This is a genomic window from Methylocystis echinoides (genome assembly GCF_040687965.1).
Classification (GTDB): Bacteria; Pseudomonadota; Alphaproteobacteria; order Rhizobiales; family Beijerinckiaceae; genus Methylocystis; species Methylocystis echinoides_A.
In genome coordinates this window covers 1-226,379 of the sequence record NZ_CP156085.1, presented here as the reverse complement: position 1 = coordinate 226,379, position 226,379 = coordinate 1, and the positions used below count along the sequence as shown (strand labels likewise).

Genomic DNA, 226,379 nt, shown 5'->3' with positions numbered 1-226,379 from the left:
GGCTCATCCCCGGTCTGGTTGACGCAGCCGGGGAATATCTCGACTGGGATAAAACTCAGCTCGGCGCGGTCCGTATCGTTGATTTCTTGGCGCTGGCCTACGTCATATACTTCTCAGGCGTAACAATGCGGCTACAGGGAACGCGTCTCTATCCTGCGGTGTCACTTCTGGGACGACACGCTCTGCCGGTCTACTGTTTAGGGAGCGTGTTCAGCGCCGTTGGTCAAATCCTGAATGAGACTTGGATGGCTTCGCCGTTCCTTGACGTCCTATTCGTCGCTCTCGGCCTCAAAGGCCTCTATTCGGTCGCGGCCCTGCTGGAAAGGCGCTCGCGCACGCGTTTTGCGATCGCCTGATCATCGCGCTCGGCGCGTCAAAATGCATGGGGACGCCAATGCGTCAGCGACGCAGCCAAATTCCCGGTTCAAAGTTTTCTCGCCACGTAGACAATCACAAAGCCGATGATAGCCATGTAAACTACGAACTTCAGCAGCAACACCGCGAATCCGGCAACGCTGCTTTCGGTTGGCAACCCGAGAGAGTTCGAGTGGGAGGTTGCCCCCATGGAGAGAGAAATTGGCTTCAACGGCGAATTCGCTGTTCGCGGCTCGAGAGAGCATGAGGCCCGGCGGCAAAGGCGGCGGTGATTGGTGAAATGCATCCTGCATGGGTCACGGCCCGTTTGACGCCGACAAGCTGGATTCCATCAAATCTCTACTTCTTATCCCTCACAGGGCGATCTTGATCGTAGTCGTAATGGTTATTATCGATGCTTGGACTATCAGGAGCGCTCAGTCCGTAATGAACTTCCCGTAATGACCTTCGCCTTCTTGCATGTGGCGATAGCAGCAACCCGGAAGGTACCAAGGCCGCCCGGCTCGGGTGCGAAACCGGACAGCCTTCTGACTTCTCAACAGCTTCCGCCGCCGGGCACCCACCAAGCATAGGACCCGGAGAAGTGTGGGAAGGGTATCTGGGCGTTCCGGTCAGTCAAACAAGTGGTCATGTCGATCATCTTTTGGCTTGGCCTGGGGAACCGCGCGATCAGACTTCGAGTTGTCTCATTGGCCGCAAAGGACGCTCGACAACCACACGTTGGCACTCGACCCAAATGCGGCTAGGAGGTTTGGCAGGTGAAGCTCGGCGACATCAGAAGTTGAGAGGGTCGGAGAAGCGTGAGGGCTCGGGTGCTACCACGTCGGGGCTGCGACTGCTCTCACGATTCCGCATCTGACAAAAAGATCGCGAGCCGAACCGGTATCAAGAAAGAAGCGCGTGAAGTGCCGACGCTAGCGATCGCCGCGATGCGCTTGCCAGGTTTCATGTCGGTATATGTCTGCGCCCGGAATGCCGCTGAGCGAGCGGGGCGCGTTGTGGAACACGCCGACGCCGGGATACCCGGCTCCCCGAGGAGAATGCTAATGGCGCTTAGGAGGCAGATCCATGAAGAGCTAAAAGCGTTTCTGGCCGAAGCCGACTTCGCCAGGACGGGCGCGCTCATCACAGATCTTGATGGAACCGCGGTGCATGAATTCGAAGGGCGTGTCGTCATCCCTGATACAGTCGCTCGCGGCTTGAAGCGCCTCAACGATCTCGGCCGGCCGATTGTGCTGAATACGTTACGGTTTCCGCTGAATGTTATCCGCACCTTCGGGCGGGAGTGGTATGCAATCACAAACGCGCCGCTCCCCATCGTGTCGCTCAACGGCAGTGTCGCCGGTTATCTCAACAAGAATGCGGTTGATGAAATCGTTTTTGAGGAACTCGAAGCGTTTCCGCTCGAACAGCATGAAATCGATGAGCTGCTTATAGGGGTGCGCGGATTACTCGAAAATGGCGTCAACGAACTGCTCGTCTTCTACTATGCGCGGGACTGGAGAGTCGGGGAAACGATCTGGACGCCCGTCAAGGAGAAAGTCCCGCATCTACGAGCGAAATACGCGAGCGCATCGTCGATCGAATGTGCGCCGTTTGAGGATCTTCGGGCTGCTCTACTGGCGCGCGACCTCTGCATGATCTTTCTGTTGGTGGAAGCTTCTCAGGATCGTTTGATGGCCTATCAGCATGCCAAGCGATCGAATTTTGTGACGCGTCGGGGCGTCGATAAATTGTACGGCGTGCGCGCCGTCGCAAAGCGGCTCGGGGTCGACCTGCAAGCCTCAGTAGGCTGCGGCGATACGGCCATGGATTCATTCCTCTCTGGCGTCGGCCTCGCCGTTCATGTCGGTTCAACGGATCTCGAATATAAGGGATTGCTGCGAACCGTGCAGATTGCAGGTTCGCACGAACTCGGCGAGCTGCTGTTCCGCCTTGCCGGACTGGAGAGCGAGGCCCCCCAATGAGCGCGGCGCAAGAGTCGGCAATCACTTCGAGGAAGGCGCGATCCTATGCGATTAAAGTCATCGAGCATCACTTTGGATCGAAGCCGAAGCGCGTAGTGGCGCGCGCCGGCGGCCTCAGCAATTTCGTGTTCGAAGTCCATCATGAGCTGGGCGATTTCATCGTCCGGATGAACGCCGATCTGGGAAAGCTGAAGGATTTTCTCAAAGAGCAATGGGCCGTCACCAAGGCTAGCGAAGCCGGCGTGCCCACGGCGAAGATCCTTGAGGTCGGCACCGACATTATCGGAATACCCTATATGATTCTCCCTAAGGTCGCGGGACTTGAAGCGACTCATCATCCTGAACGCTTGAGGATCCTGCGCGAAATGGGCCGTCTGACGGCTCTCATTCACTCTGTCAAGACGTCGAGCTTTGGCCATACGTTCGACTGGTCGGGCAATCAACTCTCGCGCAACGAGAACTGGAGGGAATATCTCAACACAGAATTGAAGGCCGATGCGCGGGTCCAGCTGCTCGATCAGCTGAAGATGCTCACGGGGGATCAACTTAAACGCCTGCGTTCGGTCGTTCGTCAAATGGAGCGCTGGGATCCAACACCCGTCCTCAACCATGGTGATATGCGGTTGAAGAATGTGATTGCCGACTCGTCCGGGGCAATCACGGCGGTGATTGACTGGGAATGCTGCGCCTCAAATGTGGCACCCTATTGGGATCTTTCTTTAGCGCTTCATGATCTTTCGGTCGACGCCAAGCAAGAGTTTCTCTTGGGCTATGGCCTGATGGAGAATCAGGTTCGCGAAATGGCGCCGATCATCAAAGCGATCAATATCATAAATTACGTGCCTTATGTGGAGCGGGCCGCCTCAGACGAGGATTTCGCGCGGCTCGAACATTATCGCACGCGCTTGTCTGGTGCGCTTGATCTGTATTCGCTTTAGTCGACCCGAGAAGCAGCGAGTATGGGGTCGCTTGTGATTCCTCTCGACTGGTGATTCAGTCCGGGACTCGGGACGAATAGTCCGGAGCTTTTTCAAGATGACGCTGGATCCGTCATCGTTATTTTGCAGCGTTATCGAGTGCTTGTCTCTGATGGGCCGTGCGGACGCACCTCGCCGTAGAACAAGGTTGGGGAGCGCCCACAAGACCACTTGCAGGGAGGTACTATCTCGGCTCCATCCATGTTGTCGGGAGCCATCTTGGGTGGGTCTGTTTAACTCTCGGTGCAAGGGGCGGAAATTGCGCGCTCTCTTGAGGTGCGGCACGTTGCGGGATGGAAAAGGCAGCGCACGGGCGCCCCCGCTAATTTGACGATCCTGGCGGTCGAGCGGGATGAGACGAGTTCAGTAGTTTCGTTGAGAGGCGGGTTACGCAATATGCACTCATTTTCAGGTTCGATCGCGTTCTCGGCATAGCTCATACCGACGAACACTTCGCGATCTTCCAGCGCAAGACACGCCTGTAGAACTTCAGGCTCAGATAACGCGCTGGCGTTGCCGAATGTCCCGGTTCAGCACCCCTGAGACAATTTTGGATCGAGGAAGGGAGGGTTTCTGGCTCATCGTAGCGCTTAAGGAGCGAAGATGAGACAGAAGAAAACCGTGCCCGGCAAGCCGCCGGCGGAAGACATGATCCGGGATATTCGCCGCGACACGCGTCGGCACTCGAACATATTTGCGGCGCGCATATCACCCTCAGACGCTGGGAAAGATTGAGCGCTGGCATCAGACGCTGAAAAACAGAGTCTTGCTGAACAACTATTATCTACCTCTTGAACTGGAGGCCGAGATCACCGCCTTCTCGGAGAGCTACAATTACTGTCGTCTGCATGAGAGCCTGAACAACCTCACGCCGGCAGCCGTCTACTTTGGACGAGGTCAGCAGATCTTGGAGGAAAGGGAACGGATCAAAAAACTCACTATCCACAATCGTCGCTTGCAGCATCAGCTGAAAGCCGCATAATGCAACCTGCAACCGAGTGAGCCAGAGCCTCCGCCCGAAAAAGCCAAAAGTGTCTCAACCATCTGACGACGGACAACCTGGGCCGAGGCTTCGACAAAGGAGCGGTATCGCCGTTCGCTGCGGGCTAGCCCCATTTCGGTGCGCTTGCGCGCGGTGATGTCCTGCACCTCGATGATGGTGCCAACTGGTCTGTCACTTTCCAGAATAGGGCTGGCGGTGTAGTCGACGGGGTAAAGGTGCCCGTCCTTGTGAACGAAGACCTCCTCGCCCTGCATCTGGGCCCGTTCGGGGAAGGCACGGTCGATGGCGCACTCCTCCAGCGGGAAATGCGAGCCGTCCGGCCGCGTATGATGAATCACGTCATGTAGCGGGCGGCCTCCCACCTCGGCCAGCGTGAACCCGGTCAGGTTCTCGGCCGCCGGATTCATGAAAACGCATTGCTGCCGCTCATCCATGATGAACAACGCGCCCGCAGGGACCGAAGGTCGGCTTCGCAGTCAACAGAGGTCCGCGATGCTGGTGGTTCATAGGGCATAGCACGAGTTAGCCTAACGGAAAGGGACAGCTTTGCAACTCTGTTCAGCGCCGCCATGCTTATCTCTCACGCTGGCAACCTCTTCGCCGTCCACCGGTAGCAATGGACGTGCGGAAGCCCCTACCGCACGGCCGAGTTGCGTCTGGACGGCTTCGAGCAGGTTCTGCAGGATATGAAAGCGATCGGCGATTTCCTGCGCCTGCGGCGCGCCTTCAGAAAGCAGCTCGATCACAACTCCCCTAGTCGCGCCGCTGATGAGGCCAACCGCCGCCGCGCTTTTGAATGGATAGCCCGCCACGAACGCCAAGCCCATGGAGAGCGGCAGTGCGACGAGCACAACGGCGAAGGACGCGAAGACGTGCTCCTTGACTGAGACAAGACGCGTTTTGATCGCGCTGGAGACAAGCATGAACGGCTTTCTCTCGAGAGATCGAGTCGCACTTCCCGACCTAGTTCGAGACCTGGCTGTCACTTCTCGCCTCACGCTGCTCGGTCGGAAGAGAACGAGAAATCTGGTCGGGCTTCGGGCAATTGTCAGCTTGAGGGCCCCGGCATTTTCATCCGCCTGCCGACGCTTGCCGCGGCGTTCGAGCAATTGCCTCAGCGCGCCCGCGCTCACCTCCAGGTGCACGATCTGAGCCACATCGACCAACGCCTGCCTGGATCTCCTTGCCAACTGGAAAAAGATCTCAGGGCGGACGGCGGCGAGTTGCTGTTGGATTGCGACGCGCTTCATGGTCTCTTCCGCAAGCGGAACAAACGCAACGGCGCCAAATGGGGAGAAGCATAGAGATAACAGGAGTAATGAAGAAACACCAATAGTGGGGTTAGGACTACGGCCGGCGGAATAAGAGCGTCCATCCCGCGCGGGCGTCAAGGACGATGCGTGCGCGGGATGCTTCCAGGGGAGAAGGCGGCATGAGCACGTTATATATATATATATATGTATATATAGCACGAAGCCCTTCTTCGCTTCGGCGGGTTTGACAACACAAAGTTCGGCGCCCTGCGCCTTGGCCGCTTCGGCTGCGTTCTCGCCAGTGTAGCCCTGATCGATATAAATGAGCTCTACGCTCTCACCCGTCGCCTCCTGCACAGCGGCGGCGAGCTTGCCGACCTCCGCGCGGTCATCGACATTCGCTGGCGTGACATGCAGCGCTAGCAAGTGGCCCAATGTGTCGACCGCCAAGTGTAGCTTGGAGCCGCGTTTGCGCTTGGCGCCGTCATAGCCCGCCCGCGGGCCGCTTTCCGGGGTGGAGCGCAAGGTGCGGCTGTCGATAATCGCTGCCGTCGGCTCTGCGGCGCGCCCGGAGGCAACGCGCAACAAGCCGCGCAGATCCTGCGCAAGCGCCTCGAACACGCCCGCCGCCAACCAGCGCTGCGATTGTTGATACACGGCGGACCAGGGCGGCAGATCGTTGGGCATGGCGCGCCATGCGATGCCGTAGCGCAGAACATAGCGCAGGCCGTTGAACAGCTCGCGGAGAGAATGTTGACGCTGTGGGGCGCCTTCGTCCATCAGCGTGAGATACGGCGCAACCAGCGACCACTCTTCGTCGGTGACATCAGATGGATAAGGTTTGCGAATCGGAGCCATCCGATTCTACTAAGCCAATCAGGCACTAAAGTACATAACACCCTCTAGCCTGACCCCCTGTATTGCCAGGATGGCGCGGTGCAGGATCAGGGATTTGCGGCTCAGAATGAAGCAGCTATTCTTCGATCCGCGCTTCGGCTCGCCGAGGATCTAGCTGGATCTGTTCCGCGGCGTCTTGGATTAGGAAGCTCAAGACTCCTTAGTTGAGATATATGCCATGTGGCTATTCCTGTCCGCGTCGAGCGGGACGAACTTACAAAATCGGCGGCCGGCCTCCGAAAAGCTTACGTTACTTCCCGTGAATGCACCCTGCAGCCTAGTACTCTCATGCCCCGGGCGTCACCTCTTTTTTGGTCAGTCGTGATCTCGACGATTGGCAAAATCCAGCACACCATCGCCAGGATCGCCAGCCACAGCAGACAGCTTTGGCGGCCCCGACGGCCAGCCCCTGTCGGCTTAGGATTGGCTAGCTGGCACACATAGGCGGTTAGCCCCCAGATAGCGGGGGCTCCCCGACCTTTGCGGCAGCTCCGATCAGCGACCGGTCACGCCGCCGCCGATCGCCGCTTCGGTGAGCGACCGGCTTGCGGGGGCTTCCCGGTCGCTCCGTCATCGGCGATTTCGGCTTTCTGCACCTCGGCTTCTAATGATCCTGCTGGAGATTCGGAGCACGAGTGAACGGCCTTGCAAAGGGCAAGGACTCAGGGACGACGAAAAGGTTCAAATGCCCGGTTGAACTGATTTTCAAACACGGGGAGCCGTCGGAAAGAATGGCGAGCGACCACCGGCTGATCTACTTCCAGAGGCAGCGTCACCCGACCGTTCTTGTCAAGCCCGAGCAGAAGACGGGTAAAACAGGTCTCGCAGACGGGCGAAAGGACTATCGACCCGTAGGCGAGCATGACTCGTCGTGATCGGCCCATGAGATGCGATCCGGTGTGTGATCCGCTTGCGTGCAAGGGGTCGTCCGAGCGTCACGGCTGGAGGATGGAATGCCGGTCCACGATATTGACGTCGCCATCATTGGTGCCGGCACCGCGGGCCTCTCCGCGCGGTCCGAAGTAGCGAAGCGGACCGACAATTATCGCGTGTTCGACCCGGGGCCTCTGGGAACGACATGCGCGCGCGTCGGCTGTATGCCGTCCAAAGCGTTCGTCCAGTCCGCATATGATTTTCACCGCCGATTCCATTTCGATCAGCTCGGAATCATTGGCGCCGGAGGCCTTTCGGCGCGGGGCGGCGCGATCCTTGCGGAAGCGCGTCTTCTGCGCGACAGATTTGTCGCGGGCGTGTTGAAAGACATGGAGCCGTGGCGAAAGACGCATCTCGTTCCCCATGCGCCACGATTCACGCCCGAAGGGACCTTGAGCGCAGGGCAACGGGAATTTAGGGCCGGCGCGACGATCATCGCCACGGGAACCCGCCCGCTGGTTCCCTCGGACTGGCGCGCCGCATGCGGCGACAGGATCCTCACGACGGACGATTTTTTCGAACTCGAAGATCTGCCCCGCCGCATCGCCATTGTCGGGCTCGGGCCGATTGGGCTGGAGCTTGGCCAGGCGCTTGGCCGACTCGGCGTCGAGGTGACCGGATTCGATCTCTCGCGAAACCTTGGCGGCGTGTCCGATCCCGCGCTCCTGGACCGGGTCATCGAGGCGATGCGCTCTGAATTCCGCATCGTCTTCAGCGCCGCCAAGCCGGTACGTGGCCCGGGCGGCGTGTCGATGAAATGGGAAGGGGGCGAGACGATGGTCGATTACGTGCTCGTCGCCATAGGACGGCAACCGAATCTCGGCGATCTCGGCCTGGAGCAAATCGGCTTGGAGCTTTGCAAGAATGGCCGACCCGAACTCGATGAGACGCGGCTGAAAGTTCCTGGACACGAAATCTATCTGGCTGGCGACGTGACCGGCCTGCGTCCCCTGCTTCACGAAGCCGCCGACGAAGGGCGAATCGCAGGCTACAACGCGGTTCGCGGCGAAGACGCGCAGTTCCGGCGGCGGACGCAAATGCGCATCACTTTCACCGATCCGCAAATCGCGGAGATCGGCGAAAGCTGGCGCGATCTCGCAAGTCGCGAGGCGGAAATCGCAGTCGGGGCGGCGTCGTTCCAGGCCCAGGGGCGAGCCTTGCTGGCCCGTACCGCCGCGGGCGCTATTCGCGTTTACGCAGAAAAGTCCACGGCGAAGTTGCTGGGCGTCGCAATGTTCGCGCCTGCAGCCGAGCATATGGCGCATCTTTTCGCCTATGCGCTGGAACAGCGCGCCACGCTCCCGGAATTGCTCAGAACGCCTTTTTATCATCCGACCTATGAAGAAGCCCTCCGCACGGCGCTGCGCGGGGCCCTCGCCGAAAGCGTGGTCAAGGCGCAGCCGCTGGAGGAGATCCGCTGTGAAGACGCGCCGGTGGAGGCGGGGCTGGCCTGCGACTGACCGCCGTGGCTGGCGTGAGCGCTGAGGCGCGCGGACCGCGCGCCCCGTCCCTGAGATTACAGTGAAGTTGCCGCCCAGCCGGCCGTGAGGCAGTCAGTCGATATCTCTGATGTTATGCACATTCATGATAATTTTGCGATGCGTTTGAGCATAGGCCAGTGCGACGACGTCTCAGGCTGACGCTTCGAGTGCCAGAGACCGGAAGGCGCTCTATTTAAGTTAGCGCAAAGAGGCAATAGGACGGTGAGTTATGTTTCCCATTCCCAGAAGCGTATTTCTCACCCGCGGCGTCGAGCGACAAGCGCGCGTCATTCGGCAGGCTGATTTCCATCACACCGCGCCGCAGGCTCTTGCGCGCCCCCCCCCCCCCGCGCTGGCGTCGCGGCCATCTTCGCGACCGGTAACTACGACGGCGCCAGAGCCGGGCCGACCAGAGTTTGCTTCAACTCCAGACCTCAACAGGAACGAAGGTCTGTGCGGCCGCGGTCTCCTTCGCCGGCGCGCGTGGACGATCCAGCCAGTTTCCGCGCGAACGCCGTAGCCATTTGAAAATCAGATTGGCGTTTTTCCGTGCCGCCGCGCAACCGTCCGCCACGGACGCGCCAGGCGCCAACGCCTCCGCGACAATCCCCTGCCGTTCTTCAAGGCTCCACGTGCGCCGCTTGACGCCATCCTTCGCCGCCGACAGTTGGTGTCCACCTGTTCGATGGTGGACACCTAACCCACTCCAAATGAGTCCTGGTAGGCGGTCGTCCGATCACGCTTACGTTCGAGCCGTCGTTTCCCATTCCAAAGATTATTGCGTCTTGGCGCCCCCCGCCGGGCCAACGAGACGCATTGCCCCCGGACCGCGGCACGGATCGGTCTCTAATTACCGGATGTGCAGCATGGCCATGCTGACGTCGTCGCGAACTGGGGCGCCGCCGCAGAAGAGGCGCACCTCAGCCAGCAGCCTTTCGAGCAAGGCTTGCGGCTGAAGCGCGCGATAGGTGAAGAACAGAGTGCAAACACGATCAACACCGAAGAACTCTCCCTGCTCGTTCTCGGCTTCAGTTATGCCGTCCGTGTAAAGCAAGAGCCTATCTCCGATCGCCAGCTCCAAGTTCCTCTCTTCGAAGGAGACAACCCGCCGCACGCCAAGCACCAAGCCTTCTGCGTCAAGAGCAATGCACGCCGGATCCTCCGCCCGTAGCAACAACGCGTTGTTATGGCCCGCGTTGGCATATTCCAACGTGCGTGTATCTGGGTGGTATTTTACATAGAACATTGTGAGGAACAGCTCGGCCCTTGTCAGATCGTCGTACAAGAGCTCGTTCATACGGCTCAAGACCTGTGCAGGGCCCACTGACGCACCGTCGGCCTTTTGCGCCTCCGCGCGGAGGGCGCCGCGCATTCCCGCCATGATTAGCGCTGCGCCGACGCTATGGCCGGACACATCGGCAATCACGATATCAGCGGCGCCGGAGTTACGGAAAAAATCGAAATAATCGCCGCCGACGTCATTTGCTGGGACACATAATCCAGCACACTCGACGCTTGGCAGGATTAATGGCGCCTCCGGCAAGAGCGACAGTTGCAGACGTCGGGCGATCGCCAGTTCATTCCGCCTTTCTTCGGCCCGCCGCCTCTCTGTCACATCCGTCTGAATGCCAATATAGTGGGTTACTCTCTGCGCGTTGTCGCGGACGGGCGAGAGGAGCAATTCATTCCAGAACGGGACGCCGCCTTTGCGGTAATTCTTCAATATGATCTCGCAGCTACTCCCCGATGCGATTGCCTGGCGGATTTGTTCCACTGCCACTGGATTTGTGTCCGGTCCTTGCAGCAACCGCATATTGTGATGCAGCAATTCCTCGCGTGTATAGCCTGTGATGCGACTCAATGCCGGGTTGACATAGATAGCTGGGTTATCTTGGGCTCGAGCGTCGGTGATTACAACTCCGACATTTGTGGCTTCGATGGCGCGCTCGCGCACGCGTAAGGCGTTCTCGAAGTCTTTCCGAGCGGCAATGTCCACAATGGCGGCCAGCACCTTAACGCCTTCGTCAGTCTCTATTGGATTAAGACCGATCTCCACCGGAAATTCGGCGCCGTTCTTCCTAAGCGCGAAGAGATCGCGACCAGCGCCCATCGCCCGTGACTGGGGGTTGGCAAAGAACGCGGACCGGAGTCCGGGATGCTGCGCGCGAAAGCGCTCCGGCATAAGCATTTCCACCGCTTGCCCTACGAGATCGTCGCGCGAATAGCCGAAGAGCTGCTCCGCCAAGAGGTTCGCCATCTCGATGCGGCCGTCGCGGCCGACCATCAACATCGCGTTCGGCGCGGACTCCACTGCTTGACGGAAGCGTTTCTCGCTTCGCCGGAGCCCATCTTCCTTTTGCTTGCGCTCTGTAATGTCGACGATCGAAGCGAGCACTCTGATGCCGTCCTCCGTCTCAATGGGATTGAGTCCAATCTCCACCGGGAATTCGGCCCCGTCCCTCCTAAGCGCGTAGAGATCGCGCCCAGCGCCCATCGCCCGCGACTGCGGATCGGCAAAGAACCCAGCCCGGAGGCCGGGATGCTGCGCGCGAAGACGCTCGGGGACCAGCATCTCCACCTTCTTCCCCACAAGCTCGTCACGCGCATAACCAAAAAGCGTCTCCGCCAAGAGGTTCGCCATCTCGATGCGGCCGTCGGGGCCGACTATCAGCATCGCGCTTGGCGCAGATTCCACTGCGCGGCGGAAGCGTATTTCGCTGCGCCGGAGCTCATCTTCCCTTCGCTTGCGCTCCGTGATGTCGACGATTGACGCGAGCACCCAAACGCCTTCCTCCGTCTCAATTGGGTTGAGGCCAATTTCCACCGGAAACTCAGCGCCATCCTTTTTGAGTGCGTAGAGATCCATCCCGACGCCCATGGGCCGAGGGGTCGCATTAGCGAAGAATGACATTCGATGCTCTCGATGACGCCCGCGGAATCGCGCGGGAATGAGCATCTCGATCGGCCTCCCCATCAGTTCGTCGCGCGAATAGCCAAAGACGCATTCGGCCTGAAGATTCGCCATAGCGATCTGACCAGCTCGGTTAACCATCACCATTGCATTCGGCGCGGATTCCACGGCGCGCTGGAAGCGCTCATAACCCCGCCGGAGTTCTTTTTCCCTGTTCCTTTCGTCTGTTAGATCCCGCATCGATGCGATGAAACCGGTGAGGTCGCCTGACTGATCGCGCATCGCCATGATGACGATCTGCGCCCAAAAGCGCGCTCGATTCTTGCGGATGCGCCAGTCATGATCCTCAAACCGATCCTGAGTAGCGGCTGCGAGAAGCTCCCGCTCGGCTTTTCCCTTTCGGGCGTCTTCTTCCGGGTAGAGGAGCGAGAAATGTCGGCCCAATATTTCTCTTTTCTTATAACCCGTGACCCGCTCGCCTCCTTCGTTCCACGTGGATACGTTCCCGTTTGCATCGAGCATAAAAATGGCGCGGTCCAAGATCGCGTCCACCATCAGGCGGTAGATGTCGTCATCTTTCCGCACCTCAACCATGGTGATTACTCCAAGATTAGAAGCTCGCTTAGGCCGCGCCGGCGATTAGAACCGCTCGCTCCGCCGTCAGCTAACCTCACGAGAGGCTAACGGCTCCTGCGCGATCGCTGAGCGGCCTTGCTACTCCGAGCCAAGGCTCAAGGCTTCCCCCGCTCATCCAAAAGCTAAGCCGCGAATGGTCGCTACCTAGGTTGGAAGAGAAAAAAGGAAAGCTGTCTCAGTCTGCATTTCTCTAACGCTCGAACCGGCTCTCCTTGCTGTTGACGGCGGTCCGCTACCTCCTTTCCTCCCAACGGAAAGTGCTGAATTCCGTTGAGATTAGGTTGCGCTCCGCCCGATAAGGACACCGGAACCGCGCCAGCTTTGATTTCAAGCGAGAAATCCCCTTGCTTCAACCCGCTTTTGTCTCATCGGCGCTGACGCCGGAACAAGGGCGTGCGCCAGGCGGTAGCGACCTCGATCAGGGACGGCCGGCCGGCCTTGAGAGCGTACGCAAAGGCGGCGGCGAAGGCGTCGTCGGTCTCGACCCGCACCGCCTCAAGCCCGTAGCCCGCGGCGATAGCGACGAAGTCGATGCCCGGCACATCGAGGCCGGGTACGTGCTCCGCCTCCAGTACGCCAGCGAACCACCGCAGGGCGCCGTAGACGCTGTTGCGCATGATAACGAACACCACCGGCACGTCGTATTGCGCCGCCGTCCACAAGCCGGTGACGCTGTAATTGGCCGAGCCGTCGCCGACGACCGCGGTCACCTACCGGTCCGGTTCGGCAAGCTGGACGCCCACGGCGGCCGGCACGGCGAAGCCGTGTCCTCGCGCCGCCCCGAAATAGTAGCTCCCCGGCCTCTCCCAGCGCATTCGCTCCCACATTGCCTCGATGGTGGAGGTGAATTCATTGACATAGATGGCGTCGCGGGGGGCGAGCTCGTCCATGACGTCGAGAACGCGCTCGGCGGTGAGAGGGGCGGCGCCCGGCGCGGCGCGCGCGAGCGCCTCCCGCGGCTGCGGCGTCGCCCGCGCCGCCTCGCCCACCGCGTCAGCAAGCGCCGCGAGGATGAGACCCGTGTCGCCGACGCCGCATCGCCCATCGGCGCGCGCGCGGCCTCGTCGGGATCGCAGGTTATCTGGATCAGTTCGGCCCCGGGCGGCGCCGGGTTCGTATTGGTGATAGCGGAATACAGGCGAGCCCGTGACCAACATGAGAAGGCCTGCCGTGACAATCGTCCGTCGTTTATCATCGCTGGCCGAAGCTCTGTGAGGAGCTGTTTTTCGGGCGGCCGTCTTTCTCGGTGTCAATCGACTGGAATTTCCGACGAAGGCGCCCGTCTGTAACGGGATAATGGCGCCCGGGGATTCCGGGATAATGGCGCCCCTAAAGGAATGATCCCGCCCGGGCGCCGCGTTCGTTGACCTACGAGTTTGTCTCACCTGTTCTGGTTTTGGGCCAAGCCGATTTTGGCCTATTTGCCGGGCGCGCGGCGCAAGCTTTCGCCGGTGAGCTCGATGCGATTGGCATTGTGAACGAGGCGGTCCAGGACGGCGTCGGCGTAAGTTGGGTCTCCAATGACGTCGTGCCAGGCTATCACGGGAAGTTGAGAGGTGACGATCGTCGATCGGCGCCCATAGCACGCTTCGAGGATTTCCAGGAGATCCGAAGGTCGGCTTCGCAGTCAACAGAGGTCTGCGATGCTGGTGGTTCATAGGGCATAGCACGAGTTAGCCTAACGGAAAGGGACAGCTTTGCAACTCCCAAAGGTCGTGAGAGTTCGTCGAAAACCGGCATGAGGCGGGGCATCCAGTCGGCGCAATATTCGAGCCTGGTCGACGCATCTCCCAAAGCTGCGGCGCCGAGCCGCCGAAGAACTCAACCGTTGGTCCGCAGCCAAACGCCCCGAGCCATCGCTCGCCAGGCGCGATCACGCATTGCCCCTTCCATCCCACCGATTAACCCTGGAGGAAGCGACTGCACCGGCTCGCAGTTGAAGATCCAACTGGCCATTAGCGCAAGCGCGCCCTCGCGATCACAAATGCGACGCCAGTAACGGACCGTGCGCGAGGTCATCCCTGCGCTCGCAGATCAGGCAGAGGCGATTGTCAGGGCGATTCTACAGCGGAAAACCGCAACTGGGCGTGGAACTGATCGGTGAGACAAGAGACTGCCCCGGCGTCCGAAGAAGCTGGGTGGTGAGCTGGACGCCAGTAGGGAATGGCAATGGAGAAAATATATCGATCAACGTCGTCGCGGAGCATGTCACCGAGGCGTGCGCCGCAGAGACGGCCAGAACACGACTGCTGCAACTCGTCGAGCGCAGTGAAGACTTTTTTGCTCTCGCGGATGGGCTTGGACAGCTTTTCTATATGAACGTCGGAGGTCGGTGCATGATTGGTCTGGACGAGACGGCGGATATCACTCGAGTAAACTTGAATGTGAATCGGCGTCAACGTGTGACCCTTCTGGAGAACGCAAATTCGGCTGTCAATAGCGGAGACAGAATGTGCAAGATAGCAACGTAAAAGTGTACCGGTCTGGTTTCGAGAAAAGGGCCATGCGGCCCTTGTAGTTTAGTTGTCGCGCGCGTTGAGGCGCGCGGAGCGTAGCGCAGCGCGGCCCAATGCGCGCGAGGGGTTTCAGTTCTCCTGTTGGCGCCTCCCTTTTCCATTGGGCCCGCGTTGACGAGATCGCGGTTTCGCCGTTGCACTTTCTTTGCGGTCGCGAGTCGATAGCTCTCGCCGTTCATTTCCAGAATGTGGACGTGATGCGTGAGCCGGTCGAGCAGCGCGCCGGTGAGACGTTCGGACCCAAACACCGCCGTCCATTCGTCGAAGGGCAGATTGCTGGTCACCAGCGTCGCGCCGCCTTTGTATGCAACGCTATCTCGGAACGCAGTGTGCGATTGTTGCGACGACGGCTCAGGTCGCGTTAGGACCGGGTGGAGAGGCGCTTGCGGGCTCTAGAGGCTCAGGCTGTCGCGCAGACGGCTCGGGGCCCAGAGGCCAGGGGAGGCATTGAATATGCTTGGCGACGCGAAGGTCATCGAATACTTAGATCGGGGCTTGCGCGCAGAGTTGACAGCTATCAACCAGTACTGGCTGCATTATCGGATCTTCGAAAATCAGGGTTTCCTCGAGCTCGCTAAGAAATGGCGCGAGGAGTCGATGGAAGAAATGCGTCACGCGGACCATCTCGTAAAGCGCATCTTGTTTTTAGAAGGGTTCCCAAATTTACAGGTGCTCGATCCGCTGCGTATCGGCCAGACGGTCGAAGAGATCATCGCCGCTGATCTCGCAGCCGAGACAGACGCCTGCAATATGTATATCGAAGCCGCGGTTTATTGCGATTCCGTCAACGACCGTGTCTCGATGGAGCTTTTTGAAGGCATCATAAAGAGCGAGGAAGGACACATCGACTTCCTTGAGACCCAGCAAGAGCTGATCAAGCAACTAGGCGTGCAGCTCTACAGCCAGAAACACGTGGGCGGGCTCTCTTGACTTTAGGCAAACTCTGCTCGTGTTCACCGGTCCGAGAAGCAATGGGAAGGTTGCACATACTTGGCGACACGCGGATTGCGCGCAGGACTGACGCCGATTAATCAATAATGGCGGCTTTTCTATTTCAAAAGCAAGTATGCATCGAGTGAGCTGGGAAGTGGCGCGAGGGAGCGGCCGACGAGATGCGTCATGCGCTCCAAGGGCTCGATCCGCTGCGCATCGGCCAGGACGTAGAAAAGATCGACGCGACTTATCTCGCCGCCGAGGGATGCCCAAATTGGTAGGCACGTGGACCCAATGAGGACATCGCGCGGCCCTCGAACCGCATGGCAGAAAGCCTGTCGTTGTGCTTCTGATCGTCAGGTAGAATCGCTACACGGTGTCTTGAACCCTACGCGCCGCCTAGCTCTGACAAAAAGACGTTCCGCGGCGTGAATTCGAGATTCGCCTCGGGACGCGGCTATCCTGAGGTCACTTAGTCTCAGTTTCCTCCTGGCGTAATACGGAGACGATACCGTTCTCCCTCGTGGATGATGATCGCCTCTATGCCTTCCCCAATGAGTTCGTGCGCAAAATACTCCTTCGGGAAATCCTCCGGCGAAAGTGGCGGTGGTGGCAGGGGCTGTTCGTCGAAGTCCGTCGACATCTGACACTCGTCGCTTCAGCTTATAAAAAGTAATGCGTCAACCAGATACTTGCGTAACACTCAAGCTTTAAGCTTCCCCGTCTGCCTGCATTGGAGGGGGCAACGGAGGCTGCACCAGGCGCGTCTGGTCTCGCTCATCGCGCGGCGAAAAGGGCTCGGAGCAGCACTGCGATTGTGGTCCCGGTGCGCAGAACGGCCGAGGCGACCGGCACGAGATTTCCGGAGGCCGCTCCAGCAAGAATCGCGCTATTGACGCCCACCGCGACATTAAAAATTGGAGCGGATGAGGCGCATTGTGTTTTGCGAGAGGAAGAGACCCTGCGCTAAACCGTCGAGTCTGTCATCCAACAGGACGATATCGGCGGTCGCGCGCGCGATGTCGGCTGCGCGCGGCATGGAGACGCCGACATCCGCCTCCATTAGCGCGGGCCCGTCGTTGACGCCATCGCCCACATAGGCGACGCGCGCCCCCTGCTGCTTCAAAGCGGCTATGATACGCGCTTTGTCCTCCGGCTGTTGCTCATAATACACTTGGTCCGGCCCGAGGGTCTTTCCAAAAGCCGTCGCCGCCGCCCGATGGTCGCCCGTGATCATGACCAGTCGCTTGACGCCGAGGGCGCGAAGGCGGGCAAGAGTTGCCGCGCACTCCGAGCGCAACCGGTCGCGCAGAGCGACGACAGCGAAGGGGCTGTCATCTGCCGCAACATACAGCAGCGATTTTACCTCGGCCTGAAACCTGTACACCGTCTCGCGCGCGGCGGCGAAAGAAATATGCTCGTCGTCTTCGAGATAATGACGGCTGCCGAACCGAATGCGGCGCCCTTCCACGGTTGCCTGCACGCCATGGCCGACGATGAAACTCACCTCTTCGTGCGGACTGTGGGCGAGGCGCTTCTGCTCAGCGAGACGCACGACCGCGCGCGCGATAGGATGGCTTGTGTGCTCGCCGAGCGACGCGATCATGGCCGCCGCGCGCCCTTCATCGATCTCCGGCGTGAGCGGACAAATGTCGGTGACCTGCCGAAGCCAGCGTGATGCTGACGCGCCGGTCCGCGAGGGCGCTTGACGTCGTTTGAATGTCGGCTGGGCGATCGAGCGCCTCCTTGATGTAGCGGGTGATGCGGCTGGTGGTGGCTTCGCCCACCCGCTCAGCGCGGATCACGAGCCGTCCCGCGGTGACGACGCCGCCGGCGAGCGCTTGGTCTCCAACAGCGCGCGGCATCGGAAGGCTTTCACCCGTGACGGTTGATTGGTCGACATAAGCGTCGCCCGCCAGCACGCGCCCATCGACCGGGATCGTCTCTCCGGTGCCGACGACCACGGGCTCCCCGCCTTTGAGCTTGGAGAACGGAACGCGCCTCAATGCGGCGCCGGCGTTCTCGACCCATACGTCCCCGGGGGGGGGGGGGGCTGGAGCAGCAGCGAGCGCAGCAGTAATGCGACGGAGGTTTAGGCGGTTGCGCCGCTACGGCTAGGGCAGGCACCATCTGCAACGCTAACCAAACAGGCTAAGCTCAATTTTCTTATCAGTATGCTGCTGCGATCAAGCTATTCGGCTACGACGCCGACGAAATCCTCGGACAGAACGTCAAGATGCTGATGCCGGAGCCCTATCGCAGCAGCCACGATGACTATTTGAGGCGCTACCTGGAGACCGGCAAAGCCAAAATAATCGATATCGGCCGGGAGGTCGTCGGCCAACGCAAAGACGGCTCGACCTTCCCGATGAATCTTGGCATCAGCGAGGTACAGATCGAGAACAGTCGGATCTTCATTGGCGTGGTGCGCGATATCACTGAGAGGAAGCGGGCGGATCGGCGGGCCCGGCTCCTTCTCGCAGAGGTCAATCATCGCGCCAAGAACTTGCTTGTTGTCGTGCAGGCGGTCGCACGTCAAACAGCCAACAAATCAGAGCCTTCGCCTGTTCGCCAAAGCGTTCGGCGAACGCATAGCGGATTAGCGGCCAGCCACGATCTTCTGGTCCGGTCAGAGTGCGAAGGCGTCGATATTGGCGAGCTGGGGTGCTCGCAACTCGCTCATTTCGAAGGCCTCATCGGCAATCGTGTCCACCTCAATGGACCAAAATTCCAAATCTCGCCTGCCGCTGCCCAAGCGATCGGTATGGCGCTGCACGAGTTGGCGACGAATGCCGTTAATTACGGCGCGCTGCCAAATGCCAAGGGTATGATCGACATCGACTGGGTTATCGATGACGACGAGGGGCAGAGAATTTCGAATGAGCTGGTTGGAAGAAGGCGGGCCTGCGGTGACGCCCCTAGAGCACCGTGGGTTTGGTCGGACAGTCGTCATCAATATGATCAAGCATACGCTTAGCGCTCAAGTCTCGCTCTTATTCCCGAGCACTGGCCTGATTCGGGGTATCCAGGCGCCTATCGAGCGCGTTGGCGCACGACTTCTACATTCGGAACCGGCTTCTCGAGTTCGCGGAGAACATGAATGCGGGTCCTAATCGTCGAAGACGAATTCATCATCGCCATGGACACCGAGGCCGTGCTTGAGGACGCCGGATTCGAGGTTGGCGGCGTTGCAGCGACGTTGGAGGAGGCGCAGCAACTTATTGACAAGAACTGTTGCGACGCCGCGATTCTCGACGCCAACCTCAACGGAGTCAGCGCCGAGCCCGTCGCATCGCGGCTGCGGCAACACGGCGTTCCCTTTGTCGTGATGTCTGGCTACACCGCCGACCACATGGCGGGGGCACTCGCGCAAGCCCCTTTTCTGCCTAAGCCAGCCGATCCGAATTCTTTGGTCTCTATTGTGCGTGGGCTTCATAAATGATCCCACCATCGGCAGACGGCAGCCCTCGCTGCGGACCCGCAAGTGCAACAAGATTTTTGGGTTTTGTAGACACCAACGAGCGCTGACTATATCTCGGACGCCAGAGTGCGGCGAAATCAGGCGGTCCGGCGTGACATTCTCAGACACTGACGGTACGGCGCTCATGCGCATCGCTTTCGAGGCGGCGCCGAACGGCGCGGTGATTGTCGATGGCGATGGCGTCATCCTGCAAGTCAATGCGCAGCTCGAGCGCGATTTCGGCTACGATCGCGCCGAGCTTGTCGGACGTCCAATCGAACTTTTGCTGCCAGAACGCTACCGTGCCGGACACGCCAGTTTGCGCGCTCGCTTCATGACCGAAAGCGAGGCACGGCTGATGGGACGCGGCCGCAATCTGACCGCGAGACGCAAGGATGGCTCGGAATTCCCAATCGAGATTGGCTTGAAGCCTGCTACAGCCAAGCAGAGGCCGGTCATCGTCGCCTCCGTCACCGATATCACCCAGCGTCTTGAGGCCGAAGAACAGCTGCGGTTCTACGCGCGCGAGCTTGAAGCGAAAAACAAGGACCTTTCCCGCAGCAACCAGGAACTCGACGACTTTGCCTATATCGCCTCGCACGACCTCAAGGAGCCGCTGCGCGGCATCCACAATTACGCGAGCTTCCTGATTGAGGATTATTCTGAGATCCTCGGGCAGGATGGCCGCGCCAAGCTCGAGGCCGTGGGGCGCCTGGCTCAGCGACTTGAGCAACTCATCGACACGCTGATGCTCTATTCTCGGCTCGGACGCGTCGACCTCGCCGTTAAAGAGACCAATCTGGACGTGGTCGTGCGGGACGTGCTCGAGTCCCTGGCATTCTCCTTAAAGGAGAAAAATGTCGAGATCCGACTGCCTTCGCCCTTGCCCAAGCTAAGCTGTGATGGCGCGCGCGTCGCCGAGGTTTTTCGGAACCTCATAGCAATGCGGCGAAATATAACGACAAGCAGCAAAAATGGATCGAAATCGGCTTTCAGCGCCCGCTGGAGGGCACTGTTCGATTTTACGTGCGCGACAACGGCATCGGCATTCGCGAAAAGCACCTCGACTCTGTATTTCGCATCTTTAAGCGGTTGCACGCGCGCGACCAATATGGCGGCGGCGCCGGAGCGGGACTGACGATTGTTAAGAAAATCGTCGAGCGCCACGGCGGCGCAATCTGGGTCGAGTCCACTTACGGCGAAGGCAGCACTTTCTTCTTCACGCTCCAGCCGGAGGGTTGAATTATGGATCAAGGCGCGCCCGTTATCCTGCTCGTAGAAGACAGCCCCGAAGACACCGAGGCGGTATTTCGAGCGTTCAAGAAATCTGGGCTCATCAATCCGCTGCGCCACTGCGCAGATGGCGACGACGCTCTCGACTATCTGCATCGGCGCGGGCCCTATGCCGCGCCGGGGGCCGCGCCGCGGCCGAATGTGATCTTGCTCGATCTTAACATGCCGGGGACGGATGGGCGCGAGGTCCTCGCCGACCTCAAGCAGAGCGAGGAGCTCAAACAAATCCCGGTCGTAGTGCTCACCACGTCTTCGGACGAGCGTGACATTGAGAAATGCTATAAAATGGGGGCGAACAGCTACATCAAGAAGCCGGTGGATCTGGGGAGCTTCATGCAGGCTATCCAGCTGCTAAAGGACTATTGGCTGCAAATCGTGATCTTGCCGAAAGCGGATGATACCGAGTGACACGCGAACCTATCGAATCCTGATCGTCGACGACAGTCCAGAAGACCGCGCCATCTATCGCCGCTTCATTCAGACGGGGGTAGGGAGCAGATACGAGGTCGAGGAGGCTGAGTGCGGCGAGGAGGGATTGCGCCTATGCCGCGCCGTGGCGCCGGACTGCGTGCTGTTGGACTATAACTTGCCGGATCTCGACGGCCTCGAGTTTTTGCAGGCGGTCGGGGGCGACGCTGAGTTTCCGATTGTCTTTCTGACGGGACAGGGCAGCGAGTCCGTCGCCGTCCGGGCCATGAAGGAAGGAGCCTACGACTATCTGATTAAGAACACGGTCACAGTGGAGAGTCTGCGGTACGCGCTGCGCGGCGCGATCGAGGGGTCGCAGCTGCGGCGTGAGATCGAGCGCCAACGGACTGCTCTTGCCGCTCAGGCTGAGGCGTTGCGCGAGGCCGATCGGCGCAAAGACGAGTTTCTGGCCATGCTGGCGCATGAGCTGCGCAATCCCTTGGCGCCGATCCGCAATATGGCTGGCGTGTTGCGTCGCCTTCCCCTCGAGATTTCAACCGTCAAGATAGCCGCCGCCACGATAGAACGGCAAGTTGCGCAAATGACACGAATTGTGGACGATCTTCTAGACGTGTCGCGCATCGCACACGGCCGCTTGGCCATGCGGAAGGAGCCCTGTGACCTCACGGCGCTCGTTCGGAACGCCGTCGAGGACGCGCGCGGACCGATCGAGGAGCGAGGGTTGCGCCTCGCGACGCGGTTGCCAGAAGAGGCGCTGCAGATGCTTGGGGATCGCCATCGGCTTTCGCAGGCGCTGCATAATCTCCTTCACAATGCCAAGAAATTTACGCCTGCCGGCGGCACAGTCACGGTAACGCTCGAGGCGCAGGCGGGATGGGCGAAGCTCGTCGTAGCGGATACGGGCGTCGGCGTCGCGGAGGACCTCTTGCCCCACATTTTTGACGCCTTTCGGCAAGGGCCGCAGACGCTCGAGCGTTCGGGTGGCGGTCTCGGCCTCGGCCTGGCGCTGGTCAGGAGCGTGGCGCTGCTGCATGGCGGTGACGTGAGCGTCGCCACTCTTGAGGGTCAGGGCGCGAGCTTCGAGCTGCGTCTGCCGCTCATTGGCGTCAAGGCCGGGGCGCTGGACGAGACTCCGGCGTTCGAGCCAATACGCTGTCGCATACTGCTCATCGAAGATGATAGTTTGGTGGGTGAGACCACGCGGCTCCTGCTCGAGGTCATGGGGCACGAGGTGCGCCTCTCGACGCGGGGCGACGAGGCGGTGGCGCTGGCGCAGGAGTTTCGGCCTGACTTCGTGCTCTGCGACATCGGCCTGCCAGGCCGCATGGACGGATACGCTGTTGCAACGGCCCTGCGGAAAGACCCTGGGTTCGACGGCGCACAACTTGTGGCGCTTTCAGGCTACGGTCACGCGGAGGCCCTCGAGGAGGCGCGCGCGGCTGGATTCGATCGCCATCTCACCAAGCCCGTCGGCGAGGAAACTCTTGTGCGGCTCTTAGCCGGAGAGAAGTAACGATCTTACAGTTCTTTTCTTGCATACGATCGCCATAGGATGACGCTTGGGGCCAGCGGACGGTGTTTATTTGCAGCCGCGTGGCAAAGATTTAATTCGAGAATGAAACCTCTGGGCGTTCAGAGTGTTATGAGTCTGCACGCCCTTCGGGGCGCTGCGATCGAACGATGGAAAGCTCCGGGGGCTATCTGCAAAGATGGCTTCGTGACCACCAAGTTCGACCTGGCGGCTAGTCTGTGAGCTTCAGACGGCCGCCATAATTTTGCGCGCACGTCTGCCGTAGCCGTGGCCGTTCCCGGAAGCAGGGCGGGCCCCAAACGCGGTCGTTTCGAATGGCCACTCCGTTGGAGCGATCCTGCGGGCCGGCGCCATCGAACAAGAATTCCCCAGTCTGACTAAACTCCGCGCTAGGTGTGATTTCTGATCAGGTTATTCTGCGAGGGCTGAGTTGGCGCTCGTCGGCTGACCGCCGAATGCGGCCGGTGGTCGTTATACCACGAGAGCCATCGAGCGAGATCGGCGGCGCGTGTATCGGATGAGTTGAACGGGATGGCGTAGGCCCATTCGCGCAGCATGGTCTGGATGAAGCGCTCGGCCTTTCCGTTCGTCTTTGGCGTGTAGGGCCGGGTTCGGATGTGCCGTATGCCAAGGATCCGCAAGGCTTTCCGGAATAGTTTCGCGACGTAGCCTGACCCGTTGTCGGTCATGACCCGCTCGACGACCACGCCCCGGGCCTTGAACCAGCGTAATGCACCAACCAGAAAGCCCGTGGTCGACTGTCTCTTCTCATCGGCCAGGACTTCCACGTAAGCGAGCCGGGTTGCGTCATCGATCGCGACGTGCAGGCAGTCGTAGCCCATGTCCCGGCTCTTGCCGCGCCGGTCGCCGGCCCCTGCGAAGCCCCTCGGTGAAGCTGCGACCCGGGCCGGAGGACCAGACGGGCGGTATGCGCGCCGCCCCGTTTGTAGGGACCATAAAGATAGAGCGGCGCGCCGGCCGGCAGAATCGCTCCGGCATATTCGAAAGGGCCGCCCGCCGCCCAGGAAGAAAATGGATCATGTTGATGCAGATGACGGCGTCCGCCCGCTCAACGGGCCGGGGTGCCTGCGCCGCATCGAGCGCGATCAGCGCTCGCACATTGTCCAACCCAGACACCGCGATCCACGCCGCGATGCTCTCGCGGGCCTTCGGGCTCGTGTGGGATGCCGCGGCAGTAAAAAAGTCGCGCGTCACTCATATGCTCACCGAGACTACGCAGATGACCGCTTCCGCTTTTTCCCGGGCCGATCCGCCTGCGCGAGGGCTTGCAGGAAACGCGATCGGGCCGGAGGGGAAAATGGCGGCGGCCCGCCGGTCGTCTGGCCCGTGGAGGGGATATGATCCATGAGCGCGCGCTGCGCGAGGGCGAGGCCGATCGACTCCTCGGTGAAGGCGCGCCCATAGGGCGCAATGGCGTGCGCTCGTAATTTGTCAAGGTTTTAGCGCCGTACAGAAAGACTTGTGGGTATGCCTGTGCGATGGCACACCTTCACGCGCGGTCGCCGAATGTATTGGAATGCAAGCGGCCTTGTGCCTGTGCCCGGAGAGAATGATGCTTACGCTACGGCACTTAGCCCTTGTCCTCGTTTTGACTGCGCATGGGATATCGAGCGCCTCCGCCGCTGAATGCATTCGCGCGGATGCGTCGCTCGCCGGTCACTATTCTATGCGGGGCGTGATGGAAGTCGGTTCGGAACTTCGGCTGCAGGTAAACGGGCAGTTCGAATACATGCTCGCTTATGGTGCACTCGATGAGTACGCGACGGGCTGTTGGTCGCGTGAGGGGCAGACGGTCACGCTCGTTGCATCAAAGTTCGAAATCAACGCGGAGGACCCTTTGAAATTCGAAGGGCTCGACTTGGAGGTCAAGCCGGGCGGCAAGCTAGTGCGACGGTTCAACGGCGGCCATGCCGGCACCTATTCGCGTTAACAGGGGGCCCCGCGCATACGCGGGGCTTCTATGAGTTGCGAGCGAGCCGCATTATGTGCGCTTGAGCGTCGACTCTTCGCACCGGCCGCTCGCCGTCTTCTGCGTTTGTCCCTTGCCGCCTTCCTGGATCACCCATACGTGCGAGCTCGGCGCGCTTTCGCGCATAGGTTACGTCGGCGAAAGCCGCGGCCAGGTTTGCGCTGTTATTATCTTCACGGACCATTCGACGCGCGCTGACCAGCGTGGTCCGACGCCCGATTGAAGGAAAGTCGTGGCTGACCTCAAATCCGACGACTGCCTGAGCTTTCGGAATTACTTCGCCGAGCAGCTTTCGCAGTTCCGGGATGTCCCACTGTCCGTTGCCGAGAGCAAATAGCGACACGCCCACGGTGCTGTCTGGCTCGACATCGAATGCTCGATAGAAAGCTGGATTGGCTCTGATCACACAAAGGTTTTCGTCAAGAAGGAGCACCGGGTCGGCCAAAGTATCGACGATCCCTTGGACCTCGATATGGGCGCTGCCGAGCGCCTGATAAAGACTGAGAAGTTCCGCTGTAGAGGCTCCGCTTCCCGCGCCTGACCCCTTTGGTCAGAGTAGCCACCCGGATAGCCTACGTTTTAAGCGAATTGCCCCGGCCAAATTATTCTCAAATTGGCTGCAGCAAGGCGCGTGAAGAAAATGAGCGTCCAGATAGAGCTGCGAATGTTGAGCTAGGCGTTAGCCACCCCTTCGACATCCGTAACGGACGCAAGGGGCAGTTCAAGCTGATAGACTAGGCCCTTAGGATTGAAACTAACGCTAGCTTTGCCATTGAATTGCTTGGGCCATTCCTCGATGATGAAGCTGCCAAATCCCTTACGCGACGCCGCGGTAACGGGCGGCCCGCCGCTTTCGTGCCACTCGAACACAATCCAATCTTTCTCGTCGCTATGCTCCAACCGCTTGTCTATCGACACTCGCCCCGTCGGCGTGGAGAGTGCGCCGTGTTTTAGGGCATTGCCGATAAGCTCATTGACGACGAATGCAAACGCTTGCGCCGCGCTTGCATTCAGCGGCAGGTCCACGCCTGTGTAGGTTACCTGATCTTTGAAGCCGGCGATTGCGGCCGCCAGCAGTCTGTCCATTGAAATTCGCTTGAATGTCGCTTCGGCGGCGATGGCGTGCACCTTTGCGAGAGACCGCACGCGTTGCGTCAGAATTTCTTCCGCCTCCGACACGGTTCGGCCTTTTGTCAATGTTCGCCGGACGATCGCCAAAATCAGCGCAAAGAAATTCCCGACTCGATGCTCCAGCTCCATCGCCAGGGTCTGTTGTTTTTCTTCGTGCAGTTTTCGTTCAGTAATGTCGGTCACAGTCGCCAGAACGGCTGGCTCTTTACCCCATTCAATGGGATTGAGGCCTATTTCCACCGGAAACTCAGTCCCATCCTTTCGGCGCGCCCGAAGATCTCGCCCAGCCCCCATTGGCCGGGTTTCGGGCGACCGCTGGTAATTTTCCCGCATGTGTCTGTGTGCGGTCGAAGATTTTTGCGGCACCAGCATTTCTACTCCCTGGCCAAGCAACTCTTCGCGCGAATAGCTGAAAAGCTTTTCTGCGCTGGCGTTTACCGCGACGATCTTGCCAGTTCGACCGACAACGACGACCCCATTGGGCGCCGACTCGATAAGGGTGCGTTCCCTTTTGGCTTCGCCTGCCACGCGCTCAATAGCCTCGTTAAGAATCACAATGACGTTGCCTGTCGCCGCTGATACCAGAACAAAAAACAGCAACGATCCCGCTATCCGAGCGTCAGGCACCTCGAAAATCGGAGGGCCGAGGAACAGCAGCCGAGCCAAGGATGCCGCAAGGAAGGTGGCGAACAGGCCCGCGGTGAGTCCGCCGACGGCCGTCGCTACGGCAATGGCTGGGAGAAACGCAATGGTGGAAAAGCCTTCGACCAACCACCCTCGCGCTATCCAGCCCACCGCAGCCGACACCCCGACCGCCGCGGCTGCTATCGCGAACATAGCAGACGTTGTTCGCATGGTTTCGCCTCCTGATCGAGGGGATCGCGCCGCTGGGCGACTCGGCGAGAACGAAGAGATGACGGGTGGCGGATTTGCCGCTACCCCTATAACCGTTTTTGCGCACTTCGCCCGAGCAGCGATCCCTCAGGCCGACCTTCACTCCGCCACGACCTTTGGTTGGTTGTAGCGCGCTCGCGGGGTTAGGGTAGGGAAGCGCTTGGATAAGGCTCCGGCCGCGGTAAAGCAGAAAGCGAGAAAGCGATCAGAGCGACACCCGCGCTTCCTCTCGAGTCAGCTCAAGACAAAGCAAATTGACAATCAGACCGCACACGCCTACTCCGCAGCAAACCTGTCTGAACAGGCTATTCAAGGCTGAATGGCCTCTCTATTTAGCTCCTGGCGCCTTTGATTGGGTTGTCGATTACCTTGCGGAGGGCTTGTGCAAATTGCTGGAGCGTAAAAGGCTTGGTGAGAACGTTTTCGACCTGGATGTTTTGTCCCAGCAGCATGGCCCGGGGAAAGCCCGTCATGTAGAGAACCTTCAGGTCATGCCGCCGGAATACAGCTTCCCGCGTCAACTGCGCTCCGTCCATATCTGACATCACAACATCCGTAACGAGGAGAGAGATCTCAGGATGCGCCTTAAGGACGCCGATCGCGGCTTTACCGCCTCCCGCTTCGTAAACCGTGTAACCTAGTTCACGGGCAGCGAGTGCGGTGAGCTTCAAGGCGGTCGGATCGTCATCCACGACCAAAAGCACCTCGTTAGGTTTCCCTAAGGGCAATTCTGCGCCGCTGGGATGCGAGTTGGCGCCGACGGCGCCCAGGAAGCGGGGGAACAGAATGCTGATGTTGGTTCCAAGGCCCGGCTCAGAGTAAATCTTTATGTGACCGTTTGACTGCTTCACAAAACCATGAACCTGCGACAATCCGAGGCCAGTCCCTTTGCCCATGGGTTTCGTTGTGAAAAATGGATCGAACGCACGGGCCACGACTTCCGGCGTCATCCCCTCGCCAGTATCGGCAACGGAGAGATTAATATACTCACCAGGCTCCACGCCAGGGTTTTGCGCTGAATAGCTCTCATCGATAGTGGCATTCTCGGTGGTGACGATCAACCGTCCCCCATTCGGCATGGCGTGACGCGCGTTCACTGCCAGGTTGAGCAATGCATTCTCAAGCTCATGAGCGTCGATGCATGTCTCCCATAGGCCCTTTGCGAGATGCGTCTCCAGCTCGATTCTGGAGCCGGTGGTCCGCCGCAAGATGTCCGACATGCCGCGGACGAGGTCGTTAACTATTAGAACCTTAGGGTCGAGCGGCTGCTCTCGTGAGAAGGCGAGGAGGCGGCGAACCAGCCGGGCAGCCTTGTCAGCCCCCTCCTCGGCCGCGTCGACAAGCATGTGGAAGTCCCCCTCCACCGACTTAAGCTTCCGTCTCAGAATATTCAGGCTCGAGACAATGACTGCCAACATATTGTTGAAGTCATGAGCTATGCCGCCTGTGAGTTGGCCCATAGCTTCGAGCTTCTGTGCTTGTCGCAGCTGAGCTTCAACTTTCACTCTTTCGCTGGATTGTTTGACGACCTCTTCGTAAGCTCTCTGCAAATTCTCATTGGCGGCCTCAAGCGCGATAAGTTGGCGCTCTGATGTCAACAAGACGAAAAGGCCCGACGCAGCGACCGCAAGGAAAAGAAAACCGAAGACGATTTCGAGCGCCTCTGCCGCGCTCAGATAGGCTTGCTCCCTTTGCTGATAAAGACGATCTTCCTCGCTCCTCATTACATCGAATATGCGCGTGGTTTCGCGCATGATGTCTAGACCGTGTCCGCCTTTTAACGACGCCAGCGCCTCCTCAGGTCGCCCTTCGACGACGCTTTGGATCCGGCTCCTCATCAACTCCAATCTTTCGTGGATGAGGGGAAGCGCGCGCTCTATTGCGGTAAGCTGCTTGGAGTTGTCCGCGACCAGGTCGCGCAGATCATCGATCTCCCGCTCTATCTGAGGCGCCACCGTTTCGTAGGACAACTCTAAGAAGCGTCGATCCTGCGTCGCAATAAAGCCTCGCTCGCCGCTTTCAGCCCGTCGGATCAACGCAGACAGGCTATTGAGGCAGTTTTTCACCGCCATCGTATGCCTGACCCATATTGAAGCGTCGCGTTTGCGGCCCTCTGTGTGCATTGCAGCAGCCACCGCAAATGCGACGATGGCCATGGCGAACAAAACCGAGAGCAACGCTGCGCGCTGTCGATGCGGGAGCTTCACTTTAGTCGCCCAAGAGTTTGGTTTGCTGCCTCATTTAGCCATAAACCTGAGGCGCTGGAGAAGGCGCGCGACAAGCGTCTCCAGTGCAAGCAAGAGACCGCGGCGGCGGTCACCGATCGCGGCATGGTTCCAACGGTGCGATCAGGTTCAGCACGACACGTTTCCCTCAAAGGCGCTCACCCCGCCATGAAAATCAGAGTCTCCCCTCGAACGCGCTTTAGGAGGCGCTTGATCCCCACACCTCCCGGAGCCGGGTGGCCTAACGTGAGCTTAACTATGCGCCCCCGCCACCGAGCGGGACCTGCGGCGGTTGAAGAGGCCGTCTGGAGGAGACAACCCAAAAAGCACTAGATTTTACTCAGGCGTGTCTATTTAAGCTTGGCTGGATAAATGCTATGTTATCTCGCCCTTACAGGGGACTGGAGCTAGTACGCGCGCGTGGAGGGGGACCTGGACGAGCGCCGCCGCCTTGACACCCAGAAGCAAGTTTTTTTGGAAAATGCGCTCCGCGAGAACGACTTGGTTCTCCAGATGGCCCTCGAGTCGGGGGGCATCGGGATCCACGTCTGGGACCCGCAAACAGGCGAACTGGTCTGGGACGATAGGGTCAGAGCGCAGTGGGGTCTGAGACCCGGGGCGCATGTCGATTACGAGACCTTCATGCAAGGCGTGCACCCGATAGACAGGGCCGCTGTTCGGGAGGCGATTGAGCGCGCGCTCAATCCAGAGAGCGGCGGCTATTATCGAGCAGAATACAGGGTTGTAGGGATAGAAGATCGGGTTGAGCGCTGGATCGTTGCGACTGGGCGGGTTCTGTTCTCCAACCAGAACGCTGTGCGTCTGATCGGCACGACGCAGGATGTCACAGAGAAGAGGCGGGCTGAGGAGAAATTGCTCTATAGCGAAGCATTGTTTCGCGCTGTTTTCGAAACGACAAGCGCAGCGTTGGCGCAAATAGATACCCGAACGGGCCGGTTTATCCAGGTTAATCGAAGGTTCGCTTCGTTGCTTGGGCGCCAACCCTCCGACCTTCACAACACACGAGTTCGCGACGTCATTGTGGACGACTGCGACCATGATTGGGATGGTCTGAGGGGACTGGCGGATGGAGCCCGCGGGGTCTTTAAAGCGGACAACGTTTATCTCCGGCAGGACGGTTCAGTCTTTCGAGGCCACGCGGTAGCCAATCGCGTTGACGGCCTCGCGGGAGCTTCTGTCGCTGTTCTCCTCCTCTCTGATCTCAAAGATGGCATTTAGTCCCTCATCGGAAGGGTCCGATGTTGTGAGGAGCCGCTGAAGGATTGCGCCGCGCCTGGCCTCGCACTCGGATATTGGCTTCTCGAGGCGTTACAGTATGTGAGTGCCTGCGACAGAACTCCGCCTCCTACCCATGGAGGAAAACAGCCAGAGGTGACGAAGCCAGGTCAAGGCTTGGCGCGGCACATTGCGATGGCTTCTTGCCAAATCTTGCCATTGTTGTTGACCTGTGTCTGGAAGCAATTAACGGTAGCGTAAGGATCCGTCGTGCATGCACAGAGGTCGTCGAGGTTTTTCTGCTGCCAGTGTTTCGAGGCAGAATCACCGGGCTCATCTAGTCTCCAAAGGATGTTGTCCTGCACGACCTCTTCACAGCTTTTTTTCATTTCCAAGTCGCAAGCCGCCTGTGACGAAGGCGTGCTGGGCGAGGTCTCCAGTGCAAAAATGGGCGACGCAGCGCCTGAAAACGTCAAAGCCAACCCCATCCAAAAAAGGTGTTTTCGCATTGACCTGGCACTGCAAAGTTCCTCCACGACCGATTAGAGTCCGGCCTTTGAGAGGACGGACGAATGAAGCGTGCACGTTTCACTGAAGAGCAGATTATCGGCGTGCTGCGGGAGCATGAGGCAGGCGCGAAGACCGCCGATCTCGCCCGCAAGCACGGCGTTTCCGAAGCGACGCTCTACAACTGGAAAGCCAAATACGGCGGCATGGACGTTTCGGAGGCTAAGCGTCTGAAGGCGCTGGAAGAGGAGAATGTAAAGCTTAAGAAGCTGTTGGCGGAAGCCATGCTCGACGCCTCCGCGCTCCGTGAGCTTCTGTCAAAAAAATGGTAGGGCCCGCCGCCAAGCGCGAGGGAGTCGCGCATCTGCGGGCCGCGATGGGCCTGTCGGAACGGCGGGCCTGTGGCCTTGTCGGCGCGGATCGCACGATGATCCGCTATCGTTCTCGGCGTTCGCCGGACATAGAGCTGCGGGAGCAGATCCGCGATCTCGCCAACGCCCGCAAGCGCTTCGGTTACCGGCGTTTATTCATTTTGCTGCGCCAGGCGGGCGAGCCTTCGGGCGTCAACCGCATCTACCGGCTCTATCGCGAGGAGGGCCTGAGCGTGCGCAAACGACGATCGCGAAAACGCGCCGTCGGGACACGGGGGCCAATTCCAATTGAGGCAAAGGCCAATGCGCGGTGGTCGCTCGACTTCGTTCACGACCAGTTCGCTAGCGGTCGCCGCTTCCGGGTTCTGAACATCGTGGACGACGCGACGCGTGAATGTCTCGCAGCAATCCCCGACACGTCGATTTCGGGCCGTCGCGTCGCGCGGGAGCTTACGGCGCTGATCGGCAGGCGCGGCAAGCCAGGGACGATCGTTTCCGACAATGGCACGGAGTTCACCTCGAACGCGATGCTCTCCTGGTCAGAGGAGCATCGGATCGCTTGGCATTTCATCGCCCCGGGCAAGCCCATGCAGAACGGCTTCTGTGAGAGCTTCAATGGGCGGATGCGCGACGAACTCCTAAACGAGACGCTGTTTCTCGGGCTAGACCACGCCCGAGAGAAGATCGCGGCCTGGGTCGATGACTACAATCACCGGCGACCGCATTCCGCGCTCGCCTACCTAACCCCGGCAGCCTACGCCGCCTCGCTCCCCGCAACATGCAATCGGCTGCGCAACCCCGACCAGCTTCGCCGATCGCATGTTGCTCACATCGCGCCTCACGGCGTAAAACTCCACGGGGCTCCAATCGCCGCTGGATGAAACTTCAGTGGCAGGTCAGCATGTGACTATTCTCGCATAATTGCCAGCCACCCAACCGCTAAGAAATTAGGGCTTCCTCAGTGGAATGCCGGCTATTTGCGGGACGACCACCCGATTAAAGATTGCGTTGACCCGCCAAGCCACACAAGATTCCGCCGACGCTTACCGCGGCCATATCGAGCTAGGATTCAACGCCGCGTGCCTGATGGCCAAAAAGAGAGCCCGGCAGGCGGCCGGGCCAAGGAGAAGAGTTCCCCCGGGAGGGGAGGTGAAGAACCAACCGCCGGGCTAAGAACATTGTTCCTCGTCATGGAAATATAGAGGCCACGTTTTTGGGGTGTCTTTTGCGCGCTTAGCGTTTCTCCCCGCTGCCGTTGCCGTTCCCCTTCGCGATTTCCTCCGGTGGTTGCCAAACCGGGTTGGCGCTCTGGTTCGGGATCAGCGCCTGTGCGGCTTTCCCGGCGATTCGATACGCCGATACGGCCTTGGATGCGATTTCCCATTCTCTATCAGTCCAGTTCAGCGCCTCGCCCGCGTCCGCCGCATTTTCCGTCTTTTTCGCATTGGCAGGGGGCGAGACCGCAGACCGATTGTCAATCATAGCGCCGGGCCGGGAAGGTTCGGTTGGCTGAGCTGACCCATAAGCGTTTGAGGGAATCTGGTTCTGCTGGGCCGGATTTGCCCATGTCTGGTTGGTCGGGTTGGTCCACTTTTCGGTTGGGGCATTGGTGACTTGCGAAAAGGTTTTGGCAGGCCGGTTGAATTCGAAATTGGCTGCGGCGCCGAGTCCGGAGATGGCTAAAGCTAGGGCTGAGACCCCGACGACATGACGGTTCTTTGCGGTAGCTTAACCACGAGCTCCTCCTGTTAGCGCAGGTGGTCGTCTTTGGCTTGTAAGCAAACCGAAGTGGCGCTCTGCACCCATTCGTTCACGCTCCTATCAAGCCGATGATTTGGACCTAGTAGAAACCGCTACGAATTTTCGAGCGTTGCTTCAGTGAGTGATCAGCGCCCGCTGGAATCCCTGAAGGAGTGCTAAGCCGGCCCGCGTAATCGATTCACGACGAGCTCTGGTTGGAGCGGTGGGATTTCGGCTGGTCGGCGCCTAGGCGCGCACGGAGCCGTTAGTGTCGGGCGGATTCGTCAAAACAGCTCCAAGGCAGAACCCCTGCCCGCAGCCGTCCCTGGCGAAAAGAGAGGTCGGGAGTCCCGGGAGTTTACTGATGCGTTAGTTATAAGGGTTTCCCCTAGCTTGGAGCCTATCCTTATCTTCGGCTACGAACATTTAAAACAAGGATCGTCTATGGATCGCCTGGTAGTCTCCGTCGTGAACGGCACGGGAGAGCGGCTCTTTTCGGCAGAATTTCCCTCGTACAAGGCCGCGAAGAGTTTCGTTGAGTGGCGCATAGAGGAGCTACTGGCTTCCGGAGCGAAATACATCGACATGGTCGATAGGCATACGCACGACGAGACCCGTTACTGCGCTGCTGCTATTGCCGATGGCGTTTTTGCTGTCATCGAAACGGGTTGGCGTTTTGCTCTGGTGAAAAGAGCAGCTTAGCCTCGGTCTAAAGCTGATCGAGCTACCGATTGCGTCGCCGGCGATTCTGGCCGGCATGAAGACGGCTGCGGTGATCAATGTCGGCACCGCGACGTTGGGCGCCTTAATTGGCGCGGGTGGCTTTGGCCAGCCCATTTTCACCGGCGTGCGGTTGGATAATTACGGGCTCATCCTTGAGGGGGCAGTGCCGGCGGCCCTGCTCGCTCTAGCTGTGCAGGGGCTGTTTGAACTCGCCGAGCGCCATCTTGTCCCGCGCGGGTTGCGGATAAAGCCAGCCGCGTTAGTCTGATCAATCAGCGATCAAGTTCGGGATACCGTCGGAATATGCCTCTTCTCGAAATCGAGATAGGCGCGGATGCGTGGGCGATGCGCTACCAGCTCACGCAGCGCAACCACCCGGGTAATCGGCGAATACGGCTTCTGTGCTTTTGGGAAACGTATAGAGCAACTGTTAGACAATTTGGAACGACAGATCGGCGTATCTTAGACGATCGCCCACAAGATTGGTCCCTCTTGGCGATTCTGGGGGATGATGCGCTCGAACCTCATAGGCCATGTCGAGCCTCGCAGCATCAGAAAGTTCAACGGGAATTCGCATCGGGTGCGGTTTAACTTGCCGCATCGATGCCGATTAGAGCGCGCGCTCCGCTTATCTGGCAAAAACTTCCGCCGGCCTGTCGTCGGGAAATGGAAAGGTGATCTTCGAGACAGTGAAATACAATTTCATCGCCAAGCCGCGCGGCATTCAGGATCCACTCTTTGCCGTCGATCATTGTCATCTGCGTTTGCGGGGGCGGCGATAGATTTGCTGTTTGGAAACCTGTAGTGAAACGCTCGAATTGAGATTTGGGCTACGGACATCATTGCAATACCCCCGATGGGGTTCACTTTCTTTCTTCCATCTATGCTAGTTTCTCATTCTGACTAGTGGCCCTTGGAAAGCCAGAAGCAAGCGTGTCGCTGGTTGTGGCGCTTACATGGCCATTCACTACCGCGGGCCAAGCTGGGAATCCCGCTTCTTGGGCCTTTTGAACGATTATTGTTTAGAGATTGCGAATGGTACACGGCGATCAACGAGAGCGGCGCCACTGAAGTCGAGCGGGAGGCGATCAACCCCCACGACGGTAGTGTCGCCCGCGCCATGAGCCCCACGTCGCGTCGTCCGAGCCGGAGAGATGCTTGCGGACGACGGTGACCTTCGGAGCGGGGAAAACCTCTTTGATTATTGACCTTGCAATATCTCACGAAGTATCTCCTCGACTGAGCGCGGGGAAATTCCGAGATCTTCAAAGCCGGGCATCTCTAGCGACGACACGTTATCGACCTGCATTAATTCTACTTGATTGCGAGTGAGGGGCGAGCTCGGGAGCATTTCCGCGAACCGAGCCAGCATGCGCCAAGCGGCGAAAGGGATTGGAATTAACACGGGCTTAAGCCTGGCTTCGTGTGCAATAACTTTGAGCAGTTCCTCGTAGGTGTAGATGTGAGGACCGCCAAGCTCGAAGGTGGTCGCATTTAAGGTTGTCCGATCGAATACCGTGGCAATTGCTTCGGCTACATCCTCTACAAAGGCCGGCTGCAGTTTCGTGAGACCGCGCCCGAACATTGGATAGATTGGAAGCCGGCGGAGGAGCTGGAGGATGGAGGTGAGGAAGGAGTCGTCCGGTCCGAACATCACCGCCGGGCGAATGAGAATTGCATCTGCGAACGCGGCCCGAACCGCCAACTCGCCTTCGCCACGTTTACGGATATAAAGCGACGGAGAGCCTGCGTCGGAGCCGATTCCTGAAACGTGGACGAGTCGCTCCACTCTGGCTCGGCTTGCGTGGTCTGCTAATCGTTGAGCCGCCTCCACGTGGACGGAATGAAAGGTCTCACGGCCATGCTCGACATACAGACTGACCGCATTCACGACGCCGTAAGCGCCGGCAACTGCTTTGGCGATTGACCGCTGATCGTGAATGTTCGCCTCGACCGAGCAGAGTTGCGGATCAGCAAAGCCAAACTGCCGATGGCTCCGATCCGAATGCCTCGATGCAATCCGCACAGGAAATCCAGCCTTACGGAGATGCCAAACGACTCGGCGACCGAGAAACCCGGTCCCGCCGAATACGACGATGGAGCGCTCCTCCCTGGTCGCCATGGTTCAGATTCGTCCTGCTTAAGGCGTAGCAGCCCGCATCGTACAACTATGGTGGCCTGCATCGCGCGCCAACTGTGCGCGCGTTGTCGCATCGCCGTCAGCAAGGCTTGTCATCACCGCTCCTCGGATGGCGCCTTGGAAGGTGGTGTCGGCGTCTGCCATACCGGTAGCACGGTAGTCGGAGAGATATCCCGCGCAAAGCTAAAGTGCTCGAACCTCGCGGAAGCGGGGCCGGTATCTCGCAGCGAAACCGAAATCGACAGGAGGGAGACGTTTTTGAAGCGTCCGAGCCCAATATTTGATTCGACGAATAACGTTTAGGCTTGAGCGATGGCTGACATCGAAGAATTCAGCATGGCCGCCCACGCGGCCGAAGAGTGAATTTCTGAGCTAGCGCAACGCCTCTGCTGGCGCAACCGAGAAACTTTTAGAAAGTCTTGTCGCGACGGTGCACGCGCTGTGACAGCCTCCTTGCCACCGGCGTCCTGACCTCTGCCTCGCCGAACATTTTGCGCTCCAGGCCGCACCGGCTCAGAGGCGGATCGCGCATGCGGATTGCGCTTGAAAAGGTCATAAGAAACGTCAACGCCGATTGACAGCATGGCCGCCTTGCGGAAGGCGATCTTCGTCCCGACTTCGGTAGCCGTTCAGGTGACGCCGCGGACTTGGGAATCGCGCTTGGACATTGCAGAACTCGTCTGTCCCGAACTTGGCGGTGAAATTCTGCCGATACGCCACTCGATGTAAGCACTAGCGGTAGCTCTTTCACGGCGCCTGAGGAACAGCGCCGGGCCCAGCGGGGTTAGACCGGGCAAGCGGGGCCGACAAAGAGGAAGCATCTATGAGGAAGACACCGTTCTTGACGGGCGCGGCGCTGCTGGTGCTGTTCGCCGCGCAGCCGATGCTAGCGCAGACATCGACCCAGACGACTCCTGGGACCCAACGCCAGGACATGACCGATCAGGGCGCGCGCAATGTGGACGCGGCGACGAAGGACTTCATTCGCAAGGCCTGGAACATCGACAATTTCGAACTCCGGGCCGGCCAGCACGCGCTGAACAAGACCAACAATCAGGCAATTCGTGATTACGCCACGATGATTGTCGCCGACCACAACAATGCGGAAGCCGAACTGAAACCCATTGTGGACGCCGTGGGCATGACCATGCTCACGGCGCCGGGCTCGCTCGATGAAGAGCATCAGAGCAAGCTCGACAAGCTGGGTGGCCTCAATGGCGCGCAGTTCGACGAACAATTCCGCCAGCAGCAGATCGACGGTCATGAGCGCGCGCTGACGCTTTTCCGGGATTACGCGAAGAACGGCATGAACGCCGAATTGAAAAACTGGGCCCAGCGCTCCGTTTCGATGCTGGAGCGCCATCTGGATCAGGCCAAGGCGCTGCCGCGGGGCACCGAGAAGGGCGCTAGCGCCGATTAGACCGCCTCCGGCTCTTTCCCAATCGTACAAAAATTCCGGGCTCCCCGAAGGGAGCCCGGAATCATTTTTACTTCAGCCGTCGCGGGCGTCTTACCGTCGATGACGTCGTACTTGGGGCCTTGCCGCCCACGGAAGGAGCGGCCTCGTCTTTCGCCTCGCTCCAACGTTCCGCGTTGGTATTTCTGACTGCCTCGAGATCTCGGCTCAACGTTCGAGCAAACTGCTGCGCCCATAACTCGAGGGTCGTCACGATCGAGGCTCCCGACATCCCATGACCTGACCCTCTCAGCGCATCATGTGAGCCAAGGAGGCAGAATTCTCACAGATCGCAATTGTAATGCTTTTCTAATGGGCCGTTTTTCGTCAAGTCCCTCTGATCTCGTCGCCAGGATCATGCTTCTGTCCGTGGTCAGCAAGAGCGCCGCCACAGCGTCAGCCCGAAATAGGCGCCTATCGTGCCGGACTTTGCAAACCGCGACGGATCATCCACCGCCGAGCGATAGGTCAGCGCAACTAGGGCGCCGACGCCTGGTGTGCTCATCAATCTCCGGCAAACCCTGTCGGCGCGCGCGATCTTCAGCATCTCGCGATGGAGCCTGGTGAACTCGTTCCACAACGCCATCCGCGCAGCCAGCATCGCGCCAATGACCGTCTCCAAGATGGCGTGGCCGGCCGTCAGTTCCCGGATGCGTGCCTCAAACCGTCCTCGACTGACTTCGCCGACCTTGAGCCCGTGGCCTCGTAGGATGCCGCGAATGCTGAGTTCGACATCGAGAAGCTTGCCTTGCAAGAGCTTACGTCCAGCGAGAAGGGCGCGGGTATCCTTACAAGGTGCTAATTTTACGTGAACCGGACGGTACCATTCAATTCGCAGAAGCTGAGCGATGCCCCGCGCATCTTCCGGTCGGTCTTCACCGTCATGGCGGAGAGCGCCGCTTTCACGTGTCGCGTTTCCAACAACTCCGAATCGCGTCCGGCTGCCATAAGACCGGCATGCAACCATTGCGATAACGGCCCAGCTCCGAACCCGATGCGGCTGACAGGCAAGCCCAACTCGTCAAAATGCCGAACAAGCGCCTCGGGTTCACTGGCGACCTTGACCTCACGAACGACTTCGTCAGCCGTATCCACCACGCACACGCTGCTCTCTTTCAAAGACACGTCGACTCCGGCAAAATATTCCACGACTGTTTCTCATGGATGCTTGGAGCCTATCGCTCGGACTCCGTTCCAAACACCATCATACTGAGGTACAGCCACCCAATCTGGCTAGCCCGCGAGGCCCGGCCCATTACGGGATCTAAGAGGCGCTCCATATTGGGACGGCTGCTCCGAATAGCCACGTTGCCGAATTTCCGGCGAAGAGTTGTCTAACAACCCTGTATCCGCTCCCCAACGCTTTGTGAGATAGCCCCCGAAAATTGCGAGGCAATGTTGGCGTTGGCGCGCGCTCGGGGGTTCCGGCATATCGTGCGCGTGCACCCACTTCTTGACCGTCCGCCAAGCAATGCCCATCTCCAGGGCGATCCAACCGGAAAAGGCACGAAAAGTGAGGCAAACCCCGTTCAGGCGCGAATCCGGTCCACTATGCTTGCAGTGACAAAAGGCGAAACAGGACTTGAATGAAGCCGAGAAAAGCCGATGAAACTACGACGATCGACCGTCTGATTGGTGCCGTTCTGAAGCCGCATATCAGGGATTCGGCGCATGTCACCATATTGGCGAACCCCTCATCTCCGGTCCCATCTCCATCAGGAGCCTTTGCCTTATTTTACATGATCTTGTGATAAACGCCTCGGATTATGGAGCGCTCTCCACGCTGCCCGGTCGAGATAGTCTGGAAAAAAGTCGAGGATCGATCCCTTCGCCTGACTTGCGGGCGGCCTTGACCGTCTTCCTTGATCGTCAACACGGGGGTTGCGCTGCCTGCCGATGTTCTGGCTCGCGATCCGCTTACAAGCATATTGAAGAAGCCCGAGCTCCCAAGGAAGGTGGTCGAGAGTCTTCCTCGCTGATGGAGGGCCTGTGAGAGTCTATCGGCAAGAAGCCGCGCGCGTCGACCGCTTCCTCGAAGCCCTCACACTGGGGAGTCCGCGCCATCTCGACCCGCTCGAGACCAACGTGAGAAGCCGTTGAGAACGTCGAAGCATGTTCGTCGATGCAAGATTGACCTAATCGGGAAGACGACTGCCAGTTTGCTGCGTATCGTGTCGCGCATCAGGGCTCTGGTCGTCCTTGTCCTCCAGGAGGGCCGCGATCCACTGGACGCTTGGAAAGTGGTTGCAAAGAACGACCGCCGCCGATGTCAGGGGCACCGCGATCAGCGCCCCGGCGACGCCCCATATCCAGCTCCATACCGAGAGCGCCAATATTACGGCCATGGGCGTCAGGGAGAGACTCTTTCCCTGAAGGGTTGGCGCGACGAAATTGCTGATGACGATCTGGACGAGCGAAAATCCCCCAAACACGACCGCTGGCATCGCCCAGCCGCCGAACTGGATCACCGCATAGAGCGTTGGCGGGACGATTCCGACAAAATTTCCCACGATCGGGATGTAATTGAGCAGGAAGTTGAGAAGCGCCCACACGAGAGCAAGATCGAGCCCCAGCACGAGGGACAGGACCAGAGTCGCGGCCCCCGTAATTGCGCTTGTGATCGTTGTGACCCAGAGATACTGGCGAACCTTCACGGCAATCAGTTCAGCGGCGTCGACAAGCTCGCGACTCCGTTTCCCATCGGTCTGCCGATCGATCTTGTGACGAATCCTTCCAACCTCGGGAAGACCGAAGACCACCAATATCCCGATGATGCCGATATAGACGATTATGTTATAGGCGCTCCCAAGCGCCTTTTCCGCCATGCCTATCACACGGCTGAAATTTCCGGCGCTGCCGATCGAGCCGCCCCAGCTTCGGACCCAGTCCGAAAGGCTTTGGTAAAGCTGTTGGAGCTTGTCGGAGTTTTCCGTGAACGCCTGCGCGACTCGAGCCACAGAAAAGGAAATCGCGCCAGCGAAGGCGGCGAGGACGGCGAACAGGACAAGAACCGTTCCGAGGTTGCTGAGCGTTGGTGGGAAGTATCGTTCGAGCCATGGTTTTACCGGCCATACTGCGGCGATCACAACAGCCGCGGCGGCGAGCGGCATTGTGACGGCATAGGTCTGGCGAAGTGCGAAGCCGACGAGCAGGAACGCGATAATCGCCAGCAACCGCGTCTGCGCGGCCTGATGCGAATCAACCATCCTGTCTTCTCCGTCGTCGCCTGCAGCATATGATCACGGCGCCCACTGTCGCGCCTGGGGCCCATTTTCGGAGGGCGGGGCCTTCGCGCGCTTGCGCTGAGACGACATTGGGCTCCCAACGGACGGCGGCCAGCCCTCGCGTTGCAGCTTCCGGTCTCCGTCCGCTTCCTCCGTCTGATCGTGGAAAAGAATCTGGTAAGTTGGAAATGGCATGTCTACGCCAGCAGCGGTCAGCGCCGGCGCAATCGCACGGTAGACCTCGTCCGTGAGCCTGTAGGCGAGAAGCGGCCGCTGCGCCATAGTCGGGGCGATCATGGAAACGAGCCCCGCCGCCGGCAGGAAGATGATGTAGACCTCCGGATGACCGAAAAACCAGAAGAGATGTTGCCACAGCAGCGGATCGCCGCCGCGCGCCGCGGTAAAGAAGGGCCAGCCGAAAGCGCGTTCGATTTCAAGCAGCAGCGTCGCGAGAATGACGGCCGGAAAGACGATCATGCCCGCGAAGACGAGCATGGACCAGGCGAAGATCGGCAATTTACCTACCAAATTTTGTAGACCCGCCCGCGCCCGTCGACTTTCTCCGAGACGATGGTGAGCCCGAGCTTTTTCTTCAGAGCCCCAGCGAAGGCGCCTCGGACTGTGTGCTGCTGCCAGCCGGTCGCCTCGGCGATCTCGGCGATGGTCGCACCAGTCTTGCGCTGGAGTATGGCGATCATGGTCGCCTGTTTCGTGCCTTCGCGCGGCGTCCGTTCCGTGGGGACACGGGGCGCTTTGGGCGTGGCTTTGGGGGACGGCGCGGCGCTCGTAGCTGTCTTCGCCTTCTTCGCGCCCTTGGGCGATCTTCGGCTTCTTCGCCGTCTGGGATTCCAAGCCGATCGCGGCGAGCCCCGCGTCGGTGATCGCCAGCGTGACGCCGTGCCCATTGCCGGTTTCGCGCCAGGCGGTTTCGCTGGCGCAAACCTTGGCGTCGATCTCTTCGAGCGGCCCCCTCTTGATGAGGCTGCCGACGACGATCTTTACGGCGCCGCCCTTGAGGCGCGCGGGCAGCGGCAGTGCGATGCGCTCGGGATGTTCAGCTGCTTTCGAGAGGATGATCAGCTGGGTATTGGAAAGCTGGGTCATTGTGGGCTCCTTCAGCCGGAGATGGCGAGGATCGCCACCTTCTACAGGCTGAAGCCCGCGATCGGAGCGGGCGGGAGCCGGAGTGTTGGAGTGGCGCGTTATTCGGCGAAGCGGGAGGGAGACAACGCAACCCGCGCCGCCAGCGCCTCCACGCTCCACTCTGCGCCGGGATCGGCGTGCACGTGCCGCACCGCCTCTGATATCTTTGGGTCCGCCAGCCCTCGAAACCAGCCGGCGTCTCGCGCGCGCTGGCTTTGCTGAAATGAACGAATCGCCTCGGCGCAGAGCACTTCCAAAAGCCGCTGAGCGGTAAAGCCATTGCGGGAACGCCGCCCGCACTCCGCCGCCAGCATCGCCGCGCGGCGCCGGCGAGCGCCGGGCTTGGCCCCGGCCCCTCCCGCCTGGACTTTGAACGCGGGCGGCAGGGCGCCCAACTGCGGGTTGAGCGGAGGCGCTCGCATGACGAAGGCGCCGCAGATCAGCTCCGTCGCCCCCGGCTCGTCCTTTGGCGTTCCATTTCGGTTGGTGTCGCTTAAGATCGCTTCCAACACGGCCGACGGCGCGGCAATAGTCGATGCGCCGACCCGCCCGGCAGCAGCAAGAGCTCGGGCGTCGCACTTTATTTCTAGAGCCGGCTTGCGCATGCGGTCGTCTACGCCGTCGGAGCGCCGTTTGCCTGAGCTGACGAGCATCCAAACCGCAACTGACGCCGACCTAACGGATGTTGACAAGAATACTTCCCTGCGGCTTATAAATCGGTGAAGGCGATGGAGTTCGCCTTGTAACCGCCCTTGGGGCTGATGACTCCTGCTTGCGCATGCACGCTAGGAGTCCGCTTTGAACAAGCCCCTGTTTCCCCTCCGATTACGCCTGAAATGGCACTGCTCTCGCTCGGATTGGGCGGGAACATGACAGCCGTTGAGGAAGACCGGCTAACCGGTTGGCGGTTTGTCCTTTTCAATGTGGCGATCGCTGGCGGCAACATCATCGCCCTCTCAAATGTCCCCGGCTACACGGTGCTCGCCCCCTACGCGGCCGGCAGCCTCCAGGGCGTCACGCCCAGTTTTGGCACGTGGGCGACGACCGACCACATGATGGGGATCGTGCTCGGCCTGCCCTTCGCCCGCTGGCTGTCGGCACGGTACGGAGACTACCGGGTTTATGTCGCTGCATTTATCGCCTATGCGGTTTTTTCCCTCGCTTGCGCCTGGAGCGAAACCATTTGGTTCTTCGTGCCGGCGCGCTTCCTGTTGGGGCTTGCAGGCGGGGTGCTTCTCCCCATCGGCCAGGGCCTCGTCCTAAATGAACTCCCCGAGAAATTCCGCACCTACGGGGTCGCCTGGTGGGGCGTGCTCAGCATGGCGCCTTTTACCCTTGGCGTCTTCATGGGCGGCTTCTGGGCGGAGTATTTCAACTGGCGGATGCTTTTTTATTCAAATGTGGTCTTTGGCTTGCTCATTGCCGGAGTTATTGGCGCTCTGCTTTATGGCCGCCCTTACAGCCGGCGCATCACGCGTTTCGACACCGTCGGCGTGTTGTTGATCGCCTTCACCCTGGTCGGGATTCAGACAATATTCAATCAGGGCAATGACTTCGACTGGCTCGGGTCAACTTTTCTGACAATCGTCCTGATCGCCGTCGTCATCGCTCTCCCGACATTCATCATCTGGGAGCTGGGTGAGCGGCGCCCGGTTCTGGACATTCGCCTCTTCGCTCATCGCAACTACGCCGTCGCGACTTTTTGCTCCGTCGTCGGCTTCCTCTTCATTCAGGGCATGCTGTCGGTCTTTGTCGGACAGCTTCAGTTACTGCTGGGCTACACCTCGTCAGGCGCAGGTGTTGTCTATCTTACCATGGCCCTGCTCGCTGTGCCTCTCGTCGCGGTCGTGCACCTGCTCGTCCGGCACATTGATTTGCGCCTTTTCGCCAGCCTGAATTTTCTCGGCTTCTCGGTGACCATGACCTGGCTGGGCCTGTTCGATAAGCCCGCGTCGTTCGACCAGATCACTGTGCCGATGACTTTCTTCGGCTTCTTCCTGGCGACGTTTTTCGCGCCTCCCGCCGCCATCGCCGTCCAAGGTCTTGCGGGCTCGCAGCTGATCCGCGCCGCAGAGGAGCTTGCGATGTTGCGCACAGCCGCCGGCGCCTATGGCATCACTCTGCAAGGGGTCATGCAGTTCCGCCGAACGCCCTTCCACCAACTGGACCTCGCCGACCAACTTGGCGGTCGGCGTTTCCCCTCGCTCGACCTTCTCCCGCAGCTTTTGGACAAGCTGCAAGGGCTGGGCATGAGCGAATCCGTCGCGCGGGCGCAGGTTTCTCGCCTCATTCGCCAGCAAGCGCTGCTGATGGGACTCAACGACGCTTTCCTCACAGGGGCGCTCGCCTTCTTTGGCCTTGCGATTTTTGTTTGGTTGGCAAAGCCCAAGAAGCCCGCGCCGAAGCCAAGCTTGAAGCTCCTCCGCGCTGAAGAACTCATGGAAGAGCCCTGATGCTTTGGCTGAATTCAACGGAACTCCACGCGTGATCCGCCGCTTGCAGAGATCCATCCCTGTCGCAGCGGCGGTCGCGTCGTTGGGGGGCTGCATGCCCACAGCGCAGGAGCAACGCGCGGAATTCATGGAGCCGCCGCCAATGAGGCGAACAATCGCGGCTTCCGGTGTGAAGAGCGTCAGCGCGGAAAACGGTTGGCCAAGTCAACAATGGTGGAAATCCTTCCGCTGCGCCGACCTCGACGGCGTCATGGAAAAGGCGCTGCTGGACAATCAGGGCTTGAGGAAGGCCGCCGACACCCTGAAAGACGCCGAGGCGGCCGTCGACATCGCAGGCTCGCGCCTGACGCCCTATGTCGAGGCCGATCTCTCCTACAAACAGTATCGTTACGCCGAGCGCGGCGTCGCCGCCGGGCTCAATCCGCTGCAGGGAGGAAAACATAAATCTGCCGCCTTCCTCAACCCGATTTCCGCCAAATGGGAACTGGACTTTTGGGGCAAGAACCGCGCCTTGCTCGACGCCGCCATCGGCGACGCGCTGGCGCAGGCGGGAGAGCTTGAACAAACTCGCTTACTGCTGACAACGAGCGTCGCGCGCGCCTATCTTCGCGGCTATATTCTGGGCGAACAGCTCAAACTTGCCAAAGAGCTGACCGGCATGCGCCGTGAACTCCGCCAGCTCGCTGAAACGCGCTACCAAACGGGCATCGAAATCCTCGACGTTGTCCAGATTGCCCGGAGCAATGAAGAGTCGGCCGTTCGCCGCGAGGCCTCGCTGACGGCGGCGATCGAGATACAGGAAAACGCGCTGGCGCGCCTCATGGGGGAGGGGCCCGACGTGGCGCGCGGTCTCTTCGTCCGCCGGCAGACCGTCTCGCCCGCACAGCCCGCTCTGCCGAGGGAACTCCCAATCGAATTGCTCGCTCACCGCCCGGACCTTATGGCGGCGCTCCGTCGTGCCGAGGCCTGGGCGGACCGCATTCATGCCGCAAAGGCCTTGTTTCTACCCTCGATTGACCTCTCGGTCTCGGCGGGGCTCGAAGCTTCCGTCACCTCCACCCAATTCGCCAAGCTCGGCGGCTACCTCTTCAACCCCGGCGCCATGGTCTACAGCGTCACGCCGGGGTTGCATCTGCCGATCTTTCAGGGTGGCAAGCTCACCGGCAATCTCGAAACCCAGCGCGCCGATTACGACCAGGCGGTCGATACCTACAATGAGACGCTGCTCACCGCCGCGCAGCAGGTCGCAGATGCGCTCGCCACCCTGAAGAGGGCCAAGGCCGAGTACGAGTCGCAAGGACGCTTCATCAAGGCGCGCCGCGCCGCGGTCCAGCTTGCCCGCATCCGACTCCAGGGCGGCCTGCAGGACCGGCGGGAATTTGTGCAGCTATACGCCGACACGCTTGACGCTGTCTTTATCCAGCGCGGCATGGAAGGCGACCGACTCATCGCGACGGTGGATCTCATGCAGGCTCTCGGTGGCGGCTATGACGCCGGCCCGCAAGCCTATGAGCCGAGGCCGGCGCCAGAGACCGATCCGATCACGCCGGTGGTCGACGTCGTGCAATCGCTGGGAGGAGGCTGACTTGACCGTGGAACAGACGGGTGCCCCGCGCTCCCGCAAAAGCATACGCGCGCGCCGCAATTTCCTGCTCAAGGCTTTGGCGGTTGGCGTGGTCGTTGGCGTGTTGGCGGCCGCCTTCCGCTATCTGACCTATGATCGCGACTGGGTGACGACCGACAATGCGTTTGTGAGCGGCAATATCATTCCGGTGCAGGCCGATGCGACCGGCGTCGTCGCCAAGGTCCTGGCCGAAGAAACGCAGCTCGTGAAGAATGGCGACGTACTGATCCAGCTCGACGAACAACGCGCTCGCGCCGCGCTCGGCCAGGCTGAAGCCGAACTTGCGCGCGCGGTGCGTAACGTTGGAGCGTTGTTCGCTAACCGCCGGCAGATCTGCCAGAAGATAACGGCCCGCGCCGCGGTTCGCGAACGAACGGTCCATGATCTTGCACGCTACAAGCAGGCGGCGACGAGCGGCGCAGCCTCCGGCCAGGTCTTACAGAATACCCAGGATACTCTCGCCGCGCAGGAAGCCGATCTACGCGAAGCTCGCGCAGAATATCAAGCGATGGAGTCGCGGCTCGGCGGCGTGACGCCAACAACACACCCGGATATTGAATTCGCCAAGGCGCGCTTCAACGACGCCTATATCGAGTTCCTGCGCCAGAGCATTCGCGCGCCAGCCACGGGTTATGTCGCCAAGCGGCGCGTGCAGGTCGGACAGCGGGTGCGGCCTGGTGACCAGATCATGAATATTGTGCCCCTCGACCACCTCTGGGTTGAGGCCAATCTCTGGGAAAACCGCATGGAGCGGGTTCGCCCCGGCCAGCCCGCGATCATCAAAGTCGATCTCTATGGATCAAGCGCGACCTTCCACGGAGCCGTCGAAGGTCTCGTGCCAGGCTCTGGCAGCGTCTTCGCCACACTGCCGCCCGATAACGCCACCGGCAATTTCATCCGCATCGTACAGCGCGTGCCGGTGCGTATCGCCATTGACCCGGAGGAACTTAAGAAAACACCGCTACGACCGGGTCTCTCGACGGTTACATCCATTAATGTGAGCGCCGAAGCGAAGCCGATGAACGGATCTGTGGTGAAAACATCGACCGGCGAATATTCGACCACCGTTTTTGACAAGGACCTCGCGGACGCAAAGACTCGCGCCGATGATATCATCAAGAAAAACCTCGTCCGGGCCCCTGGGGACACGGATCAAAGCTGTGCGGCAGGGCGTGAAATGAGCGTTCGTTGAAGGCTGACCGCCATGGCCGCGGCAAACTTTGTGAGAGTTACTGGAAGGGTTCCGAAATGACAGTAGCGACCAGAAATTGGGCAAAAGCGGCGGTGCACTTCCTGCATAACCATTTTCTTGGATCATCGTCTTCTCTAATTCTGCGATGGGGCTCCTCTGCGGGTCGTATCTCGGCAAGAAGATCGTCAATCGTATCGACGCGAAAGCGTTTCGCACTCTCATCGAATTTCTGCTTGTCATTGCCGGGAATGTTGCTCGGCGAATAACTGCGGCGTCGCGAAGGATAACCTAGGGAGGAAGGGATATGGCGGGAATTTGGGGACAAGTCGCATTTGTATTCGCGCTGGCGCTTATCGCCAGCGTGATCGCGCATAGATACCGGCTCTCAACCGCGTTGGTGGAGATCATCGTCGGAATGATCGCCGGCTCATTGCTGGCGACATTCGGCGAATATTCGGTCTTCGGCGTGCAAGAGCCCTGGGTGAAGGCTTTCGCTGGGATCGGGGCGATATTCCTGACGTTCCTCGCCGGGGCGGAACTGGACCCGGATGTCTTCACGATGAAGTGGCGGGAGGCGGCGGCCATCGGTGTCGCGAGCTTTCTGCTGCCCGCGATTGGGTGTTGGGCCGCCGCCCACTATCTCCTTGGTTGGGATAGCTCGGCCGCGCTTCTGGCGGGCATTGCCTTGGCGGCGACTTCCGTCGCCGTCGTTTATACGGTGATGATGGAATATGGCTTCAACCGGGTGGAATTCGGCAAGACAATCCTGGCCGCCTGTTTCATCACCGATCTTGGAACCGTGATAACGCTGGGCCTCGTCTTCGCGCCCTTTACCTGGAAGACCTTGCTCTTCGCGGTTGCCCTTGGCGGCGCCTTTGTCGGTCTGCCAAAGATCACGCCGCGCGCTTACGCGATTTTCGGCGGCAGGCCCTCTGAATTCGAGTCCAAATTCCTGCTGTTCTGTCTCATGGGACTCGGGGCGCTCGCAGTGTGGGCCGGCAGCGAGGCCGTGCTTCCAGCCTATCTGATCGGAATGGCGCTTGCCGGGAGCGTGGGCCGCGATGCGGCTCTGGTCAAGCGCCTCCGTGCGATAACAATCGGATTGCTGACGCCGTTTTATTTCATCCGCGCTGGGTATTTTGTGTCCATCCCGACGGTGCTCCTGGCGCCTTTTGGCGTAGCCGCACTTATTCTCGTCGAGATGGTCACGAAGATCGTGAGCGTCTACCCCGTGGCGAGGGTGTTTAACGCGCCGCACAAGGACGCCATGTACACGACCCTGCTCATGGCGTCGGGGCTCACCTTCGGAACAATATCGGCGCTTTTTGGTCTTTCCAACAAGATCATCGATGACGCGCAATATTCGACCCTGGTCGCCGCGATCATCGGCACGGCGGTGCTTCCAACGCTCATCGCCAATAAGTTCTACCTGCCGCGCCATCTTCTGCCCAAGGACGAAATGACCTTGCACACGCCTGCTCACGAGGCGGAGGTCGAAAAGGCGTTGGAAGATTCCGAAGTGCGGTCCTAATCGAAAAGGAGCCATCCGATGGCAAAAATTGAAGCGGTGCGTGCGCTAGAGATCCTGGACTCACGGGGCAATCCCACGGTGCGGGTCAACGTGACGCTTGACAACGGCGTCGTTGCGACAGCTTCGGTGCCATCGGGCGCCTCGACAGGCGAACACGAAGCGGTTGAACTCCGGGACGGCGAAGCGCGCTATGGCGGCAAAGGGGTGCTGAAAGCGGTTAAAAACGTCAATGAGCAGATCGCGCCTGAGATCAAAGGGCTGGATCCGACACACCAGGCCGAAATCGACTCGCGGATGCTGCAGCTCGACGGGACGCCAAACAAAGCAAAGCTAGGCGCGAATGCGATCCTCGGCGTTTCGATGGCTGTCGCCCGCGCCGCCGCCCAAACGTCGGCCTTGCCGCTATATGCCTACCTCGGCGGGGCCGGCGCCAGACGTCTTCCGGTCCCCATGATGAATATCATCAATGGCGGCAAGCACGCTCAGAACTCGGTGGACTTCCAGGAATTCATGGTCCTGCCGATAGGGGCGCAGAGTTTCTCGGAAGCGCTTCGATTCGGAACCGAGACATTCCACGCGCTTGCGCGGATCCTGAACGCGAAAGGCTATTCGACATCGGTGGGTGATGAAGGCGGGTTCGCGCCAGATCTCGAAAGCAACGAGCAGGCATGCGAGGTGATAGTCGACGCCATTCGCGCCGCCGGCTACGAGCCCGGCAAAGACATCGCGATCGCGCTGGATCCTGCTGCGAGTTCATTTTGGGACGGGAGCGCCTACGACCTGTCGAAATCAGGACAGGGGCGGAAAGACACGGGCGAGATGATCGCGCTCTATGAGAGCTGGATCACTAGCTATCCGATTGTTTCAATCGAAGACGGCCTCGATGAAAATGATTGGGCGGGGTTCGGCCGGCAGACAGCTTCCCAAGGGAACCGGATCCAGATCGTTGGCGACGACATTTTTGTCACCAACCCCGCCTTCATCGCGCGCGGGATAGCGGAACATGCCGCCAATGCGGTGCTGATCAAGTTGAATCAGATCGGCACCGTTACCGAGACCGTTGAAGCCATCGCGCTGTGTCGTGAAGCCGGCTGGGGCTACGTCATTTCTCACCGCTCCGGCGAGACAGAAGACGCCTTTATCGCAGACTTCGCCGTCGCCATGGGGGGCGGACAGATCAAGACGGGATCGGCCTGTCGGAGCGAGCGCATCGCGAAATATAATCGTCTGCTCGAGATCGAGGCTGAACTAGGGGCTTGCTCGACGTTTAAATCGCCATTCGCCTAGGGGTGCCGACTATTAGGGCGGCCGCCACAGGATGTTTTGTGTGCCTGAGGAAGCGCTTCCGGGGGAACGCTCATGCAACCGCCCACATGACGGGTCAGATGTCAAAAACTGACAAGGGGGAGCGCCGCTTCGCCCGCTACAGACCCCAGCGCTTAACGAACCAAACCTTCACCGCCTGCGTTAAAAGCGCATAGACCACTAGCGTGCCAGCAAGGATGGGCCAGTAGAGCGGCGGCAGCGCCGTAAATTTCAACGCTTCCCCAATCGGCGTGTAGGGCAGGGCGGCGCCAATTGCGCTGATGATCAGCGAGGTTGCGATAAGGGCGTTGCTCGCGCGGCTTTCAAGAAAGGGGATCTTTGCGGTGCGAATGATGTGGATGATCAGGGTCTGGGATAGGAGCGATTCGACAAACCAGCCTGTCTGGAACAAGGCGGCGTTGCTCCAGGCGTCGAAGACATAAAGCATGACGAAGAAGGTCGAATAGTCGAAGATCGAGCTGATTGGCCCGATGAAAATCATGAACTTGAAGAGGTTGCCGATTTCCCATCTGCGGGGCGCCGCGACGTATTCCTGGTCCACATTGTCCGTTGGGATCGCAGTTTGAGAGAAATCGTAGAGCAGATTATTGGTCAGGACCTGTATCGGCAACATGGGTAGGAAAGGCACGAGCAGGCTCGCCCCCAGGACGCTGAACATGCTGCCAAAATTCGAGCTGGCGCCCATCTTGATGTATTTGACGATGTTGCCGAAAACCTTGCGTCCCTCGATGACGCCCTGTTGGAGGACGAGCAGGCTTTTTTCCAGCAAGATGATGTCGGCGGATTCTTTCGCGATGTCGACCGCCGTATCGACGGAGATCCCGACATCGGCGGCCTTGAGCGCCAGGCTGTCGTTGATCCCGTCGCCAAGAAAGCCGACGACGTGGCCCTTCCTGTGTAGCGCTCTGACGATGCGCGCCTTTTGATCGGGAGATAGTTTGGCGAAGATGGTCACGCCGTCGAGGAGTTCGGCCAGCTCGTCGTCTGATAGCTTTTCAATTTCTGAGCCGAGCGCGATACGATCCGCTTCCAGCCCGACGTCGCGGCAAATCTTGCGGGTGACCACCTCATTATCGCCCGTGAGGATTTTGATCTGAACCCCTGACGCTTTCAGGGCGGAGAGAGCGGCGCCGGTGCTTTCTTTTGCCGGATCGAGGAACGCGATGAATCCGAGGAGAGTGAGGTCGGTCTCGTCAGGGACAGAGTAATTTTTCGGCGGATACGAAACTTCCTTATATGCGACAGCGACGACGCGTAACCCGTCTTCGTTGAGTTCGCGCGTTAGTTCGAGAATTTCGTTTCGGCGCTTGGGGCCGAATTTAATAGCCTTGCCGTTTTGATCGTAGAAAGCGCAGCAAGAAAGCGTCTCTTCGACGGCGCCCTTACAGACGAGTAAATGCGCGCCTTCGCCCGACGAAAGAAAGCCCCAGACCAGCCTGAAGAACCTGGTGACGCCGTTTCCGTTGCCCTCTCCGGCGCCACGAGACAGCACAACCGATAGGCGCTTCCGGGAGAAGTCGAAGGGGATCTCGTCTACGACCTGATAATCATGCCTCAAATGGACATTTCTGCCCAGCTCTACATGCTCCAAGACCGCAACGTCGAGGAGGCTCTTCAAGCCGGATTGGTAATGGCTGTTGAGGTAGGCGTATTCAAGCACCCTTTCGTCAGTCTTCCCCTCGACGTTCAGATACAGGCTGAGTGAAACACGGTTTTGCGTGAGCGTCCCGGTCTTGTCCGTGCAAAGAACATCCATGGCCCCGAAATTCTGAATGGCGTTGAGACGCTTCACAATGACGCGTTTTTCCGCCATGGCGACGGCGCCCTTAGCCAGATTGACCGTGACGATCATCGGCAAGAGTTCGGGGGTCAGCCCGACCGCGATCGCGAGCGCGAAGAGAAGAGCCTCAGCCCAGTCGCCCTTTGTCAATCCATTGATCAGGAACACAGCTGGCGCCAGCGCCAACATGAAATAAAGCATGAGCCGGATGAAGCGATTGACGCCTCTTTCAAAGCTCGTCAACTGCCGTTTCGAGACGACGCGGCTGGCAAGCTGGCCGAAATAGGTCTTTGCGCCCGTATCCACGACCACGGCCGTGGCGAATCCGCTCACCACGCTGCCGCCCATCAGGCAGATGTTCGGTATGTTCAATAGGTCCCGGTCAGCCGCGGCGTCGACTTGTGCGGACTTTTCGACGGGGATGGCTTCCCCGGTCAATGCGGCCTGATCGACGAAGAGGTCCTTCGCCTCGAGGAGACACAGATCCGCTGGGATGATGTCCCCCGCCGAGAGTCGCACAATGTCGCCGGGGACGAGGTCTTCTAAAGGTATTTCCTGGAAGCCGTTGGGATGGCCGACCTCTTCCTTTTCCGCGCCGCGACGCTTCACGCTCGCCATGGTCTTGACGGCGCGGCGAAGCTTGGCCGCCGCCTCGTTGGAGCGATGCTCCTGGATGAACGCCATCCCAATGGCGAGCGCGACGATGATCGTGATCACAACCGCCGAGTGCAGGTCGCCCAGTAGATATGACGTCGCCGCAAGCGATAAGAGCAGAGCGTTCAAGGGGCTTTTGGCGCGAGACCACAGCTCCTCGAACACACTGGGGATCCCCTCCTGGGCTATGAGGTTCGGCCCCGCCGAGGTCAACCGCGTCTCCGCCTCGGCACGATCCAATCCACTTCGCGCGGTTTGCAGCGACGCGAGGAGGGCGTCATGATCCAGCCGGCTTGCGGCCATGATCTCCTCTGCTTGGAGAGGAGCTTCATTTCGGGAGGCGGACAGGTTCGAAGGCGCCCATTGAAGAAGCCAGAAGGACATGGGGGGAAAGAAGGAGCTCATTCGCATGTGGGTTACTGAGTGGACGCAGTGCCGGTCTCTACGTGGTCGGAGATCGAAGCTTGGCCTGGGTCCGCTCCGAGCATCCATCGGCTAAGAAAGCGTGTTTGCCGACGGATGCCAAGGCCGCGCCCGCCTAACTGATTGAGGAAAACGATGATCAAGAAGATTTGCTGCGCTGCGCTATTAGCCGGCGCTCCGCTGCCGCCGGTCCCGGCACTCGCCTGGGATGGATACCGCTGTTGCGATTGGCGGGGAGGCGTTTGGGGTGGGCGCAGGGCTTGGGATGGCGGCTACGGCTGGCGGGGCAGCGGTTACTACGTGCCGCCTTACGGATGGCCGGGCGGGCACGGCGGCGCCTGCTGGCGCTGGTCGTATGGCCAGTGGGTTTGGTCCTGCTGAGGGAGAAGTCGCCGAGTAGGCAGCGATTCGACGGCGCCATCCGGGCTATTGATGCCGCCAGACCTTCACTGCGGAAACAACCAAGATGGTCGCCAACAACGGCAAGAGCATGGAGCTTGGGACGAAGCCCAACATCTGCCCGCCGATAAAGCTCCCGGCGATGGATCCCGTCGCCATGGCAAGGACGAATCTGCGATTGTTCCTCATAACGGCGAAGCTTCTGTCGCGGCTGTAGCGTGTGAAAGCAACGATCATGGTGGGCAAACTCACGGCAAGCGAGAGACTGCCTGCAAGCTTGATGTCCGCGCCGAAGAGTAAGACCAGCGTCGGAATGAGCAGCTCGCCGCCAGCGACCCCCAGAAGCGACGCGACGACGCCGATCGCAAAGCCGGCGACAACGCCGGTCAGCATCTGCGCAACACCGGTTAACGCGGGAGCCGCATTGGCCGCGTTGTGGCCGAACACCAAAGCAATGGCAATCAAAACGAGCAGGACCGCGATAACGCGATAGAGCTCTTTGTGGCTCAGCCGTGTCGCCCAACCCGCGCCAAGCCATGCGCCGAGGAGGCTGCCAGTAAGCAGGTTGATGATGGCGGGCCAATTTCCCGCAACTTCTCCGAAGGGGACGGAGCTCGATCGAAAAGGCAGCGCGAAGGCGACGACAATGAGGCTCATGGCCTTATTGAGGATGACTGCTTCAAGCCCCGAAAATGCGAATACACTGATGAGCAGCGGCAGTCGAAATTCGGCTCCTCCAAGTCCGATGAGACCGCCGAGCCCGCCAATGAGAGCGCCGCCGCCAAAGGCCATGGCAAGGCTTGTCGCATCTGACATTTTGATTTGGTTGGCGGGGCCGCGCATCGGCGCTCCTGTTGTTATAGCCGTCAGACTATGTCGCTACGAGCAAAGCCGGGGCCAAGCCATGCCAAATGCGGGTTGGGTGTTAGGTAGAGTGGCATGCGTAATCTTAGGAACTTTGTGTCTAACCTTTTGCGCTGGTTGGTGTTTTCTGGTGATGCCGGCGCTTTTGGCGGGTTCGAACAGGCCGGGGCCCCATGCCGTGATGGCGAGCCGTCCGCCGGGGCGGACTATGCGCCAAAGCTCTCTTGTGGCGGCAACCATATCGGGCACGAAGAAAATCCCAAGACGCAGACCAGGCATCAAGCTGGCGTCTGGAATGCCGAGCGCCAGCATGTCCTCCGCCCTGAAGTCGATATTGCCGAGACCCATTGGCGCGCGCTTTCGTTGCGCCCAGCTGGACGAGGCGTCCGGCGAGACTTCGTGCTGCTCGAGGCTGGGCCGCCGCGTCCCGGCCACGGCGTTCGCGGCGGGACGCATATCTATCGCGTCCTCCATTCACCTCGAGCGCTCACACTTTCTTGGCCGTGCGCTTTTCTTGGCCTAGGCCCGACGTTGCCAGCATATTCAGCACGGGACATGGCGGGGCGGGATCGCCGGAACAGCGAGAGATTGTCTCCGCGAGAATTCGCTCCAGTCTGGCGAGGTCTGCGAGTTCCGCCCGCACCTCGTCGAGATGTGTCCGCGCAATGTCTCTCACGTCCGCACAGGAGGCGCGGGACGGCTCGGCGAGCGCCAGCAGGGCGCGGATTTGCTCGATGCTGAAGCCAAGCTCGCGGGCCCGGCGGATGAAGGCGAGCCTGCGAATATGAGCTTGTTCGTAGGCGCGGTATCCGCTCGCCGTTCGGGCGGGCGGCGGCATGAGTTTGATACGCTCGTAATAGCGCACGGTCTCGAGATTGACGCCCGCCGCCGCCGCGAGCTGCCCGATGGTCAAGGATTTCACGGATTGTTCCTCTTGCCCCCGTAGTCGCTACGGGGTGCAGGATACCCCGACGATCAAGCAAGAGCGAGCCATGACCATTAACGACACAGCGCAAGAAACAACGCCAGCCGATTCGGCTCCCGCGAACCTGGCAGCTTCGCAAAAATGGTTCGCCGCCTTGGGCTCGTCGCCGGATTCGCCGCGGTTGTCGCATCTTCGTGCTGCGCCATCCCGCTCGGGCTCGCCGCGCTCGGTGCCAGCGCGGGCGTTCTCGGTGGGCTTGAGACGGTTGCGGAATGGCGAACGCCATTTCTGCTGATCAGCGCCCTGGCGATTGTCGGCGGCTGGGGCGCGTGGGGGCTGAAACGTCCTGTTGCGTGCGCCTCGGGCGAAAGCTGCGCGTCGCCCGAACGATCCCGCTCAACCCTGGCGCTGCTTATCTGTGCTTCGGCCATCGTTCTCGCGGCGGCAAGCTGGGGCTACATCGACCCCGCGTTGCTCAAGCTGATGCGGGGCCGCTGATGCGACTCGTCTCAGTGATCACCTGTCCGTCCTGCGGGCGCCAGTCGGCCGAGACGATGCCGACGGACGCATGCCAGTTCTTCTATGAATGCAAGGGCTGCGGAGCGCTGCTCAAACCAAAGGCTGGGGACTGCTGCGTGTTTTGCTCCTATGGCGACGTTCCGTGTCCGCCGGTTCAGGAAGCTCGCGAGCATCGGCGCCCCGCCGGATGTTGCTCAAGCGCATAGGAGCATGGCTTGCGAGCTCTTGACGCGTCCAACGTTTCCATCATATTTGAAATATGGAAAAGCAAGAAGCCATCGCCGCCCTAGTCGCTCTCGGTCACGAGACCCGCCTCGATATTTTCCGGCTGCTCATGCAGGCGGGGCCGGAGGGGCTTCCTGCGGGACAAATCGGCGAACGGCTTGGCCTGCCGCCCGCGACGCTGTCCTTTCACCTTAGCCAGCTCAAACACGCGGACCTTGTGACCTTCCGGCGCGAAAGCCGGTCGCTGATCTACTCGGCGGTGTATCCGGTTATGGACGCGCTGCTCGCCTACATGACCGAAAACTGCTGCCAAGGCGCAGCCGCCTCTTGTGAGGCCGCCGTTCCTTCAACTTGCCAGCCAAAGGGAAGCCATGAAACGCCTGCACGTGCACGTGTCCGTTGATGACCTTGCGGGTTCCGTCCGCTTTTACAGCGCGCTTTTCGGGGCCGAGCCGACCGTCGCCAAACCCGACTACGCGAAATGGATGCTTGATGACCCGCGCGTGAATTTTGCGATCTCGGCGCGCGGCGGAAAGACCGGCGTCGATCATCTCGGGATTCAGGTCGAGACGCCCGAGGAATTGAAGGAAGTCTATGGCCGCCTGCAACAGGCCGAACGCCCTATGCTGGAAGAAGGCGCGACAACCTGCTGCTACGCCGAGTCCGAGAAAGCGTGGACTTCCGACCCGCAAGGGCTGTTGTGGGAGTCGTTCCTGACGACCGGCGAAAGCACGATTTACGGCGACGATGAAAAGCTGGCGGGATTCCGCACCGGCGGGAAGGGGGCGTCCTCTCCCTGCTGCGGCTCAAAGCTGCGCCAGTCATTGAAGCCGCTTGTTGTTCTGGAACGGGAGCCAACAAATGACCGAACGCGTCTATAACGTCCTCTTCCTCTGCACAGGCAACACCGCTCGCTCGATTTTGGCGGAGGGTATTCTTCGCAAGGATGGGGCAGGGCGCTTCAACGCCTTCTCGGCGGGGAGCCAGCCGAAAGGCGTCATCAATCCCTTCGCCATTAAAACCCTTGCGGAATACGACTATCCGACCGAGGGCTTCCGCTCAAAGAATTGGGAGGAGTTTGCGGCTCCCGGTGCGCCGGTGATGGATTTCGTGTTCACCGTCTGCGACAACGCGGCGGGCGAAGTCTGCCCGATCTGGCCGGGTCAACCGATGACCGCGCATTGGGGCATTGAAGACCCTGCGGCCGTCGAGGGCACGGATATCGAAAAGCAACGCGCTTTCAACCTTGCCTTCCGTTATCTGAAGACGCGCATTTCGCTGCTGCTGGCGACGCCGATCGCCCGCCTTGACAAACTCAAGCTGAAGGCGCGCCTGCGCGAAATCGGCGAGGCGGAAGGCGCGACCCACGGTCACAAAACGGAGGCGTGAGGGTGTCTGTTACCATCTATCACAACCCCGCCTGCGGCACCTCGCGCAACACGTTGGCGATGATCCGCCAAAGCGGCGAAGAGCCGGTCGTCATCGAGTATCTAAAAGACCCGCCGACGCGCGCGCGACTCGTCGAGCTGCTTAAGGCCATGGGCATTTCCGCGCGCGAGCTGCTGCGACAGAAGGGAACGCCTTATGAGGCGCTCGGCCTAGCCGATCCCAAATGGACGGAAGACGAGTTGATCGGCTTCATGCTCGAACACCCGATCCTCATCAATCGGCCTATCGTCGTAACGCCAAATGGCGCGCGGCTGTGCCGCCCTTCCGAGGCCGTGCTCGATATTCTGCCCAACCCCGACATTGGCGACTTCACCAAGGAAGATGGCGAAGTCGTCACCGGCAGGGGCGCTTAACCCACTCCTGAAGGACTCACATGACCACAATTCACGTTTTCGATCCCGCCCTTTGTTGCAGCTCGGGCGTTTGTGGCGTCGATACCGATCAGGCGCTTGTCACCTTCGCGGCGGATGTCGACTGGGCGAAAAAGAACGGCGCGCAAATCGAGCGCTTCAACCTTGCCCAGCAACCCATGGCCTTTGCCGACAATGTCACGGTGAAAGGCTTTCTTGAGCGTTCGGGTCAAGAGGCGCTGCCGCTGATCCTCGTCAATGGCGACATTGCGCTTGCCGGCCGTTATCCGAACCGCGCCGAGCTGGCGCGCTGGGCAGGCGTCAAGGAAGCCGCCGAAGCGCAACAAGGCTCATGCTGCGGCGGCAAGACCTCATGCTGCTGAGGTAACGCCATGAAATTTCTCGAAGGCGCGCCGCGTTTCCTTTTCTTCACGGGCAAAGGTGGCGTCGGCAAAACCTCGATCGCCTGCGCCACGGCGATCCAGCTCGCGGAGGCTGGACGCCGAGTGCTGCTGGTCAGCACCGATCCCGCGTCGAACGTCGGCCAGGTTTTCGGGGTCTCTATCGGGAACAAAATCACCTCGATCAGTGATGTTTCCCGGCTGTTTGCCCTCGAAATCGACCCGGAGGCGGCGGCGCAAGCCTATCGCGACCGTATCGTCGGCCCGGTTCGCGGCCAGCTGCCGGAGGCCGTCGTCAAAGGCATTGAGGAACAGCTTTCGGGAGCCTGTACGACCGAAATCGCCGCCTTCGACGAATTCACCGCGTTGCTGACCGATACTGAAATCACCTCGTCCTACGACCACATTGTTTTCGACACCGCGCCGACCGGCCACACCATTCGCCTTTTGCAGTTGCCCGTCGCCTGGTCGGGATTTCTGGAAGCCGGGAAAGGCGACGCGTCTTGCCTTGGTCCGCTCGCGGGCCTCGAAAAACAACGCACGCAATACAGCGCCGCCGTGCAGGCGCTCGCAGACGGTCAACGCACCCGCCTCGTCCTTGTCGCCCGCGCCCAGAATTCGGCGCTGCGCGAAGCGGCGCGCACCCATGGCGAGCTTGCGGCGATCGGCCTTACCCAGCAATTTCTGATCGTCAACGGGCTGTTGCCCGAGGAGGAAGCGGCGCTCGATCCGCTCGCCAAGGCAATTTACGGACGCGAGCAAGCGGCTTTGGCGGCGATGCCGGACGAGTTGCACGCCTTGCCCCGCGATGATGTGCCGCTCAAACCGTTCAACCTCGTCGGCCTCGATGCACTGCGCCAGCTCCTTGTGGAAACCGCGCCCCAGCCGGACGCGGCGGGAGAGCCGGTCGCGCTCCGCGCCCCCAGCCTCTCCGATCTCGTGGATGACATCGCGGCTGACGGCCATGGGCTGGTCATGCTCATGGGCAAGGGCGGCGTCGGCAAGACAACGCTGGCGGCGGCAGTCGCCGTCGAACTGGCGCGGCGGGGGCTCCCGGTCCACCTCACCACCTCCGACCCTGCCGCGCATCTCACTGAGACGCTGCACGGCTCCATGGCGCATCTGACGGTCAGCCGTATCGATCCGCACGCCGAGACCGAACGCTACCGGCAGGAAGTGCTGCGAACGAAAGGCGCGAAGCTCGATGCCCAAGGGCGCGCTTTGCTCGAAGAGGATTTGCGTTCGCCATGCACCGAGGAAATCGCCGTCTTTCAGGCTTTCTCGCGCATCATCCGCGAGGCGGGCGAGAAATTCGTGGTCATGGACACGGCGCCAACCGGCCATACGCTGCTGCTGTTGGACGCGACGGGCGCCTATCACCGTGAGGTCGCTCGCATGCTCGACGCCAAAGGCGGGCATTACACGACCCCGATGATGCAGCTCCAGGATTCGAAGCGTACCAAGGTCCTTTTCGTCTCCTTGGCCGAAACGACGCCCGTCCTCGAAGCGGCCAATCTGCAAGCCGATTTGCGGCGCGCCGGCATCGAACCATGGGCATGGGTCATCAACAACAGTGTGGCGGCGGCGCGTCCGCGCTCGCCTCTCCTACGCAAGCGCGCGCAAAACGAACTGGTCGAAGTGGAGAAGGTGGCGAGACTCCATGCCCGCCGCTACGCCGCCGTGCCGCTGCTTGAGGAAGAACCCGTTGGCGTCGAACGCCTTCTCAAACTGGCGGCGCCCCTCAGGGAACCGGCCTAAGCTGCTTTAGAGGAGGAGTAACGGCCATGAGTGAAGCCTCAACCCTCCCGCGTCCGCCTCAAACCCGCCAAGCGCCCGCCATGGGCGTGTTCGAGCGTTACCTGACGATTTGGGTCGCGCTCTGCATCGTCGCCGGGGTGTCCTTGGGCAGGCGATGCCTGCGGTCTTCCGCGCCATCGGCGGCGCGACGGTCGCCGAGGTCAATCTGCCGGTCGCCGTGCTTGATCTGGCTGATGATCATCCCGATGCTGCTCAAGATCGACCTCGCCGCTCTCGGGGAGGTCAAGGAGCATTGGCGCGGGATTGCGGTGACGGTCGGCATTAATTGGCTGGTGAAGCCCTTCTCCATGGCGCTGCTCGGCTGGCTGTTCATCTCCCATCTCTTCCGACCCTACCTGCCTGCCGACCAGATCGACAGCTATATCGCCGGGCTGATCCTGCTCGCCGCCGCGCCCTGCACGGCCATGGTCTTCGTCTGGTCGAACCTCGTGGACGGCGAGCCGCATTTCACGCTGTCGCAGGTCGCGCTCAATGACAGCATCATGGTGATCGCCTTCGCGCCGATTGTCGCTTTGCTGCTTGGGCTCTCGTCCATCTCCGTGCCCTGGAGCACGCTCTTGCTGTCGGTCCTCCTCTACATCGTCGTGCCAGTCATCGTCGCGCAACTCTGGCGGCGCGCGGTTCTAGCGCAGGGGAGGCCAGACGCTTTGAAAAGATGCTCGGCAGACTCGGCCCGCTGTCGCTTTCCGCCCTGTTGTTGACGCTCGTCATTCTCTTCGGCCTGCAAGGCGAACAGATCATCGCCCAGCCGCTCATCATCGGCCTGCTGGCGGTGCCGATCCTGATCCAAGTCTATTTCAACGCGGGACTGGCCTATGTGCTCAACCGGGCGCTTGGCGTCGAGTGGTGCGTCGCTGGGCCTTCGGCGTTGATCGGCGCGAGCAACTTCTTCGAGCTGGCCGTCGCGACGGCAATCGCGCTGTTTGGCTTCCAGTCTGGCGCGGCGCTGGCGACGGTCGTCGGCGTACTGGTCGAGGTGCCGGTCATGCTCTCCGTTGTCCATATCGTCCGCCGCTCGCGCGGATGGTATGAACACAAAGCGGTCTAACCCAGCTCAGATGGGGCAATCACATGTCAAAAAATCCGCTTCGCCACCACACGCCTGACGACGATCCCGAAGCGGGCATTCCCGGCACGGGGGAGGATGTCTGCCCCGAATGCCACGGGACCGGCAAACAGGTCGATAAGGAGACGGGCCAACCCACGGAAGAGCCCTGCGAACGCTGCGACGGAACCGGGCGGATCATCGAGGGAATTGGCTAGGCCCCATGGGTGAACTCGAAGAGGCGAAAGCCAAGGCCGCCGCCGCTTACAACGCGGCGGCCGATTATTTCGATCATCCCGTCAGCTCGTTCTGGCATCGCTTTGGGCGGCGAACCGTCGAGCGCCTTGGCCTGCGCGAGGGTGAGACAGTTCTCGATGTTTGCTGCGGGAGCGGCGGATCGGCTTCGCCCGCCGCCGAGGCCGTCGGGGCGAACGGAAAGGTCGTCGCCGTCGATCTGGCCGAACGCCTCGTCCGGCTCGGCGCAGCGAAAGCGCGCGCCAAGGGCCTTGGCAATATTGAATTCAAGACCGGCGATATGCTGGCGCTCGGCTATCCGACGCCAGCTTCAATGTCGTCGTTTGCGTCTTCGGCATTTTCTTCGTCTCCGACATGGTGGCGGCCACCAAGGAGCTGTGGCGCATGGTGCGTCCCGGCGGACGGCTCGCCATCACGACATGGGGGCCGGATCTCTTCGAGCCCGCCAATAGCGCTTTTTGGGAGGCTATTCGCGCGGAACGCCCCGACCTCATGAAGGGCTTCAACCCGTGGGAGCGGATTTCAACGCCTGCGGGGCTACGCGAGATGCTTGGCGGCGCTTATGCTGCATGTCGGAATGCGGCTTGGGAGCTTCGGCGACGACGGGCAACCCCGCGGCGCGCCATTCGGGCAACCCGTCTTCCAGGCGGCGCGCCGCGAAGCCTTTACTGCGGAGTAGAGCGGCTGCCTCGAAGGAAAGTACGCAGAAGCGTCCCCGGCAATAGGCGACGATGTCTTGCGACGGATCGAGTTCTCCGAGCCGCGCTTGCATATCTCTCAATGGGATGTTCACGGCGTTCGGCAGATGGCCGAGCGCGAATTCGTCTTCCGGCCGCACGTCGAGCACCGTGATCGTCCCGGCGCGAATTCCTTCGAGCAAAGCTTCGCGCGGCAGGGGTTCGAGCCCGTCCCGGTCGCTAAAATAGCGGCGCATGATGCGTTCGACTTCCGCGACATTGCGCTCCGCCAAGCGGCCCAGCGCCGCCAAGAGATCAAGCGCGGCTTCATCGGCCAGCCTGTAATAAACGAATTTTCCGTCGCGTCTCGCGCCCACCAAGCCGGCGCGGCGCATGTGCTGGAGGTGCTGCGAGGCGTTGGCGATGGAGAGGCCGGTCTTCTGCGCCAGCCCTTCGACGCTGCGCTCGCCCTGGGCGAGTTGCTCCAGCAGTTCGAGGCGATGAGCATGGCCGAGCGCCTTCGCGACCGCCGCGAACACCGCGAACAGCGCCTGTTTGGGACTTTGGGTTGACATCGGCGGCCTTGTCAATAATTATTCAAGCGAATAATTTAATGTCTTCCAATTCGCTTTGTCAAGACGCTCTTGCGTCAGGCGCTGGGAAAACAAGCAAAATGCGGAGACCTCGATGATCTTGCGCCAGTTCCTGCGTGCGAGCCCGGTTGCGGCTTCTTACCTTTTCGGCTGCGGCGGACGCGCCGCCGGGGCAGTTGTCGATCCCGTCGACGATATCGGCGCTTATCTGCGCATGGCGGAAGAAACCGGCATGCGCATCCGCTATGTGATCGACACGCATCTGCATGCTGATCATGTCTCCGCCGGCCGCGAATTGGCCGAGGCGGCGGGCGCGTCTTACGTGCTGTTCGCCGAAGCGAACGCGGCTTTCCCTTTTCATGGCGTGCGCGACGGTGACGTTTTGGAGCTGGGCAACGTCACGATCCATGTCCTGCACACGCCGGGCCATACGCCTGAGCATATTTCGCTGCCCGTCACCGATCGAACGCGGACCGATGAACCATGGTTCGTCCTAACCGGCCACACGCTCATGGTCGGCGATCTCGGCCGCACCGAACTCGCCGCCAACGCCGAGGACGGCGCGCGCGTGCTGTTCAGGTCAGTGCAGCGGCTCAAGGCGCTCCCGGACTACCTCGAAGCGCTGCCGGGCGCCTACTCCGGCTCGGTCTGCGGGCGTAGCCTGAGCGGCAAGCCAAGCTCGACGATCGGCTTCGAGAAGCGCCACAACAAGGCGTTCCGCATTGAGGACGAGGAAGCCTTTGTCCGCGCGATGGCCGCCGACCTTCCCCCGCCGCCGGCGCAAGCGGCTGAAATCCGCGCGGTCAATTCCGGCTTCAAGGAAGCGGCGGAATGAGCGTGCGCAACACGGGCGCGCCCACTCGCTTGCCCTCCGGCGTCACCCTCGGCCTGCTCGCCAATTGGCGGCAGTTCACGCTGCTTGTTCTGCTCAACGCCTTTGTCGGCGGCATGGTCGGCATCGAGCGCACGGTCGTGCCGTTGATCGGCTCTGAGGAATTCGGCATCCCTTCGACCACGCTGGTGGTTTCGTTCATCGTTAGCTTCGGCGTGGTCAAAGCCTTCGCCAATCTGGTCTCGGGGCATTTTGCCGATGTTTGGGGCCGCAAACGCGTGCTGGTCCTCGGCTGGCTGGTTGGCCTGCCGGTTCCCTTCATGATCATGTGGGCGCCGAGCTGGGGATGGATCATCGCCGCCAACGCGTTGCTTGGCGTCAATCAGGGCCTCGCCTGGTCGATGACGGTCATCATGAAAGTTGACCTCGTGGGACCGAAGTCGCGTGGCCTGGCGGTCGGCCTTAATGAATTCGCCGGTTATCTGGCGGTCGGCGTCACGGCGTTTCTGACAGGCTATCTGGCGTCTGAATATGGGCTGCGGCCGACGCCCATCTATTTGGGAGTCGGCTACGCCATAGCGGGCACGTTGCTCTCCATTATTCTGGTTCGCGACACGCGCGCCCATGTCCGCGCGGAAATCGGCGACACGCCCCACAAAGCGATCGCCATGAGCTTTTGGGAAGTGTTTGCGCTCACTTCCTTCCGCGACCGCAACCTTTTCGCCGCCTCGCAGGCGGGGCTCGTCAACAACCTCAACGACGGCATGAGTTGGGGCATTTTTCCATTGTTCTTCGCAGCTTTTGGCCTTGGCGTCGAGCGGATCGGCATTCTCAAAGCGGTCTATCCGGCGAGCTGGGGCATTCTGCAAATCGCAACCGGGCCGTTGAGCGATCGATGGGGCCGCAAAGGCCTGATCGTCGCGGGCATGTGGATCCAGGCGGCGGCTCTTTTCCTCGTGGCTGCGACCCGCGAATTCCATTTCTGGCTGATCGCCAGCCTGCTCCTCGGCCTCGGGACCGCCATGGTTTATCCGAGCCTGATCGCCGCCGTCTCGGACGCGTCGCATGCAAGCTGGCGGGCGCGTTCGCTCAGCGTCTATCGCTTTTGGCGCGATCTCGGCTACGCGATCGGCGCGCTCTCGGCGGGCATTATCGCCGATCTGTTCGGCATGGCGTGGGCAATCGGCGCGGTCGCGACGCTCACATTTGTCTCGGGCGTGATTGTCGCTGTGCTGATGCGCGACTCTCAACCGACCGTGATGAGACAGACCCATGATCAGCGGCGGTAAGGAGAAAGCCGCGCAGCAAGCGGCGGAGTTGACCGCGTCCTATGCTCGCTGGCGAACGGGCCGTCTCGGCCAAATCACCGACGCGCTCGAGCAGGAACTCCTCGTCGAAATGCTCAGGCCGATCGCCGGCAAGACGTTGCTCCAAGTCGGGTGCGGCGACGGCGCTCTTGCTGTGCACCTCGGCCAACTCGGCGCCGCGGTGACGGCCCTCGATCCGAACCCGACGATGCTCGCCGCCGCGCAACACGGGCGGCGACCGCGAACGTTCCGTTGCAGCTGGTCGAGGGCAAGGTAGAGGCGCTGCCGTTCCCCTATGCGACTTTCGATCGCGTTCTTGCGGTCACGGCCCTCTGTTTCATCGCCGACGCCGAGCGGGCCATTGCCGAAATGGCTCGCGTGCTGAAGCCCGGCGGCCTGTTTACTATGGGAAACTCGGCAACCGCAGCTTATGGGCCGCCTATCGCCGCATGCGTGGGTGGCTTGGCCATCCCGTATGGCTTGCGGCGATTTTTCGCTCAGGCGCCGAGCTTCGCCGGCTCATGGGCGAAGCGGGACTCGATGTGCTCGAGATACGCGGGGCCGTCTATTATCCCCCCATGCGAGGCGGCGGCGCGGCTACTTGCCCCTGTCGATCCATGGCTCGGGCGGTGGACAAAACTCGGCGCGGCCTTCATCGTCTTATCCGCGGCGAAACCACCCCTCCGCCCTCAGCTTGGCGAGGCTTCGGCGAGCTTGCGTCGCGAGACGCCGTCATTGGAACCGCCCCGCCCAAACAGCCTGAATTTCTATGAGCGCTGGATTCTTCCGCCACTGCTCGATTGGACCATGCAGCAGCGCAACTTGAAAAACGCCGACGCAGAGTGGTTGCTCCCGTGCGCGGCCGCGCGCTCGAAATCGGCGTCGGTTCAAGGCTGAATCCGGCCGGCGTGGCCCCGCCAAGAAGGCGGAGCCATCGAATGAGATCACGCCGCCGACGGCCAGACGCGGTGTTGGAAGACCTCGTCCACCGGCGTATGGAAGACATGATTGGTATAATTGCTGATCGTCTTGACGCTGATGGCGAGGATGATTCCGAGGATATTTTTCTCGTTGTATCCCGCAGCGAAGAACGCCCGCGCGTCCGTTTCGTCCGGGCGTCCTCGCTTTTCCAGCATGACCCGCGTGAATTCGGCGAGCGCCTGCAACTTCCCATCGGGAATGGGACGTCCGTCACGAATGGCGTCAGTCACATCGGGCGCAACTTTCGACATCCTGTCCGCGACGAAGCTATGCGCCGCCATGCAATAGTTGCAGCCGTTCCAGTGACTGACTGCGAGGAAGATCACTTCCTGCTCGACGGGCGTAAAGCCGCATTCCTGACGAAACGCCGCGTAGCCTGAGGCGTAGGCTTCATACAGCGCCGGTTCATTGGCCATGGCCCCATACATCTTTGGGACAAAGCCCATCTGCCTTTTCGCCGACTCCAGTAGGCTCCTGGCCTTTCCCGCCGCTGTCTCGATCGTGAGGAAAGGCAAATCCTTAATGGCGTATGCGTTGCTCATTGAAGTTGCTCCTGAATTATCGACTTGCGAGACGACGAAGATCGACCGCTGTCACGGGCCGACCGCCTACGCGCCAAGCTCCGATGCGCTCCTTCATCTGGTCGGGCATCAGATGGCCTCCAACCCCCTTGATGTTCACGAGTGGCATGCTGCTGCTCCTCTGATTTAGCTTCAATGGAGCCATTTCCTCATGTATTTGCGAATCTCACAAGTAGGCACTAATATTAGCTATAGTCACACATTTGATACCATTGGAACGGACATGAGGAAGCAGCGACACGAGGCCTACACATGTTGCCCTCTGGAGGCGGCGCTGGATGTCATGGGCAGCAAATGGAAGGCGACGATCCTGTTTCGCCTCCTTGAGGGCACGAAGCGCTTCAATGAACTTCGCAGGATCATGCCAAATGTTACGCAGAGAATGCTGACCCTTCAGCTGCGCGAACTCGAAGCCGATGGCATGATCCTGCGGAAGGTTTTCGCGGAGGTGCCCCCCAAGGTCGAATACTCCTTGTCGGACCTTGGCAGGACATTGGAGCCATTGCTGCGAGAGCTGTATGATTGGGGCCAGACGCACATACAGCGAAAACAACCGGAAGACGGTGCAGAGCCTGCTTCAAGTCCGCCTGAAGCGAAAGCCCGGCGCGCTAGCCGCTAGGCGACGCCCTTTCTCTTCGCCGAGGATCAGAACGGCATGTCCACTCAAAGAGAGATCGGCGCGAAACAGGCGCGTGAGGAACGCTGGCGGCAATTGATGCGCGCTGCCCAAGACGGCGACAACGCCGCCTATGCGGCGTTGCTCTCCGAGATCCTTCCTGTCCTGCGCCGCTCGGTCGCCTACAAATGGCCGGGCGCTCCGGACGTGGAAGACGTCGTTCAGGAGATTTTGCTGTCGGTCCATACCGTTCGTCACACTTTCGATCCCGCGCGACCCTTCATGCCCTGGCTCATGACGATCGCGACGCGTCGTACGATCGACGCGGCGCGCCGCCGAACAGCCCGATCCGCAAATGAAACGACCGTGGATGTGATGCCCGAAACATTTTCGGGGGAAGCAGCGAAGAATGAACAGGAGATCAGCGATGACCAGGAGGCAATTCGACGAGCGCTCGCGCAGTTGCCGGACGGGCAACGTGAGGCGGTGGAACTGATGAAAGTGCAAGGTCTATCACTCCAGGAGGCGTCCGCCGTGACCGGCAAAAGCGTGGCGTCGCTCAAGGTCAGTGTGCATAGGGCGCTCAAGGCCATGCGTGATGTGTTGAAGAGAGAGAGCTGACGACGATGAAATCGGAAGAACTTGCTCGTCGTCTCGCCGCAAGCGCCAAGCCCGTCCAGCGTCTGCCGCATCCGATATGGCGCGCCATGATGTGGTTCGTTCTTTCTCTGGCCTATGCGGGAGCGCTGGTGCTCGTCATGGGACTGCGCACGGATCTCTCCGCCCGGATCGCCGAGCCGCGATTCGTAATCGAACTGTCCGCCGCCGTCTTGACGTCGATGATGGCTGCGACGGCCGCGTTCTGCTCGACCTGCCCCGGACGGCCGATATGGGAGCGTCTGGCGCCATTCCCATTCTTATTGGTCTGGCTGGCGTCCCTGGGCGAAGGCTGCTGGCGTGATTGGTCGCTGCATGGATTGCAGGGTCTCGCAGTTCAGTCGGAATTCAGCTGCTTCTGGAAGATCGTCGTATCGAGTGCGCCGCCTGCGATCCTGATCCTGCTCATGGTACGCCGAGGCGCGCCGATTGCGCCCTATCTGACGACGGGTCTTGCGACGCTCGCCGCAGCGTCCCTGATCGCAGCGGCGATGCTCCTATTTCATCAGCAGGAGTCGAGCATTATGGTGCTCGTTTGGCAATTCGGTTCTGTTATCGTCATGTCGGGGATCGCGGCGCTGTTCGGCCGGCAGGTTCTCGACTGGCGAACGGTCGATACTCCGTCGCTTGAATAGGAGGCGGTATTCTCCGCATTCAAGCGCGTCGCCAATTACGCTTGGTCGTCCCAAAACAATGCGCGAAAGTCGAACGCGCCACTTATCGCCAGTTTGACGATCTGAAAATAGGGTGAAATATCGAAATCTCTGGGCGTAAACAGCCCATGGTGACGAATGGTAAGTATCTCCTCGATGCAACCAGGGCAATCCGGCGCGTTCACATCCCTCGCATTGACGATCGGCAGAATCGGATAGCGGATCGACTGGAAGGCCTAGGCGATCAAAGTCGAGCAAATGGCGCGGGTCGGATCGCCGCTGCCCAGCGCGATCATGCGACGCCGGAACTGTTGGGGAATGGGCGGATTCGGCTATTGCCCTCGACGAGCAAGACGTCTGCTGGACGCAGGCTCGCCAACAACCGCGCCGGAGGCGTCACCGCTCCCGCGCTGTGAACATGCGCCGGAGCCGCAAGAAAGCGCCCGAGTCTATCCCCCAACCAACCACGAGCCTTGCCCATCACAAGCGCCTCTTTGCTCTACCGCGATACTCCGTCTTCCGATGAAAGCCGGGCTACAAGCCCATCCGCGAACCATTGAGCAAGAAATTGGCCAGCCACTACCGACGTGTTTTCGCTTGGGTCAAAGAACTGCAGGAGCGAACAGATTTCGGCAAACGACTTCCCCGCCGCCGCTTCAATCAGGGCGAGGCGCTCTTCCGGCGCGACCATCCGATACGAAGACTGGCTATCGGCGCTGCGCCAGAAAAGAACGTGATCCTCACCCGCCTCGATCGGCGGCAACTCTTCGCCATCTCGCGCCGCCTCATATCGCGCCGCGGCGCCGGCGGCGAGATCCAGCAGCTCCCAGCTGGGATGGAATGCGAAGGAAACTGTTGGCCAACTAGTGGCGTCCACGCTGGCCAGAGTTTCGAGCGAGAGCCTTGGTCCGTCTGCTGCGTCGAACGCATTGGCGAGCGCGCGTTCGAAGCGGGCGACGTCGATCGCCTGCACGTCGTCTGCCAAACGGGCCCAATCTCTCATGACCTCGGGTAGGCGCGCGCCATACCAACGCGCGTTTGTGACATGCGACGGCGCGGAGACAATATAGGCCTCGACCAGCGCACCGAACATTTGGTCATCGAGGTAATTGCGCAGGACCCGGTAATCGTTGGAGAGAAACTCCGCGAGTCGAAGTCGGTAAGCGTTGTGGTAGACCGCAAAGAGCGTTGAGGCGTCCGTCTTTGTCGAGTCAGCGACGCAATCGGGCGCAGCTGAACCTTCGCTCAGAATTCCGGCTTGAAACCTTTCCTGCAGCTCGGCGAGCGTCATGCGGCCGTCTCCTTTTGAGAATGAACCGCTCCGGCGCAAATCGATCTGGCGTGGTTGAGCTCGGAGACCAGCTCGCCAAAGGGAGGAAAATTTTCGTCGCGCTCGATCATGGTTGAGATTTCGCCGAATCGACAGCAGACACGCTCGTAAAGCCGCCACACTTCCTCGCACACCGGCTGGGCATGCGTGTCGATCTTATGTGTTCCAAAATCGGAATGTCCTGCGAGGTGAAGTTGCACGACGCGGTCCATGGGAATGGCGTCGACAAACTGCTTCGCGTCAAAGCCGTGATTAAACGCGGAGACAAAAATATTGTTCACATCCACAAGGAGCCAGCAGTCGGCGCGATCAGCCATCTCCCGGATGAACGTCCATTCGTCCATTTCCGATTCGCGGAACGTCACATAGGTTGACGCATTCTCGATCGCGATCCTTCGCCCGAGATAGTCCTGTACGCGCCATATTCGTTCGACAACGTGCCTGAGCGCCTCGAATGTGTAGGGGACCGGCAGGAGATCGTGCAGGTTCACGCCATTAATGCCGGTCCAGCATAGGTGATCTGAAATCCAGCCGGGGTCGAACCGATCGGCGAGTTGCTTGACGGATTTGAGATAGTCGAAATCGAGCGGGTCCGTGGATGCGATCGACATCGAGACGCCATGCATCACGATAGGATATTCCGCTCGAACGCGCTCGAGCATTGCAAGCGGACGCCCGCCCGGCACGAGATAATTTTCCGTGATGATCTCCAGCCACTCTACATTGGGCCGGGCTTCGAGAAGATCCGGGTAATAAATAGGCCGTAGACCGAGGCCAAAACCCAGGGACGATGGCTTGCTCATGTCGAATGTCTCAGCTGCGATCCGCAGAAAGCAGATTCGGGCGGACATTATGTCCGCCCAAGAGTTGTGCTCAATCAGCCAACCGTGCCGCCCTGCGCCTCGCAGGCGGCGTTCGACTTCGCAGGGAGCCAGCCCTGGCCCTTGCATGAATTCTGGCCTTTGCATGCGCTGCTTGCGGTCTGGCAGGCGCTTTGTCCCTTGCAGGCGTTGATGCCAACGCAATGCACGGATTTCATGGCCTTTTTGGCGACAGCGGGCGTCGAGGCGGCGCCGCTGAGCGCCAGCGCAATCGCCGCCGCGGCAAGTGTTGAGCCAGTAACGATATTCGCTTTCATTTGAATCTCCTCGTTGATCCGCGCACATAAAGAGGCGGCGCTAGCCTCTTGGAAGGCCAACGGATCGTTCTTCGGCGGATGGTCGAGGAAAGTTACAGATCACACGCATACATATTCTCACCGTGTGTGAGCTCGGAACTGTTGCTTTGACGCGACGCTAAAAATCGGCCGGTTTCTTACGGGGTCAAATCACATTTCTAATGCCCTGAGACGCATGCGATAGTAGTCGAACGCGCGCTTGCCCCTGTAACCTTTTATTCCCGGGGTTCGAAGGATCTCATGCAAACGTTCCGTCGCCAAAAGGAACGTCACTCACCATCAAAGAGGTCAATCATGTTTTACGTCAAAAACGTGCCCGGCTGGGAGCGCGCGCTTCGCATTATCATGGGAGTAGGCCTTCTCGGAGCAGCCTTGCTGCATTTCGGTTCGACGCCGATGGGTTGGCTCGCTGGCGGCGCGGGCGCGATGGCGATGATGAGCGGGCTCATGGGTTTCTGCCCGGCCTGCGCGCTCGTCGGCAGGAGAATCTGACGGCGATATCATTCAAGAGCAAGCAGCGTCGGGACGAAACGCGTAGTAAGCGCTTCGTCCCGGATACGACCGACCCTTGTTTTGGAGAATGCGAATGACAGACCCGAAAAGACAATCGGCGGCTCTGATCGCCGCGGCGTTTGCCGCTGCACTGTCGGCTGTTGAAGACGCCGCTGCGGCCAAGGGCGACCAGGAGAAATGCTTTGGTGTTTCTCTCAAGGGCAAAAATGACTGTGCGGCAGGGCCTGGCACGACCTGCGCAGGATCCGCCACCAAGGACTATCAGGGCGACGCATGGAAATACGTCGCCAAGGGAACCTGCACGTCGATCACGACTCCGAAGGGCAAAGGCAGTCTGGAGCCGATCGCCAGAAAATGATCCCTTGGCGCGACTGCCGCAGACACCAACTGGCCGCGGCAGTCCCGCAATTCTTTGGGGGTGCCAATGTTCCTGGATGATCGCTATACGCAAGATCGTCGGCTGGCGACAACGCTTCCCGCGCGCTCCGGGGTCGGCTTTAAAGGCCAGCATTTTACCGACATCATCCGTTCAAGGCCAGATATCGGCTTGTTCGAAATTCACGCCGAAAACTTCATGGGCGCCGGAGGCCCGCCGCACGCGCAGTTATCGCGCCTTCGCGCGGACTATGCTCTGTCGGTGCATGGCGTCGGCTTATCGATTGGCGGCGCAGAGCCGCTCGATGCCCAACACCTTGAGCGCCTCAAGACGCTTGTCGATCGCTATGAGCCCGACTCCGTCTCCGAGCATCTCGCCTGGTCGGCGCATAGAATGAATTTCCTGAATGATCTGCTGCCGGTTCCCTATGACACAGAGACCTTGAATAGCATCGTGTCGAATATCCAACAGATTCAGGAGAAGTTGAACCGGCGCATACTGCTCGAAAATCCGGCGACCTATCTGGAATTCGAGACCTCGACATTCTCTGAAGTCGAGTTTCTGGATGAGATCGCGCGCCGAACCGGCAGCGGCCTGCTCCTCGACGTCACTAATATCCATGTCAGCGCGGTCAATCACCATTTCTCCGCCGAGGCGTATATCGACGCCTTTCCGGTGACGCTTGTTGAAGAGATTCACCTTGCCGGCTTCTCATGCGACAACGACGAGCTCGATGAAGCCTTGTTGATCGATACACATTCCGGACCAGTTGCGGAGGAAGTCTGGACGCTCTACCAGCGCGCGCTGTCGCGCATCGGGCCGATCGCGACGCTCATCGAATGGGACAATGAGATGCCCTCATGGAATATGCTTCATGCGCAGGCGCGGCGCGCAGAGACTATGCTTGCCGCGTGGCGAAAAATTGAATCGCAGCGTCTGGAAGGAGCGTCTGCTCCATGAATTCCGATGAATATACAGCCTTTACCGACGCCCTGTTCGACCCGGCAGCGTGTCCGCCGAGCGGGTTGAAGGCTTGGCATAAGGGAGCCGTCACAAAACGCTTTTCGGTCTATCGGAACAATGTGATCTTCGGGCTGATCAACGCGCTCGCCGAACGCTTTCCGGTTTGCTTGCGTCTGGTCGGCGCGGATTTCTTCGGGGCGATGGCAAAGTCATTCGTCCGTTCGTCGCCGCCTAAATCGCCGATCCTCGTCGAATATGGCGAGGGCTTTCCGGGATTCATCGCGACTTTCGAGTGGGCCCGTGAACTACGCTATCTCGCGGATGTTGCCCGTCTCGAATGGGCGATCGGCCGCGCCTACCATGCGGCCGATTCGACGCCGCTCGCGCTCGAATCCATTCGGGCAGTTCCTGCGGATGCGCTTGGGGACGCCATTTTCACGCTTCACCCCTCGGTGCAGATTATCTCGTCGCGTTTTCCGATCCTATCGATATGGTCGACAAATACGTTCGATACGGCAGTTCAGGAAGTCAGTCTTGATCGAGGCGAGGACGTCTTGGTTCTGCGCCCGCATCTTGAAGTCGAGGCGCGTCTGCTGCCGCCTGGTGGATTTTCGTTCGTCTCGGCGTTGATCAAGGGCGAGACAGTGTCCGCCGCGAGCTCGGCGGACCTACTCGATTTGCCCGCGTGCCTTCGTCTGCTGTTCTTGGCGGAAGCCATCACAGCGATCAGCGCGTGAAATCGCCCTCGAGTTACTTCCAGTCGCAACAATTTGAAAGGACTGACGACGCTATGAGAACTTTCTACAGACTCGCCGACCTTCTGGACTCAATTCCCTATGCGCTGATCGCGCTGTTCCTCCGTATCGTTGTCGCTCGGCCATTTTTCATCTCGGGACAGACCAAGGTCGAAGGCCCGATAGTCGGTCGCGAAGTCTTTGGCGTCGATCTCAGCATGACTCTGCCGACGTCATTGCGCGACGCCGCGGTTGACCTATTCGCCGACGAATACAAGCTGCCCCTTATCTCCCCGGAGCACGCCGCCTATCTGACGGCGGGACTGGAATTTCTGCTGCCGGTCCTGCTCGTTCTGGGTCTTATGACGCGGCTCTCGGCCCTGGGACTACTCATGATCACCATGGTGATCCAGCTCTTCGTTTACCCCGACGCATGGTGGTCGGCGCATGCCTATTGGGTGGGTTTGCTGCTTGTCCTCATTGCGCGCGGTGCGGGAGGAATTTCGCTGGACAGCCTGGTGGTTTCTCGAGTCTCTTCGAGAATAGGCGTGTTGCCAAACGCAAACCGTCTCCTGGGTTGAGGCCTTGGGTCAATCGAGCAAGGCTCGACAACCGATCGCGGGAACTCTCTCTGTAACGCTGGGATAGGATCAACTATGGCGACCACGCGTTTTCCAAAGCCGTTGGACAAGAGCGAACATCCGTCTCGCCGACTGGTGCTTCTCGGCTTCTTGCAAGGACTGGCTGCTGAGCCAGCGCTCGCGCAACTCGGCGCGCCCCCGATGTTGCAAACGGATAGCTCGCAATTCGTTGAACTGCGACCTGCTATGATGATGCCAGTCGCCACCTTGCAGCGAATCGACGGGAAATTGACGCCCCTGAGCGCATCGCGCGGGAAGGTTCTCCTTCTGTGCTTCTGGGCGACTTGGTGTCCCCCCTGCCGTAGGGAGCTGCCAGCGCTCGAACGAGCGCAGAAGTCGTTCGATTCAACAAAATTCGAGATCGCCGCAGTTTCTGTCGACACCGCCGGCAAGGCGACGATCGAAGGATTCCTCAATCGTCTTGGCGTCAAAAATCTGCAAATATTTCTGGACCCCGCTGGCCGCATCGCGGAACGCGCAAATCGAGAAACTGGCGCGCCACTTCCACTTTATGGTATGCCGATAACCTATGTGATCGACCGAAACGGTATGGTCCGCGGCTATATCACAGGTGAGGTTGATTGGCTGTCGTCCGACGCGACCGCGTTTCTAAATTATTTTATCGACAGCTGACCTTGTCACTTTCGATCGCATATCGGTCGCTCGCAGCGGCGGACGTTTGAGATCATCGTCTGAAGCGCCTTCTTGCCGGGCCAACCAGCAAATCCAAACCCGGCGATGGCGAAAGAGGGCGTCATTGACACGCCCAGGCTGGCTGCAAGTTCGGCTTGGCGCCGCAACACGCCCGCAACGATGGCGCTGTCGGCTGATTCTTCGACTTTCGCTGGATCGAGAGCCATGTCGCGCGCGACCGCGAGCGCGGAAACGCCGTCGCTTTGGCCGCGCTTGGTGAACATTCGCTGATGAAATGCGGCGGCGACCGGGGGACCGTATAGCCGCAGAACCGCCTGCTGGACCTTTGCAGCCTGAACAGAGCCGAGGGAAAGTATGGGACTGTTGACGAGACCGAGCTTCACGTCGGGATTCGCTGCAATTATTTCTTCGATCTCACGAGCCGCCTTTTTGCAGTATGCGCAGTTATAGTCGAAAAATTCATAGATTTCGATCTCGGCCGACCCCGCTCCCTGCCAGATGATGCCCGGTAGCGACGACGGATAAAGGTTCGAAGGTATTGGAAACAGCTCCGGCAGTGTGAAGCCGACGGCCCCTGCGGCGGGGTCGGGGCCGGCGTCAGCGAGCGTCGATGTGACGGCCGATAGGAGCGCGCCGAGCAGTGCAAGCACGCCTCGGCGCGTCGGACGGGCGGCGCCCGACTTTCTGTATTGACCGAGCGTCTCCCTGCGGCAGGTGATTCCAGTTGCGAACAAGATCTAATGTCCTTCCAACGAGGCGCGGGAAATTTTGACTTCGCGCGGCGTCGTTCCCTCTGGCGTGGCCAACGCTTTAGGTTCGCCTGAACTTGTGTCGAGGTTACGTCATGAGGCTCGGTTTTGCTCTGACACGCCCTCGATAGGGGCCAGACTGCCATTCCGGGCGAGCTGCGCCTCGAGTTCGGCAATCCGCGCAGCGAGTGGCGCCGTTAGCGCGCGCACTTCGTCGAGCGTGTAACGTTCTGTGATGTGCTGCGGGCAATTCCAGTCAAAGCCCTCCACCCTGATCAGGAAGCCACGTTCGACGCGGGCGCGGTAATCCGCGATTTCGAGCCGGGACAAGGTCGCTTCGTCGTCGGGGCCGATGATCTTCGCGCGACCAAAGAGCTTGAGCCGGGTCCTGTTCGGATAATCCATGAAGAACAATGACACGCGATCGTCGGTCGTCAGGTTCCCGACGCTGATATATTGGCGGTTCCCGCGGAAATCCGCGAAGCCGATTGTCGCGTTGTCGAGCACGCGCACGAATCCCGTCGGCCCGCCGCGATGCTGGATGTAAGGCCAGCCGGTCTCGCCGACCGTCGCCATGTAGAACGAATTGCGGGCCGCGATGAATTGGGCTTCCGCCGCCCCAAGGCGGTGGTTCCGCGTCTCTGGCGCGCTCTCCATGCGGGCATAGGCGCCGCGGCTGCCCTGTTCCTCTTGCGCCTTCTTTACCGTCGGGGTGAAAGCGATCTCGGCATAGCGATGCGGCATGGCGTCCTCCTGCGGCATGGCGTCCTCCTGCGGGCCGGCGCCCTTAAAGCCCAAGGTCGGTAAGGCCGGGATGATCTGTGGGTCGCGGGCCTTGCGGCCAGTGAAACTTACGCTCGCTTTCGTGGATCGGTTGGTCGTTGATGCTCGCAAAGCGCAGGCGCATCAGTCCGCGCTCGTCGAACTCCCAATTCTCGTTGCCATGGCTGCGGAACCAGTTGCCGTCGTCATTGCGCCACTCGTAAGCGAAGCACACCGCAATACGGTTCTCGGCGAAGGTCCAGAGCTCCTTGATCAGTCGATAGTCGCGTTCACGCGCCCATTTTCGAGTCAGGAATGCGACGATCTCCGCGCGGCCGCGCGGGTACTCCGCGCGATTGCGCCAGCGGCTGTCCTCCGTATAGGCGAGCGATACGCGCTCGGGATCGCGGGTGTTCCAGGCGTCTTCCGCCATCCGAACTTTCTGTATCGCCGTTTCGCGCGTGAAGGGCGGCAGCGGCGGGCGGACGCCGGCAGTCTGGTGCGTATCGGTCATTCAAAGCTCCCCTCAAAATCGGGTGGTCCGGCCCAGGCGTGACCGGCCGGACCCTGGTTAGATCAGGCGGCCCTGTTCAATTCGATCTGCGGGAAATCGATCTCGATCTGGGTCGACTTGCCGAGCAGGTTCGTGAAAATGTTCATCGCGACATGCGTGATGATCTCCACGACCTCGCCATCCGAGTGACCGGCGGCGCGAACCGCATCGAATTCCGCCTTGCTCACCTGTCCCGAATGCTCGACAAGCGCGCGGGCGAAGGCAAGCGCCGCTTCAGCCTTGGCGTCCGACGAACGGCCCACGCGATTGGCCAGCATTTCCTGATTGTCGAGGCCCGCCTTGCGGCCAATGGCTGTGTGCGCCGAGACGCAATACTGGCAGGCGTTCTGTTCGGCGACCGCCAATGCGATGCGCTCGCGGGTCTTCGGATCCAGTAGACCAGCGCCAGCGATGTGGTGGATCCCAAGAAACGCATTCAGCGCCGCCGGGGAATTGGCGAGCACGCGGATGAAGTTGGGGACAACGCCGAGGCTGGCCTGGACGGCGCCCAGCAATGCCTTGGCTTCGCCGGTGGCGGAATTCGGGTCGATGACGGCAATACGAGCCATGAGATTAGTCCTTGTTTTGTTGACGGCGCGACGCGCTCGGCGCCGCTCCTGTGAACAATGGCTCAGTATTCTCCTTGCAAGAATACGCGATAAATGAAATTCATTCTTCCAGCTGGAGGAATAAAATGGACCGTCTTCACGAGCTCGAGGTGTTTGTCGCGGTCGCCGACGCGGGCAGCTTCGCCAAAGCCGGAACACGTCTGCGCTTATCCCCTCCGGCGGTGACCCGGGCGATTTCCGCACTCGAAGAGCGTCTGGGCGGCCGCGTCTTCAATCGCACGACCCGCAGCCTGACCATCGCCGATATCGGCCAGCGCTTCCTCGAAAACGCGCGACGCATCCTGAGCGATCTCGATGCCGCCGAGAAGGAGGCGGTCGGCGAGACGGCAGTTCCGCACGGACATCTCACGCTGACGGCCTCAGTGACTTTTGGTCGGACAGCGCTCATGCCGGTGGTGTGCGCGTTTCTTGACAAGCACCCGCGTGTCACCATCTCCGTGCTCCTGCTTGATCGCATCGCCAATCTCGTGGAAGAGGGGATTGACCTCGCGGTTCGCATCGGTTCTCTGCCGGATTCGAACCTGGTTGGGAAAAAGATCGGGACCGTCCGGCGGATTCTGGTCGCGAGTCCTGACTATTTGCGGCGGCGGGGAACTCCGAAGACGCCAGCCGACCTTCGCCTGCACTCGGTCATCGCTTTCACGGGACTCATGCCGAACCGGGAGTGGCGCTTTCTCGACGGGAAAAAAGGCCACAGCATTTCCTTCGCCCCGCGACTTGAAATCAATGACGCGGCTATGTCGATCGCCGCCGCGGAAATGGGAGAGGGAATCACCATCGCCCTGTCCTACATGGTCGCCGACAAGATTCGCGACGGCCGGCTGGCGCCGGTTCTGGAGGAGTTCACGCCGTCGCCAGCGCCTGTGCATATTGTTTACCCTCAGAGTCGCCTCATCTCCCCCAAGCTGAGAGCATTCGTCGACTTCGCCGCCCCGCGCCTGCGGGCCACGCTCGACAGCCTCACTCTTCCCGGGGCGAATGCCAAAAAGCCGCCAAGCTGATGGGCTGTAGATGTGGGCTTCGATAGGGCATGCGAACAGAGCGTCATAGACCCTGATGAGATCCGGCCCATCGGATCAACAGAGACTTTTCTACTTTCAGCGACCTGGGGGGGGGCGCCGTAGGAATAATGGCCAGCTTGCAGGGAGCCGGAAGTACACCGCTGCTTGCGGTCGGCGTGTGCTTCCTATTCACTGTGTGTCCCATAAAAGGGTTCTTCCTCACTTCGTGTTGCGCCCTTGATCAATTGGGAGCGAGGCCATAGCTTGACCGCGTGGCAAGAAGATCGGATTGGTCCCTGGGGAAGGGCGTACGAATTCTGGACGCAAAACAGATAGATGACCAATGGCTGATTTCGGCGGCGGCCATCGGGTCTGGCGTCTGTCCGGACTGCGGAAAGCGCTCGACGCGCCGATACGGCTGGCATGAGCGCCATCTACAAGATTTGCCGGCGCAAGGCGCCCCTGTCGCTGTGAAGCTTCGCCTCCAGCGCTGGCAGTGTCGAAACGAAGCGTGCGAGCGTAAGACGTTCACCGCGCAACTGCCCGAGGTCGCGGCGCCTCGAGCGCGCCGCACCGAGCGGGCCACCGAAATCATTTATCTTCTTGCCCATGGCGTGGGCGGGCGTCCGGGAGAGCGCCTGATCAAGCGAATTGGCATGCCGACCAGCGACGACACGATCCTGCGCTGTCTGAAACGACGGGTAAAGGCGCGCAGCTCGAAAGAGACGGCGCGCGTCGTGGGCGTCGATGATTGGGCTTGGCGCAAGGGCTCCACTTACGGGACCATCATCGTGGACCTGGAGCGACGGGAGGTGATCGATCTCTTCCCGGAACGCGCGGCAGGCATGACTGCAGACTGGCTCAAGCGGCATCCTGGCGTCGAGATCATCAGCCGTGATCGCTGCGGTTCGTTCGCCCAAGGCGCACACGAGGGCGCGCCGCAGGCACGGCAAATCGCCGACCGTTTTCATATCCTGCAGAACCTGCGCGAGGCCGTTCAGGCGCAACTCGGCCGTGCAGCAGGGTTTTCCGCACGCCCATTGTTGCCGGCGGACGGCGAAGAGGTTGCCAGCGTGAGAGACAAGCACGGCTGCGCTGAGCACCGCCACCTCACCAGAGTAGCGAACGAACGTTCAAGGCAAGCGGTTTTCGATCGGGTTCGCGCGCTACGCAAGGAGGGTAGAAATGTGATCGACATCGCGCGACAGACGGGCTTCGATCGCCGCACCGTCGCCAAATGGATCCGAGCCGAAGCGCTTCCTCAACGGAGCGCTTCGGCCCCGAAGACGACGTCTCCGTGGCATTTCGAGACTTATCTATCGCGCCGCTGGTCAGAAGGTTGCGTGCGCGGTCGACGATTGTTCCAGGAAATTAAAGCGCGCGGTTACACAGGCAGTTTCTCAAATCTTGAACGGCTACTGGCGAAATGGCGCAATCCGAAACGCAAAACCACAAGGACGGCACCGATTGTTCCAAGGCCGCGGCCACTGGATCCGGCGACAGGACGTTCGATCTCGCCGATAGTCGCCGCCGCGCTCTGCATCAAGCCGCGTGGGCTGTTGACCGTCAATCAAGCTGCAAAAGTCGATGCCATGAAGAAGGACTGGCCAGAGTTCGCGGCAATGCGTCGGCTCGCCATGCGATTCAGGGGCCTGCTCAAAAGCAAGAGCGCCAGGAAGCTTGGCGCCTGGCTGAGAGACGCCCAGAAATCGAGCTTGTACGCGATGCAACGTTTCGCTCGTACGGCGCAGAGAGACATCGACGCGGTGAGAAATGCGATCACTGAGCCGTGGAGCAACGGCCAGACGGAAGGACAGATCAATCGCCTGAAGGCACTCAAACGATCGATGTATGGACGAGCGGGGCCAGAGCTCCTCTGGGCCCGCCTGCTTCCTGTGTAGCGGTCACTGCAACAGGAAGTGAGGAAGACCCATTTGAGTTGAGATCATCCCAGTCAATGTCGATCGATCCTTTTAACGCCTCGATCTCGCGCAAGAGCTTTTCTGTAGGGGTCATACCAGTTCCTCGCGCGGAGCTATAACGACACACAGAGCTTCTGAGGAATGATGTAGAGCTTGCCAGCAATCGTGCAAGGGCTTGCTAAGTTCACGGTTCGAGTTCTCGCAGGCTGCGCAACGGCAATTCAGGAGCACGGGAGATTCGCCGCAGCGCGCCTTCTCGCGCATAGCCTCGATGGACAGCCGACGAAAGACGGCAAACCGTGCCGCCACCTGATTTGCCGAGATCGGCGTCGATGAGCTGGACGGCGTTGCAGCCCAGCTGCCGTGCTCGCTCGACCAGAGCGTACTGGCGCCGCTGGCTTTCGAGATTGTTAGCCACTTGGTAGGCGGTCGACTGCCGCACGTAAACGAAGGCGGCGCGGGCGAGGTGGTCGGGCGCGTTTTACTCACCGCCTGCCTCTTGCTTGGTCGTGACCGCTGGATTGGTCCAGCCTCCTGATCAAATATCCATTCAGGAACTTGGTAGGCTGACGCAGACGCTCGAGCGCATCGCCGCCGCTTGGCCTAACAAAGACGTCGACGCACTCATGCCCCGAAATCCCTGACGCCACGGGTTTGACGCTTACAGAAAGACAAAGAAGGAAGCTTATGTCACGGCGCGTTCTACGGCCCGGCGGAGATGGCCGACTGATTTCACCAGCGCTTCACGACCATCTGAGACGAGTGAGTTAATGCTTCATCGGTGTTGGAGCCGTGTCGCACCCCACATAGAATGTGAAGCGGCTGCCGACGAAGTTGACCCCAAGGGAGCTGCCGGGCTCCTGAGATTCTCTGTATCAGCCACCCGCCACGGGGGGAACTTACCTTCGTAATAGACGCAAGAAACGCTGGGTATTGTACGGGGCGATATAAAGCTGGTGACCCATGCGATTGCGCTCGGAGCGAAGCAGGAAAAGCGATAGAAGCGGCTGTGCCTTCCAGCTGTCTAAAAGGCGAGCAGAGGCCTTTGCTAGGGCTCCTATTTTGGCGGTTGTAAAATGGCGCGGTAGCCTCTGGAAGATTTGGTGCATGCAGAGAAATCGGACATAACGTTGGAACGGCAGTCAACAAGGATAAGGCGCATTGCTGGCTCCTTTGACAGGACCCAGGCCCACCCCGGCGCCGCCGCCTAGGAAGACTAATAAGGTCGAAGAATTTCTCAAGGGCGGGCACTTGCAAATGTCTGGCGATGCATTGAGTTTTGGCCTGCTTGGCCCGCCAGAAGCTAAGCGGTAGTGCCGAGTGGCGGCTAAGGGTCGCTCGAGCTATCTAAGAGAAGCAGCGAACAGAGTCTTATGGAGCTTCCCTGCAATCCCTGGGGGCGTCTTGAACATAAATGGCGAGGGAAATGACCTGCGCCCGCTCCATACCCCGGTGTGCGCCATCGGGGCTTCGGCGGGCGGCGTCAACGCGCTACAGGCTTTTTTTGCCACTGTCAGTAACGACCTAGGCTTGGCCTTCGTCGTCGTCGTGCACCTTGCGCCTGACCATCCAAGCGCCTTGAGTGAGATACTGGCGACGCGGACAACCATGCCAGTCCGCCAGGTCGAAGTCTCGGAAAAGCTAAAACCTAACTGTGTCTACGTTGTGGCGCCGGACCGCGAGCTTGTAATTGACGGCGATGACGTAAAAGCGCGCGCCTTTAGCGAGCCGAGAGGTCGCCGTTCCCCGATTGACCTCCTTTTTCGCTCAGTGGCTGCTTGTAGACGCGATGGGGTGGCGCTGGTCTTGAGCGGTTCGGGCTCCGATGGAGCGCTCGGCGTTCGAGCGATGAAGGAGGCCGGCGCCGTGGTCTTCGCTCAGGAGCCGAGCGAAGCCGAATATCCGATGATGCCTGAAAACGCCATAGCGACTGGCGTGGTCGACTTCGTGGCTCCCATCGCCGAACTTACGGTGCGCCTTGCCGAGATGGCACACCGCAAAATGGCTTTTCGCCAAACAAGCAAGGAGGACACTGAGCAGAAAATCCGTCAAATCGTCGCGTTCCTGCGCCGACGCACTGGTCATGATTTTTCTAATTACAAGGCAGCGACCATCACCCGGCGTGTGACCAGGCGCATGCAGCTCACGCGCCAGGCGAATTTAGAGGACTACAACAAATACCTCCAAAGCAATGAGCAAGAGGCTCGTGAGCTTCTCTCGGACCTGCTGATTTCCGTCACAAGTTTTTTTCGGGATCCGGAAGCTTTCTCCGCGTTGGATCAAAAGGTCGTCAAGCCGCTTTTTGACAAGCTCGACGGCGAGACGTCAATTCGTGTTTGGGTCGTCGGATGCGCGACAGGCGAGGAGGCATACAGCATCGGCATCCTCTTGTTGGAGGAGGCAAGCCGGCGAGGCGTGCATCCCAACATTCAGATTTTCGCAAGCGACATCGACGATGGAGCGCTCGCCACAGCGCGAGAAGGTCGTTATCCAAAAGCGATTGAATCCGAGGTGTCTGACGAGCGTCTCCGTCGCTTCTTTGTGCAAGACGAGGCTCATTACCGGCTTCGGCAGGAGCTGCGGGAGCTCGTGTTGTTCGCCTCCCACAGCGCATTGAAGGACCCGCCCTTTATTAAGGTTGATTTCATCTCCTGCCGTAATCTACTCATCTATCTGCAGCGTGAGCTGCAGCAGCAACTCTGTGCGCTTTTTCACTATGCACTGAAACCGAATGGCTTTATTTTTCTAGGCTCGGCTGAGACGATCGATGCGGAGCAGACGAATTTTTCAGTCGTCGATCGAGAGGCTCGAATATATCTCGCTCTTGGCGGGCCCGAGAAGATTGCGCCTATTCTGCCGCAGCTCTCATTCGGTCATCACTTGCCAGAGCGCCGCTCGAAGCCGCAGCCGCAGGCCGAGCTGAAATCACGGGTCAGAAATAGACACGCGGCCGCCCTCGAGAAGGTCTCCCCACCGAGCGTGCTCGTCGATCGTTCCTACCGTATTTTGCATCTGTCTCCGACAGTCGGCCGGTTCTTCCGCCCCTCCGAGGGGCCTTTTAGCCCCGAGCTGGCGGACCAAGTTCGAGCGGAACTCCGCGCCGATTTGAATTTCGCCCTTCAGCGCGCGCTAGAGCATGGCGAAGCGACACTGTCTATTCCTGCCCCTGTCGCCTTCGATGGCGAGTATCGGCTGGTTGCACTACATGTGACGCCCTCGACCGAGGGCGACCTGATCCAGGGTAGTGCGCTGGTTTTCTTCTTGGACCTCGGGTTCGCCCCGATAGGAGGAGAGGATGCAGAGGAAGGATCAGGAAACCGGGATGAAGTCGCGCGCCTGCGTCAGCAGCTAATGGTCGCGCAGGACCAGCTCAACGTTACCCGTAAGGAATATGAACGAGCGGCCGAGGAGTCGCGAGCGGCCAATGAAGAACTGCAGTCTATAAACGAAGAATACCGCTCTACGGCAGAGGAGCTTGAAACCAGCAAGGAAGAACTCCAATCGATGAACGAGGAGCTGCAGACAGTTAATGCCGAGCTCAAGATCAAGTTCGACCTGGTTTCCTCGGCGCATAATGACTTGCAGAATCTCGTCGCCGCGACAGAAATTGGGACGCTGTTCTTGGACGCTGACCTCAGAATCAAATTTTTCACGCCGCGGGCTGTCGAGTATTTCAACATTACCAGCGGTGACATCGGTCGTGTCATTTCTGATTTCACTCATCGCTTGGTTTACAACAATCTCGCACAGGATGTCGCTGGCGTTCTCCAGAACCTGATCCCCATCGACAAAGAAGTAACGACGACGGACGAACGCTGGCTGTCGCTGCAAATTCGGCCATACCGGACTCTTGAAAATAGAATTGACGGCGCCGTTGTCACGCTAAATGACGTCACCACGCTGAAACTCGCCGAACAAGGGCTTGCCGCCGAGTTGCGCGCAATGACGCGCTTGCAGCAACTCAGCACCAAAGCGATGCAAGCCGATCAACTGGAGGCGCCGCTGGGGGCTATTCTCGAGGCCATCGTCGAACTGCTCGGGGCAGACTTCGGCAGCATTCAGCTTTGTGACGAAGCCTGCAAAACGCTTCATATTGTCGCGCACTACGGGCTAGAAAAGCGCTTTCTCGATCACTTCGCAACGGTTGACGCCACCTCTGCCTCGCCCTACGGGCTGGCGCTGGCGAGATCGGGACGAGTTGTGTTCGAGGATGTCGAGAACGAACCGACATTGGCGGCTAACAAGGATGAGACAAGAGCCGCGGGCTATCGAGCGGTCGTCTCGATTCCCTTGTTCGCCAACTCGGGAAAGATAGTCGGGATGTTAGCCGCACATTTCCGAGAACCGCATCAGTTCTCCGACCACGAACTGCGTCTCGTTGACATCTGCGCACGTCAGGCTGCTGATGCGATCAGTGTTTTTTTGCTGCAACAAGCCTTGCGGGAGGCCGACCATCGGAAGGACGAGTTTCTTGCGATGCTTGCACACGAGTTGCGAAACCCACTCACGCCTATCCATAATGCCGTCGCGGTGCTCAAGCAGCCGAACATTTCATCCTCGCAAGCCGAACGCCTGCATGACATGATTGAACGACAGGCGTCGCATCTCACTCGACTCGTTGACGACTTGCTTGACATTGCGCGCATAACGCGCGGCAAGATCGAGCTACGTCGACAATCGGTCGATTTGAACGACGTCATTCGCCAAGCGATTGAAACGGTCCTTCCACTTGTCGAGGCCAAGCAGCAGGAGATTAAGATTTCTCTGCTCGACCAGCCGCTTATCGTTGAAGGCGATTTTGTGCGTCTTGCTCAAGTGTTTTCTAATCTGCTCAACAACGCATCGAAATTCACTCCGGAGCGAGGACGCATCGAAGTCTCCACTACGTGCGATGGCGGTAACGTCAGAGCTACGGTGTGTGACAATGGAACCGGCTTTTCGGCTAATAGTCTTGCGCACGTGTTCGAGCTTTTCAACCAAGGAGATCACCCCTCGGGCCAGGGGCAGACCGGGATAGGCGTCGGACTTGCTCTGGCGCGCGGGATCGTCGAAATGCATGGTGGCACGATCGAGGCGTACAGCGAGGGCGCAGACAAGGGGTGTGAGATGCGGGTTTGCCTGCCCCTTTCAACCTCGTCCTCGCAGGATGAAGCCCCGAGTGCGCAGACTAGATTAGACTCCGGCCTCGCGTCAGGGCGTGTTTTGATTGTGGACGATCAGCAGGATGTGGCGGAGAGTCTTGCGATGCTTGTCCAATCCTTTGGGGTAGATGCACGCACCGCATATGACGCGCCCGCAGCGCTCACGGCCATCTCCGAGTTCAAGCCGGAAAAAATCATCATGGACCTCGGATTGCCAGGAATGGACGGATTCGAACTGGCGCGCGAGGTCAGAAAACTTGTTGACGGCCAGAATCTCGTTCTGATCGCCCTCAGTGGCTGGGGCCAAGAAGAGGTCCGCCAAAGAGCGCTCAAAGCTGGGTTCGATCAGTTTTTCGTTAAGCCTCTGGGCAATGAGGTTCTGAAGAATCTGCTCCAATTGCGCGGCGCTAAGTCGGTGAGCTGAATGACGAGCAGACGCGTAGTCTCGTAACCGGATCGCCGTGTAAGAATATGCTCCATTTCAGGGCGAAGAGCGCTTACCGCGGGACGGAGACGGAACAATCGGCTTCCCAAAAGCTTAAAGCTAGGTCAGCCGTCGACTCCGAGGCTCAAACCTTTCCACTTCCGAAGAAAATCCCGGGCTGCGGATGAGCGTCAGCGTGTGAGGGGTTCCTCTGCCGGCGGGCGGCGCTCTGCTGCCGGCGGTCGAGTTTGCGGCACAATCACGTCTACAGTCACATCGAGGAAAACAACCAATGGCAACGGGTACAGGCACGAACAATACGGATTTTGAACGAGCCCGCCGAGCGGAGAATCCGGTGCACCAAGCGGGCTCTATCGTCGCAGAGCGTGCCGGTGACGCAGCCGAGCAGATTGGCAAGAGTACAAAAGGCGTCCTGGAGACCGCTAACGCGGCTGTGACATCGGCGAAAGAAATTAGCGGGCAGGCAGTCGATCAGGCGACAAACGTAGCCAGCACTATCCGCCAAGCCGCGGAAACGTCTGCGCGGGAGAACCCGTTGATGACAATTCTCATGGCGGCGGGCGCCGGCTTCTTGTTCGGGGCGCTTTGGCGCTCCGGGGCGTCAAAAGACTAAAGCCAGGGCACTGCAAGCGGCAATCCCGTCTGCTTGGAAACAGGAAGACTCAAGCGATGACCAATGTAGTCTTTGCTCCGGTTGACGTTCAAACTCTTGTTCAGCGCCAGTACAATCACGATCTTATCAAGCGACTGCGGGATAGTGTTTGACCGGCGCCGCGCTACGCCTTCGAGGTCTGTTCCTGCCGATCTCTTCAACGAGGTCGGCAGCTCCAAGCACATAGCGGTCATAATGGCTCCCGCGCAAAGCCCGCTATTTGCCGCTCGCCCACGAGGCCGTCAGTTGGACTATCGGCGTAGGTCGGCGTTCAGTCCTTTTGGACGCGGGAGAGACTGACGCGGGAGAACCTAATGACCAAATCTATCTCTGGAAATTCAACCGAGCCGGCCGACTCGGCTCTTGCGGGCGACTCGCGCGGGTTCGCACGGCGCGGGGCGGAAAATGCGGCGAATCGCGTTCAATCCGGTCTCTCCGATAGCGCAGCAGGGGTAGGCTGGAGGCGCTCGACTGTCTTCGGTTCGGCAACGCTCGGCGCTACAGTCGCGATGGCGGTACTCGCGTACTACATTGTCCGCAAAGTTCGCCAACAAGAAAAATCGCTTTCTCCGACTGGCGGCTTGACCGTCGACGATGTGAGAGGGCGCGAAGGTCACCAGATCGAAACCATGATCTCTGCGACCGACCGAAACACTGAATGGGCGTTCTCGATTGCAGCGGAAGCGATGGAATATTGGCGACAATCTTTAGACGATAGCTACGCATTTATAGAGAAGCTGACGCGTGCACAAAGGCTTGACGGCGTTATCGAGGTGCAGTCCGAGTTCGCAGGAAGGGCCTATAGTAATATCCTCATGCGCTCCTTCAGGGTCGTCGACCTCTGCTCGAAAATGACGAGAAGAGTGTTGACCTGTTACTTGAGCGTGAGCGGGCAAAAACCTAAATTGCAAAATGTTCTCGAGGCGAATCCACGGGTCTTTCAGCATAACGAAAAAGACGAACCGGATTCGCGGGACATGGCAAAGTAGCGCGATGCAGGGAATTCTCTTCGCATCCGAGAGCCCTACTGCCAGCTCACGTGGCGAAAGCTCTGGGTGATCCGGAGTAAGTGCAACTCGACAATAGGTGTGAGACCGCGCGTATGCAGATCCTCAAAGGCGGCGTCAGCAACTTCCCAATCATAGCGTATCCGTTTGTGAGGTGTATACAATCGCTTCCGTAGCGCAGCATTTTGTCGCCGAGGTACTGTGCCAAGGCTAAAATCTTCCCCCACCTTAGTAAGACAGGCCAATTCCACCTCGTCAACTCTCCTCCCGCAATGCAAGATCTAGGCTGCTGCTTTCAGTGCCTTTGTGAACACGAAATGCGCTATACCGCCCCACTCGCTCCCGGCGGGGCTTTGCCTACTCTTCTTTAGGCCCTATGCCGTTTCAAATGAAGCGCAAGGACAAGTTGCCTGCCTCGCTAAGATGCTCACGGGTTCCTCATGCTTGGGAAAAGCGAACGGCCCTTGGGGGACGAAGTTATTGACGACAGAATCCGCGCAAGCTTTGTAGAGAAGCTCGATTGACGAGCGGCGAGCCGGGGACGACGTGAAGGCCAAGGAAAGTAGGTTTTGTTTCCCTTGCTGACAGGCTCCGTGAAGCAGCAACAGGGAGGCGTAGGCACAATCTCCTTACCCGTGAACGGCTCTCGCCCATGGCCTCATAGCTGCACTCTAGAAGTCTTTGATTATCCAAGACGCCGCCGAATGAATTCAGCTAGATCCTCCGCGAGGCCAAGCGCAGATCGAAGGGCAGCTTTTTCATTCTGAGCCGCAATTCCTTCATCCTGTACAGCAATTGGAAATTCGATCCTTCCGGCGGGGGCTTGCATGCAAACCATGTAAAGCAATCGTCCATTCGCGTGTTCTTCGACCTTCCTCACCTCGATATCCACCCGAATTGGTCTATAGCGGTTGGGCTCCGCCGTCGCATATTCTGACGATCTGTCAGCAGAAGCAGGAGCGCCACCCTCATTGTCCCACGCTTCTATAGCTTTAGCGTTAGCTTCGGTTACGGGTCTTTTCCTTTGCATCATACGATCAATATGGCGCTGGGCATTTCGTTTTCATCCCTGACGTTTTGGTAGCATTGCGCGTTCACCCGCTAGCCCCACGGCAATGACCCTTTCCCGAAGGTCGCCTGGTTCCCGTTTCATACTGTCTCCGCGCAGCCTTTGCGTCGCGTCCAGGGCGCCAGGGAGAACGCGAGTCCTCTTCGCCATTCTACCGGTCCAAGAGTCAGTCGTGGCCTGAAGTCAGTGATAGCGTTGCCGAATGGGTGCGCTATTCTAAGTTGAAGCTCTGGCAGATCGGCAATGAGACCTCCTATGAGACCTCATGTTTCGACAAGGAGGAGGCGATTGCGCACACCATCCAATTCGCTCGGGCCATGCGGCCGGTCGACGCGTCCATCAAGCTGATTGAGTGGGGCGACCGCGGCCGTGACGGAAAGCTTTGGGCGAGGGACATGGAGAAACAGGCCGGCGAATTCATCGATCTGGTCGCCATTCACATGATGAGTCAGACTCCCAAGCGGCCGGAAACAGCGCTCGAGGGCCTACGCTATCAGCAGGACCCTGCGCGCGCATGGGATGAATTGCTCGAGCTGTCGGATGATGTGGAGCGGCGGGTCGTGGAGATCGAGCAGGCAACGCAGATGCCGATCGCAATCAAGGAGGGGCATCTCAGTCTAGGCGCTCACAATATCAACCCAATTCAGTGGCTTACCGCGGCATACCACGCGCGGTCGCTGAACATTTACCAGCGGCATGGCGCGCGCGTCCGCATCGCCACTGCGGCCGACTTGCAGGGCAGCCGCTGGACAACGACGTCGGTGATGACGCCGACCCCACGCGGCAGGAGCTATCTCATGCCGGCCGGCTCGATCGCGGCGCTCTTCCGCAAGCACAATGGAACGCACGGGGTAGCGGTAAGATCGGCGCCGGCTGGGCTCGACGTCGCCGCGGGCCGAGCGGGCGACACGTTGTACCTGCATGTCGCGAACGTCCTGTATTACCGGGCGGTCGAGGCGAGCTTCCCGGGGACACGGGGCGGCCGCGTGATCGAAATCGCGCCAGAGAACTTGAGGAGCTATGTCAATCAGGACCAGCCGGACGTGTTCCGCCCATGCGAGACCGAGCTCAAGGCGGCGACCTGGCGATTTCCGGCGGGCTCAGTCTCGGCGGTCAAACTAGCGTTGTCGGTTGAACGATAGCGTCTCATCCAACTGGCCACTCCAGACAGTATAGGCGTCGGGCGGAAAATGCGATCGCCATGGCGACGGCCGTGCGGCTTCCTTGACGAATGTCGCGATCGGCCGTCGATTTTAGTGTGGACCGTGAGCTGCGTGCGATAGTCGCCTGCACAACGTCGATCGTCAGGCCGTCGCCACCATGTCGACCGCCCGCGCTTAGCGCAGAGAGGTTCCAAAGACCGCGTGCCTATCTCGCATGAAGAAAATTTCCTTCGCGAGGGCGAGCCAATCAACAAGAGCGACCCATTTGTCACCTTAGCCCATGGCATCAGGAGGTCGCGATGGACCAGCCGCTAGGAATTCTCGGAACACCCGACGTGGGATTTTTTGCTCTTCTTGTCATTGGCGGTTTAGCGGGCTGGGTAGCGGGGATGGTTACGGGGGTGCGTCACTGGCTACCGACGAACGTCCTTGTGGGGGTCGCAGGATCGTGGATCGGATCGCAGCTCGCAGACCTTTTGGGCATAGTGGTGCGGGGGTCGCTTGGGCATTTCATTGCAGCCCTCGTGGGCTCAATTTTGATTATCACTGTGTGGCAGCGATTCAATCCCGAGGGAAGACAAGGGTATTCGGATAGGTATCCCTGATTTGATATAGTGGCGCTACCGGGGACAGATCCCAAGAATCGTGGAATCGTCGGCCAAATTGTCCAGGAACGAGTTCGCTGTCCCTGAAGTTGATGTCCGTGGCCAAGTAAAATCGAGCTTTGCGCAAGGCCGATTGCCCCTGCGTACAGAGGAGGCTCAAATGGGGATTCTGGATTTTCTAACAGGCAGGGGTAAAGCCGCTCCCGCTCCGGCAGGCGCCGTCAAACCCCCGGTTACTGCTGAAGGCCTAAAGAAGGAAATCGCCAAGCTTGGTCTCGACGCTCCAGGATCGATATTAAAGTCGACGGCGACAAGGTAACGCTCGGCGGTAGCGCCTTCACCGCGGCAGATGTGGATAAGATTGCTCTCGCCGTCGCCACCGCCCAGGGGGTGGCTAGGGTCGAGAACAACATTGTCTCTGTAAACCCCAACGCGGAACCCAAATTCTATACCGTGCAACGCGGTGATACGCTCTGGAAGATCGCCGAATTGCATTATGGCCACGGCAAGGGTGCTAGATACGAAGAGATATTCGAGGCGAATAAGTCGCTGCTGAAGGACCCCGATAAAATTTATCCGGGCCAAAAACTCCGCATCCCTGCGCTCTAGGACGTTATATTACTTTTAAACGGCGCGGGTTTAGAAGGGCTTATGGTCGCTTTGCCGCTGTAGCTGACGCTGCCCAATGCCACGCGGCGGCGGCACCCGCTTGAAGGCATTTCAACCGCCTACACTACGAGATCCGCTACCGCATCGAGTGAGACGCTATGCCTAATGATCCAGCGCTCGTTTGCAAATGTAAGCAGTCTCACCGCTAGCTGCGACCGGCGTGTGTCCGATGCACTTGCTCAGATCTCGGGCCCGTCTTTCGGCGAGCCGACCCCAGGAACCAACGGCGGCCATCTCAACAGTCGCCCCTCGAGGTCGATGGCGGAGAGCGGCCCGACGGGCCAAGGGCAAGCGCGACTCGAAGCTTCTGTGAGCGAGGACCTAATACATTTCCTTTCTGGCCGACAACCATTCATACGAGGCGTGGCTTCCTGAACGATCTCCCACTCGCCGTCGTTTGCACAGTTTTCACAGCATTTTTCAAATACCTCTATCACGGGCGTCATAGGCTTCCGGCTAACACAAAGGGCGTCTTACCGGGCCGCTGCTATCGGAGGAAGGGAACTCCAATGCATTTAGCTTTCTTTCCGGGACCGCCGGCATTATCGCAGTTTCTTGGCTCGACCCTATCAGCTTTTCTCTGGAGCTCAAGTTCCTTTGTCCGTTCTCTGCCTCGTCGTGGAATAGATGTCCCAAGCGGCGATGAACATCGCCGCGATCACCGGCCCCATGACAAAGCCGTTGAGACCGAACATCTGAATGCCGCCTAACGTAGAGATCAGCACAACGTAGTTAGGCATCTTGGTGTCTTTTCCCACCAAGATCGGACGCAGAACGTTGTCCGCCAGACCGATCACGAACGCGCCGTAAACAATTAGAGCGATGCCCTGCCAAATTGCGCCCGAAACCAGGAAATAGATCGCAACCGGACCCCATACCAAGGCGGCGCCTATCGCTGGGACTAGAGATAGAATCGCCATCAATGCTGCCCATAACAGTGGGGCGCTGACTCCAAGGATCCAGAAAATGAGGCCGCCTAGCGCACCTTGCAGGACCGCCACGAGCAGATCCCCTTTTACTGTAGCGCGAATGACAACAGCGAATTTGCGGAGGAGTGCGTCCTTCTGCTCAGCGCGGAGCGGGATCGCATCCCTGAGTTCGTAAGCGAGCGCCTCCTCGTCACGTAGCAGGAAGAACAACAGGTAGAGCATTACGCAAAGATTTACGATTAGGCTCACCGCGCCCTGCCCAATTCCCAGCGCCTTTGTCGCGAAAAACTGGCTTCCCTTGATAACTTCCTCGGACAATTTTTCCTGTGCTTCCCCAAGGCTGGTGAGGCCAAAGCGTCGCATGAGATCAGCGGCCCATGTGGGCAAGGCGTCGAAGCCTTGCCGAAAAAGGCGAACGAGGTCTAGATCTCCCGATTGAAGCTGTTCATAGGCGCCGGACGCCTCCTGAGCCATTGCCGCTGCAATCAATGTCAATGGCAGGATAACGACCAATACAATGATCATTACCGTCACGATGGCGGCAAGGTTGCGTCTTGGCTGCATTGAACTCAACAGGCGGCGATACAGGGGCGCGAACACAATTGCCGTCACGGTGCCCCAGAGAACGGCCCCGTAGAAGGGCCAAAGTATCCAAGCGAAGGAGACCGATACTGCCAAGATCAGTGCCAGGAAGGCTGTGTCTTCAATGTCGCGCATTCACATGTTCCAACTGTTTGCCCTTGCCAAGGGTTTGATGATAATCAAGCCGCATGTGGGTGGTCAGCGCCGACACGGGTCCATCTGCAAGTTAGTGAATAGTAGCAGTAGGCGGTAGGGGTTCGGACATTCTAGCGGCTCCACTATTCGCGTAGGCTCGGCAGTGCATTCGACGGCAATGGGCTTTCGAGGCAGGCCTCGCCTTGAGCTAATTTTCTCGGTCGTAGAAGCGCTTGCCAGATTGCGACGTGCGGCATGGACGATGGTCGAGCTAGGCGCTCCTTCGCTGAGCAGTACCTCAACCGAGTCTGGATTACGTCGTCGAGGGCCAAGGTTGGTTCGTCCATGATGATGATGTCGGACGGCCTCATAAGCACCTGCGCGAAGCCGAGCTGCTGCTGCTCGCCGCCGGAGAGCACAACCGACCAGCTCTGCTCCTCGTCCAGCCGTGAAACGAAATGAGCCAGGCCACAAGCGGCGAGGATCCTTTCGATATGCGCGGGTCGGGTGGGTTGGCGTCGTGGGGATATTCGAGCGCTTTGCGTAGCGTGCCCCGCGGAATGTATGGCTGCTGTGGCATATCGGCGATGCGTGCATCCCTTGCCCGGGGAATGCTGCCGCTGCCCCAGGGCGGTCGAACGGAAGCAGCGCGGTGCGCTGTCCAGGTTTTGCCTTGGCCTGTGGGCATGCCCATTCGATTGAGCGACGCGGCGATATGCTCGTCCAACCAGCGACCGGAGCCATATTTCGGATGATCGCCAAAGCCTCCTCTGTCGTCGCGCAACCATGCTCGCCAGCCCGTGATTTACGACCGCGTAGTTTGGAATGCTGACCGCCACGCCAATGAATCGTCAGCACGACCTCGCGCGCGTGGTCGTCGACATCGACGATATGTCGGCGATCAATGTCCGCAGCAGTTGTTTAGGGCGTATCGTTACGTTCGGCGCATGCCATGCTGCCGACAGATTATCCGCCAAGTTCGTAAAGGCGCTCGGGTCGACCTCGAGGGCTGGCTCGGACAGCCGCATCGACCGCGGACCGCCGAAGGTCATGCCCGTGGCAACCCCATCATAAGGTTCTCATCGACTCGACGGCGATCAAGGCGCATCGCTCTGCAAGTGGCGGCAAAGGGGGGAGCGCGCCCAGGCGATCGGCCGATCGAGAGGCGGACGCGCGCTGACAGAAGCCGCCGACCCGTCGCCTTCATGCTGACCGGCGGCCAGGTTGCGGATTGCATGACCGGCGTGGAGCTTCTGGCAAAGATGCCCGCCTGCGATACTCTGCACGGCGACAAGGGCTACGACAGCAACGCCCTTCGCCACCAGATTGAGGCTGGCGGGGCCATGCCGAACATCCCGCCCAACGCCAATCGCAAGTGGAAGAACTGCTTCTCGCCGTTCCTCTATCGCAACCGCAACACCATCGAGTGCATGTTCTGTCGACTGAAGGACTTCAGGCCCGTCGCAACGCGGGATGACCGCAGCGCTGTAAACTTACATAACACCCTCAGATGTCTAACCGTCTTCCGAAGTCGTAGGCGTGACCGGCCCGAACTCAGCGTTGCTGTAAAAATAGGTGAACATCAGCCCGAGCATGGCAAGTGAGGCGAATAGTCCGGAAAAACCTCCGATCCACAGGCCCGACGACTCGCCAATCTCGCGGGTGACGTCGTGGCCGGCCATACCTCCCAGTAAGGATACGAAGAGGGCATTTATATGCACGATGCGGGGAAACTTATCCGCGAGTTCATCGGGAACCGTGCCGCTAGGAAAAAACTTCAGCGCCACGACGCGCGCTTGTCCAATGACGATGACCGACAGCAACCCCGCGACCACACCAATCAAGAGGCCGCTATTGAAAAAGTTACCCAAAACGCTTCCCACAACAGCACCGACGCATAGGCCCAAACCAAGCAAAAGCATGACATAAATCGAGGTGAGACCTCCGCTCCGATCGACGGCCATCCGATTCATTCCCGCGTTTAAGGAGCCTTCCCCCAGGTAGCCCGGACGTAAAATTAGATCAGCCCACGAACGAACTCTGTCAAGGTGGCAAGCAGTCAGGTATTTCCTCAGGGGCCCGGAGTTTGACGCCGTTGCAGCGGTGCTGGCGCAGCAGCGTTAGTTAAAGCTTGGGGCCCCGCGATGACTCCAAAGATGATATTCGGGACAGATGAACTTCCTGCGCCTCTGGGGGAATACGAGCAGTCGGCCCCTGCGATGCGGCTCGACCTCATGCACGGTGTGTTATAGGGGTGGCGCTCGAGCTAATGCTGGCGAGGCTCGGTTTGCGCCTGGGCGGAGCGGGCGCCCCTGTTGAGACACGGTAGCGACGGCGCAGTCAAAGGCGGTTTAACTGTGGACCGACAAAGGCGTAGCTGCGTCCTGTGAGGATCGACCAAGAACACATGCTCAATGCATGTTGCTTAATGCTAACTAAGGGGGGGCGCCTGATGATAAAAGGCGGTAATACGCTTGAGATACAAGCCTCTAGACGCTACCTACGAGGCAGAACAGCTGACTGAGTAAAGGAGAAGAACGCTTTAAAGCCGAACGGGCCGTCGCTGTCTCGACAGCGCTCGCTTGTCTGCGAGACCGGGCCTTTCACTATGCCTGTTGATAGGCGCCAGTCCTGGTCGCTATCAGGTAAAGTCTTTGTCCAACGTCCCCAATTCAAGGTTCGGCCTTGCAGCTACCGCCTCGCCAAAGAAGAACGGCTTTATCGCTGCTCTTCGGCCTCGCCACAGTCGGAATGGCTGTCATGGCCTCGATATACGCAGAGACCCGAAAGCGGGACGCCGCCTCATGGGTGCGCCATACAATCACGGTAGAAAGTAGCCTTCATCAGTTCGCCGCAACGTTGCGAAGGGTTCAAAGCGGCGAGCGTGGCTACCTGCTAACGCAGGAGGAACAGTATCTCGAGCCCTATGAAGCGGTCGCCCCGCAAGTTCAGATACAGATAGACAAGCTGCGCGATCTCTTGGCGGACGCCGAAGCCCAGCAGCAGGCCATGGATCGTTTAGTTCCGCTCGTAAATGAGAGACTTCAGCTCCTTAAATGGCGGACGCAAGCAGTCAGAGAGGGTCGTAGTGCAGAAGCGCTCGCGTCCTTTAAGACCGGGCATGGGAGGGACCTGACGGATCAAGCCTTCAAAATCCTGGATAGCATTTTGCGCGAGGAGGATGCGCTTTATCAGAAAAGACAGCAAGCTTATTACGCCGCTTCAGAGTGGCTGAGCGTAATTTTTGGGTTCCTATTTCTCTCGTTAGCCGCATCTGCTTTATTTATCGTTCTTTCATCAGAGCGCCACCTCTATGAGCTCGAAGCTGCAAACCGGAAATTGCAGGCTGCCAATCAGAAAATACAGATGGCTTACGACGAGGTCATTGAACAGGCCCGGCAGCGAGTGAAAGTTGAATCCCAGTTGCGCCAGTCCCAAAAACTGGAGGCTCTAGGTCAGTTAGCGGGCGGCATTGCCCATGATTTCAATAATCTTCTATCGGTCATCTTGGCAAGTCTCAATATCGTGCGACGCAAGCTGAGGAGTGGAAGTCACGAGATCGACGGACTGATCGACTCGGCGGAGGAAGGAGTGAACAAGGCCGCTCGACTCGTGCGCAGACTACTTGCCTTTTCGCGGGAGCAGCCACTCGATCCCAAAGTCGTGAACCCGAACGAGCTCATCAGAGGAATGTCTGACATCCTGCGGAGAACTCTCGGCTCCGACGTTGAATTGGAGAAGCAGCTGGCGGATGGGCTGTGGGAGACGTGCATTGACTCGCATGAGCTCGAAAACGCCCTACTCAACCTTGTCGTCAACGCGCGCGACGCAATGCCGGGAGGCGGCCGTCTCGTCATCGCCACGGAGAATATTTCCATTGACGAAAATTACGCCGCGCAGAACCCTGGCTTGAAGCCGGGCGAATTTGTAAAGGTGTCGGTCTCAGACACTGGCGAAGGTATGCCGGCTGAGGTTGTGGCGCGGGCATTTGACCCGTTTTTTACCACAAAACCAGTCGGAAAAGGGACAGGTCTGGGGCTTTCCCAGGTCCACGGCTTTGTCAGACAATCCAACGGCGCCGTCAAAGTCTATTCCGAGCTCGGCCATGGAACGAGCGTTGCTATGTTGTTTCCGCGGTTTTTGGGCAGCTTCGCGTCGTCGGTCTCTCGCGAAAACCCCGACCTGCCGTTCGGTCATCCGGAGGAGATTCTGCTTATTGTCGATGACGATCCGACCGCGCGGCGGCTCACAGTAATGGCGGCCAAGGAACTCGGCTACAATGTCTTGGAGGCTGACGGCGGCAAGGCGGCGATTGAGATTTTGAAGGGGCAGCCGGAGATCAAGCTGCTGGTCACGGATGTCGTCATGCCGGAGATGGACGGGGCCCAGCTAACCAGGGAAGCCGTCTTCCGCCGGCACGACCTTCGGGTTTTATACATGACTGGCTTTCCGCGCGCCTTTCTCGTCAGGCACAACATACAGACCGAGAACGTTCTGACTAAACCCTTTACTCTGCGACAATTTGCAGAGGCCGTGCGTGTGGCTTTGGGGCGCCCGCCGATGTCTCCGCCCTGATCGAACGCCCTTTGGATACGAGGCCCTCGGCAGCCCGACTGAACATGAAAAACGCGCCAAGAGTGAGTGCAGGCGACATCTGGGCCTTCGGCGATACGAAGTTGTGTGCTTGTTCTTCCGCAGCACCTGATGACCTTCCCCCCTGAAATGCCCTCGTTCATAACCAGACTCTGTTCCGTGTCTTGTCCTTTTGCGCCCTCGCGGCAAAGGCTTCGGGCGTAAGGCTGTGAGTGCCGGACGTAAACTCCCCAAATGTTTCGATTGAAAATTCCCCAGTTTTCGTGGCGCCCGGCCTTCCAGGGCATGCCCTGGAAGGCCGGGTGGCGCGCCGACTCACCGACGCTGCTCCCGTTGGCGGGAGGGAGGGCGCCGTGATCAAACTCGGGGAAATTGTCATGATCCTGGAATTGCATCGTCAGCGTGTCTCTGTGTCCGCTATCGCGCGCCAGCTCGGAATCGACAGGAAGACGGTCCGCAAGCACATCGCTTCGGGGCTGGCGGCGCCCTGCTACAAGGCCCGGCCGCCGCGCGAACGCGCGATCGCTACCTTCGAACCCTATCTACGGGAGCGCCTCGCCGCCTTTCCGGCGCTGAGCGGCCGCCGGTTGTGGCGAGAGATCAAGGGCCGCGGATATGCCGGCGGCTACACTGCAGTCACCGACTTCCTGCGCGAACTTCGGCCGCCGCGCCCGAAAGGCTTCGAGGTGCGCTTCGAGACGCCGCCCGGCGAACAGGCTCAGGTCGACTTCGCCCGCTTCGATGTCGAGTTCCTCGATGAGCCCGGCGTCAAGCGGATCGTCTGGCTCTTTTCCATGGTCCTGGGCCATTCCCGCTTCATCTGGGCGCGCTTCGTCCTGCACCAGGATATGCAGAGCGTCCTGCGCTGCCACATGGCCGCCTTCGAGGCGCTCGGCGGCGTTCCGGGCGAGATCCTTTACGATCGCATGAAGACCGCCGTCATCGGGGAAGACCCGGACGGCCTCGTCGTCTACAATCGCGCGCTGCTCGATCTGGCGCGCCATTACGGCTTTCAGCCGCGCGCCTGCAAGCCCTACCGCGCCAAGACGAAGGGCAAGGTGGAGCGGCCCTTTCGCTACATCCGGGAAGATTTTTTCCTGGGCGCCGCCTTCCGCAATCTCGACGATCTGAACGCCCAGCTTCGGACCTGGCTGGATACCGTAGCCAATCCGCGGGTCCACGCCACGACCAGGCGCGTCGTCAATGAGGCTTTCGCCGAGGAAAAGGCGTCGCTCCAGCCACTGCCGTCCACGCCCTATCAGGCGGTGCTGCGGTTAGAGCGGCGCGCGTCCCACGAAGGCATGGTGAGCGTGGGTGGCAATCTCTACAGCGTGCCGGACACGACGCGCCGACGCGTCCTCGATGTCCATGTCTTCGCCGACGCCATCCGCATCTTCGAAGATGGCGCATTGATCGCCGCCCATGCGCCGCTCGAGGGACGTGGCGAAAAACCTCTCGATCCGGCTCATCGCAAAATGCCGTCGCTAGCGCCACGCCGCCGACCACCCGACGCATCGCCGCCCCTCGTGCTGCGCGCCGGCGATCATGCCGCAAGGCGCCCGTTAGCCTTTTACGACGCGGTCGGCCGTCGCCTGGCCATGCAGGGAGGCTCGCGATGAGCGCTATGCCCTCCGCCGTCATCGACCGCGTCAAACGGAATCTCGTCGGCCTGAGAATGCCGCGCGCCCTCGAAATCCTCGACGTCACCCTGCGCGGCATCGAGCGAGGCGAGACTACAGCGCTGGACGCGCTCGACATTCTGCTCACCGAGGAGCTTACCCTGCGCGAGAACCGCCGGGTCCGGATGGCGCTTCAGATGGCGCACCTGTCCGCCGTCAAGACGCTCGCCGGCTTCGACTTTGCCTTCCAGCCTTCGCTCGACAAGAGCCGCGTCATGGCGCTGGCTGAATTGCAGTTCATCGACCGCGCCGAAGCTGTCCATCTCATTGGACCGCCCGGCACGGGGAAAACCCATCTCAGCCTGGCGCTCGGGGTCGAAGCGGTCAAAGCCGGTCGCAGCGTCTACTTCGCCTCGCTTGCCGACATCATCGCGACGCTGGCCAGGGCCGAACGCGAAGGGACGCTGCGGGAGAAGATCCGTTACTTCTGCCGCTTCTCGCTGCTGATCGTGGACGAGATCGGCTATCTGCCCGTCACGCCGGGTGGCGGCAATCTCTTCTTCCAGCTCGTCAACGCCCGTTATGAAAAGGGCGCGATGATCCTCACCTCGAACCGCGGCTTTGCCGAATGGGGGGAGATCTTCGGCGATCCCGTCGTCGCCACGGCGCTGCTCGACCGCCTCCTGCACCACGCCGTCGTCTTCCAGATCGAAGGCTCGAGCTATCGCCTGCGCGAGCACGCCGACCTCTTGCCCGAACATGTTCGGACGAAAGCAAGCATCCAACCCGCGCCAATCCCGCCGACCCTGCGTCGTCGTGGGCGCCCGCCCAAAAACGGAGGCGCCGATCAAGACATCGGCTGATCGCCCTGCCCGCCAGACCGGGGAATTTTACTTCGGCGCTTCTGGGGAATTTAAAATCGGCATTTACAGTAAGGCCGCCGAGGCTGGTGTGAGGCGGTTAGCGTTATAGTGGATCCGCCAAGCTTCGATGATCCGTTTGGCGGCCGGCAAGTTCCTGAACATGTGCTCGTTGAGACATTCGTCGCGGAAGCGGCCGTTCAGGCTCTCAACGAAAGCATTCTGGGTTGGCTTGCCCGGCGCAATGTAACGCCATTCGACGGCGTTGTCCTCCTGCCAGCGCAGGATTGCGTGCGAGGTCAGTTCCGTTCCGTTTTCGCTGACAATCATAAGCGTTTTGCCGCGCCCGGTGATCAGCGCGTCCAGCTTTCGCGCAACGCGGCGGCCGCCGATCGACGTGTCGACGACAAGCGCCAGGCACTCCCGGGTGAAATCGTCGACCACGACGAGCACGCGAAAGCGACGGCCGTTGCTGAGCGGGTCCGACACAAAGTCGAGGCTCCATCATTGATTGCTCTGCTGAGGAACCGTCATTGGCGCCCGCGTGCCGATCAACCGCTTGGCGTCGGAAAGGCCGCCATATTTCGAGCGCTAGGCCTAAAACGTCGCGTCGCTGATCCCGTGCTGCGATAAATCTCCGCCACCGCGGTCCCAGCCTGATGCTCCTTCAGAGTCCCGGTGATCTGCTCTTCGGAAAAACGGTCCTTCTTCATCTCTTACTCTTCGCTTTGAATTCCAGTTCAAATCGAGGGCGTTGAGGGGGCAAGGTCACTGACACTCCGCCGGGCCCGTCGGGTTCCCTGAGCCTCACATCTGCGCCGCCGCCGTTCTCCGGGATGAATTCGACGCCACCGTTTCCAGGGCCGAACGGATTGCGCCCAGCGAAGCAGCGTTGCCGGCACATTTGCATGGTTTTAATATTGTGTTGTTCCGCGGATGTCTTGGCGAGATCAACCGAGGACCAGTTTAGGGCCACACGAGCCATCCTTACTTGTGCAGGCTTCACGCTTCGTGTGATGGGCCGCCTCTACAAGTGCAAGGGTCACAACCTGCTTCTTGAGTAACCGCCGCTTCCCGGCCAACTAAAGCATCCAATGCTGGGGAAAACCGCCACCGTCGTATCTTGGCCAGCAACAGAGTTGGCGAGGAGATTTTATCGTGCCAACGAACCGCTCTACAGTGTGTCTACGTGGTTAGGGTGCGCCCAAGAGCGCCGCGCTGGCTCGCTCGCCCTCAGGCACCCGGCTTGGATGATCACATCGGAGGTTTCGTCCTGGGCATCCAAGTCAGAGGCCCCTCGGGTCGGCATACCCCTGCGAGTAATAGGACCGGTCTTGCGCCCCCGATTTCCACCCTCGCCCCTTCTGCGGGGGCGGCGAGCTCCTAATTGAAGTGGCGAGGATCGTTCTGCGCCTCGGCGGAGCGGGCGCTACGCAGAATTTCCAGCTTGCGCGGCGCGTCAAAGAAAGCGCGAACTTCTGGCGGCACTTCCGCGAGTTTTTCGCTGAGCAGCGAAATGGCGAGCGCGACGCTTTCCTCTATGTTCAGCCCGGGCCGGTTAAACCAGTCTGCGTCCAGACAGGCTGAAAGCTGATCGAGTTCGTCCCGCTCAGCGACGCCGTCTTCCAACAGAGTTTTTTCTGATTCTACGCCGAGCGCTCTGGCAAGGGCGTCAAGCGGCGACTCGCCCTTGCGCCAGCCCCCAACGTGGTAGGCCAAAATGGCGTGCTTGGAACTGCGCCATTCTCGGTCGTTGCGACCCCAGTAAGATCTAAACACGGCTCATCCCACACGCCGTCATCACGCGGTTTTGTCGTGGCGTCGACCGCCCGTGTTCAGCCCGTCAGGGCTGGCCCAAGCCCGGCAGCGGGGGCAAGGATTCGATGTGCTGGCCGAGACCCGTGTAGCTTTGATTGCCGACCTGGGTAACGCCGGCGTTGTTCGACTGCGAGCTGCCGGCTTTGCCGATGGAGACCTGCTGCACGCCGACAAAATTGGTCAGGCTGTTCTGCGCGACGTCGAGATCGTTGTGCTGGCCGAACTGCACGCCCGCGACGGCGCTCAGCAGCGGGTTGTTGATGTTGACGCCGATAAAGCTCGGACTGACGCTGATGAAGCTTCCGAGCGCTTGCGCCTGCGCCTGAGCGCCGCTAATGCAGACCAGAACTGGGATAAGCCAATATTTCATTTGTCGGCTCCGATCTTGAGAGGCGCTTGTCAACAAGGGACGCTAAGGCCCCGAGATAAGATCGCGGCCGAGGGTCGGCCGCGATCTCTCTAAACCACCCGGCTTAGAGCAAGGCTCACGGAGCGCCGAAGTTCAGCGGAACCTGAGCCTGGATCACGGTCGCCTTGTTGATGGCCGCGCCACCCTTCGAGGTGTCGCCGATCGACTGCCCGAGCTCCAACTTCTGCGAAACGTCGCCGTTGGCGTTGACCGGAACCTGCGCCTGCAGGACGAACGCCTTGTTGAGAGCGAAGCCGCCCTTGGAGGTGTCGCCGATCGTTTGGTTGAGCTTCAGCGACTGGGCGATATCGAGGCCGCCAGCCAGGGCGTAGGTGGTGGAAAGGGCCAGAGCGGCCGAAACGAGAAGCAGCTTCTTCATATCTATTCTCCGAAAGTGAAGCGTTGATTTGAGCTTCGAAAACTGTCTATCTTCGAGAGCTGCATTTGGAATAGGCGCCAGTTTGGTTATCGACGCTGTCCAAATGGGTGAAAGGCCTGGTAGCTGGGAGTTTGCTAACCTCAACTTTTTTGATTCGCCACGCGAGCTATCGACCGCCAGTCACGTCGGGCGAGATGGCGCGTGACCTGTTGATCGCCTCCGTCGAGCGCTGGTTCGACGAACTGAAGTCCGAAACTGAGCCAAACCGTCGATCGGCAGCACTAGAGCGGATTCGGCTTAAACCGGCTCATCGACATAGGCCTGAAAGCATAGGCCGTTGATCGGGCGGTCGAGAACCATCGGCGCCGTCATGCCGGTCAGGCGTAGACCGGCGACGAAGGTCGTCGTCTTCCAATGACCGTGTGGAACGCCGGCGCGCAGACGCTCTCCTTTGAGACGCGCGCCCGTTTTTGCGCGCCATATTGGTCGTGGTCCAGGTCTCGTCGATGAAGACGAGCTTTTCGGGATCGAGATTAAGCTGACTGTCAAACCAAGCCATCGCGCCGTTCCTTTATGTCCGCCCAGTCCTGCTCGCTCGCATGGGCGGTCTTTTTTTGTAGGTCAGACCGCAGCGGTCGAGAAAACCCCACAACGTCGCTCGGCAGGCCTTTATCCCGCGCTCGGCGAGGAGCCGCTCCAACAGCTCGCTGATGGTCAGGTCCGGCGTCGTCTCGATCAGAGAAAGCAGGAATCGCGGTGCGGGTCGAGCTTGCAGCGCCGCGGTTGTGCTTGTTTGCGCGCCCCGCGCTCGCCGGTCTGACGGGCGCGGCGCACCCAGACAATTGCCGTCGCGTCGCCGACCTCGAAACGCGCCGCAGCCTGACGCGCCGAAAGGCCCTTCAATGCGGCGTCAATCACCCGGTCACGCAAATCCTGGCTGTAGGCCCGAGCCATCTTGCTCCTCCGTCATGCGCATGACGTAAGGAATCAGCCTCTCCCCGATTCGGGAATCCCCTCCTGAATCGGAAAATCATGAACCCGCTCTAAACGCCGTCGACACCGTCAAAAGGGCGTGCGCACCCGGCCGCCCCCTGCTCAGGTTTTCCGAAATGGACTCAGAAGGCTATGTCGCCGATCTGAGGGGAGCGCTTTTAAATTAGGCTATGAGGAGTTCGAGTCGGCTTCTCGCCCGCCGCTTATCATCGAGGAGCGCCAGAAGCACTCAACATGTGGATGTGAAACCGTAGACGCTTTATCCCCTAGTTCATTTCGACCCAGTGTGCAGGAATACCGCGGCCTCTCGCTCGCCCTAGCGGAGTTGGCCGCACCGAAGGGGGTTCTGCGGCGCCTTCGCACAGGTCAGAAAGCCCCAGGGGAAAAAGCGGCGCTAAGCTTTCGCACGGTTCGCTCGCTTTTCTGTCCGACCGCCAGCTGGGGTAGCGGCTGGACCAATCCTCCTGCCAATGCGGCACATTCGTGCGGCGAACGCTGGCATCGACTGGCGCGCGTTTCCCTACTGAGCGAATTAGGGAAGAAAACAGGATCCCGGTTGACAGGCCGCTTCCCTGTTAGACCGTGGAATTGCAATTCCCTTTTGCTGCGACTTCGCCGAGCGGGTCTCTCAGCTGCGATCAAGGCGCTGGATGCTCTGCAGGGACACGCGAATCGGCTCGTGATCTCACCGGCCCTTACCTCGAGCTACGCCACGACTGCCCGATGCCTGCGCAACCACTTAGGCCGACCGCCTGCATGTTTGGGAACATTACGCCTAGGCGACGATTGGTTAGGCAATCTTGATTTGTTGGAGACGGCGCCATAGCGATGCGCGGCGTTTAAGGTTACAACCTTGCCCTAGAGGAAGGCCGCCCCATACTACCACAAAGAGCGTAGGCGCGCATAACCCGTTGGGGTTTCAGCAAAAACAGCTCAGGCCGCACAGGCGGCGCAGAGAGGCAATGTACGCCGAGGACGAGTGGCGGAAGGATCTTACGGACCACCTGGAAAGCAGGGCGGCGGAGTTGCGGGCGAAAAAGCAGCGCGATGGCGGGACACTGAGTGACGAAGATGAGATAAGATTGCAGGTTATCGAAAGGCTACTTGCGCGTTTTTCACAGCAAAACAACGCCCCAACGCCAAGTCGCACTCGACATTGAGGTGGGGGGCGGCGCCGGCCGTCGGGCTGCCCGCTGTGGCCCTAAAGCGGAGTTCAGTCGGTGGCGGGAGGAAGTCGTGCGCGAGCGGCGCAAACTCCGCCGGGCCGCTCTCTTTTCGGAAGGCGGGGAGCAATGGCTCCTCGAGCAGCCCTTGCTGCGGTTCTTTGATGGTCAGGGATGACCCAGCGGCAGAGGCGACAGGGTTTCTATGTGCTGGCGAGGGCCAGTGTAAGTTTGATTTCCTGATTGTCCGACCGTGGCCGTGTTGGAAAGCGAGCTTCCAGGTTTCCCGATCGCAACTTGAACGCCGACGGAGTTAGCGTGGCTATCGTGCTGGGCGTCGAGCTTAGATCCCAGCCGTGGCGCTCAGCAGCGGATTGTTAGTGTTGACGGCAATGAAGCTTGGTTTGACGCTGAGGAAGTTCTGCGCCTGCGCTTCCCGCGGTGACTGTTTCTAGTTGATGCTGGCGTTTAGGATTGCAGGGTTGGAAACGCGGGCTCGCCGACTCGCGGCGGCAACAGACTTATTGCGCGCGATCTCCCCTTGAAGGCCTCTCAGGGTCAACCGTGTGCTTCTCTGGTTCCAAATAACAGGAGCTCGTGAAGCTCCGTAAGGTCAATCGGCTTGACAAAATGGCGATCGAATCCCGCTTCGACCCCTCTCTTGCGATCTTCGCTCCGGCCCCACCCGCTCAGCGCCGCCAGGACCAAGTTCTTCCCATCGGGCAGTCGACGGATGCGACGCGCCGTTTCATAACCATCGATTCCCGGCATGCCGATGTCGATAAGCGCAAGCTCGGGCCAGAATTGGGAAAGCAAATTCAAAGCTTCGGCGCCGCTGGTTGCGGTCTTCACCACGACACCCAAGTCCTTCAAAATCATTGCCAAGGATTCCGCCACGGTCGAATCGTCGTCCACAACCATCACTCTCTTCAAAAGGAATTCTTTCGACTTTAGCGTGTCTAATTGAACCTTACGCCGTAGCAGGGGAGCCATCAAAGGCAGCCGTACGATGAATTCACTTCCCCGCCCCACCCCTTCGCTATGCGCTTCGATATCTCCGCCATGCAACTCGCAGAGGCGTCGGGCCAGGTTGAGACCGAGCCCAATGCCTCCCTGAGAGCGGACCAGGGTGCGATCAACCTGCGTGAAAAGGTCAAAGATGCGGGACAACATGTCCGCGGGGATTCCCGCGCCTGTGTCCTTGATTCGAACAGAACATGCGCTTTGGGTACGCTGCGTCGAAACGACGATATCGCCCCCTAAAGGCGTGTACTTCACGGCGTTGTTTAAGATGTTTGTGAAGATTTGCGTAAGCCGCACCGGGTCTCCGTCGACCATCAGCGGCTCGTCGGGGAGCGCGAGACTGATCTTGTGGCGGAGGGATTCAGCCATCGCGTGGCTCGCATCGACTGATTGCCGAAGAACCTCCGCGAGATCTACCGGCTGCTTCTTGAGTTGGATTTTCCCCGAGGTGATGCGCGAGACCTCCAAGAGGTCATCGACGAGCCGGACGAGGTGGCCGACCTGATTTTCCGCCATGGCCAGAAGCTTAGGCGTCTGCGCTGTATTACTGCCGCTGCCGCCCGCCGATTTCTTGAGCAAGTAGACAGCATTGGCGATGGCGGCGAGCGGGTTGCGCAGTTCATGCGCAAGGGTCGCGAGGAATTCGTCTTTGCGGCGATCAGCGTCGCGCAGCGCGTCCTCGGTCTGCTTGCGGTCGCTGATGTCGCGGGAAACCGACAAGATCCGGACAACGTCCCCGTCGCCCCCGCGCACAGGCGTCATGATGACGTCCCACCATTTCTGCGTTCCCTTGAGGGTCGTGTGCAACTCCTCAAAACGGAGGGAGCGTCCAGCCTTCGCCTGCGCCAGAACGTCGCCGGCTTCATTCGTCGCAAATCGCGGCCAAATGGAGCGCCAATCCTGGCCGTAGAGCGAGGCAGCATCGTCGATCTCTAGGAGCCGGCGGCCCGCCTCGTTGATCATCAGCAGGCGGCCGTCTAGATCAAGCACCTTAATGCAATCAGGACTACAGTCGATGATCGTCCGGTTGAACTCTTCCGTTTCCCTCAGCGCTCGTTCTGCTTGGTTTCGTTGGGTGACGTCAACGAAGGCGGCGACGCCGCCCCTGACGGCGCCGCTTGCGTCAAACAGTGGCGCGGCGTTGCCGATGGCTTCGATGTGACGACCGTCTGGGAGCCGGAAGTCAATATAGGCGTCATGCACGGGCCTCCCGCTCGCCATGGCTTTCTGGATGGGTGATTTCTCAGGTTGGTGTTCCGCTCCGTCTTGCTTGAGTTGTCGCCGGTCAGGCGGTTGTCCAGTCGCAGCAACATTTTCAGAAACGCTTACGGCCGGCGGCGCCTCCAGCGCCCCAGTCAAAATCTGGTTAGCTGCTCGATTGCCGCGGATAACGCCGCTCTCGACTTCCCCCAACCAGATGAACGCTGGCAATGCGTCCAGAAGCGCCTCGCGCTCTTCAGCGCGCCGTCGGAGTTCTTCTTCGCGGCGGCACCGCTCAATAAAGCCTGATGCTTGGAGGACGTAAAGGTCAAGGCATTCCAAATCTATCTGGGTGGGACGGTGGGGCCCTTTAAAATGCGCTGAGATCATCCCGAGCACTTCTGCCGTCCGACCCATGAGCGGCGTCGACAGGACGGCGCGGAACCCCGCCTGTCGCGCAATGGCCCGGTAGGGGGCAAACAGAGGGTCAAGCTCAACGTCCTCAATGACGACACGTTGCCCCAACTTAAGCGCCCGCCCGCAGGCGGAGCCGTCATCAACGCAAACCTCTCTGAAGAAGTCCAGAAAATCTGGGTTAAACCCGCGTTGCGCGGCGATTGTCAGTTTTCCTGTGGCGCAGTCGACGAGCTGCACGTTGCCTAAGCGAGCCCCGAGTAGCTCGATCGTCGCGACGAGCATCTCTTCCAATCCTGCTCGCAGGCTGTTTGTCCGCCAAAGACGCGAACTGGCGTCATTGAGTCGCCTGAGCGCCTCCGACTCTAAGAAGAGGTCAGCTTCGCAGCGCTCGCAGTCTTGGGATTTCTGAATCTCGTCCACGGAATTTGGCCTTCCTCAGGCCGGCGATGGGCCCGAGGGTTATACCATGAAATCCGGTGTGGCTAAAAAATTTGAGCGTCCCCTGCAGGAAGAGCTGGTTCGAGGCCTCTTGAAAAGCCCGCGTCAAGGCAACATTCATCGTGCTAAAAGACGCGTGTCGCTAGGGTTCTTCGAAAAGCAAAATGGAAAGCAGGGACCGCCCTAGTCAGAGGGAAGCATAGGCTGAGGCATTCAGCCGTCGCGCCGCACGACGTCATGGACTACGGCTCCCGCAATCCTTCCCAGGGAGGTTTTACATGCTCTCCGCACTGAGCGAGTGGCTCTTTGGCGACTCTGGCCTAGCGCCACACGGATACTGCCTGCTTTGGGAGCCGGGACTGATCTGGCTCTATGCGGTGTCCGACGCCACCATCGCGATGGCGTATTTTTCCATTCCCCTGGCGCTTGTGATCGTCGGAAGGCGACGCCGCGACCTGGTCTTTCGGCCGATGCTGTGGCTGTTCGCCGCCTTTATCCTGCTCTGCGGCACGACGCATTGGCTCGATCTATTCACGCTGTGGACCCCGCTCTATGGCCTGCAGGGCCTTGTCAAAGCGGCGACTGCTATCGCCTCCATCGCGACGGCGGTCGCGTTATGGTGGGTTTTACCCAGCTTTCTCGCGCTTCCTTCGGCGGAACAATTACGCCGAGCGAATGCAGCGCTGGTCGCGAGCGAGGAGAGGCTCGCGCACGCACAAAAAATGGAAGCGCTCGGTCAATTGACGGGCGGCATAGCCCACGACTTCAATAATGTGCTTCAGGTCATCGTTGGTTCTCTCGACGTCATCCAGCGCCAGATTGCGGCTGGGCGGGTCAGCGCGATAGAGCGCCCCCTGGCGGCGATAAGAAAAGCGTCGAACTCCGCCTCCAGTCTCACCAACCGCATGCTGGCGTTCTCGCGCCGACAAACTTTAATGCCGAAGATCATCGAGCCCGACAAGCTCGTCGCAGGCATGGAGGAGATGTTGCGGCGTGCGCTGGGACCAGAGATCGAGCTACAGCTTCGCTTCGGGCCCTGCCGCTGCTGTGTTTCGTGCGACCCATCCCAACTCGAGAGTTCCTTGTTGAACTTGGCGATCAACGCGCGAGACGCCATGCCGCAGGGGGGCGTGCTGAGGATTACGACGGCTGATCGGACGTTGACGACCGAGCTTTCAGAGCCCGACATGGAGCCTGGGGACTATGTCGAGATCGAGGTGACGGACAGCGGCGTGGGCATCAGCCAATGTGATCAGCCGCGTCTTCGAGCCGTTCTTCACGACGAAGCCGACAGGCCACGGGACGGGTTTGGGCTTGTCGCAGGTTTACGGCTTCGTCAAACAATCAGGTGGGTTTGTGCGAATCGAAAGCGCCCCCCAGAAAGGAACTAGCGTTCATATCTACTTGCCGGGACGCGCCCAGCTTCCCTCCGTGGCCGCCCAACACCCGCCGGCCAGCGACAGGGTTTATTCTCCATGCTCAAAGCAGGGAGGCAAAATCCTGGTTGTCGAGGATCAAGAGGAGGTACGTCGCCAAATCGTCACCACGCTTCAGGGCATTGGCTGCAAGACGGTTGAAGCCGGCGATGGCTCGACTGGACTTAAACTGGTCGAGAGCGGCGAGCCGTTTGACCTCCTCGTCAGCGACATAGGCCTCCCCGGGTTGAATGGTCTGCAACTAGCACACGCCGCGCGCGCCGCGTACCCTGACTTGCCTATCTTGCTTATCACCGGCTACGCCGGCAAGTCCGCGGGAACATTGCAACTGGCGGCAAACATGGAGGTTCTGCGCAAGCCCTTCAGGCTCGACGAATTGGCCGCCAGGGTTCGGTCGTTGTTTGAGCGCGCCGTAGCGCCCGAGGAGGAGTTGTGACGCAGCCGATCCAGAGCCTTGGAGACCTAGCGGATTGCAAGACCGCCAGCCCTCGGCATGCGCGAGCGGCGGGACATCGAGCCGCTCGGTCTCTTGTGAAGGCGGCAAGCTTGGCGCCGGACGGGCAGCCAGTTCCCACCCGTTCGGGGTTGAGCCGTTACAGCGCCACCAGGGAGATCCCTCCTGGGGCGTAGAGATCTTGCGACTTCGCGGCAGCCTATCTAATACGCTCAAGCACACGCTCGGCTATGGGCCGCCAGTGAGGTGGGCGCGCGTCCCGCTTATTTGCGAAGCCGCTCTGGGGGCGGCAATAAGGGCGGTAGCTGACCTCCAACTCGCCAACGACGAGGCGATGTCCCCGAGGACCAATCCAAAATGTTCGCGGCAGGCGAACCACCAACGGCCCGACCCGATGCGGCCCCCATTCCGGCCTATTGGCTTGGTCGAGCGTCGGATCGAGCAGCCAGGCGGTCTCGATCGCAACGACCAGATGGCCCCGCCACATGCCCGGCGCCGTAGCGCGCCGCTCCCAGGGGCCGCGCCCCAAAACGCAACCGGCAAATGCGCTGTCGGTTCGATGCCGGACCGTGGTCTCAACGCGCAGGAGGTAGGAACGCCATCCAAGCTCTTGTAGCTCTGCGTTGAGGGCGTGCGCAATAAGGACGCATGTGGCGCGTTCCTATGTGGCGGCAAAGCTTTCCTCGTTCGCCGCCTCGGTTGCACATCTAAGGAATCTAGGATCGTCCATCGGGTCACCATGCGCATGTGCGCAGCAGGGGCGTTTTGTTGAGCGTCGAGCTCGTCGTTCAAGCGTGCCGTGAACCTTGCTGCACGTCGTTAAAGTCGAGATTTTCACCTGCCCGGCGGAGGAGACACGACTTTCTATTAGTTCCGACAGACGAGAGCAAATCACAGGCGCAACTAACGTGCCCGGCTCGGTGCGCGCCTCTCTGCAGAAGCAGTGCGTTATCATTTCGGCTGTACTATTAACCTGATCGGGACCCTTATGGCGGAGAGGGCGACGCCCAGTTAGCGAGGCGCTCGTACGCCGGATCACATTCAGCGCTGCCTAGAGTAGCGTCCTAATTCGTGACCAATAGCCGACGGTGGCGGCGATGCGGACAGCTGCGGGGTTAACCGCGCTTCGATCATACCGGGTTACGACGCGCCGGAATCCTTCAACGGCAGAACATGCGCTCCGGGTAGCTTTCGGGTTGCGGTCCTGGGTGGGAAGTTTGGCATCGCGGCTGCATTCCTGGACGTGCCGTCGCAGATCGCGCCACTATCCAACCCTTGCGTGAGAACGGCCGCGTCAATACGGCGCCAGGACAAGCGCGGGAGCGTTCTGAAAATGCAGGCGAGCCGTATCCCTCTTACCTCCTGTCAGGAGGGCCCCGAACTCACATGTTTCGACGACGCGCTTCAACGGCACCCACTCTATTCGACGGACGAGCGGGGATGGTTGATCCGCTGCGGCAACCTATCCATCAATCAAAACGCGGCGTTGACTGGCGCTTGCATCGGGTTCCGAAACGACGCGCCAGACCCTGCGTCTCCGGCCTGGTATCCGATAAGCCCGCGCATCAACGCCAAAACGTCAATGCGGTCGCATGACGGGCGCGCCGCTCCAACCTGGACGCTGGAGGGCCCAACGACCCGGATGCTTTGGTGCAAGGGGCGCGCTTGCTTTCGAGCATAGCAAGCGCGCCTTACGTGCCAGAAGATGACCCAGCAAAGGAACCGAATTGCGAGCGCGCGCATTTCAGTTACCAAACAGAAAGCGACTTCTGATCCGCCCGTGCTGGTATGTTATCGCATTGCGAGCCGCCCGATACGACTATAAGCGATCATGATGGAGAGAAGACCGTGAAGGATTTGCTTGTTCATGTGACCATCAGCGCACGCTCCGATCTCGAGAGCGGAACGCGATATGCGCTCGCGCTCGCTGCGTCTCAAGGTGGCCGCGTGACGGCTTTCCTGTCCGAGGTAGAGCCTTGCGCCGCGCCGTTTTCTCCAGGATACAAAATGCAGGGTGGGATCCGGAAGCGTGTTGCAGAGGAGGCACAACGCATTGGATCTCTGGTTCGTGCAACGGGGCTGAGCAAGGCGTCGAATTCTTGTGAGCAATTTGGAAGGGGAGGCCGCGGGCGCCGAACTCGCAAGGCATGCGCGAATCCGGGATCTTGTTGCGGTGAGCGTTTATGGCCCGCTCGAGTATCCGCGTCTGGCTTTGGTGCAGGCAGTTCTTTTCGGCAGCGGACGCCCCTTAATGCTGATTCCATGGCAAGCTGAACCTTCTCGCGCTCAAACAGTGGTGGTCGCCTGGGATGCGACACGGGCAGCGAGCCGTGCTTTGCACGATGCGATCCCGCTGCTGACTACGGCGACCAAGGTCGTCGCCGTCACGGTTCTCGGCGAGAAGGAGCTGAGGCCAGAGGAATCAGGAGAGGCGGTTTGCCGCGCTCTGAATCATCGCGATATTCCCGCGCGTTTCGAAGCCATTCAGGCCGACCCCCAGGACGTCGGAGCAACACTGGTGCGGGCGGCAGCCGCCTCAAAGCCAACACGGTAATTCTTTCTAGCGGGCCCGCCCTAAAGGAGCGCCCCAGCTTTGCAAAAGGCCTTCTGCTGAACGGCTTCAGAGCGCCCGGTTGCTACTACGCTATCGGCGCGCAGTCCCTCAGGCTCAAAACGCAGTTCAGTCTGCCCCCCGACGGCTCTTGCGCTGCTTTCATCATTTTCGTGCCAAACCCCAGACGATCGGGCTGAACCGGGGGCCCTTCTCTTCCTGCCAATCCAGATGAAGGCTTTTGACATTGCCATCGCCTACGGTGCTGCCGCTCAAAAGCACGACCCCGTTCGCCCTGGACAAATCTCCGTATCTAAGCGCGTTCGTCGTCAATGCGTGGAGGATCATGCGAAGCAGGGCGAACGCAGGCGTGGTCGATTTGAATCGAGGGACCAAGACAACACGGAGCTGATGCACGCTGATCGAACGTAGCGCATCGTCGATGATCGTCGCCAGACTGACGCGCTCCTCATTATCGCTCGCCGGGGTGCTCGATAGGGTGATCTTGACCGCCAACGGGACGGACGCTTTCGACGCCGGATCTACTATGTCGTCTATCAGTGACCGGTCTCAACGTCGGGGAGAGCAAGTCTGTGACCGGCTGAGATAGGCTCTGTTGACAAGTTGCAGAAGCCCCAACATCTCTCGTCTTCTGGGCAACGCCACGTCAAAAATCTCAGCATTTGTTAGGTAAAATCGAAGCGTATCGTTCCCCAGCGAGTCGACGCGCGATATATTCTCACGCGCTATTTTTCGACCCCATAGCACCGGGAACCAAAAGCGCGGGAACACCCGACGTGGCAAGGAAATCCCATCGTGGCCTGCTTTGCAACCCCAAGAATTCGGCGGCGAAGGCTTGCAGTCCAAAAAGAGCAATGAGCGCGAGCACGATCGCCGAATCCTGGCCAGGCTCGATCGCCAAACCGAGCAGCGGTGCCGTAGTGAACGCAAACCAAAACAAGGTTCTTTTACGAGAACGAATGATCATCTGCAAGCCCGTGCAATTTCTTGCCGCGTTTCGACGGCTGATAGCATTAATGCAAGAATGGTCAAGGCTTAGAAGGATTTGACAGATTTTGTTTTGACGCGCCTAGAATGCGGAGGGCCAAGTGGGCACAGTCCGCTAACCGGCGAAACAACCTTAAGTAGAAGCCACAACTACTCAACAGGCTGCTTCTCTGGTCGGGTTTGATCAGCGGCAGTCGGTGGAGGGCTAGAGAGTTTTGATGTCGGCCCTGCTGCTCCTCGGCGCTCTCGCATGCTCCGTCTCCGGTCTAGTCCTCGCCATAGCGACCTGGAAGGCCGCGAAAGCTCGCGACTGGGAGGCCGCGAAGATTGGCCTAGCGCTCACCCTCATCTGTCTGATTTTCGCAGGTGGGCTGGGCGTGACGCCAATCATCTTGGCGGCGAGTTCGCGAGCCTTCATTCGGGCGATTCAAGGCCGTCGGAAACGACGGCGGTCATCAACCTCGATAGGGGCTTATCGCCCTCGCAGGCGCAGCCGTGACCCTCACCTTCACCCAGCTCTCCACCGTGGCGCTTGGCTTTGCCGGGGCGCTTCTTAGCCTTTCCCTCGCCCTCTCCACCTACAAGGCCGCGCAAGCTCGCGACTGGGCGGGGTTCGGAATCGCTTTGGCCTTTATCTGTGCTTTCATGTTCGCAGCAGCCAGGCTCATCTCTGCGTTGTTATAAATGACGTTGGTGATTGACCACCTCGACCGCGCCACCGTCGTCCAGGCCCGCGAGTTCGCCAAGCCGAGAGGTTGGCTAATCTGCCGAAAGCCTTTCTCCTGGCGCACCCTAGCTAGGGGCGAACGCATCGACGCGCGGGACGGCGAGCCGGAGCTGCCCCCGTTTTGCTCGCGACCGGTGTTCTTCCGCAGCAGGGATGGCTTTGGCGCTGCGATTTTGGCGCTATATGTCCGTGAGGTCGATCATCTACATTGCCAGCAATTCGCTGCGGCGCATGGTCTGATGATAGAGACGCTCGCTGAATGGTGCGGAGCAATCCTATGGACGCGCGACTGGCAAGCAAGAGAACGCGAGCTCATTGCCGAATACGCGGCTATCCCGGGTGTCTCTGAAGAACAGGCGCGAGCGCGGGCCAGGTGCGCGATGGAATGGGAAGGATGGCGGCCGCCGAAAACGACAGCGCATATTTGGCGCCGCAGTTTGCGGGAGCGGGGCGGGCGGTGATTCCTATACCGCCCCCGCCCCCGATGAAAGCCGAAAAGGAGACGCCGATATGACATTGATGCGTCACCACTGGGCCAAGCCCATGAAAAAGGGGGCGCACCAAGATGCCCCCTTGCCGTTTCCGCCCCCACAAAATGAGAAATTACGGGTCCATGCAGTAGCAAGCGCTGCCGTCAAAGTTGTTGAAGCCTTCGGGGGCCGCGGAAGCCGTGCTGGCGAAGCCGATGCTCAGGGTCAGAGCGATGGCGGCGAAATTGGTGATTAGCTTGGTCATGATTGGCTCCCGTCAGGTCTTGTCTGTGCTCTCGATGGTCTGACGGTAGCTCATGAAAAGGCGGGTGTAGGTGTGTCGGCGCACATGGCCCCAGCCGGTTCACCTTGGTTAGTGGCGTCAGGGCTGCTCGATAGCTTTTTTGCTGCCCTTGCCTCCATGTGAGGAGTGACCGCCTTTTAAGCCTGCTTGCGACGCCAGCGTGTGGTCTCTTGAGAACGACCGCTTTGCAGGATCGACGGATTGCCCGCCCTTCCTCCCGGCCTTGGCCGCCAATCAGCGCGCCCGTAAACGCACGATAACGCGCGACATAAGGCGCAGAGAAATCATTCTCTGCGCCTCCAGCTCCAGTTCCGCGACGGCTGTCTTTGCTCGCGACAAGCCGCTCGCCAAACGCGACCGTCATCGCAAGAGGCTCCTGGGTCATTGCCCGCTTCAATCGGGGCCCCAAAGGTGCAAGGGCGAAGAAAGTCGGAAACATCATCGCTGATCAGCCATCCGAGCCTGTGCCCTCCTTGCTGGCGTTGTCTGATAGCCCGATATTTACGCGCGGACACGAAACAAAGCTGCATTCACGCGGGTTTGTTCTTATCGAGCTATGGGAAGGCTCAGGTAGGGTCCACCCTGCATAGGTTGTGGCTCCCCTCAAATGGTTTAGGCCATGCGTCCATGACTCCCTCGCTGACTTATCTGGGGGCTTCAGGTAAGTTCGCACTTCGAAAATCCGCTTAGACCGACAGCTGGGTTCCGTGGCCGATATCGCAGAAAAAATTCACGCAGCGATCACAAGCTGGGAGTCTTGCACGGGTGGGACGATATCTGAACAAGGCAAGCAGATAATAGTCTCCGCCGTGCGCGCGATTGTCTACGATCCGCATCCGGGATGGCGTCTGCCCTCAGGCATGGAGCCATGGCCGACCATGGAAGAAGCCTTGGCCGAGGTGCAGCGAGACGCCATCAGCAAAATAGGGCCGGCCCTAGATCAGATCGCAGCCAAGTCTCCGGACGGCAAGACCGTCAATACCTTTGAGATGCTCCATTCCTTGCACGAGATATTTCAGGTCTGGTGCCGGTTCCGGAAAGACTGACGCGACGCCGCTATAGCCCGGCGCGGCGGAAATACCCTGCGACCCGCGCGCTTACACGGTCGCCGCTCAGATACAGCCGCAACGCCTCTTCGTCCCCGTCGAGATGCATGGCGAGCGCCACCCTCGACACACGCAAATGCCCTCCTCCGATATGGCGACCTGAAAAAGCTGCGTAGCCATTTGGTTTGAGTTGCTCCGTCCGCCCTCGATTTCGTTAAAACCGGCGGGGGGCATACTCGTCAGTGTTTCGGCGAAGCGCAGAACTACGCTGGAATGACACGTGGGTTCCTAGACCTCCGGTGCCGTAAGCGTCGCATTCTTAGTACTCGTGGACGTTTTCGGTTAGCGTGAGCAGGATGTCGGGGTACCAGACGCAATTGAGCCCCAGCGCCTCGTCAAGGTTAAGGTCACGGTTGCCGATATCGAGTCGAGACGAATGAACCCCGAGCAGTCGCCAGGGCAGCACGTCTTGCGCCGCCGTCTGATCCGATGCCCGCATTGCAACGGGCGCGCCACTCGTGCCTCGATGGGTGCGTGCATCGGTCAAGAAATACCCACGCCCCTCGAAACGCAGTCCGAATGACGAAGCGATCACGCCTTGACGCACGATCGGCAGGTGGTGGAGCGTATCATGGAAACCAAGCGGAAATCCGACGACGAGCAGCGAGGTTCCGACGTCGACATGGTGCAGCGGGTTGAGCAGGTGGTCGGGCGTGAAAGCACGGTACACTAATGACGGGGGCAATGACTGCCGCTCAATCTCAATCACCGCCACGTCTATCGCGCCAGCGGCATCCTTTCCCTGACGCCAAACAGCTCGGCCATCGCGATACAGCAGAATTGAGAACCCGGTCGATTTGACCATATTTTCTTGGTCGACGTGCAGTTCAATCTCGATCCGATCCGGGAAGTGATTGCTTAGTTCGTCGCATAATACGTGCCGGCTTGTTACCAGGAACAAGCGTTGATCACGTTCGAAAAAAAAGCTGGTTGCATTCGTCAGCAATTGCCGTTGTCGGAAAGTGCAGATCCTTACTGCTGTGAGCAGAAGTGAGTCGATTATCATCATGCGCGTTCACTGACCAAAGCGGCATTCCTGACATGTGAAGCGGGCGCGTGCTATAGACCTTCAAGGACGGCTTAGAAAAACTTAATCGTGATCTCCGGCGGAACCAGCTCAGCAGCGGCACGAATCTCTTCGATCGCATCCGACAATCTGTCTGTATCAATATTTATCGCGACACCGCAGCCAGAACAATGCATCCGAGTTTGCATTTTCAGCATCTCAATCGTTTGTTCGAGGCCGTGCCCGCACTTTGGACATTGGAATGCAACAATACCGGTATCTCTATTGCTATTTGCGTGAGCTTCCATGAGATATTCCTCTACGTGGCGTCAATGGTCTGAATTGCGATTTTGGCGGAGCGCTATCGCAGCTTTTCGAATGGGCAGATCCTATCAAGAATTCCGCTCACCCTGTGTAACAGTGTTAACGTGTCAATGTTTTTCCCGTCCGGAGAGTTCTTCTCTATCTCGTCCAGGAGACCTGGAAGCTTGTTGATCGCGTCTAAGCTGAACCTCTCGAAGTCCATCCTCCATGGATATCCAAAAGTCCGTTCCGCTGGGCAGGCGCCAGCCGGGGTGAGGATCATAGCCGATCACGCTCACCGCTGCGATGATAACTTGTTGCGCCTGCTCCGGGATCCTCGCAGTTCTCTGTATTTGCCAGGCCTGCAGTTGATGATTGGATTTGCTCTGCGATGTCAGCCACTACCGCACCGATTTTAGTAGGGAGCCGCCGGTATCGCCGTCGATCTGCTCAACAATGGCCTCGCCACCCTCGTCAAAGACCTCTCCGCCAACGACTATAAGGTAGCTGCTGAATGACCGACACAGACGACGCCATCCGGGTCTTCATCCCGCTGACGTTCAGGCGCCGTAATGGCCGGCCCAAAATCCTGCCGCCCGAGCGCGAGCCGGGCTTTCAGGCCCGGTTACAGGATCCGCATATTCTGCGCGCCCTCGGCCGCGCGTGGGCGTGGCGGCGACTGGAGAATGGCGAGGCAGCGACGATCCAGGACATCGCTCTCGCCGAGAGGGTAACCGATCGGTATGTCAGCCGGATCATGCGGCTGGCGTATCTCTCGCCAGATGTTCTCGAACGCTTGCTGCTTTGGCGTGTCCCGCCGGCCGTCTCGATCAACGACTTGATGAAGGCGAGCTACCTGCCATGGGTGGAGCAGATGGGGCAGGTGTCTGATGACGGAGCGGCGCACGCGAAGCGTCGCGCGGTAGACTATCGCCATGTCCAGTCCAAAGTGCGTTAGTACTCAAAATTCAACGCCGGCTCCCTCCGCTGCGCCTGTCCTAGCTCGCACCCGTCTGCACAAAGGTGTCGATCTTCGTGAACTTGCGTCAGAGCAAAGTCCGCAGCGTCCCTTGTATTTTGCAAATCATCTACCAGGTTGTATAGATCGGGTTCCCGCCGAGTGACTCTTGAAAAGCGGCAAAGCTTGCGCTTAAGCGCGCGACCTTCTTGCAGAACATCGATCACGTGGCGCTGCATCTTGCGAGCGCTGTTCTCACGAGTTCTGTGGAAGGACATACCATGCAAACCTACTCACAAAGTGGTTCGAAGCAGAGGAAAGCTCAGGAGCATTTCGGCTAGATACAGTGACCGCGATTCTTTCGATTTTCACGATTGTGGCTGCCGTGACCGTTGCGATCACTGCCTTTGCTTAATGTCCCCCAACAAGCGGGGCCCGTGAAAACATCGCACTCCGCGACCCACTCAGGAATAAAGCGAATGGCCAAATCGGAACTCGGCGAAAAGCGTCGATGTTTGAATTGTAGCACTCCTTTTTTTGACCTCAATCGCAACCCGATCGTCTGCCCAAAATGCAAAGCGGTCTTTCATGTCGTGGAGATTGTGCGCTCGTCGTCCAAATACGCGCGGCCGCACCCTGCCGAATTCAGTGGCGGTGCCTTGGCGGGCGCATGCCCGGCTGATGCGGTCTTGTTAGACGACGAGAGAGAAGATGGAGAGAGCACCATCCGGCCAACAGAGCAGCATGATGAGACCGACAAATCCGAAGTTCCGGCCTGAGGGCATTGCCGTGCACTTCGGCAAAGGACAAAATGTCACAAGATAGGGAAACCCACCGGATCGAGGCGTTTAGTGATGGAGTATTCGCAATCGCCGTTACACTCCTCGTTCTGGAAATAAAAGTTCCAAGTCGGGACACAGTATTATCGCACGGTATGACGGTCGCGCTCCTTGAGCTCTGGCCTAGTTATCTCGCCTTTTTGATCTCCTTTATCACGATTCTCGTCATTTGGTCTCACCATCACTGGATATTTGCTGCAATCCGACGGGCGGATCTTGTTCTGGTTTATTGGAACGGCTTGCTGCTGCTTTTTGTCACGTTTGTTCCATTCCCTACTGGGTTACTCGCGGAATATCTCTTACATCCGGACGCTAAAGTTGCAGCGAGCTTATACACGGGAACGTTTCTGGCGATTTCGCTTGTATTTCACGGGTTGTGGCTTCACGCGTCAAAGCAGGGAAAGCTGCTGGCGATAGACGCAACCACTTCGGAGCACGAGAACGCAATGCGCATCACCAGCCACTACAGGCTTGGCCCTATCCTCTATTTTGGCGCGTTCGGAACGTCTTTCATCACGGAGATGGGGAGCGTGACGATGTGTCTCTTATTGGCGCTTTTTTTTGCGTTTCGTGGATGGCCGAGCGATGTTGGAACTAACGAGTCGTCGCGCATTGGGACTTGGTGGGCTAAAGGGTAGGGAGACAGGCTTCGGGACACTGTCAAAGACGGGCGACAATGTCCCTCCCTCTTTTTCACCTGAGAAGCCATTCACTCGAGAGGCCAAATGTCTCGGTCGGATGGAATCTCCCGCCCACCGTGACCCTGCCGACGAGCAGCCGCACGATCCGGGCCTGCTCCGCCGGGAACAGCGTATTCCTAGAGGGTGTTATGCACCTTGGAGCATGAATTCTGCGGCGCGTTTGAGCATGAGACATGCGAAGGCGACGACGTGGAGGCCTGCGAGGGTTTGGGCATAGCGCTCGTAATCTTTGACGAGCCGCCTGCATCGTGTCGCCCAGGCGAATGAACGCTCGACCACCCATCGCTTGGGCAGCAACACGAAGCCTTTCTTCGCTTCGGCCAGTTTGACGACGCAAAGTTCGGCGCCCTGCGCCTTTGCCGCCTCGGCAGCGTTCTCGCCGGTGTAGCCCTGATCAACATAAATGAGTTCGACGCTCTCGCTCGTCGCTTCCTGCACGGCGGCGGCGAGCTTGCCGACCTCGGCGCGGTCGTCGACATTTGCCCGCGTGACATGCAGCGCCAGCAAATGGCCCAAAGTGTCAACCGCCATGTGCAGCTTCGAACCCCGCTTTCGCTTGGCGCCGTCGTAGCCCGCCCGCGGGCCGCTCTCCGGGGTCGAGCGCAAGGTCCGGCTGTCGATTATCGCCGCCGTCGGCTCCGTGGCGCGACCGGACGCGACGCGCAAAAGGGCGCGCAGATCCTGTGCCAGCGCCTCGAACACGCCCGCCGCCAGCCAGCGCTGGGATTGCTGATAAACGGCGAACCACGGTGGTAGATCGTTAGGCATGGCGCGCCATGCGATGCCGTAGCGCAGCACATAACGCAGGCCGTTGAACAGCTCGCGCAGCGAATGTTGACGCTGAGGCGCGCCTTCGTCCATGAGCGTCAGATAAGGCGCAACCAGCGACCACTCTTCGTCGCTGACATCAGAAGGATAAGGTTTACGAGTCGGAGACATCCGATTCTACTAAGACAATCAATCACCAAAGTACATAACACCCTCTACGCCGGCGGCCGCCTGGCATTGATCTCGATATTCGAGGATAGGTCTCGGAGGAGTGGCTCGATGATCGTGTCCATGTATGGATGTATATGGACCCCGCCCGATTGCAACGGCTTTGACAGTTCCGACTTTCGGTCACAACTGCTGACGTATATCCGGCTTCATGATGCGGCCGAAAAAGTTCTTGCCGCGAGCCTCGATGGATTTTCGCGCGCTTCCACCTCAATGCCCCCAAGGCATTGGCTCTCGCCATGCCGGTCCACACATCAGGTTCGGGAAGCGACGGAGTGACCGTTTCGCCATCACTGCCAATCGTTGCAATTGCTGGTGGGAATCTCCTTGGTTGTCTGTTTCCCGGATGCTTAGCTGCGGTTAGGCCGAGCTGACGGTTAGACGCTGATCGTAGTTCATGCCGCTGGCGATCAAGCTCCATGCGATCCGAGCGTTCTTGTTGGCGAGCGCGACGGCGACGACATTTGGATGATGGCGTTCGCGCGCTTTGAGCAGCCAAAGGCTTCTCGGATCCTGCTTCCCTCGTATCCGGCCCAAGGCGGCGCGTGCGCCGTGGATAAGCAAGGTGCGAAGATATCGGTCGCCGCGTTTGCTGATGCCGAGCAGCCGCGATCGGCCGCCACTCGATCGTTGTCTCGGGACAAGTCCGATCCATGCCGCGAACTGTCGTCCATTCTTGAAGCATTTTGCATCGCCAGCCGCTGCGACCAGCGCTGTCGCAGTAATAGGTCCAATTCCTTCGACCATGCCGAGGCGCTGACATGCTTCGCTTGTTCGATACAATTCCCGGATTTTGCGATCGTAAATTGCGACCCGCTTATCAAGGTCGATCAATTCCTCCCGCAATTCGCCGATCAACTCCCGAACAATGCTGTTCAGACCGTTGCTTTCCTCGTCGACGATCCGCGGCAAAGCGCGCCGAAGATTGCCGATGGCCTGCGCAATAACGACGCCGTGCTCGCCGAGTAGGCCGCGGATCTGGTTCACAGGTCTAACCCTATTGGCGACTAGACGACTGCGAATCCGATGAATAGCCTGGATCGCCAGCTGTTCGGCGGATTTGACCGGAACGAACCGCATGTTCGGACGGCCGACTGCTTCACAGATCGCCTCGGCGTCATTCCGATCATTCTTGTTGGATTTTACGTATGGCGTGACGAACTGCTGGCTGATCAATCGAACGTCATGCCCAAGCTCGGAGAACGTCTTGGCCCAATAATGCGCGCCGTTCGAGGCTTCCATTCCAACAATGCAGGGCGGAAGATTCGCGAAGAAGGGCGCTGTCAGGATACATCGGCAGTTCAATATGAGACTTTGGGATACGGCGGCGATTTCGAGCCTTTCATATGAGACTTTAGCAGGCTGAGTTTCGATTGAAAGGGTAAGGTAGTGCGTGGTTTTTGTTGGGTGAAACTGGCATCACGCTCGAGAATGCCTTTGTCGATCGACCGGTCGACGAATTCCGCTTTCAGTGCATAAAACGTCTGCGCCAGTCTCGATTGAAATGCCAAGAGTGGCACTTCGGTCTCAGCTAAGTCTTTGGATGTCAATGAGAGGCGAGTCCATATTGAATTGCCGATCGACATCTCCTACGGCTTTCAAGTAATGGTCCGCCGGCTCGCCAGCTACTTTGCGGAGTCCTCTGCGAGCCTGCTCCAACACCAGCTCGCCGTCCCGATAGAAGAAAAAGAGCGTTATGGTGGTTACGGCAAGTTGCACGGCTGTCCGCCCAATCCGTCCGACTATCCCGGCAAGCTCACGCACCCACGGCTCCAACCAATCTTTTAGTTGTTCTTTGCGCAGCTCGGGATCGTTCCATACCTGGGTCACCGCCTCGTCCAGAATTGGACCAAAGACAGGAATGCTCGCGACTGCTTTCGGCAAGACAAGCGGCTGATCGGCGAATTTCGTCGATATGTCGCGGTAAGCTTCCGCAAATTCGCTTTGCAGCCTGATCACGCCCTGGGCGGCGTCAGGATTCCCTTATCGGAATCCCGGGCATCTGCCTGTGGTGCTCAGGATCTTACGGACCACCTGGAAAGCAGGGAGGCGGAGTTGCGGGCGAAAAAGCAGCGCAATGGCGGGACACTGAGTGACGAAGATGAGATAAGATTGATCCTATAGGCCTTTCCTATAGCGATGTCTATCTGGTCGAAGCGAAGAGACCGACTGGGGTCTCAGTTTGGCGGCTGCAGAATGTTCCACTTGTTACTAATCTCAACAACACTGCTGTCTGAAAATGCTGATCGGAGCTACAGTGCGATCGTCACCGATCGCGTCAACGAAATATGGGGAACGGACATGAGGCAAACGGTCACGACCGACGAAGGCAAGGCCTATGTGTTCGCCGCCGTCGAACACGCCAACTCAGAGGTCGTTGGCGTTCGTGCCGCAAAATCAGCCAATCGGTTCGAGGCGCGCTGGAGCCGGTTCGGCAGGGGGTCAAACGCTGCTTCGGCGCGATCGCTCCAGAAATAGCCCGCGGATTGAGACTGCGTCACGATCACGGGTCCAGTCGTAGGAAGATTTTTCAATCCAAGGTCAAATGCCTGGGAATCGAAGCGTCGCCCTCTTTCGTGCGCGAGCCCCGAAGGCAATGGCGTCGCCGAGCGCTTCATCCGCACGCTGAAGGAGAACCCGCACGATTGAGGAACGAAGGGTGGCGCTCGTCGAATTCGCCGAGCATTAACAGAACCTGGCTTCGTACCCCGTCACGGCTACAAAGCGCCCCATCAGGTGAGAGCCGAACAGCTTTCGGTTGCCAAGGCAAACATCGCAGAGCGGCCCTTGGCCGCCTAAATAAGCGCAGTCGGTTGTCTCAAAACCGGGCCGCAGTACAATCGCTGGCAGCGCGATCCCGATCCTGAACTCGAAATCCTAGTCAACTTTTTCCGAAAGCCTATTTATAGCAGGAAAGGAGCCCAGCATTCGGTCGAAGACAGGGAAAGCGCGCCTATGGACGATTGGATTCTCTCTACTGGCGCCGGCAAATGCAGAAGGCGGGGTCGGCGATGAATGATCGGCGCGAACGGGTCGAAAGAGCCATCAAAAGCAAAAAACGTGCTGCCTTCATCGTTAACACGCGGTCAAGTCAAGGCGCTGAATACTACCGCGAGGCCAAGCAAAAGGTGGTCGATAGCGGCTTTGCCTTGGATGCCGCCGATCCGGTCGGAGAAGCGCAGCGGCTCCCCGACCTTGTCCAGCAAGCCATCCGGCGAGGACATAATCTTGTTATTGTCGGCGGCGGAGATGGAACCATTCATTCTGTCGCCCATCTTTTTGCCTACGCCGACGTTGCGCTTGGGATTCTGCCGCTAGGAACGGCGAACAATTATGCACGGCAATTGGGGCTCCCTTTGAATCTAGCCGGCGCCGTCGATGTGCTCGTCTCGGGCAAGGTCTCAGAGGTCGACATGGGCCAGATCAACGGCCATTGTTTCGTAAATGGAGCATCGGTAGGCCTACCGGCAGCGATTGCAAAAGCCACGGCCAGGATTATGAAGTCCTGGTTTGGCAGATTGGCTTATGCAGTTGTCGCAGCTGGGCGATTTATTGGGTACAAGCCCTTCGCCGTCAGAATAAGCACTGCGAATGGAGCCCGCACCTTCGAAGCCCTGGATATCTGGATTGCAAAAGGCGGCTATGAGGGGGGCGTCCTGGTTGCGCCAGAGGCGAAACTGGACAGCGGCGAACTAACCCTCTCCATTCTCGAAGGCAAATCAAAATGGAATTTGCTCAAAGAGTGGGCAAAAACAGCATTGGCGTTTGTATTCCCTCCTTCGGAGCGAGAAGTACTTCACGCCGATAGCTTTGTGATGGACGCCAGTCCAAAACAAGACGTTTCAATTGACGGGGACGTTCTAATACAAACCTCAGGCATCCCCTCATTTTTCAGACGCATGAGAAGGTCTGATTTAAAGAAGGATGTTGATTGATGTATAAGCCGAATTTCTCGACAAGCGGGCGCAAGCGCACCTCCGGCATGTTGGGGATCAGTTCGTAGAGCATGCATCCTTGCCGGTGCACATAGACGACTGCCCCAACTTTGTGCCGGGCCGCAGTTACCTCGGCATCGCGGAGCTTTCGCGCTCGTCCGTCCTTGCCGACCCACTCAGCGGCCGCGCGTGTCTCGATGCCAGCGAAAAAGTCATGAACAAACTCAACGCGCTCGTTGGGACGGTTCATGGCCGCGCCTCATAAATGCAATTCGCTATCCCCACGATATCTTGAGAAAATCAGGCCAATATGAGTCCGCCAAAATGAGGGGATTCGTGAGAATACAAACCCCAATCAACGTGGTTGTGGCCCGGAAAGCCCTGCTTGTGATTATTCCCGCATCAGAAACAGCCCATAAGAGAAATAGGTGAGCGTATAAGCGCCTTTCCGACAACCCATACGGCGGGGCTTGAGCGGCGACGAAGCTGCACGGCATCAGCTCGTGAATGTCACTTGCGCCGTCAGGGGGCGGGAGCTCGCTGGGGAAAGCACGCCATGATCCCCGCGCCACTAAATATTCGCTCGAGATTACGTCACTACACACATACGCCGGCGTGTCACAAAAATGTTGTGCCCGCAATCGTTCGAAAGTTATCTAATCTCTATTAACAACGCTTATGGCTGAAATCCTGCTTCCCTTGCCCGGCTGCTCTTGGCGATCATTCCCGACGAGTGGATCGAAGAGTTCATCGGAAAGCGGCTGGCCTCTTTTGCGGTAGGTATCGCTCTCGTCGGTCCTTCTCCGGTTTGGCGCCGGTTTTACGCGCAGGAGCCGTTAGGCAGGCCTTCTTGGGACGCCGCGGTCAGGGTGGTTGCATTTCCTCATCGTCCTTTATTTCACCGGAGATACATAAGAGTGGAATAAGAAGCATTGAGAAAAACCAGGCAGTCAGAGCGAGAAGAACGCTAGCCATCCACGCCATTTTAAATGCCAGAGTGCTCGTCAAGGGCGATGTCCCGAACGATGTTGGAATAGGGGGAGCGGCGTTGCTCACCTTGAGCTTGTAGGCTCGGGGTGCTGATTCCACAGAAGGAAAGCAACGCCATGAACAAAGCTATCACATCGACGGCGATTCCCGCGAGCGCCTGGAAGGCGCAGGCGCTGGCCAACATGACGGCGAGTTTCGAGAGCTTCTGCCTTGTCTCGGGCATGGAGGCGCTGGCCGAGATGATGGAGAGCGACGCGACGGCGGCCTGCGGCCCTCGGCATGGGCGCGGCAAAGGGCGACGGGCGCATCGCTGGGGCAAGACGAGGGGCCAGATCGGTTTCCATGGCGGCAAGGTGGAGATCGACCGTCCGCGTCTGCGCGGATTTGACGGCAAGGAGTTGGCGCTACCCAGTTGGGAGGCGGCGCAAGCCGAGGATTGGCTTGGCAAATGGGCGATGAACCAGATGCTGATCAATGTCTCGACGCGTAGGTTCAAGGTAAGCGCTGTCTTCAGGCCACGTCTTTGAGCGCAACCGGCTGCGCATATGCCCAGGGGATGAGATCGTCGAGTTTGCTGGCGAGATGGCCATTGACGATCTTCGCGAGGACATCGCTCAGGTAAGCCTGCGGGTCGACGCCATTGAGTTTGCAGGTCTCGATGAGCGAGGCGACGATCGCCCAATTCTCTGCCCCGCCGTCTGAGCCAGCGAAGAGCGCATTCTTGCGATTGAGCGCGATTGGGCGGATCGCGCGCTCGACGATATTGGAGTCGATCTCGATGCGCCCGTCATCGAGGAAGCGCGTCAGACCGTCCCAGCGCGACAGGGCATAGCGGATCGCTTCGGCAAGTTTCGTCTTTTGGCTGATGAGCGCGAGCTTTTCACGCAGCCATGGCTCGAGGACGTCCAGGATGGCGCGGGATTTTTCCTGCCGCGCCGCGCGCCGGTCACCTTGGTTCTGACCCCTGATGTCGCTCTCGATGGCGTAGAGGGCGCCAATGCGCGCCAGCGCCTCGCTGGCGATCGGCGCGGGCCCCGCTGCGGCCAGCTCGTAAAAGCGCCGGCGGACATGCGACCAACAGAAGGCGAGTGACACGCTGTTCTTCTGCGCCAGCGCCCGATAGCCGGCGTAGCCATCAACTTGGACGATGCCCGCGAAGCCGGCGAGATGGGCGAGCGGCTGCTCGGATTTGCGGTTTTGCGCATAGACATAGACGGCGAGTGGCGGATCGGCGCCGCCCCAGGGCCGATCGTCTCTTGCGTAAGCCCAGAGTTGACCGGTCTTGGTGCGCCCCCGTCCGGGGTCGAGCACCGGCGCCCTCGTCTCGTCGGCGAAGATTTTCGTGGAGGACCTGATGTGTTCCAGGAGGCGCTCGTGCAGGGGCCGCAAATGCCAAGCGGCTCGTCCGACCCAGTCGGCGAGCGTCGAACGATCGAGCGCAATCCTCTGCCGGGCGTAGATCTGGGCCTGGCGATAGAGAGGAAGGTGGTCGGCATATTTGGAAACGAGCACATGGGCGACCGTCGCCTCGGTCGGCAGGCCGCCCTCGATCAGCCGCGCCGGAGCAGGCGCCTGCACCACCGCGCCCTCGCAGGCCCGGCAGGCGTATTTGGGTCGGCGCGTCACGAGCACCCGGAACTGCGCCGGAACGACATCGAGCCGCTCGGAAACATCTTCGCCGATCTAGTGCAGCAGGCCCTTGCAGCAGGGGCAGGCCTTGTCCTCGATATCGACGACGCTCTCGACGCGCGGGAGATGTCCGGGCAATGCGCCCCGGTTCGTGCGGCGCTTTCTGGCCGCCTTCTCACGCTCAGGGGCAGAGCTGGCTTCTACTTCCGCGGCCGCGACGGCTTCCGTCTGCTCGACCTCTTCGAGCGCGAGCAGCATCTGGTCTTCGGGGAGCGTCTCGGCGCGACGCCCAAATCGATGGCGCTGCATCTCCTTGATGATTTGAACGAGGCGCTCGTTGCGCGCCCGCTCGGCGAGAAGCATCGCCTTCAGCTCGTTGGGGTCGTCGGGAAGTTTCTCGATCGCCTGCGCCATGTGGGCAGAAGACCATATTTCACGCCGGCTTTCGACGATCTTAGTCGCCCTGATTCACTGTGTCGCGGCTCATCCCGACAATGCCGGCGCCGGCGTCTCTTTCGCGCATTGGACGCGCCGCCAATCGAGCCCCTCGAGCAGCGCCGAAAATTGCGTCGCGGAAAGCCGCATCGTTCCGTCTTCGATCTTCGGCCAGCGAAACTCGCCATCCTCGAGCCGCTTGGCGAAGAGACAGACGCCTGTGCCGTCCCAGTAGACCAACTTGATCCGATCCGCGCGCTTGGCTCGGAAAACGTAGATGGCCCCGTCGAAAGGGTCCGCTCCTATCGTTTCACGCACCAGGGCGGCGAGACCTTCGGCGCCCTTGCGAAAGTCCACGGGCTTCGTCGCCACCATTACACGCACCGCGCCAGTCGGGCCGATCATGGCCGGGACTTCAATGCGTCGATAATGGCCGTAACCATGCCGAGATCGGCGTCGCGCCAGATCCAGACGCTCGCGCCATCGACGTCGAGTTCGATCACATGCGGCCGGGCGGTAATCGCCTTGCTCTCCGCCGGTAGCACCGTATGCCCTCGCGGCTCAACAACTACCGGCGCGAAGGGAACCCCATCGGAAGCCGCTGCCTTTTGGCGTGCTTCGCGCCGCCAGGTGAACAATTGCTGCGGGGTCAATCCCCGACGCCGCGCAATCTGCGAGACAACTACGCCGGGCCGAAACGATTCCTCCGCCGCTTCCGCCTTCTCGTCATCCGACCATCGGCGCCGGCGTTCCCCGCCGCCCATGATGACTTCAATGCGCTGGACAGCCTCGCCCTTAGGGTCAAGCGGATGATCATATGTGGACGGCCCCCTGACAAGCACTCTTTTCGCTTTGAACGATTTGGTCGGCTGCGGTCATATGTCCGGCCTGTTAATGCGGGACTTATCCCCGCTGGCCCTGATGAGGTCCGACAACCAAGATCCCTTTCAAGTCTTCGAGCTTTGTGCTCCTGTCATCCCGCGGGTTGTTCTTGGTTTTCGGTCACGACCGTGTCGCTCATCACGCCTCAGTGCGCTTGCCAAACTCGAGCTTAGCAGAGGTATGCTTTTCTGCTTTGCTCAGCATCTCGTGTAAAGTTCTGTTCGGAAACATTCGCCGGTCTTCATAATTGCCCAAATCGTTCGTGCAAGCTTGTTCGCCAGCGCTACGGTGACAAGTCGCGCAGGTTTCTTCAATCGCAGCGCCACGATCCATTCGGCAAGCCCGCCCTTGTGTTGGCCAGCTCGACGCAACAACGATGTTGCCGACAAAACCAGCAGCTTTCTCATATGGCGGTTGCCTTGTTTGGTTATACCCCCAAGCGTCTGTTTCCCGCCGCTTGAGTTCTGTCGCGGCGTGAGGCCAAGCCAGGCGGCGAAGTCACGTGCCGATTTGAACGCCCCCGGATCGGGCACAGAGGCCGTGATCATTGAAGCAATGAGTTTGCCGATGCCCGGCACGCCGTCGAGCAAGCGACTTGTTTCGCTTTGCGAATGGAGTCCAGCGATTTCCTTATCCAACGCGTTGATTGCCTTTTCGATACCATCAAGCGTCTGCGCCAGAACCTTTACCGTTGCCTTGAGCGCGGCAGGAAGCGACGTGTCTTCAGCCTCGGCGAGCAACTCCTCTACGCGTCCGACGCCTTTGGCGACGACGACGCCGAACTCCGCGAGATGGCCACGAAGGGCGTTGACGCTCATCGTTTGCTGTTTCACCAGTAGCTCCCGGGCCTTGTGCAGCGCCAAAGCAGCCTGCTGCTCGGCGCTCTTGATGGGCACGAAGCGCATATCGGGGCGCGACATCGCCTCGCAGATTGCTTCCGCGTCAACTGCGTCATTCTTGCCCCGCTTGACGTATGGCTTGGTGTACGACGGCGCGATCAACACCACCTTATGGCCCATCGCCGCGAGTTCACGTGCCCAGTAATGCGCTGAGCCGCAGGCCTCCATGCCGATTTGAGACGGATCAGTGTTTGCAAAGAACTCGCGCATTTTTGACCGCGTCAGTTTGCGCTTGACGGCGGGTTCGCCTTCTGCCGATAAGGCGTGCACTTGAAAATAGTTTTTGGCTAGATCGACGCCAATTCTTGCAAATTTTTGCATGGCGGTTTCCCTGGTTACGCCCTGTTCAACGATGCTTCGACAGTTTGATGCCGTTGGAGCGAGGCCGTCCACATCATCAAGTCTGGACACAAGTCTTACCTCCTGCAGGGATAAGACTCGCAGCTGTCGCTCCCGTTTTGAAGGTGAGGTCAGGACATCGCTTACTGTTGAGCGCTGGAAGCCAGCGCTTGAACGTGAAGCGGTCTTTGCCTGAATACGTCCGATTTTCGGTTTCATTTGAGACTCGGATCGTTATCTAGTCTCAAATGAAACCGAAAAAAACGCGCCGGATACCCTTTAGTCTCACTTTGAAACCGAAATCGACATATGCGATCCATTTTTCGTTGACTAAAATTTGTTTCGGGCCTCGCAACGAGTACGAGGATCGTTTAGGAACAGGCCCACCGTCGTTCGGCCGCCGCCATTTGCTTCGCCTTGAAATCATCATTACGCGCTGAGAGCATCCCTCCCCAAATTCATCTAAGGGCAGCCCTGGGAGAGGCCGTAGGGGCGAGCCCGAGCCAGCGGCTGGCTTCAGGCGCAAGCCTCCGCAGCGCTTGTTCCGCGAGCAATACAAAGACAAGCGACAAGCCGAGTGTTGGCAGCAATATTCCGAGGATGACGACAAGGCCGATGACGAAGGATGCAAGCCTCGGCCCGTTTGCAAGCGCAGGAGGAGCGCCGAGCGCCCCCTGTGGCCTGCGTCGCCACCACATCAGCGCCGAAGTTACGACGAGGGTCAGGTAGCCGATCGCCGTCAACAATCCGAGCAATTGATTGACCCAGCCGAACAGTTGCCCTTCATGCGCGGCCACGCCGACGCCAACAATGCGATCGATCAGAGCGCGATCTGAAAATCGCTCCTCTTTTACCTGTTCAAAACTGGTCGGATCGAATTCCAGCGTGGTCCGCAGCGGGCGATTCTGAGAGTCCAGATCGAAGCCACCCATCGGCAGCGAGTAGAGAGCGTTCGTCACATTGTCGACGCCGAGGTCGTGATGCTCTTTCCGAGCGAGTGTGCGTTAGGGGAATTGGCAGAGGCCGCGTTCCACGCCTCGCCCATTGTCGAACGAGGCCGTTCTTCTCCCGATGCGCGCTTCGTCCTGAAACCAGATTTTAATGGGCGTGTGCGGCGGCAAATGAGCCACATGTGCGCTCAGTGTCGCTTCGAAGTCTTTTTTATGGCTTCGACGACCCTCTCGTCTTGCGCCGGATGGCGCGGCCGCGCGCTGATGTCGGAGAAGCCAGTTCTTCAAAAGCGTTCCGACATAGCGCTCGTGAAAGTCGATCTCATTTTGAGTACGATAAGGCCAGGAAAGAACTCCGCCGCGCGCGTAACTGCCTCCCGTCGGAACGGGAAGCGAACGCCATAGTGCTCAGTGGTGCATGCCGCCCATGCTGCCACCCTGGCCCATTCCTCCGTGTCCCATACCGCCCATTCCCATTCCGCCCATTCCCATGCCTCCATGACCCATTCCGCCCTTGCCGCCACGACCCATTTCCCCGCGGCCCTTGCCGCCGTCGCCATCGTGCTGCATGCCGCCCATGCCGCCTCCGCCCATTGACATCCCGACCTTCATAACGCGCGTCAGCGTCTCGTTCGCCGCCTTTTTTTGTTCATCAGTTAGGACGTTGTACAAAGGCTCCAGCGCGGCTTTCTGGGCGCGTACGATTTCAAGGTGGTCCGCCATGTGCGTCTCCATCATCGAGAGCTTGCCAGGAACGCCCTGTTTCGCATCCATCTGATGCTCACCAGCTAAAGTGCATTTCGCTGACGCCTTCTGAGCGACTGCTCGCCAAGCATCGGCGAAGGCGTTCCACTGCGGTGTCTGTTGCTCGGTGATTTTCAGTTCGGTTTTGAGATAAGCGAGCCCCGCGTCGAGATGCTCCGTGAAGCCGCACATCATCTCTTTCATCATTCCGCCGCCGTGGCCCTTGCCGTCCATTCCACCCATTCCATCCCTGCCGCTACCACGGCCCATGCCGTCCATGCCGCCATGACGTATGTCGCCGTGGTCCATGGCGCCTCGACCCGTGTCGCCTTGCTGTGACTGAGCGGGGCCAGGCGGTGGCGCTGCTGTTTGAGCTTGGATGGCGGCGGGCGCACTCGCGATGAACAAGACCGCAGCGGCGCTTCTGATTATTGTCTTGAAGTTTTCACTGTGTTTCATCAAACTATTCCTCTTTCAAGCTTCGTTGCGCTCCGCGCCTTCGCCTGTGCCAGTTTGCTAGCTGAGCTGCGATTTCTTAAATATGTAACCTGCGGCTCAACCACAATGTTTCCGGCAAGGTCTGCGACGATCGACCACGGCTTCCGTAGCCAACGCCCCACGGCCGGGTTTCCCGGCCGGAGGGAATCTGCATCCTTTCGCGGGACTTCTGAGATCTTTGGCGCGGAGCCGCCTGTGGCGATAAGGACCCCTGCGTGCACGAGTCGGCCGTGCTCGCGCGCGGGCGGGCTTTAAGCGCGATGGTTGGCTGAATTGCAGCGTGGGGTCCGTGTCCGGCGTGCCAGCCAACGAACGCCGAGCATGCTGTGTTATATTATAACATTTTGCGCCCGGACGCCTCTTCTTGCGCGGTCAAGCGTGACGAGGTGATGGGCGATCTGCTCGAAGACAATCTCTCGACCGCGTCGCTCGACATGTCGACGCTGAAATGGTCGAACCCGCAGCATGGCGGCGGCTGCGCGGCGGGCCATTTCATCAAGTGGCACACGATCAAGAACCAGGAAGACAGCGTCGCGCAAGACGTGGCGCGCATCCGCTCGCATCCGCTCGTCCCGAAATATATCCCGATCTACGGCTACATCTACGACGTGAAGACCGGCAAGCTCGTGCACGTGCCGAAGGCGACCGAGATCGGCCGCGCGGCGTAAAGAACAAGTAGAGCCGCGAGCCTACCCTCTCTCCGTTTGCGGGGAGAGGGGAAGGTGAGGGGCCGGGGCAAGAGAGGGTCGCTTTACGCCGAAACCGCGCCGCCACGCGCGCGCCAGCCGGCGGTGCCAGCGGCGTAATGGCGCACATCCGTGCGCCGGCCGCCATGGCCTGCTCCAGCGCCTTGGCGGAACGCCCGCCCGCTTGGCAAATGAGGACGCACTGGCCCCGCGGCATTTTCGAAAACCTCGTGCTCGATCGTGGGCGCCCCGTCTTCGTGGAAAATTACAATCATCGCCGGCCGAACTAGAGCCTGAACAACCTCACGGCAGCAGACGTCTATTTTGGACGAGGTAAGCAGATCTTGGAAAAGAGTCGCTCGCAGCACCAACTGAAAGACGCATAATTTAACCGTAGCCAAGCGAGCCAGAGCCTCCACAATGCGCCCCTCCGCGTTCGTGAAGATCAACTACGTTAGACACAATTGAAAGATTTGCTGTCACCTTGCAATATTACTCCGATCCCGCTCGGGAAACGTCTGAAAAGAGCACTTGCCTGCTGCGCCGTCCCACATATTTGCGCCCATAGCCATGCCCGACATGGGGATTTCCGAAAGTCAGAGCCGAGATATCGCTGCCTATCTTTCGACTTAAGAGTAGGTAGCGCGGCCTTGGTGTCGCATCAGCGGAGAATGGCGCTCGGGGTCCAATTAGCGAGTCAAGCAGGCAAGCGCTCGAGGAAAATTCGACTAGCATCCACCAGCAGATCACGTAGCCACTTATGAGCTTGATCCCTTTCGTAGCGGGGATGCCAGAGCATCATGAGTTCATACTGTGGTAGGTCGAGCGGTACAGGAAGAATTTTGAGCGGCGCGAGCTGCACGAATCTTTCTGCCATCCTTTTGGGTAGACAGAGCAACAAGTCCGTCTTCTCGAGCACCCATGGCGCCGCCAGAAAATTCGGCAGGACGAGGGAGGCGTCGCGACGCAGTCCCTGTTTGGCGAGACAATCGTCGACGAGCCCCGTCCCGGCTTCTCGCCATGTTATCAGAATGTGTTTGCATTCCAGAAATCTCGCCAATGTGATCTCGTTCCCCGGAACCGCGGCGTCGCTACGCCGCGTGAGGCAAACGATGCTCTCCGACATCAGCTGCTGCGAACAAAGATGAGCCGTGCTGCCGAACATGGCATTGTAGCCGATGGCGAGGTCGATGCTTTCCTTCTCCATCGCGATATGCGGCGCTCCGGCGATCGGCTGGCGAACATGCAGCTCGATGTCAGGCGCGACGCGCGACATCGTTTCCGCAATCCCCGGCAGCAGGGTGACGGCGACGTAATCGCTCGTCGCGATCACGAAGCGCCGCCGGCTCGTGGCGGGATCGAAGGCCGGCGGCGGCTCGACGATCCTCTCGATCTCGCGCAGCACCGCGGCCGTCGGCTCCAGCAAGGCCAGCGCCCGCGCTGTCGGCTCCATGCCGGCGTGGGATTTCACGAGAATAGGATCGTCGAGCTTGCAGCGCAGCCTGCGCAGGATGTGACTCATCGCCGGCTGGCTGACGCACAGCTTCTCGGCCGCGCGTGACACGCTCCTCTCCTCAACCAGCGCCTTGAGCGCGAGCAGGAGGTTGAGGTCGAAAGACCTGAGATTGGTCAATGGGCGGCCTCTTTGAATAGGCGACCGGCGCGCCGGCGCGCCGTTGCGAACCTCATATTCTCTAGGGCTTTAATTCCTTGAATGCGCCCATGCATTTTTAGAATTTTACCGTGCCGGCGGCAGCCGATAAAGCTGCAGGGCCTCGTTCGCCAGAAAAAGATCGAAGAAGACTCGTTCGGGAGGGCGCGCAGAGGCCTATCTCCACGAGACCGGCGGGCGGCGCAAGCTTCGAAGAAAAGTCGAGGAGGATCGCCATGTCCGTCAATGTGCCGCCAGACCGCCCGCAGATCGACCCGCATCCGCTCAGCCCATATGTCGCATGGGCCGGGAACCGCAACCGCGATCCAATCCTGACCGTATTCAAGGAGATTTTCCCGAAAAGCGGAGTGGTGCTGGAGCTTGCGAGCGGCGCCGGCAACCATGTCAATTATTTCGCTCCGCATTTTCCGAGCCTGTCGTTCCAGCCCTCCGACTATGACGGCGAGGTATTCGAGACGATCAAGAAAAAGCGCGCGGAAGCCGGCAATTCCAACGTGTTTGACCCAATCAAAATCGATTTGACTGCGCCCGGAACCTGGCCCTCGGCGAGCGACCGGCTCTATGACGCGATCTTCGTCGTGAACCTGTTTCAGGTTGCGCCCGTGTCGATTTGCGACGGCATTGCGCAAGTCGCCGACCGCGTGCTGACAAAGGACGGCTTCGTCGCCATTTACGGCCCGTTCAAGGTCGACGGCGATTATACGACCGAGTCAAATGCCGCCTTCGATCAGGAGATTCTGGCGCCCAAGGTCGCAGAATGGGGTCTCAAGGATGTCCGCGACCTCGAACGCGCCGCCAACACCCACAAGATCGCGCTCAAGCGAATAGTGGACATGCCGGCCAATAACTTCATGCTCCTTTTCGGGCGCGCGTGACGCGGCCGAGAGGAGACGAAGCATGGCGCAGGCGAAGACCGACCACGTAGGCGCGGCGATCGTGATCGGCGTCGGCCCCGAAACGGGTCTCGGCGCCGCTCTGGCGCGCCGTTTCGCCCGGGAAGGGCTGCGGGTGACGATCGCGGGCCGGACGCCCGAGCGCTTAGAGCGCGTCGCGGCCGAGATCAGGGCAGCGGGGGGATCGGTCTCGGTTAAAGCCGCCGACGCGACGAGCGCCGAAGACGTCGCGGCGCTCTTCGACGAGGCCGAGCGCGACCGTGCGCTCGAGCTTGTCGCCTACAATGTCGGCGCCAATGTCCCGGCGCCGGCGCTCGAGACCACGCCGGAACTCTTCGAGCGCCTTTGGCGGCAGAACGCCTTCGGGGGCTTCATCGTCGGCGTGGAGGCAGTGCGGCGCCTCGCGGCGCGGGGCGGGGGCACGCTCGTCTTCACGGGGGCGACGGCCTCGCTGCGCGCGCGCCCGCCGTTCCTGGCTTTCGCCGCCGCCAAGGCGGCGCTCCGGGCGACGGCGCAAGGGCTGGCGCGCGAATTTGGTCCCAAAGGCGTCCACGTCGCCCATGTCGTTGTCGACGGCGTGATCGCAGGCGAATATGCGGCGACGAATTTTGCGGAATACGCCCGCTCGAAAGGCGCCGACGGGGTTCTCGCCGTCGATGACGTCGCCGAGGTCTATTGGGCGCTGCATCGCCAGAAGCGCAGCGCCTGGACGCATGAAATAGATCTGAGGCCCTTCAAGGAGCCCTTCTGAATGCGATTCGCGCGGGAGTGCTGAAAAATGACGACGAAATGGCGCCTTGTCGGCGACTATCTCGAAAATTGCAGTTGCGACGTCGTTTGCCCCTGTCTCGTCTCCACCAAGGCGATGATGGCGGAGCCGACGCAGGGCGTTTGCTACAATATCCTCGCTTTTCATATTGACACGGGAAATTATGGCGAGGTCGCGCTCGACGGACTGAACGTCGCGCTGGCGGCTCACGCGCCGGGTCCGATGGCCGAAGGCGACTGGTCTCTCGCCGTCTATATCGACGAGCGCGCGACGCCGGAACAGACGGACGCGCTCTGCGCCATTTTCGGTGGCGCCGAGGGCGGGCCGATGTCGGCCTTCGCGCCGCTCGTCAGCACGCATCTGGGGATGAAGAAGGCGCAAATCCTTTACCGGATCGACGGCAAGTCGCGCTCGGTCGAGATACCGGGCGTTCTCGCGGTCGCGGTCGATCCGCTCGCGAGCATGCATCCGAGCGGGGAAATCTGGGGCATGACCGGACATCCGCTCGCGCCGGAGAAGATCGCCTTCGGTATTGGCCGCGAGGGCAACCGCTTCAACGACCATGGCGTCGACTGGAACAATTCGGGGCGTAACGGTCATTATGCGCCGATCGAGTGGTCGAACTGAAAGGCGGCGCAGGCGGCATGGAGCAGACCCGCACAGACCCGATCGCATTTCAACGGAATGTGATCCTCGCCTTGCTGATCGGCCTGTCGGCGGCGGCCTGGGCGCTGATGATATGGCACGGCGCGGGTCACGACGCGCATATGCGGATGGCTTCGCCAACCATGGGCCTCGGCGCGCCGGCCTTCGTCCTGGCCTGGCTGGCGATGACCGTCGCCATGATGTTTCCCACCGCCGCGCCGATGGCGCTTACCTTCCACAGGCTCCAGGCCGCGCGGCGCAGGCGGGAGCAGGCCTTCGTCTCCACATGGACCTTTCTCGCAGGCTATCTGCTCGTCTGGGTGGCTTCTGGCGCCGTCGCCTATCTCGGCGCGGTCGCCGCAGAGAGCGCGGCGCAGCGTCTCGAACTTTCGGCGCAGGCCACGGCGCGGATCGGCGGCGCCGTTCTCATCGCCGCAGGGCTCTATCAGCTCACGCCGCTCAAGGACCTTTGCCTCACCAAGTGCCGCTCGCCGCTGACTTTCATCATGACCTCCTGGCGGGAAGGAACCTTCGGCGCGCTGCAAATGGGCGCCATCCATGGCGCCTGGTGCGTGGGCTGCTGCTGGTTGCTGTGCGCTGTGATGTTTCCGCTCGGCATGATGAATGTCGCCGCGCTGGCGAGCATAACACTCATCGTTTTCGTCGAGAAAACCCTGCCGTGGGGCGCTTGGATCGCACAGGCCGCCGGCGTCCTCCTCCTTGCCTATGGGTTCCTCGTTATGATGTCGCCGACGACGGTGCAGATCTTCCAAAGCTGAGCACGCCGGTGGAGGGACCGGTCGTCGGATCTGACGCTACTCTGCCGCATTCCGCAAAAATTTTGTCGAGTGATCGATCAATTAATGAAAAAGAAGGTGACCTGATCCTGCATGCGGCCGCTCTTTGTTCCAGTTCACGCCTTTCTAATTTAGCTGCTACAAATAAACGGCTCGGACCTCAGAACACATAAAGAACCGACAATGACAAAATGAGCGCATGACCGCTACTCCGCGCCGAGACATCCGGGGAACGGCTCTTGAGCCCCATTCGCTTTCGTGGCGCCCGCTCTCGCGCATCGTCGGTTTTGCCGAGCTCGACATGCGATCCCCAAGATGGCCAAGAAGAAATTCGCGAGACCGCCCGCGTATTTGATGAGGCGTAACGACGGCCCATCAAAAAGTCCATGACTGATCGGATTGCTGGGTATCGCTCGCCGATCGAGCCTTTGATTTCCTCATCGCTGCGCCATAATGCGCGGCCAGTCCAAAACAGATCAGAAGGATCGCCGCGGCGACGGAAAGCGGTCGCAGGACGACGCCCGCGCAGGCGATCCCCATGGTCGCGACAAGGAACAAGACGGCGGCGGCGAGCAGCAGCGGCCTCGGGCGGCTCCTTTTAGAAAACTCCTGCCGCAGCCAGCCGACCACCACCGCGCCGGCCGACAGGCTCAGAGAGACGCCGGCAAACTCCAGGAGCGACCTCAGGCCGGCGCTCGAAATGATGACGAGGCATATCGCCGTCTGCGCCAGGACGGCCATGCGCGGATGCTCTCCCTGGAGGCGACCGAAAACGGCCGGCAGCGCGCCGTCGCGCGCCATTTGCGCATAGACGCGCGGCCCGCTCAACAGCATGGATGAGGCGGAGGTCAGCAGCGCGAGGGCGATGAGGGAGCTGAGCGCCTGCTCGGCGCGTGGGCCGCCGAAGGCCCGCGCGGCGACCGCTCCGGATTCCGCGACGCCGGAGAGCGCCGAAGGCGGCGCGCTGAAAAGGATCACAGCGCTGACGCCGAGATAGAGCGCCGTGACCAGCAGCGTCCCCGAATAGAGGGCGCGTCGGACGGCGCCGCCGCCGCCCTCCACCTCGCCCGTGACGTAAACGGCCGCATTCCAGCCGGAATAGGCGTAGGTAATCCAGACTAGCGCGCCGCCGAGCGCCAGAATCGAGAAGGGCGCCGCCTCCGAGGGCGCCTCCGGGAAGGACCCGTCGCCGGTATGCACGGCGCCGAAGCCGATGAAAATCAGGATCGCGACGATCTTGATGAGCACCGCGGCGTTCTGGAAACGCACCCCCGCTCGCGGCGCGAAAGCGTGCATGAGCCCAAGGACCAGCGTCAGGGCGGTCGCGATCCAGGGCAGAGCCAGCTCAAGCGAAAATGCCCTGGCTATATAAAGCTGAGCCCCGAGCGCCGCGGCCGCGATCGGAGAGGAAAAGCCGGCGACGAGCGAAATCCAGCCGGCGACCGTTCCAAGAGCGGGATGCAGGGTCTGTCGCAGGAATTCGTATTCGCCGCCCGATCTCGGAAAGCGCATCGCCAGGTCGGCATAGATCGCCACGCCGGCAAGGGCGTAAATTCCCCCAAGTAGCCACGCCAGCAGGACCCGCTCCGGCGACCCCAGGTCCGCGAGCGCGAAGCCCGAGGTCGTGAAGACCCCAGTTCCAATGGTGTTGGCCACGACCAGCGCGACTGCGCCACGATAATCAAGAAGACGTGAACCTGGCGCGCGCGCGTCCGTCATTGCCCGCTCTGTTTGAAGACTGCAAGAACCGGCGCGTCGCGACGGCGGGCAATCCAAATCGTCACGCGCCTCGCCTGGGCTTAGGCGCCGCTTTTCTTGAAGACCGCAAAATACTGCCGCGGCAGGAAGTCCTGCGTCTCGACCAGCGTATATCCTGCCGACTTCAGTTCCTCGGTCGTCGTCTCGATGGAGACGCGATGCTCCTTCGGCGGGCCCTCGGGGCTGTCCATGCGGAAGTCGACGATCACGAGCTTTCCTCCGGGCTTCAGGGACGACTGCAGCATTTTGAAATAATCGACGCGATTTCCGATGTGGTGATAGGTGTCAACGAGCAGGATCACGTCAACCGGCTCGGGCAAATTGGCGGTATCCGGCGCGGCCTGGACCGGCGTGACATTGCTCAGTCCTTCCCTCTTCGCGCGTTCGCCGAGATAACGCACCATATCTTTCTCAACATCCGCCGCAAAGACCTTGCCCTGCGGCGCTCGCTTGGCGATGCGCACCGAGAAATAGCCCGTGCCGGCTCCGATGTCGGCGACCGAAGCGTTCGCCGGAAGCTTCAAAGCGTCGAGAAGCTGATCAGGCTTCTGCCATTCGTCGCGCTCGGGTTTGTCGAATTGCTTGGCCCATTTTTCGGCGTCCTCGAAGCGATGGTGATAGGCGCCGTCGCCGCTCATACCCTTGTGATCGCCCATCTTGTGGCCAGCGCCATGCTCCATCATCTTCGCAGGCGGCGAGTCCGCTGGAACCTGGGCAATGGCCGAAAAACCGCCCAAAAGCAGGGCGGCGGCGACGCCGGCAGTTATGTTCTTCATTCCCTTTGCCTCCTTCATGTGAAAACCCGCGCATCCTAGTAATCGATTGATTTCTCCTCAAATTCAACGGTTGCACCCAATCGGCGGATTCTTGCAGAATACGCACTGCGCGGCCTGTTCACACCCCTTGCGGCAATTAGTCAAGGCGTAGCGTTGAAGCCGAGCGCCATGAAAGGCCGCAGGACGATCCGGCGGCCTTTCCATCCTTAGTTGAAGGTGAGTTGCGCCTGCGTCACGAGGCGGTCGAACCATGCCGTCGGCTCGTAGCAGTAACCGTTCGTCGCGACGGGGGCCTCCCGGCAGAGCGGCGACTGATCGCTCCAGTCGAAGCCCGACGACGCCATACAGGACACGATATATTTGCCGATGACGCCGGATCGGCTGCGCCGCGCGTCGGGATAGGCGCTCTCCCCCTCCAGTTCACAACGTGAGGTTTGCGCCATCTGGCCTTTCAGGAAGGCAGTATTGCTGCTTCCCGTGAAATGCACGCCGATGCCCAGCACGAACATCGATGCGGCGACAGCAAAGACGCTGCCTTGCGCAAGCCACGAGCGGTTGTCCATCAGGACAAGATTGCTGCGCATGAAGCCGACGCCCCCCACAACAACCATGACAAATCCCAGCATGAACAACACGACCATCACCAAAGCGGATAATTCCGGAGTCATTTTCTATCTCCAAGCGGGGGTAAAATCGGCGCTGAGTAAAAACCCGCGCCTTTTCGTCCATCTCCGATCGGGACATCGACCTGAGGTTGGAGAGATCATTTCACCCGCCTGCGCCGAGATATGTGACTTTGTCCTTGGAATGCGCTTTATGGAGATAATTTAATGCAAGCCCGCGTGTGACAAAATCACAAGTCTCGCGAGTCGGCGGCTCCACGTAAAGGAAAGCCTCTCATGGATATCTTCGACGCTATCCACTCCCGTCATTCGACGCGGGAATATCTCGCCGAGGCGCCTTCCGACGCCATCATCGCCAGCCTTCTGGACGCGGCGATACGGGCGCCCTGCGCGGTCAATCGCCAGCCCTGGCGCTTCACCGTCGTGACGAACCGTCCCTGGCTCGACGACGTCTCTGAGCGCGCCAAGGCCTACATGACGCAGACGCGGCCACTCGATCTTCCGCAGACTCTCTACGAAAAGCTCGCGGACCCGCAATTCCACGTCTTCTATCATGCGCCCGTGCTGATCGTGATCTCCGCCGATCAGCAGGGCCCCTGGATCGAAGCCGATTGCGCCTCAGCCGCGCAAAATCTCATGCTCGCCGCCCACGCCAAAGGTCTTGGCTCCTGCTGGATCGGCCTATCCCAACCTTTTCTCGCCACGGCGGAAGGACACGAGGCCTTGCAAATACCCGCAAGCGATCATCCGATCGCCCCCATCGTCGTCGGCGCGCCCCGCAGTGAATCCCCGCCGTCGCCGCGCAAGCCGGTCGCCGTGAACTGGGTGCGATGAAGCACGCGTTGTCCCAAGCATGCGAGCCTCATTTCACATCTTTTTTGCGCTCCGGATCGAGCTCAAGCCACGTGGCGTTGAGGATGGCGAAGGCCGAGGCCCAAAACCAGACGAAATACCACATGCGAGCCCGGCCGTGGCCACAATGCCCGCGACCGCCAAGGCGCTCGCGATGAGAGTGAGCTTTTTTCTTGGCGCGGAGGGAAACAATGACAGCCGCGACCGCGCAACCCGCGAGACCGAGGACGGGAGCGGCTGCGGAGCATGGATGCGATCATCGTTCCGCATCCAGGCGCCCGACGCGACCTCGACCGTCTTCACAGCGGATTCGGCGGCGCTTAGGCCGCAATCTCGCTCGTAAGCTTTTCACAATGGTGATCAAACTAAAAGCCCGAGCGTCAGGGGAACGAAGAGAAAGTGACTACGCGGGCGGCTCATTCCGCAGGGAGCAGCCGAAAATGCGGGGACCGCACGGAGGCGTCTATCAATCCGAGCCATCAGCAGGGCCCCTTTTGTAGAATCTTTTCAACTGCGGCGCGTCGTCGCGCTTAGGGCGCTCTGTCTTGCTCTAAGCATATCCGAGATTCCTCGAAATCCATGCGTCTTTATTCGATGCAACAATCTACAGCTCTTTTGATGAGGTCACCGAGTCTGCCCAGAAAACCGGCTCTCGTCTCGTCATGCTTGTTGAGCGCCTGCTCGTCGATCTTTTTGATCTCGCTCGCATCGATAATCTTCATGTTCACGCCCCAGAACATGCAATACAAGGCATAGGCTTTTTCGAACAGATCCTTTGCCTCATCCTTCCGTCCAAGCGACAGCTGCTTCGTGCCCACCTCCATAAGCCGCATCGACGCCGTCAGAAGGTGCTTGGAAATGCACCATACCTCGCCTTCGTAATCCTTGATGATCTTCTTCAAAAGCTCCTTCCTTATGCCCCTTATTTCATTGAGCATGTCATAATATTTGTCCTTGCCGGTTTTGGCCCCGGTAAAAAAGAAGTGCTCCTCGATGCTTATCAGGTTCATCAAGGCGATCGTCAGATCCTGATCCGAAGACAAATCGAGCTTGTCCTTCTTTTTCATATCATCGACTTTTTGAATCAATTCCTCGAGGGAGAGGATATCCTTGTCCATCTTCGCCTCACTTTGTCGCAAGATAAAAAAGGAAGGTCAGAAGGATCAGAGGAGCGATTGGCATGACGACTTTCTGAAACGGGAAATTGGCGTGTCCGAGATTGCTCTGCTTGATGCGCTCATACCATACAGCTCCCGCGTAAAATGCGCCGCTCCCCAGCACCGTCCCGAGGACAAGCTTGTCGATCCCGAAAAGCGTATTATCCGGGTGACCTGTGACGCCTGCGAGGTGGAGGGGGACGACGGCCAGCAGATAATAAACGAAGATCGTGAAAAGATTTCTTCCCGGAAAGAGGATGTGTCGCTCCTCCATCCAGTTGATCGACCATATGATGAGTGAAACGATCAGGCCACCCAGCCAGAGGCCCGTAATCGTGTCATCGACTCCGAGCCAGCGCGAGAGGCCGACGCCCGTGCTCACGGCGACCGTGCACACGGGGCATACCGCCTGCGCCGCTCCAATCAATGCGAACTGTAGGGCTGTCGCGATCAAAACCAAGAAGTTCATTCGCATCGCCTTCGATTCCGGCACGCTTTGGCGACCCCAGACGCGCCGCGGATCGGATGGATCGACGGACGGAAGTTGGGGACGCTTCGCTCGCCTGGAGGTGCTCCAGAATGCGCGCACGCGGCAAGATAGGTGCTTCAGCCTTGCGCGTAAATAAGGCGGTGCCTCCGCCTTGTCCGCGCGCCTTAAGGTGGCGGCCAAGCCTGCAGGGAGATAGTGCGTGCGGCCTATCGCTGCGGGCGCGACACGCCCTCTACGCTAGAGCCTGTCGCGGCGCATATAATAGCGGAAGCGAGTCCCGTCACGGTCTCCACGAGGGTGCCGGAGTCGCTGATCCGCGGCGCAAGCAAGAACAACAGGGCAAGAAATGACACTCGGCTTTGGCGATCTCAAAGCGGGCGATCGAGCTCGCGTCTCGGGTTTCCGGAAAGGCGGCATCGCCCACCGGCAAAAGTTGCTGTCGCTCGGCCTGACGCCCGGCGCCGAATTTACCGTCGTGCGTTTTGCGCCTCTCGGCGACCCGGTCGAAATCCGCGTGCGGGACACGTTTCTCAGCATGCGCAGGAACGAGGCGTCCGCCTTACTGATCGAAAGGATAAGCGGCGAGGCCGAAACTGGGGACGCTCAAAATCGGGCATTCAAATTCGCGATTATCGGGAATCCCAACACCGGCAAGAGCACCCTGTTCAATACCGTGACGGGCGTTCAGCAGCGTGTCGGAAACTGGCCCGGCGTCACAGTCGAGAAAAAGGTCGGCGTCTTCGACCTCGCGGGGCAAAAGGTCGAGCTTGTCGACTTGCCCGGGATCTACTCACTCGACTCCTACGAGGAGGCGGCCGCCGTCGATGAACGCATTGCGCAAGAGTACATCCTGTCGGGCGAAGCGGATTGCGTCGTCAACATCGTCGACGCCGGTCATCTTGAGCGAAACCTTTATTTGACGACTCAACTGCTGGAAATGCGGGTCCCTTTGGTCGTCGTTCTCAATGTTATGGAAGACGCCGAAGCTCACGCCAGATTTGACCTGGATGAGATTGCGCGCCTGCTCGGTTGTCCCGTCGTGGCGCTCGTGGCCACGAGGAAACGTGACGCAGAGCTATTGAAGGCGGAGTTGCTGAGACTGATCGAGACGCGGCCGGAAGCAAGCTTCACAATTACATATCCTCCTCCAGTCGAAATGGCCATCTCGGAGCTGTCTAAATCGATGAGCGATATTTCGTATGCGCGCCACTTCGATAACCGTTGGCTGGCGATTCGATTGTTGGAAAGCGACGCTTTCGCCGCGCACGCGGCCGACCCTGCAATAAGGGAAGCCGCAGAGGAGCGCGTCCGTCAAATCGCCCTGGAATTGGACGAGCCCGACATCGTTATCGCCAATGCTCGTTACAGCTTCATCCGAACAGTAGCGGCCAAGGCTGCGACCAAGCATGTAAAGGCAGAGGGGCGCTCAACAACTGCGATTGATCGCATCGTCCTGAATCGTGCGCTTGGCGTTCCCATCTTTCTCGCGGTCATGTACTGCCTGTTCTGGTTGACCATACAGTTCAGCCGCGCGTTCAAGCCATTTTTCAATCAGGTTTCGGACACGCTTTTTGTCGAAGGGTTCAGGCATGTCCTGACAATGCTTGACGCTCCCTCCTGGTTCGTCGCGTTTCTCGCTGACGGCCTCGGCAACGGCGTGTTGCAGGTCATAAATTTTATTCCGATCATCGGGTTTCTTTACCTATTTCTGTCGGTCCTCGAGGAATCCGGCTACATGGCGAGAGCCAATTTCGTCATGGACCGACTGATGCAGTCTTTGGGGCTTCCGGGAAATGCATTCGTGCCGATGATGGTCGGATTCGGTTGCAACGTGCCGGCGATCATGGCGACGCGGACCCTGGAGAGGCCACGAGACCGCATTGTGGCTGTGTTGATGAGCCCATTCATGAGCTGCGGCGGGCGGCTCGCGGTCTACACGGTCTTCGCCGCAGCCTTTTTCCCGGAGACGGGGCATTTTGTGATCTTCAGCGTTTACCTGCTTGGGGTCGTCTTCGCGATGATCTCCGCGCTCATCATGAAGAACAGCCTGCTCCCGCAAGAGCGCTCGCTGTTTGCGCTGGAGCTGCCGCCCTACCACCTGCCGAAGCTGCGGAATGTCCTGATTAACGCCTGGATACGTGTCAAAGTTTTCGTGTTCCGGGTCGGCAAGTTCATCATTCCCCTGGTGCTCATCGTCAAGGTGCTGGGCGTTTGGGGGACAGACGGATCTTTCGACAAAAAGCCGATCGATAAGTCTGTGCTTGCGGCGGGCGGGCGGGCGATCACGCCGATTCTGGCGCCGATGGGCGTGGCGCAGGATCAATGGCCGGCTGCAGTCGCGCTATTGACCGGCGTCTTGCACAAGGTCGTCATCGTCAGCACGCTGGAATCGATTTACCTGGAGGCAAAACCGACAGCGCCGGCGCAAGCCTTCGACCCAGTGGAAAGGATCAAGAGGGCGGCTCTGACCATTCCTCAAAACTTGATGGCTCTCGTAGGGCTCGGGCGAGGGGATCAGGCCCATTCGACCGCCGATAAGCTCGTCGGCGCCGCGGAAACGCGTGAGCGCGCGCGCGGACATGCCACTCGCAGCGATCTCGTCCCTGCCCTCGCCGAACATTTCGAAGGGAGGGTTTCAGCGCTCGCCTATCTGATTCTGCTGCTGTGTTATCCATGCATCGCCACCACAGCGGCGACGGCGCGTGAGACCAACCAACGATGGACTGGCTTCATGGTGTTCTGGACGATCAGTCTCGGCTATGGGATGGCGGTGCTGTTTTACCAGATTGGAACATTCGCCGCCCATCCCATCTCATCCGCAGCATGGGTGCTGGGAATCCTGCTGTATTTTTCCCTTCTGGGCGTCACGGCGATGGCTTTCTCTCCGTTCGATTCGAACGCAACGCCATCAGCACCGATCAACCCTGCCGACGGTCGAGAAACGGCGGCGCGCGCCCCAAACCGCAGCCGCGTCGCATTGGCCTTTTCCGCCGCATTGTTAACGGTCGGACTCGGCGCGATCGCGGTTAGCTACGGCCTCAAAGAGCGCGATTCAAAAGAAGTCGCTGAACGGTCGGAGGAGCGACTTCGGCCGGCTCCGGCGCAGGAGGAGCAATCAGCCGAGCCGGCTGCGCCAATATCTCCAAAAATGAAAGCTGAAAGGCCGGGGGATCGGCGTCAACCAGAGATCCCCGCGCCCGGAGTGATTGAGGATAAACCGCCGCAGCACCCGCCATATGGCTCTGACCTCGCCTTTCCGAAGCTCAGCGTTGAAGCCAGATTGATGGAGCTCCTTGGCGAGACGGCCGAGCCATCAAACCGGATTGTCTGGTTTGATCTCGACCGCGTTCAGTTCTCGCCCGGCGACGGCGCGCCAACTTTGCAGTCACGGGAGCAACTGCACAACATCGCAAGAATTCTCGCAGCCTATCCGAAAGCCAGGACGTTGATCGTTGGCTTCCCGGATGACACGCGCGACACGAGGGCGAGCCGGACTCTCGGGAGGATGCGAGCTGAGACAGTCAAGCGTGAGCTTGAAAAGATGGGAATTGCCGCCGCACGCCTCGAGGCGAAAGGCTCCAGCAGGCGCGCTTCGGATGGACGCGCGGGGGGAACACTGGCTAACCCGACGATCTCCCTGGGGATCATTCGTGCGCCGAAGTCTTCAAAATGACTCCGCGGTGAACCGAACAGCCGAGGCCGAAGAAGACGACGAGAGCTGCTCGCCCTCGTTGTCTTGCTTGCAAAAACAAGCGTTCCAATCGCGAGAGCTCTCAGGCGGCTGTATGGGCATGGACATCTCGTCCAGAGTGCCGCTTCAGGATCTCGGTCGCCTTCTTCTCGCGCTCGGCGTCCCAGGTGCGGACCCAAAGCAGCAGGCCGCCATGCTGAAGCTGTTCCTGCAGGTATTTTGCATGGTGCTCGCCAATCAATCTGGCAAGCGCGGCCCCGATCAACCCTCCCGCGCCTCCGGCCAGAGTCGCGCCGGCAATAACCGAAGCCAAGGCGCCGCCCGAAGCAAAGATCGCGCTGATCGCCACCCCCGCGCCGACATAAACCAGCGTTCCGATCACCGCGCCTTCCGCCGCGCCGATCGACTCCAGCGAGACATATTCGGTGCGCGGCACATTGTCGTCGTCTTCGAGCTCCGCGACTTTCTTGTATTTGTGACCCAGTTTCTGGTCGACCGTCTCTTCGCTCGCGAGCAGGCTGATTTCGGCGCGGTCGAATCCCGAAGACATCAATTCGTCGATGGCCTCCTGAAGCGTGTCCGCGTTGGTGAATACTCCTACGACTTCGCGAACCTTGGCTCGTTCTTCGTCAGTGACCATGACGCTCCCCGTTAAATGTCCTTTTTGGTTTCTCAGCCATTCATCGCGTGAGATTAAGCTGGCGGCGCCATGCTTTTCAAGACCGCGCCGAATTGGAGGGACCTGACGCCTTCGATAGAAGGCGTGCGTCAACGACTGAAAAAACAGCCAGTCGGGGCGATTTTCTGAAGGGTTTCAGATGATCTCGCACAGGGTGCGGCGGATGGTCGCTAAAAATGGCGCTTCCGATTTTCCAAGCTGTATTCTTGTCCGTTTCAAGGCCGGCTAACCGCATTCCTTGAGCCTCCTCGCAATGCTTCCTATCTGGAGATTGCCCATCTACCAGGTCTTTCGCAATGCGGCTAAAAAGAGGTCGCCAAATTGGAGTGTCGCCATGCTCGCAGATGAAAAAACCATTCAGGCGTTGTGCGAGGCGCTCGATGAAGAATACCGCTCCCGCGCCGCTTATCGCAGCGTCATCGAGGCGTTCGGTCCGGTCCGTCCCTTCATCAACATCGTCGAAGCGGAAGAGCGCCATGCGGGCGCCCTCGTCAATCTGTTGGAATTTTTCGGCGTGGAGCCGCCCAAGGACAATTGGGCGGGACGCGTTCCGGCGCCGGCCACTCTGCTCGAAGCCTGCCGTGCGGGCGTCAAGGGTGAGATCGAGAACGCCGCCATGTACGACCGATTGCTCGCGCAGATCACTGACCCGCGGGCGCGCGAGGTCATGCGTCGTCTGCAAACTGCGTCACAGGAGCGTCACCTTCCGGCGTTTCAGAGGTGTTTAGAGCGCGAGTCTCGGTCCTGAAGTGACAGTGGAATTGCCCTATGGCGCCGTGCTCGCCTTGTCATCGCTCTCGGTAATGACGACCGTCTTGGGCGTCGCCCTGGCCTCGCTTATTCACGCCAACGACCGGGCAATCGCCATTGGGGTCGGCTTTTCGACCGGCATCATGCTCCTCATCTCTGGCGTGGACTTGATATCGGAAGCTTATCTGAAGCTCGGCAAATCGCAGGTCGCCTGGGCCACGTTGTCCGGGGGCGCGGTCCTTTGGCTCGCCAACTCGATCCTGCGACACATTCACCTCGGACCCGAGCACGGGGAGGCTGACGCTCGTCTTGCAAGCTCCGCGTCCCTGGTGGCGACCGGCCTCATCCTTCACGATGTCGGCGAAGGCTTCGCGATGGCAAACGCCTATATCGCTTCTCCCGGGCTTGGAGTTCTGGTCGCTGTCTCAATCGCCTTGCATAATCTACCCGAGGAGTTCGCGATCGCCCTGCCGGCCATCGCCTTACGAAGCAAACGATTTCTGGTGACCGCCGCGGCGCGACGTGAACCGCTCCACCGGAGACGACTGCGCTTGCAGGTTAAATTGCAAAAAGAGGCCTGTCCGCCTCCCAACTTCAGCGCGCGAGCATCCAGCCCCCCAGGCCTATCAATACAAGGCCGCCAATGGCGCGGCTGATCGCCGCGTAGCGGGTGTCGATGATTTTCTGCACGGCAAAGGCCGCAAAGCCGAAGATGACAAGATCGTCCAGCATGAAAAAGGTCACGTAAAGAGCGATGTACGCATAGTGCAGGCCAGTCGGCAAATCGGTCAGGGAAAGCAGGTGTGTGTAGATTGCCGGCAACGCCGCGGAGCACACGAACTCGATCGCATTGACCGTAAAGGCAAGACCGATGATGAGGAGCAGACTGACGATTCCGACCGGGGCGGCGACCACTTCGCGTTCCCATCGCATGGTTCGCCGCCGTTGCGCGACATCCCCTACCTCACAGGCAACCTCGCCGCGGTTGACGGCGAGGGCGAATAGGTGATCCAGACCGAAGGCGATCGCAAGCAAGGCGATCAGCTGCGTGAGCGGCTTGACGTATCCGATGAAGAGGAAGGTGTTCAGCCACGCAGTCATGAACAGAAAATAGAGTATCCCTGAAGCGAGCACGAATGTGCCGACGAGCCACCAGATCTTACGGCGGTCCTGGATGGCGACGATCAGCGAAATCAGATAAATCAGCACCCACATGGCGCAAGGATTGAAGCCGTCGGCAAGTCCCATCAGCGCTGTGAGCGCAAGCAGCGAATGATGCGTGGGGTCGATTTCGCCGATGAAGGGCAGCGTAATCGGCGCGCTTTCAGCCGCCTGACGCCCGACTGCGGATTTGTCGCTCATCAGCTCTCGCAGTTCGCGCCCCGTGGTCTCCGCCGACTCAAAGCCCATCAGATAGCGGGAACCATAGACGAAGAGCGGCACGCCGATTTTCGTGAGGCTGAAGTGCTTCGCTACCCGACGCAACAGCGCTTCGCTTGTCGGTTTCGAGACGTCGTGCAGGACATAATCGATACGAGGCTGGCTTTTGAGGTATTGAATGGCTTCGTGGCAATGAGGGCAGTCCTGCGAAAAAAACACGTGCAACCGCCCATCCTGCCGCCAATCGAGATCGGAGGCCGGGCGCGGCGCGATCCTTTCGCCAAAATGGAGCCAGGCGAAGATCATGCTCATCGCGATGACAAGCCCAAGGCGAAAACGTGAAGGCGTCAATGTCCTGGTTTCCCTTCCGGCGACTGCGTTGAAATCGATCCTGCGCCAAGGCGCTCGCTTCTGACACACTCGGCAAAGGCGTCAATTGGCGAACGAAATTTTCAACCGAAGCCGGGATCGAGGTCAAGCGCCCGGCGGCCCGCAGGAGCGGCGCGCGCGGCCGCCTTTTCGTCTGCCCGACCTCGTCATCTCGGCCATTACACACATCGTGGCGATCACGGCTCTACAATCATCTTGTCCGCAAGACAGGCGCCTATCTCGGAATCGCCGTCGATGGAGTTCCACACGAATACACCTGTAACGCCCCGCTCAATCAAACCTCTGGCTGGCTCGGTGGGAAAGTGTGTTCCATAAGCGCGCTCACCGTGCTTTTGGTCGTGCGTTGCACATCGACGCCGGCATCCCGAAATACGTAACCGGGTCCCTTGCCATCGAGACTGTCGAGCACGAAGACCCGATCGACCTTTGCCTTTGCGAGCCACTCGGCGGTTTGAATCCCTGCTGCGCGCAAGCGCGACGACGTCGTCGCGATCAAGGCGACCACTCCCATTCGGGGCCAATACAAAGCCTCGCGACCGCTTGAGATAATTCTGATTGATCACTCTCTGGATCTGGTCGTCGTGCAGAGGAAACGCGGGCTCCGCTGAAGCGACCTTGGCTTACGTTGGCTATAGACGTATTCACGCGGATGATCACCGGCTTTCACCTTTCAATGGACCCCCCTTCCCGGCTTTCTGTCAGCCTCTGCCTCTTACACGCGGTCTACGACAAGACGAGCTGGCTGTGAGGTGCCCCCGATAAAATGGTCCATGATTGATGTTAGCTTTCTGGCGGATTTCCCGAAGACGGAAGGGGAGATTGGCCATGAAGAGGAAGCGGTTTTCGGTTGAGCAGATTGTCGCTGGTTCGCCAGACAGGGATTTCCGAGCAGACGTTCTATTGGTGGAAGAAGCAGTATGCCGGACTGGAAGCGACGCAGGTCAGGGAGTTCAAGCAGCTCTCGGAAGAGAATGCGCGGCTGAAGAAGCTGGTGGCAGCTTGGACAAAGCCGTTCTTCAGGATGTCTTGTCAAAAAAACTCCCAGGCCAGCGCTCATGAAACAAGTTGTCGCCTACGTGACCGCGCATTACGGCTACAGCGAGCGACGGGCCTGCGCCTTGACGCGCCAGCACCGCTCAACTCAACGGAAGCCGAGCATTTGAGACCCGCGCCTCGAACTCCGCCAGCGCATGCGGGAGATCGTTCAGACACGTATCCGTTACGGCTATCAACGTGTCCAGATCATGCTGGCGCCGGGAAGGCTGGGTGGTCGGCAAGAACCTGGTCTACCGGCTGTATCGCGAAGAAGGCCTTGTTTTGCGCAGCAAGCGTCCGCGCCGGCGTAAGATGGTCCTTCATCGGGAGGAGCGGTTCAAGCCGAAGCGCCCGAACGAGATCTGGAGCCTGGACTTCATCCATGACCAGCTCAGCAATGCCGACAAGTTCCGCGCGTTGACGATCGTCGACGTCTTCAGCCGCGAGGCGCTGGCGATTGAAGTCGGCCAAATCGAATACAACGAGAGCCGTCCTCGCATGGCTCTTGGAAATATCCCGCCGAGCGAATACGCTTTGCGGGCAGTCGGTTCGGCAACTTAAAGGGCGAAAAACCCGTCGGAGACTAACACTGACCCTGGACCACCATTCCCAAGCGCTTCAGCTGAAAGAACGCGAGATTGAGGCCTCTTGGCCGATCGTCGGCCTTCCCGAAACAATTCACGTCGACAGCGGCTCGGATTTCAGGAGCAATGCATTCATTCACGGCTGCCGCAACGAAGGGATCAACATCATTTGGCCTTCGCCCGGTGAACCACATTATGGGGGCCACATCGAGCGTCTGATCGGTACGATGATGGGTGAGATGCATCTCTTACCCGGCACTTCTTTCGGAAACCCCATTGAGCGCGGCTCCCATGATTCAAAGAAGCATCCTGCGATGTCATTGCGAGAGCTCGAGTGTTATCTGGGCTGGGAAATAGCTGGCGGCTACCACGAACGCATTCACAGCGCCTTGATGCGCTCCCCGGCTGCGATCTGGCGCGACCACGAGGATCGCGTCCAATTTCGTATGCCACACGACCGCATGGCATTCTGGGTTCCCTTTCTGCCCTAAGGGAGCCGAAAGCTCCGGCCCGACGGCGTGTGGCTGCACGGCTTTGCCGTATTGGTCGACCGTTCTCAGTGCCGCTCTCGGTGGACCTAAACGCGACCTTCTGGTTAAATGCGGTCCGCGGGAAATTTCCAGGGTTTTCGTGGAGCGCCCCTCCGGCTGGCAAAGCAAATCATCGACTTGATGCATGGCCTGGGAAGCCGCCCTCGTACGACGCGGATGGCCTCGATCGCTGTTTACGGCGACAGCGGAATGGGGAATTCCATGATCGTCGGCGCTTCAAACCCAACGTCATATCTCTCGCAAACCCAGACCCCGCCAGGAAAGCAAAATAAGTTTCTCGTCGTCGAACTTTCCAGTGGACCGGGCGAACGACGTCTACGCGCAGATCCTTCCCGCGCTCGGCGCGCCTCATAATCCAAGCGACACTTCGTCTCTTGCGAAGAGGATTTAATCAGCCGGCAACTGAACCGCGAGCCGACGCCACTCACCCCCGCGATCATGCGCCTCTTGCTGATCTTGAGCTGGCGCCGCTCAGAAGCACCCGACAATGGCGCCGAGTTTCGCTCGCGCGCTCTTGCGAGCGCTTGTCGTGAATATGGAATCAAACTTCAATTCAGACCGCCAGCGACTCCGCGTTTCGGAGGTCCATTCCGCGCTCCTGCGCCCCCCAGTGGCGATCTGGCGCGATCTTCAGGGTGATGTCGATTCCACCTTCCGCCCGACCGAATGGCTTTCTGGACGAGTTTCTTGCCGGAGGAACGACGGCGCCTCTTGAAGGACGGCACAGGGGAAACGAGAATTGAATGAAGAGACTATTTTTGCTTCTATTGCGCAGCAACGACAATCGAGGATTCCGCCGCGCAGGTGAGCGCAACAGCGCGCCGGAATGTGACGCGCTGATTTGGCGAAACCCGGCTATTCTAACGATCATATGGAATTCTGGGACCAATGATCGAGCCCTCCCATTTGGCGCCAGGCGCGACCGCTTTTATTAGCGCGCCAGATCACGTGGGCATTCGCGCCATCCGAGCAGACCGCTGGGTTGGGTTCGGTCGCGCCCGACGTGTTTTGCATTATCTTGATGCACTGTGTGATCATCCGCTATCAACCCGACCGCCGAGACTGGCAATTTACGGTCATAGCGGGATGGGCAAGGCGAAAAGTTTCGCCGGCATCACCCTCCGATCGTCGACCGGAATACTGGCTGCGAAGCAGTTCCCGTTCTTGTTATCATACTGACCTCGCGCCGACCGAGCGTCGGATATACGGTCAGCTGCTCATGGCTCTTCGCGCCAGCGTCGTTGAGCGCGCCACACTCATGGACCTGGAAATCAGGACCATGCTTCTGCTGAAGAACAGCTATGTTCGTGTCTTGGTCTTTGACGAGGTCCATAACCTGCTCGCGGGCAATCCCAGAGAGCAACGTGTAATCCTGCAGCTATTGCGATATCTTGAAATAATGCTCGTAGCTGAGCGTGACGAGGGTCTTTTCAAAGGGCCTTCGGGTGAAGGTCGGATTAAACCCCGCCGCATGTTGAAAATGTCGCGGTAGCTGTATGACGGCCCGAAGAGGCCATTGATGCAGAAGGCGCTGGGTAGTCACAAGGTAGGCGTTGAGCGCAGACGTTGTGTTAGCAGGTGACTGAGGCTCTCGCCTACAAGAACGAACGCTCTGCGAGAGGAGCGTAACAAGAGCTTGTGGATCAAGCTTTTCTGCCAACCGCGTTGGCGGGCAACGTCGCGCTGACGAAGCAAATCGCCAGCGTCGCCACGAACGGGGCAACGGAAATGACAGCCTCCGGCGCCGCCAACTCAGACACGCGTCGCGGACCCGCGCGGCAGGGACCGCTTAGGATCAATTCGCTTCGAAATGTAGAACCTGGCGGGCAGACGACCAGCGCAGCGGTCGCACGTCTCTCGATCCCAGCGCTATCGCCCCAGCGGGGCCCAGCTACCGCCGGCCGCTGGCCTTGCGCGACGGAGCCTCGAGCGACGCGGGCTCGAAGGGCGGCGAGAAGGGGGACTCCAGCGCCATGACCAGCTTGACGAGATCCGCCTGCCGGGTGGCGCCTGTCTTCTGGAAGATGCTCTTGAGATAGCCTTTGACCGTGCCTTCGCTCAACCCGAGCGCCCGCGCCGTCGCCGGCACCCCGCCGACCTCGGTGATCGACAGCAGGACGGAGGTCTCGCGCGCCGTCAGTCCGTACAATGCGGAGGCGACGCCGGCGTCGGCGTCGACGCCGAGGGAAAGGCTTCGCACGAAGAGGGCGCCGCCGCCTTGCGGAAAAGGCAGCACATGAACGACGCAGCAGCGCTCCTCGCCGCTCTTGAGCATAATGGCCAGACTCTCCGCCCGAGCGTTCGCGCCGGCGCTCAACGCCGCCTGCAGAGCCTCGCGCGCGCGGGGATCGGTCACGGCCAGCGCGCCGTTGGAAACCGACAGCGCCGGATGACGCTCCAGCATGCGCTGCGCGCCCTGATTGAGATAGGAAACGCCCATGTCCCGGTCGAGGAGGATGATGGGCGTCGCAAGGCAATTGAAAAGATCGGTCAGTCGGCGAACGAGATCCGACTCGTCCGGGTTCGGGTGCGCGGCGCGGGCGAGGTACGGCAGGAATTTGGACAAGGTTTCCTTTGTCTGCGCGTCGACCGGTCCGGCTCGAGCGGCGCGCAGCGCGACGAAGATGCAGGCGCCCCTGCGCGATTGATCGATCACCGCTCCGACGATGTCAGCGAGCCCGTAGGGCTCCATCCAGCGCTGAAAGAACGCGCTGTTGCGGAATCGCTCCGGGGAGACGAAGTCGGCCGAAGAGTAAACGCGGCCGACGCCCGTCTTGCACAACACGCGCGCCCGAAGAGGGGCGAGCTTCGGATGATTGCGAAGATACTCGACGAGCCATGCGCCATTCGCGTCGGTGGAATATCTCAACTCGGGGAGAGTCGATGCGCGGCCGTCGAAGATGAGCGCCGCGAACGTCATGTCGAGCCGGCGAGCGATGTCAGCCAGAGCTTCCGGCCACCGACGGGGATCGCGACCGGCGGCGTCAATGGATGCGATAACTGCGTCCTCGTCGCGCCTGCTCTCGATCATCTTCTTGTCGCGTCAAACCGCCGCGCCGCCCCACGCTGTAACGGCGGCGGCTCGCAAGGGGCAGGCGCTAGGCCTACGCCGCCCACGTAGGAAGCTGCAGCTTAGAGAAAGCGTGGCCGGGCTGCAACATAGGTTTGTCGAGGCGATCGCGGCGACCTGTCCGCAGCGCTGGAATATTGTCTTCGTTTCGGCGCGCCCCGCCGATTACGCGAAGGATCTGGCCAAATTCAACCGTTACCGGCTCCCCTGGCCGATCCACCGCGTCGGCGACGCTGCGAAGTCCAGCCCGGCGCAGGCGAAAGCCGCAAGGGCCTTCTATGGGACGACCGCGGACGGCGGCGTCTCGACGCCCTTGCATTATCTCCTGTCGTCCTCGGGCGTGGTGAACGCCATCGTCAACGGCAGACTGAATTTCGACGAGCCCGCTCGGCTCGCCGCCTTCTGCGCGCTCTAAGCCTTCAGGCGGCCCCCTTGGCGATTGCCTTTTTGGCAAGAGCAATCGCGTCGGTTGTCGCGAACTTCGTGATCCCCTCGCCGGCTTCGGCGAAAGCCGCGCCGATCCGGTTGTAGCCGATCGCCGCCGGAATGGCCGCCGCAAGCCCGTAGGCTGTCGCCGCCAGCGCCTCCGCAATGCCCGGCGCGACGACCGTCAGGCCGGTTTCCTGCGTGTGCGCGATGTTCGAGAAGCTGGACATGATTCCCCAGACTGTGCCGAAGAGGCCGACAAAAGGTCCCACGGAAGAGACGATCGCCAGATTCGACAGCCCGCCCCTCGCGGCGGCGAGGAATTCGCGCGCCGCCCGGTTCATTTGCTTGGAAATGCGTTCTCGCTTCTGAACTTCGGTTTCGCCCGGCAAAGAGACGCGCAGGGCGGCTTCGCCTTCGACGGCGATCGGCCATAAGACCCCGATCGGCCCTCCGGCGTCGGCGGACTTCAAAGATCGCGAAAGGCGAACGAGCACGAAGACGCCGTCGATGATCAGAAACCAGGTCCATACCGAGGCCATGACCAGCACGGCCATCACGACCTTGCTCACGGGCCCGGCGTTCAGGAACATGACCGTCGGCGAAAGCGAATTGACGATCAGCGGCGAAAGCGAATGGTCCATCGAAGTCTCTTTCTTCCGAGCGATTACTGGAAGGTGATGTGCTGGCTCGCATAGGCGGAGGCGCAATTGCCCGGGCCGCGAGAGGCCCCGACGATTCGACGCGCGAGCGCCTCGTGGGCCGGGGACGAGGCGGAGACGGAAATGCCCGAGATGCCGCCGCCGGGATTGACGTAGAAGGTCACATAAGCGGTTCCGGGACCCAGGCTCGTCGCGCCCGGCAGATGCCGGCGGATGGAAGTCGCGACCTGTACGAGGCACGCCGCCTGCGTCGCGGCCGAGCCCTGAGCCCGTCCGCCCGGCAATCCGAAGCGGCCGGCGACCCGCGCCGTTCCGGCTCCCTGTCCCGCGCCGCCAGGAACGCCATACCGACGCTTGTCCAGTGACGCCTCCCGCGATTTGGCGTCTGCAGAAGCGGCGCGCGAGGCGCGCTTCTTTTCCGGCGCCTTGGGCTTCTCTTCCTTCCGCGCGGGCGCGTCCGGAGACGGCTCGGCCGCCGCTTCCGGCTGCATGATGGGCGGCGGCGGAAGCGCCGCTTCCGGCTCTTCGACGGCGACGGCGGGCCCGTTTTCCAGCGCGCTGACGTCGAGCGTGTCGCCCTCTGGCGCGGGGTCGCCCGCGTCGAGCGAGTCCCCCTCCGGGATGAGCTCGGCGTCGATCGTCGCGAGATCCGCCACCTGGGGCGCAGGCCAATAAATTCCGGATGCGAAGAACGCGATGTGCACGAAGACGATCGCCCCTGCGAGGACCGGGTGCAGCCATGCAGGTCTCAGCGGCGGCCGTTGCGGAAAGGGGCTTTGCTCCTTTTCCGACCTCACGCTTGTAGCCAAGTCAACCATTCTTGAAGCCTCTGTCCGCGCCGCGCATGTGGCCTTCGCGCGCGCTATGGACCTTCAGCCGCGCGTCATCGCCTGCCCGCTAAGAAAGGGGATTCGATCGCCGCCCGACATACGTCGCTATCGCCAGCACCGCCTTTTCGCCGCTCGTCGCGCTACGATTCGAAAAGGCGCTAGGAAACGAGCGACGGGGGCGCTCTCGCCGCGTTTGCAGGGTTTCTCGGCACGGGCGCGATAAGCGCCGCGACGCCCGTCCATTCGTATGTATCGGGCGCAGCGAGGCGAGGCCCTGCGCAGCCATCGACGCCCTTGAGAACAATCGCGCCGAGCTCTGCGCAATGCGTCACGCAGCAGGCGTTCATGTGATGCTGGGGAAGCGTCGGAGCGGGCGATCCCGATGTCTTGCCATGCAGACAGGAAAGACCCGCCTCTGCGGGCGTCACAGCGGGGAGGGGCGCGAAGGCGGCGAACGTCAGATGAAACACGGCCAACATGGCGATAAGCGCGCCGATGCGCCCCGCTTCACCATTCAGCAATGTTCGAAATCGCGCCACTGCGAGAGGCCCTCCCAACCAGCCGAACGCTAGGTTTGATCTGACAGGGGGTCAAGACCGCGCTCGCGGCCTTTGCGAAGATCGCGTCACAAGGCCGCAGATTCTATCAATAGATCAGCGAGTTCTTGTCGTTTTCCGGGGGGCTTCGTCACGTCCGTGGAGGTGGATTGGCAGCATTCGTGCCCGGAGCAATTCGATGCCCGCGCGGCCGCACATGGCCCCGCTTGAGTGCTTTCACTATACTCTATTGATTGGCTTTCAGCCTGGCCACTGCTCCCTGGTTGGACGAAAGCGGACAGGCTCCAGGGGACGAACCCTGTTGCACGCTCGTGTTGGCCGCAGATTTGCAGAGATTTGGAGCAACGTTCAGACTGGCGGAGCTTTCCGCTGCGGAAACGGTAAACAAAGGACGAAGGATATCACTGATGGAACGTCGCGACTTTATTGCTACGCTTGGCGTGGTTGCCGCCGCCGCTTCTGTGTCTTCGGCGCGCGCCGAGGATAAGAAGCCCCTCGCTCACCATCACCCAGCGAAATACAAGGGCGTCGCCGACGCCGCCGCCAAATGCGTGGCGGAAGGCAACAACTGCTTGCGCCATTGCTTCGGCATGCTGTCCATGGGCGACTCCAGCATGGCCGACTGCACCACCGCGACCTACGACACGATCGCCGCTTGTGCGGCGTTGAATAGCCTCGCTTCCGTGAATTCGAGCTTTACGCCGGCAACGGCCAAGACCGTGGCGGCCATCTGTGAGGCATGTAAAAAGGAATGCGACAAGTTCCCGGACGTCGCCGAGTGCAACGCGATGGGCGCGGCCTGTAAGACCTGCGCTGAGGAATGCCATAAGGCGGCCGCTTAAACTTTCAGCGATTCCACGCTACGAAACGGGGGCCCGGCCGTCGATTGGTCGGGCCCTCTTCTCGAGGTGGCGGGCGGAGCCCCCGACACAGGCTCACAAGCGGTGTTACGATTCCGCTCACGTGACGATGTTGGTCGGAATGCTCTACATGTATTCGTCCGTCGCCGTCGGCTTGGACTGCCTGCCAACTCAGGAGTGGATGATCCTCTACGTGGTGACATCCGCCACGATCATTGCCTAGATGCTGAACCGATTCTTACAGCGGCGTTCGCTCGGCAACCTCTGGCCGCTCGCTTTGGCTCAACAGCTCGCAATGATTTATGTGTGGGCGCCGATGAAGCACTGGATTCTGCAGCTTTCCTACGGTTTTGTCCTTTACTTCATCATGGAGGCGGCTGGCTGGCTGATCAGTTGCTTACGGAAGGCTTGCATCAGCGTCGCTGTTCAGGGGACAGGGGCGCTGGCGGTTGCTCCGATGCCTCAGTCAGTCTTCGGGGACCATCTGACATCATGGCCGGTTTTATGGCCTATATGGTCGCCGGCATGCAGCTGATGATGTCCACGCCCACTCAGCCCCACGTGCCGACCGCGCATCAGCACGCCAACGCAAAATTTCGAATCAGGCGTACCGGACGAGGAGAACCGTGACCTGCGCCCACACTTCGCGCGGGCGCGCCTAAAGCAGCGGCGAAGGCCGAGAGCTACGCGATAAGATCGGGCGAGCGACACGCTTCGCGCAATCGCGGGCCGTCGCTACGGAAATACGCGGCAGTGGCGTAGAATCACAAAAGCCAATCCTGGACTTTCTCCTCGCCGCTTGCGGCTCGGTCAGGTGATCAAATTGTCCCGAGCAATATCTTCGCATTAGCGCCGTTAAGCGAGAAAACCACCGCGCGGGTCTTTTTTATCCGCGCATGGATGGACAAGCTCCAAACCCCGATAGGGAACCCAGAATGAAGAGCGGGCGTTTGGCTCTTTAGCGTCGATTTCAAGGAGAAGAGCTATGCAACGCCGCGCATTTATCGTCGCCATGGGCGGGGTCGCCGCCGCATCCGCTTCTCAGTCATTCGCCCAAGCCGCCGGAGAAGGCGGCGGGATGGAGGATATGCACCCTCCGCTTTACAAGGCCCTGGAAAAAACCAGCATCGATTGCGTGGCGACGGGTAATGATTGTCTCAGGCACTGTTTTGGCATGTTCTCGATGAAGGATACGAGCATGGCCGCCTGCGCCAACGCGACATACCAGCTCGTCGCCGCATGTGGCGCGCTCGCCGCGCTCACCTCTGTGAACTCGCCGCACGCGCATTCGCTTGCAAAGACTGTCGAGAAGGTCTGCGACGACTGTAAAAAAGAGTGCGACAAGTTTCCAAAGGTGGCCGAATGCAAGGCCTGCGGCGACGCCTGCCAAAAATGCGCCGAAGAGTGTCGCAAGGTTTAAGCGGGCGGACGGGAAGTAGGCGGAAGCTCATGAAAACTTATAGGCGTCGGCAAATGACGGCGTCGATCGCTCTGGCCGTCGGCCTCGCGGCGGGGGCGGTCGCGCGGGACAAGGAACGGCCTGTCGGGGAGGCCGAAGGCGTCATCCGAGGCGTCGATGCTCAGGAGCATAAGCTCATGATCACGCATGGGCCAATTTCTGGAGGAATCGACATGCCTGCGATGACAATGGCCTTCCAAGTCGCGCCCAGCGTCGATCTTTCGAGCTTGGAGAAAGGCCAGAGCGTCAAATTCACGGTGACACGGGACGACAAAGGTCGCTACGTGGTCACGGCTATCAGCAGACAGAAATAATGCTGGTCGGGGATTCAGCCGGTCAGTAGCAAGAATTCAGCGTCGGATGTTGGAAGGAATGAAGCAATGATTGAGACGCTGAGAGAACGGAAGATTAAGGGGAACGGCTTCGTAAGCGGAGCAGACTATGATACGGTCCCTGTACCGGCCGTTGAGCGAACGCTGAGGCATTACGATCGCGTACGCGTTTATCACGAAATCGCACCAGATTTCAGGGGGATCGCTTTGAAATGTGGAAGGATTTTTGGGTTGACGCGCCCGTCATGGTCGGGTCGCGGAGAGTGTTGAGCTTCTGTGACGGTGTCGGGAGCCATTTTGGCGTGACAATTTGTGTTTAAGAAAAACAAGTGCTTAGTCATAGCCATCATGGTTGGGAATATCCATTTAATTGGGTCTGCCTCACTTTTCGTGCTCCGGAAACGCCGATAGCGGTATCATACGCGCTCGCAGCAGTTCCGCGCTTGCGCGACCATACATGGCCCGCTTGAGCGTTTTTAAGCGATTGATCTGTCCCTCGGTTTGACCATTGCTCCAAGGCTCCGCCACTGCATTGCGGACCGCGTACATGTCGCCGCGCAACTTACAAGCGAAGCGTTGCATGGCGTAAATTCCCGATCGCTGAACGTCGTGAGGCCATTCGTCGAGTCGCTTTACATCTTTGCTATGAAGGACGCCTCGAAATCGCATCGCGAGCGCGCGCATAGCGACAAAATCTGGTGAGGCGTTCTTCAGAGCTGCGACTTTGACTGCTTGCCGCGTCGTCAGCATCCCGCGCGGCCTTATGCAAAGCGCTGCGCCAACGATCGGCGAAATGGCCCAACCCGTCGCGGGATCGACAGCGCGAAGTGGAGGAGCCGTCGTCGTCACAGGTGAATCTGTCGGCGTGGGAGCGGTGATTGGGGCGAGCGCTGTGCGCTCCGCACCTCGCCATTTTCCTAAAAGGCGCTCCATATTGGAGCGGCTGCCCCGATAGCCACGTTGCCGAATTTCCTCGAAGAGTTGTCTACCACCTCTGCATCCGTTCGCCCAACGGTCCGCGAGATAATCCCGGAAATAGCGGGGAGATGTTGGCGTCGGCGCGCGCTCGCGGCGATCCGGGATTTCGTTCGCGTGCACTTTGTCGGAGCGGCTCAACTGGTGCTCAATCCGCTCTCGCAAATTCTGCAGTAGATGAAACCGATCAGCCACCTGGCGCGCTTGTGGCGCCCCGTGGCGTATTCCCTGCGCATAAAGTCCGCAGCGATCCCGGCTGACGACCTCTATATTTGGATGCCGGCTCAGCCAAGCCGCGGTTTCATCCGCTGAGCGTCCGGGCAGGACGTCGACAACCTCACGTCGTTCTAGATCCACCATCACAGTTCCATAACTCTCTCCTTTCCGCCAGCTCCAATCGTCAATGCCCAACACACGAACGTCGCCGGCGCCGCGGGTCGCGCCTTTCTTCAAGTGCCGGAGGAGGGTGTCGTCGCTTGCTGGCATGCCGAGACGGTTTATCAGCCGCTCGCTCGGCTTACCTCCCGCACCATGCGCAAATAGCTGAAGAAGCCGGCTAACGCGCAATGTCCGACGCGCATGTCGGACGGCGACGCCGGGAAGCTGATCGGAAAATGTCTTTCGCGCGCACGACCCGTTCGAACAACGCCAACGCGTCATCAGGATTCTCAATGCGACGATCGCGCCTTGCGCCGGTAGGTCCTGTAGACAGCGCGAATATCGACTGTGCCGCCGTCGTGATCGCGCATGCCGGACAAGAGCCGATCTCCCGTGCGGTGGCTGAAATCACCCAGCGATCGCCCTCGCGTTCCACGGCCATAATTCTAACGCCTGACCCAAGCGTCCACGTTGATTTTGCTTGCATATGGCTCAATAGCGGCCACAAAGTCACCAACCGGTAAAAAGCACGAAAAGTGAGGCAGACCCCGTATCGTGGCTTTTTTGATTTGGAATCGGAAATTCTCAAGCCAAGATGGCTCCTGACACGGGTATTTTCTGCGCCGAAAATAATAGACGAAGCTGGGATTAATTTTGGTTGCTCATAATAGCGGGAATATCTCGGAGCGTTGCTGGATACAAGTAAGCCTGCTGGGCTTGCGAGAACGCGATCGCGCAAATGCCTGACGCCCATTAAGCCAAAAGGCTGTTTGGATCCGCGCAGGCCAATAGCTGCACATAACATGCCCCTCGGGCATTGGCTCGAATAAACTCATCAGGCGATGAGCTGCTTCAGCGGCTCGGTCAAGGAGGAAGTGTCGCGGCGGTTGCCTGCGGCCCTTGCGCCAAGCTCCTGAAGCACCGCTGGTCGAACCTTGCGCGCCATCCGCAAAGCATTCGTCATTGACTGGAACTCCTATGCTGCTAGCTATCGATTTGAGGAGAATTTAGCTGATGTCGGGAGAGGCGCGAGTTGATGATCTGCGAGCGCATATAACCGAGCTTGAGCTTAAGCTTGCCGACGCGGAGCAACAAGTCCAGGAATACGCAAATCAGTGTGCTGAACAGCAGCACCGGGTTCGCAATGCGTTGCAAGCCCTCTCACTGCTCTTATCGGCTCAGGCTCGAACTGCTCAGCAGCCCGAACTTTGTATGCGCTGCATCACAAGGCTCGCCAGCGTGTGCGAATTGAACGAGGCCCTATGCGGGAATGAAAAGGACATTTCCGTCGCTGAGTTTTTGCCTGTCTTAACCCACTCGATACAGCAGGCCTTCGGAGACAAGGTTAGCTTTGACACACAGGTAGAGAATGATGTTCGTCTCGATCATCGCCGAGCCAGGTGCCTTGGTCTCATTTATTCGGAAGCCGCGATGAACGCCTTGAAGCATGGCTTCCGTGACTTGCCTTCCGGAAGGCTGCGGACAACGTTTCGAAGGCTAAACAATCATTGTGAGATGGTCGTCGATGATAATGGCGTTGGCTTCGACCCGCCTGCGTCTGTGTCCGGGCATGGCCTTGGCTATATGAGTGAACTGGCGAAGCAATTGGGCGGCGAGCTAAAGTTCGAAAGGCTCCAGCTGGGCTCCCGAGTTCGCCTTACTTTCCTAGCCTGACGTATTGGGCCCGGGCGTCCGCGCTGCGAAGGCGCTCATTTCGCGCGAAAATTCCGCGAACTCACGGCGGGCCGTAAATCTCCAAACGGTGCATCTTGCGCGTCGTCATGTCCCGGTTCGCGGGGTTGTCCCATGTCTGGAAGTCGGCAAATCGTTTATGCAGATCGGCCTTAGCGTCTGTAATTTCGAAGCCAGGGAATCCAATTTCCTGCCGACGCCCTGCAAGGAGCAACGCATCATGTCCGAACACAACGCCACTGTGAAATGGGCACGAAACGGCGCCGATTTCAGCTACCAGAAGTAACTGCCCAGGTCCCCTTAGGGTCATAGGCTAGGATTAAGCTGGGTTTTTTCTGGACGCTTCCAGGGTTTCGCGATTCAAGCATGGGATGACTCGCGAATCGCTTGCGGAGCCGACGAAAGAGATGATTGAGCTTGTCGCAGCACAAGCTGTCATTCGGCGTGGGGTCTCGACGCCGATCGGCACGGCAAGTAGCTGAAAGCGCATGTTCCAGAGGGGTCACTCGCTGACGCCGATTCACAGTCGAGACGGCGCGCCAGCACGAGATCGGCGACGACGAAGGCGAAGAATTCGGCGACGTCGGCGCGCGGACAGAGTTTCGCCGCCGCAGCGCTCGCCTGCGCCGCCGCGCTGATCGGATCGGGCGCCGCAGCCGCGACTTCCGCGAGCGCGCCGGCGTCGATCGCCGCCTCGAGGCCGAGAAACTCCGCTGCGCGCAGGAGCCCTGCGTCGCGGCGCGCGGGCTGCGCCGCTGAGAGGCGAAAGGCGCGATGAAGACGGCCGGCGGGACTGGTCTCGCCTTCCGTGGCCAGATGTTCGGCGTCGCGCAGCGCGGCCGCATCCTCGCGCAGCCGGCAAAGCGTCGCGCAGGAATCGGCGGCGCGCAGCGCAAGGCGCTGGCGCAGGCAACCGGCATAGACCGGCTCGCCCCCGTCGGCGCCCCGCAGAATCTGATCAAACAGCGCCAGGCCGGCGCCGGCGGAAAAGGCGGCCGCACCCGGATCGGCGCCCTGGGTGTCAGGAGCCATTTTGGCGTGAGAATTTGATATGAAGAAACTCAATGGCTTAATGGAAAGCCGGTGCTTGAGAATATCCATCTAATTCGACAATTTGGCTTGCCGAAGCCAGCTAATTCGAGATTTTGTTGTTCCAACCTTTTTATAGAACTGGGAACAGCGACGGACGATGCCGGCCAGTTTTTGCGGCTAAAGCGACGTGAGAAGCCATCAAACGTGAGAATATCGTTGCCTGATATTATCACGTTTCATGGCTTTTTCGATTCGAAATCGGATATTCTCAAGCCAAGATGGCTCCCGAGAGCCAGGCCCCGGCACGAAACGCCTCGACCGTGGATGTATCGGCGGGGCGTTTGCTTTTGTCTTCGCGCGACCGGCTTCGTCCATGACCAACCGTAACTGGCGCCGAACCTCATTCCGCCGCCTCGATGGCTCCGTTGAATTCGCGCCCGACGACTGGACCCTGCTCGACGACGACGGCAAGCCGCTCGCGCGCATCTACCGCTACCTTTACGGATCGAATGCCGGGTGCTGGTCGTGGTTTGTCCATATCGCGCCGGACGGAACGCCCTTCAACGGGGGAGCCGGCACGGCGCCCACCGGGAAGCAGGCGCGAGAGGCGTGCGAAGCGCGGGTCCCAGTCGGTATGCGGGAACGCGCTGCGCGCTGCCAGGCGGAGGACTATTAGGATCATGCGCCGGCTTAAATCGGCTCGCGGCTGAGAAGCGGTGTGAAACGCCCGAAGCCAGTTCTATCTACGCTCTAAGTGGAGAACGTGGAAATGTCGAAGGCAGCAATGCGCCATTTGCAGACCCTGACTTCGCGATCTCAAGCCGCTTGCCTATCATAGGCGCACAAATCAAAAGCCCAGACCGCTTCGGCGCGGGCCCTTGATGGCGGTCTCTAATTTTATAGGTCTTTACGCCAGCCGCTCCACGAGCACTGCTTTCGCATTCTGCCGGACCCGGAACTTCATGCCGTGGCGCTGGCCGAACATTTGAGCGGCGCTGCGGATGCGCTCCAGTGGAACATTGTAGTAGCGCCACGCATCGCCCCGATTGAACTCGCCGAAACCATACTTAAGACGCTTATCAGTGGTTTTATAGTCCATCAGTCTATTTGCCTTTCCTGCTTGAGAATGTTGAAGTGAAATACGAACTTCATCTGTTATTAGCAAGCTTGGCTATAACGGGTTAACTTACAAACGCCGCCGCTTGGAACTCGATCGCCGTGCGAGAGGCTCATATTGTAGTCGAGGAAGCCCGGACGCCTGGACGACATATCGAGCGGGCCGGGTTGAACATGAAGAAGGTCGCTGCCATCGTTTTTGGACAAGGCCCGACGAGATCTTGAACCTCAGTTTTCGCGAAGATCTCGGGTTGATATTGGAGACCGCGCCGTCCGACCGTTCGGGAGATTTTCTCTACGAGCTCTTCTTGAAGACGCGCAAGCCAACTCCCATCTCAGATTTGCATCGAGACGAGGGCTAGCGCTCTCACCAACCTGCCGATCCGCGGCAAGGTGGTTCCACGAAAAAGTGGGATGCGGCCGCATGACGGCAACAAAGGCGGATTTCTAGCCCTCCGCGCTGCAATCGGAGGGCATGATGTTTGACCGCTACCCTATCCACGACTTCATTGACGGCCGGCTCCAAGGGCTCGGCTTCCGGCGCGGCGAATTGGCGCGCCGCTGCGGCTACAAGAACATATCAAAAGGGGTAAGAAGGCTCGAGCAGCTCTGCGCGGGAGACATTGCTTCTCTCCCTTCCAGAAACCTTCTAAAGGCTCTTCCTGAAGCATTGGAGGTTGATCAGGACGCCGTTAACAAGGCGGTCAACGCCACGGCCGCGAAGCTTGCGGAAGAGGCGGCTATCCGAGACGCAAAATGGAGGGCTTCTTTCCAGCCGGACGCCTACCTTCAAGGAACAAGCACCCGTCCATCTCAGATTTTCATCTTTGGCATTACAGGCGGAGTTGAGGGATACCTTCGCATACCCCTCGACCTGACCCAGCCAGCCTCCGACTTCGTCAGGCAAGCTCTTGAGGTCGTGAGAAAAACCCCTGTTGTGTCCTTCTTTGGGCCCACAACCGGGTTCGTTATCAATTATACGCCCGACCATGCTGAGAGATACGACGTCGATGGCAATTTCGTAGAGGTGCTCGACGGCTATTATCGCCCGGGCAGCGTCAGATTATTCATTGGCACAAACGAAGTGCCCGAAGGGCTTTTCTCGCGATAAGAGGGGTAAGGTATGATAACGGTTGCAATCGGGGACATTCACGGCATGTATGACATGCTGGAGCAGTTGCTGAGCGAAATCGACGCCTTCACAGCTCGAGCAAACAAGGCCCCTCTGAAGTTCATTTTCCTCGGCGATTATATAGATCGCGGCCCTGACTCCTTGAAAGTGGTCGGCCGTCTTCGAATGATTGAAGGGCCACCGGTTATTTGTCTTCGCGGAAATCATGAGCAAATGATGGTCGAGTGTGAAGAAGAACCGGAACTCTGGCGCGATAACGGGGGTGTTCAAACAAAACGAGCCTATAGGGGGCGAGAAGACCAGTTTGAGGATGACAAAGTTTGGATGTCGCACTTGCCGACGTCCTTCGAGGACGAACGCGGATTTTTGTCCACGCAGGAATCAAACCCGGGCAGCCACTCGCTGAACAAACAGACCATACGAAACTATGGATAAGGGGTGGGTTTCTGCGTTTTACGGGAGCCTTTCCAAAATACGTCGTCCATGGACACACACCTACCTCGCTTGAAGGCGTTTCGCACAAGGGGAGGTTCGGATGGGCTTGCCATCCCGATAGGCCTGCACAATCTTGCGCCGACGACGCTCCACCTCATTCGCGATATCGACTACTCTCGAGGCTCCAGTAACTCTAACGAGGCAGGCGCAGGTTTGATCTGCTCATTCGAATCAATCGGGGCCAGCTCTGGAAGCCCCCAACGGGGCGCCGAGACAATCCGCCGTCTGGGGGAATTGTAGCCACGCTAGACATCGAGGCGGTATCGAAGTCCTAGGAAAGTTGGCTTTTCGTGAGGGGGATGCAGCCTGTGTTCCGAGAGGGGCGGCTCTCAAACCCTGCCACCTGAATAAGGGTTGTGGAGCGATATTCCGTCGGCCTAAACCTCAGCCCCTTGGATCTGTCGGGGGCGCTCAGGCTGACGCTGCGCCACTGCGTTCCGGGTTTGATTTTCGAAAACCCCACGACTGTGCAGCAACAAATCAGGGGCAATGGCGCTAGATGAGCAATTTCCAGTAATCATTTCTTAGTTTACTATCGTATAGTCCCATGCAGGGCGAGCAGGTTGGATTGTGAGGGTTGCGTATGCGATACCTCTTGCTTCTTTCAGCGCTGATAATTTTGGCAGGTTGCGGTTGCAGTTCTGGCCGTGTTCGCCCGGAGGATCTTGCCTACGCTCGCGAGGCTCAATCCCAATCCCTGGTTGCGTATAGGATATGCAGTGAAGCAAATACAGGCGACCTTAGGAAATGCCATGCGCTCGTTAGTCTTCAAGACGCCGATCAAAAAAGGCTAGAGCGGCTAATCGCCGCTCAATAAGATAAAGCCGGAACGGCGATCTGTCGCGTGCATCTCAAGGACGTCGCAGAAGCTCTGCCGCGCGCCTATCTAGCGTGGCCGCTGGAGATCGCAGCGAGTATGAAGGCGGCGTCGGGCAGTTGGGGGCGACAGATCCTGTGGGAGAATCGCACGCGCGGCGGCGACACTGCCGGAGCGGGAACGTGTGGAACACTTGCTCGACGAATGGAAGATGACGCAGGCAGCACGTCGAAGGTCTCATGAACGCCGACGCGACGGGCAGGTTATGAGAATTGACCTGATCACGCGCGACGGCCGCTACGATAAGGCCGCGATCCTCCGTGACGCGCACTACCATCAATACGGGGCCATGCGCCGCCACGGCTGGAGTTGGTCCCGCTGCCTGTCCTTCTCATGGGCGCGGGCGCGAGCAATGCAGGAGCGCGCCCAGCTCGCCGCCTCCGGCGAGGAGGAAGATGCGGCATCTCTGCCCTCGCTCGAGATCATCGCTCCGACATTGACGGTGCCTGTCTCACGATGATTGTCGCGCGGCAGCTGTGGCACCAGCAGCTGTAGCGCCTTCCATGCCGCTTAGCTTTCTAAAGCAATTCTTACCATACCATTCAGAACCGAATTCACCCAGACAGGTGAATTTCTGATTCACTATGTTGTTTAAGCCGCGGTTCAGACGCGATGCTTAACGTCGAGCCTATCAACGAGCCCAAGAGCCGACATAAAGCAAAAAGGATTTGGCGATGACTCCGACAATGACCAGCCCTGCCATCCGCACCGCTGAAATTCTGCCGGCTTACGCCAATACGATCCATCTGGTGGAGCGCCTGCATCGTCGCCTCATGGATCTCGTGACTGACGCGCTTGACCGCGTCAAGATTGTGGATGTCAACGCCGTCCAGGCGATCATGCTCTACAACATTGCCGATCAGGAGCTGACCGTCTCTGAATTACGCGCCCGTGACTATTACACCGGATCAAACAGCTCCTATAACGTCAAGAAGCTGGTCGACGGCGGCTTCCTCCATTACTCCAAGTCCAGAGTCGACCGCCGCACGGTCCGCATCAGCCTTGGCGAACGCGGTAAAGAAATTCACGCTCTGGTCGCCAAGGCCTATGAGAAGCACGCCGCGACCGTTGAAGAGCTAGGCGGCATCCAAGCCGCGGACTTCGACGCGGTGAACCGTTCACTCTCACGGTTGGATCGTTTCTGGTCGCACCAGATTGAATATCGGCTGTGACCGTGCAGGCAACGCTACGGTTACCGATACTCTCCCCGGCTCACAGCCGCCTCCGGCGCCAACGGCACTTCAGGCCCTAACGGCATCCAGCTTGCAAGACAGGTTCTCTTCCTGGGCTGGTCTTTCCGGAAAAAGATACGTCTGCACTGTGTTTAAGCCGCGACTTCAGCAACGCCGCCGTTATCGGCGTTTGCAACAGCATCGGACACAGGCGTCCGATTTGTGTCCTTCAACCCTCAGACTTCGGGACCTCAGAACGCCGCCATGCCGTCGAGGCGGCTCTCACGCTTGACGCAAATGAATGGCACCTCAACAGTGCCGGCCGCCCCTTCGTCGATCTTTCGCGCGATTGCCCCCTCGTCTTCCGCGGCTAAGCAACGTTCGAAAGTCGCCTTTTCGTCTAGCACACGCCGAGGAACATTGCCGGATGTCATAGCGATCGAGTCGTCGTTACCGCCCCCGCCGTTCGAAGAATCAGGCGAACGCCAGCGGGAAGCGCCCAAGCTCTCAAGATGAGGACAGCGTCATTCACAGACAATCGAAAGCCCGCCTCACGGCGGGCTTCAGGAACGCCTTGTAGCGGATATGCGACACGCGCTACGTGCGATCGTTGCCGACCGTAAAGAAGAAATCGCCTTTCACAATTTCGCCGTCGGTGGCGAGCACGCGATACTCGACCAGGTATTTCCCTTGCGAAAGCGTCGGCGTCGGCAATACCATCTCTCGTGAGGCTTCGGGCTGCGTGATCTCGGCGACAACGCTGCCGTCGGCTTTCCTCAGCCTCATGGTGGAAAATAAAGCATCGGCTTTGCCATCGAACACCAGCCTCACTTCACTGACAGCTGAAGCGTGGGATTTCGCCGCGGGAAAAGCCTTTTGCAGGAATTGGTGGTGGGCGGAAGCAGGAAAACTCGCCGCCCAGGCAAGGGCGACTATGGCCGCCACTCGCGCTTTGGGGAACATTGCTCTGTTCATTGTCATCTCCCTCAGCGGATCGACACCTGACAATCTGCCAATGAAACTACCGTGCGAAAAGTTTGTTCACGAACAACGTCTAGACTGTGCCAGCGCGGCTCCCGTCATGCAGCAATAACTATTGCTCTGGCCAAAATGCGCGCGTCCGCGGGATCCTCGACAAGCCCCATTGCAAATCGCCACTCTCTTACCTGCGAACCACCCCGGGTTTGCTGGCGTCGCTTGCGTCATGTGGCCATCGCAGCCTCTTGCAGCCCGCAAGCGATCTTGCAAGCGAAGCATCAGCCCAAAGGACCTCTCGGCTGTTTCGCTGAGGATTTCCGCTACCTTCACGCCTCAGCTCACAAGATCGTCATGGAGCCGTTGCGAAGAGCCGCCGAATTGTGACCTGCAGCAGATCCGTCCATGCCCGCGCCAGGTGAAATGATGTGTGGTCATTCTCCGGCAACCGCCCCGATGGCATTTTACGATCGACACTCTGAGGCGCTGTTGCCAAAGTCGCCGATTCCCGGTTGCCGCGCCGGAATGGCAAAGTCTGTTCGCTTGAGAAACGCATCGGCGGGGCGCCCTTGAAGACAAAGCGGCGGCGAGCCTCATGGTAGGCAGGATCAGGTCCAAAGAAATTCACCCGCATCCGCTGGAGCTCTTCCTCGCGATAAGTGGCCAATGGTTTGTCCAATTCATCTTCGAGCCGTCGATGGAGCTTTTCTACGATGCGCGCGGCGTATTGCGGCCCTTGCGCGAGCTCCATGGCGCGCAACCTCAACTCTCTTTCAAACGTCTCCATGTCTTCGCCAAAGACGTCGTCGAGGAAGCCGATCTTGCGCGCCACCGGCGCGCCGAGGGGCTGACAAGACTGTGTGAGTTCGAGCGCCTTCGCCTGCCCCACGCGCTTTGGAAGCAAATAAGTCCAATATTCGGAACCATAGAGTTCCCCCATGCCACGGTAGTGAGGGTTAAGAACAACGCTGGGTCGCGCAAAAACTTGATCGGCCGCTAGCGCGAGAATCGCCCCGCCCGCGCCGGCGTTGCCGCGCATGCCTGCGATCACGACATGCGACATGGTGTTGATGACTTCATGGACCAGATCGTCCATGGCGTTTATGTTCCGCCACGACTCTTCGGCCGGGTCGTCGCTCGCTTCAATCACGTTTAAATGAATGCCGTTCGACCAGAAATCGCGTCCGCCAAGCAGGACGATGACTCGGGTGGGGCGCGAGCGGGTGTAAAGGAAGGCGTCGCGAAGACGCTGACATTGCTCCGTGCTCATTGCGCCGTTGTAGAAGTCAAAGGAGAGATAGCCGACCTTGTCATCTTCGCGATAGACGATTTCCCGGAAGGTCCGGTGGTCGTCCGGCGCGGCGATGGGCAGCGGCCTCTCGGGCGCGTCGCGAAGCAGGGGCCCCAACACTTGAATTGCAGGCAATTTGACCCCGGCGGCGGCGCAGAACTCTTCCGCGCATCGTTCGCAGCCAACGCCCGTCTGAGCCAGGCGGCAGATTTCCTTATGCGCCTGCTCGCTCCTGACCTTCAGATGGGAAATCCATACAGCGCCATCTCTGGCGCCGATGCAGATCGCCCCGTCGCGTCGCGCGAGGATTCGACCGGGCGAGCCTTTGAGACGATCCTCTTCATGCGCGCCGTAAAGGAAGCACTCTACGCCCAGCAGCTTGCTCAGAACGCCCGGCGCACTGTCGGCCGCGCGCACTTTCCGGATGATTGTCGCCGCCGAGTCCTTGTCCCATTCAATAGCACGGTCCGCCTGTTTCATCGGGGGACGAAGGCGTCCTCGCGCGTAGGACATCGCCTCCGAAAGAGGCTCCGGCCGCCAGGCTCCAGACTGCACTTCGCCCGTCTCGATCCGCGCAATCGCTTCAAGCACCCCGCACAAAGCGGCTTCGGTAACTAGGCCGCGATACAGGCCGCTTTTGCTCGGCGGATCGGAGTCGAGAGCAAATTCCGGGGACGCCCAAATGGGTCCCGCGTCGAAATCCTCGGCGGCCTCGAGAATGGTCACGCCCCATTCCAACTCCTCGTCGATAATGGCCCAATCAAGCGATGACGGGCCCCGATCGCCTTTGACGCCAGGGTGCACGATCAGACAGCGAATGCGAGAATAGACCTCTCGGGGAACAGCGATCTTAAGCATAGGCGCGATAATCAAATGCGGCGCTTCCCGGGCCGCGGCTTCGATCATCTCCTCGCCATTCGCGACAACGCTCACCCGAATTTCATGACCGCGCTCAGTGAGTTCGACAAAGAGCCGCTGGCTGAGGCTATTATGGGCGGAAGTCAAAAAGAGAATGCGCACGGGGTCTCTCCCATGTTGTAGTTGATTCAGGTTGATTGAAAGAAGTCTGCGTCTGACTAGCGCGCTCGGCTGGATCAGGCGTCTAGCGTCGATCGGAAGCGGGCTCGGTAATCGGCCGGGCTGATCTCAAACAGGCGCTGAAACGTGCGTCGCATTCGCTCGGCGTTGCCGAAGCCGCACTCAGTTGCGACTGTCTCGATTGTAGAGCAGCGCTGCTCGAGCTTGTAGCGCGCCGCGTCGGCCCGCGCCCGTTCGGCGAATTCCGCGGGCGTGTGTCCGGTTTCGCTGCGGAAGAGCCGCGAGAAATTGCGCTCGCTCATTGCCATGCGCTTGGCCAAGGCTGGAACACCGAGGTCTGCCTCCGGATGCGCTAACATCCAGGCTTGAAGCTCGCTGAAGTTTGGCCGGATCGGCGATTCTATGATGCTTGAATGGCCTCTGAACTGGGATTGACCGCCAGGGCGCCTTGGAAAGACCAGAAGGTGGCGCGCCACACCGAGCATCGCTTCCGTGCCGAGGTCCTCTTCGACCAGAGCAAGAGCGAGGTCAATTCCGGCAGTAATCCCCCCTGATGTATAGACATTCCCGTCTCGGACGAAAAGGAGACTGGCGTCCACGTCGACCGAGGGATAGGCCTTTGCAAGACGGTCTGCATATATCCAGTGCGTCGTCGCACGCCTGCGATGAAGGAGACCAGCAGCGGCCAGAATGAAGGCGCCAGAACAAATCGAAACAATTCGGCGAGTCTTCGGCGCGATCGACCGAACCCAAGCGACAAGCGAAGCGTCCTGGCTTGCGTCCTCGCAGCCGGTCCCTCCCATTACAATCAAGGTGTCCAGCCCACCAATAATGTCCTCGTAGCTATCGGTGGCGCCGATCTCCAGGCCGGACATCGTCCGCACAGGCCCTGGGGCCTTTGCAACCACCAAAGATTGATAAGTTGGGGCCTTCGCTCTCCCGAGCACGCCCAATATGAGGTCTGCCCAATGAAACGCTTCAAATGGGCCGCTGAGATCAAGGCTCTGGCAGTCCGGGTAGACCAGGAACCCGATCCGACGAAAATGGGCGTCCTCATGGGACAGTGAGAAATCTTTTTCCATGACGCGATCTTCAGGCGCGTCTCATTTCGCAGCAAGGACAAATATCCCACCTTTTCAGCCAAGAGCGCCCCACGCTCCAGCGTCTCCTGCGTAAGGCCGAGATCGGGCTCAAAACGCCCAGCTAAGCTTCAACGGAAGGTGGTGATGAGGACCGGACGATAGAGCCGATGAACGCGTCGAGCCGGCAGGCGTCACCGATGATCCCGGCGAAGGTCTCGCGCGGAATGGGCTTCGCTGAGGCGAGGATCGCACCTCGACGCGCCATCTGCTCCCGCCAGCGCATCCCCTCGGGGAGGTCCGAAAGGTCGCGGTCAATAGCTGATGGGTGGCGGCTCATAAGCCATAAATCCTGAAGGTCTCGCGCCCAGAGAGTTCGCGCGCGGCGTCGGCGAACAGCATGTCGATGACGCGCCGGATCGGCGACGATGGCCTTGGCCTCGGCGGCGCTGGAAAGCGCGCGCGTCGCGGCGTCGAAAGCTGCGAAGAAGCCCGGCCGGCGCGACGTCTGGCATCTCGACGAGGTCGTCGTCTCGATTAACGGCGAGAGGCGCTATCTCTGGCCGTCGACCAGGATAGCTACGTCCTCGACGAAATTGTCCAGGTTCGCCGCAACGCCAAGGCCGCCCAGCGATTGCTAGAGCGCCTCCTTCATAGGCAGGGCTGCCGCCCTCGGCGCATGGTCACTGACAAGCTCGGTTCCTATGCCGTAGCGCAACGGAAGACTCTGCCCAACGTCGAGCATCGATCCCACAAGGGTTTGAACAACCGCGCGGAGAACTCCCATGTCCCGCTACGAAAGCGAGAGCGAGCGATGCAGGGGTTCAGATCGTGGCGCGGGTTGCAGCGTTTTGTCGACGTTTCCTCAGCGCTCCGCAACCTCTTCGTCCCACCCCAACCTTCTCGCCACTCCGCCATCGCCATACATCTGCATCGCCTCAGGGCGTTCGCCGAGTGGAGGTCCGTGACGCTATCCGCCTAAAATCGAGGCCAAGGGGACTTCGCTGCGCTCTGAGAGAGTGAATGTGACATCCCCGAACCCGCCCTTGCAGTAGGGAGTCTGCGGTCAGGGGATGAAGCGAACTTCACGCAGTTTTGATCGTAGACATCAGTGAATTTCGGGCAACTGGAACGGTCTTGGCCCGGTTCGGAGCGGATGCGAGCTTCTTGTGCGTCTCGCAATAATTCATTTCCAATGAACAAGCACACCCGCAAAATCGAAATTTCTTGAAATCATGTGGGTCACCGATTGGCCAGCGGCACATGCCGGCGCGAAGCGCCATGAACATGACAGGACTTGACCCCAGTAGCGGCTTCCAGCTGTTGCTGTGCTCCTGGCGTGTCTGGAACAATTCGCCATCGGGTCGATTGATCGCACTTTTTGTTTTGGTCATTTCGACTCCGAAGCCCTCACTCATGGGTGACTTAAAATTGTAGCTAGGACATCGGTCGCCCGCGCGACGACCTTGAAAAAACACCCGATCGGCCAATCGCTAAATCGAGTGTTCTTTTTTCTCGGATAGCGCCGCGCTAATTCGCGTTGAATCCGTTTTGACTCCCAGCAACCTTCGATTTCGGCGTCGAAGCAGCCACCGAAGGTGAAATGGTCGCTAATGGCGGAGCGGCTGCTGATGGCTGCGCCACCGGCGCAAGATTGACGGGCTTGAAAGCTTCCTTGGCGAGGCTCGCGTATATTTCGCCGATCTTTGTGGCTTGCGCGATGTAATCCTCATAGACGGATTTCACGAAGTCCGACTGGAGCTGCATCGCCTCCTCGATTTTCTTCACGCTGTTCAGCTTTTCGAAGAGCACTCGGCTCTTTTCAAATGACTTTGTCGAAAAGTCGATTATTTCGGCGGTGATGGCGTGTAGCCCTTTGGTCGACGAGGCGGTCACCGCGGCAAATGCCTCGAACGGGGTTGTGCTGAACGCTTTTATCTCCGAGAAGTCTTTTGACATAAGAATTCCTTCTAGGGCTGGGTTGCGCACGCGCCATATTGTTTATGTGCATCGCACAAAAAAGTCAAGGAAATGCATTGCATTGCAGCAAAACGCGTTCAGCTTCTCATCTATTTCCATTCCAGGGACATGATCAGAATACCTTTCGCGTATATTTCCGTCGCAAGTAGGCGAGCGAGCGTTTCCTATCGTCGCTCCGTGCAGGCGTTGGCTGACTGAGTGACTTGTGTCCTCGTCGTGGAGCCGGCTGGGTTTTTGTGAACTCAACCCTTCGGTAGCGGTTCGATGAGCTTTGGTTCGGTCCTGCATCGGCGGGGGCCTAAGGCTTACCATACCAGCCCCGCTACAGACTCGCTATTTATGTCAGCCGCCAAGGTTTACGGAGCCCGAGTAATTGGCTCGTTCTGAGCGGGGGCTACGACGACGAAGCTGAAGGGCTGCAAAGCGGCATATTGGCATGGTTCGTTATCACGCGATAGCTCGTCGGGCTTACGATGCGGGTCTCGCCTTGAGCTGAATCTCGCGGTGATAGAAACGCTTGTCTACATTGCGGCGCGCGGCGTGTATGATGGTCGAGCCCGGCGCCCCTTCGCTGAGCAGTTCCATTAGCCGCGTCTGGCTGAGGTCGTCGAGCGCCGATGCGGGCTCGTCCATGATGATGATGTCTGGCGGCCTCAGCAGCACCCGGGCGAAGCCAAGCTGCTGCTGCTCCCCGCCGGAGAGCACATCGGACCAGCTCTGCTCCTCGTCCAGCCGCGACACGAGATGAGCCAAGCCACAGGCGGAGAGAATCTTTTCGATACGCGCAGGGTCGGGTGGGATGTCGTCGTGGGGATAGTCGAGCGCACCGCGCAGCGTGCCCCGCGGCATGTATGGCTGCTGTGGCATGAAAGCGATGCGTGCATCCCTTGGACGGAGAATGCGGCCGCTGCCCCAAGGCCACAAACCGGCAATCGCGCGGATCAACGTGCTCTTGCCGGCGCCAGAATCTCCCTTGACGAGAACCTTCTCGCCGCGTCCAATCACAGCATCGGTTTCCGCGAGCATCAACCTGCCATCATTCTGAGCGATGGAGAGTCCGCAAAGATGCAACGCGCCATCGTCGCTGAAGGCGAGATCGATCATGTTCTCCTCGGCTCCGATTGCAATCTCGTCGAGGTTTTCGAAGAAGAGGTCAAGGGCGGCGACGCGCCGCGCCGAGGCGAACCAGTCCGCGAGGCGCAGCGAATTATCGGCCAGCCAGTTGAGCGCCGATTGCACCTGTATGAAGGCTGCCGCCGCCTGCATGAGATCGCCGAGCGACATTTCGCCTGCGAGATATTTCGGCGCGCCGAGCATGAGCGGGATGACGGGCGCGAGCACGTTGTTGCCGCTCGACAAGAAGAGCATGCGCGCTTGCCGCCCGATCACCGCTGTCCAGCGTAATGCGACCTGATCAAATCTCGCACAGTGCCGCTCCCGTTCGGCGTCGTCGCCGCCGATGAGCGCGATCGTTTCGGCGTTTTCTCGCGTGTGCGAGAGTTCAAAGCGAAAGTCCGCCTCGGCAGCTGCTTTCGCCTCGACGCACGCAACGAGCGGGCGGCCCAAAAGCAACATGCCGAAAGATGTCGAGGCGGAATAGATCACGACCGCGATCACAAGATAGCCCGGGATCGTCACGTGCCCGAGTGTCAGTGAGCCGCCGATGAACCACAGCACGCTGACGAAGGAGGCCGCCATGAGCGAAGCGTTCGTGACGCCGGTGGCGAAATCGACGAAGAGCTCGATGGAAACGCGTCCATCCTCGGCGATCCGCGCTTCCGGATTATCGACGAGCCGGAGGACGCTGAGTTGATAGAAGCGGCGGCGTTCCATCCAGCGCCGCACGAGCGTCTGCGTCAACCATTCGCGCCAGCGTAACTGGAGGCGCATGCGCGCCTGCAGAAGCGTGACGCTCGCCAACGCAGAGGCGACTGCCAGCGCGAGCATGAGGCTGATGCTGAGCAGGATCTGGCGCTGGTCCTTATTCTGCAGGGCGTCGAAGAAGAACTTGTTCCATCGGTTCACTGCGATGGCGGGGGCGAGATTCAGTAGCAGGCACGCAAAGAGCCCCACCAAGAGCAAGATCGCCTTGCGGCGCGTCGGGCCGGTCCAGAAACCGAAGGAAACCCTTGCAAAGTGGCGCAGGAGCCGCGCGTCGGCGGCGGTTGGAATTAGGGTTTCAGACATGTTCGTTGTTGCCCAGGTCTGAAGCGTCCAAACTATCGTCGCAAGCGGACCAAAAGCTGGGCTGGCGCACTCGGTTCTCCAACTCCTCGCGTCGAGGCGATCTTCCTGCTATGCTTGGCCCAAAGCAGGAGGTCATCGTGGTGAATATATCCCAAGGAGATTTCGATCACGAACGCGAAGTCGCGTATCGTCGAGGATTTGCCAGAGGCATGTCGGAAGCAATTTCCGGCATGGATCATAAGCTTTCCAATGAAGAACGCGAAGTTATGCGCGGATGGTTCAAAAAAGCTTTGACGGCATGGGCTCGATCGTCAACGCCAAGCTGCATGATCCCTCCGCCTGTATTCCCCAGTATGCGCGATAGTGCCTAAACGGCCCAAAGGCGAAAAGCGCTTGCCGACGTGATCGGCAACGCCACTAGAGTGATGTGCATCGCCAATCCGAGGAAGAACCTACCTCCAGAAATGCTTCCATTGGCCTTTGCGTGTCTTCCATGGGCCATCGTCGAGGCCTTTCAAAACCGCGCGCGATTGGTAGTCTTTGTCGGCGACCAGATCGCAGGGGGTCCTGCGGCTACGAACGTCGTTATTTGCGGGCCTTTCGAGCGGCGTAGCGGGCATCCCTGGCCGCCTTGCGTTCGGCCGCAGAAGCAACTTCACGCTGCCTGTTCGGCAGCTCTTGCTTCGCGTTCGACCTGTTCAGCTTTCAGAACCATTTCGCTTATGGCCTGGTCTTCCGCCGAGCGGGCTTCAGCGGCCAGCCGAGCGGCTTCGCGTTCTGCGCTCGCACATCGCGCGCGGCAATGATCGCTTGCCGGGCCGCCAGCCGCTCGGCCGCGCCTTTATTCTCCGACGAGGTGAGAGCGCTGTCCAATTTTTTTCATCTCTTTAGCGCTCACGGTCAGAACGATTTCGTATTTTGACCGCTCCCATGGCTGTTCGAGGCACTTATCCTCATTGGCGTGCAGTGTCGCCCCTGGGCGGCAACGACCCTGCCCAACGCGTGATCTCTTGGGGTCTGCCTAAGTAGCAGCTTAACATCGCCTGGCCTTTGTTGCATTGACTTTGGCCGGCATTCCATACGCCTCTAAGTATGCCGTAGATGCTAATGGCCTTCGATAAGGGTGCATAAATGCCGACGCCTGAACCTTCACCCTTGATGCTCGTAGGAATTGGCGCCTCCGCAGGCGGGCTCGAAGCGCTCAAAACCCTACTGCCAGCCCTGCCGAGCGACAGCGGCCTGGCTTTCGTGATCGTCGTCCATCTCCGCCCCGGCCAACCGAGCGTCATGGCCGAGGTTTTGCAGCCCTTTTGCTCGATGCCGGTCACTCAGGTGACCGAAGATCAGGAGGTCGAGCCGAACCATATTTATGTCATCCCGCCTGGCTGCAATCTGTCGACCATCAACAGCCGCCTTCGCTTGTCGAAAATCGAGGAGGCCCACGAAGGGCGCGCGCCGATCGATCATTTTTTCGAGACGTTGGCTAGCACGCACGGCCACCGCAGCATTGGCGTCGTTCTATCTGGGACGGGCGCGGACGGCAGCTTCGGCCTGAAACGAATCAAGGAGCAGGGCGGGCTTACGATCGCGCAGGACCCGAAGGAGGCCCAGTTCGATTCCATGCCCCACAACGCCATCCTGACCGGTCAGGTCGATTTTGTGCTGCCGATCCGGGATATGCCCTGGCACATGCTGCGCTTCGCGACCACGCAACCCCGCGTCGAGATCGCCGAGCCGCTCGAACAGGCGCCCGCGGCCGACCAGGAGATTTTGCAGAACATCATGTCGCAGGTCCGTTCGCGGACCAATATGGATTTTTCAAAATATAAGCATGCGACGGTGCTGCGCCGGATCCGCCGGCGTATGCAGCTCAACCAGAAGGAATTGCTTGCGGATTATCTTAAATTCCTGCGCGACAATCCCAGCGAGGCGAATGCGCTCGCCGACGAGTTTCTGATCACCGTCACTCAGTTCTTTCGCGACGCGGAGGTCTTCGACCATCTCGAGAAAGAGGTCGTCCCGGAACTGTTCAAGGGCAAGACCACCTCCGACAGCATCCGCGTCTGGTCGGTCGGCTGTGCGACCGGCGAGGAGGCCTATAGCGTCGCCATGCTGTTGCTCGAACAGGCCGGACGCCTGGCCGGAGCGCCACACATCGCGATCTTCGCTAGCGACCTGCATGAACCTTCGCTGCGCCGGGCCCGCGAGGGCCTTTTCCCGGATACGATCGAAGCCAATGTGTCCGCGGAGCGCCTCAGACGATTTTTCGTGAAGGAAGACAATAGTTATCGTCCCCGTCAGGAGCTGCGTGAACTTATTGTGTTCGCCAGCCATAATCTCCTGCGCGACCCGCCTTTCTCCCGGCTCGACCTGGTCATCTGCCGTAATCTACTCATTTACCTGCAGCGCGAGCTGCAAAATGACGTGATCGAGCTTTTTCATTATGCGCTAAGTCCGGGCGGCCTGCTGTTGCTGGGTCCGTCAGAGTCAATTGATCGGGCGGCGCTGTTTCAGGTTGAAAACAAGCAGGTCTGCTTGTATCGCCGGCGCAACGTGCCCGCGCCAGAACCCCGGCTGCCGGTGTTTCCCCAGACATTTCGCCGCGCCGCGCCGTTCGAGGCCGCAGGCCTGCGCGCTCTGCCCACGGGCAGCTACGGGGCCCTCCACCAGAAGATGGTGGAACGCTACGCGCTGCCGAGCCTGCTGGTCGATCAGGATTTCCGGATTGTTCACGCCTCGGAGCACGCCGGACGGTATTTGCAGGTTCCCGGCGGCGAACTCTCGGCCAGCGTCTTTCGTCTGGCGCGCGAATAGCTGCGCATCGAGCTGCGGGCGGCGCTGCATGCGGCGGTCCACCATGGCGAAAGCAGCCGCTCCCCTCCGATCCTCATCGACCTGGATGGGAAGAAAAAGCAGGTCGTTCTGCACGTGCGGCCCTCGACGGATCCCGAGCTAGGCAATCTCCAGCTGGTAATTTTTGATGAATATGAAGCGTCCGAGACGGCGCCATCCCCTCCCGCGGGCCCCGAAGCAGCCGAGGCGCATGCCGAGCTGGAGGCGACCCGGGAGCGGTTGCGCGCGGTCGTCGAGCAATATGAGACCTCACAGGAGGAGTTGCGGGCGGGCAATGAGGAGCTGCAGTCCGTTAATGAGGAGCTGCGGTCGACGCTGGAGGAATTAGAGACCAGCAAGGAAGAACTGCAGTCCATGAATGAGGAGCTACAGGCCGCCAATCAGGAAAACCGGCACAAGGTCGAGGAATTAAGCCAGCTCACCGGCGATCTGCAGAACCTAATGGCTGCGACCGAAATCGCAACGCTTTTCCTCGACCGTGAGCTGCGCATCCTGCGCGTGACCCCACGCACCCGCGAGCTTTTCAATATCCGCGCCAGCGACCGTGGCCGGCCCTTCACGGAATTGCGACATCGCCTCGGCTATGACCAGCTCGAACAGGACGCCCTGCGCGTGCTCGAAAAATTGGCGCCCATCGAACGGGAAATCCAGTGTGAAACCGGCGACTGGTATCTCACGCGCATTAACCCTTACCGCTCGTCTTCCGACCAGATTCAGGGCGTGGTGCTTACCTTCGTCGAGATTACCAGGCTGAAGAACGCCGAACTCGCGGCGCGTGACAGCGAGGAAAAATTCCGCGCGCTCGTCACCGCGTCGGCCCAGATCGTCTGGACGACCGACGCAGAGGGGAATGTCGTTGAGGATTCCCCGAGCTGGCGCGCCTTCACCGGGCAATCATTCAAGCAGTTTCGCCGTTCCGGCGGGGCCGGCGCGGTGCATCCGGACGATCGTGAAGCCGCCATGAAGAAATGGCGCGACAGCCTCGCCTCGAAGACGCCCTTCGAGGCCGAATTTCGCATCCGACATGTAAGCGGGCAGTGGCGTTGGACCCACGCGCGCGCTGTTCCGTTGCGGGATGACGCTGGCAAGCTGCGCGGCTGGGTGGGAATGAACGCCGACGTAACGGAACGAAAGACGACGGAGCTCGCCCAGCGCGAGGCGGAGGCGGCGTTGCGCGAAGCCAGCCGGCGCAAGGACGAGTTTCTGGCCATGCTCGGCCACGAGCTTCGCAATCCGTTGGCACCGTTGCGCAACGCCATGGCGATCTTCGACAAGCGGCTGCCTCCTGATCCCGAGCTGCGGCGGATCCGGGACATCTCCGAACGGCAGGTGCTGCATCTCACGCGGCTCGTTGACGAGCTGCTGGATGTCGCCAGGATCAGCTCGGGGCGTCTGCAACTGAAGACCAAACGGGTTGATCTTCGAGACCTCATCAACGCGGCTGTGACCAACCGAGACTCCGTGATCAAGGGGCGTGGCCACGAACTCACCCTCGCGCTTACCCCCCAGCCAATAGACGTCGAGGGCGATGAGGTCCGCCTTGTGCAGATCGTCTCGAACCTTCTCGATAATGCCGCTAAATACACCCCCGAGCATGGGCGCATTCGCGTCGCCCTCCGTCAAGAGGGCCACCATGCAATCCTCTCGGTCGCCGATAATGGGATCGGCCTCGCGCCAGAGGCGCTGACGAGCGTCTTCGACGTCTTTGCGCGCGTTGAGCCTTCGGGTGAGAATCCCGTCAGCGGCCTGGGGCTGGGTCTGACGCTTGTGCGGCGCCTGGTTGAGCTCCACGGCGGCGCCGTCGAGGCCCATAGTGAAGGGTTAGGAAAAGGCGCTGAATTTGTCGTGAGGCTGCCGCTGGCGACAGCGGACGCGCCCCACGCATCTCTGGCGGCGGCGTTTTCGGAACCTGGCCCGATCCCGCCGCGACGCATCCTTCTGGTCGATGATAATCGTGATGCAATTTACAGTCTGAAGTTGCTGCTGGAAATGGAGGGGCACAGCGTGTTCAAGGCGCTCGACGGACAAAGCGCCCTGGAGACCGCCGCCAGGGAAGCGCCCGAAGTCGTCGTGCTGGACATTGGTCTGCCGGATATGAACGGCTATGAGTTGGCGCGACGATTGCGCGGCCTAGCGGCGACCTCAAAAGCAGTCCTCGTCGCGGCAACCGGATTCGGCCAACAGCAAGACCGCGCCCGTTCCGCCGAGGCGGGCATCGATTATCATCTCGTCAAGCCCCTAGACATGAATTCATTGCGGCGCATTCTCGGGAAAACGCGGCGCCTTACTGAAAGGTGAAGATAAATCGTGAGGAGCCAAAGGCATCGAAATGGATGACTTCCGGCTCCTTCGCCCCGTTGTCCGCTCTTGGCGGATAAATGAGGCCGCGTCAAAAATCCTGAAAACACAAGAGGTCTCAAAGTCGCCCCACAATCGGTCCCCCCGACGCGCCAGCTTTCTTCAAGCTTCGACATCCGTTTCGTCGAGCGCGCTATCTTCCGCCTCCGCGCGCTCCTCTTCTATCGCGACCAGCCCGAGCGCGTCGTCGAGCGCTGCGTCGACATCGTCGTGCCGTTCTCTCGCGCCGGCGTCATCGAGCGCGTTGAGATCGGCGAGATCGTTGAGGCTCCCGAGCGCGAAGACTTCGAGGAAGCGCGCCGTCGTCACCCAGGCGATCGGCGCGCCGGGCTGAGGGGCGCGGGGGCCGGGGGCGATGACGCCGAGGCTCTTGAGGCGCCCGAGAATGTCGCGGCTGATGTCGTGGCCGGCAAGACGCGAGAGTTCGGCGCGGGTGACTGGCTGCTGATAGGCGATGGCTGAGAGCGCCAGCATTTCGAGTCGGGTGAAGGACGGCGGCCCCGCATCCTTTGTGCCGGCGAGCGCGCGTAGGGTCTCGGCGTGGCGGGGGCGCGTGCGAAACTGATATCCCCCCGCGACGAAGGCGATCTCATAGGGGCGCGCTTTGAGCTCGTCGTTGATGTCGGCGATGAGCGCGTCGAGCCGGCAGGCGTCGCCCACAAGTCCGGCGAGCGTGTCTCTCGGAACCGGCTTCGCAGAAGCGAAGATCGCCGCCTCGGCGCGCAGCATCCATTCGCGCCAGCGCATCCCTTCCGGCAGGTCGGCAAGATCGCGGTCGGGAAGGCCGCGATCGAGGCGGGCGGCGCCGGCGCGGCTCATAGACCATAGATCCTGAAGGTGTCACGCCCGGTGAGTTCGCGCACGGCGCCGAGCGCGACGAGGCGGTCGAAGAGACGGCGCGCCGCGCGATCCGACAGGCCGGCGCGGGACGCGGCGGCGGCGGGCGTGACGGCGTCGTCGGCAAGCAGCATGTCGACGACGCGGTGTGCGCCTTTCGCGCGCAACATCGGCGCAGCGGCGCGAAGCTTTTGCGCCCGCCGCGCCAGGTCGACGGCGAGCGCATGGGCCTCGGCGACCGCGAGCCCATAGGCCAGAGCGACGGCCGCGGACCAGTCATCGTCCAAAGGCCGAGGCCGCTTGCCCCCTGCCCCGCGCCTCAGCGACGGATGCAGGAGGGCGAGGGCGAGCAGGGGAACCGGCCGCGCCCAGCCGAGACGGTTCGCTAGGACGAGATCGGCTACGAGGAAGGCAAACAGTTCGGCGTCGGTGGCGGGCGCACAAAGTCTCATCGCCGCGGCGCTGGCCCGTGCCGCCGCAGTGACCGGATCGGGCGCCATGGTCGCCACTTCCGCGAGTGCGCTGGCGTCGATTGCCTCCTTCAGCCCGATAAGCTCAGCGGCGCGCAAGATCGCCGCATCGAGTCGCCCGCCCTGCGGCGCATAAAGGCGGAAGACGCGATGCAGCCGACCGGCCGGGCTCGTTTCACCGCCACCCGGAAGATGCTCGGCGTCGCGAAGCGCGCCCGCATCCTCCCGCAGCCGCGCTAGCGTCGCGCAGGACTCTGCGGCCTTGAGGGCGAGACGCTGGCGCAGGCAGCCGGCGTAGACCGGCTCGCCCCCGTCGGCGCCGCGCAGGATCTGATCGAACAGCGCGAGGCCGGCGCCCGCCGCAAAGATCGCCGCGCCGGGGTTAGGGCTCTGCGGCCGCGCCCAGCGCGGAAGCGGTTGGATTTCAAGCGCCTGTGTCGCCGACACCGCCTCGGCTCGACGCGCGCGCGCCGGCCCCTTTGTGGCGGAAGCGGGCGCGGACGTCGATATCGAATCAACGAAGTTCATGGGACGAATCTTAGCTGATAGCGGCGCTTTGTCAGTTGCTTTCGGCCGAAACCCGCCGGGCTTGTCCTGTAGTTTATATGTCCGATAATGTGCGCTTATCGGACATACTGGGAAACCCCTGCTATGCTGGGCGCAAGGCGCTGATTTGGGCTCCCCAGAGCCCGCCGAGGCGTCGGATTTTTCGAGCCCCGAGCGCGCGGCGGCGTAAGCGAGGATAGAATGGCGGAAGCCGACAAGGGCGAGACCGGCGGCAGGGCGCTCGCCGAGCCCGCCGCCCATCTCGCGGCGCTCTCGGAAAAGGCCCGCGACTACGCCCGCAACGCCCGCTCCGAGAACACGCAGCGGGCTTATGACGCCGACTGGCGGCAGTTCGCCTCCTGGCTGCGCCGGCAGGGCCTCGAGCCCCTGCCCCCGGACCCGCAGACCGTTGGCCTCTATCTCGCGGCTTGCGTCGAGGGCGCAGACTCTGCCGGCGCTCGAACCATCGGCGCCGGAGGCCGGCCGCCGTTATCTGTTTCCTCGCTCGAGCGCCGGCTCTCCGGGATCTGCTGGCGCTATCGCCAGCTCGGCTTCCCGCTCGACACGGGCGATCCCCATATCGCCACGGTGCTTGCCGGCATCCGCCGCGCCCATGGCCGCCCGCCCGCCCAGAAAGCGGCGATCTACGCCGACGAGCTGCTGGCCATGCTCGCCGTCCTCGACAACGACCTGCGCGGCCTGCGCGACAAGGCTATCCTCGCCATCGGCTTCGCCGGCGGGCTGCGCCGCTCCGAAATCGTCGGCCTCGACTGCGGGCCGGATCAGACCGCGGACGGCGCCGGCTGGATCGAGATTGTCGGCGCGCAGGAAAATGGCGGCGGCCTGCTGCTGACCCTCAACGGCAAGACCGGCTGGCGCGAGGTCGAGATCGGCCGCGGCTCCTCCCCCCTCACCTGCCCCGTCGCCATGCTGGAGACCTGGCTCGAACTCGGCAGGATCGCGCGGGGTCCGGTGTTTCGGGCGATCGCTCGCAAGAATGGCGGCGTCTCGGCCGGGCGCCTCTCCGACAAGCATGTCGCCCGCCTCGTCCAGAAGACGGCGCTGGCCGCCGGCCTGCGCGGCGACCTTCCCGAAGGGGAGCGCAAGCGCGCCTTCTCCGGCCACTCTCTCCGCGCCGGTCTCGCTTCCTCGGCGCAAATCGAAGAAGGGCATGTGCAAAGGCACCTCGGCCACGCCGCCCCCGAAATGACCCGCCGCTATCAGCGCAAACGCGACCGCTTCAGGGTCAATCTCACCAAGGCCGCGGGGTTGTGAGCGATTATTTCAGCTCCGCCGCCAGCTCGGGATGACGGTCGAGCAAGGCCATCAGCTGAATTGTCGGGCCGCTCGGCTCGACCAAGCCCCGCTCATATTTGTCGAACGCGTTTTCGCCGACCTTGAACAGAGCCCCCGCCTCGCGCTGCGATAGCTGAAGCTTAGCACGCAGGCGGCGGATCGTTTCTGGCGACGGCACGCCGTCCGCCTTCTCCTTGAGACCGCGTAGCGCCTGGTCGACGATGGCCATGTCCTTGCCGATGTGGACGCCGTCGCCTTCGCCCGCGGGATAATAACCGGGCAGATCGACGACGACGCTCTCGCCCTTATAGGCGACCGTAAACGGACGCACGCCGCGCGCCAGCGTCTCTCCGGTTTCAGGAGAAATCATCGTCGCGGGAAGCGGCTCGTGTTTCGTGGCCATCACTCACTTTTCCTTGAACGAGACGACCGTGAACTCGGTCAGCACATCCGCCGCATCGGCGCGTGATAGACGTCCTGCCACAGCCGATGGTCGGCAAAGGTCGTCATCGACTTGATGAACATTTGCCGGTCGACGCTATGGATCGTCTCGACGATTGCTCCGCGATCGAACCCCAATGCGGAAGCGTCGCGTAGCGCCGACGTCGTGATGGCCAGCCGATCAACCGACCCGATCGCCTGCTTGATGGCATCGAGATCATAGGTTGGCCGCCGCTTTTCAATAAGCTTAGATGCCACCATTAAGGTAGTTCAAGGCCCGGCTTGTGGCCGCAACGCTCCCGTCATCACCCTACCCTCTTCCGCTCGCGCGCCCCTTTTGCGGCCTTGCCGCGCAACAGCGCCATCAATACCGGCCCAAGTGAAAACTCCCCTGCCCGCGCCTTGGCGGTCAGAACGCGCAGATAGCCGCCAGCGGACCTGATCTCCTCGCCCCGCTGAAGGATGGCGGCGATGACAATCGCGGCGTCATGCTCGCCCATTGCGTCCAAGGCCTGCGCCCAGGCGTCGGGCGAGACGCCCAGCGCAGAGCGCACGGTCCCGGCGGCGGAAGCGAGATCGCGCCATGATGAAATGTCGCCACCCTTGGCGTAATCGACGATATCCGGACAAGCTTGCAGCACCATCCCCAGTGGATAGGTTCTGGGGGTTGGCGTGGGACGGACACGGGGCTCGGTTTCCTGTTTCTCGGGTTCCGAAGCCTGTGCCCCATCCGCCTCTGCTTCGTCGCCGATTGGCCCCAACGGTTCGGCCCTGCCTTCTCGAAGGCTAGGTTCAAGATCAGAAATGTTTGTGGTTTGATTCTGTATGTGCCGCTCAGTCTGAGACTCATTGGCGCTCTTATTTTCGCGTTTAACGTGGTTTTCCAACGCACTGTTGATTTCGCCCGCAAACGCAGCGAGTTCACCCGCCAAAGCCTCCAAATCGGTCCGTGTCATCCTGCGCGACTGGCAGCCGGCTAGCGCCAAATAGGCGCTGTGACGCGCCTCCCAGTCCCCGGGCACGCCCTCTTCCATCCCCGTCTCGATCATCTTGGCGATATCGCGCCGCGCCAGGGTGATCCTCTCACGCAACAAGGCCATCGCGCGGTTTTCGGCGCGCACCTCTTCGGCGAGATTTTCGATTTCGGTCGCGCGCGCGATGAGGGGCGTTAGGTCAAAGCCGAAGGCCTCGCCGATTTCCCCTCCCTGCCCTCTTCGCGCGAAGCGTTTGCCGTTTGGTGAGTCTCGGCGGATGATCAGGCCCGCGTCGACCAACATCGCGATATGCCGGCGCAGCGTCGCCGGCGCCATGCCGTGGGCGCGAATCGACAGCTCCTTGTTCGACGGGAAGACAACGATCCCCGGTACCACCTCGCTTTCCGAGCCGTTTGCGCCCTTCTCGGGGAGCGTCAGCGCCGTCTCCTGATGAAAGCTCAGCAACGCGTGCAAAACCGACAAAGCGCGGTCGGTGACGCCAAGCGGAGTTTTCGCCTCCGTCAGAGCCCTAAACAGCCGCCATTTATGGACGATGGTTTCTGACGCGTTAGGGCGCGACGCGAATTCTTTTGTCGCCGCCTGGCTCGCCACCATGGCGAGCGACAGCGATCGCCGCCCAAAGGGCGTCGTTGCTTGTCTTTGCATGACCTTTTGCCTCGCTTAGGCAAAAGAAATCTGCTCGCCGAAACGGCGCCGACTCTTGACAGTGATTCGCGGAAGTGAGAATCTCGGATTGCTTAGATACGAGAAGGGCTTCCGGGACGGTGACGTTTCGGGGGCCTTTTTCTTTTGCGTTTTAATCTCCACGCTCGATAACAGATTTCCCCTGTTTGAACGCTCGATACAAATCGGCCAAGTGTTCAGACAGGTATTCTCCAAACGCTTTTGCGTCAGAACCTCTTGCCTTAAGCGATACGGTGTATCGCTTGCCTTCGGCTAACATTTCAGCAGACAGAGCCCCATCTTCCGAGGCCCAGTTCTGCTTTTGACTCGCACGAGGACGGCCCGCGGACTTCGCACTTTTGAGACAAGTTATGATTGCGTTGAATCGCTCGTCGCTGGAGAGGTCCGATACGCCGCCTTCCTCGATCACCTTCCGCGCAACATCATGGTTACCTGGCTTTTCGAGTAAAAGTTTAAGCTCATACCACCGATCTCGGCCCACGCCTTTTGCCGGCCCGATCGCTCGGAGAATTTCCTCTGGCAAACTCGCCACGGACAGCATCTTGGAAAGTGTCGCCCGGTCAATCGAGAGAGCCGCAAGGATTGTCGAGTTATCTTCGTCGTAGCGAAGCCGGGAAAGCTTTGAAGCAAAGAGCGATTTTTCGATGAAGGAAAGATTGGCTCGGGCCGAGTTTTCTTGGCCCTGAGCAACAACGTGTTCGCGGTCCTTCAGTTCTTTGACGACCGCACGTACTTTCCGACCGAGGAGCTTCGCCACACGGGCGCGTCTGTGGCCGAACACGATCATGTAACGGCCCATCTTGGCGGGATGTGGGCGCACTAAGATTGGAGAGTCCTGTCCTCGATCGCGGATCGCCTCCACTAGTTCGTTGAATTCCTGATCGTCGCCGTCAAGTCTATCTTTTACGAATGAAACCTCGACAAGCTCCGGATCGAGTTCGACGATCGTCTCTCCTTCCATGAGTTTGTCGGCTTTGGCGGCCAGTTCATCAATGGAGCTTAGGATCGAGCGCGACGCGCCTTTCAAGGTGTAATCGAGCGCGGGGGCCTTTTCCTCGGGACTGTCGTGAGCCATGAGGCTGGCGAATGGGTTTTTACGAGCCACCGTTCATCCTCCTCATTGATCTAATTGACTGAAAAGAAGACGTGTTTTTGCAGTTTTTACGGCCGTCAACATCATAGGCGCCCCCATGCTTGATGGATGAGGCCCTGAATCTCGAAGTTAACAGCATCCATGCACTCGATCGCGCGATCATAAGTTTCGCGATTAAAATTTGCCCTCTCGACCTCATACAATGTCTGCTTTGTGAGGCCCGCGTCGGATATCGCAGTTGACTTAAGCATTGGACTTTTCAAAATTTCTTCTGCCAACATGGACTGCATGAACCCAAGCATCTGGGCCTGCGGGATATCTGTGGGCTCGTAGCGCGTGATCAGATACCTAAGCCAATCCATTTGCACATGGGCACCCACGTTCTTAATAGTCTTCGTGATGTTGCCGAGCATGAGCAGGAACTGACTCATCGACATCAGGTCCAGCATTTGCGGATGGACTGTAATCAGTACTGAGGTAGCTGCTGCGAGCGCTGTCAGCGTCAGGTATCCGAGTTGTGGTGGGCAATCTACGATAATGACGTCGTAGAGTTCGTCGACATCGGCGAGCGCTTTACCCAGCCGGGCGAAGAACCTCTTCCCTTCCGCTGAACCTTGCATCGCGAGCGGCGTGGCATATTCATACTCCTGCAGCTCGAGGTTAGCGGGAATGATATCCAGATATGGAAAATTGGTGGCCGCGATGACGTTCCGTATTGGCTTTCTTTCGTCGTCATAACGAATGGCATCGAACAGTGAAGGGTTGCGGTCTATTTCCGGCTGGAAGCCGTGCAAAGCGGAAAGAGACGCTTGCGGATCGAGGTCGATGGCAAGGGTCCGATGCCCGGTCAATGCGAGGTGCTGAGCAAGGTGTGCGGCAGTCGTTGTCTTGCCGGACCCGCCTTTGAAATTCACGATCGCAATAACCTGCAGCTTCTCGCCAGATTTACGGCGCGGGACGTATTTCTTGGCGTCCGATCGGCCATTTTTGTCCAGATATTGCCGTAGCTCGATCATCTGCTCGGCTGAATAGATCCTGCGTCCGCCGGCAGCGATCGTGGGCTCCGGGCCCTTTTTTTCCAGGTGTAGCCGCTTTAGATTATTGGGGCTTACGCCAAGATAATGCGCGACCTCGGCCATCGAAAAATGCCGAAGAGTCTTCTTCGCATTCGGAGGAAACTTTTCCAGGCGAAGTTGATCGAGCTTCCTGGATATTTCCGCGCCCTGAGCGAGTATCTTGTCATCGAATTCGAATGCCGGAAGCAACATCTGCTTTTCGCCCGATTAGAAAATAGCGCCAGAACGAACCTGATCGCAGATTTAGCGCCATTATGTCCGATTCGTTTGTGCTGGCAAGAATTATAGAGTTAACAAGAGATTAACGTGGCCTGACGGGTCCCTCAGCCGGTGCCAAATCGGCAAGAACCCTTAATTCATTGATTCAAATCGTTCTACAGCCGCTTTGACGGCCGTCAACTTTCCATCCGCCACACAGCAGCTCGGCGAGCGGGAGTCTACAATCGATCGGTTTTACCAAGAAAGATGATCGGGGAGATAACGAGCCCAGATTATGTTGTCATCTATTGCAAGGACACGCTTAGCCCGGACTACGTCTATCAGTATCTCCAGAGCGAAGCGGGCAAACACGCTATTAATCAAAAACCAAGGGGTCTGTTCGTTTTCGGCTCTACCATCAGCAGCTGGGAGAAATTGAAATTCCGATCCCTGCTGGTATCTCCGTACAAGAGAGGTTCGCTGATGCGTGCAACCGATTGGAGGCGATGCGAAGACGCGTCAGTCAGGCCAATCTCGCCGTACAGAGCTGCCTCAATGCCGCAATGCGTACCGCTTTCTTGAAGGACTAGGGCTGCAATCACCCGCGCCGCATGGCGTGGCTCAAGGAAAGGAGCGTGTCGGGGATCGATCCCTGCCACGCGACATTCAAGCCCGCTGGATAGCCGTCGCGGACGACTCCCGCTCCAGAATACCCGCGCGATGTATCCGTGTGGTGCGGACCGTCTCAGCGCCGCGATGCTGAACCTCGAAAGTGACGGAGTTGATCTCTTCGGGTTGGCAGCCGAAGCAATCATTGAAGGCCTTGAGGAGTTGGACGTCGCCGATCGCCTGCGCGGACGGATTGGGGTTGTTTCGGGGCGCGGGGATAGTCGCCGGGAACACATAAAGGCACGGCGGCGGCAGGGCGTACGGGCCTATGCTTGTGGCGCGCGCGGGATCGGCCGCGAGTTTGGGGCAGGGGCGCCCGATCGTGCCGCATACCATGTCCCAGATGATCAGCCCGTCGACGCGCTGTTCACGAAAAATGATTTCGGCGCTGAGGCGGGTATGAATGCCCGACCAGGCGTTATGTCGCGGGTCGGCACCTGGGTTGGTGCAGACGCTCCAGATGATGAACTCATGGGCGTGGGGCGGGCGCTCGAAAATGTTGGTGTTGTTTCCGTCGAGGCAGCCCTTTAGCTCGATGACCGCGATTTTTCCGGATGGCAGTCGCACGGAGTAATCGTGGCGGTTAGCGTCGCCGGCCGATTCCCAGTCGGCAATGAAGCCCTGGTCCTGCATGTGGTTGAGCACACGACGCGCGAAATCGCGCTTGTCGCGCATGGTCGCAGAATACTGTCCGCGAATGCGCTCAATGGCGCCACGAAAAAGACCGCTGTTGTAGAACTCTTGCTCGGAAAGCCCATGTTGGCCGAGCTTGTGGGACTCGACCTTCAGCACCTCCGCGAATTCCTCGATTTTTTGGCGCAATGCCTGGTTTTGTTCGCACGGTATGACGGTCATGCCGCAACCTTCGCGGCGGTCGGCCACTGCCTGAGAATAGGTTCGAACAAATGCTCGGCCAAATGCCGGACGACCGGGACAACCACACCGTCGCCGGCGAGATGATAGGCCTCGTTGTAATTGGTCGGAAGCTGGTATTCGTCGGGCAGGCCCATGAGTCGCGCGGTCTCTCGTCCAGAGATGAGGCGTGAACGGACCTTTTGGCCTTGCACGACAAGGATCAGCTGGCGGCTTGAACCGCCGGCCGGGGTACGCAAGCAGCCGGCGACGTCATCAAACCGGACTTCGGCGCGCTGCACTTTGATTCCGTCTGCATCAACGCGCGTGCGCTTGTAGATCGCCCCGACTTGGCACCTTTTCGAGCGCTTGGCGGCATCGACCTTGGCGCGGTTGACCTCGCTCATCATGTCGAGAAGACCCCGGGTCTTGGCCGGCGTATGCCAATCTACGTCGGCCGGGTCGTCCTCGATCAGATCCGCGAAAACCTGGTTGCGCGGATCGGGCTCGGGGAGGGACCACCAAACCCAATTTCGGCGCCCCCGCAGCGGCGTGTTCTCATGGGCGGTAAGCAGCCCACGCGAATGCCAGAGGGGCGAAGGCGCATCCTGGATCAGCGCGCCTGGGATTGCTTCGCCGTCACGCACGCCGATGATGAAAAGCCGCGGCCTGGATTGGGGAACGAAATGAGCCGCGTCGATAACGAGGGCCCCAAAGGTGTAGCCCGCCTGCTCAAAGGTCGAGCAGATGGCCGCAAAATCCTTGCCTTGGTGGGAAGTAAGGGTGCCGCAGACATTTTCGAGCGCGATAATCTTGGGGGCGCGGTTTTCGGAGATGAGCTGCTTCATTAGGTCCCAGAAGGGCCAGAAAGTGCCTGAGCGATCGCCTTTGAGGCCTGCTCCGCCGCCGGCAAGCGAAAGGTCTTGGCAGGGGAACGACGCCCAGGCAAGGTCAACCTGGCCGTCAAGATCTTTGGAGGAAAGCGTCTTGATGTCCGCGGTCCTCAGTTGGCCCTCGCCCCAGTTCGCGCGATAGATGGCACTCTTCTTGTGGTCGAAATCATTGGCGAAGCGGCAGCGCCAATTCTGCACACCCAAGCCGGCGCGCACCATGCCGCCACCAGCGAAGAATTCGAAAAATTCAAACATGGCCGCTCCCGACTGGGGGAGTGGATGCCTGCGTATCCTGCTCGCGCGCGAGCTTTTCGAGGATCGCCTCGGCAATCCAGGTATTGCGCGACACGACGCCCGGGCGCTTGGTCCGGAGCAGATCAATCGCCTCCCATATTTCGGGATAGAGGCGGACGCTCTGACGGGAGCGATCATCTTTCTTTGCAATAGCAGTCATGATTCGAATTAGGCGCCTAAGTGGCGCCAAAATCAAGAACGTTATGTGAACATTGCACAGGGGATTATTCGGTTGGGATTGTGATCTCGACCGGCGGCGCGATCTCCGTCTGAATGGGTGTGTATAGGTCTATGTCGACCTCAGGTGAGGCAAGAGTAACGATAAGCGCGTAACGCGTTTTCTGCTCGCAAACCTCGATATTCCTGCGCTCTTTCCACCAGCCAGACACGGGTTTCACACAAATCATGTCGCGCGCGGCGAGCTTCGCTCCTGATCCACGCCATTCGTCGCAGTGGATCGAACCGGCGGAAACATTCGTCGGCCCGAAAACCCAGCCGCCGTCATCTTGATTGCGAGAATGGCCGAGCGACGCAGGCGCGTCTTCGTCAGCGTTCATCCAGTAACGGAATTGTGCCTCGGTTTCGTTGGCACGTCTGAGGTCGAACCGCAGACCGAAGGACTGGTATTTCTGTGGGTCAATCGCCGCCGCGCGACCCGGGTTTGGCTCAACGAAATATGAAAGTGTGACTCGGAGAACAAATTCCTGCTCCGCATGCTGCTCCAAAATCTCCTTCGGCCAAGGCAGCCGATAGTAGTGGCACTCATTGAAGGCGACATATGAGGTCTTTGCGAAAGGCTGGATCATCTGCTGCGCGACTAAGGCTAGATGATTGCGTGCAGAGGCGGTTGCGCGTGTGTAGGACGGCACGCCGTATCCAAAGCAACGCGCGAGCCGTTGACGCTCGCGTAGACCACTTGCGGCGTTGAACCGTTCCTTCATGCGATCGGTCCATGCGGCGCTGTGGATCACGAGAGCGCGGATCGTTTCTGGCCAATAGTCTGGATGGTCCGCTTGGAGGCGCGCCGCAAGGCGGGCCGCAAGGGCGGTCGCAGCGCTTGTCGCTGCGAAATTGACGATCGGCAGGCGATCAACTTCGCTGCCTGTCGTGACCAACTCGAGCGAGGGGCAGGAGATAAGATTTTGGCCGCTCGGAGAGCGTGCGCGGTTTCCAGCCTCCATGACGATTTCGGGTTTAATCGGCGCTTTGCCCTGCGGCCATGCGAGGGAATTGCGAGAGAACGGGCTAAGGTCGCCCATGTCAGCAGAGGCAAGTAGCCGTCGAGGCCCTCGTCGTCGATCAGCTGTTTCTCGGTGCAGCCCCCGACCGTGAGGGCGTTCCAAGCTTGGGCCGGGTCCTCGATTGGATAGGCCTCCTCCGGTTCCAGCTGGTCAACATTGGTGACGGCAGGAACATTCCCCGCGGAGATGAAGAAGAGGCGCTTGGGGCTCTCGGAATCGTCCCCTTGGAGCCGTGCTGCGCTCGCGCGGTCAATAGTGGCGCTCCAACTGGTGCCACGTTCCCCCGACACGTCTTCATTGGTAATGGCCATGCAAAAAACACGGCTACGCTCTGGATTCTGGATTTCTGCAAGAGCAATAGCATCGGTTGTGATCGTGCTGAGCCGCGCCGGCTTATTCGGCGGAAATCCATCTGCGGGCAAAACTCGGACAGATTCTAAGCGGTGAGTGAGCCGGCGAGTCTCTGTGTCTTGCAGTGCGGCAAGCAAATCGCCGTGCAGGGCCAGACCTGCCATTTCCGTGCCATGGCTATCTCTCTGGTTGTCCGTTGGCACCCAGTCGGTGTCTGCCGAGAGAAGGTCCGTTTCAGAGAGGGCGGGTTCGATCAGAGCATGGGCACGATTGACTCCTGTATCGAGGAGACAAACGCTGGGCGCATCTGCGCCGGGCCAAATGGTCCGGTTTGCTAGGTCTTCGGTCCATGGGTGCTGATTTTCACGTACTTCTTCGATGAAAAAGGTTGGCGTATCAGACCCCCGCCGCAACTCTGTGAGGCCTTTGCAGGCGAACAGGGCGATCTCAATGTCGGCGCGCCGCGCAAAGACCGGAACCACTACAACCTCTGGAAAGAACAAATGGTAGTCGTCTCTGGCGATCTGGCATCCCAACCGACGAAGCGTCTCGATGATCTCGGCTTGCTGTTCACGGATACACCAGACCTCCCACCAGATTTGGGCTTGGGGATCTCCCGGAAGAAATGCCGGCTTGTCTGTCCAAAAGGAGAGAAGCCGCGCTCGGCGTATCCGCTCGATCGGCTCGACATACTTGCCTCGGGGCGGCTTGCCAGCTTCGGTCAGTGGGCCTGACCGATAGTCCTCTAGAATTGTTTCAAGGGCGGGTATGGATTCGTCGGGGACAAAGAGAACAGTCGTCAGAGTGTCTTGATCAGTTTGCTTCGTCGCGCCGGAGTAAATCCCGGCTCTCTTGCGATCCAAAGCCTCCGCATCCGATCCTCGCTGTAATTCGACTTCGTAATAACTGCCGTCACAGCGTTGGAATTGCTCGTCAGGAACGGGGGTTTCCTGAACCTCGCGGAACGCAGCCCGTAATTGTTCAAGAAGGAGAGCGCCATGCTGCTCGCGACTCCGGGGCGCGCTACCGCTTCCTCTATTTCTGGTGTGGGCCGTGTAGCTATGGGTTTTCTTGCGAGATGAAATGTCAAAGTGGGGGAGATTGAATTCTGCCATGCACTTTAGTGGTCTTTCTTACTGCTAAATGTTTGGTGCATCTCGCGACGCTCCAGGAGCCGCTTGGCGAGCTGATCCGACGTCACTGTATCCGACTCGTTGAGAATCGCGGATTTAACTGCGTCCTCGGTGGCGCGGGTTATCTCCGCCTGGCTTAGGCCCTCGGCGGCTTCAAAGAGAGCGGTCCAAGACAATCGCTTCGCCTTAAAGGGACGCATAGCTGCAAGAATAATTTGTCGAACTTGATCCTTGGTGGGCTTTTCAAAAGCGAGAGCGATGTCGAAACGGCGCACGAGCGCGTTATCGAGCAATTCCGGATGGTTAGTCGCACCGATAATGATGCTGTCCGTGGCGTTTTCTTCTTCCATATATTGGAGGAAAGAATTGAGCACACGGCGCATCTCTGCAACGTCGTTATTGGCCGTGCGCCTGCCGCCGACTGCATCAAATTCGTCAAAGAGGTACACGGCGCGGCGCTTGGCGGTTTCGTCGAAGACAAGCCGTAGCTTTGCGGCAGTCTCCCCCATGTACCGCGTTATCAGCGCTTCTAAGCGGATAACGAATAAGGGCAAGGAGAGCTGGCCAGCGAGGGCTTCCGCGGTCATGGTCTTACCAGAGCCGGGTGGCCCCACGAACAGGGCGCGACGATTGGGAGTCTTGCTGTGTTCGCGCAACCAAGCGCGTTTCAGCTGCTCTCGAACGAACTCATTCAACCGCCCGCGAATGGGTTCGGATAGGACAACGTCTTTGAGGGTGTAACGCGGCTTGCGATGCTCTAGCAGCCCTTCCAAATCACCCCGTGGCCTTGCGAACGGAATCGCGACGCTGCTTGCTTTTTTGGCGGTTCGGGCCGCCTCTACTGCTGAGCGAATTTGATCGGCAGTGGACCGATGTCCTTGCCGAGCCTCTGACGCAGCTATTTGCAAAGCAATCGACAAAAAAAGATCGTCGTCGCCCTCTGCGCGGCTCCGCAACATCGCCAATATTTGCTTCGCGTTAGACATTATCCCTTTGTTTCTTGTTTGGCTTTCGTTTCAGGTCGGCCAAGCTACCAAGGGTTTTCATGCGAAAAGTATAACATGCCGGATGAGCGGTTCCATGGATTTTGCATCATAAGGCAGCCCCCAGCTGCACGACGTCTCAAATCACCACGCGCTCAATTTCGTCCAGGCTCATCTCGTCGCGCCGGCGGTCACAGAGCCGCGTCGTGCGCCTCGAGGCGTGATTCGCCATGCTGGCTGCTTTTTCTAGCGTCCCCGGTTCTTCAAATAGGCGGTGATCCCCGTGGCCCCGAGCTATGGCTGCCGATCTTGGTCGCAATGCCTGCCGCCGAGGCGCGGTGGCGGATCATCGCATAGGCGTTCGCCTGGGGCAGCGGACTCAGCGTCAGCTCGTCCGTGCCGCGGCCGATCGTGCGGAACAAAAGCGCCTTTCGGTCGCCTGCTAAGTCGCAGCCGTCGATATAGGCGTGTAGGTAGGCTTCGAGGTTATGGTGGCACGGCATTTCGTGCCGCTTGCCGCCCTTCTCATGCAGCCGCACCCAGAGGCGGCCGTTCTGTACGTAAACATTCTCCACCCTCATGGCGAGCGCCGCACCGACACGGGCGAAGGATAGATCATCAGTCCAATGAGCGCGCGGTCGCGCAAGTCGGCGGGCGTGGTCACGTCAATGCTGTCGAGCAAGGCGCGCGCCTCCTGTGGGTCGAGCACCGGGGTCTTGCCGACTTTGATAACGTGCTTGGGGCCCCGGACGCTGGTGGCCGGATTGGTCGGGACAATCTGGCCGGTCACCAGCCAGTCGAACAGCTTACGGATGGCGGCGAGGCGCTGCTTGGCGGTCGGCGCGCTGTGGCTGCGCGTTAGCGCCTCGACATAAGCGCCGACGTGAAGCGGCTCGATGTCGATGAGCAAAGCGAGTCCATGCTGCTCGCATTAGGCGAGGAATTCTTCAATCGCGCGGCCATAGGCGCGGCACGTGTGCGGGTTGCGGGCGTTGTTGGAAGAACTCCCAAAAGCGCGTTCGGGCGCGTTCGCCGGCGGACGAGCGCGGGAAGCTCGGAACAAGGTGATTCATGCCTTCGATTTCTTCTCCAGTGCCTTTTCAAGCTTCGAAAGGTCGGCCTCCAGCTTCTCGATGAGAAGCGGCGTCGACGCCGCGACCAGCTCGACCCCCTTGGTCTTCGGTTTCTCGGCAACCGTCTTTAGGAGGTCATGGCCGCGTTGAATGGCCTCCTTGGTTTGATTGATCGCATATCTAATCTCGGCTTCACTCAGCTTGCCATAAGCCATGGGTGTTTCCTCGAATGTAGGATAAAGGACATTATCATATATAGGAGCTGGGGTCCTTCAGGATGGTCGGTGTCGCGCAACGCAGTGCAAGGGACTCCTCGTCGCCCGTCTCCGATCTCGGCATGCCGCTATTGGATTTGCAATGGCGACCCGCCTTTTCTTCCAGACATCCATCTGGCTCCCCGAATATGCGGCCTACGCACGTTTCCGTCTTCGGCGTGGGCGAAGGCGCTGGATTCGCGCTGATTGCCGGGGGCCGGCAGCGGATTGGAGCCCGCCCATATCTGCTCGAAGCGAGCCTCGAAGGCGTTGGCCACGGATGGCTCGCGCACGACAAGGATGTCATTGTCCTGCTGTTTGAGGCCTGACGCCGACAGGTTGGCAGACCCCGAGCGCAGGATCCGGCCGTCGATCGCATAGGATTCAGATGCATGTAGGGGCCTGGCGCCTTCATGCGGATGCTTCTCGCGATTTCGCGGAGTTGGTCGAAGGCGTGTTGCTGGCTCCGATCGAGGACGATACGAACGGCGACGCCACGCCTGTGGGCGTCGATTAGAGCGTCGATGACCGGCCAGTCGGTTAGCGAATAAGCGGCCATGTCGATCTTTGTATGCGCCGAGCGCAGCAAGGCGACATCCACATGCTCGAGGTTCTCAGCAGGCGCGTAGTGGATTTCGACCTCCCCAGCGCTGGCCGGGGGCGCGAACACGGGAAGGGGGCCGAGCGCCGCAAACGCCAGAACCACGCCACCGCCAATTCGTTTCCAAGCCAGCAATCCCAATTCCGGCCTTCTCCACACAGCCCTTCTCGTATAAGAACGAATACAGAACAACAGAGGCCCTGTCTATGTCCCGAAAACCCAACCGCCGGTCGGATCGCTTCGTGGATCGCGAACGCCTCCTAGCGGCGATCGGCGCTTGCCGGGAGAAAATCACCCGCGAACAAGCGCGGATGGAGGTTTGCGGGCCCCTATATCATTCTTCATCGACCGTCGTCGCGGCGATTGATGGCCTCGCGCTGATGCTCACCGGAAGGCGGGACTACTTCCATCTGACGGGCCATGGGTTGCATGCGGAAGTGCGGAATAGCGGCACAGGGAGAGACGCGATGCTCGCAGCGGGTAATCTTTTCGCAAACTTGCCCGAGCGTCGGACCGAGGAGGAGGTACACCCGGGTTCTGGTACGACCAAGAACAGTTCGAATGGGTGGTCCTGCTGACAGGCTCCGCGGGAGTGGTGTTTGAAGGGGAGGACACGCCCCGCATCCTACGCCCAGGGGACCATGTGGAGATCCCAGTGCGCCGTCGGCATCGAGTCGAATGGACGGATCCAACGGAGCCGACCGTGTGGCTCGCAGTACATTTGGTAGACCCCTCGGCCGAGAGCTCGAGGCTTAAGTGACTCAGTCGCAGTCCGTCAGCTATATCACGCAAGGCCACCGCGGCGACACTTCGTTAAAAGTTCCCTAACGGGTTCAGCGTAACGTTGTCGGCAATTTCGAAATGGAGCGAAACGGGCAACCACATGGGGGAAAATGCCGACCTCGGAAACACAGCCCAAGCAGCCTTGCTCCGCTACCGTGGCGCACTCGCCAGAGTAGAGGCTATAGAGTTTGCGGAGAAGAGAGCGCATCAAGCACTACTTGAGTGGCGCCAACGCGTTGAGGTTTCGATCTCCCAGGACGAGAGCTTAGCAGTCAAAGCAGAGCTCGTCGAAGCCGGAGAGTGCGCCGTATCCCAGCTGCAAGAGATCCGTCTCGCATTGGGCGCCGCGACACTGGAGCTGAAAGCGGCTTTTGCGGCCTTAGCTGCTATCGACGATTAGCTGACTGAGCTGCTGCCGGTTTCGTGGACGCCGAGAAACCGGCAGCAGCTCAGACGGCCATCCAAGGCGGCCAGGTTTTGGGATGATTCGAGAAGAGCTCGTTCGCTCCTTAGGGGATTAGGCCACGCTTGATGGCGAGAGCTACTGTATGCGTGACGTTCTCCGCCCCGAGCTTTGCCCGCGCGTTGTCGATATGAAAAGCAACGGTTCTGGGTTTGATGTTCATGATGCACGCGGTCTTCTCGATCGTTCGCCCTCGTGAAAGCCAGCTAAGGCACTGCGCTTCGCGTTGGCTGAGCGGAGACTCCACATCATCGGCGAGAGGTGATCGCAAGGCGGCTTCGACATGGGCATGGAAATACGTGGCCATCAGCCGCAAAAGCACCTTCGCCTCCTCAGAGCCTTCACATGCGTCGCGGCGGCATTTGTCAGAGGCGAAGGTAAAGACGGCAAATCGGTCGAAACCCGCGGGCAGAGGGATCGAGACGCCCTTTTCGATCCCGAACGCCGCCGCTTCAACATAGAACTTTTGCTGGACTTTGTTCGCTCCCCTTGTCGCCTGTTCGCCGCTCCAGCGAAAAACTTCTCGATCACGCCTTGCGCGACGGATGACAGGGTCGATTTGATCATATCGGTTCTTGCGGTAGTGCTCCGTCCACTCCTTTGGATAAGTCGAAATCAAGCGATGATCGTCGCCCGTGAAGGCAAGATATGCGAACCATCGGAACCCCAGCTCTTGCGCGGCGCGTTCGGCCACCGCACGGAAGGCTGACGCATCTGATGCCGTGCGCACGCCGTCGACAAAATCCTGATACGCAATTTCCAACTGCCGCATCTCATCATACCCTTTGCTCGAAATCCCCTACTTTCTCTTTAAAGTCTTTCCTCCTCGAGCATCGCTGATCACTCTGAATAAAAAAAAGGCCTTCACCTACGCTGTGTGCGGCTGCGATGCGGCGATTTTGTGGAGCCGGGCGAAGCCCTGTGAAATTTCGCAGGTTCATCGCCGGCGCGGGTTTTGTCTTTTCAAGCCACATTGCTTCGCGATTCGAGACGAGCGCGCGCAACCAACACGCCTCTTTGAACAGAACGGAAGCACAAATGGACCTCTCAGCCTTCATGGCGCTTGTCGAGCGCTGCGCGCCCGGCGTTGACGCACGAGAGCTCATCCCCATCGTGCGAGCCGCCAGCGGCTTTGAGAACCTCGCACTGACAATAGACGGTCGCAAACCGATCAAAATCCTTGCGACATCGAAAGATGAGGCGATCGCGCTCGCGATGCAGGCCAAAGTCGCCCACAAAGACGCCCGGCTGGGAATCGCTGGCCTGACCTTCGACGACCTCGACAAAACGGGGGTCAGCGTTTCTGAAGCTTTCGACGCCTGCCCATCTCTTCGCGTGGCGGCGCGAGTCCACGGCGAACAGGGTAGGGGCGCGGGAAAACTCGGCGTCTCAAACGCAACATTGCCAGCGAAGCGTTCGGCTGACGGGGATATTGATCCTCTCGGCGATCACGCGCTCGACCAGACGCCCAGGACTGTGGAGCAAGAGCCGCCATCCAAGGAGCCTTGGGACGTCTTCGGCAGACCGTCGGCAAGCTCGCTTCTCGTCTATCGACAAACGTTGCGCGCTCGCCGCGACCAAGCTCACCGATTCTCGAATGGAGTTGACGATCAATGATGCGCTCTCTTGCCCGCCGCCTATCATTCCTTTCATCCGCCAGCACCGCCGCCATCCTTGCTCTCAACAAGCCCGCCTTCGCCCAAAGCGCCAATGTCGAACGAATCCTCCAAAACATCGTCGACGCGCTCACCGGCAATGTCGCGAAGCTTCTCGCAACATTGGCTATCATCATCACCGGCATGTCCTGGATGTTCGGATATCTTGATTTGCGGCGCGCCGGCTACGTCATCCTCGGCATTGCTATCCTGTTTGGCGCAGCGGAAATCGTTTCGACGCTGACCGGCAAGTAGCGTCGGATGTTCCTCCACGCATTCCGCCATCACAAGAGGTCCCCTATGACCGACGAACGCCTCCACGAGGACACGCTGTTTCTCGCCTGCACGCGGCCCGCGATGATTCACGGCGTGACCATGGAGGCCATGGGCCTCAATGTCATTTTCTCCTCCATTCTGTTCGTCCTGGCGGGCAGTCTGTTTTACGGCCTTGTCGCCTTGCCCATTCACTTTGCCTGTCAGCTGATCTGCCGGCGAGACGCCAACCAGTTCCGCATCATTTTAGCCTGGCTCGAGACACGTGGCCGCCATCGGAATGCAAGCCTCTGGGGTGGCGCCTCTTGCACACCACTGCGGCTCGTCCGGCGCTTCAACGCAGGGGAGCTCGCCAATGGCTAGCGTCCCCTTGAGGGTCAAGGCGCGAGAGGTGGGACCTGAGGTTCACCTCCCCTATCTGCGTCACGTTTCCCCGCATCTCATCTCGCTGTCGACCCGCGCGCTGATCACGACGATCCGTCTCGCCGGGGCGGCCTTTGAGACGGCCGACGCCGCGGATCTCAACGATCTCCACAACAAGCTCAATCTCACGCTCCGCAACATCGCCGACGAGCGCCTGGCGTTGTGGACGCATCTCATTCGCCGCCCAACAAGCGAGTATCCGATAGCAGCGTTTCGCTCGGAATTCGCCAACGAGCTCGATCGAGCCTATCAGGCGCGGCTCATGTCCAAACAGCTCTACGCCAATGAGCTCTACCTGACCCTCGTTTGGCATCCGGGGCGCGACGCCGCCGAACGCGCATCACAATTTTTCTCCCGCCTTGGCCGCGCGCGGCGCGCCGGCGGAGAAGTCGACGGGCGGGGGCTGAAAAAGCTCGAGGATGTCTCGCGCGACCTGATGGCGGCGCTTGACCGCTACGCTCCTTACCGTCTCAGCCTGATCGAGCGGCAAGGCGTCGCGTTCTCCGAAATTGGCTCCTTCCTGCAAACGCTCGTCGCATGCGAGCGCCTGCCTTTCCCGCTGGTCCAGGGCCCGATCGGTCCGGCGCTTTACGCCAATCGGCTCATCTTTGGTCGCGAGACAATCGAAATCCGCGGGCCAGGCGGTTCGCGCTTTGCCGGAATGCTGGCCTTCAAGGATTATCCGGCGACGACCAGGCCTGGCCTGCTCGACGGCTTGCTCGCTGCTCCATTTGAGTTAGTCCTGTCGCAAAGCTTCGCTTTTCTTGGCAAGAGCGAAGCCAAGACCGTTATGACGCGAAAGCAAAACCAGCTGCTTTCCACCAATGACCCCGCCGCCTCGCAGATCGGCGACCTTGACAGCGCTCTGGACGATCTCGAGTCGAACCGCTTCGTGATGGGCGAGCATCACCTTTCGCTTCTGGTCCTTGCCGACGCGCCGACAGAGCTCCTCGAAAAAGTGAGTCTCGCCCGCCGAATATTGGCCGACGGCGGCGCTGTCGTCGTGCGCGAAGATCTCGGGTTAGAAGCGACCTTTTGGGCGCAGCTACCAGGCCTCTTCAAATACCGGGCGCGCGCCGGCGCCATCACGTCCCGGAATTTCGCGGGGTTGTCACCCTTCCACGCCTATCTATCGGGCAAGGCTGAGGGCAACCATTGGGGGCCAAGCGTCGCCGTGCTGAAGACGGCTTCCGGGTCGCCCTTCCACTTTTCGTTCCATGTCGGCGATCTGGGCAACACCTTCATTTGCGGGCCCTCGGGCTCGGGCAAGACGGCCTTCCTGACTTTTGCGCTCACGCAGGCGGAAAAGCTCAACGCCCAGCTGGTCCTCTTCGACAAGGATCGCGGGGCCGAGCTCTTCATCCGCGCCATCGGCGGCGCTTACCTCACCTTGAAGGGCGGCAGGCCGACCGGCTGCGCGCCGTTGAAGAGCTTTGACCTGACGCCTTCGAATCTTGCCTTCCTTGGCAGCCTCGTCCGAAAGCTCGTGAGCGTCGAAGGCAGGCCGCTGTCAGTCGCAGATGAGCAAAGGATCGACAACGGCCTCCTGGCGCTGCGTGAGATGCCGCGACATGAGCGGTCGTTTTCGGCCCTGCGCGTCTTCCTCGGTCAACGCGATGCGGAAGGGATCGGCGCGCGTCTCGAGCGCTGGTGCAAGGGACAGGCTTTGGGCTGGGCGCTCGACGCCGACGAAGACGCCATCCATGTCGATTCGCACGCCTTCGGCTTCGACATGACGGATGTTCTCGACGACCCTGTCGTGCGAACGCCGCTGATGATGGTCCTGTTTCGGCGCGTCGAAGAGTTAATTGACGGGCGCCGGATCATCATCGCCATTGACGAATTCTGGAAAGCGCTGGGTGACGAAGCCTTTCGCGATCTCGCCAATGACGGTCTCAAAACCATCCGCAAGATGAACGGGGTGATGGTGTTCGGAACGCAGTCGCCTCGAGACGCGTTGACCTCGCCAATCGCCCACACGATTGTCGAGCAATGTCCAACGCAGATTTTCTTTCCGAACGCCCGGGGACAGGCGAGCGACTATGTCGACGGCTTCCATCTCACCAGGAAAGAGTTTCGCCTGATCAGGGAAGAGCTCTCCATCGAGAGCCGGCGTTTCCTCGTCAAGCAGGGCCACGACGCCGTCGTTGCCGAACTCGATCTCGAAGGGATGGACGAAGCTCTCGCAATCCTCTCTGGGCGAACGTCCACCGTCGAGCTCGCTGAACAGGTGCGAGCTGATGTTGGCGACAATCCGGCCGAGTGGCTACCCCTCTTTCATCAACGCCGACGAGGTCTCGCATGAAACCGGTTCGAGTTCTCTCCCTTCTGGGCCTCTCCGCATGGACGTCGGCAGCGCCGGCGCAGGTGGTGTTCGACCCCAGCGTCTTCGCACGCCAGTTCGATCAACTGATCGAGCTGAAGAAGCAGGCCGACACGCTCTCCTCGCAGCTCCGGGTCGCGCAAGATCAGCTCGCGCAAGCCAAGGATCTCTACAACTCCGTCAACAAGCTCACGAACGCCAATGACGTCGCGAGCCTGCTGAACTCTTCACAATTCCGCAAATATCTGCCGGGGGAATTCTCGCAAATCGAGGGCCTCATCAAAGGCTCGGGCTCGGGAAGTTTCGCGTCATCCATGGACGCCTATCTCTCGCAGAACCGCCTCTACCCGGAAAATCCGGGGAATTCCTTCTATGCCTCAGAGCTTGATCGCATTGCCCGCCAGACAGGCGCCAAGCATTCGCTCGGTCAGGCGGTCTACGACACCGCCTCTCGCCGCATTGACCAACTTGAGGAGCTGCGTCGCCAGATCAGCGTCTCCAAGGACGCCAAGGAGGTGCTGGATCTCTCTGCGCGCCTCCAGGCTGAACAGGCTCTCTTGCAAAACGACGTGCTTCGACTGCAGGGCCTCGCGATGATCCAGCGCGCCCAGGCCGACATGGATGTCGAGCGCGAACGCGAGCAACACCGGCGAATTATCAACGAGATGAAGGCCGCCCTCCAATGAAGCAGCTATTCTACGCCTTGCTCGCCGCAAACTGCTTGGCAGGATGCGGCAACGAAGCCAGCTCTCCGAATGCTGCACGGGAGGGCGTCACTGAGTCGCGTGACGTGGCTTGGTTTCTCGAGCACTCCGCAGAACACGATAAAACAAAAGCGCGTTGTAAGGCAGATCCCGGAACGTTGAGAACTTCGCCTGAGTGCATAAACGCGGATCAGGCGCAAAAACAAATTTTCGTCTGGGGGCGTGAAGAGGCCCTGCGCCGCGCACGAGAGGGGCGCTGATCATGGCTATCGCTGTTTTCGACGAGTTTCTCAGGGAATTTGAACAGCCGCTTTCGGATTTCGTCTCAAACTCCGTCCAGAACCTTGCATCTTATGTAGACGCGCTGCTGCGCGTCGCCGTGATTCTCTATGTCGTGATTTATGGGATCGCAGTGATGCGGGGGGCGATCCAGGAACCCATTCTCGACTTCGCCTGGCGCACGATCCGGATCGTGACAGTCATCCTCCTTGCAACCAACGCCGCATCCTACCAACAATACGTAAAGGCACTTTTCTTCGACTCGCTTCCGCGGGAGATCAGCGGCGCCATCGCGGGAAGCGGGCTTGACATGAAGTCCGGTCAGCCATTCGACCAATTACTGATCAAAGGCATCTCAGTCGCACAAAAAATATACGACCAAGCAGGTTTGACCGACGTCGTGCCAGCGCTCGTTGCAGCGATCCTCCTCGTTTTCACAGCCGCAAGCGGCTTCCTGCAATTCGCCATCATGCTCTACGCCAAAGTTGGCCTTGCGCTGGTGCTTGCCCTCGGCCCCCTTTTCATCGCGCTGATGCTGTTTGAGGCGACCCGCACCTTTGGCGAAGCCTGGACGCGTCAGCTCGCCAATTTCGTGATCCTCCATGTGCTCGTCGTCGCGTTAATCGGGCTGATGCTGACGACGGTCGGGCATTTTGTTGATAAATATGGCGCCAACGCCGCGACAGGGGGTCAGCTGATCGTCGGCGCGGTGGCGATCAGCGCAGTGTTAGGCCTTGCCGCCTATATCGCCCTGCAGCTGCCAGAAATCGCCGGCGCGCTCGCAGGCGGGGGCGCATCGCTCGCCGCCCATATGCTCAACCGCTGGATGGCGGCTTACGCCACGACCGCCACCCTTGGAGCGACAATGGGCGCCTATGCCGGCGCGCAGATCGCCGCGGCTCGCACGCTGCGCCGAAGGCGGGCAGGCGGCAGCATCCGTCACGTTCCAGCGGAATAGGGGCTCTGTCGTCTGCAATCAGTCTGGGAGAGAAAATGACAACCCGAATGGCATTTCTGGCGCTCGCAGCTGCGGCGTCGCTTACCGGCTGCGCCAGCCTTACGGCCGCGAGCGCGCCCAGTTGCGACGGTTCGGCGCGCCGACCGCTCAACAGGTCGCTTTGGGCTTGGGAGAATACAAGGCTAATCGCGGTCGGGCCCATAGAGACGCCAGTGTCCATCCCGCCTGCGTCGGTAGGCCGTGAACCGATCATCCGCAAGGGCGACGCAGGGGGCGCTAAGCCAACACGTATGGCGGTTCGGCCCGTCTTCGATATCGCCGCCTCGGCGCGCTCCTGCGTTGGAGCCGACCATGGTTGAGGCCGGGGATCTGAAGACCTATTTCGAGCGGGCGCGGCTGTGGGAGCAGGACCTCTTGCTCGCGGCGCAGCGCTCGCAGCGTATCGCCTGGGGCGTCGCGGCGGCGGCCTCGCTCCTTGCCTTCGCTTCCATCGGCGCGGTCGCTGCGCTGACGCCCCTCAAGACCGTCGAGCCCTTTGTCATTCGCGTCGATAACGCCACCGGCATTGTGGATGTGGTTTCCGCGGTAAAAGACGAACCGCAGACCTATGACGAGGCGATTGCCAGGTATTTCCTGGCGCAATATGTGCGCGTTCGGGAAGGCTACAGTTTTGTCGAGGCGCCCAGCAACTTCCGAACTGTTTCGCTGCTCTCGACGCAGACTGAGCAGGAGCGTTTTGCTCACCTTTATCGGGGCTCCAATCCCGAAAGCCCGCAGGCGGCCTATGGCCGCAGCGGCCTCGCCGAAATCCGCATCAAGGCCATTTCGCTCCTGGGCCCGACGCTCGCCTCCGTCCGCTATTTGCGTGAAGTCCGGCATGGCGACGAAACCAAGCTCTCGCACTGGATCGCCACGGTCACTTTTTCCTTTGAGAAGAAAGCGACGATCTCCTCCTCAGACCGCCTGATCAATCCGCTTGGCTTTCTCGTTTCCGAATACCGTTCCGATCCGGAGACGGCCCCTTGACAAACCGAGCCCTTCTAATGCGCTCCCTCGTGCTCGCCTCCCTGTGGTGCGTCGCGCCCGTGCCGAGCCATGCCTTGCAGCAGCCCGCGGCGGGCGCCCGCGACGCGCGGGTGCGCATGGTCGCCTACGACCCCTACAACGTTGTCAAGATCAACGGCGTCATTCGCGCCTCGACCCAGATCGTCTTTTCCGAGGACGAGGAAATCGCCCATGTCGCCGTCGGCGATTCCGTCTCCTGGGAGGTCGCGCCGGCCGGCAACATCCTGTTTCTGAAGCCGCGGGAAAAGCACCCGCCGACTAATTTGCAGATAGTGACGACTCGACGGGACGGCCGCAAGCGATCCTATCAGTTCGAGCTTACGATCGCGGAAAGCTCGCTCGCCGACAGCTACTTCATGGTCCGCTTCGCTTATCCAGGCGACGAGGCGGAAGCCCGCCGCGACGCCGCCGCCTCCCGACGGGGCGAGATGGAGGCCCGCGCGATTGATGAGAGCTTCGCGCTGCATGACGCCACAGCGCCGCGCAACTGGCGCTATTCCGCCCAAGGGACGACGAGCCTCGAGCCCGACGCCGTCTATGACGACGGCAAGGAGACAACGCTGCGTTTTGAGGGCAATCGCGAGGTTCCTGCCATTTTTCTCGTGGGATCCGATGGAGCCGAGAGCCTCGTTCCCAAAGACGTCCGTGGCGAACTCGTCGTCGTCCACGCGGTCGGCCGGGAATTGCGCCTGCGCCAAGGAGCCGAGGTCCTCTGCATTTTCAACGAAGCATTCGACCCCGTCGGCGCCAATGAAGCGACGCGCACGACCAGTCCGAGCGTCGCGCGGCTGCCGCGTCGAGCGCGGAGGTGACGGCAGTGACACAGCAGGAAAAGGCCGGATGAATCAAGACGCAGATCATTCTCTCGATAAGGAACGCCGCATCACGCCGGTCTCGGCGGAGGGCGATCCGACGGCGTGGCGCAAGGGCGTGGGCGTCATCGGCCTTGTGACCTTGTGCAGCCTTATATTGTGGGCGAGCTGGAAGCGTCCGCCCGCCGAACCCGAAGCCCGCCAAAAGCCGACGATCTCGGTCGCAAACGCCTTCGAGCGTCCGCGCGATCCCCCCGCCGCACGAATTGAGCCGGCGCCGCTTCCCGTGGCGCTCCCTGCCGCTCCCGAGCGAACCAAGGCTGACGAACTCATGGAGAGCGCGCGGCGCGCCCCGGTGCTCGTTTTCAATCGTCCGCAGCAGGCGCGCTCCGGCACGGCTACGGGGCAAGGTCCGGGACTGGATTTCGAGCAAACGGGATCGATTTACCCGAACGCCTCTGCCTCTCCCGAAGCGCAGAACGATCTGGCGAGCAAATTGAAGCCAACGCCGGTCGAAGGCGTGCGCGCGGAGAGGCTCCCCAATCGTCATCTCCTGGTCGCCCAGGGAACTGCCATCCCCTGCGTCCTTGAGACCGCCATGTCCTCTGATGTCGCGGGCTTCGTCTCTTGTGTGGTCGAGCGCGACGTCATGTCCGACTCCGGTCAGGTCGTGCTGATGGAAAAAGGCACGCAGATCGTCGGAGAATATCGCGGCAATATGCGCCGGGGCTCAAGGCGCATGTTTGTCTTGTGGACCCGGGCCAAAACCCCCACCGGGGTGATCGTCGCGATCTCGAGCCCAGCTACGGATGCGCTTGGGCGCGCCGGTTTCGACGGCGAGATCGATAATCATTTTTTCGAGCGCTTCGGCGGCGCGCTGCTGTTATCGATCGTGTCAGACGCCGGCCAAATTGGCGCCGCGCAATTGTCGCAAGCCGACATTCAGGTGAATTCGATCCAGGGCTCTGGGCGCAGCGCCGCGGCGATTGCGACCGAGCAGTCGATCAATATCCCGCCGACGCTCTCCAAGAACCAGGGCGAGCGCGTCTCTGTGTTCGTCGCTCGTGATCTCGATTTTTCCTCCGTCTACCACCTGCGCCTTATCGAGGGTCGCAGCCAACTTCTCGATCGGACGGTTTTGGAAGGCAGGTGGGAACGGCAAAGGGTCACCAAGCCATGAGCGGAGCAGGGGCTGCGCGCTTTAGTGTGCAGCAAGGCCAACCGGAACCGGGCGCGGACTCAGCTGAGCGGCGGGTTCTTCTGCGCTGCCTCGAGCCGATCGCCGAGCTCCTCGCGGCGCCGGAGCTGACGGAAATCGCCATCAACCGCCCGGGCGAAGCTTTTACGGAAAGCCCCAAGGGCTGGACGCGCCATGAACGGTCGGGCCTTGAATTTCCACAGCTGATGAATCTCGCGACCGCCGCCGCGGCCTTCACGCGCCAGGACATCGCCACCGACCAACCGATCGTATCGACTGTGCTTCCCTTCGGCGAACGCTGCCAGATTGTCGCGCCGCCGGCGGTTCCCGCCCGGACGGTCAGCCTGACCATCCGAAAGGTCGCGCCGTTGACGATGACCCTCGACGACTTCGAGCGCCACTCGCTCTTCGCGGATGTCCGCCCTGCCAATGACAGCCTCTCGGCGGACGAAGAGGAGCTCATCCGGCTCAAAGAAGCCGGTCAGTGGCGCGCGTTCCTCGAGCGCGCTGTCGCCAGCCGCCGTAACATCGTCATTTCCGGGGCCACGGGATCAGGAAAGACGACGCTGGCAAAAGGACTGGTCGCGCTGATCCCCGGTCATGAGCGCCTTCTGACCATCGAGGACACAGCGGAACTTTCCGTTTCGCAGCCCAATCATGTGCGCCTGCTCTACGCCAAGGATGGGGGAGGGGTTGCCAAAATTGGCCCGCGTGAGCTACTCGAATCGGCTCTGCGAATGCGCCCGGACCGCATCCTGCTGCAGGAGCTGCGCGACGGCACGGCCTTCTATTATCTGCGCAACGTCAACTCGGGCCATCCAGGCTCGATCACCACCGTCCATGCCGACAGCGCGCGGCTGGCGTTCGAGCAGCTGACCCTTCTCGTGAAGGAGAGCGCCGAAGGCCGCGATCTTGCCCGCGACGACATCAGGAGGCTGCTGCACTTGACGGTCGATGTCGTCGTGCAGATGAGCCGCCGCGACGGCCGTTACCGTATCACGGAAATCTACTACGATCCGGAGGCAAAGCGGCGTAATGGGTTTTGAACCGCGCGCGACTCCTGTTTTCTCTTTGAGAATTTGCGCCTCGCAATCCGTCCGCCTCTGGCCAGGCGCCGGGCTTTATGTCGGGCTCGCGCTGCTTGCGGCGGCGGTCTTCCTCTTTGTCGCGTCGAACGTTTCGCTGCTCGGCCTTCGGGCGCATGATGGCGGACTGCACCTCTTTGAGTTCGTCAGATGGGCTCCAAAATTCGGTGTCGACAAACGCCTCGACCGCTGGCTCACAATTGGCGCCCTGGCAGGCGCCATAGCCGCCTTCGGCCTGCTCGGGACGGTCTTGCGCGCGCGGCCGCGGCCGCTGCACGGGGCCGCGCGTTTCGCGTCGCTGCGCGAGATCGAGGCGGCAGGGCTGCGCGCCAAGCACGGCCTCTTGCTCGGCGAGGCGCATGGCAAGCTCCTGACCTTCGGCGGGACCGAGCATGTGATCGTTTACGCCCCGACGCGATCCGGCAAGGGGGTTGGAGTCGTCATCCCTAATCTCCTCTCCTGGAGCGACAGCGTCGTCGTCCTCGACATCAAGAAGGAGAATTTCCTCAAAACCGCGGGGTTTCGGGCCCAGCATGGGCAGAAGGTCTATCTTTTCGACCCCTTCGACCCGCAGGGCCGCACGGCGCGCTATAATCCGCTCTCGGCGGTTCGCCGTGATCAAGGCGATCTTTATGACGATCTGCAGCGGATCGCCGGCATGTTGTTTCCGCCCGATCTGCGCGGCGATCCGTTCTGGACGGAGGCTGCACGCTCCGCCTTTATCGCCATTGGCGGCTATACTGCCGAAACGCCCCATTTGCCCTTCACCATCGGCGAAATCCTGCGCCAGCTCACGGCGACGAGCGACGTTAAGGCGCATTTCGAGGAGGTGCTGAGCGCGCGCCAGAGCGGGCCGGACGCGCTCTCAGCCTCCTGTGTTGCGGCGCTGAACGATTTTATTTCTGCATCGGAAAATACGCTGCAGTCGGTGCGCAAGACAGTCACCGCGCGGCTCGGGCTCTGGCTCAATCCTCGAATTGACGCCGCGACCTCGGCGAGCGACTTCGATCTCGCAGTGCTGCGATCAGAACCCATCTCCATTTATTTGGCCGTGACGCCCGATAATCTCGACCGCATGGCGCCTCTCCTCAATCTGTTCTTTCAGCAGGTGGTCGACCTCAACGCCCGCGAGCTGCCCGAGCACAATCCCGCCTATTCGCGCCAGCTCCTGCTCCTTCTCGATGAATTCCCCTCTCTCGGCCATGTCGGCGTGCTGGCGAGAAGCGTCGCATTCGTCGCCGGCTATGGGATACGGCTGCTCACCATCTTGCAGAGCCCGTCGCAACTGCGCGCCATCTATGGTCCGGACGAGGCCAAGAACTTTCTGACCAATCACGCTGTCGAAATCGTGTTCACGCCCAAAGAGCACGACGTGGCCGTCGAGCTCTCCGAGCGCCTTGGGACGCAGACCGTCGAGGCCAAGAGCCGCTCGCGGCCTTGGGGCTTCTCCAGCCGCGCGAGCTCCGAGACGATTTCGGATCACCGGCGTCCGTTGCTGTTGCCGCAGGAGCTGAAACTCACGCCCAAAAGCAAATCCTTCGTGCTGGTGGCCGGCGCGCCGCCAATCCTCGCGGATAAGCTCGTCTATTACGAGGACCACCGCTTTTCCGCGCGGCTCGCGCCGCCGCCGGTTATAGAACCGATGCCCGCGCCAAACCAGGCGACGCTCGCCTCACAGGTCCTGCAACTGAGACAGGATGTCGCCGAGCTGCGCGCTCTTGTCATTCGCCGACCTCTGGCCGATTCCGAAATTGACGACCCGGCCTCGATCCCGGCGGACGCGCTCTCGAGTCTCGCCGATATTCCCCTAGATCTTAAAGGCGTCTCGGAGGAAGCGCTCAACGCCTGGGTCGCGGGCTACATCGACGGCGCCGCGCGCTACGATGAGAATACTGAGGCGAGCAATACATCCACAATATCGAGCGTCCCACAGCCGGAGGAAGGCGAGGAGGCCCGCGCCAAGGGCGCGCAGGGGCGCGGCAAGCGCCGCCAGCGGACCCGGGAGTTCAGCCGTGGGTGAGGGTGAACAGGACAAGGGCCGCGTCTTCGAAGCAAGGCGCGTGGGGCGAGCAGGCGAGGAGCGTTTAGAGGACAGCGACGACCGCCGCGCGGGTCCGAAAGACAAGGACGAAAAGAGATCCGACTCTCTGCCCGAGCGGCTGCGTCAGAAATACTACGTCGTAGAGGACGACCGGGCGAATGCGAGGATCTTCGCCGACCCTCACGGCGAATATCTCGTCGCAAAAACCAGTCCGGACCGCCTGATGACGCGTGTTGCGAACCTGGAGGTGGTCCGCGACCTGGTCGCGATCGCCGCCCACCGTGGATGGGAAAAAATCGAGCTTTCTGGCGCGCTGGAATTCCGGCGAGAGGCTTGGCGCGTGGCCTCAATTCGAGGGATTGAGGTTAACGGCTACGAGCCGACAGAGCTTGACCGCGCTGCGCTCGCGAAGCTGAAAGGGCGCCCCGTACGCGACGGCCGGCCTCTCGCCTCTGACCGCGAACGCGGAAGGGCAGGGGAGACGCCCAGACGACCGCCACCAGCCGAGCGGGCTGGGAACAAAGGCGGGAACGATGTTAACGTCCGCTCGCACCTCGCCCTGATCGAGCGCGTGGCCCTCGCCGCCTTCCCGAAAGACCCGGAAGCGCGCAGCCGTATTCTGAACGCCGCAAGGGAGCGCATGGCCAATCATCGGCGCAGCGGCGCGCACTTCGATCGGGCGGAAATCATTGAAAAAAAGGTTGCGCTGGGCCCCGGGCAGCGAAGGTCCGCAGAGAGAACCAAAGCCCCGAACCATGTCGCCGGGCGCCAGAGGATCAGGTAACCGCACCACGCTCTGCTTCATCTCTGCTATTCCGCAGCCTCTACGGCCGTGAGGCGGCAATCCAGGGGAAGCGCCAAGCTCCAGACAGAAACGTGGAAGCAAATCCCGAAATCTGCTAAACACAATCCATGAAATGCGAAGAAGCGATAAGCCGTCTGAAGGCTCATGAAGCCGAATTCAAGCGGCTCGGCGTTGACCACCTGTACCTTTTCGGGTCCACGGCACGGGGGGACGCTGGCGCCGATTCGGACGTCGATCTTTTCTTCGATTACCAGAAGGGTAAGCTCGGCCTTTTCGAGCTGATGGACGTGAAGGAATACGCCGCAAGCATCCTTGGGCGCCAGACGGACATTATGACTCGCGACAGCCTCCATAAGACGTTGCGCCGTTCCATCGAAGACGGCGCCGTGCGCGTGTTTTAGTCGCCTCCAAATGAAAAATATGACGGCGCCTCTCACGGACATTATTGAAGCGATCGAGCGTGTGCGCCTTGTTCTGGCCGAGATGCCTCTTGACGCCTTCGAAGCCGATTGGGAGAAACAGTGGCTGGTCGAACGTGGCGTCGAAATCATTTCCGAAGCCAGCCGGCGCTTAACCGACGAGCTCAAAGCGCGCCATCCCAACATTCCCTGGAAGAAAGTCGCCGGCATCGGCAACGTACTGCGCCACAACTACGAGAGCGTCGCCCCGGCGATCATGTGGAAGCTCGCGCGTGAAGATCTGTTTGACCTCGAACGGGTCTGTCGGGACGAGCTGGCGGCTGCACGGAAGCAGTGCTGAAGAGCAGGTGCAAGGCCACCTTTCGCAAAACCTTATCGTCCCGGCCAGGGGCCATAAACGAAACGCCGAAATCGACAATTATCTGGTCCGCTCCGGCCGTTCTCTCTCTCTTTGTTCGACACCCGGTTGTAGCTGCGCCTTTTCGAGCCCCCTACGCAATTCTTTCAAAAGTCGACCGCGCCTTGTTTCGGGTGCGGGCATGTCCGCGACGAACTGCTCCAATTGAGTCGCCAGCTCATGGTCCGCCCCGCTCAGTGAGCGCTTCAACTCCTCTGCCTGCCGGCGATAACCGTCTCGGATGACTGCCTGTCTTTCGATCCCCTTCACTTCCTGCGGCGTCGCCAATGTCTCAAGCCCACGAGCTTGCCTCACGACCTCTTCGCGGACGAGCCGCTCTATGCGCGGTTGCTCACCGCGCTGCTTGATTGCGCGAATGACGCCGCGTTCCGATTTCCGCACTTTACCCCGCGCGCGTCTCGGCGTCGCTTCGGCGTCTACACCGCGGAGCCGTAATTCGGCAGCAAACTGTTCCCGCCACGTCGCGAGATCGCCTTTGCGCGGATTAAGCCGCTGCCCGTCATAGCCGAGCGACCGCACCGTGAGGTGCACATGCGGATGCGCATCGTCGAGATGCTGCACGAACACGAAATCATGCCTCCCGCCGAAGGTCTCGACCGCAAAGGCGCGGACTGCATCCCTTACCGCCGTGGGCGCCGTTCCGGGAGGCATGGAAAAGACGACGTTATGCGATAGCGGACCATCCCGCCGCCGCCTCCCGTCCAGCGCCGCGTCGTCGGCCCATCGTGACTGGATGTCTCGCAGACCTTGCCGGCCTTCCATGACGGCGCCCGTTTCGGTTTCGGCGCCAAGTTCGCCCTCGCGAGTGATATAGCCGAGATGGGACTTCAAATGGGCGACGGTCTTGGTCCTGCTGGTGATTTTCACCATCACTTCGGGCGCCTTGGCGACAATCCGCTCGAGCCGCGCCCGCATGGCAGGGGTAAGCTTGCCCGGCTCGACTGGATCCGGGATTTCCCACTTTGCCCGCTTGGGTTTCTTGACCGGGGTCCGCCACACGTAGGAGATCGGCGGCAAGTCGAGATCGCGATCTTCCCTGCTCACAACCGACCCTCCCAATAGCTCGCATTGCGCCTCAGAATTTCGCGCACCTCGGCGAGCGCTGCTTGGACGCCATCCGAAGCCGCGCGGACGGCCTCAGCGTCTAGCCTGCCCTGAAGACCGATCAGGCGGTTCAGATTGGAAGCATGGGCGATCTGGTTGATGTTGCCGCCGATGCGATTCAACTCGCGAACAACAGCGCGCAAGGCCTGTGCTTCTTCATGCGTCTGTTGAACCGGGAAACCAAGCCGCGTGCGAACCGCTGACGCGACCCATTGCGTGCGGGTCATTCGGCGCTGTGCGGCGACAGACTCGAGAAGCCGAAGCTCCCCTTCCCTCAGCCTGATCGTGATCTTGCCGGAACTTTGCGAGAGTGGAGCGGGAGGCTTAATCGCCGCATCGCTCCCCACAGCCTGCTCGACCAAGCGTCGCAGTAGGTTGGATTTGCCGCCCTCGCCTGCGGCGAGGGCGGCGAAGCGCTCAGCGACAGCGTCGTCAATATGGAACCCCAAAAAGGCCATGCGGTGGCTCAATCCCCGTTCGAGGCTGACACGGTTAAAAATGGCTGGCGGCAAGCCTATCCTGCACTCAGCCTCAAACACACATTTTGGCTCATCTGCAAAGCAGGGGCCTCGATTCTAGTTGACCAGCCGAGAGGGTACAACTTCCATTTCCCCGCGCCTTTCCCACACCCTCCGGCCTCACTACGGCGCTATTTGGAAGCGCGTTCGGCCTCCGGGCGCTCCGCTTCGCTTCGTCCCTTCGGGATGGAAAAGCCGCTAGCTGCCGTGCATGTGAGGCGTTGCTTCGCGTCGTCTGGGCAAGGCCTCACATTTAGCTCCATCAGTCGCAAGGCCGAGAGAGGCAGGTCTTCAATTCCGCCAGTATCCTGGAAACAGACCAGGCCGTGCGTTCGGCCAGATGGGGATGCGCGATCCAGAATGAGCCATCCGAGACGCTCTCCGTTTCTGATCTGCAGTCGCGGGGATCGTGCATCAGATGCCACTCGCGGAGTTTGGCTTGTTTTACCCGTCGCACTCTCAGAAGCGTTTCGAGTCTTTGGGATGATGTCGCCATTAGGAGAGGGAGCACTCGTTCGTGATTCAGCGTATGTCATAGGCTCTGCAGAGGCGCGATCGACTCCTATGACGGTCTTTGAAGAATGATCGATTTCCGGAGCGCCGCCCGTCAAATCTGAGCAGAAAACCAGCGCCTGCGCACGGGTAAAGGAATCATGCTCAGCGCAAAACGCCTCTACCTCCTGCGGGAACTTCTTCCACGTCTGGTGCAATTGGTAGACAGCGCGGATCGGCGACGTCGCCAGTCGATCTCGGAGGGTTGCTGCCATCTGACTCACGGCCGCATACATGGCGATATAGCTCTTATCCTTGCCGAGGCGTTGCGCGATGTCCTTCTGCTTTTCGCCCGCCTGCACCCGAGACAGAATGAAGGCTGAAATATCAGCCGCAGAGAGGTCGTCTCTCTGAATATTTTCGATCATCTGGTCGTAAGGATCCGCGACCCTGGCGTGGTGGACAAACGCTGGAATTGTCGTGCGTCCGGCGAGCTGCGCCGCCCGAAACCGGCGCGCGCCAAAGATGATCCTGTGCATTCCATTCTCGCCGGCGGGGGTCACGCCAATCGGCTGGAGCACGCCCCGTTCCTGGATGGAGGCGGAAAGCTGAGAAAGCGTCTCAGGGTCGAAAGCGCGGCGTGGCTGATGCGGATCTTCCTCGATCAGTGAGAGAGCGATGTCGAGCGGAGCCCCGTTCGACCCAGGGGCCTCCATGCCCTCCAGTTGGTCAAGCAACTGCGCGACGTCGTCGAGCTTCCCGGCGTAGCTCATGCTGCCTCCATCTTCGCCGCGAGCTTGTCGAATACGAGCCGAAGTTCGCGGCCTGCCTCGCGAGCCGCCGTCTTTGGCAAGCTCCAGACCGGCTTCTTCTCCGCCAAGGCCTCACCAATAGATGAGCGCTGGGGGATCACCCCATCGAACAGATATTTGGTTCCGAATTTCTGCACGAGGCTCTTCAGGTTCTTCCGCTGTCGGGGCGAGGTCGTCTGCAGCCGATTGGGGATCAATCCCAAAAACGTGAGCCCCGGATTATATTTCTGCCGCACGCCAACGATGTGCTTGAGCAGCGTCTCGATGCCGTCGATGGCGTAGTCGTCGAGGTCGATAGGCGCCAGCACGAACTGTCCGACGATTAACGCCGCCAGGTTTCGGACGCCGAACGTCGGCGGCGTGTCGATGATCGCGATGTCGAAGCTCTGCGACGCATCCGCGAGGTTGGCGCGAAACTGTTCAACGAGCTTGCTGTCGACCGAGACAATCCCTCGCAAAGCGGCGCTGCCGCCAAGCACGCGAATGCCTTTCTTGGCGATCGGGGGGATAGCGACGGGATGCGAAAATAGCGCAGCCGCGTCAATATGGCTGGCATGCGCTGCGAGCGTCGTGGTGCCGTTGCTCTGCGGGTCGAGATCGAGAAAGAGCACGCGCTTGCCCCGCTCGGCGAAATACCAGGCGAGGTGCACGGCGATCGTGCTCTTGCCAACGCCGCCCTTCTCGTTGTTGACGACCAGTACCCTCATCTGGTCGTGGCGCCAGGGTTAAATCCATAGGCCGCGAAATCCATCTACTCTCCTTGGCGCGAGCGACTCGAGGCTCGCTAATGCCGGAGGTTTGCCCGTAGGAGGCAGGAGGAGACACTGTGAAATAGCACAGGGTGGTGAGCAGGCGCCTAACGTCGCCATGCTGAGAAACTTTGCCCGGGGCAAACTTTGCCCGCGTCTCTGAGAAGAATTGGATCCCCAAGGGAGCCTGCCCACGTTCAAAAAAGTTTGCCCTGGGCAAACTTCTAGCGATGCGCCGAGTCGAGTTTGTGAGCCTGCCGCAGGCTCAGGCGAAAAAGCCGTTCAGTCGGGAGCGCCTCCGCCCGCTGCTGCGGGCGGAGGCCGAGCGAGGTCACTCGCCACTCGCCTTTCGGCCACGCGACCAGACCAGGCTGTAGCCGTCGCCATCCTCGTCGTCGAAGAGATTGGCGTAGATCGGAGCGGTGAAGCTCGGATCGTCGAGTTTGAGCGAGAGATAGTCGCGGCCCTCAGTCGAGCGCTTCGTCCAGGCGGCGCCGATTTCAGCTCGGCCGACAAACACGCGGTAGCTCGGGGCGTTCTCGTTGGCGCGGTTCGTTTCCGGGATGATGCGGACGCCGCGGGCCTGGACGCTGAGGGTGACGATTTCGCCCTGGAATTCAGCGCCGGACTTTTTGAAAGAGCCGATGTTCGCCATGATAATCTCCTGTTGATCTGCTGCCTCGAGCCCGCGACCATGGCGGCCTCGATGGGGCTTCGCAGACGAAGACGGTTCGCCGACGCACCCGCAGGGCCGCAGCAGCGCGAAGGACGGCGGAGAGGCGACTTTCTTGTCTCGAGAGGAATGACGCTGCAGGCGTCAGGGGAAAAAAGTCGCTTCCCCGCTGTTGCGTCTCAGGCGATCGAGGCGGAGCCGGTCTTCGGCCAGATATAGCCAAGAAAGAGGTCGCTTTGGTCGTGCTGGGCTCGGCAGCGATCACTCAGGAGAGATTGGAGCAGGGTAGGAGGCAAAAGCCGGCAGGAGAGCCCCTCGCATATCCGGTCATTGACGGGCGGCGCGTCGCCCGGAGGCTTCGGAGAGCGGCGCGCGTCCGGCGGCCTGCGTCGATACGCAACGGATGCCGTTCACAAATGGCCTCAGCGTTTTAACGGGCGCTGGGCAGGGCTCGCCTCGCTAGACGTGCGGCTGAGTTTCTTGCGGCGGCGGGAGCCAAGGGCGGCATGCCCGGGTTGCTCAGCTGTCGCCAATTGGCCGTTTGCAGAGCTTCACCCACCAGAGTAGCGCGCCTGATGGAGGCGTGCCACGTTATCCTTTCGACGAAAATCCAAGAAATCTCTTGCAAGCGGCGCCGGCGTCAAAAACATCGCGACGCCAGCTGCAAATGATGTCATCAACATCGAGAAAACTAGGGCGTTCAAAATGGGCTTTCTAAACATCTGCAAGGGATAAGAGGCAGCCGAGGCTTTCGCAATTTCGCATATTGACGCACCGAAAAGTTTGATGCTCGTCAAAATCTCATGCGCTCATGCCTCTTCAGCGACGCATGCAATCAAAATGATGTTGTCATGGAAGAGAGCGGCTCAAGAAATGCAGTCCGCACTCTCGTTGAGGTGAAATAAACCAGCTTTGCAAGGAGTCGATGAGGCCCCCTTGGACAAAGATAAAAATTAGAGCGAGGGCGGCGCTCATGCGCCGCCGTCCTCGAATCTCCAGACCGGGATTCCGAGCTTCCGGGCCTTGTCGGCAAGATTGGCGGAGACGCCCGAGCCGGGAAAGACGATGACGCCCATGGGAAGCGTCTCGAGGATCTGATCGTTGCGCTTGAAAGGCGCGGCCTTGGCGTGGCGGGCCCAGTCCGGCTTGAAGGTGATTTGCGTAACTTTGCGATTATTCGCCCAGCAGGAAGCAATGAGTTCGGCCCCTCTGGGCGAACCGCCGTGCAGCAGCACCATGCCGGGATGTTTGGCGAGCGCCTTGTCGAGGCGATCCCAGATCGCGCGATGGTCGTTGAAGTCGAGTCCGCCGGTGAAGGCGATCCGTGGCCCGGCCGGAAGGAGTGGCTCGGACTCTATCCGGCGCTTGGCGGCAAGAAAGTCCCGGCTGTCGATCATCGCGGCGGTCAAGGATCGGTGGTTGACCTTCGAGCCGGAACGGGGACGCCAGGACGAGCCAGTGTGCGCTTCGAAGGCGTCGGCGGCCTGGTCCCGGAAGAGCTCCAAACTGTCACGGCGTTCGAGGAGCGTTTGCCCTTCGCAGATCAGGCGCTCCAGCTCCACCGAGCGGATTTCCGAGCCGTCCTGTTCCTTTTGGCTGCGCCGCTGCGCCTGCTCATTGTCGTCGAGTTCTCGCTCGACGCGAAGCACCGCCCGGTGGAAGAGGTTGACCGTGGACCAGAGCAACTCCTCGAGATCGGGCTCCAGGCGCGTGTCGGTTAGAGTCGCCAGGAGGGCGTCGAAGATATCGGCGACGGCGCCGGTAATCGCTTGGGGGTCGGGCAGCGGCCGGGGGTCGGGCTCGTCGTGGAACGGCCGATAGCCATAGAGTTGAAGTTCGGCAAGAACGCGCTCAATTGGGGAAGCGGCAGGAATTGTGTCGATGCCTTGGTTGTCATGATTGGTCGTCATTGGCGCTCTCCTTCGTCGGATCGGCCGCGACCCTCGCGGCCTTCGTGGCGACAGAAGGCGGCGGGCGGGACCGGCTGGCACCGGGGCGCGCAGCGACCGGCCGTAGCGTCAGCGAAGGATGGCGAAGCGTCCGGCTATTTTGCTTCGCGATGTAAAGCGCCCTGAGGGCGCGACGGAAAATAGCCGGCCGCAGCCATTGCCGAGCCGGAGCGCCCGACGCAAGGGTCGCCTTCTCAGAAGGCCGGGACTGCGGCTGGCTCCGACAAAAGGAAAGAAGGCGATTGGCGCAATCGCGTGAGGACAGGGGATCGGGCGCTCGTTTCGTCGCAAGGCCAGGTCACCGCGCAGGACTCATGAACCGGTCAATGTCATGAGAAGCGAGCTGGTCTCTGACTGCCGCTTGCAACCTGGCTTTACGATGGCGGCGCAGATCGTCGTTGAAGTCACCCAACGCGGGGGAGAGGACGATGGCCTCAATCCGCTCGGCTCTCGCGCGGTCGATAAGGGTCGATGAAGCCCTTTCGCCGGCGGTGTCATTGTCGCGCAGGACATAGAGGCGGCGCAGTCCTTTCGGGAACAGGATGGCGGCGAGATGCGCGGAAGACAGGGCCGCGATCATCGGCATGCTGGGCAGAAGACATCGAGCCGAGAGCACGGTTTCGATCCCTTCACCCGCCGCCATCACGTCGAGGGGCGCGCCAAAACGGACGCCGTTGCCGAGCAGCTCCCCCATGGCGCGTCGCGGGGAGGGGATCGGCGCCTTGTCGCGCCCCATCCTGTCGAGCCATGTGCGATGCACGCCGGTGATCTTGCCCTTGCGGTCGGTAACCCCCGCGATCATCGCAGGCCAGGTCTCAGGGGCTTCGTTCCCGGACCGATAGTAGCAGCGGGGATAGAAGCGGAGGTTTTCGAGATCCTGCTGCGTTGAAATTCCGCGGTGATCCAGATAGCGCTCCGCCAATGTGCCCGCGATCGGCCGTGACATGCTGAACAGTCGGCGCGCCGAATCCGGGGAGCCTGTCTTCCGCTCATTGCGATAGAATGCTTGCTGGTGCCGGGGTTCGTCGCGCGGCAGGCTGAGGAATCGCCGCGCTTCGTCGAGAATGTCGGAAAAATCATTCAAACGGTCGCTTTCGCGAATGATATCGAGCAGATCGCCAAATTCGCCCGAGGCGGCATCCGTCCAATGCCCGGCGGCGCCCTTGCCACTCTCCGGACCCGTCAGCCGAACGTAAAGGCTCCGGCCTGGCGTATTGCGGGCGTCGCCAACGATCCAGTAACGGCCATGGCGGCGGCCGTTCGACAAATAGTACCGGCAGACCGCCTCGGCGTCCTGCGCAAGGCGTCGGGATAATTCCGACGCAACTGAACTCGACACGGGCGCTTCCTCCATGAAAAAAGGGCCCGCCATCGCTGGCGAACCCCTCGCAATCTGCCTCGTGAAGGTCTACTCGGCGGCGACGCTTTGAGGGCCGTCGACTGGCGCCGGCTCGGTATCCTCATCAGGCGCGCCGATTTCGTCGAAGGCAGGGACGCCTTCCATTGCTGCGATTTCTTCGACCGCCGCGCCTTCTTCCGTCAGGGCGAGAGAGCTCGCTTCCAATGATGCTTGCGAACCGTGGCCTGGGGATCGCAGCGGCTCGGGCAGCCAACCCGCGCCAGTCAAAAGCGCTTCGGCTTCCCGCGCCATGTCGCCCTTCTTGAGCGGTTCGATCCGTCGGGCGACATCGCCGCCTTTTGTTTCCCGAACCGCCTGGACGATCCGCGCCTTGGTGACCCTGCCGAGGAAATTGTCGATCGTCGGCATCCAACCCGTCGCCGCGACGTCGAGGGAGAGCGCCGAGGCGAGGCGGTCGGCATGGGCGATGGCCCGCGGCCGGCGGCTCCAGGGCTCGTGCACGGCGCTTACGGTCAGCGAGACGCAATGCGCGAACAAACGCTGGCGCGTGCCGACGTCGAAGGTCGCCAACACGTCCCACAGGTCCTGCGGCTCCGCCGGCAATTGCTGAGACCAGTCGAGATGGCGGGCGTCGACCTTATCCGCGAGCGGCGTGTCGGAGAGCCCCGGCGCCTGAGCGCCGAAGGAGACGTTCTTGGCTTCGATCTCGAGGCAACTGTCCACGGCATAGCGATAGAAGAGCCGCAGGCACATGGCGTGGAGGGCCGCAAGGAACGCGATCGCCGGCTCATTGCCCACCGCCTCGCGCAGCGCCAGCGTGCGATAGGCGGTCAACTCGGTGAGCAATTTGTCGGGCAGGGGCCTCAACCCCTCATCCTCCTCCTCCGCAACGGCGGCGGACTGCCTGGTCTCGCCGTCGTCGGGTTCGAAAGAGGACGCCGACGACGAACGCGCGGCGTAGGCTTCCCCCGCTTCGTTCACGACCTCGGGCGTCTCCTGCTCTTCGACTGGCGCCTCGTCCTCCGGCCGCACATAGCCGCGCTCGATCCGAAGACGCCCCTCGCCGTCGATGCTGACAAAGACGCCGGCGCGGGCGATCTCCTCCTGGGCATAGAGAACCGGGCGATCCTCGAACGTTTCAAGCGCCGCCTCAATCTCGGCAAGGCGCGCGTCCACTTCCTCGGGGATTTCCTCCCCCTCCGAATAGGTCGTCTCCAGTTGCTCGGCTTCGTGCCGAAGCGCCTCGCGAGCCGCAGCTTCCTCGTCGCCCAAAGGCTGGCGTTCGCCCTGAAGATGGCGAAGCCCATAGGTATGGCCGTAGGGGAAGTCGATCGCAGTCTCGACCCATTTCCAGCCCTCCGCCCGAATGGACTGGGCGTCGCGCGCGAGTTTCTCGGCGACAAGCCGTTCGAGGAGAGGAACATCCCGGAGCCAGCCGCCATCGTCGCTCTGGAAGAGGTCCCGCATGATCGGACCGCCTGCGGCTTTGTAGTCCTCGGTCACATAGAGCGCCCGCTTGTCAGACGCCCGAACAGCCTCCTCGGTGAGCAGCCGGCGGACCTGATAGGCTTCCTTGTTATAGGAGCGCTGGATCGCCTCCCAGACCTGGTTCTGGCGCTCATGGTCGGGGTTCACCGTGAAGGCCATCAGCTGGTCGAGCGTCATGCCGTCCTCGGCATAGACGTCGAGAAGCGCGGGCGACACCGAGGCGAGCCGCAAACGCTGCTTGACGACGCTGACGCTGACGAAGAAGGCGGCGGCGATCTCCTCCTCGCTGCTCCCCTTTTTGCGCAAGGTCAGGAACACTCGGAACTGATCGAGCGGATGCAGTGGCGCCCGCTGGACGTTCTCGGCAAGGCTGTCTTCCTCCGCGATTCCGTCTGTCCGGACAACGCAAGGGATAGGGGCGTTGCGCGCTAGCCGCTTCTGCTTCACCAATAGCTCCAACGCGTGGTAACGGCGCCCGCCCGCGGGGATTTCGAACATGCCGGTCTCTGCGCCCCGATCGTCGAGCACCGGCCGCACGGTGATGCTCTGCAAGAGCGTGCGGCGGGCGATGTCTTCCGCGAGCTCTTCGATCGAGACGCCGGCCTTGATCCGCCGCACATTGGACTGGGAAAGAACCAGTTTGTTGAAAGGAATATCGCGCGAGGCGCTCAATTGGATTTTCTGCACCGACTTGGTCATGGTCTTCAACTCCGCGACGGGCGGCCGAGAACCTCTTTCTCGACCTCCACCCCGTCACAAAGCGCAGCGCCGTCCTCTGACTCTTGAGGACGACGCCGCGGAAACTTAATCGGGTAGGGAGCCGCCGCGACAGCTGCGGGCTGCGCGCAAGCTGCGCAACGATGTAGATGTCAGGAGGCGCGGTCGAAGAGCTTCTTGGCGCGCGCCTCGAAATCAAGCCGCGCATCCTGATGGGCCTTCCCCCGCGCGACAGCCGTGATCCCCTGCACGAAATCGAACACGCTCTCGGGCTTGCGGCCTTCCTCGGCGAGGACTGTCTGGATGATCTTCGCCGTCTCGGCTTTCGAGAACCCACGCTTGCGCAGGAATTCCGTGCGGTCATCATCGTTGCGGGCGACAATCTTCTGCCGCGCCGCCTTGACCCCGTCGACGAAAGGCATCGGCGAGGAATTGGCGAAGCGGGTCAGCGCCGGCGCCGCCTCATGCGCGAACCGCGCGGCGGCGTATTTGGAGTGGCGGATGGTGATCTCCTCGAAATCCTCGACGCCCCAGAGATTGCGGTTCTGACACACGGCGCGCAGATAAAAACTGGCGATCCCGAGCGTCTTCGCGCCCACCTCGGAATTCCAGCAGTAGAAGCCTCGAAAGAAAAGGTCTGGGGAGCCGTCGGGAAGCCGGCCGGCTTCGATCGGATTGAGATCGTCGACGAGAAAGAGAAAGACGTCCCGGTCCGAGGCGTAGAGCGTCGTCGTCTCCTCGGTGACATCGACCTTCGGGTTGTAAATCCCGGTCGACCAATCCAGCACGCCCGGCACCTTCCAGCGCGTGTCGCCCACGCCGTCGCCGGCGATGCGCTGCACCGCGGAGACGAGCTCATGATCATAGATCCGGCCATAGTCGGGGCCGGTCACCGCACGCAATTCGACCCGGCCGTTTTCGACCTCGAGCGTCTTCACCTGCTCTGCGCGATGGGAGGTTAAGCCATATTGCAGATTGATTCCGGCGAGCGGCGCCGGGAGCTGGCGAAGATAAGCCGCCGGAGCGCCGACGAGGCTTGCGAGCTGGCTAAAACTCCAATGAGTCATGGCGACCGGACTGTCGGAACCCGGCACTGCAAGTGAAAGCCTTTCGGCGTCGTCGCGGCTGGCTTCGACCCGGATTGCCGTGCTGTCGACTGTCCTCGTGCGACTGCCGCGGCTTGCATCCACCTTGTAGCCGCCATCACGCGCGCGAGCCGCGTCCAAAATCTCCATCATTGATCGTCTCCGCGACGGACGCCGAGAGGCTCTTCTCTCGGTCCTCAACCCGTCAATGCGCCAAGCGCAGCCCTCTAACTTTTATAGGAACAGTCAAGAACCAACATTTCCAGCATTCTTACACGTAGGCTGCGTCTCGCTCGCTAATGGTACGCGCAGAATCGTCGCCGACAACAAAGCCGGCGTTGCGATATTGCAAATAGACCGGGACTGAACGTCATCATGCAAGGCTGACATCGAGCCAGCTCGACTTTTATCCGGTTCGAGTATCCGGCTTCGACGGACCTCGCGACCATAATCCCGTTTGCTGCGGGTTCGACGTTCGAGCGGACGGGACCCATCTTTGAAAGCGGCGTCTTTCAACCCGTTAGAGGGTCGGTCACACGTCCTCCCGGCATTCCTCCGACGCGTTCGGAGGAAACTTATATCAGGTGACGACGGCACCGGTTGGGAGCAGCCCGGTCGTCGCGTAGCGCCACAGTGAAACCAGCAGTTTGCGAGCGAGCGCGACGATCATGATCCTGCGCACGCGGCCGGATGCCCCATTCGTCCGCTCCCCGAACCACCGCGCGAGTTGGCTCTGAGGCTGCCATTGCAGCCAGCGCCAGGTGAGTTGGATGACGTAAGCTCGGAAGGCGGCGGGGCCGGCTTTGGTGATGCCTTGGTCGCGGTTTATCGTGCCGCTCGCCCACGGCGTCGGCGCGAACCCACTCCACGCGGCAATCTCGCGGCGGTTGGCGAATTTGCGCCAGAAGGCTTCGCGGACGAGCACCGAGGCGTCGTTCGAGCCGACGCCCTTGATACGGGCAAGCGCCGCGATCATTGCGGTATCAGGGTTGTCCTCGTTCCTGGCACCGTCGCAAGCGGAAGCTCGTTTTGGAACCGCGATTGCGTCACGTTCATCATTGACATGATCAAGTTGCTCCATCGCAAGCCGCAGGCGTGCGATCTCACGGCGGACCTCGTCCTTGAGCCGCGGGCCGAGCGGGCGGCCGTCCGGTGACGAGTTCATCAAGGCGCCGGTCGGCACCATCGGCTCGCGCATCGAAACCGACGATCCCCTGCGTCAGCAACAATCCCTTGATGCCGTTTGTGTGCGCCGTGCGCTCCTTGACCAGGCGCTGTCGTTCGCGCATCAAGCGGCGCTCGTCGTCCTGCTCGACACTGGGGATCTGGACCGCGCTCAGCACCTGATCTTCGCCGCGGGTATAGGCCATTAACGCGCGGATCATAGCCTTAGCGTCTATCCGATCGGTCTTTGCACGCTTGGCTCGGCGATTGACCAGCAGGCTAGCAGGGTCGATCACGAGCACGCGGTGTCCCGCTACGGAGAGCCGGCGGTGGAGCCAGAAGCCTTCATAACCAGCCTCGTAACAGCACAGAATCGGCACCTCGGTAATGCCGAGCGTTTTCGCCGCGCGCAGCTTGAGACGATCAATCAGCGCGAACAACGCCGACGTGTCACCCCAGTCCAAGGTGTAGATGCCGACCTTGGTCGATGTCGGAAGATGCGATCCCACCAGCCACTTAGACCGACTCATCTCAATCGCGATGAAAATCGGGTCGCTTTCGATAGACAAAACCTCCGCGGCGACTTCCTTCTGGGCAAGCAT

At 60.1% G+C, this 226,379-nt stretch carries 213 protein-coding genes, 26 pseudogenes and 2 riboswitches (1 of these 241 running past the window's edge); of the genes and pseudogenes, 116 read left to right on the top strand and 123 right to left on the bottom strand.

What is annotated here, in order from left to right:
• From RVU70_RS19770 to RVU70_RS19750, 5 genes and pseudogenes are all read left to right on the top strand, one after another.
• Positions 1-356: the end of an OpgC domain-containing protein gene (locus RVU70_RS19770; RefSeq protein WP_363351547.1), read on the top strand. It extends 730 nt beyond the left edge of the window; only the last 356 of its 1,086 coding nucleotides appear in the window; the start codon falls outside the window, past its left edge; the stop codon is at positions 354-356.
• A 1,065-nt stretch (positions 357-1,421) separates the two neighbouring features.
• Positions 1,422-2,342, top strand: coding sequence for an HAD family phosphatase (locus RVU70_RS19765; RefSeq protein WP_363351545.1), 921 nt, complete (start codon positions 1,422-1,424; stop codon positions 2,340-2,342).
• Positions 2,339-3,280, top strand: coding sequence for an aminoglycoside phosphotransferase family protein (locus tag RVU70_RS19760; protein WP_363351543.1), 942 nt, complete (start codon positions 2,339-2,341; stop codon positions 3,278-3,280). The genes RVU70_RS19765 and RVU70_RS19760 overlap by 4 nt, the downstream gene beginning before the upstream one ends.
• A 433-nt stretch (positions 3,281-3,713) precedes the next feature.
• A complete protein-coding gene (locus RVU70_RS19755) occupies positions 3,714-3,926 on the top strand; it encodes a transposase family protein (RefSeq protein WP_363351921.1) in 213 nt (70 codons plus the stop codon).
• 81 nt (positions 3,927-4,007) lie between these two features.
• A pseudogene (locus RVU70_RS19750) lies at positions 4,008-4,301 on the top strand (integrase core domain-containing protein); the annotation flags it as partial.
• On the opposite strand, the gene RVU70_RS19745 reads toward RVU70_RS19750, so the two are convergent.
• Positions 4,283-4,756, bottom strand: a complete 474-nt coding sequence (locus tag RVU70_RS19745) for a PAS domain S-box protein (protein WP_363351541.1) — start codon at positions 4,754-4,756, stop codon at positions 4,283-4,285. The pseudogene RVU70_RS19750 and the gene RVU70_RS19745 overlap by 19 nt on opposite strands.
• A gap of 954 nt (positions 4,757-5,710) precedes the next feature.
• Positions 5,711-6,433, bottom strand: a pseudogene (locus RVU70_RS19740) (IS5 family transposase); the annotation flags it as partial.
• A gap of 992 nt (positions 6,434-7,425) precedes the next feature.
• Here RVU70_RS19740 and RVU70_RS19735 point away from each other — a divergent pair.
• On the top strand, positions 7,426-8,865 hold the full coding sequence (locus RVU70_RS19735; RefSeq protein WP_363351539.1) for a dihydrolipoyl dehydrogenase: 1,440 nt from the start codon (positions 7,426-7,428) through the stop codon (positions 8,863-8,865).
• A 442-nt stretch (positions 8,866-9,307) separates the two neighbouring features.
• Here RVU70_RS19735 and RVU70_RS19730 read toward each other — a convergent pair whose 3' ends face one another.
• The 7 genes and pseudogenes from RVU70_RS19730 to RVU70_RS19700 all read right to left on the bottom strand — a co-directional run.
• Positions 9,308-9,553, bottom strand: a complete 246-nt coding sequence (locus RVU70_RS19730; RefSeq protein WP_363351919.1) for a transposase — start codon at positions 9,551-9,553, stop codon at positions 9,308-9,310.
• A 183-nt stretch (positions 9,554-9,736) separates the two neighbouring features.
• Positions 9,737-12,391 carry a PAS domain S-box protein gene (locus RVU70_RS19725; protein ID WP_363351537.1) on the bottom strand — a complete coding sequence of 885 codons (2,655 nt, stop codon included), beginning with the start codon at positions 12,389-12,391 and terminating at the stop codon, positions 9,737-9,739.
• 407 nt (positions 12,392-12,798) lie between these two features.
• Entirely contained in the window at positions 12,799-13,143 is a 345-nt protein-coding gene (locus tag RVU70_RS19720) for a thiamine pyrophosphate-dependent enzyme (RefSeq protein WP_363351535.1), read from the bottom strand.
• Positions 13,144-13,590, bottom strand: a complete 447-nt coding sequence (locus tag RVU70_RS19715) for a hypothetical protein (protein ID WP_363351533.1) — start codon at positions 13,588-13,590, stop codon at positions 13,144-13,146.
• A 260-nt stretch (positions 13,591-13,850) separates the two neighbouring features.
• Positions 13,851-14,042 (bottom strand): annotated as a pseudogene (locus RVU70_RS19710) (ATP-binding protein); the annotation flags it as partial.
• 442 nt (positions 14,043-14,484) lie between these two features.
• Complete coding sequence (locus RVU70_RS19705) at positions 14,485-14,832, bottom strand: hypothetical protein (protein WP_363351531.1); 348 nt, start codon at positions 14,830-14,832, stop codon at positions 14,485-14,487.
• Between the two features lie 239 nt (positions 14,833-15,071).
• Positions 15,072-15,263: pseudogene (locus RVU70_RS19700) on the bottom strand (ATP-binding protein); the annotation flags it as partial.
• A gap of 139 nt (positions 15,264-15,402) precedes the next feature.
• Here RVU70_RS19700 and bfr point away from each other — a divergent pair.
• Positions 15,403-15,879, top strand: coding sequence for a bacterioferritin (gene bfr, locus RVU70_RS19695; protein ID WP_363351529.1), 477 nt, complete (start codon positions 15,403-15,405; stop codon positions 15,877-15,879).
• 481 nt (positions 15,880-16,360) lie between these two features.
• On the opposite strand, the gene hemP is transcribed toward bfr, so the two are convergent.
• The 3 genes from hemP to RVU70_RS19680 form a co-directional block, all read right to left on the bottom strand.
• Positions 16,361-16,525 (bottom strand): hemin uptake protein HemP, encoded by a 165-nt coding sequence (hemP, locus tag RVU70_RS19690; protein WP_363351527.1) that lies wholly within the window; start codon positions 16,523-16,525, stop codon positions 16,361-16,363.
• A gap of 267 nt (positions 16,526-16,792) precedes the next feature.
• Positions 16,793-17,488 (bottom strand): HAD-IC family P-type ATPase, encoded by a 696-nt coding sequence (locus RVU70_RS19685; protein WP_363351525.1) that lies wholly within the window; start codon positions 17,486-17,488, stop codon positions 16,793-16,795.
• Positions 17,489-17,504: 16 nt separating this feature from the next.
• On the bottom strand, positions 17,505-17,888 hold the full coding sequence (locus tag RVU70_RS19680; RefSeq protein WP_363351523.1) for a hypothetical protein: 384 nt from the start codon (positions 17,886-17,888) through the stop codon (positions 17,505-17,507).
• A gap of 179 nt (positions 17,889-18,067) precedes the next feature.
• Here RVU70_RS19680 and RVU70_RS19675 point away from each other — a divergent pair, with 179 nt between their 5' ends.
• The 6 genes and pseudogenes from RVU70_RS19675 (at position 18,068) to RVU70_RS19650 (ending at position 22,577) form a co-directional block, all read left to right on the top strand.
• Entirely contained in the window at positions 18,068-18,859 is a 792-nt protein-coding gene (locus tag RVU70_RS19675; protein WP_363351917.1) for a PAS domain S-box protein, read from the top strand.
• Between the two features lie 123 nt (positions 18,860-18,982).
• Complete coding sequence (locus tag RVU70_RS19670; RefSeq protein WP_363351521.1) at positions 18,983-19,324, top strand: response regulator; 342 nt, start codon at positions 18,983-18,985, stop codon at positions 19,322-19,324.
• A 163-nt stretch (positions 19,325-19,487) separates the two neighbouring features.
• Positions 19,488-20,051: pseudogene (locus RVU70_RS21635) on the top strand (PAS domain S-box protein); the annotation flags it as partial.
• Positions 20,052-20,320: 269 nt separating this feature from the next.
• Positions 20,321-20,584 carry an ATP-binding protein gene (locus tag RVU70_RS21630; RefSeq protein ID WP_405044894.1) on the top strand — a complete coding sequence of 88 codons (264 nt, stop codon included), beginning with the start codon at positions 20,321-20,323 and terminating at the stop codon, positions 20,582-20,584.
• Positions 20,585-20,587: 3 nt separating this feature from the next.
• Positions 20,588-21,043 (top strand): response regulator, encoded by a 456-nt coding sequence (locus tag RVU70_RS19655; RefSeq protein ID WP_363351519.1) that lies wholly within the window; start codon positions 20,588-20,590, stop codon positions 21,041-21,043.
• Positions 21,030-22,577, top strand: a complete 1,548-nt coding sequence (locus RVU70_RS19650) for a response regulator (RefSeq protein WP_363351517.1) — start codon at positions 21,030-21,032, stop codon at positions 22,575-22,577. Before RVU70_RS19655 ends, RVU70_RS19650 begins: the two co-directional genes overlap by 14 nt.
• Positions 22,578-22,984: 407 nt before the next feature.
• Here RVU70_RS19650 and RVU70_RS19645 read toward each other — a convergent pair whose 3' ends face one another.
• From RVU70_RS19645 to RVU70_RS19635, 3 genes are all read right to left on the bottom strand, one after another.
• Positions 22,985-23,437, bottom strand: coding sequence for an integrase core domain-containing protein (locus RVU70_RS19645; RefSeq protein ID WP_363351515.1), 453 nt, complete (start codon positions 23,435-23,437; stop codon positions 22,985-22,987).
• Positions 23,403-23,732: a hypothetical protein gene (locus RVU70_RS19640; RefSeq protein ID WP_363351915.1), complete on the bottom strand. Its 330-nt coding sequence runs from the start codon at positions 23,730-23,732 to the stop codon at positions 23,403-23,405. The genes RVU70_RS19645 and RVU70_RS19640 overlap by 35 nt, the downstream gene beginning before the upstream one ends.
• 95 nt (positions 23,733-23,827) lie before the next feature.
• Positions 23,828-24,028, bottom strand: a complete 201-nt coding sequence (locus RVU70_RS19635; protein ID WP_405044893.1) for a DUF188 domain-containing protein — start codon at positions 24,026-24,028, stop codon at positions 23,828-23,830.
• A 137-nt stretch (positions 24,029-24,165) separates the two neighbouring features.
• Between RVU70_RS19635 and RVU70_RS19630 the strand changes: the two genes are divergently transcribed.
• Positions 24,166-24,546, top strand: coding sequence for a hypothetical protein (locus tag RVU70_RS19630; protein ID WP_363351513.1), 381 nt, complete (start codon positions 24,166-24,168; stop codon positions 24,544-24,546).
• Positions 24,547-24,574: 28 nt separating this feature from the next.
• Here the strand turns inward: RVU70_RS19630 and RVU70_RS19625 are convergent, their stop codons facing one another.
• The 3 genes from RVU70_RS19625 to RVU70_RS19615 form a co-directional block, all read right to left on the bottom strand.
• On the bottom strand, positions 24,575-25,042 hold the full coding sequence (locus RVU70_RS19625; protein ID WP_363351913.1) for a PAS domain-containing protein: 468 nt from the start codon (positions 25,040-25,042) through the stop codon (positions 24,575-24,577).
• Between the two features lie 215 nt (positions 25,043-25,257).
• Positions 25,258-26,487: a PAS domain S-box protein gene (locus tag RVU70_RS19620; RefSeq protein ID WP_363351511.1), complete on the bottom strand. Its 1,230-nt coding sequence runs from the start codon at positions 26,485-26,487 to the stop codon at positions 25,258-25,260.
• A 455-nt stretch (positions 26,488-26,942) separates the two neighbouring features.
• Positions 26,943-28,817 (bottom strand): CHASE3 domain-containing protein, encoded by a 1,875-nt coding sequence (locus tag RVU70_RS19615; protein ID WP_363351509.1) that lies wholly within the window; start codon positions 28,815-28,817, stop codon positions 26,943-26,945.
• Positions 28,818-29,255: 438 nt separating this feature from the next.
• Between RVU70_RS19615 and RVU70_RS19610 the strand changes: the two genes are divergently transcribed.
• Positions 29,256-30,074, top strand: coding sequence for a PAS domain S-box protein (locus RVU70_RS19610; RefSeq protein ID WP_363351507.1), 819 nt, complete (start codon positions 29,256-29,258; stop codon positions 30,072-30,074).
• Positions 30,075-30,241: 167 nt separating this feature from the next.
• On the opposite strand, the gene RVU70_RS19605 is transcribed toward RVU70_RS19610, so the two are convergent.
• Entirely contained in the window at positions 30,242-30,466 is a 225-nt protein-coding gene (locus RVU70_RS19605) for a hypothetical protein (protein ID WP_363351505.1), read from the bottom strand.
• A gap of 177 nt (positions 30,467-30,643) precedes the next feature.
• Between RVU70_RS19605 and RVU70_RS19600 the strand changes: the two genes are divergently transcribed.
• A protein-coding gene (locus tag RVU70_RS19600) for an IS3 family transposase (protein ID WP_363346330.1) occupies positions 30,644-31,830 on the top strand; the annotation gives its coding sequence in 2 pieces (ribosomal slippage) (positions 30,644-30,896 and positions 30,896-31,830; 1,188 coding nt in all).
• Between the two features lie 352 nt (positions 31,831-32,182).
• On the opposite strand, the gene RVU70_RS19595 is transcribed toward RVU70_RS19600, so the two are convergent.
• Positions 32,183-32,431 (bottom strand): hypothetical protein, encoded by a 249-nt coding sequence (locus tag RVU70_RS19595; protein WP_363351503.1) that lies wholly within the window; start codon positions 32,429-32,431, stop codon positions 32,183-32,185.
• Between the two features lie 702 nt (positions 32,432-33,133).
• Here RVU70_RS19595 and RVU70_RS19590 point away from each other — a divergent pair.
• Together RVU70_RS19590 and RVU70_RS19585 are read left to right on the top strand one after the other, a co-directional pair.
• On the top strand, positions 33,134-33,391 hold the full coding sequence (locus RVU70_RS19590; RefSeq protein WP_363351501.1) for a hypothetical protein: 258 nt from the start codon (positions 33,134-33,136) through the stop codon (positions 33,389-33,391).
• A 7-nt stretch (positions 33,392-33,398) separates the two neighbouring features.
• Positions 33,399-33,680 (top strand): annotated as a pseudogene (locus tag RVU70_RS19585) (ABC transporter permease subunit); the annotation flags it as partial.
• A gap of 319 nt (positions 33,681-33,999) precedes the next feature.
• On the opposite strand, the gene RVU70_RS19580 reads toward RVU70_RS19585, so the two are convergent.
• A complete protein-coding gene (locus RVU70_RS19580; RefSeq protein WP_363351499.1) occupies positions 34,000-34,164 on the bottom strand; it encodes a hypothetical protein in 165 nt (54 codons plus the stop codon).
• Positions 34,165-34,613: 449 nt separating this feature from the next.
• Positions 34,614-35,534: a complex I NDUFA9 subunit family protein gene (locus RVU70_RS19575; RefSeq protein ID WP_363351497.1), complete on the bottom strand. Its 921-nt coding sequence runs from the start codon at positions 35,532-35,534 to the stop codon at positions 34,614-34,616.
• 859 nt (positions 35,535-36,393) lie between these two features.
• On the opposite strand from RVU70_RS19575, the gene RVU70_RS19570 reads away from it, so the two are divergent.
• Positions 36,394-36,972: a DUF4142 domain-containing protein gene (locus tag RVU70_RS19570; RefSeq protein ID WP_363351495.1), complete on the top strand. Its 579-nt coding sequence runs from the start codon at positions 36,394-36,396 to the stop codon at positions 36,970-36,972.
• Between the two features lie 430 nt (positions 36,973-37,402).
• Here the strand turns inward: RVU70_RS19570 and RVU70_RS19565 are convergent.
• The 5 genes and pseudogenes from RVU70_RS19565 to RVU70_RS19545 all read right to left on the bottom strand — a co-directional run.
• Positions 37,403-38,157, bottom strand: a pseudogene (locus tag RVU70_RS19565) (IS110 family transposase); the annotation flags it as partial.
• Between the two features lie 986 nt (positions 38,158-39,143).
• A complete protein-coding gene (locus tag RVU70_RS19560; protein ID WP_363351493.1) occupies positions 39,144-40,181 on the bottom strand; it encodes an AI-2E family transporter in 1,038 nt (345 codons plus the stop codon).
• A gap of 300 nt (positions 40,182-40,481) precedes the next feature.
• Positions 40,482-40,757 (bottom strand): annotated as a pseudogene (locus tag RVU70_RS19555) (cbb3-type cytochrome c oxidase subunit I); the annotation flags it as partial.
• Positions 40,754-40,930 (bottom strand): DUF3489 domain-containing protein, encoded by a 177-nt coding sequence (locus tag RVU70_RS19550; RefSeq protein WP_363351491.1) that lies wholly within the window; start codon positions 40,928-40,930, stop codon positions 40,754-40,756. The pseudogene RVU70_RS19555 and the gene RVU70_RS19550, both read right to left, overlap by 4 nt.
• A gap of 504 nt (positions 40,931-41,434) precedes the next feature.
• Positions 41,435-41,980 (bottom strand): cupin domain-containing protein, encoded by a 546-nt coding sequence (locus RVU70_RS19545; protein WP_363351489.1) that lies wholly within the window; start codon positions 41,978-41,980, stop codon positions 41,435-41,437.
• A gap of 110 nt (positions 41,981-42,090) precedes the next feature.
• A riboswitch (Fluoride riboswitch) is annotated at positions 42,091-42,153 on the top strand.
• Here RVU70_RS19545 and RVU70_RS19540 point away from each other — a divergent pair.
• The 5 genes from RVU70_RS19540 (at position 42,137) to eno (ending at position 49,462) form a co-directional block, all read left to right on the top strand.
• The gene (locus tag RVU70_RS19540; RefSeq protein WP_363351911.1) at positions 42,137-43,828 is read left to right on the top strand and encodes an MFS transporter; all 1,692 of its coding nucleotides are present in this window, start codon (positions 42,137-42,139) and stop codon (positions 43,826-43,828) included. It overlaps the preceding riboswitch by 17 nt.
• Positions 43,829-43,859: 31 nt before the next feature.
• Positions 43,860-45,413, top strand: coding sequence for an efflux transporter outer membrane subunit (locus RVU70_RS19535; RefSeq protein WP_363351487.1), 1,554 nt, complete (start codon positions 43,860-43,862; stop codon positions 45,411-45,413).
• Between the two features lies 1 nt (position 45,414).
• Positions 45,415-46,644 carry an HlyD family efflux transporter periplasmic adaptor subunit gene (locus RVU70_RS19530; RefSeq protein WP_363351485.1) on the top strand — a complete coding sequence of 410 codons (1,230 nt, stop codon included), beginning with the start codon at positions 45,415-45,417 and terminating at the stop codon, positions 46,642-46,644.
• A 304-nt stretch (positions 46,645-46,948) separates the two neighbouring features.
• On the top strand, positions 46,949-48,175 hold the full coding sequence (locus tag RVU70_RS19525; RefSeq protein ID WP_363351483.1) for a cation:proton antiporter: 1,227 nt from the start codon (positions 46,949-46,951) through the stop codon (positions 48,173-48,175).
• 18 nt (positions 48,176-48,193) lie between these two features.
• Positions 48,194-49,462, top strand: a complete 1,269-nt coding sequence (eno, locus tag RVU70_RS19520; protein WP_363351481.1) for a phosphopyruvate hydratase — start codon at positions 48,194-48,196, stop codon at positions 49,460-49,462.
• Between the two features lie 136 nt (positions 49,463-49,598).
• Here the strand turns inward: eno and RVU70_RS19515 are convergent, their stop codons facing one another.
• The 4 genes from RVU70_RS19515 to RVU70_RS19500 form a co-directional block, all read right to left on the bottom strand.
• Positions 49,599-52,238: an HAD-IC family P-type ATPase gene (locus RVU70_RS19515; RefSeq protein ID WP_363351479.1), complete on the bottom strand. Its 2,640-nt coding sequence runs from the start codon at positions 52,236-52,238 to the stop codon at positions 49,599-49,601.
• A 546-nt stretch (positions 52,239-52,784) separates the two neighbouring features.
• A complete protein-coding gene (locus tag RVU70_RS19510) occupies positions 52,785-53,600 on the bottom strand; it encodes a sulfite exporter TauE/SafE family protein (protein ID WP_363351477.1) in 816 nt (271 codons plus the stop codon).
• A gap of 36 nt (positions 53,601-53,636) precedes the next feature.
• A complete protein-coding gene (locus RVU70_RS19505; RefSeq protein ID WP_363351475.1) occupies positions 53,637-54,095 on the bottom strand; it encodes a hypothetical protein in 459 nt (152 codons plus the stop codon).
• Positions 54,096-54,108: 13 nt separating this feature from the next.
• On the bottom strand, positions 54,109-54,543 hold the full coding sequence (locus RVU70_RS19500) for a helix-turn-helix domain-containing protein (RefSeq protein WP_363351473.1): 435 nt from the start codon (positions 54,541-54,543) through the stop codon (positions 54,109-54,111).
• A 144-nt stretch (positions 54,544-54,687) separates the two neighbouring features.
• Here RVU70_RS19500 and RVU70_RS19495 point away from each other — a divergent pair, with 144 nt between their 5' ends.
• The 11 genes and pseudogenes from RVU70_RS19495 to RVU70_RS19445 form a co-directional block, all read left to right on the top strand.
• Positions 54,688-55,044, top strand: a complete 357-nt coding sequence (locus tag RVU70_RS19495) for a mercuric transporter MerT family protein (RefSeq protein WP_363351471.1) — start codon at positions 54,688-54,690, stop codon at positions 55,042-55,044.
• Positions 55,044-55,271: a GDCCVxC domain-containing (seleno)protein gene (locus tag RVU70_RS19490; protein ID WP_363351469.1), complete on the top strand. Its 228-nt coding sequence runs from the start codon at positions 55,044-55,046 to the stop codon at positions 55,269-55,271. Before RVU70_RS19495 ends, RVU70_RS19490 begins: the two co-directional genes overlap by 1 nt.
• 53 nt (positions 55,272-55,324) lie before the next feature.
• Entirely contained in the window at positions 55,325-55,693 is a 369-nt protein-coding gene (locus RVU70_RS19485) for a metalloregulator ArsR/SmtB family transcription factor (RefSeq protein ID WP_363351467.1), read from the top strand.
• Positions 55,662-56,171 carry an ArsI/CadI family heavy metal resistance metalloenzyme gene (locus RVU70_RS19480; protein WP_363351465.1) on the top strand — a complete coding sequence of 170 codons (510 nt, stop codon included), beginning with the start codon at positions 55,662-55,664 and terminating at the stop codon, positions 56,169-56,171. The genes RVU70_RS19485 and RVU70_RS19480 overlap by 32 nt, the downstream gene beginning before the upstream one ends.
• Positions 56,152-56,679, top strand: coding sequence for an arsenate reductase ArsC (locus RVU70_RS19475; protein WP_363351463.1), 528 nt, complete (start codon positions 56,152-56,154; stop codon positions 56,677-56,679). The genes RVU70_RS19480 and RVU70_RS19475 overlap by 20 nt, the downstream gene beginning before the upstream one ends.
• Positions 56,680-56,681: 2 nt before the next feature.
• Positions 56,682-57,092, top strand: coding sequence for an arsenate reductase (glutaredoxin) (gene arsC, locus RVU70_RS19470; protein WP_363351461.1), 411 nt, complete (start codon positions 56,682-56,684; stop codon positions 57,090-57,092).
• A 20-nt stretch (positions 57,093-57,112) separates the two neighbouring features.
• The gene (gene arsD / locus RVU70_RS19465) at positions 57,113-57,472 is read left to right on the top strand and encodes an arsenite efflux transporter metallochaperone ArsD (RefSeq protein WP_363351459.1); all 360 of its coding nucleotides are present in this window, start codon (positions 57,113-57,115) and stop codon (positions 57,470-57,472) included.
• Positions 57,473-57,481: 9 nt separating this feature from the next.
• Positions 57,482-59,248 carry an arsenical pump-driving ATPase gene (gene arsA, locus RVU70_RS19460; RefSeq protein WP_363351457.1) on the top strand — a complete coding sequence of 589 codons (1,767 nt, stop codon included), beginning with the start codon at positions 57,482-57,484 and terminating at the stop codon, positions 59,246-59,248.
• Positions 59,249-59,328: 80 nt separating this feature from the next.
• A pseudogene (gene arsB / locus RVU70_RS19455) lies at positions 59,329-60,356 on the top strand (ACR3 family arsenite efflux transporter).
• 23 nt (positions 60,357-60,379) lie between these two features.
• On the top strand, positions 60,380-60,571 hold the full coding sequence (locus RVU70_RS19450) for a hypothetical protein (RefSeq protein WP_363351455.1): 192 nt from the start codon (positions 60,380-60,382) through the stop codon (positions 60,569-60,571).
• Positions 60,572-60,576: 5 nt separating this feature from the next.
• Positions 60,577-60,962, top strand: a pseudogene (locus RVU70_RS19445) (class I SAM-dependent methyltransferase); the annotation flags it as partial.
• A 148-nt stretch (positions 60,963-61,110) separates the two neighbouring features.
• On the opposite strand, the gene RVU70_RS19440 reads toward RVU70_RS19445, so the two are convergent.
• Entirely contained in the window at positions 61,111-61,860 is a 750-nt protein-coding gene (locus tag RVU70_RS19440; RefSeq protein WP_363351453.1) for a metalloregulator ArsR/SmtB family transcription factor, read from the bottom strand.
• Between the two features lie 112 nt (positions 61,861-61,972).
• Here RVU70_RS19440 and RVU70_RS19435 point away from each other — a divergent pair, with 112 nt between their 5' ends.
• From RVU70_RS19435 to RVU70_RS19425, 3 genes and pseudogenes are all read left to right on the top strand, one after another.
• The gene (locus RVU70_RS19435) at positions 61,973-62,713 is read left to right on the top strand and encodes an MBL fold metallo-hydrolase (RefSeq protein ID WP_363351451.1); all 741 of its coding nucleotides are present in this window, start codon (positions 61,973-61,975) and stop codon (positions 62,711-62,713) included.
• On the top strand, positions 62,710-63,999 hold the full coding sequence (locus tag RVU70_RS19430; protein WP_363351449.1) for an MFS transporter: 1,290 nt from the start codon (positions 62,710-62,712) through the stop codon (positions 63,997-63,999). The genes RVU70_RS19435 and RVU70_RS19430 overlap by 4 nt, the downstream gene beginning before the upstream one ends.
• 150 nt (positions 64,000-64,149) lie before the next feature.
• Positions 64,150-64,914 (top strand): annotated as a pseudogene (locus RVU70_RS19425) (class I SAM-dependent methyltransferase); the annotation flags it as partial.
• A 47-nt stretch (positions 64,915-64,961) separates the two neighbouring features.
• Here RVU70_RS19425 and RVU70_RS19420 read toward each other — a convergent pair.
• Entirely contained in the window at positions 64,962-65,540 is a 579-nt protein-coding gene (locus RVU70_RS19420) for a carboxymuconolactone decarboxylase family protein (protein ID WP_363351447.1), read from the bottom strand.
• A gap of 262 nt (positions 65,541-65,802) precedes the next feature.
• Here RVU70_RS19420 and RVU70_RS19415 point away from each other — a divergent pair, with 262 nt between their 5' ends.
• The 3 genes from RVU70_RS19415 (at position 65,803) to RVU70_RS19405 (ending at position 67,487) form a co-directional block, all read left to right on the top strand.
• The gene (locus tag RVU70_RS19415) at positions 65,803-66,198 is read left to right on the top strand and encodes a helix-turn-helix domain-containing protein (RefSeq protein ID WP_363351445.1); all 396 of its coding nucleotides are present in this window, start codon (positions 65,803-65,805) and stop codon (positions 66,196-66,198) included.
• 96 nt (positions 66,199-66,294) lie between these two features.
• Positions 66,295-66,816, top strand: coding sequence for a sigma-70 family RNA polymerase sigma factor (locus RVU70_RS19410; protein ID WP_363351443.1), 522 nt, complete (start codon positions 66,295-66,297; stop codon positions 66,814-66,816).
• A 5-nt stretch (positions 66,817-66,821) separates the two neighbouring features.
• Positions 66,822-67,487 carry a DUF1109 domain-containing protein gene (locus RVU70_RS19405; protein WP_363351441.1) on the top strand — a complete coding sequence of 222 codons (666 nt, stop codon included), beginning with the start codon at positions 66,822-66,824 and terminating at the stop codon, positions 67,485-67,487.
• A 35-nt stretch (positions 67,488-67,522) separates the two neighbouring features.
• Here RVU70_RS19405 and RVU70_RS21625 read toward each other — a convergent pair.
• The 5 genes and pseudogenes from RVU70_RS21625 to RVU70_RS19385 all read right to left on the bottom strand — a co-directional run.
• Positions 67,523-67,837 (bottom strand): annotated as a pseudogene (locus RVU70_RS21625) (lipo-like protein); the annotation flags it as partial.
• Positions 67,838-68,004: 167 nt separating this feature from the next.
• Positions 68,005-68,478 (bottom strand): hypothetical protein, encoded by a 474-nt coding sequence (locus RVU70_RS19400; protein ID WP_363351937.1) that lies wholly within the window; start codon positions 68,476-68,478, stop codon positions 68,005-68,007.
• A 45-nt stretch (positions 68,479-68,523) separates the two neighbouring features.
• Positions 68,524-68,796, bottom strand: a pseudogene (locus RVU70_RS19395) (DNA-binding domain-containing protein); the annotation flags it as partial.
• Positions 68,793-69,638, bottom strand: a complete 846-nt coding sequence (locus tag RVU70_RS19390; protein WP_363351439.1) for a DUF692 domain-containing protein — start codon at positions 69,636-69,638, stop codon at positions 68,793-68,795. The gene RVU70_RS19390 and the pseudogene RVU70_RS19395, both read right to left, overlap by 4 nt.
• Before the next feature lie 74 nt (positions 69,639-69,712).
• Positions 69,713-69,973 carry a hypothetical protein gene (locus RVU70_RS19385; RefSeq protein WP_363351437.1) on the bottom strand — a complete coding sequence of 87 codons (261 nt, stop codon included), beginning with the start codon at positions 69,971-69,973 and terminating at the stop codon, positions 69,713-69,715.
• A gap of 333 nt (positions 69,974-70,306) precedes the next feature.
• Here RVU70_RS19385 and RVU70_RS19380 point away from each other — a divergent pair, with 333 nt between their 5' ends.
• The 6 genes from RVU70_RS19380 to RVU70_RS19355 all read left to right on the top strand — a co-directional run bounded on the left by RVU70_RS19380 (position 70,307) and on the right by RVU70_RS19355 (position 73,872).
• On the top strand, positions 70,307-70,504 hold the full coding sequence (locus RVU70_RS19380; RefSeq protein WP_363351435.1) for a DUF2892 domain-containing protein: 198 nt from the start codon (positions 70,307-70,309) through the stop codon (positions 70,502-70,504).
• Positions 70,505-70,598: 94 nt separating this feature from the next.
• Positions 70,599-70,883 carry a DUF2282 domain-containing protein gene (locus RVU70_RS19375; protein ID WP_363351433.1) on the top strand — a complete coding sequence of 95 codons (285 nt, stop codon included), beginning with the start codon at positions 70,599-70,601 and terminating at the stop codon, positions 70,881-70,883.
• Between the two features lie 66 nt (positions 70,884-70,949).
• Positions 70,950-71,861 (top strand): DUF692 domain-containing protein, encoded by a 912-nt coding sequence (locus RVU70_RS19370; RefSeq protein ID WP_363351431.1) that lies wholly within the window; start codon positions 70,950-70,952, stop codon positions 71,859-71,861.
• Entirely contained in the window at positions 71,858-72,601 is a 744-nt protein-coding gene (locus RVU70_RS19365; RefSeq protein ID WP_363351429.1) for a DNA-binding domain-containing protein, read from the top strand. Before RVU70_RS19370 ends, RVU70_RS19365 begins: the two co-directional genes overlap by 4 nt.
• Before the next feature lie 53 nt (positions 72,602-72,654).
• On the top strand, positions 72,655-73,179 hold the full coding sequence (locus tag RVU70_RS19360; RefSeq protein WP_363351909.1) for a DoxX family membrane protein: 525 nt from the start codon (positions 72,655-72,657) through the stop codon (positions 73,177-73,179).
• A 75-nt stretch (positions 73,180-73,254) separates the two neighbouring features.
• Positions 73,255-73,872: a TlpA disulfide reductase family protein gene (locus tag RVU70_RS19355; protein ID WP_363351427.1), complete on the top strand. Its 618-nt coding sequence runs from the start codon at positions 73,255-73,257 to the stop codon at positions 73,870-73,872.
• Positions 73,873-73,877: 5 nt separating this feature from the next.
• Here the strand turns inward: RVU70_RS19355 and RVU70_RS19350 are convergent, their stop codons facing one another.
• The 4 genes from RVU70_RS19350 to RVU70_RS19335 form a co-directional block, all read right to left on the bottom strand.
• Positions 73,878-74,627 (bottom strand): DsbA family protein, encoded by a 750-nt coding sequence (locus RVU70_RS19350; RefSeq protein WP_363351425.1) that lies wholly within the window; start codon positions 74,625-74,627, stop codon positions 73,878-73,880.
• A 108-nt stretch (positions 74,628-74,735) separates the two neighbouring features.
• Positions 74,736-75,386, bottom strand: a complete 651-nt coding sequence (locus RVU70_RS19345) for a pyridoxamine 5'-phosphate oxidase family protein (RefSeq protein ID WP_363351907.1) — start codon at positions 75,384-75,386, stop codon at positions 74,736-74,738.
• Between the two features lie 43 nt (positions 75,387-75,429).
• Positions 75,430-75,918, bottom strand: a complete 489-nt coding sequence (locus RVU70_RS19340; RefSeq protein ID WP_363351423.1) for a nuclear transport factor 2 family protein — start codon at positions 75,916-75,918, stop codon at positions 75,430-75,432.
• Between the two features lie 62 nt (positions 75,919-75,980).
• Complete coding sequence (locus RVU70_RS19335; RefSeq protein WP_363351421.1) at positions 75,981-76,526, bottom strand: peroxidase-related enzyme; 546 nt, start codon at positions 76,524-76,526, stop codon at positions 75,981-75,983.
• Between the two features lie 125 nt (positions 76,527-76,651).
• On the opposite strand from RVU70_RS19335, the gene RVU70_RS19330 reads away from it, so the two are divergent.
• Both RVU70_RS19330 and RVU70_RS19325 read left to right on the top strand, forming a co-directional pair.
• Positions 76,652-77,587, top strand: a complete 936-nt coding sequence (locus RVU70_RS19330) for a LysR family transcriptional regulator (protein WP_363351895.1) — start codon at positions 76,652-76,654, stop codon at positions 77,585-77,587.
• 347 nt (positions 77,588-77,934) lie between these two features.
• A complete protein-coding gene (locus tag RVU70_RS19325) occupies positions 77,935-79,488 on the top strand; it encodes an ISL3 family transposase (RefSeq protein WP_363351905.1) in 1,554 nt (517 codons plus the stop codon).
• A gap of 205 nt (positions 79,489-79,693) precedes the next feature.
• On the opposite strand, the gene RVU70_RS19320 is transcribed toward RVU70_RS19325, so the two are convergent.
• Positions 79,694-79,927, bottom strand: coding sequence for a hypothetical protein (locus RVU70_RS19320; protein ID WP_363351893.1), 234 nt, complete (start codon positions 79,925-79,927; stop codon positions 79,694-79,696).
• Between the two features lie 986 nt (positions 79,928-80,913).
• On the opposite strand from RVU70_RS19320, the gene RVU70_RS19315 reads away from it, so the two are divergent.
• Both RVU70_RS19315 and RVU70_RS19310 read left to right on the top strand, forming a co-directional pair.
• Positions 80,914-85,074 (top strand): CheR family methyltransferase, encoded by a 4,161-nt coding sequence (locus RVU70_RS19315; protein WP_363351891.1) that lies wholly within the window; start codon positions 80,914-80,916, stop codon positions 85,072-85,074.
• A 292-nt stretch (positions 85,075-85,366) separates the two neighbouring features.
• Positions 85,367-85,708: a hypothetical protein gene (locus RVU70_RS19310; RefSeq protein ID WP_363351889.1), complete on the top strand. Its 342-nt coding sequence runs from the start codon at positions 85,367-85,369 to the stop codon at positions 85,706-85,708.
• On the opposite strand, the gene RVU70_RS19305 is transcribed toward RVU70_RS19310, so the two are convergent.
• Positions 85,705-85,941, bottom strand: a complete 237-nt coding sequence (locus RVU70_RS19305; protein WP_363351887.1) for a hypothetical protein — start codon at positions 85,939-85,941, stop codon at positions 85,705-85,707. The two genes, RVU70_RS19310 and RVU70_RS19305, sit on opposite strands and share 4 nt — an antisense overlap.
• A 120-nt stretch (positions 85,942-86,061) precedes the next feature.
• Between RVU70_RS19305 and RVU70_RS19300 the strand changes: the two genes are divergently transcribed.
• The 4 genes from RVU70_RS19300 (at position 86,062) to RVU70_RS19285 (ending at position 90,200) form a co-directional block, all read left to right on the top strand.
• Positions 86,062-86,736, top strand: coding sequence for a phasin family protein (locus RVU70_RS19300; protein ID WP_363351885.1), 675 nt, complete (start codon positions 86,062-86,064; stop codon positions 86,734-86,736).
• A gap of 1,293 nt (positions 86,737-88,029) precedes the next feature.
• On the top strand, positions 88,030-88,965 hold the full coding sequence (locus RVU70_RS19295) for a hypothetical protein (RefSeq protein ID WP_363351884.1): 936 nt from the start codon (positions 88,030-88,032) through the stop codon (positions 88,963-88,965).
• Positions 88,966-89,285: 320 nt separating this feature from the next.
• Positions 89,286-89,591, top strand: coding sequence for a GlsB/YeaQ/YmgE family stress response membrane protein (locus RVU70_RS19290; protein WP_363351883.1), 306 nt, complete (start codon positions 89,286-89,288; stop codon positions 89,589-89,591).
• Positions 89,592-89,879: 288 nt separating this feature from the next.
• Entirely contained in the window at positions 89,880-90,200 is a 321-nt protein-coding gene (locus RVU70_RS19285) for a LysM peptidoglycan-binding domain-containing protein (RefSeq protein ID WP_363351903.1), read from the top strand.
• A 647-nt stretch (positions 90,201-90,847) separates the two neighbouring features.
• Here RVU70_RS19285 and RVU70_RS19280 read toward each other — a convergent pair.
• The 3 genes and pseudogenes from RVU70_RS19280 to RVU70_RS21615 all read right to left on the bottom strand — a co-directional run.
• On the bottom strand, positions 90,848-91,906 hold the full coding sequence (locus RVU70_RS19280; protein ID WP_363351882.1) for an AI-2E family transporter: 1,059 nt from the start codon (positions 91,904-91,906) through the stop codon (positions 90,848-90,850).
• A 143-nt stretch (positions 91,907-92,049) separates the two neighbouring features.
• Entirely contained in the window at positions 92,050-92,373 is a 324-nt protein-coding gene (locus RVU70_RS21620) for an ATP-binding cassette domain-containing protein (RefSeq protein ID WP_405044892.1), read from the bottom strand.
• A 167-nt stretch (positions 92,374-92,540) separates the two neighbouring features.
• A pseudogene (locus RVU70_RS21615) lies at positions 92,541-92,913 on the bottom strand (serine recombinase); the annotation flags it as partial.
• A 56-nt stretch (positions 92,914-92,969) separates the two neighbouring features.
• Here RVU70_RS21615 and RVU70_RS19270 point away from each other — a divergent pair.
• Positions 92,970-93,399, top strand: a pseudogene (locus RVU70_RS19270) (IS5 family transposase); the annotation flags it as partial.
• 21 nt (positions 93,400-93,420) lie between these two features.
• Here RVU70_RS19270 and RVU70_RS19265 read toward each other — a convergent pair.
• On the bottom strand, positions 93,421-93,870 hold the full coding sequence (locus tag RVU70_RS19265) for a hypothetical protein (protein WP_363351631.1): 450 nt from the start codon (positions 93,868-93,870) through the stop codon (positions 93,421-93,423).
• A gap of 796 nt (positions 93,871-94,666) precedes the next feature.
• Here RVU70_RS19265 and RVU70_RS19260 point away from each other — a divergent pair.
• The 3 genes from RVU70_RS19260 to istB all read left to right on the top strand — a co-directional run bounded on the left by RVU70_RS19260 (position 94,667) and on the right by istB (position 98,981).
• Positions 94,667-96,481 (top strand): CHASE3 domain-containing protein, encoded by a 1,815-nt coding sequence (locus RVU70_RS19260; protein ID WP_363351881.1) that lies wholly within the window; start codon positions 94,667-94,669, stop codon positions 96,479-96,481.
• Positions 96,482-96,852: 371 nt separating this feature from the next.
• Positions 96,853-98,118: an IS21 family transposase gene (gene istA, locus RVU70_RS19255; RefSeq protein WP_363351880.1), complete on the top strand. Its 1,266-nt coding sequence runs from the start codon at positions 96,853-96,855 to the stop codon at positions 98,116-98,118.
• The gene (istB, locus tag RVU70_RS19250; protein WP_363351879.1) at positions 98,115-98,981 is read left to right on the top strand and encodes an IS21-like element helper ATPase IstB; all 867 of its coding nucleotides are present in this window, start codon (positions 98,115-98,117) and stop codon (positions 98,979-98,981) included. The genes istA and istB overlap by 4 nt, the downstream gene beginning before the upstream one ends.
• A 67-nt stretch (positions 98,982-99,048) precedes the next feature.
• On the opposite strand, the pseudogene RVU70_RS19245 reads toward istB, so the two are convergent.
• The 6 genes and pseudogenes from RVU70_RS19245 to RVU70_RS19220 form a co-directional block, all read right to left on the bottom strand.
• Positions 99,049-99,539 (bottom strand): annotated as a pseudogene (locus RVU70_RS19245) (integrase core domain-containing protein); the annotation flags it as partial.
• Positions 99,540-100,361: 822 nt separating this feature from the next.
• Positions 100,362-100,607, bottom strand: coding sequence for a hypothetical protein (locus RVU70_RS19240; protein WP_363346363.1), 246 nt, complete (start codon positions 100,605-100,607; stop codon positions 100,362-100,364).
• A gap of 214 nt (positions 100,608-100,821) precedes the next feature.
• Complete coding sequence (locus RVU70_RS19235) at positions 100,822-101,166, bottom strand: hypothetical protein (protein ID WP_363351877.1); 345 nt, start codon at positions 101,164-101,166, stop codon at positions 100,822-100,824.
• 115 nt (positions 101,167-101,281) lie between these two features.
• Positions 101,282-101,584, bottom strand: coding sequence for a hypothetical protein (locus RVU70_RS19230; protein WP_363351874.1), 303 nt, complete (start codon positions 101,582-101,584; stop codon positions 101,282-101,284).
• Positions 101,585-102,319: 735 nt separating this feature from the next.
• Positions 102,320-102,538, bottom strand: a complete 219-nt coding sequence (locus tag RVU70_RS19225; RefSeq protein WP_363351872.1) for an IS630 transposase-related protein — start codon at positions 102,536-102,538, stop codon at positions 102,320-102,322.
• 1,760 nt (positions 102,539-104,298) lie between these two features.
• Positions 104,299-106,800 (bottom strand): ATP-binding protein, encoded by a 2,502-nt coding sequence (locus RVU70_RS19220; protein ID WP_363351870.1) that lies wholly within the window; start codon positions 106,798-106,800, stop codon positions 104,299-104,301.
• Between the two features lie 296 nt (positions 106,801-107,096).
• Between RVU70_RS19220 and RVU70_RS19215 the strand changes: the two genes are divergently transcribed.
• The 3 genes from RVU70_RS19215 (at position 107,097) to RVU70_RS19205 (ending at position 111,262) form a co-directional block, all read left to right on the top strand.
• Positions 107,097-108,209 carry a hypothetical protein gene (locus RVU70_RS19215; protein WP_363351868.1) on the top strand — a complete coding sequence of 371 codons (1,113 nt, stop codon included), beginning with the start codon at positions 107,097-107,099 and terminating at the stop codon, positions 108,207-108,209.
• The gene (locus RVU70_RS19210; protein WP_363351866.1) at positions 108,127-108,690 is read left to right on the top strand and encodes a response regulator; all 564 of its coding nucleotides are present in this window, start codon (positions 108,127-108,129) and stop codon (positions 108,688-108,690) included. The genes RVU70_RS19215 and RVU70_RS19210 overlap by 83 nt, the downstream gene beginning before the upstream one ends.
• Before the next feature lie 2,119 nt (positions 108,691-110,809).
• Positions 110,810-111,262, top strand: coding sequence for a hypothetical protein (locus tag RVU70_RS19205; protein WP_363351864.1), 453 nt, complete (start codon positions 110,810-110,812; stop codon positions 111,260-111,262).
• A gap of 162 nt (positions 111,263-111,424) precedes the next feature.
• On the opposite strand, the gene RVU70_RS19200 is transcribed toward RVU70_RS19205, so the two are convergent.
• Complete coding sequence (locus RVU70_RS19200) at positions 111,425-111,775, bottom strand: hypothetical protein (RefSeq protein ID WP_363351862.1); 351 nt, start codon at positions 111,773-111,775, stop codon at positions 111,425-111,427.
• A gap of 223 nt (positions 111,776-111,998) precedes the next feature.
• Positions 111,999-112,253 carry a hypothetical protein gene (locus RVU70_RS19195; RefSeq protein ID WP_363351860.1) on the bottom strand — a complete coding sequence of 85 codons (255 nt, stop codon included), beginning with the start codon at positions 112,251-112,253 and terminating at the stop codon, positions 111,999-112,001.
• A 509-nt stretch (positions 112,254-112,762) separates the two neighbouring features.
• Between RVU70_RS19195 and RVU70_RS19190 the strand changes: the two genes are divergently transcribed.
• Positions 112,763-112,951 carry a hypothetical protein gene (locus tag RVU70_RS19190; protein ID WP_363351858.1) on the top strand — a complete coding sequence of 63 codons (189 nt, stop codon included), beginning with the start codon at positions 112,763-112,765 and terminating at the stop codon, positions 112,949-112,951.
• 646 nt (positions 112,952-113,597) lie between these two features.
• Here the strand turns inward: RVU70_RS19190 and RVU70_RS19185 are convergent.
• A complete protein-coding gene (locus RVU70_RS19185) occupies positions 113,598-113,729 on the bottom strand; it encodes a hypothetical protein (protein WP_363351856.1) in 132 nt (43 codons plus the stop codon).
• Between the two features lie 117 nt (positions 113,730-113,846).
• A pseudogene (locus tag RVU70_RS19180) lies at positions 113,847-114,002 on the bottom strand (stress-induced protein); the annotation flags it as partial.
• Positions 114,003-114,475: 473 nt separating this feature from the next.
• Between RVU70_RS19180 and RVU70_RS19175 the strand changes: the two are divergent.
• The gene (locus RVU70_RS19175; protein ID WP_363351854.1) at positions 114,476-114,814 is read left to right on the top strand and encodes a hypothetical protein; all 339 of its coding nucleotides are present in this window, start codon (positions 114,476-114,478) and stop codon (positions 114,812-114,814) included.
• 10 nt (positions 114,815-114,824) lie between these two features.
• Here RVU70_RS19175 and RVU70_RS19170 read toward each other — a convergent pair whose 3' ends face one another.
• From RVU70_RS19170 to RVU70_RS19160, 3 genes are all read right to left on the bottom strand, one after another.
• Positions 114,825-114,950, bottom strand: coding sequence for a hypothetical protein (locus tag RVU70_RS19170; RefSeq protein WP_363351853.1), 126 nt, complete (start codon positions 114,948-114,950; stop codon positions 114,825-114,827).
• 183 nt (positions 114,951-115,133) lie between these two features.
• Positions 115,134-115,877 carry a serine protease gene (locus tag RVU70_RS19165; protein ID WP_363351901.1) on the bottom strand — a complete coding sequence of 248 codons (744 nt, stop codon included), beginning with the start codon at positions 115,875-115,877 and terminating at the stop codon, positions 115,134-115,136.
• A gap of 77 nt (positions 115,878-115,954) precedes the next feature.
• The gene (locus tag RVU70_RS19160; protein WP_363351851.1) at positions 115,955-116,188 is read right to left on the bottom strand and encodes a hypothetical protein; all 234 of its coding nucleotides are present in this window, start codon (positions 116,186-116,188) and stop codon (positions 115,955-115,957) included.
• 509 nt (positions 116,189-116,697) lie between these two features.
• Between RVU70_RS19160 and RVU70_RS19155 the strand changes: the two genes are divergently transcribed.
• The 3 genes from RVU70_RS19155 (at position 116,698) to RVU70_RS19145 (ending at position 118,618) form a co-directional block, all read left to right on the top strand.
• Positions 116,698-117,141, top strand: a complete 444-nt coding sequence (locus tag RVU70_RS19155) for a hypothetical protein (protein WP_363351849.1) — start codon at positions 116,698-116,700, stop codon at positions 117,139-117,141.
• A 479-nt stretch (positions 117,142-117,620) separates the two neighbouring features.
• Positions 117,621-117,920 carry a TIGR02300 family protein gene (locus RVU70_RS19150; protein ID WP_363351847.1) on the top strand — a complete coding sequence of 100 codons (300 nt, stop codon included), beginning with the start codon at positions 117,621-117,623 and terminating at the stop codon, positions 117,918-117,920.
• 32 nt (positions 117,921-117,952) lie between these two features.
• A complete protein-coding gene (locus RVU70_RS19145; protein WP_363351845.1) occupies positions 117,953-118,618 on the top strand; it encodes a TMEM175 family protein in 666 nt (221 codons plus the stop codon).
• Positions 118,619-118,807: 189 nt separating this feature from the next.
• On the opposite strand, the gene RVU70_RS19140 is transcribed toward RVU70_RS19145, so the two are convergent.
• The 3 genes from RVU70_RS19140 to RVU70_RS19130 all read right to left on the bottom strand — a co-directional run bounded on the left by RVU70_RS19140 (position 118,808) and on the right by RVU70_RS19130 (position 121,636).
• Positions 118,808-119,620: an IS5 family transposase gene (locus RVU70_RS19140; RefSeq protein WP_363351843.1), complete on the bottom strand. Its 813-nt coding sequence runs from the start codon at positions 119,618-119,620 to the stop codon at positions 118,808-118,810.
• Positions 119,621-120,037: 417 nt separating this feature from the next.
• Positions 120,038-120,982, bottom strand: coding sequence for an IS110 family transposase (locus tag RVU70_RS19135; protein ID WP_363351841.1), 945 nt, complete (start codon positions 120,980-120,982; stop codon positions 120,038-120,040).
• Positions 120,983-121,204: 222 nt separating this feature from the next.
• Positions 121,205-121,636: a hypothetical protein gene (locus tag RVU70_RS19130; RefSeq protein ID WP_363351839.1), complete on the bottom strand. Its 432-nt coding sequence runs from the start codon at positions 121,634-121,636 to the stop codon at positions 121,205-121,207.
• A gap of 237 nt (positions 121,637-121,873) precedes the next feature.
• Here RVU70_RS19130 and RVU70_RS19125 point away from each other — a divergent pair, with 237 nt between their 5' ends.
• Both RVU70_RS19125 and RVU70_RS19120 read left to right on the top strand, forming a co-directional pair.
• Positions 121,874-122,155, top strand: coding sequence for a hypothetical protein (locus tag RVU70_RS19125; RefSeq protein WP_363351837.1), 282 nt, complete (start codon positions 121,874-121,876; stop codon positions 122,153-122,155).
• 512 nt (positions 122,156-122,667) lie between these two features.
• On the top strand, positions 122,668-123,612 hold the full coding sequence (locus RVU70_RS19120; RefSeq protein WP_363351835.1) for a diacylglycerol kinase family protein: 945 nt from the start codon (positions 122,668-122,670) through the stop codon (positions 123,610-123,612).
• Here the strand turns inward: RVU70_RS19120 and RVU70_RS19115 are convergent.
• Positions 123,569-123,862, bottom strand: a complete 294-nt coding sequence (locus RVU70_RS19115; protein WP_363351833.1) for a hypothetical protein — start codon at positions 123,860-123,862, stop codon at positions 123,569-123,571. The genes RVU70_RS19120 and RVU70_RS19115 overlap by 44 nt on opposite strands.
• Before the next feature lie 856 nt (positions 123,863-124,718).
• Between RVU70_RS19115 and RVU70_RS19110 the strand changes: the two are divergent.
• Positions 124,719-125,096: pseudogene (locus tag RVU70_RS19110) on the top strand (IS256 family transposase); the annotation flags it as partial.
• A 16-nt stretch (positions 125,097-125,112) separates the two neighbouring features.
• On the opposite strand, the pseudogene tnpC reads toward RVU70_RS19110, so the two are convergent.
• From tnpC to RVU70_RS19075, 7 genes and pseudogenes are all read right to left on the bottom strand, one after another.
• Positions 125,113-126,645: pseudogene (gene tnpC / locus RVU70_RS19105) on the bottom strand (IS66 family transposase).
• 69 nt (positions 126,646-126,714) lie between these two features.
• Entirely contained in the window at positions 126,715-127,071 is a 357-nt protein-coding gene (tnpB, locus tag RVU70_RS19100; protein WP_363351831.1) for an IS66 family insertion sequence element accessory protein TnpB, read from the bottom strand.
• Entirely contained in the window at positions 127,068-127,430 is a 363-nt protein-coding gene (tnpA, locus tag RVU70_RS19095; RefSeq protein WP_363351829.1) for an IS66-like element accessory protein TnpA, read from the bottom strand. The genes tnpB and tnpA overlap by 4 nt, the downstream gene beginning before the upstream one ends.
• Positions 127,431-127,745: 315 nt before the next feature.
• The gene (locus RVU70_RS19090) at positions 127,746-128,768 is read right to left on the bottom strand and encodes an IS110 family transposase (protein ID WP_363351899.1); all 1,023 of its coding nucleotides are present in this window, start codon (positions 128,766-128,768) and stop codon (positions 127,746-127,748) included.
• A 476-nt stretch (positions 128,769-129,244) separates the two neighbouring features.
• Complete coding sequence (locus RVU70_RS19085) at positions 129,245-129,745, bottom strand: PepSY domain-containing protein (protein WP_363351827.1); 501 nt, start codon at positions 129,743-129,745, stop codon at positions 129,245-129,247.
• Positions 129,746-129,806: 61 nt separating this feature from the next.
• Positions 129,807-130,123 (bottom strand): annotated as a pseudogene (locus tag RVU70_RS19080) (winged helix-turn-helix domain-containing protein); the annotation flags it as partial.
• Positions 130,124-130,144: 21 nt separating this feature from the next.
• Positions 130,145-130,789 (bottom strand): Spy/CpxP family protein refolding chaperone, encoded by a 645-nt coding sequence (locus tag RVU70_RS19075; RefSeq protein ID WP_363351825.1) that lies wholly within the window; start codon positions 130,787-130,789, stop codon positions 130,145-130,147.
• Between the two features lie 515 nt (positions 130,790-131,304).
• Between RVU70_RS19075 and RVU70_RS19070 the strand changes: the two genes are divergently transcribed.
• On the top strand, positions 131,305-131,646 hold the full coding sequence (locus RVU70_RS19070) for a carbonic anhydrase (RefSeq protein ID WP_363351823.1): 342 nt from the start codon (positions 131,305-131,307) through the stop codon (positions 131,644-131,646).
• Between the two features lie 715 nt (positions 131,647-132,361).
• Here RVU70_RS19070 and RVU70_RS19065 read toward each other — a convergent pair.
• A complete protein-coding gene (locus tag RVU70_RS19065) occupies positions 132,362-133,297 on the bottom strand; it encodes a LysR family transcriptional regulator (protein WP_363351821.1) in 936 nt (311 codons plus the stop codon).
• A gap of 254 nt (positions 133,298-133,551) precedes the next feature.
• On the opposite strand from RVU70_RS19065, the gene RVU70_RS19060 reads away from it, so the two are divergent.
• Genes RVU70_RS19060 through RVU70_RS19045 form a run of 4 tightly spaced genes read left to right on the top strand, consistent with a single transcriptional unit; the run spans position 133,552 to position 136,422 of the window.
• Positions 133,552-134,211, top strand: a complete 660-nt coding sequence (locus RVU70_RS19060) for a DUF938 domain-containing protein (RefSeq protein ID WP_363351819.1) — start codon at positions 133,552-133,554, stop codon at positions 134,209-134,211.
• A gap of 22 nt (positions 134,212-134,233) precedes the next feature.
• Positions 134,234-134,980 carry an SDR family NAD(P)-dependent oxidoreductase gene (locus RVU70_RS19055; RefSeq protein WP_363351817.1) on the top strand — a complete coding sequence of 249 codons (747 nt, stop codon included), beginning with the start codon at positions 134,234-134,236 and terminating at the stop codon, positions 134,978-134,980.
• Positions 134,981-135,007: 27 nt separating this feature from the next.
• Positions 135,008-135,625, top strand: a complete 618-nt coding sequence (locus RVU70_RS19050; protein WP_363351815.1) for a DUF1326 domain-containing protein — start codon at positions 135,008-135,010, stop codon at positions 135,623-135,625.
• Positions 135,613-136,422, top strand: coding sequence for a DUF2182 domain-containing protein (locus RVU70_RS19045; protein WP_363351813.1), 810 nt, complete (start codon positions 135,613-135,615; stop codon positions 136,420-136,422). The genes RVU70_RS19050 and RVU70_RS19045 overlap by 13 nt, the downstream gene beginning before the upstream one ends.
• 393 nt (positions 136,423-136,815) lie before the next feature.
• Here RVU70_RS19045 and RVU70_RS19040 read toward each other — a convergent pair whose 3' ends face one another.
• The 3 genes from RVU70_RS19040 to RVU70_RS19030 all read right to left on the bottom strand — a co-directional run bounded on the left by RVU70_RS19040 (position 136,816) and on the right by RVU70_RS19030 (position 139,642).
• A complete protein-coding gene (locus tag RVU70_RS19040) occupies positions 136,816-138,159 on the bottom strand; it encodes an amino acid permease (RefSeq protein WP_363351811.1) in 1,344 nt (447 codons plus the stop codon).
• Between the two features lie 80 nt (positions 138,160-138,239).
• Complete coding sequence (locus RVU70_RS19035; protein ID WP_363351809.1) at positions 138,240-138,974, bottom strand: class I SAM-dependent methyltransferase; 735 nt, start codon at positions 138,972-138,974, stop codon at positions 138,240-138,242.
• A 206-nt stretch (positions 138,975-139,180) separates the two neighbouring features.
• A complete protein-coding gene (locus RVU70_RS19030) occupies positions 139,181-139,642 on the bottom strand; it encodes a hypothetical protein (protein ID WP_363351807.1) in 462 nt (153 codons plus the stop codon).
• Between the two features lie 231 nt (positions 139,643-139,873).
• Between RVU70_RS19030 and RVU70_RS19025 the strand changes: the two genes are divergently transcribed.
• Positions 139,874-140,431 (top strand): nitroreductase, encoded by a 558-nt coding sequence (locus RVU70_RS19025; protein WP_363351805.1) that lies wholly within the window; start codon positions 139,874-139,876, stop codon positions 140,429-140,431.
• A gap of 605 nt (positions 140,432-141,036) precedes the next feature.
• Here RVU70_RS19025 and RVU70_RS19015 read toward each other — a convergent pair.
• Complete coding sequence (locus RVU70_RS19015; protein WP_363351801.1) at positions 141,037-141,567, bottom strand: hypothetical protein; 531 nt, start codon at positions 141,565-141,567, stop codon at positions 141,037-141,039.
• A 7-nt stretch (positions 141,568-141,574) separates the two neighbouring features.
• Positions 141,575-142,075 carry a hypothetical protein gene (locus RVU70_RS19010; RefSeq protein WP_363351799.1) on the bottom strand — a complete coding sequence of 167 codons (501 nt, stop codon included), beginning with the start codon at positions 142,073-142,075 and terminating at the stop codon, positions 141,575-141,577.
• A 367-nt stretch (positions 142,076-142,442) separates the two neighbouring features.
• On the opposite strand from RVU70_RS19010, the gene feoB reads away from it, so the two are divergent.
• Complete coding sequence (gene feoB, locus RVU70_RS19005; RefSeq protein WP_363351797.1) at positions 142,443-145,769, top strand: Fe(2+) transporter permease subunit FeoB; 3,327 nt, start codon at positions 142,443-142,445, stop codon at positions 145,767-145,769.
• 100 nt (positions 145,770-145,869) lie between these two features.
• Here feoB and RVU70_RS19000 read toward each other — a convergent pair whose 3' ends face one another.
• The gene (locus RVU70_RS19000; protein WP_363351795.1) at positions 145,870-146,427 is read right to left on the bottom strand and encodes a hypothetical protein; all 558 of its coding nucleotides are present in this window, start codon (positions 146,425-146,427) and stop codon (positions 145,870-145,872) included.
• Positions 146,428-146,800: 373 nt separating this feature from the next.
• Here RVU70_RS19000 and RVU70_RS18995 point away from each other — a divergent pair, with 373 nt between their 5' ends.
• Both RVU70_RS18995 and RVU70_RS18990 read left to right on the top strand, forming a co-directional pair.
• Positions 146,801-147,214, top strand: a complete 414-nt coding sequence (locus RVU70_RS18995; RefSeq protein ID WP_363351793.1) for a DUF2202 domain-containing protein — start codon at positions 146,801-146,803, stop codon at positions 147,212-147,214.
• A 7-nt stretch (positions 147,215-147,221) separates the two neighbouring features.
• Entirely contained in the window at positions 147,222-147,872 is a 651-nt protein-coding gene (locus RVU70_RS18990; RefSeq protein ID WP_363351791.1) for a hypothetical protein, read from the top strand.
• On the opposite strand, the gene RVU70_RS18985 is transcribed toward RVU70_RS18990, so the two are convergent.
• Complete coding sequence (locus RVU70_RS18985) at positions 147,811-148,947, bottom strand: glutaredoxin family protein (protein WP_363351789.1); 1,137 nt, start codon at positions 148,945-148,947, stop codon at positions 147,811-147,813. The genes RVU70_RS18990 and RVU70_RS18985 overlap by 62 nt on opposite strands.
• Before the next feature lie 313 nt (positions 148,948-149,260).
• Positions 149,261-149,482, bottom strand: coding sequence for a hypothetical protein (locus RVU70_RS18980; protein WP_363351787.1), 222 nt, complete (start codon positions 149,480-149,482; stop codon positions 149,261-149,263).
• A gap of 329 nt (positions 149,483-149,811) precedes the next feature.
• On the opposite strand from RVU70_RS18980, the pseudogene RVU70_RS18975 reads away from it, so the two are divergent.
• From RVU70_RS18975 to RVU70_RS18955, 5 genes and pseudogenes are all read left to right on the top strand, one after another.
• A pseudogene (locus RVU70_RS18975) lies at positions 149,812-150,492 on the top strand (IS3 family transposase); the annotation flags it as partial.
• A gap of 34 nt (positions 150,493-150,526) precedes the next feature.
• Positions 150,527-151,096, top strand: a complete 570-nt coding sequence (locus RVU70_RS18970; protein ID WP_363351785.1) for a hypothetical protein — start codon at positions 150,527-150,529, stop codon at positions 151,094-151,096.
• 108 nt (positions 151,097-151,204) lie between these two features.
• Complete coding sequence (locus RVU70_RS18965; RefSeq protein WP_363351783.1) at positions 151,205-151,510, top strand: TniB family NTP-binding protein; 306 nt, start codon at positions 151,205-151,207, stop codon at positions 151,508-151,510.
• A gap of 534 nt (positions 151,511-152,044) precedes the next feature.
• Positions 152,045-152,335, top strand: coding sequence for a TniB family NTP-binding protein (locus tag RVU70_RS18960; RefSeq protein ID WP_363351781.1), 291 nt, complete (start codon positions 152,045-152,047; stop codon positions 152,333-152,335).
• Complete coding sequence (locus RVU70_RS18955; protein WP_363351897.1) at positions 152,235-152,648, top strand: TniB family NTP-binding protein; 414 nt, start codon at positions 152,235-152,237, stop codon at positions 152,646-152,648. The genes RVU70_RS18960 and RVU70_RS18955 overlap by 101 nt, the downstream gene beginning before the upstream one ends.
• 399 nt (positions 152,649-153,047) lie before the next feature.
• On the opposite strand, the gene RVU70_RS18950 is transcribed toward RVU70_RS18955, so the two are convergent.
• A complete protein-coding gene (locus tag RVU70_RS18950) occupies positions 153,048-154,187 on the bottom strand; it encodes a LuxR C-terminal-related transcriptional regulator (protein WP_363351779.1) in 1,140 nt (379 codons plus the stop codon).
• A gap of 112 nt (positions 154,188-154,299) precedes the next feature.
• Between RVU70_RS18950 and RVU70_RS18945 the strand changes: the two genes are divergently transcribed.
• Positions 154,300-154,641 (top strand): hypothetical protein, encoded by a 342-nt coding sequence (locus RVU70_RS18945; protein ID WP_363351777.1) that lies wholly within the window; start codon positions 154,300-154,302, stop codon positions 154,639-154,641.
• Positions 154,642-154,645: 4 nt separating this feature from the next.
• Here the strand turns inward: RVU70_RS18945 and RVU70_RS18940 are convergent, their stop codons facing one another.
• The 3 genes from RVU70_RS18940 to RVU70_RS18930 all read right to left on the bottom strand — a co-directional run bounded on the left by RVU70_RS18940 (position 154,646) and on the right by RVU70_RS18930 (position 156,683).
• Positions 154,646-155,296, bottom strand: coding sequence for a MotA/TolQ/ExbB proton channel family protein (locus RVU70_RS18940; RefSeq protein WP_363347906.1), 651 nt, complete (start codon positions 155,294-155,296; stop codon positions 154,646-154,648).
• A 23-nt stretch (positions 155,297-155,319) separates the two neighbouring features.
• Entirely contained in the window at positions 155,320-156,132 is an 813-nt protein-coding gene (locus RVU70_RS18935) for a hypothetical protein (protein WP_363351775.1), read from the bottom strand.
• 170 nt (positions 156,133-156,302) lie between these two features.
• Positions 156,303-156,683 (bottom strand): hypothetical protein, encoded by a 381-nt coding sequence (locus RVU70_RS18930; protein ID WP_363351773.1) that lies wholly within the window; start codon positions 156,681-156,683, stop codon positions 156,303-156,305.
• Positions 156,684-157,108: 425 nt separating this feature from the next.
• Between RVU70_RS18930 and RVU70_RS18925 the strand changes: the two genes are divergently transcribed.
• The 3 genes from RVU70_RS18925 (at position 157,109) to RVU70_RS18915 (ending at position 159,334) form a co-directional block, all read left to right on the top strand.
• Complete coding sequence (locus RVU70_RS18925) at positions 157,109-157,543, top strand: four-helix bundle copper-binding protein (protein WP_363351771.1); 435 nt, start codon at positions 157,109-157,111, stop codon at positions 157,541-157,543.
• A 1,003-nt stretch (positions 157,544-158,546) separates the two neighbouring features.
• Entirely contained in the window at positions 158,547-158,981 is a 435-nt protein-coding gene (locus RVU70_RS18920) for a four-helix bundle copper-binding protein (RefSeq protein ID WP_363351769.1), read from the top strand.
• Between the two features lie 29 nt (positions 158,982-159,010).
• Positions 159,011-159,334 (top strand): copper-binding protein, encoded by a 324-nt coding sequence (locus tag RVU70_RS18915; protein WP_363351767.1) that lies wholly within the window; start codon positions 159,011-159,013, stop codon positions 159,332-159,334.
• Positions 159,335-159,733: 399 nt separating this feature from the next.
• Here the strand turns inward: RVU70_RS18915 and RVU70_RS18910 are convergent.
• Both RVU70_RS18910 and RVU70_RS18905 read right to left on the bottom strand, forming a co-directional pair.
• Positions 159,734-161,062 (bottom strand): annotated as a pseudogene (locus RVU70_RS18910) (ISL3 family transposase); the annotation flags it as partial.
• 478 nt (positions 161,063-161,540) lie between these two features.
• Entirely contained in the window at positions 161,541-161,669 is a 129-nt protein-coding gene (locus tag RVU70_RS18905; RefSeq protein WP_363351765.1) for a hypothetical protein, read from the bottom strand.
• A 50-nt stretch (positions 161,670-161,719) separates the two neighbouring features.
• Between RVU70_RS18905 and RVU70_RS18900 the strand changes: the two genes are divergently transcribed.
• A complete protein-coding gene (locus RVU70_RS18900) occupies positions 161,720-162,379 on the top strand; it encodes a sensor histidine kinase (RefSeq protein ID WP_363351763.1) in 660 nt (219 codons plus the stop codon).
• A 157-nt stretch (positions 162,380-162,536) separates the two neighbouring features.
• Positions 162,537-162,683 carry a hypothetical protein gene (locus RVU70_RS18895; protein WP_363351761.1) on the top strand — a complete coding sequence of 49 codons (147 nt, stop codon included), beginning with the start codon at positions 162,537-162,539 and terminating at the stop codon, positions 162,681-162,683.
• Positions 162,684-162,832: 149 nt separating this feature from the next.
• Here RVU70_RS18895 and RVU70_RS18890 read toward each other — a convergent pair whose 3' ends face one another.
• The gene (locus RVU70_RS18890; protein WP_363351759.1) at positions 162,833-163,429 is read right to left on the bottom strand and encodes a DUF1403 family protein; all 597 of its coding nucleotides are present in this window, start codon (positions 163,427-163,429) and stop codon (positions 162,833-162,835) included.
• Between the two features lie 373 nt (positions 163,430-163,802).
• Between RVU70_RS18890 and RVU70_RS18885 the strand changes: the two genes are divergently transcribed.
• On the top strand, positions 163,803-164,105 hold the full coding sequence (locus tag RVU70_RS18885; RefSeq protein ID WP_363351757.1) for a hypothetical protein: 303 nt from the start codon (positions 163,803-163,805) through the stop codon (positions 164,103-164,105).
• Positions 164,106-164,336: 231 nt separating this feature from the next.
• On the opposite strand, the gene RVU70_RS18880 is transcribed toward RVU70_RS18885, so the two are convergent.
• Positions 164,337-164,528 carry a hypothetical protein gene (locus RVU70_RS18880; protein ID WP_363351755.1) on the bottom strand — a complete coding sequence of 64 codons (192 nt, stop codon included), beginning with the start codon at positions 164,526-164,528 and terminating at the stop codon, positions 164,337-164,339.
• Between the two features lie 355 nt (positions 164,529-164,883).
• A riboswitch (SAM-I-IV-variant riboswitch) is annotated at positions 164,884-164,993 on the top strand.
• 30 nt (positions 164,994-165,023) lie between these two features.
• On the opposite strand from RVU70_RS18880, the gene RVU70_RS18875 reads away from it, so the two are divergent.
• From RVU70_RS18875 to RVU70_RS18860, 4 genes are all read left to right on the top strand, one after another.
• Positions 165,024-165,656, top strand: a complete 633-nt coding sequence (locus tag RVU70_RS18875; RefSeq protein ID WP_363351753.1) for a hypothetical protein — start codon at positions 165,024-165,026, stop codon at positions 165,654-165,656.
• 12 nt (positions 165,657-165,668) lie between these two features.
• Positions 165,669-166,112 carry a metallophosphoesterase family protein gene (locus RVU70_RS18870; protein ID WP_363351751.1) on the top strand — a complete coding sequence of 148 codons (444 nt, stop codon included), beginning with the start codon at positions 165,669-165,671 and terminating at the stop codon, positions 166,110-166,112.
• Positions 166,113-167,173: 1,061 nt separating this feature from the next.
• A complete protein-coding gene (locus tag RVU70_RS18865; protein WP_363351749.1) occupies positions 167,174-167,509 on the top strand; it encodes a hypothetical protein in 336 nt (111 codons plus the stop codon).
• A gap of 226 nt (positions 167,510-167,735) precedes the next feature.
• Positions 167,736-168,221 carry a MarR family transcriptional regulator gene (locus tag RVU70_RS18860; protein WP_363351747.1) on the top strand — a complete coding sequence of 162 codons (486 nt, stop codon included), beginning with the start codon at positions 167,736-167,738 and terminating at the stop codon, positions 168,219-168,221.
• Between the two features lie 597 nt (positions 168,222-168,818).
• Here the strand turns inward: RVU70_RS18860 and RVU70_RS18855 are convergent.
• The 3 genes from RVU70_RS18855 to RVU70_RS18845 form a co-directional block, all read right to left on the bottom strand.
• Positions 168,819-169,196: a copper resistance CopC family protein gene (locus tag RVU70_RS18855; protein WP_363351745.1), complete on the bottom strand. Its 378-nt coding sequence runs from the start codon at positions 169,194-169,196 to the stop codon at positions 168,819-168,821.
• Between the two features lie 352 nt (positions 169,197-169,548).
• On the bottom strand, positions 169,549-171,507 hold the full coding sequence (locus RVU70_RS18850; protein WP_363351743.1) for an enoyl-CoA hydratase-related protein: 1,959 nt from the start codon (positions 171,505-171,507) through the stop codon (positions 169,549-169,551).
• A 74-nt stretch (positions 171,508-171,581) separates the two neighbouring features.
• Positions 171,582-172,607, bottom strand: a complete 1,026-nt coding sequence (locus RVU70_RS18845; protein WP_363351741.1) for a GlxA family transcriptional regulator — start codon at positions 172,605-172,607, stop codon at positions 171,582-171,584.
• Between the two features lie 455 nt (positions 172,608-173,062).
• On the opposite strand from RVU70_RS18845, the pseudogene RVU70_RS18840 reads away from it, so the two are divergent.
• Positions 173,063-173,586 (top strand): annotated as a pseudogene (locus RVU70_RS18840) (transposase); the annotation flags it as partial.
• Between the two features lie 103 nt (positions 173,587-173,689).
• Here the strand turns inward: RVU70_RS18840 and RVU70_RS18835 are convergent.
• The 4 genes from RVU70_RS18835 to RVU70_RS18820 form a co-directional block, all read right to left on the bottom strand.
• Positions 173,690-173,998: a GcrA family cell cycle regulator gene (locus tag RVU70_RS18835; protein ID WP_363351739.1), complete on the bottom strand. Its 309-nt coding sequence runs from the start codon at positions 173,996-173,998 to the stop codon at positions 173,690-173,692.
• A 136-nt stretch (positions 173,999-174,134) separates the two neighbouring features.
• Positions 174,135-174,563: a phasin family protein gene (locus RVU70_RS18830; protein WP_363351737.1), complete on the bottom strand. Its 429-nt coding sequence runs from the start codon at positions 174,561-174,563 to the stop codon at positions 174,135-174,137.
• A gap of 489 nt (positions 174,564-175,052) precedes the next feature.
• Positions 175,053-176,771, bottom strand: coding sequence for an ABC transporter ATP-binding protein/permease (locus RVU70_RS18825; RefSeq protein ID WP_363351735.1), 1,719 nt, complete (start codon positions 176,769-176,771; stop codon positions 175,053-175,055).
• 585 nt (positions 176,772-177,356) lie between these two features.
• Positions 177,357-177,446, bottom strand: a complete 90-nt coding sequence (locus RVU70_RS18820) for a DUF6481 family protein (protein WP_363351935.1) — start codon at positions 177,444-177,446, stop codon at positions 177,357-177,359.
• On the opposite strand from RVU70_RS18820, the gene RVU70_RS18815 reads away from it, so the two are divergent.
• The 3 genes from RVU70_RS18815 (at position 177,403) to RVU70_RS18805 (ending at position 181,922) form a co-directional block, all read left to right on the top strand.
• Positions 177,403-177,693 carry a hypothetical protein gene (locus tag RVU70_RS18815; protein ID WP_363351733.1) on the top strand — a complete coding sequence of 97 codons (291 nt, stop codon included), beginning with the start codon at positions 177,403-177,405 and terminating at the stop codon, positions 177,691-177,693. The genes RVU70_RS18820 and RVU70_RS18815 overlap by 44 nt on opposite strands.
• 209 nt (positions 177,694-177,902) lie before the next feature.
• The gene (locus RVU70_RS18810) at positions 177,903-179,585 is read left to right on the top strand and encodes a chemotaxis protein CheB (RefSeq protein WP_363351731.1); all 1,683 of its coding nucleotides are present in this window, start codon (positions 177,903-177,905) and stop codon (positions 179,583-179,585) included.
• 114 nt (positions 179,586-179,699) lie between these two features.
• Positions 179,700-181,922, top strand: coding sequence for an ATP-binding protein (locus RVU70_RS18805; RefSeq protein WP_363351729.1), 2,223 nt, complete (start codon positions 179,700-179,702; stop codon positions 181,920-181,922).
• Positions 181,923-182,084: 162 nt separating this feature from the next.
• On the opposite strand, the gene RVU70_RS18800 is transcribed toward RVU70_RS18805, so the two are convergent.
• Entirely contained in the window at positions 182,085-182,801 is a 717-nt protein-coding gene (locus RVU70_RS18800) for an SMC-Scp complex subunit ScpB (protein WP_363351727.1), read from the bottom strand.
• Positions 182,798-183,817, bottom strand: coding sequence for a DUF1403 family protein (locus RVU70_RS18795; protein WP_363351725.1), 1,020 nt, complete (start codon positions 183,815-183,817; stop codon positions 182,798-182,800). Before RVU70_RS18795 ends, RVU70_RS18800 begins: the two co-directional genes overlap by 4 nt.
• A gap of 219 nt (positions 183,818-184,036) precedes the next feature.
• Here RVU70_RS18795 and RVU70_RS18790 point away from each other — a divergent pair, with 219 nt between their 5' ends.
• Positions 184,037-185,110 (top strand): tyrosine-type recombinase/integrase, encoded by a 1,074-nt coding sequence (locus tag RVU70_RS18790; protein ID WP_363351723.1) that lies wholly within the window; start codon positions 184,037-184,039, stop codon positions 185,108-185,110.
• A 4-nt stretch (positions 185,111-185,114) separates the two neighbouring features.
• On the opposite strand, the gene RVU70_RS18785 is transcribed toward RVU70_RS18790, so the two are convergent.
• The 13 genes and pseudogenes from RVU70_RS18785 to RVU70_RS18725 all read right to left on the bottom strand — a co-directional run bounded on the left by RVU70_RS18785 (position 185,115) and on the right by RVU70_RS18725 (position 197,699).
• Entirely contained in the window at positions 185,115-185,534 is a 420-nt protein-coding gene (locus RVU70_RS18785) for a type II toxin-antitoxin system MqsA family antitoxin (RefSeq protein ID WP_363351721.1), read from the bottom strand.
• A gap of 38 nt (positions 185,535-185,572) precedes the next feature.
• Positions 185,573-185,833 carry a type II toxin-antitoxin system MqsR family toxin gene (locus RVU70_RS18780; RefSeq protein WP_363351719.1) on the bottom strand — a complete coding sequence of 87 codons (261 nt, stop codon included), beginning with the start codon at positions 185,831-185,833 and terminating at the stop codon, positions 185,573-185,575.
• 44 nt (positions 185,834-185,877) lie between these two features.
• Entirely contained in the window at positions 185,878-187,212 is a 1,335-nt protein-coding gene (gene repC, locus RVU70_RS18775) for a plasmid replication protein RepC (protein ID WP_363351717.1), read from the bottom strand.
• 151 nt (positions 187,213-187,363) lie between these two features.
• The gene (repB, locus tag RVU70_RS18770) at positions 187,364-188,356 is read right to left on the bottom strand and encodes a plasmid partitioning protein RepB (protein ID WP_363351715.1); all 993 of its coding nucleotides are present in this window, start codon (positions 188,354-188,356) and stop codon (positions 187,364-187,366) included.
• Between the two features lie 71 nt (positions 188,357-188,427).
• Positions 188,428-189,612, bottom strand: coding sequence for a plasmid partitioning protein RepA (repA, locus tag RVU70_RS18765; RefSeq protein WP_363351713.1), 1,185 nt, complete (start codon positions 189,610-189,612; stop codon positions 188,428-188,430).
• 672 nt (positions 189,613-190,284) lie between these two features.
• On the bottom strand, positions 190,285-191,142 hold the full coding sequence (locus tag RVU70_RS18760; protein ID WP_363351711.1) for a hypothetical protein: 858 nt from the start codon (positions 191,140-191,142) through the stop codon (positions 190,285-190,287).
• Positions 191,139-192,287 carry a DNA cytosine methyltransferase gene (locus RVU70_RS18755; RefSeq protein WP_363351709.1) on the bottom strand — a complete coding sequence of 383 codons (1,149 nt, stop codon included), beginning with the start codon at positions 192,285-192,287 and terminating at the stop codon, positions 191,139-191,141. Before RVU70_RS18755 ends, RVU70_RS18760 begins: the two co-directional genes overlap by 4 nt.
• Positions 192,280-192,486, bottom strand: coding sequence for a hypothetical protein (locus tag RVU70_RS18750; protein ID WP_363351707.1), 207 nt, complete (start codon positions 192,484-192,486; stop codon positions 192,280-192,282). The genes RVU70_RS18755 and RVU70_RS18750 overlap by 8 nt, the downstream gene beginning before the upstream one ends.
• Positions 192,487-192,550: 64 nt before the next feature.
• Positions 192,551-195,033, bottom strand: a pseudogene (locus tag RVU70_RS18745) (S8 family peptidase).
• A gap of 5 nt (positions 195,034-195,038) precedes the next feature.
• On the bottom strand, positions 195,039-196,037 hold the full coding sequence (locus tag RVU70_RS18740) for an ATP-binding protein (protein WP_363351704.1): 999 nt from the start codon (positions 196,035-196,037) through the stop codon (positions 195,039-195,041).
• Positions 196,038-196,173: 136 nt separating this feature from the next.
• Positions 196,174-197,107 (bottom strand): annotated as a pseudogene (locus RVU70_RS18735) (tyrosine-type recombinase/integrase).
• The gene (locus RVU70_RS18730) at positions 197,104-197,322 is read right to left on the bottom strand and encodes a hypothetical protein (protein ID WP_363351702.1); all 219 of its coding nucleotides are present in this window, start codon (positions 197,320-197,322) and stop codon (positions 197,104-197,106) included. Before RVU70_RS18730 ends, RVU70_RS18735 begins: the two are co-directional and overlap by 4 nt.
• A 128-nt stretch (positions 197,323-197,450) precedes the next feature.
• Positions 197,451-197,699: a hypothetical protein gene (locus tag RVU70_RS18725; protein WP_363351933.1), complete on the bottom strand. Its 249-nt coding sequence runs from the start codon at positions 197,697-197,699 to the stop codon at positions 197,451-197,453.
• An 801-nt stretch (positions 197,700-198,500) separates the two neighbouring features.
• On the opposite strand from RVU70_RS18725, the pseudogene RVU70_RS18715 reads away from it, so the two are divergent.
• Positions 198,501-198,722, top strand: a pseudogene (locus RVU70_RS18715) (cupin domain-containing protein); the annotation flags it as partial.
• A gap of 532 nt (positions 198,723-199,254) precedes the next feature.
• Here RVU70_RS18715 and RVU70_RS18710 read toward each other — a convergent pair.
• The gene (locus RVU70_RS18710) at positions 199,255-199,980 is read right to left on the bottom strand and encodes an autoinducer binding domain-containing protein (RefSeq protein ID WP_363351698.1); all 726 of its coding nucleotides are present in this window, start codon (positions 199,978-199,980) and stop codon (positions 199,255-199,257) included.
• Positions 199,981-200,264: 284 nt separating this feature from the next.
• Here RVU70_RS18710 and RVU70_RS18705 point away from each other — a divergent pair, with 284 nt between their 5' ends.
• The 15 genes from RVU70_RS18705 to RVU70_RS18635 all read left to right on the top strand — a co-directional run bounded on the left by RVU70_RS18705 (position 200,265) and on the right by RVU70_RS18635 (position 213,588).
• Positions 200,265-200,825 carry a hypothetical protein gene (locus RVU70_RS18705; RefSeq protein WP_363351696.1) on the top strand — a complete coding sequence of 187 codons (561 nt, stop codon included), beginning with the start codon at positions 200,265-200,267 and terminating at the stop codon, positions 200,823-200,825.
• Positions 200,825-201,118, top strand: coding sequence for a TrbC/VirB2 family protein (locus RVU70_RS18700; RefSeq protein ID WP_363351931.1), 294 nt, complete (start codon positions 200,825-200,827; stop codon positions 201,116-201,118). Before RVU70_RS18705 ends, RVU70_RS18700 begins: the two co-directional genes overlap by 1 nt.
• A 45-nt stretch (positions 201,119-201,163) precedes the next feature.
• On the top strand, positions 201,164-201,499 hold the full coding sequence (locus tag RVU70_RS18695) for a type IV secretion system protein VirB3 (RefSeq protein WP_363351694.1): 336 nt from the start codon (positions 201,164-201,166) through the stop codon (positions 201,497-201,499).
• Positions 201,492-203,864 carry a VirB4 family type IV secretion/conjugal transfer ATPase gene (locus RVU70_RS18690; RefSeq protein WP_363351692.1) on the top strand — a complete coding sequence of 791 codons (2,373 nt, stop codon included), beginning with the start codon at positions 201,492-201,494 and terminating at the stop codon, positions 203,862-203,864. Before RVU70_RS18695 ends, RVU70_RS18690 begins: the two co-directional genes overlap by 8 nt.
• Positions 203,861-204,568: a P-type DNA transfer protein VirB5 gene (gene virB5 / locus RVU70_RS18685; RefSeq protein ID WP_363351690.1), complete on the top strand. Its 708-nt coding sequence runs from the start codon at positions 203,861-203,863 to the stop codon at positions 204,566-204,568. The genes RVU70_RS18690 and virB5 overlap by 4 nt, the downstream gene beginning before the upstream one ends.
• Entirely contained in the window at positions 204,565-204,846 is a 282-nt protein-coding gene (locus RVU70_RS18680) for an EexN family lipoprotein (protein WP_363351688.1), read from the top strand. The genes virB5 and RVU70_RS18680 overlap by 4 nt, the downstream gene beginning before the upstream one ends.
• Before the next feature lie 2 nt (positions 204,847-204,848).
• On the top strand, positions 204,849-205,823 hold the full coding sequence (locus tag RVU70_RS18675) for a type IV secretion system protein (protein WP_363351686.1): 975 nt from the start codon (positions 204,849-204,851) through the stop codon (positions 205,821-205,823).
• Positions 205,824-206,174: 351 nt separating this feature from the next.
• Positions 206,175-206,849 carry a virB8 family protein gene (locus RVU70_RS18670; protein WP_363351684.1) on the top strand — a complete coding sequence of 225 codons (675 nt, stop codon included), beginning with the start codon at positions 206,175-206,177 and terminating at the stop codon, positions 206,847-206,849.
• A 17-nt stretch (positions 206,850-206,866) separates the two neighbouring features.
• Positions 206,867-207,700: a P-type conjugative transfer protein VirB9 gene (gene virB9 / locus RVU70_RS18665; RefSeq protein WP_363351682.1), complete on the top strand. Its 834-nt coding sequence runs from the start codon at positions 206,867-206,869 to the stop codon at positions 207,698-207,700.
• Between the two features lie 28 nt (positions 207,701-207,728).
• A complete protein-coding gene (gene virB10, locus RVU70_RS18660) occupies positions 207,729-208,880 on the top strand; it encodes a type IV secretion system protein VirB10 (protein WP_363351680.1) in 1,152 nt (383 codons plus the stop codon).
• Complete coding sequence (virB11, locus tag RVU70_RS18655) at positions 208,877-209,944, top strand: P-type DNA transfer ATPase VirB11 (RefSeq protein ID WP_363351929.1); 1,068 nt, start codon at positions 208,877-208,879, stop codon at positions 209,942-209,944. Before virB10 ends, virB11 begins: the two co-directional genes overlap by 4 nt.
• On the top strand, positions 209,934-212,003 hold the full coding sequence (locus tag RVU70_RS18650; RefSeq protein WP_363351678.1) for a type IV secretory system conjugative DNA transfer family protein: 2,070 nt from the start codon (positions 209,934-209,936) through the stop codon (positions 212,001-212,003). The genes virB11 and RVU70_RS18650 overlap by 11 nt, the downstream gene beginning before the upstream one ends.
• Positions 211,996-212,808: an LPD7 domain-containing protein gene (locus RVU70_RS18645; protein WP_363351676.1), complete on the top strand. Its 813-nt coding sequence runs from the start codon at positions 211,996-211,998 to the stop codon at positions 212,806-212,808. Before RVU70_RS18650 ends, RVU70_RS18645 begins: the two co-directional genes overlap by 8 nt.
• A gap of 128 nt (positions 212,809-212,936) precedes the next feature.
• Complete coding sequence (locus RVU70_RS18640; protein WP_363351674.1) at positions 212,937-213,230, top strand: nucleotidyltransferase domain-containing protein; 294 nt, start codon at positions 212,937-212,939, stop codon at positions 213,228-213,230.
• A 10-nt stretch (positions 213,231-213,240) separates the two neighbouring features.
• Positions 213,241-213,588: a HepT-like ribonuclease domain-containing protein gene (locus RVU70_RS18635; RefSeq protein WP_363351672.1), complete on the top strand. Its 348-nt coding sequence runs from the start codon at positions 213,241-213,243 to the stop codon at positions 213,586-213,588.
• A gap of 78 nt (positions 213,589-213,666) precedes the next feature.
• Here the strand turns inward: RVU70_RS18635 and RVU70_RS18630 are convergent, their stop codons facing one another.
• The 11 genes from RVU70_RS18630 to RVU70_RS18580 all read right to left on the bottom strand — a co-directional run bounded on the left by RVU70_RS18630 (position 213,667) and on the right by RVU70_RS18580 (position 226,379).
• A complete protein-coding gene (locus tag RVU70_RS18630) occupies positions 213,667-214,683 on the bottom strand; it encodes a relaxase/mobilization nuclease domain-containing protein (RefSeq protein ID WP_363351670.1) in 1,017 nt (338 codons plus the stop codon).
• 23 nt (positions 214,684-214,706) lie between these two features.
• Entirely contained in the window at positions 214,707-215,228 is a 522-nt protein-coding gene (locus RVU70_RS18625; RefSeq protein ID WP_363351668.1) for a plasmid mobilization protein, read from the bottom strand.
• A gap of 191 nt (positions 215,229-215,419) precedes the next feature.
• Positions 215,420-216,553, bottom strand: a complete 1,134-nt coding sequence (locus tag RVU70_RS18620) for a ParB/RepB/Spo0J family partition protein (protein WP_363351666.1) — start codon at positions 216,551-216,553, stop codon at positions 215,420-215,422.
• Complete coding sequence (locus tag RVU70_RS18615) at positions 216,550-217,299, bottom strand: ParA family protein (RefSeq protein ID WP_363351663.1); 750 nt, start codon at positions 217,297-217,299, stop codon at positions 216,550-216,552. The genes RVU70_RS18620 and RVU70_RS18615 overlap by 4 nt, the downstream gene beginning before the upstream one ends.
• A 373-nt stretch (positions 217,300-217,672) precedes the next feature.
• Positions 217,673-217,996 (bottom strand): DUF736 domain-containing protein, encoded by a 324-nt coding sequence (locus RVU70_RS18610; RefSeq protein WP_363351661.1) that lies wholly within the window; start codon positions 217,994-217,996, stop codon positions 217,673-217,675.
• Positions 217,997-218,985: 989 nt separating this feature from the next.
• Positions 218,986-219,924, bottom strand: coding sequence for a DUF2493 domain-containing protein (locus RVU70_RS18605; RefSeq protein WP_363351659.1), 939 nt, complete (start codon positions 219,922-219,924; stop codon positions 218,986-218,988).
• Positions 219,925-220,261: 337 nt separating this feature from the next.
• Positions 220,262-221,302, bottom strand: a complete 1,041-nt coding sequence (locus RVU70_RS18600; protein WP_363351657.1) for a toprim domain-containing protein — start codon at positions 221,300-221,302, stop codon at positions 220,262-220,264.
• Between the two features lie 69 nt (positions 221,303-221,371).
• Positions 221,372-223,510, bottom strand: a complete 2,139-nt coding sequence (locus RVU70_RS18595) for a ParB N-terminal domain-containing protein (RefSeq protein WP_363351655.1) — start codon at positions 223,508-223,510, stop codon at positions 221,372-221,374.
• A gap of 170 nt (positions 223,511-223,680) precedes the next feature.
• Complete coding sequence (locus RVU70_RS18590; RefSeq protein ID WP_363351653.1) at positions 223,681-224,766, bottom strand: DUF932 domain-containing protein; 1,086 nt, start codon at positions 224,764-224,766, stop codon at positions 223,681-223,683.
• Positions 224,767-225,193: 427 nt separating this feature from the next.
• The gene (locus RVU70_RS18585; protein WP_363351651.1) at positions 225,194-225,778 is read right to left on the bottom strand and encodes a transposase; all 585 of its coding nucleotides are present in this window, start codon (positions 225,776-225,778) and stop codon (positions 225,194-225,196) included.
• Complete coding sequence (locus RVU70_RS18580; protein WP_363351649.1) at positions 225,717-226,379, bottom strand: transposase; 663 nt, start codon at positions 226,377-226,379, stop codon at positions 225,717-225,719. Before RVU70_RS18580 ends, RVU70_RS18585 begins: the two co-directional genes overlap by 62 nt.

Excerpts from the sequence above, each read along its gene's own strand:
- RVU70_RS19765 (WP_363351545.1), top strand. The coding sequence starts at position 1,422 with ATGGCGCTTAGGAGGCAGATCCATGAAGAGCTAAAAGCGTTTCTGGCC.
- RVU70_RS19760 (WP_363351543.1), top strand. The coding sequence starts at position 2,339 with ATGAGCGCGGCGCAAGAGTCGGCAATCACTTCGAGGAAGGCGCGATCC.
- RVU70_RS19745 (WP_363351541.1), bottom strand. The coding sequence starts at position 4,756 with ATGGATGAGCGGCAGCAATGCGTTTTCATGAATCCGGCGGCCGAGAAC.
- RVU70_RS19735 (WP_363351539.1), top strand. The coding sequence starts at position 7,426 with ATGCCGGTCCACGATATTGACGTCGCCATCATTGGTGCCGGCACCGCG.
- RVU70_RS19725 (WP_363351537.1), bottom strand. The coding sequence starts at position 12,391 with ATGGTTGAGGTGCGGAAAGATGACGACATCTACCGCCTGATGGTGGAC.
- RVU70_RS19715 (WP_363351533.1), bottom strand. The coding sequence starts at position 13,590 with ATGTTGGTCACGGGCTCGCCTGTATTCCGCTATCACCAATACGAACCC.
- bfr (WP_363351529.1), top strand. The coding sequence starts at position 15,403 with ATGCTTGGCGACGCGAAGGTCATCGAATACTTAGATCGGGGCTTGCGC.
- hemP (WP_363351527.1), bottom strand. The coding sequence starts at position 16,525 with ATGTCGACGGACTTCGACGAACAGCCCCTGCCACCACCGCCACTTTCG.
- RVU70_RS19685 (WP_363351525.1), bottom strand. The coding sequence starts at position 17,488 with ATGATCGCGTCGCTCGGCGAGCACACAAGCCATCCTATCGCGCGCGCG.
- RVU70_RS19670 (WP_363351521.1), top strand. The coding sequence starts at position 18,983 with ATGCGGGTCCTAATCGTCGAAGACGAATTCATCATCGCCATGGACACC.
- RVU70_RS19655 (WP_363351519.1), top strand. The coding sequence starts at position 20,588 with ATGGATCAAGGCGCGCCCGTTATCCTGCTCGTAGAAGACAGCCCCGAA.
- RVU70_RS19650 (WP_363351517.1), top strand. The coding sequence starts at position 21,030 with ATGATACCGAGTGACACGCGAACCTATCGAATCCTGATCGTCGACGAC.
- RVU70_RS19645 (WP_363351515.1), bottom strand. The coding sequence starts at position 23,437 with ATGGGCTACGACTGCCTGCACGTCGCGATCGATGACGCAACCCGGCTC.
- RVU70_RS19630 (WP_363351513.1), top strand. The coding sequence starts at position 24,166 with ATGATGCTTACGCTACGGCACTTAGCCCTTGTCCTCGTTTTGACTGCG.
- RVU70_RS19595 (WP_363351503.1), bottom strand. The coding sequence starts at position 32,431 with ATGATTGACAATCGGTCTGCGGTCTCGCCCCCTGCCAATGCGAAAAAG.
- RVU70_RS19590 (WP_363351501.1), top strand. The coding sequence starts at position 33,134 with ATGGATCGCCTGGTAGTCTCCGTCGTGAACGGCACGGGAGAGCGGCTC.
- RVU70_RS19580 (WP_363351499.1), bottom strand. The coding sequence starts at position 34,164 with ATGATCGACGGCAAAGAGTGGATCCTGAATGCCGCGCGGCTTGGCGAT.
- RVU70_RS19575 (WP_363351497.1), bottom strand. The coding sequence starts at position 35,534 with ATGGCGACCAGGGAGGAGCGCTCCATCGTCGTATTCGGCGGGACCGGG.
- RVU70_RS19550 (WP_363351491.1), bottom strand. The coding sequence starts at position 40,930 with ATGATCGCCATACTCCAGCGCAAGACTGGTGCGACCATCGCCGAGATC.
- RVU70_RS19545 (WP_363351489.1), bottom strand. The coding sequence starts at position 41,980 with ATGCGCAAGCCGGCTCTAGAAATAAAGTGCGACGCCCGAGCTCTTGCT.
- RVU70_RS19540 (WP_363351911.1), top strand. The coding sequence starts at position 42,137 with ATGACTCCTGCTTGCGCATGCACGCTAGGAGTCCGCTTTGAACAAGCC.
- RVU70_RS19525 (WP_363351483.1), top strand. The coding sequence starts at position 46,949 with ATGGCGGGAATTTGGGGACAAGTCGCATTTGTATTCGCGCTGGCGCTT.
- eno (WP_363351481.1), top strand. The coding sequence starts at position 48,194 with ATGGCAAAAATTGAAGCGGTGCGTGCGCTAGAGATCCTGGACTCACGG.
- RVU70_RS19515 (WP_363351479.1), bottom strand. The coding sequence starts at position 52,238 with ATGGCCGCAAGCCGGCTGGATCATGACGCCCTCCTCGCGTCGCTGCAA.
- RVU70_RS19510 (WP_363351477.1), bottom strand. The coding sequence starts at position 53,600 with ATGCGCGGCCCCGCCAACCAAATCAAAATGTCAGATGCGACAAGCCTT.
- RVU70_RS19505 (WP_363351475.1), bottom strand. The coding sequence starts at position 54,095 with ATGGAGGACGCGATAGATATGCGTCCCGCCGCGAACGCCGTGGCCGGG.
- RVU70_RS19495 (WP_363351471.1), top strand. The coding sequence starts at position 54,688 with ATGGTTCGCCGCCTTGGGCTCGTCGCCGGATTCGCCGCGGTTGTCGCA.
- RVU70_RS19490 (WP_363351469.1), top strand. The coding sequence starts at position 55,044 with ATGCGACTCGTCTCAGTGATCACCTGTCCGTCCTGCGGGCGCCAGTCG.
- RVU70_RS19485 (WP_363351467.1), top strand. The coding sequence starts at position 55,325 with ATGGAAAAGCAAGAAGCCATCGCCGCCCTAGTCGCTCTCGGTCACGAG.
- RVU70_RS19480 (WP_363351465.1), top strand. The coding sequence starts at position 55,662 with ATGAAACGCCTGCACGTGCACGTGTCCGTTGATGACCTTGCGGGTTCC.
- RVU70_RS19475 (WP_363351463.1), top strand. The coding sequence starts at position 56,152 with ATGACCGAACGCGTCTATAACGTCCTCTTCCTCTGCACAGGCAACACC.
- arsD (WP_363351459.1), top strand. The coding sequence starts at position 57,113 with ATGACCACAATTCACGTTTTCGATCCCGCCCTTTGTTGCAGCTCGGGC.
- arsA (WP_363351457.1), top strand. The coding sequence starts at position 57,482 with ATGAAATTTCTCGAAGGCGCGCCGCGTTTCCTTTTCTTCACGGGCAAA.
- RVU70_RS19450 (WP_363351455.1), top strand. The coding sequence starts at position 60,380 with ATGTCAAAAAATCCGCTTCGCCACCACACGCCTGACGACGATCCCGAA.
- RVU70_RS19440 (WP_363351453.1), bottom strand. The coding sequence starts at position 61,860 with ATGTCAACCCAAAGTCCCAAACAGGCGCTGTTCGCGGTGTTCGCGGCG.
- RVU70_RS19435 (WP_363351451.1), top strand. The coding sequence starts at position 61,973 with ATGATCTTGCGCCAGTTCCTGCGTGCGAGCCCGGTTGCGGCTTCTTAC.
- RVU70_RS19430 (WP_363351449.1), top strand. The coding sequence starts at position 62,710 with ATGAGCGTGCGCAACACGGGCGCGCCCACTCGCTTGCCCTCCGGCGTC.
- RVU70_RS19420 (WP_363351447.1), bottom strand. The coding sequence starts at position 65,540 with ATGAGCAACGCATACGCCATTAAGGATTTGCCTTTCCTCACGATCGAG.
- RVU70_RS19415 (WP_363351445.1), top strand. The coding sequence starts at position 65,803 with ATGAGGAAGCAGCGACACGAGGCCTACACATGTTGCCCTCTGGAGGCG.
- RVU70_RS19410 (WP_363351443.1), top strand. The coding sequence starts at position 66,295 with ATGCGCGCTGCCCAAGACGGCGACAACGCCGCCTATGCGGCGTTGCTC.
- RVU70_RS19405 (WP_363351441.1), top strand. The coding sequence starts at position 66,822 with ATGAAATCGGAAGAACTTGCTCGTCGTCTCGCCGCAAGCGCCAAGCCC.
- RVU70_RS19390 (WP_363351439.1), bottom strand. The coding sequence starts at position 69,638 with ATGAGCAAGCCATCGTCCCTGGGTTTTGGCCTCGGTCTACGGCCTATT.
- RVU70_RS19385 (WP_363351437.1), bottom strand. The coding sequence starts at position 69,973 with ATGAAAGCGAATATCGTTACTGGCTCAACACTTGCCGCGGCGGCGATT.
- RVU70_RS19380 (WP_363351435.1), top strand. The coding sequence starts at position 70,307 with ATGTTTTACGTCAAAAACGTGCCCGGCTGGGAGCGCGCGCTTCGCATT.
- RVU70_RS19375 (WP_363351433.1), top strand. The coding sequence starts at position 70,599 with ATGACAGACCCGAAAAGACAATCGGCGGCTCTGATCGCCGCGGCGTTT.
- RVU70_RS19370 (WP_363351431.1), top strand. The coding sequence starts at position 70,950 with ATGTTCCTGGATGATCGCTATACGCAAGATCGTCGGCTGGCGACAACG.
- RVU70_RS19365 (WP_363351429.1), top strand. The coding sequence starts at position 71,858 with ATGAATTCCGATGAATATACAGCCTTTACCGACGCCCTGTTCGACCCG.
- RVU70_RS19360 (WP_363351909.1), top strand. The coding sequence starts at position 72,655 with ATGAGAACTTTCTACAGACTCGCCGACCTTCTGGACTCAATTCCCTAT.
- RVU70_RS19355 (WP_363351427.1), top strand. The coding sequence starts at position 73,255 with ATGGCGACCACGCGTTTTCCAAAGCCGTTGGACAAGAGCGAACATCCG.
- RVU70_RS19345 (WP_363351907.1), bottom strand. The coding sequence starts at position 75,386 with ATGCCGCATCGCTATGCCGAGATCGCTTTCACCCCGACGGTAAAGAAG.
- RVU70_RS19340 (WP_363351423.1), bottom strand. The coding sequence starts at position 75,918 with ATGACCGATACGCACCAGACTGCCGGCGTCCGCCCGCCGCTGCCGCCC.
- RVU70_RS19335 (WP_363351421.1), bottom strand. The coding sequence starts at position 76,526 with ATGGCTCGTATTGCCGTCATCGACCCGAATTCCGCCACCGGCGAAGCC.
- RVU70_RS19330 (WP_363351895.1), top strand. The coding sequence starts at position 76,652 with ATGGACCGTCTTCACGAGCTCGAGGTGTTTGTCGCGGTCGCCGACGCG.
- RVU70_RS19310 (WP_363351889.1), top strand. The coding sequence starts at position 85,367 with ATGGCAACGGGTACAGGCACGAACAATACGGATTTTGAACGAGCCCGC.
- RVU70_RS19305 (WP_363351887.1), bottom strand. The coding sequence starts at position 85,941 with ATGACCGCTATGTGCTTGGAGCTGCCGACCTCGTTGAAGAGATCGGCA.
- RVU70_RS19300 (WP_363351885.1), top strand. The coding sequence starts at position 86,062 with ATGACCAAATCTATCTCTGGAAATTCAACCGAGCCGGCCGACTCGGCT.
- RVU70_RS19290 (WP_363351883.1), top strand. The coding sequence starts at position 89,286 with ATGGACCAGCCGCTAGGAATTCTCGGAACACCCGACGTGGGATTTTTT.
- RVU70_RS19280 (WP_363351882.1), bottom strand. The coding sequence starts at position 91,906 with ATGCGCGACATTGAAGACACAGCCTTCCTGGCACTGATCTTGGCAGTA.
- RVU70_RS19265 (WP_363351631.1), bottom strand. The coding sequence starts at position 93,870 with ATGGCCGTCGATCGGAGCGGAGGTCTCACCTCGATTTATGTCATGCTT.
- RVU70_RS19260 (WP_363351881.1), top strand. The coding sequence starts at position 94,667 with ATGGCCTCGATATACGCAGAGACCCGAAAGCGGGACGCCGCCTCATGG.
- istB (WP_363351879.1), top strand. The coding sequence starts at position 98,115 with ATGAGCGCTATGCCCTCCGCCGTCATCGACCGCGTCAAACGGAATCTC.
- RVU70_RS19235 (WP_363351877.1), bottom strand. The coding sequence starts at position 101,166 with ATGAAATATTGGCTTATCCCAGTTCTGGTCTGCATTAGCGGCGCTCAG.
- RVU70_RS19230 (WP_363351874.1), bottom strand. The coding sequence starts at position 101,584 with ATGAAGAAGCTGCTTCTCGTTTCGGCCGCTCTGGCCCTTTCCACCACC.
- RVU70_RS19225 (WP_363351872.1), bottom strand. The coding sequence starts at position 102,538 with ATGGCTCGGGCCTACAGCCAGGATTTGCGTGACCGGGTGATTGACGCC.
- RVU70_RS19215 (WP_363351868.1), top strand. The coding sequence starts at position 107,097 with ATGCTCTCCGCACTGAGCGAGTGGCTCTTTGGCGACTCTGGCCTAGCG.
- RVU70_RS19185 (WP_363351856.1), bottom strand. The coding sequence starts at position 113,729 with ATGACCAAGCTAATCACCAATTTCGCCGCCATCGCTCTGACCCTGAGC.
- RVU70_RS19160 (WP_363351851.1), bottom strand. The coding sequence starts at position 116,188 with ATGGAAGCTCACGCAAATAGCAATAGAGATACCGGTATTGTTGCATTC.
- RVU70_RS19155 (WP_363351849.1), top strand. The coding sequence starts at position 116,698 with ATGACCGACACAGACGACGCCATCCGGGTCTTCATCCCGCTGACGTTC.
- RVU70_RS19150 (WP_363351847.1), top strand. The coding sequence starts at position 117,621 with ATGGCCAAATCGGAACTCGGCGAAAAGCGTCGATGTTTGAATTGTAGC.
- RVU70_RS19145 (WP_363351845.1), top strand. The coding sequence starts at position 117,953 with ATGTCACAAGATAGGGAAACCCACCGGATCGAGGCGTTTAGTGATGGA.
- RVU70_RS19140 (WP_363351843.1), bottom strand. The coding sequence starts at position 119,620 with ATGTCTCCGACTCGTAAACCTTATCCTTCTGATGTCAGCGACGAAGAG.
- RVU70_RS19125 (WP_363351837.1), top strand. The coding sequence starts at position 121,874 with ATGTTCCACTTGTTACTAATCTCAACAACACTGCTGTCTGAAAATGCT.
- RVU70_RS19120 (WP_363351835.1), top strand. The coding sequence starts at position 122,668 with ATGCAGAAGGCGGGGTCGGCGATGAATGATCGGCGCGAACGGGTCGAA.
- RVU70_RS19115 (WP_363351833.1), bottom strand. The coding sequence starts at position 123,862 with ATGAACCGTCCCAACGAGCGCGTTGAGTTTGTTCATGACTTTTTCGCT.
- tnpB (WP_363351831.1), bottom strand. The coding sequence starts at position 127,071 with ATGATCGGCCCGACTGGCGCGGTGCGTGTAATGGTGGCGACGAAGCCC.
- tnpA (WP_363351829.1), bottom strand. The coding sequence starts at position 127,430 with ATGGGCGGCGGGGAACGCCGGCGCCGATGGTCGGATGACGAGAAGGCG.
- RVU70_RS19090 (WP_363351899.1), bottom strand. The coding sequence starts at position 128,768 with ATGCAAAAATTTGCAAGAATTGGCGTCGATCTAGCCAAAAACTATTTT.
- RVU70_RS19075 (WP_363351825.1), bottom strand. The coding sequence starts at position 130,789 with ATGGACCACGGCGACATACGTCATGGCGGCATGGACGGCATGGGCCGT.
- RVU70_RS19060 (WP_363351819.1), top strand. The coding sequence starts at position 133,552 with ATGTCCGTCAATGTGCCGCCAGACCGCCCGCAGATCGACCCGCATCCG.
- RVU70_RS19055 (WP_363351817.1), top strand. The coding sequence starts at position 134,234 with ATGGCGCAGGCGAAGACCGACCACGTAGGCGCGGCGATCGTGATCGGC.
- RVU70_RS19050 (WP_363351815.1), top strand. The coding sequence starts at position 135,008 with ATGACGACGAAATGGCGCCTTGTCGGCGACTATCTCGAAAATTGCAGT.
- RVU70_RS19040 (WP_363351811.1), bottom strand. The coding sequence starts at position 138,159 with ATGACGGACGCGCGCGCGCCAGGTTCACGTCTTCTTGATTATCGTGGC.
- RVU70_RS19035 (WP_363351809.1), bottom strand. The coding sequence starts at position 138,974 with ATGAAGAACATAACTGCCGGCGTCGCCGCCGCCCTGCTTTTGGGCGGT.
- RVU70_RS19030 (WP_363351807.1), bottom strand. The coding sequence starts at position 139,642 with ATGACTCCGGAATTATCCGCTTTGGTGATGGTCGTGTTGTTCATGCTG.
- RVU70_RS19025 (WP_363351805.1), top strand. The coding sequence starts at position 139,874 with ATGGATATCTTCGACGCTATCCACTCCCGTCATTCGACGCGGGAATAT.
- RVU70_RS19015 (WP_363351801.1), bottom strand. The coding sequence starts at position 141,567 with ATGGACAAGGATATCCTCTCCCTCGAGGAATTGATTCAAAAAGTCGAT.
- RVU70_RS19010 (WP_363351799.1), bottom strand. The coding sequence starts at position 142,075 with ATGAACTTCTTGGTTTTGATCGCGACAGCCCTACAGTTCGCATTGATT.
- feoB (WP_363351797.1), top strand. The coding sequence starts at position 142,443 with ATGACACTCGGCTTTGGCGATCTCAAAGCGGGCGATCGAGCTCGCGTC.
- RVU70_RS19000 (WP_363351795.1), bottom strand. The coding sequence starts at position 146,427 with ATGGTCACTGACGAAGAACGAGCCAAGGTTCGCGAAGTCGTAGGAGTA.
- RVU70_RS18995 (WP_363351793.1), top strand. The coding sequence starts at position 146,801 with ATGCTCGCAGATGAAAAAACCATTCAGGCGTTGTGCGAGGCGCTCGAT.
- RVU70_RS18965 (WP_363351783.1), top strand. The coding sequence starts at position 151,205 with ATGCGGTCCGCGGGAAATTTCCAGGGTTTTCGTGGAGCGCCCCTCCGG.
- RVU70_RS18960 (WP_363351781.1), top strand. The coding sequence starts at position 152,045 with ATGATCGAGCCCTCCCATTTGGCGCCAGGCGCGACCGCTTTTATTAGC.
- RVU70_RS18950 (WP_363351779.1), bottom strand. The coding sequence starts at position 154,187 with ATGATCGAGAGCAGGCGCGACGAGGACGCAGTTATCGCATCCATTGAC.
- RVU70_RS18940 (WP_363347906.1), bottom strand. The coding sequence starts at position 155,296 with ATGGACCATTCGCTTTCGCCGCTGATCGTCAATTCGCTTTCGCCGACG.
- RVU70_RS18935 (WP_363351775.1), bottom strand. The coding sequence starts at position 156,132 with ATGGTTGACTTGGCTACAAGCGTGAGGTCGGAAAAGGAGCAAAGCCCC.
- RVU70_RS18925 (WP_363351771.1), top strand. The coding sequence starts at position 157,109 with ATGGAACGTCGCGACTTTATTGCTACGCTTGGCGTGGTTGCCGCCGCC.
- RVU70_RS18920 (WP_363351769.1), top strand. The coding sequence starts at position 158,547 with ATGCAACGCCGCGCATTTATCGTCGCCATGGGCGGGGTCGCCGCCGCA.
- RVU70_RS18915 (WP_363351767.1), top strand. The coding sequence starts at position 159,011 with ATGAAAACTTATAGGCGTCGGCAAATGACGGCGTCGATCGCTCTGGCC.
- RVU70_RS18905 (WP_363351765.1), bottom strand. The coding sequence starts at position 161,669 with ATGACGAATGCTTTGCGGATGGCGCGCAAGGTTCGACCAGCGGTGCTT.
- RVU70_RS18900 (WP_363351763.1), top strand. The coding sequence starts at position 161,720 with ATGTCGGGAGAGGCGCGAGTTGATGATCTGCGAGCGCATATAACCGAG.
- RVU70_RS18895 (WP_363351761.1), top strand. The coding sequence starts at position 162,537 with ATGCAGATCGGCCTTAGCGTCTGTAATTTCGAAGCCAGGGAATCCAAT.
- RVU70_RS18890 (WP_363351759.1), bottom strand. The coding sequence starts at position 163,429 with ATGGCTCCTGACACCCAGGGCGCCGATCCGGGTGCGGCCGCCTTTTCC.
- RVU70_RS18885 (WP_363351757.1), top strand. The coding sequence starts at position 163,803 with ATGACCAACCGTAACTGGCGCCGAACCTCATTCCGCCGCCTCGATGGC.
- RVU70_RS18880 (WP_363351755.1), bottom strand. The coding sequence starts at position 164,528 with ATGGACTATAAAACCACTGATAAGCGTCTTAAGTATGGTTTCGGCGAG.
- RVU70_RS18875 (WP_363351753.1), top strand. The coding sequence starts at position 165,024 with ATGTTTGACCGCTACCCTATCCACGACTTCATTGACGGCCGGCTCCAA.
- RVU70_RS18870 (WP_363351751.1), top strand. The coding sequence starts at position 165,669 with ATGATAACGGTTGCAATCGGGGACATTCACGGCATGTATGACATGCTG.
- RVU70_RS18860 (WP_363351747.1), top strand. The coding sequence starts at position 167,736 with ATGACCAGCCCTGCCATCCGCACCGCTGAAATTCTGCCGGCTTACGCC.
- RVU70_RS18855 (WP_363351745.1), bottom strand. The coding sequence starts at position 169,196 with ATGAACAGAGCAATGTTCCCCAAAGCGCGAGTGGCGGCCATAGTCGCC.
- RVU70_RS18845 (WP_363351741.1), bottom strand. The coding sequence starts at position 172,607 with ATGGAAAAAGATTTCTCACTGTCCCATGAGGACGCCCATTTTCGTCGG.
- RVU70_RS18835 (WP_363351739.1), bottom strand. The coding sequence starts at position 173,998 with ATGACCAAAACAAAAAGTGCGATCAATCGACCCGATGGCGAATTGTTC.
- RVU70_RS18830 (WP_363351737.1), bottom strand. The coding sequence starts at position 174,563 with ATGTCAAAAGACTTCTCGGAGATAAAAGCGTTCAGCACAACCCCGTTC.
- RVU70_RS18825 (WP_363351735.1), bottom strand. The coding sequence starts at position 176,771 with ATGTCTGAAACCCTAATTCCAACCGCCGCCGACGCGCGGCTCCTGCGC.
- RVU70_RS18810 (WP_363351731.1), top strand. The coding sequence starts at position 177,903 with ATGCCGACGCCTGAACCTTCACCCTTGATGCTCGTAGGAATTGGCGCC.
- RVU70_RS18800 (WP_363351727.1), bottom strand. The coding sequence starts at position 182,801 with ATGAGCCGCGCCGGCGCCGCCCGCCTCGATCGCGGCCTTCCCGACCGC.
- RVU70_RS18795 (WP_363351725.1), bottom strand. The coding sequence starts at position 183,817 with ATGAACTTCGTTGATTCGATATCGACGTCCGCGCCCGCTTCCGCCACA.
- RVU70_RS18790 (WP_363351723.1), top strand. The coding sequence starts at position 184,037 with ATGGCGGAAGCCGACAAGGGCGAGACCGGCGGCAGGGCGCTCGCCGAG.
- RVU70_RS18785 (WP_363351721.1), bottom strand. The coding sequence starts at position 185,534 with ATGGCCACGAAACACGAGCCGCTTCCCGCGACGATGATTTCTCCTGAA.
- RVU70_RS18780 (WP_363351719.1), bottom strand. The coding sequence starts at position 185,833 with ATGGTGGCATCTAAGCTTATTGAAAAGCGGCGGCCAACCTATGATCTC.
- repC (WP_363351717.1), bottom strand. The coding sequence starts at position 187,212 with ATGCAAAGACAAGCAACGACGCCCTTTGGGCGGCGATCGCTGTCGCTC.
- repA (WP_363351713.1), bottom strand. The coding sequence starts at position 189,612 with ATGTTGCTTCCGGCATTCGAATTCGATGACAAGATACTCGCTCAGGGC.
- RVU70_RS18760 (WP_363351711.1), bottom strand. The coding sequence starts at position 191,142 with ATGACCGTCATACCGTGCGAACAAAACCAGGCATTGCGCCAAAAAATC.
- RVU70_RS18755 (WP_363351709.1), bottom strand. The coding sequence starts at position 192,287 with ATGTTTGAATTTTTCGAATTCTTCGCTGGTGGCGGCATGGTGCGCGCC.
- RVU70_RS18750 (WP_363351707.1), bottom strand. The coding sequence starts at position 192,486 with ATGACTGCTATTGCAAAGAAAGATGATCGCTCCCGTCAGAGCGTCCGC.
- RVU70_RS18740 (WP_363351704.1), bottom strand. The coding sequence starts at position 196,037 with ATGTCTAACGCGAAGCAAATATTGGCGATGTTGCGGAGCCGCGCAGAG.
- RVU70_RS18730 (WP_363351702.1), bottom strand. The coding sequence starts at position 197,322 with ATGGCTTATGGCAAGCTGAGTGAAGCCGAGATTAGATATGCGATCAAT.
- RVU70_RS18710 (WP_363351698.1), bottom strand. The coding sequence starts at position 199,980 with ATGCGGCAGTTGGAAATTGCGTATCAGGATTTTGTCGACGGCGTGCGC.
- RVU70_RS18705 (WP_363351696.1), top strand. The coding sequence starts at position 200,265 with ATGGCGCTTGTCGAGCGCTGCGCGCCCGGCGTTGACGCACGAGAGCTC.
- RVU70_RS18700 (WP_363351931.1), top strand. The coding sequence starts at position 200,825 with ATGCGCTCTCTTGCCCGCCGCCTATCATTCCTTTCATCCGCCAGCACC.
- RVU70_RS18695 (WP_363351694.1), top strand. The coding sequence starts at position 201,164 with ATGACCGACGAACGCCTCCACGAGGACACGCTGTTTCTCGCCTGCACG.
- RVU70_RS18690 (WP_363351692.1), top strand. The coding sequence starts at position 201,492 with ATGGCTAGCGTCCCCTTGAGGGTCAAGGCGCGAGAGGTGGGACCTGAG.
- virB5 (WP_363351690.1), top strand. The coding sequence starts at position 203,861 with ATGAAACCGGTTCGAGTTCTCTCCCTTCTGGGCCTCTCCGCATGGACG.
- RVU70_RS18680 (WP_363351688.1), top strand. The coding sequence starts at position 204,565 with ATGAAGCAGCTATTCTACGCCTTGCTCGCCGCAAACTGCTTGGCAGGA.
- RVU70_RS18675 (WP_363351686.1), top strand. The coding sequence starts at position 204,849 with ATGGCTATCGCTGTTTTCGACGAGTTTCTCAGGGAATTTGAACAGCCG.
- RVU70_RS18670 (WP_363351684.1), top strand. The coding sequence starts at position 206,175 with ATGGTTGAGGCCGGGGATCTGAAGACCTATTTCGAGCGGGCGCGGCTG.
- virB9 (WP_363351682.1), top strand. The coding sequence starts at position 206,867 with ATGCGCTCCCTCGTGCTCGCCTCCCTGTGGTGCGTCGCGCCCGTGCCG.
- virB10 (WP_363351680.1), top strand. The coding sequence starts at position 207,729 with ATGAATCAAGACGCAGATCATTCTCTCGATAAGGAACGCCGCATCACG.
- virB11 (WP_363351929.1), top strand. The coding sequence starts at position 208,877 with ATGAGCGGAGCAGGGGCTGCGCGCTTTAGTGTGCAGCAAGGCCAACCG.
- RVU70_RS18650 (WP_363351678.1), top strand. The coding sequence starts at position 209,934 with ATGGGTTTTGAACCGCGCGCGACTCCTGTTTTCTCTTTGAGAATTTGC.
- RVU70_RS18640 (WP_363351674.1), top strand. The coding sequence starts at position 212,937 with ATGAAATGCGAAGAAGCGATAAGCCGTCTGAAGGCTCATGAAGCCGAA.
- RVU70_RS18635 (WP_363351672.1), top strand. The coding sequence starts at position 213,241 with ATGAAAAATATGACGGCGCCTCTCACGGACATTATTGAAGCGATCGAG.
- RVU70_RS18625 (WP_363351668.1), bottom strand. The coding sequence starts at position 215,228 with ATGGCCTTTTTGGGGTTCCATATTGACGACGCTGTCGCTGAGCGCTTC.
- RVU70_RS18620 (WP_363351666.1), bottom strand. The coding sequence starts at position 216,553 with ATGAGCTACGCCGGGAAGCTCGACGACGTCGCGCAGTTGCTTGACCAA.
- RVU70_RS18615 (WP_363351663.1), bottom strand. The coding sequence starts at position 217,299 with ATGAGGGTACTGGTCGTCAACAACGAGAAGGGCGGCGTTGGCAAGAGC.
- RVU70_RS18610 (WP_363351661.1), bottom strand. The coding sequence starts at position 217,996 with ATGGCGAACATCGGCTCTTTCAAAAAGTCCGGCGCTGAATTCCAGGGC.
- RVU70_RS18605 (WP_363351659.1), bottom strand. The coding sequence starts at position 219,924 with ATGACGACCAATCATGACAACCAAGGCATCGACACAATTCCTGCCGCT.
- RVU70_RS18595 (WP_363351655.1), bottom strand. The coding sequence starts at position 223,510 with ATGACCAAGTCGGTGCAGAAAATCCAATTGAGCGCCTCGCGCGATATT.
- RVU70_RS18590 (WP_363351653.1), bottom strand. The coding sequence starts at position 224,766 with ATGATGGAGATTTTGGACGCGGCTCGCGCGCGTGATGGCGGCTACAAG.
- RVU70_RS18585 (WP_363351651.1), bottom strand. The coding sequence starts at position 225,778 with ATGAACTCGTCACCGGACGGCCGCCCGCTCGGCCCGCGGCTCAAGGAC.
- RVU70_RS18580 (WP_363351649.1), bottom strand. The coding sequence starts at position 226,379 with ATGCTTGCCCAGAAGGAAGTCGCCGCGGAGGTTTTGTCTATCGAAAGC.